The sequence below is a fragment of the Lichenicola sp. GTC18331 genome (assembly GCF_055386855.1).
The window spans coordinates 3,297,535-3,528,220 of the sequence record NZ_AP045015.1 but is presented as its reverse complement, the minus strand read 5'-3'; the positions used below and the strand labels follow the sequence as shown (position 1 = coordinate 3,528,220).

Below are 230,686 nucleotides of genomic sequence, written 5' to 3'. Positions count from 1 at the left end.
CAGTATTGAGCTGAATGATGATTAAATTAACTCTGAGCGTCGACGAGATCGTATCTCTTAGGACATTCCTAGTAGCGACGGTATTTTGGTTTTTCGACTTGTTGGAGATGGAGGTTTTATCAGACTATAATAGCTCTGACATTCTGGGTTTAGTTATCAAAATCGATAAGATTATCGATTATAGACACAAGAATTTAGAAATCACCGTTTCCGCCGAGGAGATGTGGATTATTCGACAGTGTATTGTGAACGGCCTAATGGGTCTGACGATATATGACCGAAATAAAAAGATAATTAATTACAACGGGTGCGATTTTGAAGGACTAGCAAAAAGGCTACTAATTATTGCAAACGACGCAAACAACATTCCCAATAGTTGACACAAAATCTTCTGACCGCAACACACAGCGAAGCCCCGAAGTATCTGTTTTCTAACTTGCTTTTGACAGTAGGCCGGGCACCGTGCCGCTCACGCTACGGCCGGATTACGATGCGATGCGACTTCGTGCTGCTGCCCGCAAGAGGCGAACGTCAGAGGCAGAGTGAGCAGGTGACCGAGCGTGTCGAACGCCATATGCAGCTTGGAACTGCACTTGCGCCTGGCATCGTCGTAGCTCGCGTGGGTAACGCTCTCTGCGCCTCAAACGCAGAGTTCGGCTGTCACGATGGCGGCCGTGGGTTCTGGTCGGCGTCCGTTCTTACTCGCAGCGCTGCGCTAAAGTCGTGCATGAGCGCCTCGAAACAGCCCGCTTGCAGCCAGCACTACGTCCGCCAGTAGACAGCGAACGTGCTTTATACCCTCTAGCTCACATTCTCGATTAGCTTCTCCTCCCGGAAACTGGTCCAGCGCCCGTTGCCGATGATCAGATGATCGCGCACGGACACGCGCAGAACGGCGCAGGCGGCGACGACCTGTTTGGTCATCTCCAGATCCTCACGCGAGGGCGTCGGATCGCCGCTCGGATGGTTGTGCACCAGCACCAGGGCGGTGGCGCGGAGTTCGAGAGCGCGTCGGGCGACCTCGCGCGGATAGACCGGGGTGTGGTTGACGGTACCGCGCGCCTGCGCCTCGTCGGCGAGCAGCCGATCCTCCCCGTCCAGGAACAGGATGCGGAACTGCTCGATGCGTTCCCGGGCCAGGACGGCGGTCAGGTAGTCCATCAAGGCGGCCGGATCGTTCAGAACCGGGGTTCCGTCCATGCGCGAGCGGGCCAAGCGCAAGGCAGCCTCATGCAGGAGCTTGATGCCGGATAGGCAATGCGGGCCGAAACCCTGCATGCCGCGCAGCTCCTGCAACGGCGCCGCGAGCAGACCGGCGAAGGAGCCGAACCGGGCCAGGGCCTGTTCGGCGAGACAGCTGGTATCGCCGGCAGAGGGCATCAGCATCCGCAGGAAACGGGCGAGCAGTGCGAGATCGGTTTCGGGTTCCACCGGGACGGAGACGGCAGGCGACAGGCCGGGCAGACCGGCATCGCGCAGGCGCCGCTCCAGCGTATCCAGCGCCGCGAGCGCATCCGGCCCGGGCGGCAGCTTCGTCGCGAGACCCGCATCGGCGAAACCGCTCATGATCGCATCCCTCGCCTGTTTCGCCATGCTGCCTTGCAGCGAACACCGCCCTGTTGCCCTGCTCGCGCGCATGGACGGGCCGGAACGGAGCGTTCATGCTCGCCGGACTGGCCGTTCCGGCCGTTCTGGAGTGTCGCGCCGAAACCTTGACGGGTGGTGAAGCGGCCGATGGAGTTCGCATGCCCCACCCCGCCGCGCCCGCCGTTCTGCTCGATCTCGACGGCACGCTGATCGCTTCCTATGACGGCATCGTGTCCGGCCTGCAGCGCGGCATGGCCGATCTCGGCCATACCTTGCCGCCGGACGAGAAGCTCGATTGGGTGATCGGCCCGCCGCTGCACGACAGCCTGCTGAAGCTTCTGCGTGACCGCGGCGACGACCGGGTCGATCTCGCGGTGGAGCGCTACCGGCACCATTACGAGATCGGCGGCGCCATGTTCGAAAGCCCGGCCTTTCCGGGCATCGAGACGGCACTGGAGCAGCTTCACGGGGCGGGCTACCGGCTGATCCTGGCGACCTCGAAGCCGCGCCACATGGCGTTGCAGATTTTGGAGCGGAAGAACTTTACCCGGTTCTTTTCCGCCTTCTACGGCGCCAATCCCGACGATAGCGGCGCGGAAAAGCCCGAGCTGATCGCGCGTCTGATCCGCGAGCAGCATGTCGATCCCCGTCACGCCGTGATGGTCGGCGACCGGCGCTACGACATCAACGGCGCGCATGCCAACAGCGTTCGGGCGCTGGGCGTTCTGTGGGGCTATGGCGGGCGTGCCGAGCTGGAGCAGGCCGGCGCCGACGCCCTGGTGGAGCGGACGGACGAGCTGGTCGCCGCGATCGAGCTGTCCCTGCATGCTAGAGCAGACTCTTCTGCCGCAGACTGATCCAGTTCGCCCCGCCGACCAGCATGTGGTCGTGCAGCACGATGTTCAGCGGGGCGATGGCGCGGCCGAGCGCGGTGGCGAGAACGGCCTCCTTCTTCGGCAACGCCTTGTCCACCGGGCCCGGCGGCAGAACGCGCACCAGCACCAGGGCGGTTGCGTGCAGGAACAAGGCCCGCGCCGCCAGGACGTGCGACAGCTCCTCCGGCTCACCCAGGAGCGGCTCGTCGGACAGCAGGCGATTGCGGTTGTCGAGCAGCAGCATGCGCAGCTGGCCGGGCACCGCGCCCTGGAGCGCCGTGTCGAAATAGGCCAGCAGGCGATCCCAGTTGTTGAGCACCGGACGGGCGCGGTCCTCGGCCAGGGACAGGCGCGACACGGCTTCGCGGGGCATGCCGAGCACCGCCACGGCGTCGGGCCCGAGGCGGCCACGGACGGCCAGGATCTCCGGGTCTGCCGACAGAACGGCGGCGAGACCGCCGAAGCGGTTGATGAGATCCTTGGCCAGCGGCTTGGTGTCGCGACGTGGGATGCCCCAGAAGAGCAGCATCTCCAGGATCTCGTAATCGGCCAGAGCCGAGGCTCCCCGCGACAGCAGACGTTCGCGCATACGGGCGCGATGACCCTGTGGACCCGTGGAGCTGAAAGCCGGCCGAACGGCCGTGGAACCCGACAAGATGCGTCACCGCTGCGTTGCTAACGGAACGTTAGATCGAATGGCGACGGGAGGAAACAGTTTTCCCGGTTCCATTGAGCCACACAGAGGCCCGAACTAGATTGTGCCCGACATGGACACCTATCTCGATCGGTTGAATCCCGAACAGCGGCTGGCGGTGGAAACCGTGGACGGACCGCTTCTGGTGCTGGCGGGTGCCGGCACCGGCAAGACCCGCGTTCTCACCACGCGCTTCGCGCATATCCTGCTCAGCGGCCGTGCCTCGCCGGGTCAGGTTCTGGCCGTGACCTTCACCAACAAGGCGGCGCGCGAGATGCGCGAGCGGGTGTCGGTGCTGCTGGGACGTCCGGCGGAGGGTCTCTGGCTAGGCACGTTCCATGCGCTCTGCGCGCGCATGCTGCGCCGCCACGCCGAATATGTCGGCCTGAGCTCCAACTTCACCATTCTGGATACGGACGATCAGCTGCGCCTGCTCAAGCAGGTGATGGAGCTGCACCGGATCGACACCAAACGCTGGCCGGCGCCCGGGCTGATGGGGGCGATCCAGCGCTGGAAGGATCGCGGGCTGACCCCGGAGCGCGTGACGCCCGCGGAGGATACCGAATTCGCCGGCGGCAAGGCGCGGCTCGTCTACGGCGACTATCAGCGTCGTCTGGCCGAATTGAACGCCGCCGATTTCGGCGATCTGATGCTGCATATGGTGGAGATCCTGCGCACGCGGTCGGATGTTCTGGCCCAGTATCACCGCTTCTTCCGCTACATGCTGGTGGACGAATACCAGGACACCAACACGGTGCAATATCTGTGGCTGCGCCTTCTGGCGCAAAGGCCGGATGGCAGCGCCAATATCTGCTGCGTCGGCGACGACGACCAGTCGATCTATTCCTGGCGCGGCGCCGAAGTGGAGAACATCCTGCGCTTCGAGAAGGATTTCCCCGGCGCCACGCTGGTGAAACTGGAAAGCAATTATCGCTCCACCGCACCGATCCTGGCCGCCGCCTCCGGCCTGATCGCGCACAACGATGGCAGGCTCGGTAAGACCCTGCGTCCGGGCCGCAACGATGCCGAGGGCGAGAAGGTGATGGTGGCGAGCGTGTGGGATTCCGACGAGGAAGCCCGCATGGTCGGCGAGCGCATCGAGCAGCTGCAGCGCGACAAACACTCCTTGTCGGAGATGGCGATCCTGGTGCGCGCCGGTTTCCAGACCCGCGCCTTCGAGGAGCGGCTGATCACGCTGGGCATTCCCTATCGCGTGGTGGGGGGCTTGCGCTTCTACGAGCGGCAGGAGATCCGGGACGCGATCGCCTATATGCGCGTTCTGAACCAGCCTTCCGACGATCTCGCCTTCGAACGCATCATCAACGTTCCGCGTCGCGGCGTCGGCGATGTCGCCTTGTCCTCGCTGCATACTCTGGCACGCGAGGAGCGGATGCCGCTGACGATGGCGGTGCTGCGCAAGCTGCAGGACGGTTCATTGAAGGGTCGCGTGCGCGAGCAGCTCGCCGCGCTGATGGACACGCTGGCGCGCGGCCGCGAGATGCTGGCGCGCGCGACGACGGAGGATCTCGGACCGGCGCATATCGCCGTGGTCGAGATGCTGCTGGAAGACAGCGGCTACGTGGAGATGTGGAAGAAGGACAAATCGCCGGATGCGCCGACCCGTCTCGACAATCTGAAGGAGCTGGTGCGCGCGCTGGTGGATTTCGAAACCCTGGGCGGGTTTCTCGAACATGTCTCGCTGGTGATGGAGAACGACGAGAATGCCGGCGCAGAACGCGTGAACCTGATGACGCTGCACGGTGCAAAGGGTCTCGAATTCGACAGCGTGTTCCTGCCCGGCTGGGAGGAAGGCGTGTTTCCATCGCAGCGCACGCTCGACGAAGGCGGCGAGAAGGGTCTGGAGGAGGAGCGTAGGCTGGCCTATGTCGGCATAACCCGTGCCCGCAAACGCGCCCTGATCAGCCATGCCGCCAATCGCCGCATCTATGCCAACTGGCAAAGCTCGATCCCGAGCCGCTTCATCGACGAACTGCCGCCGGAGCATGTGGAGCAGATGGGCTCTGCTTCCCTGGCCCGGGAGCAGATGCGCAACGCACCGCCAGTGTTCAGCGGCCAGTTCCCGCTCACGGCGCGCCGGCCGCGCACGGTGGAGGCCTGGGAGCAGCCGGCCAGACCGAAGCGGGAGGGCGGCATTGCGCCGGGCACGCGGGTGTTCCACCAGAAATTCGGCTACGGGATCGTCGAAAGTGCGGAGGACGGCAAGCTGGACGTCCGGTTCGAGAAGGCGGGGTTCAAGCGCGTGCTGGATAATTTCGTGGAACCTGCGGGAGCCGTTTCGTGAACAGCATCGTCCGCCGCCACGCCACGGCGCTGGAAACCATCCATGTCACCGTTCCGGACGAGGCGGTGGAGGCCTACGAGAACGCCCTGTCCAGCGTGTGCACCACGGTCGGCATCTTCGAAGCGGACGACACGCAGACCGTGTGGCGCATCGAGGGCGTGAAGGATGTCGGCACGGGCGAGGACATTCTCGAGACGGCTCTGGCTCTGGCGGCGGCGGCGACCGGGATCGCAGCGCCTCTGGAGCGCGCGCATACCGAGACCGAAGGCTGGCTCGCCCGCACCTATGAGAGCTTTCCCGAACAGCAGGTCGGGCGCCGTTTCGCCATTCGCGGCACGCATCTGGCCGAAACCACGCCGGGTCCGCGCATCACGCTGACCCTCGATGCCGGCATCGCCTTCGGCTCCGGTGAGCACGGCTCCACGCGCGGCTGCCTGCGCGCCCTGGAACTGATCGCTTACCGCAAGCCGCGTCGCATTCTCGATCTGGGCACCGGCTCCGGCATCCTGGCGATGGCGGCGGCGAGCCTGCTGAACAAGCGCGTGCTGGCGGTGGATATCGAGCCGTGGTCGGTGCGCGTGGCGGCGCAGAACGCGGCCCTGAACGGTCTGCGCAACCGGCTCGATTGCCGCTACGGCAATGGCTGGCGCACGGCGGCGATCCGTCGCGGCGGCCCCTACGATCTCGTCTTCGCCAACATCCTGGCACGCCCGCTTTGCACCATGGCGAAATCGCTCGGCGCCAAGCTGGCGCCCGGCGGCACGGTGATCCTGGCCGGACTGCTCGACACCCAGGCGCGCATGGTGCTGGCGGCGCATCAGCGGCAAGGTCTGGTGCTGGAACGCAAGCTGGTCGAAGGCTACTGGGCCACGTTGATCCTGCGCCGGCCGGCACGGTGATGGGCGCCGCGATGATCCGGGATGCGGTCGATGCCGATCTTCCGACGATCGTCGCGATCACCAATCATGAGATCCTGACCGGTCTGGCGCTGTGGAACGATACGCCGGTGACGATCGAGAACCGCACCGCATGGCTGCGCGAGCGGCAGGCGGCAGGGTTTCCGGTTCTGGTCGCGGAGGCCGAAGGCGTCGCGGTCGGGTTCGGCTCCTACGGCCCGTTCCGGCCGCACGAAGGCTACCGGCACACGGTCGAACATTCCGTCTATGTGGAGACGTCCTTCCGGGGGCGCGGCTTCGGCGACGCGCTGCTTTCGGCGTTGATGTCACATGCGGAGGCGGCAGGCATGCACGCGATGATCGGTGCGGTCGGCGCGGCCAATGCGGCGTCGATCGCCCTGCACGAGCGTCACGGTTTCGCGGCTGTCGCGCGCCTGCCGCAGGTGGGGCGAAAGTTCGACCAGTGGCACGATCTCGTTTTCATGCATCGGCTTCTCGGCTGATGGCGACCGGATATTTCGCATGATGCACAGTGCCGAACGCTTGGCCGCCCTTCGCACCGTTCTGGCCCAGGACGGGCTGGATGGGTTCGTTCTGCCGCGCGGCGACGAGCATCTGGGCGAATATGTCGCACCGTACGCCGAGCGTCTGGCATGGCTCACCGGCTTCACCGGCAGCGCCGGCATGGTCGTGGTCCTTGCAGACAAGGCCGCGGTCTTCTCCGACGGGCGCTATGTGCTGCAGCTCGCGACGCAAACCGATGCGGCGTGTTTCGAGCGTCAGCACATCACCGAAACCCCGCCGGAAAGCTGGCTGGCTGCGGCGCTGCACGACAGCGAAGGCGAGAAGCGCATTGGCTACGATCCGTGGCTGGTGAGCCAGGACGCGCTGGCGCGGTTCACCAGACCCGGCTTCCGGATGGTGCCGGTGGCGCGCAATCCGGTCGATGCGATCTGGCACGACCGCCCTGCCCCGCCTTTGTTTCCCGCCGTCGCGCATCCGATCGAGTTCGCCGGTCGAGACAGCGCGGACAAGCGACAGGAGATCGCGGCGATCCTGCGCGCTGCCGGACAGGATGCGGTCGTACTGACCGATCCCGCTTCGGTGAACTGGCTGTTCAACATCCGCGGCCGCGATGTCGATTTCACGCCGTTCGCGCTCGGTTTCGCCGTGCTCGAAGCCGATAGCACGGCAACCTTGTTCATGGCGCCGGAGAAGATCGACAACGCGCTGCGCCTCTGGCTCGGCGAGGACGTTTCGGTGCAGGCGCCGGACGCGCTGGCTTCCGCGTTGGCCGGGTTCGCCGGCAGGGCGGTCCGTGTCGATCCGGCAGCAAGCGCGGCGTGGTTCGCGCAGACCCTGCGCGATGCGGGCGCCACGGTGTCGCCGGGCGCCGATCCCTGCGCTCTGCCGAAAGCGCGCAAGAACGTCGCCGAACAGGCCGGCTTCCGGCGCGCGCATGAGCTCGATGCCGTGGCCGTCTGCGGTTTTCTTCAGTTCGTTTCCGAACAGGGCGTCGGTCTGACCGAAACCGAGCTGTCGCACCGTCTGGACGCGTTCCGGTCGCGCTCGCCGGAATATCGCGGCGAGAGCTTCCCGGCGATTTCCGGCACCGGCCCGAACGGCGCCATCATCCACTACCGCGCCGACCCCGCCTCGGCCCGCACGTTGCAGGCCGACGAGGTCTATCTGATCGACAGCGGCGGCCAATATGCCTCCGGCACCACCGACATCACCCGCACGCTCTGGAGCGGGCCCGGCCCGGCGCCGGCGGAACTGCGCGAGCGCGTCACGCGTGTTCTGAAGGGCCATATCGCGCTGAGCCGGGCCCGCTTTCCGCAGGGCGTGCATGGGGGAAGACTGGACGCGTTGGCCCGCACGGCGCTCTGGCAGGCCGGGCTCGATTACGACCATGGCACCGGCCATGGCGTCGGCTCCTGCCTGTCGGTGCATGAGGGGCCGTGCGGCATCTCGCCGGCAGCGCGGCCGATCCCGATCGAAGCCGGCATGGTTTTGTCGAACGAACCCGGCTTCTACGCCACCGATGACTATGGCATCAGGCTGGAGAACCTCGTCCTGGTCGTGACGCAGCCGGTGGGGCTCGCCAAACCGTTTCTGGGCTTCGAACCGCTCACCCTGGTGCCGTTCGATCGCGCCCTGATCGACCTCGCTCTGCTGGACGATGCGGAGCGCAGCTGGATCAACGACTACCACCGGCTCGTACTGGATCGCATCGGCCCGAAACTGGACGACCACAACCGCCTCTGGCTCGAAGCGGCCTGCGCGCCGCTCGGCTCGCGCTAAACCATCCGAAGGAGTTCCCACCGATGGCAGACAAGATTCCGGCCACCCTGATCCCCGGCGACGGCATCGGCCCCGAGATCGCAGACGCCGTGGTGTCGGTGCTGGACGGGCTCGGCGCGCCGTTCGTCTGGGAGAACCAGCTCGCCGGCATGGCCGCCGTCGCCGATTGCGGCGATCCGCTGCCGCTGCAGACCATCGAAAGCATCCGACGCACCGGCCTGGCGCTGAAGGGCCCGCTCACCACACCTGTGGGCGGCGGCTTCAAGTCGATCAACGTGACGCTGCGGCAGGAATTCGAGCTGTTCGCCAATCTGCGCCCGGCCCGGACGCTGATCCCCGGCGGACGCTTCGACAATATCGACATCGTCCTGGTGCGCGAGAACCTGGAAGGGTTCTATGCGGCCATGGAGAACTGGCTGCCGATCGGCCACGATCCGAAGGCGATGGCGATGTCGGCCGGCTTCAACAGCCGGGCCGAATGCGCGCGGATCGTGCGCTATGCCTTCGAACACGCGGTGAAGAACGGCCGCAAGCGCGTGACGGTGGTGCACAAGGCCAACATCCTGAAGGCGCTGACCGGCTTGTTCCTGGAAGAAGGCCGCAAGGTCGCCAAGGAATACGAAGGCCGCGTCGAGATGAACGACCGCATCGTCGACGCCTGCGCGATGCAGCTGGTGCTGGACCCGTGGCAGTACGACGTGATCGTCACCACCAATCTGTTCGGCGACATCCTGTCCGATCTGATCGCCGGTCTCGTCGGCGGTCTCGGCATGGCGCCGGGCGCCAATATCGGTGAAAATGCGGCCATCTTCGAGGCGGTGCACGGCTCTGCGCCGGACATCGCCGGCAAGGGCGTCGCCAATCCGTTGGCAATGCTGCTGTCCACCGAACTGATGCTGCGCCATGTCGGCCGCGTCGATCTGGCCGAGCGCCTGACCAAGGCGATCGACACGGTGCTGGCCAACGGTCTGCGCACGCGCGATCTGGGCGGCACCGCCGGCACCCGCGACGTGTCGGACGCAATCCTGCAACAGCTTCGCTGATGGCGACGGAAAAGCCGAAGGTTCCCGCCCCGGAGGTGCTCCGGGCGGAAATCCTTCGCCAGGTGACGGCCCGCGGGGCGGACAAGTCGATCTGCCCCAGCGAGGTCGCCAGAAGCTACGGCGAGGATTGGCAGCGCCTCATGACGCCGGTGCGCAACGCGGCGCGTGCGATGGCCAAGGATGGAGAGATCGACATTCTCCGCAAGGGAAAACCGATCAATCCGGACGAAATGCGCGGCGTGATCCGCCTGCGCATTCGCCAGCCGGACGGTTCAGCGCCCGAAGAAGCCTGACAGCGCGGCAGCGAGCAGACCGGCGCGCGGGGTGACCAGCGCGTCGTTCTTGTGCCGCAGCTCCGTGGTCAGGATGCAGACCGAAGTGGCGCTGAGCAGGGCGGCGCCAGCCTTCTTGGTGGCGCGTGTTGTGAGAAGCGCCGCACCCAGCAGTTCCGCCGTGCCGATCGTCTGCATGTCGCGACGGGTCCAGCCCCAGGATTTAAACAGGGTTTCTTCGGATCTGGCCGGGACCAGCTTGGCGATGCCGGCAGAGGCGAAAGTCACCGCGACCGCGATGTCCCACAGGGATGGCCGGGCGTGACGGGTGGAAGCGGACATGCTGAACTCCCTTGTCGCTGATCCCTTCCCAACATGAGCCAGGCGCGCGAGTTGCCCGCGCCGCGTTTCTACCCCGACGGAGCCCCGCCATGGATCACCTGTTCTCCATGATCGCCGGGCTGGTTCTGGCACTGCTCGGGCTGATCGGGGCTGCGATCGGAGTGATCGAAAGCGCGGCCCGGCACGCTCTGGCCGCGGTGGGCATCACGGGCGAGGCGCAGACCCTGTTGTTGCTGCTTCTTCTGCTGTTGTTGATCGTCGCGGCGTTCCGGGTGTTCGGACGCGTCCTGGCGATCCTGATCGCGCTCGGCCTGCTAATCTTGCTGCTGCACGCGGTGATCGCGCCGGCCGGGAGCGTGAACGTCTAACGACCGTCCGCGGCGAGGCGGAGCGTTCGTGTCCCTGCCGTCCCGGACGGACGGCGCATCCGTCAGCCTGCGTCCGGCGAGGCTGCGGGACGACTGTGCGGCGTGTCCCGTTTCCCGGTCACCATCATCGCCACGCCGAGCAGCGTGATGGCGGCACCGACCGCTTTCGCCCATCCGAGCGGCTCCCCCAGAAGCCAATGGGACAGGATCAGCGCGATCACCGGGGCGACATAGTTGAAGCTGTTGGCGAGAACGGTCGAGGCGCTCCGGTTCAAGGCCAGGAAGATCGCGTAGCCGACCAGAGTGCTGGCGATGACCAGAAACGCGAGCGCACCCCAGGCCCGCAGCGGCACGGATGACAGGTGCAGGGTGGCACCGAGGCCGCTCGCCCCTGTCCAGAGCGCCAGCAGAAGCGCCGCAGGAACCAGTTGGGCGGCCAGGCCGACCACCGGATCGCGCGGGAGGCGCAACCGCGACGCGCCGAGCGAACCCGCCGCCCAGAGAGCGGCAGCGGCCAGCATCATCGCCGCGCCGAGGGGCCGGAAACCGGCATGCGACGCCGACACCCAGCCCATGACGACGAGCCCGGTCAGCCCCAGCAGGATGCCGGAAAACTGCCGACCGCCGGGAGGCCGGCGCAGGAACGCCCATGCGAACAGCGCCAGGAATACGGGGGCGGACGAACCGAACACCGACGCGATCCCGGCCTGCAGGAAATGGGTTCCCCAGATCGCCAGCGTCTGGCTGCCGATCAGCATGACCGGTCCGAGAACGGCGGCGGCGGCGATCTCGCGCAGTGAGGCGGGATGGCGCCGCCAACGCCATGACGCGAACGGCAGAACCAGAATCGCCGCGATCCCGAAACGCAATGTCGCCAGGACCAGCGGGTGGAACGCATCGCCGCCGATCTTGAAGGCGAGGAAGTTCAGGCCGTTATAGAGCCATTGGTAGCCAACCCCGGCCACCACCAACCCCGATACGACCGTCTGCGGCGCTCCGTGGCCGAAGCGGATCACAGGCGTTTCGCCGCGAGCCACGCGCGAATGGCGGCGCTAAGCTCCTCCTTCCGCTCCAGCGGCAGCCAGTGCGCACCGGCCAGATCGGTGATCGTCAGATCCGCACAAGCGGCGCGCATCGGATCTCCGAGCCGGTTGCCGGTGATGCAGTTCATCTGATCGTAGGCGCCGTTCACGAACAGAACCGGCAGAGCCAGTCGCCCGCCATCCGCTGCTTCGCGGGCATAGGCGATATTGTCGCCGTCGTTCAGATACCACGCGCAGGGTGGCCGGAAGCCGTGACTCTCGAAGCTGCGCAGAAGGGTCTCGAAGTCGGCGGGAGGCCACATGGCCGGATCGGGCTGGCTCGGCGGTGCGCGATGCGCGGCGCCGAACCGGCCGCCTCTCGCCGTGACGCTGGCATTGGCGGTGGGCTGCCGGAGTGCCGCGGGATCGCCGGGGCGGTAGATCGACGCCAGGGATGCGGCCTTGTCGGCATCGAGATCGGCCACGGCCGCGGCGAAATGCGTGGTGTAGAACCGGTAATAGTCCCACTGCCCGTCCGGGTAGAAGTCGGACGGGTAGATCGTGCGGTCGACGAGCGGAATCAGCGTCGGCAACGCGTTCGCGTCGGGGAAATACGGAACGGAGACCAGCACCACGCCACGGCAGCGCCCCGGCTCGTGCGCCGCCAGCGATCCCGCGATCACGCTGCCCCAATCATGGCCGACCCAGATGGCCGGCGCGCCGCCGAGATGATCATGGAGTTCCACCATGTCCGCCACCACCAGCCGGTTGGCGTAGGCGTCGCTCCGCGCGGGTGCGGACGATCCGCCGTAGCCGCGCATATCGGGCGCCACGCAGCGCCAGCCCTCGGCGGCGAATCGCTCCATCTGGGCGCGCCAGATCAAACTCAGCTCCGGCCAGCCATGAAGGAAGACCATGAGCGGGCCGTCTTCGGGACCGGCCTGCAGGTAATGCGTGACATGGCGCGGCGTGGTGACGATGCCAGAAGCGATCGTGTCCAAGAGTATCCCCGTGCAAGCAGTCGAAGGTGCCGCTCCGCGCGGTCTCGCGCGGCGGAAAGACGGCACTGGACCTGCATAGCGCCAGGGATTGGTGGCCATAAGCCGCATTGTCGGCTATGCGGCTTGAAGCATGACTTCAAGATCACCGATGCGGAGCCAGGATATTCTCGACGGTGTCGCCGTGTTCGTCGCGGCGGCGGACGCGGGAAGTTTCTCCGAAGCCGGAAGGCGTCTCGGCATCTCGCCCTCGGCCGTCAGCCAGGCGATCCGGGGCCTGGAGGACCGGCTGGGCAGCGCGCTTTTCCGGCGCTCGACCCGCAGCCTCAGCCTGACCGATTGCGGAGAGGATTATCTGCGCGCGGCAGCACCCGCCCTGGCCCAGCTGCGTCAGGCGGCCGATGCGGTGACCGGCCGGAGCACGCGGCCGGCCGGCCCTCTCCGCCTGACGATGCCACGTGCGCCCTTCGAACTGCTGATCGCGCCGCTCCTGCCGGATTTCCAGGACGCGTTTCCGGACATCGAGCTGGACATCGCGGTCGAGGCGCGTCTGATCGACATCGTGAAACAGGGCTACGATGCCGGGCTCCGCTATGGGAAGCATCTCGAGAAGGATATGGCGGCGATCCCGGTCGCTCCGGCATCCGAGGCCATTCTCGCTGCGTCGCCGTACTATCTCGATACGCGGACGGCACCGGATACGCCCGAGAACCTGATCGGCCACCGCATTCTGATGTGCCGCAGTCAGGCGACCGGCCAGGTCATTCCGTGGACGCTCCGCCGCGCGGACGAGACCGTGCAGATCGCACCGCCGACGGCGATGATCGTCCATGATCTCGCCTCCCAAATCGCATTGGCGCGCCGGGGTGCCGCCATCGTCAATGCACCGACGGCCCTGTTGACCAGCGACATTCGTGCCGGACGATTGCGGCGGGTGCTTGCCGAGTGGTCGTCCCCCCTGGATGCGGTCTATCTCTATTTCCCGAGCCGCCGCGGTCAGTCGGCCACCTTGAGGGCCTTCAGCGGCTTTCTGCGCAGCCGGCAAAACGCGGCCGCGTAACCCGACCGGGAGCGACAGCGCCCGCGATCCCGCGTTCAAACAAGACGGAAATGTAATTTTTCGTTTGTTGCGACACATTGCCGATGTCGGTCTAAGGGATCGTTCCGGCTTCGCCGGCCCGTTCGGGAGCATCACCTTTGTCGGCTCATTCCATGACGCATCGTTTCCGCCTCCTTCTGGGTGCGGCCTGTCTCGCGGTTCCCTTGTCCCTGTCCGCCTCCGGTTTCGCGGCCGATCCGCACGATAAGCCGGCACCGGCCAAGCCCGACATGCATGGCGATGCCGTGACCAGCGACGGCACGGTGACCGTGGGCGGCGTGCCGATCGGCTATCAGGCGGTGGTGGGCACGCTGGTGGTGCATCCGAAGGGCTGGGACGATTCCGGGTCCTCCAACGACACGCCGGCCCAGCCTGCGGTCGAGCCGGCGAATGCGTCCGACACCAAGAGCACCGGAGGCGGCGGACACGACAAGGACGCGGAAGCGAAGATGTCGTTCGTGGCCTATTTCAAGCACGGCGTCGCGCCGGGCACGCGGCCGATCACCTTCCTCTACAATGGCGGCCCGGGCTCCTCGACCGTTTGGCTGCATATGGGCGCGTTCGGACCGAAGCGCGTCGTCACCGCCAATGCCGCAGTGACGCCGCCGGCGCCGTTCGATCTGGTGAACAACACCGAAAGTCTGCTGGACGCCAGCGACCTCGTGTTCATCGATGCGCCGGGCACAGGCTTCGGCCGTCTCGAAGGCAAGGACAAGGAAAAGGCGTTCTGGGGCACCGATCAGGATGCCTATGCGTTCTCGCAGTTCATCGTCTCGTTCCTGACCAAGTACAATCGCTGGAACTCGCCGAAATTCCTGATGGGCGAGAGCTACGGCACCATGCGTTCCGCCGTGCTGTCCAACATGCTCGAACAGAACGAAGGCGTCGGGCTGAACGGCGTGATCCTGCTGTCGCAGATCTTCGACTACGCCAATTCGGTCGATACATCGAAGAGCTTCCCGGGCGAGGACATGTCCTATGTCCTGGCGCTGCCGAGCTATGCCGCCACCGCCTGGTATCACCACAAGCTGCCGAGCCAGCCCTCTGATCTGCCAAGCTTCCTGAAGGAAGTTCAGCAATTCGCCACCACCGACTACCTGACCGCGCTGGCGCAGGGTTCAGCTCTGGACGACGCAAAGCGCGATGAGATCGCCAACAAGCTGCACGCCTATACCGGTCTGCCGGTCGACTACATCAAGCGCGCCGATCTGCGCATCGAGGGCGACCAGTTCGCGCATGAGTTGTTGATCGACCAGGGGGACGTCACAGGTCGTCTCGACTCGCGCTACCAGGGCCCCAGCATGAACCCGCTAGATAGCGGCGCGTCCTACGATCCGCTCGATGCCGGCATCGACGCCGCCTTTACCGCCGGCTTCAACGAGTACGTGCGCAACACGCTGCACTACAACACCAACCTGAAATACAAGACCGAGATCGACGTCTTCAAGGATTGGGACAACAAGCACCAGCCACCGGGTGAGTCCTCGCCACTGCCGGCGATGCCGAACGTGCTGCAGGACATGGCGACGGCGATGAAGTTCAATCCGACGCTGAAGGTGCAGTTGAACGCGGGCTATTTCGATCTTGGCACGCCCTACTACGAAGGCATCTACGAGATGCAGCATTTGCCGATGCCGCGTCGCCTCGAAAGCAATATCGAATTCCACCAGTATGCGTCGGGACACATGGTGTATCTGAACGACGCGGCGCGGAAGCAATTGCACGACAACGTCGCCAACTTCATCCGCGCCAACGATCATCAGCCGGCAACTGCTGACAAGGCGCACTAAAGCTCAGCCGCCGGCGCGGTCGGACCGTGCCGGCGGCTTGTTCTCCAGAATGTCGAGATTGTCGAAATCGTCCGGCAATGGCGTTTTGTCCGGGTGCGCCAGACAATCATGCACCAGCCGTCCGCAGATACTGTCCGGATCGGTGGGCGTCACCACCGATCCGGTGAAATGCACCGAGACGGCGATGCCGCGATCGAACCTGATCGCGGCATGGCACAGTCCGGGTCTGCCGAGTTTCAAAGCGTAGATCCCGAATTCGAGATCGATATCCGTGCCGCTCTGGGCGTAGTCCCATTGCAGAACGGATTGGTCGCGGCTGAGATATTGCTTCTCCGCCGGCACACCCATGCAGGCGATCAGATCAGGTTCGGTTGCACCGGGCAGAACGCTTCTCGCCCGCCACGCCTGCAAACTTCCGCAACCCGACAACAAGAACAGCGCCGTGGCCAGCACCGCACGGCATACGCTCATGCCGAACGCGCGGCCCGCAACTCCTTCGCCACGACGTCGAAACTTTCATGCATCGGAGAGTTTCCGTGCGTGTCGAGCCAATCGCGCGACAGAAGCCCGTAAGCCTCGTCGCAATAAGTGCGGAAGAAACCCCAATCCATCCGCTTCCGCTCGCCCCAGCTGTTCAGATACAGCCAGTCGGCGTCGTAGCCGTGCACGAACACCGCATGACCGCCGACCGAAGGCGGGCGGGACGCCTGCGCGCACCAGTCGGCGCCCTGCACCAGCGCGTATTCCGGCAGAGCGAGCCCGATATACAGCCCGCCCAGCATGGCGATGGCGCGCCGCACCGAATCCGCCTGGGTATAGTCCACCGTGCCATAGGCGGTCAGAACGTCCGGCGCCTGACGGCCGATCGCATATCCGTCCCGGCACCAACGATCCAGAACGTCGAGTTCCACCGCACCCTGATCGCTGCCAGGACGGGCGGGATCGTAGCCATTGGCCGCGTAGATCCCGACCACCTGATCGTCGGAGAGCTCGATCTCGCCGCCGCGTCCGGCGGTCATGACACGGATGGCGCTGGCGACGCTGACCGCGGTGCAGTCGCCAAGACCGGGAATGGTCTGGTCATGATCGCCGAGCTGATCGCCGTTGCGCCACAGCTTCCACGTGTCCAGCAGCGCGCCGTGGTCGCAGGAAGCGGGCGGTGCAGGAAGCTGCGCGCTCAGCATGGCGCCGAGCCTGGGTGTGCGGACGTCGATGCGGGCCGGCTTACGGCCAAGTTTCACGCTATGGTTTCGTTCGATCAAACGCTGCTGTCCTCCTCTTGCGAAAACGAAACCCGGCCTCAACCGGCCTGCGCGATGCGGAGCGCCTCCGCTTCGGTCATGGCGGGACCGACACTTGCCGACATGGCTGCGGAAAGCCCGGCCGCCTGCTCCACCAGCGGCATCAAGGTCGTGGACGCGGCCACCAGCAGCGCCAGCCGGGACGTGACCGCGGTCGCCGGAGCCAGCCCGTGCAAAAGCGACAACACGGTCCGCGCGTCCGACAGCAGGCTCGCCGCCAACGCCTGTATCCGCGCGGTATCGATGCTGACCGAGACGCTGTTCCCGGCCAGCGTCTTCAGCTCGGCCATCGCCGCTCCGGCAGCGGCCAGAGCCGCTTCGGCCGTCACGAGATTGGCGCCGAGCAAGGCCGCCACGCCGGGAATCAGCAGCGCCGTATCGAGCGCGCTCACGATCGCCTGCCCGTCGGTCAACAACCTGTTCACGTCCAGCGTGGCCGTGATGACGGTGCCGCCGTGAGACACGGTGCAGGCGGCGACGCCGAGCGCCGCAGCCCCCAGCAACGCGCTGCGCAGAATGGCACGTCTGGACGAAGGCGCCGTGATGGTCACGATGTTTCTCAAGCGGCAGCTCCCAGCGGTTTCAGAACGGCGACGGCCTCTTCCGCCGCGTTGGCGAGATCGGTCGATTTGCGGGTGACCGCGGCATGGGCGATCGCGTTGGACAGCGAACCGACGCGGATCGCATCCGTGGTGTTGTCCGGCCATAGTTTGGGCAGACTGGCTGCGATCAGCGTGGCGGCGATGCCTTCCGCCGCCGCGAACGGGTGCACCAGCGCCAGCACCACGCCGCCGATGAACAGGCTCAACCCCTGTTGGGTGGAAGGCTGCTTCGACCAATCGAGCAGATGACGGCTGAGCGTCCGCCAGCCTCCGACCATGGCGGGAACGGTTTCGGTCATGCGGGCTCCATGGCGTGGGCGGCGAGCTGGGCCTGGTTCAATCGGTCCGTGGCATCGTCAATGGCGGGAACACGGCTCACCCTCCAGAAGGAGTGCCAGTTGTCGGAAAACACGTGTCGCGCCGGCGGCCGCGCCCAGTAGGCCGGCTTGGTCATGCTCAGCGCGAAATAGCTGTCCGCATCGCCGGTGCGGTTCGGCAGAGTGCCGGCGAGCGCCGCGTCGGCGACGGCAAGCGCCAGATCCCAACTGGCCTGATCGCGCATGGAGGCGGAAAGAATCGCACTCCTGTTGCAGTCCCCCCAGCAGGAGAACTGCCGGGGCGCGAGACACACGGCGAGCGGGGTGCGTTCCCAGCCGTCCCGCCAGCGCCGCATCACCACGGACAGGACGTTCTCCATCCCCGTCCGGCCGCCTCCACGGCATTCCCCATAGGCGGTGCCGGCCAGCACCAGACGGGGCGAAGTCATGTCGAAACTCATCCGCGAACCCTCCGAACACGAAAAAGGCCGCCCCGGATGGAGCGGCCTTTTGCGGCAGACGATACGGTGTCGGAACGTACGGCCCTTTCAGACCGGCCGTTCGCCGTATGGTGACACTATGCCTGTCCCCACCGGGTCCGGCGACGTGTTTGCAACAGCGCCGTCCCGATCTCGAACGGAAGCGATCTCAGAACCGGAGATGCGCCCGCAACAGGACGTCGCGCTGAACCACGTCGCGACGTCCGAACGAACTCTGGAACCCCAGATCGACTCCGTCCCCCTGGGCGGAAGACAGCGACACCCCGCCCCCGGCCAGGCCGAAGGTACCCCCATAGCCGGGCAGGGTCGTGCGGATCGGCAGTCCAGCGGAGACGAAGCTGGTATCGAGCGTGCGGCCGCCATCCAGGAATTCACGCGCAGCGGCGATGTTCGCATAGGGCGTTAGGATCCCCAGCGGAACATGGAACCGCGCATCCGCCTCCAGACCTGCGCGCCCCAGCACGCTGTCGAGGTTCTGATGCCCGACATGCTGGATCAGCACCGGCTCGCCGGTCTCCGTGTATCCGTCCAAAGCCGCATGGGTGTAGGCGATCCGCGCCACAGGACCGAACCGGAATCGACCGGATCGGAGGCGATAGCCGAACGCTCCCGCCACCGTGCCCGCCTCGCCATTCGGCGCGCCGTCGATGCGTTCCCCGGTCAATAGCCCGGTCCGGCTGCCCTGCGCACCACGCAGGAAGCTGTAGCTGCCGGCCAAAGCGGCGAACAAGCCGCCTTGCTCGATCCGGGCGAAGGTGCCGATGTGATACGCGTCGGTGCGGAAATGGGCAGCGTCGGATCGGCCGAACGCGTCGGTCGCACCGGCATCGGCCCGGCTGTAGCCGACTGCCGCGCCGATCTCCGCATGCGGCGCGAGATGCACCGAAAAGCCGGCCGCTGTGGAGAGGATGTCGTCTCCGAACGAATCCTGCTGGCCGCGCGCCTGGAACCGTCCGGATTGATGATCCGCCTGGAGAAACACCGAAACACGGCCATCGCCGATCGCCACCGCGCCGTCGCCCGCCCCTTGCCGGATCAACCGCTCGCCGAACCCGCGCGCGGTCTCCAGCGCCACCTGGCCCTGCATGCCGATCGCATCCGCCGCGCCGAGCTGGTTGGCGATCGCCGCCGCGATGATGGCATGCACCGCGGTGTTGGGGTGCACCGTGTCCCAGAACAGGGTCTGGTTCTGCGTCGCGACGTCGGCTTTCAGGCAGGCGGGCGTGGCGATGCAGGCATGGGTCACGTCCGTCAGCCCGAAACGCGCCGGGTCCGCCACCGCCTCGTGCAGCAGCCCGTTCAGATCGATCAGATAGACAGTCCGGCCGTCGGCGGCGAGCGGACGCAGCAGCGACGGCAGCGCCGTATCGGTCCCGGCCGACAGGGCCGTCGCGGTGGCATTGCCGAGATAGCGCGGCGTCAGACCGAGATCCGGCACGTTCAGCACCACCAGCCTGCGCGCGCCGAGGTTTGCCAGACGGTCGGCATCGGCGACGATATCGCCCGTGACGCGCGCGTTCTGCGCCGCAACGTCGATCGCGGCGCCGTTCGCGCTCCCCAGCACGCCGAAATAATCGTTGGCGCCAGCCAGAAGCAGAACAGTGTCGTGAGGGCCGAATCGGCTCCCGGACGCCGTAAAGGCGGCGATCTCGGTGGCCGTCCCCGGCAGAAAGCCGCCGACGAGATTGCCGCTCCCGGCGAAGGCGCCGCCGACCGCCTTGTCGTTGGTGGGCACGAAACCCTGTTTCAGCAATCCGGGCAGGTCCTCGACATACACCGGACCGTTGGAGAACCGCGCGCCGTCATAGCCCGGGCCATTGCTGTAGCCAGGCAGCATCCGGGCGATATTGCCGTTATCGGACAGGCTGTCGCCGAACGCCCAGATCGATCCGGGTGCCGCCCGGGCGGCCATAGGCGCCGATCCGAGCGCCAGCAGGCACAGCGCGCCGGTACAGCGTCGCAACGGATTCCGTTTCTTCATGATGACGGTTTCTCCCTGCCGTCATCCAACGCCTTTTGAACCTGCTCCGCAACGAGAGCCGCCGACCTTTTGCTTCTGCCTTAGAAAAGTCCTGGGAAGACCGTCATCCTGCGGCATTTGTCGGCGTTATGAGTCGCGGCGGTCATGCGCGATGCGTGCAAACAGGACGCGTGGCCGTCACCCTTGCCGCCGGACGCCGGGTGCGATCATCTGTATCGAATTCGAGGACAACCCGGCGCGGTGGTAGCGGCGGACGGATTTGAACCGCCGACCAAGGGATTATGATTCCCCTGCTCTACCGCTGAGCTACGCCGCCATCGCGCCGGGAGCGGTCAGATACCCATCCGGCGGGGGCAAGTCAACGCCCGCGCGCCGTCTCCGTCATTCCAAAAGCGTTCCACACCCAGCCGAGGGCCCATGCGCAAAGACTTTCTGCATTATCTCAGCCTGGTCCATGGCTGGCTGGACTGGGCGCCGGCGCCGCTCGCGTCCCTTCTGGTGATGCTGGTGGCCGGTCTGGCCGCGCTTCTGGCCAGCAAGGTCATCGTCGACCTCTTTCTGCGTATCCCGAATCCGCGTCAGGCCTTCTTCCGCTCGTTCTTGCGGGAGATCAGGCGCCCGGCACGCCTGTTCGTGGTGGTCGTGGCGATGGGCGCCGCCCTGCCCGCCGCCGGCCTGTCCTACCGCGCGCTGGCCAATGTCGGACAGGCGCTTCTGGTCGCGTTCGTGCTGCTGCTCGGCTGGGTCGCCTCGACGCTGATCCGGGTCTCGGCCGAACTCTATTTGGCCCGCTTCAAGACCGGCGAGGAAGACAATCTCAACGCGCGCAAGCACGTCACCCAGGTACGGATCCTGAAACGCGCAGCCGATCTGCTGCTGATCGTGATCACCATCTCCGCCGCGCTGATGACGTTCGATCCGGTACGCCAGTACGGGCTCAGCCTGTTTGCGTCCGCCGGTGCCGCATCCCTGGTGGTCGGCCTCGCCGCACGCCCGCTGCTCACCAACCTCATCGCCGGCGTGCAGATCGCCATGACGCAGCCGATCCGGATCGACGACGCGGTGATCGTGGAAGGCGAATGGGGCTGGATCGAGGAGATCACCTCCACCTACGTGGTGGTGCGTCTCTGGGATTGGCGCCGGATGATCCTGCCGATCGCCTATTTCCTGGAGAAACCGTTCCAGAACTGGACCCACCAATCGGCATCGCTGATCGGCAGCGTCTATTTCTATCTGGATTACGCGGTGCCGGTAGAGCCGATGCGGGCTGCGCTCGAAGAGATCGTCCGGCAAACGCCGCTCTGGGACGGCAAGGTGGTCAATCTCCAGGTCAGCGACGTGAAGGACCACACGATCGAGATCCGCATGCTGATGAGCGGACGCAACGCGCCGCAGACCTGGGACCTTCGCTGCTTCGTGCGCGAACGCATCCTGGCCTGGCTGCAGCAGAACGCACCCGAAGCGCTGCCCAGGACCAGGGTGCGGTTCGATCCCCCCGCAGGCGCGGGAGGATCGGGTCCGGTTCAGGCTTCGGCGGGCGACAGATCGGGCTGAGCCTCCGGCTCCTGCGCGACGGGGGCGGCCTGCTGCACGGCGTCGGCCGGCACCTCGTCCTGCGCTCCGCGCTCGCCCTGCTCGCCATCCTGGTACTGGCGGTTGCGCTGGTGATGCGCCTGCTGCGCGGCCTGGTTCTGCTGCGCAGCCTGGGCGATCGCGTTCAGGATGCGGAAATAATGCTCGGCATGCTGGAAATAGCCTTCCGCCATCACGCGGTCGCCGGAGCTGGTCGCGTCGCGGCCGAGCTGGAGGTATTTCTCGAAAAGCTGCTGCGCCGTGCCGCGAATGCGCAGATCGGGGCCGTTGCTGTCGAACACATGATTGCGGTTGAGGGGGATCTGGCCGTTGTTGTGCCGGATCGGCGAACCGCCGCCGCCACCGCCGCCCTGACGATGGTTGCGGCCACGCATACGTTTCATGTTCATCAGCTTATCGCAGCGCTTTCCTGTGGGTGCCGGACGGGTTCTGCTCGGTCATGATGGATCGCATGCCAGACGGACCGGCACCGTGATCCTGGAGTCTCGACCGTATCTCTCGGTCGCCCGGATCGGCATCTCGAACCGAATTCCGGCCATCGGCGGCCGATATGACGGTCGCTGATTCGATGGACTAACTGAAATCCTACCTCTCCGAATGGATTTCACCAAACGATATTTGCGGCCTGGATCCTGCCCGGCCGCCGCAGGATGATGGCCCGATCCACCCCGCCCAGATCGGCCCTTACACCCAGGACATCGAAACCGGACGCCTTCGCCAGAGCGGCAATCTCCGGCGCCTGGCCGATGCCGAACTCGAACACGGCCAAGCCGCCCGGCACAAGCACACGATGCAAAGCCGGCATCAACGCGCGATAGGCGGTCAAACCGTCCCCGCCCCCGTCCAGGGCGCGTGCCGGTTCGAACAGGCGCACCTCCGGCATCAAGGACGGCAGATCCGCTTCCGGAATGTAGGGCGGGTTGGAAACAACCAGATCGACCTGCGTCTCGATCGATGCGTCCCAACTGCCGCACAGAAAGGTCGCGCGTACACCGAGCCCGTTCGAGGCTGCGTTCCGATGCGCCAGCGCAGCCGCACCCGGCGACAGATCGACGCCGAACCCCGTGGCCGACGGATATTCGCTGAGAACCGCCAGCAACAGACAGCCGGTACCGGTGCCGAAATCCAGCACGCGGAGAGATCGCGCCCGGTCCGGGATCGCCTCCAGAACCGCTTCCACCACCGCCTCGCTATCGGCGCGTGGAATCAGCGTATCGCCCGACACGGCCAGATCCAGGGACCAGAACCCGCAGGAGCCGAGCAGGAACGCCATCGGCTCGCGACCGCAGCGGCGTGCCAGCAGCGTGTCGAACCGCTCCGTGTCGACCATCGCCTGCCGCCCCAGGCGCAACAGCCCGGCCGCATCGGTGCCGAGCGCATGCGCCAGCAAAAGCCGCGCTTCCCGGCCCGGCCCCTCGATTCCGGCCTCGCCCAGACGCATGGTCGCCATCGCCAGAAGACGCTCGACGCTGTTCCGTGTCATGCTGCGACGCCATGCCGATCAGAACACGCACCGCCGCAGCAATCCTGTTCCTGCTCGGAACGCCGCTTTGCGCCCGCGCCGCCAGCTTCACCGTGGTGGACGACAAGGCCGCGGAGGAGATCGCGGAAACCACGCGCCTCTACATCGACGGCAAGCTCGCCGCGCAGTTCCAGCTCGACGACGCGCACACCCACAAGGAAATCCGGGTGGACGCGCCGGATCAGCCCGGCCACACCGCCCACGATTACGCGCTGTGCGGCCAGATCAGCTATCTCGCCGCGGACGGCTCGCGACAGACCCGCCAGGTCAGCGGCGGCGGCACACTGCCGGCGCCGGACGGAATGCGCTTCATCGCCGTGGGCGCCGAGGATTTCACCTTGTTCTATCTGGTCGACCCGGCCGACCGCATGGCGTCCCGGCCGAAACCCGGCCCGTCGCCCTTCTGCGAGGCGCCGATTTCCTGAGCGGGCGGCTTTGCCGCTCATTCCTCCTGCGCCAGCAGGGTCGCCTGTTCGTCCGCCGCCAGCGCATCCACGAACTCGTCGAATTCGCCCTGCATCACCCGGTCGATCTTGTAGAGGGTCAGATTGATGCGATGGTCGGACACCCGCCCTTGCGGGAAATTATAGGTGCGGATGCGCTCCGAACGGTCGCCGGTGCCCACCTGCGACTTGCGATCAGCCGCACGCTCCGACGCCGCCTGCGCGCGCTGCCCTTCATAGAGACGCGCCCGCAGAATCTTCATCGCCTTGGCGCGGTTCTTGTGCTGCGACCGCTCCTCCTGCATCGCCACCACGATGCCGGTCGGCAGATGGGTGATGCGCACGGCGCTCTCGGTCTTGTTGACGTGCTGGCCGCCCGCCCCCGAGGCACGATACACGTCGATGCGCAGATCGCTCTCGTTGACGGAGACATCGACCTCCTCCGCTTCCGGCAGCACCGCCACGGTCACGGTCGAGGTATGGATACGCCCCTGCGATTCGGTCGCCGGCACGCGCTGCACGCGGTGGACGCCGGACTCGTATTTCAGCTTCGCGAACACGCCGCGCCCGTTGATGGTGGCGATCGCACCGCGCAGCCCGCCGAGCTCGCTCTCGTCGTAATCCATCAGCTCGAAGCTGTAGCCGTGCAACTCGGCAAATTTCCGGTAGGCGCCGAACAGCTCGGCCGCGAACAAGCCGGCCTCATCGCCGCCGGCAGCGGGACGGATTTCCAGAATGGCACTGCGCGCGTCGGCTTCGTCCTTGGGCAGCAGCGCGAGACGGATCTCGTGACGCAGGCCCGGAAGTTCGGCGGTCAGCCGGTCCCGTTCGGCTTCCGCCAGCTCGCGCATGTCCGGATCGGCGAGCAGCGCCTCGGCGTCGCGCAGCTCCTTTTCCGCCGCGCGCAGGGCGCCGACGCGCTCCACCAGCGGCCCCAGCTCGGCGAATTCGCGCGACGCCTTGGTGAAGGCCTCGCCGCTCAACGTACCGGACAGCATCGCCTGCAGCTCGTCGGCACGCGCGACGATCCGGTCCAGCCGGTCCTCGAACCTCATTGCGCCGAACCGGCCCCCGCGATCCGGGCGGCCAGATCCAGGATCGGCACCTCGTCCTGGGTGCCGTCGGACAGGTTCTTGAGCTGCACCACGCCGCGCGCGGCCTCGCTTTCGCCGACGATCACCGCGAACGGCGCGCCGATGCGGTTGGCCCGCTCCATGCGCTTCTTGAGGTTGCCGCGATACGCCATCTCCGCGCGCAGACCGGCCGCGCGCAGGCTCTGCAACACCTTCACCGCCACCGCCTGCGACCCATCGCCCACCGGCACCACGGCAATGCCGCACGGCGCCGCCGGCGCCTGATCCAGCAGCATGGACAGCCGCTCGACCCCCGCCGCCCAGCCGATCGCCGGCGTCTGCGGGCCACCCATATCGGCCACCAGACCGTCATAGCGTCCACCGGCCAGAACCGTGCCCTGCGCACCCAGCTTCTCGGTCACGAACTCGAAAGCGGTATGGCTGTAATAGTCCAGACCGCGCACGATCCGCGGATTGTGCCGGAACGCCACCCCGAACCCGTCCAGCGCGGTCCGGAGCTGGTCCCAGAACGCCCGCGCCGGCTCGCTCAGAAACGGCTCAATCAGCGGCGCATCGGCCACCAGCGCCTGATCGGCCGGGGACTTGCTGTCCAGGATACGCAGCGGGTTGCGCTCCAGACGCTTGCGGCTTTCCTCCGACAGACCCTCGGCGACGTCATGGAAATAACGCACCAGCGCGTCCCGCCAGTCGGCACGGCTCTGCGCGTCGCCCAGCGTATTCAGCTCCAGCACTACGTCGTTCTCGAGACCGAGCGCGCGCAGGATGTCGCGTCCGAGCGCGATCGTTTCCGCATCGGCCAGCGGCTCGGCCGCACCGATCAGCTCCGCGCCGACCTGATGGAACTGACGGTAGCGCCCCTTCTGCGGCCGCTCGTACCGGAACATCGGCCCGGCATAGAACGCCTTCTGCGGCAGGGACTGGGTCAGGCCGTTGGTGACCAGAGCCCGGCAGATCGCCGCCGTGCCCTCGGGGCGCAGGGTGATGGAATCGCCGCCCCGGTCGGGGAAGCTGTACATCTCCTTGGACACCACGTCCGAGGTCTCGCCGAGCGAGCGCGAAAACACCCGCGTATCCTCGAAGATCGGGGTGACCCACTCGTCGTAGCCATAGAGGCCGGCGACGCGACGGGCGGTGTCGATCACGTGGGCGTGGCGGCGCTGGTCCTCGCCCAGAAGGTCGCGGGTGCCCCGGGCCGGCTGAATAAGTTGCATGCTGTAATTTATTCCGCCGCCTGTCCCGCGAGCTGAGGACGAACCCGCGAGGCTTCCGCCGCCTCTTCGGCCTTCTTGGCGTCGATCTCGCGCTGAATGACCTCGGCCTTCGCCGTGACCAGATCAACGATGTGGTCGACCATGCTTTCGGCCGGCATGGTGTGGTCCTGCTTGCCGGCGGCATAGACCATGTGACGGCCGGAGCCGCCGCCGGTGACGCCGATATCGGTCATCAGCGCTTCGCCGGGACCATTCACCACGCAGCCGATGATCGACAGGGTGAGCGGGGTCTCGATATGGGCAAGGCGCTCTTCCAGCGTGGCCACGGTCTGGATCACGTTGAAACCCTGACGCGCGCAGGACGGGCAGGAGATGATCTTCACGCCGCGATGGCGCAGGCCCAGCGATTTCAGGATGTCCCAGCCGACATGGACCTCTTCCGCCGGTTCGGCAGAGAGCGACACGCGCATGGTATCGCCGATGCCGGCCCAGAGCAGGTTGCCGAGGCCGATCGCGCTCTTCACCGTGCCGGCGCGCTTTCCGCCCGCTTCGGTGATGCCGATATGCAGCGGGTGGTCGCAGACCTCGGCGAGCTGGGTGTAGGCCGCGACGGCCAGGAACACGTCCGAGGCCTTCACGCTGATCTTGAACTCGTGGAAGTCGAGATCCTGCAGGATCTTGGCGTGTTCGAGCGCGCTCTCCACCAGGGCGTCGGGGTTGGGCTCGCCGTATTTCTCCAGCAGATGCCGTTCCAGCGAGCCAGCATTCACGCCGATGCGGATCGAGCAGCCATGGTCGCGGGCGGCGTTCACCACCTCGCGCACGCGCTCCGGCGAACCGATATTGCCCGGGTTGATGCGCAGGCAGGCGGCGCCGGCCTGGGCGGCCTCGATGGCGCGCTTGTAGTGGAAATGGATGTCCGCGACGATCGGCACGTTCACTTCGCGCACGATCTCGGCCAGGGCGGCGGTGCTTTCCTCGTCCGGGCAGGACACGCGGACGATGTCCACGCCGGCGATCTCGGACAGGCGGATCTGGGCGATGGTCGCCGCCGCATCCGTGGTCAGCGTGTTGGTCATGGTCTGCACGCTGATCGGTGCGTCGCCGCCGACCGGCACCCGTCCGACATGGATCTGCCGGGATTTGCGGCGCTCGATCTGCTGGTACGGACGATAGCTCATCACGAACTCCCTCGGTCGTGCGCGTGTTCCGCACATAGATAGGCGCGACCTGGGCAGAACAGAAGCCGCGACGGTGCCCGGGGCCCGCCCGGCTGCGCTTCCTGCCAGGAACGCCGGGTGTTGAGAAGCCCGGCCGGAGCCGGGCGCCGATGCCTCGCCCCTATTGCGGCGGCGCCGGCTGTTTCAGTTGCGCCCGGTTGAGGCGCTCGGTTTCGTCCTCGACCGGTGCCTGCGGCGCGTGATGCTGCGCCGGGCGGGCACGGGGCGCTGGCTTCGGCGTCACGCTCGAATCGCCGGACGGGGTCGTGCCGTCTGCCGGAACCGGTGACGGCGTGGCCGCGTCCGAAGTGGCCGACTTGGCGGTCTTGTCGGCACTGCCGGCGATCTCGCCACTCTTCACGGCATCGAGCGTGAGCGGGATGCCGCGACGCACGCCGCCGATTCGGCCCAGGACCGGGCTGGTCACCCCGCCTGCGCTGACCGTGATGCCGCCGGCATTGCCGGTGTTGAGCACCACCGTGCCGGCATCGGCCGGAACGCTCCAATGGTCGCCCGCCTGCATGACGTGATCGTAGAGCACCTTGCCGCCGGGCTGGCGCACCTGCACCCAGGCATTGCCGACCGCGTTCAGGGTGACGGTCTTTGCGTCGGCCCCATCCGCAGCGGCCGGCGTGGCATCGGCCGTCGGTGTCGCCGCGCCGTTCGCGCCCGTGGCGGTCGTGCCTGTGGCCGTCTGGGCCGCGCCTGCGGCCGGAACGGTAGATGCGGGGGCGCCCGTCGTGACGGCATTCGGCTGCGCCGCAACCGCCGGGGACGTGGCCGGGTGCTGCAGATCGGCGGCCACGCCGGCCGTTTCCGGATTGGCGGCCGGTTTCTGCGCGGCCGTGTCGGCAGGCTTGTTGTCGGTGGTGGGCGGCAGCGGCGACGGGGTTTGGCCCGGGCCTGGCATCACGGTCGCCACCTGCGGCGAGGGGCCGTGACCGTTGCTGTTGGCGTAGGGCGACAAGGCTTCCGGCACCGGCGGCACCGTATGTGCCTCGTGGGTGGAACGACCGCCCAGCTCGTACCAGCCGACATAGGCGCCGACCACCATCACCACGCCCAGCAGCACGATCGCGCCGGCCGGAACGCCGCGCTCCGGCACCGGCACCGGAAAGGACAGCTCCGGCTTGCGGGTGACGTCCTTGGTTTCGCCCCGGAAGCGGCGCAGCATGTCGTCCGCATCCAGGCCCAGCGCGCCGGAATAGGTGCGCAGGAAGGCCATCGCATAGGCGCCGCCGGGAATCTTGGCAGGTTGCCCGGCTTCCAGCGCCTCCAGATAGGATTGCCGGATGCGCAGCCAGGCCGCCACGTCCGGCAATGTCCAGCCGAGCTGTTCGCGACGCGTGCGCAACGCATCGCCCACCGGCAGGCGCGAGATGTCGGTGGGGATTTCCGTACCGGTCTGGTCGCCGCTGCTGGCCATGCGAGTCCTCAGTGCGTGCCGGAAGGCGCTGCGTTCCGCGTCATGGCGTTGCGCAGCATCAGCGATTGCAGCGCCTGCTCCAGCAGCTCGTCAAGAATCTCCGGGATTGGCTGGATCCGCGTGACCATGCCGACCGATTGTCCGGCCATGACCGAGCCGCCCTCGATATCGCCATCAATCACCGCACGCCGGAGCGAGCCCGCCCAGAAATGCTCGATCTCGAGCTGGGCGGCTTCGCGCGTCACTTCGCCGGCCTGGAAGCGACGCACCGTTTCCGCCTGATGCACCATGAACCGGCGCGTTCCGTCATTTACCAGACCACGCACCGGGATCACCGGAAAGCGCTCGTCGAGCTGCACCGAGGGCAGCGCGTCGCGTGCCGCCGCGCGCACGAAAGCCTGCTTGAAACGCTCATGGGCGATGCTTTCCGTCGAAGCGGCGAAGCGCGTGCCGAGCTGCGCACCGGCTGCGCCCATTTCCAGCATGGCCAGGATGGAGTCGCCGCGGCCGAGGCCGCCGGCCACGAACACCGGCACGTCGCGGATGAACGGGAGCACCTCCTGCGCCAGCACCGTGAGCGAGACCGGGCCGATATGGCCGCCGGCTTCGGAGCCTTCGATCACTAGCGCATCGGCACCGAGCTTGATCAGGCGCTTGGCCATCACCAGCGCCGGGGCGAAGCCGACCACCTTGGCGCCGCCATCCTTGATCGCCCGCATCGCCGCGCCCGACGGCACGCCGCCTGCCAGCACCACATGGCCGATTCCGGCTTTGGTGCAGACGCCGATCAGGTCGTCGAGCTGCGGGTGCATGGTGATGAGGTTCACGCCGAACGGCTTGCTCGTCATCGCCTGTGTGGCGGCGATCTCGCGTTCCAGCAGCTCGGGGCTCATCGCGCCGCAGGCGATCACGCCGAAGCCGCCTGCATTGGAGATGGCGGACACCAGATGGTGCTCGCTGACCCAGCTCATCGCGCCGCCCAGGATGGCGAGTTCGGTGCCGAGAAAGGCCCTTCCCTTCGCCCAGAGCGCGTCGAGCTGCGCCCTCGCGGCTGCGCGGTCGGCCTCGCCGAACCCGGCAGTCATCGCCTCAGCCGACATCGAGGCCATAGGCGCTGTGCAGGGCGCGAACGGCGAGCTCGGTGTATTCCACCGCGATCAGCACGCTCACCTTGATCTCGCTGGTGGAGATCACCTGGATGTTGATGGAGCGGTCCGACAGGGTGCGGAACATGGTGTTGGCGACGCCCGCATGGGAGCGCATGCCGACGCCGACCACGCTGATCTTGGCCACATCCGGATCGGTGAGCATCTCGCCGTACTGGATCACGCCATGGGCCGCTTCCAGCACCTGGATCGCGCGGGCGAGATCGGTCTTGCCCACGGTGAAGGTCATGTCGGTGGTGCCGTCGGCGCCCGTGCTCTGCACGATCATGTCGACATTGACGTTGGCGTCGGCGAGCGGGCCGAACACGGACGCCGCCACACCCGGACGGTCCGGCACCTTGCGCACGGTGACCTTGGCGTCGTCCCTGGAATAGGCGATGCCCGCGACAATTTCCTTTTCCACGATCTCGTCCTCATCCACCACCAGGGTGCCGGGCAGCAACGCGCCGGTCTCGTTCTCGTAAGGCGCCGGGCCGTCGTCGAAGCTCGACAGGACCTGGACCCGCACCCGTTCCTTCATCGCCAGCTCGACCGAGCGGGTCTGCAGCACCTTTGCGCCGACCGAGGCCAGCTCCAGCATCTCTTCGTAGGCGATCTTCTCCAGCCTGCGCGCGCGCGGCACGATGCGCGGATCGGTGGTGTAGATGCCGTCCACGTCCGTATAGATGTCGCAGCGATCCGCCTTCAGCGCGGCGGCAAGCGCCACCGCGGAGGTGTCGGAACCGCCGCGGCCCAGCGTGGTGACGCGGTTGTCCGGGCCGATACCCTGGAAGCCGGCGACGACAGGCACCTGGCCGGACCGCATACGGGCGATCAGGGTTTCGCCCTCGATATGCTCGATCCGGGCCTTGCCGTGCGCGCCGTCCGTGCGCAGCGGGATCTGCCAACCGCTCCAGGAGCGCGCATCCACGCCCGCCGTTTGCAGCGCGATCGCAAGAAGTCCGCTGGTGACCTGCTCGCCGGTGGCCACCACCGCGTCGTATTCGCGCGCGTCGTGCAGCGGCGACAGAGCCTGGCAATAGCCGACGAGCTGGTTGGTGACGCCGGACATGGCGGAGACCACCACCGCGACCTCGTCGCCGATCTCGACCTGACGTTTGACGCGCTCCGCCACCGCACGAATGCGGTCGAGGTCGGCCACCGAGGTGCCGCCGAACTTCATCACGATGCGGGCCATGAACCATCCACTCCGGTGGACACCGACACCGCTCCGGTGCGGGGCAACGAACAGAAAAGCGTCCACGCGTTGCAGCCGGCCGCCTGGCGGGTCACATAGCTTTCCCGCGAACGAGCAGCAACATGCAACAGCCACAAACGAGCCACCCTTCCACCGTATCCCCGGACGAGATCGCCCGTTTCGGCCGGCTCGCCGCCGAATGGTGGGACCCGCGCGGGCCGATGCGCCCCTTGCACGCGATGAATCCGCTGCGGATCGGCTGGGCCGAGGCGCGGCTGTCGCGGCTGCGTCCGGCCGATGGCGAGCGCTTGCGCGTGCTCGATCTGGGTTGCGGCGCCGGTCTGGCCAGCGAGGCGCTGGCGGCGCGCGGCTTCGACGTTCTCGGCGTGGACGCGTCGGCGGAGGCGATCGAAGCGGCGAAGACGCATGCCGCGCTGGGAGAATGGACGGGGCAAGGCGGTGCTCTGCGGTATCGCGCCTGCGACGGCGAAACGCTGCGGGCCGAAGGAGAGCGGTTCGATGCCGTGTGTTCGCTGGAGGTGATCGAGCACGCGACGAACCCGGCCGGTTTCCTGCGGCTGATCGCGTCGCTGGTGCGTCCGGGCGGTCTGGCGATCGTGTCGACGCTGAACCGCACCGTGCGCTCGCTGGCCACCGCCAAGATCGGTGCGGAATATATCGCCCGGCTGCTGCCGGCCGGCACGCATGACTGGCGCCGGTTCATCTCGCCGGCGGAGTTGCAGCGCCATGCCGCCGAGGCCGGGCTGCGCGTGTCGGACATTGCCGGGATGACGCCGCGCTGGGGCAACCCGTCCGGCGGCTGGCGCGAAAGCCGAGATCTGTCGGTGAACTACATCGCCGCCCTGTCGGCGGACTGAGGCGGATCAGGGCAGTTTGCAGGCGGCGCCGATCGGACCCGCATAGCGGGTCCATTGCTGCGTCTGCCCGAGAATGGGCAGCAGCAGATACCCATGCAGCTTGAGGATGCCGGGTTTGGGCGACCAGATCGTGGCCTGATAGCGGTGGTTGTTGTCCGGATCGCGGATGGTGCCGTGCCAACGGCCCGGTTCGTCCGTGGGCACGAAGCCCTCGAGCAGCGTGAGGCCGCATTGCGGATGGTGGTCCGTGTCGGTGGGCATGACGCCGGAATAGCGCATGCCGACGAGCTGGCCGCAGAGCACGGCGCCGCAATGCCGGATCTCGAACACGCCGTCGGAGTCGCGCGTGAGCCAGCGGCCGAGCACGGGTTCGGCCGGATCAGGTGCCGCGAGGACGGGGACGGCGGCGCCCATGCAGAAGCTCGCGACGATGGCCAGCACGATGCCGCGCAGCCGAGACGTGCGGATCGCTGTATCGAGGGGCGGCATTCTAGCCGTCCGCCGATCGCAGCCAGGGAATCGCGACCACCTCGACACCTGCGTCTTCCAGCGCCTCGCGATCGCTTTCGGTGGTACTGCCGTAGATGCCGCGCTCTTCCGCATCGCCGTGATGGATGCGGATCGCCTCCTCGGCGAAGCGGTCGCCCATGTTCTCGCAATTCCGCTCCACCTCGGCACGGATCCGTTGCAGCGCCGCGCGGAGAGCATCGGGCAGAGCGGGCACACCGGCCACGGAAGCGGAGGGCGCGGCCGTCGCCGGCGGCGCGGAGGGCGGCACGGGAGCCGCGTTCCGGCTGCTGCGCACGGCGGGCGCCATCATGCCGCGCTCGACGCCCCTGGTGCCGCAGAACGGGCAGTTCAGGAGTCCGCCGGCTGCCTGCTCGTCGAACGCGGCGCTGCTGCGGAACCAGCCTTCGAAGGCATGGCCGGCATCGCAACGGAGCTGGTAGTGGATCACGCTGTGGAACTCTCGATCAGACGGCCAGAAGCGGATCAAGTCCGCCCGTGCGGTTCAGGGCCATCAGATCGTCGCAACCGCCGATATGCCGCCCGTCGATGAAGATCTGCGGCACGCTGGTGCGTCCGGAACGCTCGCGGGATTGGGCGCGCTCCGGGGAGCCGCCGGGCGCGTCGATCTCGGTGAAGGCCACGCCCTTCTGCTGCAGCAGCGCGACCGCGCGCGTGCAATAAGGGCACCCCCACTGCGTATAGATTTCGACCACCGCCATCACATCACCCCGGATATCGCAGCGACAGAAATTGCGTGCCGCCTCGCGCCTGACAAGTCCTGCCGGTTCAGCCTTCCTCCCGCGTGGTGCGGGCGGCGGCCAGCACGTCGACGCTGGCTGCCCCTGACTCGAGCAGGACCCGGGCGCAGACGCCGGCCGTGGCGCCGGTCGTGAGCACGTCGTCGATCAGGACGATGCGCCGCCCGACGATGGACCCGCGGCGCGAGGGCCGCAGCGCAATGGCGCCAGCGACTGTGGCGGCGCGTTCGGAGGGAGAATGGCCGACCAGCGTGGCGGTGGCCCGTGTGCGAACGAGGGCATCCACCGACACCGCGGTCTTCGCCAGCCGTCCGACATTACGGGCCAGAAGGGCGGCCTGGTTATAGCGCCGGGTGAACAAACGACGTTTGTGCAACGGCACCGGGACGAGCAGGTCGGCCTCTGCAAGCAGGGTTTTGCCCGCCCGGGCCATATGGCGTCCGAGCACACGGGCGTTCTCGGTGCGGTCGGCGTATTTGAGCGGCAGGATCAGGCGGCGGGACAGCTCGTCATAGGTGAAGGCCGCGCGTGCCCGGCGCCAGGGTGGCGGCTCGGCGTCGCAGCGCGGGCAGCAAAGGGACAGGCCGACGAACCCTTCGCTGGCGAAGGCGGTCCCGCAGCGATCACAGCAGGGATCGGTGATGAAAACGGCCTTGCGGAAGCAGGCGGCGCAGAGCTGGCCCGGCTCCGACGCGATCTCGTCGCAGGCCGGGCAATGGCCTGGCAGAGCGAGGTCGAGCGCTGCCCGGCCGACGCCGAGCCCGCCATCCAGAACCGCCTTCGCCAACCCGGACGCTCGCCGCATCGTTCCGCCCCCCGCACGACAGTGTCGGTCGTCCCCGGGCGGGCGGCAAGGCTCGGCCTCTTGGTGGACTGCCCCATCGGGAGCACATGATGTTCCGGACGAACGATCCGCCGGAGGAACCGCGCCGCATGGATGACAGCCACATCTTCGACCGGCGCGCCGTGCGTCTGCATCGCGATCGTGCGGCCGCGACGGTGGATTCGGTGGCCGACATCCTCTCGGCCGGTGCCGATCTGCTGCTGGACCGGCTGGACGACGTGAAGCGGCGGTTCACGCGAGCGCTCGACGTAGGCGGCCGCGGCGTGGTGGCCCCTGCCCTCCGGGCACGCGGGATCGAGACGGTGGGCTGCGACCTGTCTGCGGCGATGGTGCGGCGATCCGGAGCCGATCTGGTCGCCGCCGTGGACGAGGAGTGGCTGCCTTTCGCCGAGGGAAGTTTCGATCTTGTGGTGGCGAGCCTGTCGCTGCATTGGGTGAACGATCTGCCGGGGACGTTGATCCAGCTTCGCCGTGCGTTGCGGCCAGACGGGCTGCTGCTGGCGTCGCTGCCGATCCTTCCGACCTTGTCGGGGCTGAGGTCGGGGTTGCTGAAAGCGGAGTCGGAGTTGAGCGGTGGGGCATCGCCGCGCGTGTCGCCGTTTCCGGAGTTGCGCGATTGCGCAGCCTTGCTGCAGCGGGCAGGGTTTGCGCTGCCGGTCGTGGATTCGGATCAACTCCGGCTGAGCTACGGCAATCCGATGACATTGCTGCGCGATCTTCGGGCAGCCGGTGAGACCAATGCCGTCAGGCTAAGGGATCGACGGCCTGTTTCTGTCCGGATGATCCCGATGGCGATGGCGGAACTGGAGACAAGCGAAGACGGGCGTATCCCCGCGACGCTGGACATCGCGGTCATGACCGGCTGGGCGCCCTCGCCGGACCAGCCGAAGCCCTTGAAGCCGGGCCAGGCGACGATCCGGCTGGAAGATGCTCTGGCCGCAATGCCCGACGCGGACGAGCCGTGCTAGTGGGGCATGAGATTTCCGGCGAAGGAGTTCCCATGCGTCTCGTTTCCACTACGCCACACCACCTGCTCGGTGGTGTCGTTCTCCTGACAGCGTCTGTTCTGTTGGCTGCCTGTTCGGGCGGTACGGAAGCGCCCGTGACCAGCCCGACGAGCACACCGCAGCAACATTCGCCACTGGCGGCACCGCCCTCGTCGATGATGACACCGCACGGCTACTGAAGCGTCAGCGCCTCCGCGTCGGTCGAAACCGGGGGCGTCTGTCAGTCGGTCATGACCAGATCGACGCGGTCGATGTTGATCAGAACCTTTCCCTGGTTCTCGAAATTGACGGTCACGCGGGAACCGATGACGGATTGAACCTGACCGGCGCCCCATTCGGGACAGGTCGGATGCAATACCCATTGCCCCGGTTCGATCGTCGCGGCGGCTGACAAGCGATCAGTCATGGCAGCCGAAACGAATTTCGTCGGAATCGGTTCGCGTTTACCGTTTGTTTTCTCCTCTACCTCCAAGATGGCCCACCAGTGCGATGGATGGAGCCTGTCTTGGACGATCTTCTGGCGGACTTTCTCACCGAATGTTCCGAGAATCTGGCTGAACTCGATCTGGCGGTCGTTCGCCTCGAACGGACTCCCAACGATCAGCCCACCTTGTCGCTGATTTTCCGGCTTGTGCACACGATCAAGGGCACGTGCGGATTTCTGGGGTTGCCGCGTTTGGAGAAGGTCGCGCACGCGAGCGAAACGGTGCTGGACAAGTTCCGCAACGGCACGCTGTCCGTCTCGCCCGGCGGTATCGGGGTGATCCTCGCGGCGTTGGATCGTATTCGCGCAATCGTCGACGGCATCAGCACAACCGGCACGGAACCGTCCGGAAACGACTCCGCCATCATTGCCGAGCTCGAAGCCCTGGCGGACGGCCGCAAGGTGGCCGACGTTCCGCAGGTGATGATCCCGCAGCCGGAATCGACCCTGGCGCTCAATCTCACAGCTCTGCCGGTCGATGCGGCAGCGAACAATGCGCAGGCAGCAGCTGACCATCCTTCCGACAATGTTCCAGTACGCGGACAGACCATTCGCGTGTCGGTGGACGTGCTGGAAACGTTGATGACGCTGGTGAGCGAGCTGGTGTTAACTCGCAACCAGTTTCTTCAGCAGCTCCGCCTGAGCGGCAATGCCGAACTGACCGGACCGGTGCAGCGGCTGTCGCATCTGACGACTGAGTTGCAGGAAGGGGTGATGAAGACCCGCATGCAGCCGATCGGCAACGTTTGGAACATGCTCCCCCGCCAGGTCCGCGATCTGGCGCACGATCTGAACAAGCGGGTCGATCTGGTGATGCTGGGCGCCGACACCGAACTCGACCGCCAGGTCCTCGAACTCATCAAAGATCCACTCACCCACATGATCCGCAACAGCGTCGATCATGGTTTGGAGAAAGCGGAAGAGCGTCAATCGGCCGGCAAGAGCGCTACCGGCACCATCACCTTGAGCGCGCGCCACGAAGGCGGCCACGTGGTGATCGAGATCGAGGATGACGGGCGGGGGATCGATGTTCGTCGCGTGGCCGAGAAGGCCGTCGCACGCGGCATCGCCACCCAGGACCAGATCGCACGAATGACGGATTCGGAGATCCACGGCTTCATCTTCCAGCCGGGTTTCTCCACTGCCGCCGCCGTGACGTCCGTTTCCGGGCGCGGCGTGGGCATGGACGTCGTCAAAACCAATATCGAGCAGATCGGGGGTCTGATCGAACTGCACAGCACAGCGGGTCGCGGCAGCCGCTTCGTGATCAAGATTCCACTGACCCTCGCCATCGTATCAGCGCTGATCGTCGGCGCCGCGGGAGAACGCTTCGCCATTCCACAGAGCAGCGTCATCGAAGTCGTTCTTCCCAACGCTCAGTCGGCCACGCGGATCGAGACGATCGACGGCGCATCCGTGCTACGTCTGCGCGAACATCTTCTGCCGCTGATCCGACTGCGCACTCTGCTGCATCTGCCGGAAAGCGCCAGCGAGAACGGCACCGAGATGGTGGCCGTGATCGGTGTTGGCACCACGCGACTGGGCCTAATCGTCGACGGCGTGTTCGACACCGAGGAGATCGTGGTCAAGCCAGTGGCCACCGTGCTGCGTAACATCCCCCTGTTCGGCGGCAACACCATTCTCGAGGATGGGGCGGTCATCATGATCCTCGATCCGACCGGTATCGCACGCCATGCCGGGCTGGATGCTGCCCGTAAGGACGTCGTGGTCGCCGATAATGAAGAGGATGAGACCACCGAGAAGGCGGACATGCTTCTGGTTCGTGCCGGACGGGGCGCACCCAAGGCGCTGCCCTTGTTTCTGATCTCCAGGTTGGAAACCTTCGCGGCATCCCGTATCGAACAGGCGGGCGGTCGGACAGTGGCGCAGTATCGCGGCCATCTGATGCCCGTGGTCGCGCTCGACGAAACGGTCGATCTGCCGAGCCTTGCCGCCGAGGCGGGCCCCGACGACGCGTATCCGGTTCTGGTTTTCGAGAATGGCGGCCAGCCGGTCGGTATTCTGGTCGATGAGATCATCGACGTCGTCACTACGGACGCCAGCTTGCAGCCGGGAACGGCCGGCGCCGGCATTCTGGGCGTGTCTGTGGTGGCCGAGAAAGCGACCGATGTCATCGATGTCGGCTACTGGCTGAACCGGGCTTCAGGCAATTGGTTCCGGACCGCCGCCGCCGCGGCTCGCAAACCAAGACTCCTGGTCGTGGACGATAGCAGCTTCTTCCGCCAGCTCGTGGCGCCCAGCCTTTCCGCCGCCGGTTACGAAGTCACCGTGACCGAATCCGCCGAGGAGGCGCTAGCGTTACGGGATGCCGGCCGGTGTTTCGAGGCCATCGTATCCGACATCGAGATGCCGGGTATGGGCGGCCTCGGCTTTGCCCGCGAGGTCCGTGACGGTGGCCCATGGGCCGATCTCCCGATGGTCGCTCTGACTGGCAGTGATGTCGTTCAGGAAGCGCGTTCGGCCGGATTCACCGACACCATCCGCAAGTTCGAACGCGACACGCTGCTGCTCAGTCTCGAGCAGTGTCTGTCGCACCGTATCGCCGCCTGAGGGAGGGAATTCCATGTCCGTTACGCTTCAAACCCACCCGTCCCAGGCCGCAGCTCCGGTACTCGATCGTGGAGAAGAGGTTGGTTTCGTCACACTGATGCTGGCCGGCATGCTATGCGGAGTACCTGTGCTCTCGGTGCGCGAGGTCGTCACCAACAGCAAGATCGTCCGGGTGCCGCTGGCGCCGGCCGAAATCGCCGGCAATATCAATCTTCGTGGCCGCATCGTCACCGCGATCGACACACGTTCCAGGCTGGGTCTCGAACCCGCACCGCCCGCTGCCGAGCGCGTAGCGCTCGTCGCGGAGGCTAACGGTGCCCTTTATGCGCTGCTAATCGACCAGGTGCTGGAAGTTCTGAGCCTGCCGGCCGATCGAATTGAGGAGCTGCCGGTGAACTTTGGTTCCGCCTGGCGCACCTACAGCAAAGGCGTCCATCGCTTGTCGGATCAGCTCATGATCGTGCTGGATCTCCAGGCGCTGCTGTCGTTCCAGTCATGAGCGCGCTCGCTGGCAGACTCTGCCTGATCGTGGATGACAGCCGCACCGTTCGCAGGATCGCCCGCACCATCGTCGAGGACGCCGGAATGCGAACGCAGGAAGCGTCAGACGGAATCGAAGCCCTGACGGCCTGCCGCAAGGAGCGTCCGGACTATGTGCTGCTCGACTGGAACATGCCGAACATGAATGGCCTGGATTGCCTCAGGGCGATCCGCTCCGAGTTCGGCGCCTCCGCTCCGAGCGTGATCCTGTGCACGACGGAGAACGAGCCGGATTTCATCATCACGGCGATCGAGGCCGGCGCAGAAGAGTTCGTGATGAAACCCTTCGACGCCGACATTCTTCTCGGCAAACTGAACCAGGTATCGCCGGGTGCGGGCGGTTTTGCATGATGGAACCGCCATCGGCGCCGGCACGCATCCGTGTCATGATCTGCGACGATTCCAGCGTCGTGCGTAGTCTGATTTCCCGCATCCTCCGTGAGGAGCCATCCATCGAAATCGTCGCCAGCGTCGCAAACGGTGCGATCGCGGTGGAAACGTTGAAGCAGATCGGTGCGGACGTGATCGTGCTCGACGTGGAAATGCCGGTCATGGACGGGCTGACGGCGCTGCCGCTGCTCCTGCAGGCCGCTCCATCGGTAAAAGTGATCGTCGCCTCCGCACTGACCAGTTCAGGGGCGGCTATCGCCTTGAAGGCGATCCGTGCCGGGGCGGCCGACTGTCTGCACAAACCACATGCCGACACGAGAGAACAATTCGCCCAGGAGGTTCGGGCCAAGGTGCTTGCCTATGGGCGCCGCACGCGCCCGGCCGCTGCGTTGCCGTCGGCGAACGCACGCAACACGCCGGCAATTTCCTTGCGCCCCGTTTCGATGCGTAAGCCGAAGCTGATCGCCTTCGGCAGTTCCACCGGCGGCCCGCAGGCGTTGTTCAGCGTATTCGGTGGTCTGTCCGCGCGTTTTTCGCAGCCGCTGCTGCTGACCCAGCATATGCCGCCGATCTTCACCCGAAGCCTGGCCGAACATCTCGATCGGCTCGGCCATCGGCCCTGCGTCGAGGCCGAAGACGGCATGCTGCTGCTGCCGAACCGGCTCCATGTCGCGCCCGGCGATCGGCATATGTTGGTCGAGGCGGTCGGGGACCAATTCCGGGCTCGCTTGACCGATTCTCCGCCGGAGAATTCCTGCCGTCCATCCGTCGATCCGATGCTGCGCAGTGCCGTGACCGCAAGCCGGGGCCAGGTGCTGGCCGTGATCCTCACCGGGATGGGGCGCGATGGCGCGGCCGGAGCACGGGATGTGGTCGATGCCGGCGGCGCGGTTCTGGCGCAGGACGAGGCGACCAGCGTCGTCTGGGGCATGCCCGGGGCGGTTGCGCGCGACGGGCTGTGCCAGGCCGTGCTGCCTTTGGACCGCATCGCGACGAAGATCCGAGAACTGGCAGGTGCGGCATGAACGGCTTCGGCACGATCGCCGCCATCGTGAAAGCGAAGTCCGGACTGGCACTGGGTCCGGACAAGGAATATCTGGTCGAGGCGCGGCTGGGTCCGATCGTTCGCCGGCGCGGCCTGGCGAACCTGTCCGCTCTGGCCGATCGTCTCAGGACCGACCCCACCCTGGAACAGGAGGTGGTCGAAGCGATGACCACCAACGAAACCCTGTTCTTCAGGGACGGCAAACCGTTCGACCACGTGCGCGACGTAGTCCTGCCACGCTTGACGGCGACGCGGCCGCGGGGTGCCAGAATCCGCATTTGGTCCGCAGCCGCTTCCACCGGTCAGGAGGCTTATTCCATGGCCATCCTGGTTTGCGAGATGGGGGCGGCTCTGGCCGGGCGACCCGTGGAGATCGTCGGGACCGATATCGCCCGCGACGCCCTGGCGAGAGCCAGCGAAGGTCTCTACTCGCAGTTCGAGGTGCAGCGCGGCCTCCCTGCCCGTTTGCTGGTGAAGTATTTCACCAAGGAGGAACAGGGCTGGCGTATCAACCGGTCCTTGCGCGACATGGTGCAGTTCCGGAGCTGGAACCTGCTGGGCGATCTCTCGGCGTTGGGACGGTTCGACATCATCTTCTGTCGCAACGTGCTGATCTATTTCGACCAGCCGACCAAAGCGCGCACGCTCCAGGCGATGTCTCGCCTCCTGACCGAGGATGGCGCGCTTTATCTCGGCGGTGCGGAAACATTGCTCGGGATCGACAGCGATCTGTGCAGCCTTCCAGGCGCGCCGGGAACGTTCACGCGCCAGCCGCAGGGAGCGTCGCTCAAGGCCGCGACGGCTCCAGCGCCGTTCGCAATCGGTCGAGCAGCTCAGGCCGTTCCGTGAAGTAGTGTCCATCAAGTTTCGAGACCTGGCGGACGCCGAGACTGTTGCAAAGAAACAGGGCCGACGCTTGGTCGAGTGCGCTCGGGTCGATGCTGCGTTCCGCGATGATGCCGGCCTCCAGCAGGACCTGCCGCGCGATACCCGGCAAGGCTCCGTCTTGGAGTGGGGGCGTCCAGAAGCGGTCTTCCTGGAACAGGATCACCGTCGCGATCGTGCTCTCTACGACCAGACCGGCGGTGTTGAGCATCAGGGCATCGTCCGCGCCGACGGCTTCCGCTTCCCGCCTTGCCAGGATGCCGTCGAGATAGTTCAGCGACTTGATCCGGCTGAGCGGCGAATACTCGTTGCGCCGCGTCGAGCGAGCGGTGATCAGGGCGACGGCGTCCGACCGCGGCGAGCCCGTATTGGCGGAGATGAGCAGGGTGGGATTCGGCCGTGTGGGAGAAGCCAGACCACGCGTTGCCGGGCCGCGTGACAGGGTGATGCGAAGCGAGCCTTCGATAACGTGCTCGGCGACGATCACGGAGGTGCAAGCTGCACCGATGATCGCCTCGTCGAACGGAACCGGGATGCCGAGCGACGCAGCCCCCGCGTACAGCCTGGCCAGATGCCGATCGAGACGGACCGGTTCGGCGCGGACGACGCGGATCGTCTCGAAGACCCCGTCTCCCAGCGTGAATCCGCGATCGGACGGGTCGATCCGGACCGAAGCCGCATCGACCAGCGCGCCGTTGTGCCAGAGCGTCATCGGAACGGTTCCAGCACCGAACGAAGCTTGGCCAGCATCTCCTGATGCTCCGCTTCGGGGTCGGAGTCCGCGACGATCCCGCCGCCCGCATGGGCGAAAATCTGCCGCTCGGTCAGGAACAGGCTGCGGATCAGGATCGAGCTGTCCATGGCGCCGTCATGGCCGATCCACACCACCGAGCCGCAATACGGGCCTCGCGCCGAGGCTTCCAGCGCATCGATGATCTCCATCGCCCGGATTTTCGGTGCGCCCGTGACCGAGCCGCCTGGAAAGCACGCTCGCAGAAGAGATACCGCATCTTCGTCTTTTCGCAGGTGCGCCGTCACCGTCGAGACCAGATGATGCAAGGTGGCGATGCTGTCGATCTCGAACAGGGCGGGTACGGAAACGCTGCCCGTTTCGGACACGCGTGCGAGATCGTTCCGCATCAGATCGACGATCATCAAATTTTCGGCGCGGTCCTTCACGCTTTCGGAGAGCGCCCGGATCGCCTCCGCATCGGCCTCGGCGCCCGTTCGCCTGCGGATGGTTCCCTTGATCGGCCGCGTTTCGATCGTGCCGTCGCGATCCAGCCGAACGAAGCGTTCGGGGGAGGCGCTCGCCAAAGCTCGCCCGTCTTGCCAGCCGAGATAGGCGCCGAACGCAGCCGGGTTGTTGTTCCGCAATATCTGGTAGAGCGCCGCCGGATCGAGGCTTGGCGGTCTTTCCGCGACATGACGCACGGTCAGGTTGGCCTGGAAGATATCTCCCGCCTCGATCAGGTCGAGCCCTTGCCGCACCATCCGGCGATAGGCGCTCGGCGGAAAATCCGGCTTGAAGTCGAGTTTCGGCAGCGGGTCGAATCGCGGGATGTCGGCTCGATCGATCAGCGATTCAAACCGGTTCGCCCGATCCTCGGCCGTTTCGTGCGGATGCAGCCCCGTCGAGATCAGCCAGCAGCTTTCGTGCAGGCGATCGAAGGCCAGCACCAGATCGTAGATGCCGATCCACAGCGCCGGCAGCTCGGCATCGGCGTGGTGCCGCGTCGGCAGGCGTTCCAGCTCCCGTGCCAGATCGTAGCCCAGCATGCCGACCGCACCGCCTGCGAATGGCACCGGGCCGGGCGGCCGCCGGAACGCGGGATCTCGCACAAGCGCGGAAAGTGCGTCGAATGCGCCGCCCTGTTGATCGACACCGTTACGCCGGAGGCGACCGTTTCTCTGCTCCAGCACCTCAACCGGATCGGCGCAGAGATAGGAAAAGCGGCTGCGCGGACCGACCGGGCCGCCGCTATCGAGCCAGACCAAAAACCGCTCATGACACAGCCGGGCAAAACTTTCGGCCGGTGGGCGCCATGCGATCGGCCGGATGACCGGATCGGGTGGTTTACGGCCCGAGAAAAGCATGGACCTCGTCATCCGTCGGCATCAGCGCCCGGTCGTAGGCGAGCCCCTGCACCTCATCCGCCTGCCTGCAGCGCAGTTCCTTGTAGCGGCGGCCCGTCACCGTTGCCGCGAACCAGAAAAACGTGTCCGGCATGTCCGCGCCCGCAAACATGCGCACCTCGGCCCCTCCCGCCGCGAAGATCAGATTGGTCATCGCAGCCCCCATCGCGCCTGCCACGATTCGTGCGTCGCGCAGAGCGGCGATCTGCTGCTCGAGCGACAAACCGTGCGGGTCCATGATGTGAAAGCCGCGCTCGACGGCCAAAGCTTCAACACGGGCGGGATCTCCGAAATCGCGTCGCATCCCGTCGCCTCTGCGGATGAAGACGCGTTCGTGACCTTCGCCTTGGATATCGCGGGTCAGATCATCGATCGCCGGGGCGACCAACGGCGACATATAGACGCCGTGCGCCGTCAGCCCTTCGACCAGAAGCAGTTTGTCGACCAGCACCGGCTCCATGCCGGCGATACGGACTTTGTCGTCGGGCACGCCGAGCTTGCGCAGACTGCTCAGCATCACCCAGCCGAGCTGCGGCTCGGTCACGTTGTGCACCAGCACACCGAGCGCATCGCTCCGGATACGCTGGCGGGCGAAATGCAGCATCGGCAGCATTTCCAGCAGCCAATGGCCGTAATTATGAGCCCCGCGCTTGCTGCCGAGCACGACCGGCAGGTCGATGCGGGGGCCAGCGCCCGAGCTCTGCGCCTCCGCGATCCGGGCACGCGCCCATTCGATCTCGGAGGGGTGATGTTGCGTGGCGCTCGGTGCGAGCAATTGGCCGGTGCGATCGAAGACCAGCCCTTCGAAGGCGACGAAAACGTCGTGCAGCAGCCAGATCCTGACCGGACGCGGCGCGAAAGAGCCCTGCGACTGCGCGAAGCCGGCGGCCAGAACCTCCGCCGGCATCAGCCCGGCGCCGATCCTGTCGATCGGTGGCGCCGTGAAGCCCGGCGACTGGGCTTCCAGCAAAAGGCAGGACGACGGCGGATCGATCACGGACACGATCCGCCGCAGCCCTGAAGCTTAGTGGCCGGAATTTTCGCCGGAGAAGTCCGGAGCTTCCAGCCCGGAAGCGGCAAGCTGTTCGACCAGGGCAGCCTTGAGCCGCTCCAGACCTTCATCGCTGAACGCCTCGCAACGTGCCACCAGCACCGCCTGGGTGTTGGACGCACGCAGCAGCCACCAGCCATCCTCGGTCTTGACGCGCACGCCGTCGATCGCCGCGACCTGGGCGCCGGAGGCTTCCAGACGGGCCGCGACTTCCTCGATCACCTTGAACTTGCGGGTGTCTTCGCAATCGAAGCGCAGCTCCGGCGTGCTGACGGCGACCGGCAGTGAGTCCTTCACGTCGGAGAACGGGCCGTCCATGCGCGCGACGATGCCGAGCACGCGAACGGCGGCGTAGAGCGCGTCGTCGAAGCCGTACCACTTGTCGGCAAAGAAGACATGGCCGGACATTTCGCCCGCAAGAGGGCTGCCGGTCTCGGCCATCTTCGCCTTGATCAGCGAGTGGCCTGTCTTCCACATCAACGGCTGGCCGCCTGCGCGCTCGATCTCGTCGAACAGCACCTGGCTCGCCTTCACATCGGCGATGATGGTGGCACCCGGATGCGATTTCAGCACGTCGCGGCCCAGCACGACGAGGAGCTGGTCGCCCCAGAGGATCTGGCCCTTGTTGTCGACCACGCCGATGCGGTCCGCATCGCCATCAAAGGCGATGCCGATATCGGCACCCTTCTCCTTCACCGCGGCGATGAGCTGCTCGAGGTTCTTGGCCACGGTCGGATCGGGGTGATGCGCCGGGAAGTTCCCGTCGATCTCGGCATTCAGCACCGTGTGTTCGCCCGGGAGCGAGCCGACCAGACGCTGCAGGATCTCGCCGGCGGAGCTGTTTCCGTTGTCCCAAACCACGTTGAGAATGCGGTCGCCGCCATCCCAGTCGGAGATCAGGCGTGCGACGTAGTCGTGGCTGACATCGACCACCCTGTCGGAACCGGTGGTCTCGGGCACGACGTCGCCCGCCGCCGACAACTTGCCGAGGTGCTGGATCTGCGCGCCGAAGAACGGCTTGCGACCCAGCATCATCTTGAAGCCGTTATAGTTCGGTGGATTGTGGCTGCCCGTGACCATGATGCAGCCATCGGTCTCGAGCGTGGTGGCCGCATAATAGAGCATCGGCGTCGGGCCGCGGCCCACGCGCAGCACGTCCATGCCGGAGGCCTTGAGGCCTTCCACCAGCGCTGCTTCCAGCTCCGGCGAGGACAGGCGTCCGTCGTAGCCGACGGCGACCGTCTTGCCGTCCTTGCCCGCGACGATGCTGCCGAAGGTACGGCCGATCGCGAACGCGTCCGCGGCGTGCAGGGTCTTACCGACGATGCCGCGGATATCGTACTCGCGCAGGCTGGTCGGATCGAAGCTGTGAGCGAAGGCCATCAGAGCGCTCCCACATAGGATTTGAGGAACTGGCGCACTGCCGGGCCGAGATCCGGGCGCTCCAGCGCGAAGGCGATCTGCGCCTCGAGAAACCCGACCTTGTCGCCGCAATCGAAGCGACGACCTTCGTAGCGCAGGCCGTGGAACGGGTGGTTGCCGATCATCTTGGCCATGGCGTCGGTGAGCTGCACCTCGTTTCCGGCACCACGCTCGAGCTTGCTCAGGTGCTCCATCACGTCGGCGGTCAGCACGTAGCGGCCGATGATGCTGAGATTGGACGGGGCGTCTTCCGGCTTCGGCTTCTCGACCAGCCCGGTGACCTCGACCATGCGGCCGTCATCGTGACCGACCTTGAGGATGCCGTAACGGTTGGTGTGTTCGGGCGGCACTTCCGACACCGCGACCACGGAGCCGCCGGTTTCGTTGTAGGCGTCGGCGAGCTGCTTGAGGCAGGGCGTCTTGGACAGAACGATGTCGTCGGGCAGCAGGATCGCGAACGGGTCGTCGCCGATGAAGGCGCGGGCGCACCAGATGGCGTGCCCGAGGCCCATCGGCTCCTGCTGACGCACGGACAGCATGGAGCCCGGCAGCATGCTGGAATCCTTGAGCGCGTCGAGCGCGTCCTGCTTGTTGCGCTCCCGCAGGGTGGCTTCGAGCTCGTAGGCCCGGTCGAAATATTCGACCAGCGCGGTCTTGCCGCGGCCGGTGATGAGGCAGAACTGCTCGATGCCGGCGGCGCGCGCTTCGTCGATCGCGTACTGGATCAACGGCCGGTCGACGACCGGCAGCATCTCCTTGGCCATCGCCTTCGTGGCGGGCAGGAATCGGGTACCGAGCCCCGCGACCGGGAGCACTGCCTTACGTAACGGCTTGATCACGCGATGTACCTTCACCCTGGGGGGCGCTGCTTCGTTTAAGCAACGCAAAAGCCAGGGGAAAATGCCACGCTGCGGCACCTGCCGCAATGCCGGGTCACCGGCCTATGATCGCCTCTTTCGCCCTGGAGGGATCAGATTGGTGCGGTCGAGAAGACTCGAACTTCCACGGGGTTTCCCCCACAAGCACCTCAAGCTTGCGCGTCTACCATTCCGCCACGACCGCACCGTGACTTTCCGGGACCAAACGGTCATATCCGGATCGACGGAGGGGCATATAGACGATGGTTGGACGCTCGGCAATCACCCTTGATGCGACGATCGGAAAAGAGCGCCCGAACGTCGCGTGGAACCGTAGCGACGGCCTGATCCCCTACCCCGACGCCATGGCGGCGATGCAGGCGCGGACAGCAGCGATCCGGGCCGGTTCGGCGCCGGAGCAGGTGTGGTTGCTGGAACACCCGCCCGTTTTCACCGCCGGAACCTCTGCGAAACCGGAAGACCTTTTCAATCCGCACGGCTTCGACACGTTCGAGGCCGGGCGGGGCGGCCAGTGGACCTATCATGGTCCGGGGCAGCGAATCGCCTACATCATGCTCGATCTGCAGCACCGCCACGGGACGGTACCGGACCGCGACGTGCGCTGCTTCGTGCATGCGCTGGAAGGATGGCTGATCGCCGCTCTGGCCGAGCTAGGCGTCGAGGCCGGGCGCCGCGAGGGGCGGGTCGGTGTCTGGGTGCGCGATGCCGCGACAGGGCGGGACAACAAGATCGCCGCCCTCGGGGTCAGGATCACGCGCTGGGTGAGCTGGCACGGGATCTCGGTCAATGTTTCACCGAACCTTCGCCATTTCGAGGGTATCGTCCCGTGCGGGATTCGCGAACACGGGGTCACGAGTCTCCAGGCGCTGGGCCAGGATACGGGCATGGCGACACTGGATGCGGCGCTCGCCGCGTGCTGGCCGCGATTTTTCGGTGGAGATGCGCCCGTTATCCGGGCGGGGTGAACAGGGAAGCGGCGAAATTCTGGCCGGTCTGCTGGTCCGAGAGATCGAACCGGGTGCGATGACGCTCCGCGTCGACGGCTTCCAGGCTGGACAGCAGCAACGTGCCGTTCGCCTGACGCACGAACAGAAGGGTCAACAAGCCCTGCGCAGGATTGGACGCCCGATCCAGGGACAGTTGCAGCGTACCGGGCGAGCGCTGGATGTCGGTGACGTCGATATCGCCGGACAGATGCACCGGACCGGACAGCAGAAGACCGAGCGGGTTGGCGGCCAAAGAAATTCGCGTGGTGGCGCCGGTCGGCGCGTCATACAGGATCAGTCGGCCGTTGGTCGCCACCACGGTACGGCGCAGCGGCGGCGCATAGTCCAGCCGAAGATGGCCGGGCTCGAACCGTGCGACGCCGTTGGCGACGTCATTCGCGCCCGGGCCGATCTGGATGAAATCGGCCTTGAGTCCCCCCATGCGATCGAGTGCGTCCTGCGCCTGGGCGATGCTGGCATGATCGGCGGCGTCATGGCTGGTGGCGGGCGGCTGCAGCCCGCACGCGCCCAGCCCGGCGCACAGGGCCAGCATCGCGCCCCAGGACTGCGCTCGCCTCTTTATGCTAGCCATCCGAACGCTCAAACGGCCCCTTCGGACTCAGCACGAATACGCGCCGGATCTTCCAGATCGTAGAACAGGCGATCAACGCGCGAGAAATTGGGGTTGAAGAACGGATCGTTCTTGAAGAACGGCTTGTCGCCCCAGCGCTGATACATGGTCTGCTGCTCGCGGAAGAAGCGGGCTTCCTGATCCGGGCGCATGTCGGAACCGCGCGACAGGCTTTCGTGATGCCACGCGACGAAGTCGGCGCACCACACGACACGGCGGCCGCTTTCGAACACCTTCAGACACAGATCGACGTCGTTATAGGCGACCTTGAGATGTTCCTCGTCGAAGCCGCCGATTTCCTTGAAGACGTCGGCCTTGATCAGCATGCAAGCGGCGGTCACCGCGACCATGTCCTGGCTCAAACGCGCGCGACCGATATAGCCGTAATCGTCATCGGGAATGCCGAGATGGATATGGGCGGCGACGCCATGCGTGCCGACGATGACGCCGGCGTGCTGAACGGTCTTGTTCGGATAGAGGAACTTGCCGCCGACGATGCCGATCTTCTCATCCGCCATGGCTTCGCCGAGGATGCGGTTCAGCCAGTTCTCGTCCTCGATGAACACGTCGTTGTTCATGAAGACGTAGTATTCGGCGTCGCTTTCGGCGGTGGCGAGGTTGTTCAGGCGCGAGTAGTTGAAATCCTCGATCACGTCGAGAACGCGCACGTTCGGACGACCCTTGATCTCCTTGAAGAAGCGCGCGGCCTCGACAGTGGTCGACCAGTTATTGACCAGAATGATCTCGTAGTTCGGGTAGTCGGTGTTGTCGCGCAGATAATCGATGCATTTCCGGGTGGTCTCGATCTGGTCGCGGAACGGGATGATGATCGAGATCTTCGGCTTGGACTGCGGGATCCATTCCACACCGTAGATGGTGAGGCCGTTGATCGACGAGACTTTCGCCACCTGCCCTTTGCGCTTCAGATGATCGGCGACCGCGCGCACGCCGGCATCGACCGCATAACCTTTCTTGGACACGTCGGCGGCCGTCGAGTTCGGCGTGATCCGCCAGTGGTAGAGCAGTTCGGGAACATGCACGATCTGGGACGGATCGAGAATCTCTGAGCAGCGCAGGATGAAATCGTGATCCTGTGCGCCGTCATATTCCTTCTTCAGCAGACCGACCTCGCGCATGGTCGCGGTCTCGATCACCGTCAGATGGCAGACATAGTTGCAGCCGAGAACGTAGCGGTAGTTCCAGTCCGGCTTGAAGTTCGGCTCCAGGAAGTAGCCGGCCTGATCGATCTTGTCCTCGTCGGAATAGAGCAGCTTGGCGCCGGTGCGCTGGGCGGTGCGGATCATCACCTCCAGCGCGACATCGACCAGAACGTCGTCATGGTCGAAGAACACGGTCCATTCGCCGAGCGCCGCATCCATGGAGATATTGGTCGCCTTGGCGATGCCGACATTCTTCTTGGAACGGATGCAGCGGATGCGCTTGTCCTGCGCGCAGAACGCGTCGATCCGGTCGGACACCTCCTGGGACTTGGAGCCGTCATCGACGATGACCAGTTCCCAGTTCTGGTAGGTCTGGGCGATCACGCTTTCCACCGCCGCCACGAAGTCGGACAGCAGCGGCTTGTAGGTCGGCACCATCACGGTGACGAACGGCTCCTCCGGCAGCTTGCCGGCCTGCTTCAGAAGCTGCCGCTCGGCGGCGACACGTGCGCGGAGATTCTCGTAATAACGGCGCGCCCAGCGATCGTAATCGCCGAGATGATAGCCCTGGCTCGGCAGCAGCGAGATGATCTCGCGGCGCAGCCGCTCCATGTCCGCATACATCTTGCTCATGTCGTTGCCGATCGACACGAGCTTGCCTTCAAGGAAATCCGAGACCGTGGCGGTGACGAACGGGCTGTTGCCGAGCTCGATCATCTCCGGCAGCACGAAGAAGCGGAATTTCTGCGTGTACGTCTTCTGGAAGGCGTGCGGCACGGTGAATTCGAAGCCGCAATTCGGGTCGCAGCCGAGCACGTTGCCGACGTCGCGCCGGAACCGGTCGGCTTTGATCTGCGCGATCTTCACGTTCTCGCAGGTGATCAGGATGTCGCAGCGTGCTTCCACGATCGGCGTGCGGCCGATCTTGCGGATGACCCAGCCGCGCAGGGCATTGTGCACCAGACCGTCGACATTGCCCTGGACCTCGACCGAAGGCGTATCCGCGAAGGGATAGGACGGCTTCAGTTCGGCCAAGCCGCCTTCGCCCATATGCGGCAGAAAGGCGTTGTCCGGCAGGACGAACGACAGCACATGCTCCTCGCCATCGAGGAACTGAGGCGGAACATCGTAGGAGAAGCCCACCTCGGAGGTGGGAAGGCCGAGGGCGCCGCGCACGTCGTCGCGGATCTCGTTGCAGACCACCTCGCCCTGATCGACGCCGTCGACCAGGGCACGCAGCACCACTACCTTGGTCGGCTGCGACAGGTCGGTGACCCATCCGGACGCGCGGCCGCCCGTTTCGTAGCGATCGAAGTAGCCGTTGAAGCGGGTGGAAACGGCGTCGGCGTCAAAATTGTCCACGTCAGCCATTCCATACCCTCGAAAGCGCTTGCGTGCAGGTTTGCGTGCCCGGAACGCTAGCCGAACGTCCCCTACCGCGCAAACGACAAACCCGCGTCGGAACCGCCGCGCGGGGGCGTCCTGCGGTCAGCCTTCGCCGTGTTCGGCCGGGGTGCGCAGCACCAGCGACAGGGCGTGCAGCCCGCCACGAAGCTCGGCATCTAGCGCCGCGTGCACGGCGCGGGAACGCTGCACACGCGACTGGCCGACGAAGGCGTCGCTGACCACCAGCACGTTGAAGTGGGTTTCGCTTCCCTGGGCGCCGGCATGGCCGGCATGACGGGCGCTGTCGTCCTCGACCTCGAGCCGTCGCGGCGCGAAGCCCGCGCGCAGAATGGTCTCGATCCGGCTCGAACGGGTGGAAACGGCGGTGTTCATGCGTTGCTCCTCATGGGGACGGACCCTTTCGCGATCCGGTCGCGACCGCCCTTGCGCCGGCCGGAACTGCGCGCACATAAACGCGCGTGATGACGAGAAAGAACCAGCGGCACCGGGCCTTCGACCCCGACCCGGCGGCGCCGGATCGCAGTTGCGACCTGCCGGGCTGCGGGGAACGCGCCGGCTACAAGGCACCGCGTTCCAGACAGGCCCTGAACGATTATTTCTGGTTCTGCCTCGACCATGTGCGCGAGTACAATGCGCGCTGGGACTACTACAAGGGCATGAGTCCCGGCCAGATCGAGGCGCATCTGCGCGCCGATGTCTCCTGGGACCGCCCGTCCTGGCGCCTGGGCCATCTCGGCGGCGCCGCCGCGGCATTCGACGAGGAGAAGATGCTGGACCCGCTGGGGCTGCTGCGCGGCGCGGGCGAAGCCCGTGCGCGGGCAAAGCAGCGCGGGCATGGCGCGGCAGCAAACAAGGATCAGCGGCCGGAAGCGTTGCGGCAACCGCTTGAGACGCTCGGGCTCGGCTGGCCCGTCTCGATGGCGGAGGTGAAGAGCCGTTACAAGGATCTGGCCCGCCGCCATCATCCGGACGCCAATGGCGGCGACCGGGCATCCGAAGAGCGTTTGAAGACCATCAACGTCGCCTACACCGCAGTGAAGCAGCATCTTTCCGGCGCCGGTCTGGCCAAGACCGGCTGAAGACCGGACGTGACGCCGGACGAACCGGGCATGGCCTCGCGCCGTTGGTGTGCGGCCGGTTCGCACCTTGCATCGCGCGGAACAAGGCCGGACCATGAGATCACGCGGCCGGGCGCGGAACCGGCCCAGGGTTCCGATCATCATCGGATTGAACAGGATACGGAGTTCATGGACAGCATGGCCGAGCGCAACGCGAACCAGAGCGACATCACCGACCAGGTTCCCGGTTCCGATCTCGCCGATGCCGGCACCGAGGGTCTGCCGGGCATCGCCGTGCTGACGGTTCCGGACCGCATGGTGTCGGTGCGCTCGGTGTTCGGCATCGACAGCGATCTCGAGGTGCCGGCCTTCTCCGTGCGGACCGATCATGTTCCGGAGATCGATGCCGCCTACAAGTTCGACCGGGAAACCACCCTGGCGATCCTGTCGGGCTTCTCGCACAACCGTCGCGTGATGGTGCAGGGCTATCACGGCACCGGAAAATCCAGCCATATCGAGCAGGTGGCGGCACGGCTGAACTGGCCCTGCATCCGCATCAATCTCGACAGCCACATCTCCCGCATCGACCTGATCGGCAAGGACGCGATCGTGGTCAAGGATGGGCAACAGATCACCGAGTTCCGCGAAGGGCTGCTGCCCTGGGCGTTGCAGCACCCATGCGCGCTGGTGTTCGACGAGTATGATGCCGGGCGTCCGGACGTGATGTTCGTGATCCAGCGCGTGCTGGAAGCGGGCGGGCGTCTGACGTTGCTGGACCAGAACAAGGTGATCCGGCCGAACCCGGCCTTCCGCATCTTTGCGACCGCCAACACGGTCGGTCTGGGCGACACCACCGGGTTGTATCACGGCACCCAGCAGATCAATCAGGGCCAGATGGACCGCTGGAGCGTGGTCACCACTCTGAACTATCTGCCGCATGCGCAGGAAACCGCGATCGTGCTGGCCAAGAGCGGCTGGGACGGCAAGGATCAGGCAACACGCAAGCGTGTGGAAAGCATGGTGGCGCTGGCCGATCTGACCCGGTCCGGCTTCATCAACGGCGACATCTCGACCGTGATGTCGCCGCGCACGGTGCTGACCTGGGACGAGAACGCCCGCATCTTCGGCGATCTTGGCTTCGCCTTCCGCCTTACCTTCCTGAACAAGTGCGACGAGACCGAGCGCCAGACCGTGGCGGAATACTACCAGCGCTGCTTCAACGAGGAGCTGCTGCCGGCCGGACCCCGGGCGCGCTGATGAGCGGCGGCGGCGGGGACGGCACCCGGTCGGAAGCGTTCAAGCGCGCCACCGCCGGCGCGCTTCGAGCGATCGGCGGGCAGAAGGACGTGCAGGTCACGTTCCAGTCCGGGCCGCCGCAGGTGGCGGAAAAGCGCGTACGCCTGCCGCAGCCGAGCCGGGTTCTGCCGGACACGGAGGTGGCGCGCCTGCGCGGAGCGGCCGACCAGGCGGCGCTCCGTTTGAAGCACCACGACGCCGCGATCCATGCCGCCCGCACGCCGGAACAGCGCGATGCCCGCGAGGTCTACGACGCGCTGGAGCAGGCGCGGATCGAGGTGGTCGGCGCGCAGCACATGAGCGGCGTCGCGGCCAATCTGCGCCAGCGCCTGGAAGCAGATTGCGAGCAGGCCGGCTATAGCCGGATGACCAAGCGCGAGCAGATGCCGATGGCCGCCGCGCTGTCCCTGCTGGTGCGCGAACGTCTGGCCGGGGTTCCGGCACCGGAGTCGGCTCAGGCGATTCTGGGGCAATGGCGCGCGAATCTCGCCGAGGGCGCCGAGGACGCGCTGCGCGCGCTCGAGGCCGCCCGGAACGATCAGGCCGCCTATACCCGCGCCGCACGTCGCCTTCTGGCCGCCTACGAGCTCGCCGAGATGGAAGCCGACGCGGAGCCGGAAGAGGAAGACGAGGAACCAAGCGAAAGCCAGGATTCCGGCGACGACGAGAACGAGCAGGAGCAGCCGCCCTCCCCCCAGCAGGAACAAGGGCAAGGCAGCGCAGAACAGACGCTGGGCTCCGAACAGGAACAGTCCGGCGGCGGCGAGTCTGATCCGGACGAGAGCGAGGACGATAACGGCGCGGCGGATGGCGAGGATCGTCCGGGTGGGCCGCAGCAGGACCGTCCGCCGGCCCAGGGCGAGGTCGGCACCGCTTATCGCGTGTTCACCACGCAGTTCGACGAGGAGATCGGCGCGGAGGAGCTATGCGACCCGGACGAGCTGTCCCGGCTGCGCGATCAGCTCGACCAGCAATTGCAGAACATGCAGGGCGTGGTGTCCAAGCTCGCCAACCGCCTGCAGCGCAAGCTGATGGCGCAGCAGACCCGGGCCTGGGAGTTCGACCAGGAGGAAGGCATCCTGGATGCCGGGCGTCTGGCGCGGGTGGTGGTGAACCCGATGCTGTCGCTGTCCTACAAGCACGAGCGCGACACGGATTTCCGCGACACGGTGGTGACGCTACTGCTGGACAATTCCGGCTCCATGCGCGGCCGTCCGATCACCGTTGCGGCGATGTGCGGCGACATCCTGGCGCGGACCCTGGAGCGCTGCGGCGTGAAGGTCGAGGTGCTGGGCTTCACCACGCGGGCCTGGAAGGGCGGCCAGAGCCGGGAGCGCTGGGTGGCGGCAGGCAAGCCGCGCGATCCTGGACGCCTGAACGATCTGCGCCACATCATCTACAAGGCGGCCGACATGCCGTGGCGCCGGGCGCGCCGCAATCTCGGGCTGATGCTGCGCGAAGGATTGCTCAAGGAGAACATCGACGGCGAGGCGCTGAACTGGGCCTATCGCCGTTTGCGGACACGCCCGGAAAGCCGCCGCATCCTGATGGTGATCAGCGACGGCGCACCGGTCGATGACAGCACGCTGTCGGTGAACACCGGCGCCTATCTGGAGCGGCATCTGCGCGAGGTGATCGCCGAGATCGAACGCGGACGGGCGGTGGAGCTGATCGCGATCGGCATCGGCCACGACGTAACGCGCTACTACCGTCGTGCCGTGACCATCACCGATGCCGAGGAGCTGGGCGGCACCATGCTGGCCAAGCTGTCGGAGCTGTTCGACGAGAAGACGGGGCGCGGCGCCGGCCGTTCGGCGCGGGCTGCGTGAGCACGTCGTTTCCGCTGCGGATCGCCCGGGTGGTGGCGATCGGCCTCGCCACGGGTTGCGGCTTCATCTTCCCGATGGCGGCGATGAAGCTGACCGTGTCGGGGAGCAACCGCACGGTGGCGCTGATGATCGGGCTGGTTGCGGCCGTGGTGGTGATCCGCGGCCTCGGGCGGGTGCTGCACCGGCTGCTGGATCGGGAGCGGCGCGAGCGGCGTTTTCCGCTGCTGGCGCTCTACGGCGCGGCGGCGATGATGCCGCCGGTCGCGTTGCTGGTCGTGCCGGCCGGGCTGTTCTGACGCCAGGGCTGCGTTCGCGACGTCTCCGTCAGCCGACAAACTCGGGCCGAACGGAATGGCCCGGCATGGACGACAGCTCGGAGAGCGCGTCCCGGATCGCGTGCTGGGCGTCGGTCAGGCCCGGGCGCCAATCGTCCGCGGACAGGGACAGGCTGTGCGGCGAGAGAGCCTGCGCCAGATCGGCATCCGGCCAGTGTTCGCCCTTCGACAACGCGAAGACGAGGGTGCGGCCGACCCTGGCGGCCATGGCCTGCTCCGCTTCCCGCTGCGCGAGCGCGCGCACACGGCCCAGGTCGCCGTGCCAGGCGAAGGCGCGTTCCAGGGCCTCGCGCATATCGGTCGCGGCAGGGTAGAGCGCATTGAGGAAGAGCTGGTGTGTTTCCGGGTAATAGCGCGCGGCGCGACCGGATAAGGCACGAGCGGCGATCTCGTCCGGAGTTCGCAGGAGCAGGATCTCCGGCACGTGTTCGGCGACGAACGGGTCGGAGACTGGTCCGCTCTCGGTTTCGGCAGAAACGCCGGACGCACGCTCTTCGGGTGGAACGGGCTGATCGGTCACGACGAGGCGATGTCTGCGCGGCACGCCCAGTTGGCGCAGCAGGTCGCGCAGGGAGCGATAAAGTCCGTCCGACACCGTGGCGTCCGGAGCGCCGGAATCGATCAGCGCGCGGAGCCAGTCCGGGCGGTGCTGATGCAGGACCGGGGCGAAGTCGCGCAACTCGATCCTGTTCTGGCGTCCGTCGGCGCTGCGCAGGAACTGGCGATAGGCGTCCGGCAGCGCCGGATGATGGTCCGGCAACTCGACCAGCAGAACCACGCTGCCGGCATGGAACGGGACGCCGAACACCGGGGCGATGTGCAGCCAGTCGCTGTCGCGACGGACATCGTAGAGTTCGCCGCGATACACCAGCCCGGCCATGGCGGGCGGCATGTCGAACCGGCCCGGCGGGCAATGGACGTAGTGCAGCGCAACGCCGTCGGGGAGCGGAACGGTTTCGAACCGCGCAGCCAGACGCGGCAGGCGGGAGGCGAGCGGCTCGAACCGGTCCTCACGAACAAAAAGGTCGACGCTGTTCTCGATCCGGAAGAAGCGGGCGCTGAGCTCGTCCCAGAGCCATCCCGCTGGCATCGGCGGATCGCCCGCGAACGGGTCCAGGCTGGTATCCTGTTCCGGCGCGTTGCCGAACAGGACGACCTCGGTCCAGTCCGGGCCGTTCTCGCGCCCGGTTTCGATCACCTCAGCGCCCTTCCCGTCCGGTCCGGTCTGCCGGACGCGGCCATAGGCGCCGTCGCGCCAGCCGAGCAGCATCGCCCGCACGATCCCGTCCTGGCAGGAGCGATAGCGCAGGCCGAGGCGGTTTGACGGTAGCGACGCGACCTTGGCGCCCATGCCGAAATTGCCGTCCAGAGCCTGGGTCTTGCGGATGGAGGCGGCGAGATCGGCCATGGCGAACAATTCGGCCGCATCCATGCCGCGGCCGCTGTTGCGGATCCGCAGTTTGGGCACGCCGTTCACCGGCACGGCATCGATCCGCACCGTACGCGCGCCGTCCGGTGCGGTTTCCGCGGCTTCGAGCGCGTTTCGCACCAGCTCGCGCAACATCATCACCCGTGGGCAGCGCTCGATGAGGCTGGAGACCAGAAAGCCTTCGTCGCCGATCTGCAAACGGGTGAGCGACATCTACGCCACCACGAGCGGAAGCTGTTCCATGCCCGGCACCGTCACCAGCCCCTTGTCGGTGATGCGGATGTCGGGGATCACGGAAAGCGGGATCAGGTTGAAGCCCATATAGGGCAGACGGCAGCCGGCGGCGTCCCAGGCCGCTTTCAGCGCGCGGGTTTCGTCGGCCACCTCGGGGGCACGCTTGTCGGACAGCAGACCCGCGATCGGCAGGGCGATCTGCGCCACGACCGTGCCGTTCGCCACCACCACCACGCCGCCTCTGCTGGCGCGGATGGTCTCCACCGCCAGCCGCATCGAGGCTTCGTCCAGACCGGCGACGATGATGTTGTGCGCGTCGTGCCCGACCGAACTGGCCACGGCACCCTCGCGGAGGCCGAAGCTTTGCAGCAGGCCGTGCGCGACGGCGCCGTTGTTGCCGTGACGCTCGATCACGCTGACGAAGCAAAGATCGTGTGCTTCGAGATGCGCGGTCCAGTCCGGAGCCTGATCCAGGGAGAGGACGACGTGACGCAGGGCGATGTCGGACGGATCGACCGTGCGGATCGCGTTGACCTTGCAGGCCGTTGCGGGAAGGTCCGGCACCAGGGAGGGCAGCGTGTCCGGCAGGATCACGGTGCGGAAGGCGGCATCGGGATAGGTGAAGCGACCATGCTCCATCTGATTCGCGAGCAGCTCGGTGGAGCGCCCGTTCTCGACCATCAACGCGCCGCCGAACCAGGTGTGGCGAACGTGCAGATCGTCGGACAACAGCACCAGATCGGCGCGACGTCCGCCGCCCATGCCGCCGATCTCTCCGTCCATGGCGAAGCGCGTGGCCGGGTGCAGCGAGCCGAGGCTCCAGGCGCGTTCCTGCGACAGGCCAGCGCGCACCGCTTCGCGCACCACCCAGTCCATGCCGAAGGAGAACAGATCCTCGGCGTCGCGATCATCGGTGCAGACGCAGACGCGCTTGGGATCGCAGCCGAGTTCGGTGACGGCGCGGATCGCGGCCGGCAGGCTGTGCCAGGGCGTGGTCGGCGGGCCGCCGCGCAGGAACACCCAGACGCCGGCTTCGATCAACGCCTCCGCGATCTCGCGGGAGACGGCTTCGTGCGTGTCGGTGACGCCACTGGCGGCATAGGCCGGGACGAAGTCGGTGCCGTAGACGTGGCCGCTGACCGGCAGGCCGCGCTTGAGGGCCTCGGCGATGACGCCGTGCGAGCGTTCGTCGCCCTCGCAGACCTGCACGAAATCCATCTTCTCGCCGAGCGCCACCGCTTCCGGCCAGCGGTCGAACAGGGCGCCGATCTTGTCGGGGGTGAGGTCGCCGCCGGCGGTCTCGAAGCGGGCGGAGGTGGCGGGAACGGTGCTGGGCACGGTGAGGAAGATGTTGAGCGGCGCACGTCGGGCGTCTTCCAGCATCCATTCCACGCCGGCGACGTCGGAGACGTTGCCGATCTCGTGGCTGTCGCAGAAGATCGTGGTGGTGCCGTTGAGCAGCGCCGCTTCCGCATAGGCGCAGGCGGTCATCATGCTGCTCTCGATATGCAGATGCGGGTCCACGAGGCCAGGTGCCAGGATACCTCCTTCGAGATCGGTGATGCGGCCTGCGGCGAGACCGAGGCGATTTGCCGTACCTGCCGGCTGCATCGCGGCGATGCGGCCGTGGCTGATCCAGAGCTCGCGATCGGGAAGGATGCGCTCGGAATAGGTGGACAATATCCGTGCATTGGTGAGCACGAGATCGGGCGGCGTGCGCCCGCTGGCCACGGCGGCGAGAGGGCGCGTCACGGTGTGGAGCGCGGGGACGGAGAAGCGGGTCAGGAACGGTTCTGCGTGCATGAACCAGTCTAGCATCGGGGCGACGGGCCCGGGCAAGCGCTTCCGCATGGAGCCGATACCGTTCGCGTCGGCGATGGGATAGGGAAGCGTCCATGCTCAAAGGCTTTCTCACCGTCGGCGGCTGGACGATGCTCAGCCGCGTGCTGGGTCTGGTGCGCGACCAGCTTCTGGCCGCCCTGATGGGCGCCGGTCCGATGCAGGACGCCTTTCAGGTGGCGTTCCGTCTGCCGAACATGTTCCGGCGTTTGTTCGGCGAAGGCGCGTTCAACGCCGCCTTCGTGCCGCTCTTCTCCGAACTTCTGACCAAGGAGGGTCCGGGCTCCGCGAAGAGCTTCGCGCGGGAAGCGTTCGGCGTGCTGGTGTTCTGGCTGCTGCTGCTGACGATCCTGGGCGAACTGTTCATGCCGCAACTGATCTCGGTGATCGGCTGGGGGTTCACCGGCAACCGTCCGCTGGCGGTCTCACTCAGCCGGATCACGTTCCCCTACGTGATCCTGATCTGCGCGGCGGCCCTGGTGTCCGGCATGTTGAACGGGCTGGAACGGTTCGGCGTCGCGGCGGCGGCCTATGTGCTGTTCAACGTGGTGGGCATCGCCTCGATCCTGTTCCTGACGCCGCATGTGCAGTCGGTCGCGCATGCCGCATCCTGGGGCATCACCTTGTCCGGCGTGGTCCAGCTCGGCGTGCTGCTGCTGGCGGCGCGCCGTGCCGGCATGCCCCTGGGGCTGCCCCGACCCCGGATGACGCCGCGCATGCGCGCCTTGGGCCGGCGGATGACGCCGGGGCTGATCGGCAGCGGGGTGGTGCAGCTGAATCTGGTGGTCGACACGATGATCGGCACCAGCCTGCCGGCCGGCAGCGTGTCCTATATGTATTTCGCCGACCGGGTGAACCAGCTTCCCCTGGGGGTGCTGGGTGCGGCGGCCGGCACCTCGCTCCTGCCGCTGCTGACCCGGCACGTGCAGTCCGGCAAGCTCGAGGATGCGCGCCGGACGCAGAACAGCGCGATCGAATACGCACTGATCCTCGTGATCCCGGCAATGCTGGCGCTGATGCTGCTGGCGCGGCCTATTCTGGCGACGCTTTTCGGCTACGGGCGGTTCACGCCGCAGGACGTGATCCTGTCGGCGCAGTCGCTGGTGGCCTATGCGCTGGGATTGCCGTTCTTCGTTCTGGTGAAGGTGCTGGGGCCGGGGTTCTTCTCGCGCGGCGACACGGCGACGCCGGTCCGGATCGGCATGGTCACGCTGGGGCTGAACCTCGTCTTGAATCTGGCCTTGATGAGGCCGTTGCAGCATGTGGGACCGCCTCTGGCGACCAGCCTCGCCTCCGCCCTCAACGCGCTGATCCTGGCTGTGATGCTGAGCCGTCGCGGCTGGTTGTCGCCGGACCGGATCATGCTGTCCCGGCTGGGTCGGATGGGGATCGCCTCCGTTGCCATGGCGTCCGTGCTGCTGCTGCTGCGGATGGGGCCGATGCGCGGAATCGAGGATCACCATGGCGCCGTGCGCGTGCTGCTGCTGGGGGTGATGATCACGGCCGGAATGGGCAGCTACGCGCTGTTTCTGGACCTGCTGGGCGTGGTGAAGCTGCGCGATATGGGGCGCAAGATCGCCGACCGACTGCGGCGGAGGCGGACACGATCCGCCTGAGGGCGATCCACGTCGCACGTCAGTGTAATAATATTTCGTTTTATACTGCCTTTGCGTGTCGTTTACAGTTGCAGAAACGTTACATAGAGACAGATTATCTCGTAAATCCGCGCCTTGGCGGTGGGTTTGCCTGGACAATGCGAGGTGTTGCGCCGCACCAGAGGACACCGTCCGGATACCGGTCCGGCGGGGTGCTCGGGAACAAAGGACCCACCATGACGACGCGCGGCTTTCTTCTGGCTTCGGTTTCTCTGATGGCGTCGTTGTCCGCCGGAACCGCTTTCGCCCAGACCGCGGCTCCAGCGCCTGCCCAGCTGACGGCGCCCGTGGCGGCGCCCGCCCCCGCCGCCCCGAAATCCTGGGCCAGCGCGATCACCTTCGGCGCGCAGGTGGATGCGGGCATCACGGGCAATTTCGACAGGCCGTCGGACGGTCTGAACTACGGTCGCCTGTTCGACGACAAGGCGAACACGGTGCTGCTGAACAATCTGCAGCTGACCGCGATGCGTCCGATCGACAGTTCCTCCTCCGACTGGGATCTGGGCTTCACCCTGCAGGGCACGTACGGTTCGGATGCGCGCTACACGCATTATCTGGGCGAGTTCAACGCGCTGACGCATGACCGCAACCAGTTCTCGATCCTGCAGGCCGATCTGTTGCTGCATGCGCCGGTGCTGACGAAGGGCGGTGTGGATTTCAAACTGGGTCAGTTCGCGACGCCGATCGGCTACGAGACCATCGACCCGTCCACCAACCCGTTCTATTCGCATTCCTACAACTTCAATTTCGGTCCGTTCCAGCACACCGGCCTGCAGGCGGTGGTGCATCTGAACCCGACGGTCGATCTGTGGGGCCAGGTGGATACCGGCCTCAGCACCACGTTCGACGGCGGCGACAACAATGCCGAGCCGGCCGGTTTGTTCGGCGTCGGGTTGAACAACATTGCCGGCGGCAAGCTGACGGTGCTGGCGCTGATGCATCTGGGGCCAGAGGATGCGGTGAATTCGATCGGCTCCGCCGCCAATCGCGACATGCGTTACGAGGGCGACGTGGTGGCTACCTACAAGGCGACCGACAAGCTCACCTTTGTCGCCGAGGGCCAGTGGCAGCACGACGATTCGATCGGTGCCGACAGCTACGGGCTGGCCGGCTACATCTCCTACGCGCTGACGCCGACCCTGACCGCGAATTTCCGCGGCGAGGTCTATCGCGACAATGCCGGGTTCTTCGTGGCGGCCTTCCCGGGCAATCTCGATCCGGCACGCGCCTTGAACGGTCTGCCCAACACCTCCTATGGCGCGGGGCGGCAGACCTACAGCGAATGGACCTGGGGCGTGAGCTACAAGCCGGTGATCCCGCACGTGGCGCTGCTGGCGTTCCGGCCGGAAATCCGCTGGGACAAGTCGTTCAGCGGCGGGCATCCGTATAACGGTTTGAGCGATAACGGCTCCTTCACCCTGGCCGGCGACGTGGTGCTGGGCTTCTGATCCTCGTGCCGGACGGAATGGACACCGCCCGGCTCTTGGGGGCTTCGCCGCGGCGTTCTACAGACGCTGGCATGAGCGAAGCCGCGATTTCCTCCTTTCCCGATCCGGACGGCGCATCGCCGGCGATGGCGCAGTGGTTCACGCTGAAGGCGCGCCAGCCCGATGCGCTGCTGTTCTTCCGGATGGGCGATTTCTACGAGATGTTCTTCGCCGACGCGCAGGCGGCCGCAGCGGCGCTGGACATCGCCCTGACGGCGCGCGGCAACCATGCCGGCGAGCCGATCCCGATGTGCGGCGTGCCCGTGGCCGCCGCGCAGGCCTATCTGGCGCGACTGATCCGGCGCGGCTTCCGCGTGGCGATCGCCGAGCAGACGGAAGCGCCGCGCAAGACCGGCTCGCCCAGCAAGGGACCTCTGGCGCGCGATATCGTGCGTCTCGTCACCGCCGGCACGCTGACCGAGGACGAACTGCTGGAAGCCGGGCGGTCGAACCTGCTTCTGGCGATCGCCCGTCTGCCGGGCGCCAAACCGCGCGATTCCGATCTGCTGGGCGCGGCATGGATCGACGTGAGCACCGGTCTGTTCGAAACGGCGGCGCTGTCCGGCCCGCAGGTGTTGCCCGAATTGCTGGCGCGTCTCGATCCGGCGGAGATTCTGGCGCCTGCTGGCTTGCCGCTGGGCGAGCACGAGGCTGCGCGCGGGCCGGAGCCTGTGCCGCATGCGCCTCTGGCCGCGCGGGCCAAGCTGACGCAGCCCTTCGAGGCGGCGAGCCTCGATGCATTCGGCGATTTCTCCGATGCCGAAGCCGTGGCCGGACTGGTGGTGCTCGACTACGTGCGCGACAGCCAGGCGGGAAAGCTGCCGCGCCTGTCGCGCCCGGTGCCGCAGGGCGACCGGCTGCTGCTGGGGATCGACCCGGCCACGCGCGGCAGTCTGGAACTGCTGCGATCTCGCGACGGGGGCACCGAACATACGCTGATCGGGACCATTTCCCGCACCGTGACGGCGCCGGGCAGCCGGATGCTGGCGGGATGGCTGTCAGCGCCTTTGGCGACAGCCGAGCCGATCGGCGCGCGGCAGGATGCGTGGCAGTTCCTCCAGGCCGAATCCGGGCCGGTGGCGCAGCTTCGGCAGATCCTGCGCGGCACGCCCGATATTGCCCGCGCGCTGGGGCGGCTCTCGGTGGGGCGCGGCCAGCCGCGCGATCTGGCGGCGATTCGTGATGGCCTCGCGGCGGCGCATGCAGCGGCGGCTTTGTTGACGCCGGATGCGCCGGCCGCCCCCTTCGCAGGCCCCCTGCCCGCTTTGCTGGACGCGGCGCGCCGAACCCTGGACCGCGCGGCCGGGCTGGAAACGCTGTTGCGCCGTGCCCTGTCGGACGACCTGCCGGCGCGTCTCGAGGATGGCGGCGCGATCGCGGAAGGGTTCGATGGCGAGCTGGATGCGGAACGCCGTCTGCGCGACGACAGCCGCAAGGTGATCGCCGGAAAGCAGCTCGACTATGCGCAGCAATTCGGCGTCGCCAGCCTGAAGATCAAGCATCACGCCCAGCTCGGCTACGTGATCGAGGCGCCGGTGGGGGCGGCTGCGGGATTGCGGTCGAACCCGGCTCTGGTGCTGCGCCAGGGGACGGCCAGCGTGTCGCGCTTCACCACGGCGGAGCTGAGCGAACTGGATCGGCGGATCTCCGAGGCGGGCAGCCGCACGTCGCGGCGGGAACGGCTCGTATTCGACGCTCTGGTGAGCCAGACCCTGGCGACGGAGGCGCTGCCGGCGATCGCCGAGGCGCTGGCGCTGCTGGACGTAACGCAATCCTGCGCGACGCTGGCCGCCGATGGGCGCTGGTGCCGGCCGGAAATCCTGGAGGATGCGACGTTCCGGATGACGGCCCTGCGGCATCCGGTGGTGGAAGCGGCGTTGAGCCGGACCGACCGGTTCACGCCCAACGATTGCGATCTCTCCGACGGGCGGCGCGTGATGCTGCTGACCGGCCCGAACATGGCCGGAAAATCGACCTTCCTGCGTCAGGCGGCGCTGGCGGTGGTTCTGGCGCAGGCCGGTCTGCCTGTGCCGGCGGAGCGGGCGGAGATCGGGCTTGTGGACCGGTTGTTCTCCCGCGTCGGCGCGTCCGACGATCTGGCGCGCGGGCGCAGCACCTTTATGGTGGAGATGACGGAGACCGCGTCGATCCTGAACCTCGCCGGACCGCGCTCGCTGGTGGTGGTGGACGAGATCGGCCGCGGCACCTCGACCCTGGACGGGCTGGCGATCGCCTGGGCGGTGCTGGAGTCGCTGCACGGCGCGCAGCGCTGCCGCACCATCTTCGCCACCCATTTCCACGAGCTAGGCGAGCTGGCCGACACGTTGCCGGGCCTGTGTCCACACACGATGAGCGTGCGGGAATGGAAGAACCAGGTGGTGTTCCGGCACGAGGTTCTGCCCGGCGTGGCGGGACGGAGCTGGGGCGTGCACGTGGCCAAGCTGGCGGGCGTACCGGAGCCGGTGGTGCGTCGTGCCGGGCGGCTGCTGTCGGCGCTGGAAAAGAGTCGCGGCGAGACGGCGGCGCGCCTGCCGCTTTTCGCCGGGCTGGACAAGGAGGAGTCGAAAGCCGACCCGTTCCGGGAGGCGATGGCGGCGATCGACCCGGACAGTCTCACCCCGCGCGAAGCGTTAGAGGCGCTGTACCAACTGCGCGCGATTTTTGTTGCATCGCATGATCAAGCTGTTGCGACCAACAGCGACGCGCTACGTTCGCGCTAGCATGCCCAAGCCCGCCGCGACTCTCCTCGAACCCGCCATGGCCGCTCGTCAGCTCGCCTCCGCGCTCGCCAGACCCGCCGATGCGCCGCCCACCCCGCGTGGCACGGCGATCGCTGCGTTCAGGCGTCATCTTGCGCGCATCCAGCAGAGCGTGCGCGATGCGTTCGAAGCACACGAGCTGGACGGCATTGGCGCCGCGCATCAGCTGGCGGCGCTGACCGACGGGCTGATCGCGGCCCTCCATGATTTCGCGCTCCAGGACGCCTTGGCGGACGAGGTCGCCGCCGCCAAACGCATGGCCGAAGCAGCACGCGGGGCCGATGCGGGCGGCATCGCGGACGGTTTCACCCTGGCGATCGTCGCGACCGGGGGCTACGGGCGCGGCACGCTGGCGCCGTTCAGCGACATCGATCTGCTGTTCCTGACCGACGAGGAACCCGAACCGGCGATCCTCTCCGCGGTCGAGTTCATGCTCTACTTTTTGTGGGATCTGGGGCTGAAGGTCGGTCATGCGACCCGGTCTGCGAGCCAATGCGTCGCCGAGGCGGCAGCGGACACCACGGTGCGGACGACGCTCCTGGATGCGCGGCGCATCGCCGGCGACGCCGCCCTGTTCGCCTCGTTCCAGGCCCGGTTCATTCTCGCCAGCGTGGAAAGCGGCGCCGGCAATTTCATCGCCGACAAGCAGCGCGAGCGCAGCCTGCGTCACCAGCGCTACGGCGAGAGCCCGTTCCTGGTTGAGCCGAACATCAAGGAAGGCCGGGGCGGTCTGCGCGACATGCAGACGCTTTACTGGCTATGTCGTTACACGCTCGGAACGCATACCTTCGCCGATCTGGCGCGTGCCGGCGCCGGGCGCCCGCCGCTCCTGACCGAGCAGGAGGCCAAGCGGGCCAGCCGGTCCTGGGATTTCCTGTGGACGGTGCGGTTCCATCTGCACTACGTCGCCGGCCGCGCGGAAGAACGGCTCACCTTCGACATGCAGCCGGTGGTCGGCGCGCGCATGGGCTACACCCAGCATGGCCGTCAGGTCGGCGTCGAGCGGTTCATGCGGCACTATTTCCTGACCGCGCGCGAGGTGATGCGCTTCACGCACATCCTGGAGCCGCAGGTGCTGCGTCAGGCGCTGGGCGTGCCGGCGACGGCGCCGGAAACCGACGAGGCGCTGCGTCGGGCCGGTTTCATGATCGCCGACGGCGCGATCATGGCCCAGCCGGACGTGTCGTTCGATCGCGACCCGATCATGATGCTGCGTCTGCTGGCGGCGGCGCGCGACCGCAAGCTGCCGATCCACCCGCTGGCGATGCATCTGCTGATCCGCTGGGAGCGCCGCGCCGCCGCGCTGCGCGACAACCCCGAGGCGATGGGTATTCTGCTGGAACTGCTCTGCGGCGAGCGCCCGACGCGCAAGCCGCGTCCGGACCGGTCCGGCGAGTTGCGTCGCGACGAGATCATCCGCGCCGATCCGCCGCGCTCGGGCGCACGATGGCTGCATGTGCTGAACGAGACCGGGCTGCTGGGGCGTCTGATCCCGCAATGGTCGCGCATCGTCGGCCAGATGCAGTTCGACACCTATCATGTGTTCACCGTGGACGAGCACACGATCGAAGCGGTGCGGATTCTGGGTGCGCTGGAAGCCGGGCTTCTGGCGGAGGAAACGCCGGTCGCCAACGATCTGGTGGAGGATCTGCAAAGCCGTCGGGCCCTCTACGTGGCGACGCTGCTGCACGACATCGCCAAGGGACGCGGCGGCGATCATTCCGAGCTGGGCTCGGAGATGGCGCTGGAGATCTGTCCGGCCCTGGGTTTGTCGGCCGAAGAAACCGAGACGGTGTCCTGGCTGGTGCTGCACCACCTGCTGCTGAGCCAGACCGCATTCCGTCGCGACATCGACGACCCGAAAACGATCCTCGATCTGGCCGACACCATCCAGTCGCCGGAGCGCCTGCGCCTGCTGCTGATCTTGACCGTCGTGGATATGCGCGCGGTCAGTTCAAAGGTGTGGAACGCCTGGAAGGCGACGCTGCTGCGCGAGCTCTACGCGCGCGTGGCGGAGGTCCTGGCCGGCGGTCTGGCCACCACCGAGCGCGATGTTCGCGTGGCGCGCGGCAAGGAAGCCGCGGCGATCCTGCTCGAGGAGGAAGGCTTCACGCCGGAGGAGACAGAGGATTTCCTGCGTCTCGGCTATGGCGGCTATTGGCTATCCTTCGATCCGGAAACGCATGCGCGCCATGCCCGCATGATCCGGGATAGCGTGCAGCGCGATGCGCCGTTGACGGTGGAAACACAGCCCCTGCCGGCCCGTGCGGTGACGGAGGTGACGATCTACACCGCCGATCATCCGGGCCTGTTCAGCCGGATCGCAGGAGCGCTCGCCGTGGCCGGCGCCTCCATCGTCGATGCGCGCATCCACACCATGACCAACGGCATGGCGCTCGACACGTTCTGGGTCCAGGACGCGTCGGAGGACACGTTCGACGCCCCGCATCGTCTGGCGCGCCTTTCCGTGCTGGTGGAACAGGCTTTGTCCGGCACCATCGATCTGGAAGAAGAGATCGCCCGCAGCTCGGTCAGTCTGGTCGGGCGTCGCATGCGGGCGATCCATGTGCCGCCGCGCGTGGTGATCGATAACCGTGCGTCGAACGCCTACACCGTGATCGAGGTGAACGGGCGCGACAGGCCCGGCCTGCTGCATGACGTCACCGCGGCGATGAGCCAGCAGGGCATGCAGATCGCGTCGGCGCATGTGACGACCTACGGCGTACGTGCGGTGGACGTGTTCTATGTGAAGGATCTGTTCGGGCTGAAGGTCGGCAGCGAACGCAAGCTGGAAGAGCTGCGCGCCTCGCTGGTGGCCGTGCTGACCCGGGCCGAGGATGCGATCGCGCGGGAAACCGTGGCACCGATCCGGAAGCGCGGCGCGAACTGATCCGCGCCCGGGCCGTCCGCTCTCAACCGGCCAGAAGGGCGGCGGCGCGTTCGATCACGACGGGCCATGCCTGTTCGGGCGGCAGGGGTTCGGGCTGATCCAGGACCCGCACGCTGGGATACCACAAACTCCGCCCCTGCTCGTCGCGGTTGGCGCCGCGCCAGCGCCAGTCCCCGCCGAAGCGGTTCAGCAGCAGGGTCGGGCGATCCAGGGCGCCGGCGAGATGAGCCACGGCAGTATCCACGGTGACGACCAGCGAACATGACGCGATCCAGGCGGCGGTGTCGGCAAGATCGCGCAGGACGGGACGCGCGAGTTCCATTCCGTCCGGCGGCGTTTCGTCCTGCCGGTCGGGCTGGAGCGCGACGAAGGACCGGCCCGTTGTCGCCAGCGGCGCCAGTTGCGCGAGATGGAGAGAGCGTCGGCGGTCGAAGCGATAGCCGGGGCTGCCGGACCAGCACAGACCGATCGCCCCGGACGACCCGGCGGGGTCGGCATCGAGATAGGCACCAGGGAAAAACGGTTCGGGCAGACCGAGCAGGAGCGGCAGGCTGAGCAGATCGGCCAACACCGCACCCTGCGGGGCCGGGTCCGCGCGGCCGATGATGCGGCAGGTGGGCGGCAGGGATCGCCGCGCCAGACGGTGCAACGAATCGGGCAGGCGCAGCACGACGGACGCCCGGCGCATCGCCTCCGTTACGTAGCGCAGGAACTGGATCATGTCGCCGAGGCCCTGCTCGGCCTCGATCAGCAGCGGCACCGATGGATCGAGCAGGGTGCCGTCCCAGGACGGCAGCGGGGAGGATGCGCGGCCGAGCACGGCGTGACGCGCCTCGAACCCGGCCCAGCCTTCGGTGAAGCGGCCGGTGCCGAGCAGAAGCGTCGCCCGGTTGAAGCGCGCGCGCTCGGCATCGAGCGTACCGGCATCGTTGTGTTCCACCTGCGAAAAGCAGCGTTCGGCCTCGTCGACTCTGTCGAGGTCCAACAGGGCGGTGCCGTGATTGACGCGGATGCCGGCGCGGTCGGGGGCCTGCCGCGCGGCATCGGCCAGTCTGCGCTCGGCCTCGGGCAGATGACCCAGAGCGAGCAGGACGAGGCCGAGATTGCTGCTGGTTTCCGCCGTGGGCGCCGCGAGGGTTTCGGCGCGACGCAGGGTGTCGAGGGCCTCGTCGAGCCTGCTGTTCTCCCAGAGACGCGCCCCGAGATTGGCGAGAGCCGCCGGGTCGTCCGGGAGCAGGGCCGCGACCTGCCGGAAGCAGCGTTCGGCCTCGTCGCTCCGTCCCGATGCGGTCTGAGCGACGGCGAGACCGTGCCAGGAGGCGACATCGGACGGGTTTTCGGCGACCGCGCGCGCGAAAGCCGCGACCGCATCGGGCCAGCGTCCGAGTGCGGAGGCGGCGCGGCCGGCGAGAGCCTGCGTGCCGGGAATCGCCTTCGGGTCGATGACGCGATCGAGCGCAGTCCGCGCCGAGGCGAGCGCTTCGTCCGGCCGGCCGAGCCGTTCCAGCACGGCCGCCAACGCGGCATGGGCGCGCGGATCGCCCGGGTCGAGCAAGGCCGCGGTGCGCATCGCCGCGCGGGCTTCCTCGACGTGTCCGCACCCGAGCAAGGCGTGACCGAGATTGAGGGTGAAGAGCGGCTGGTCCGGACGGGCGGCGGACGCGCGGCCGATCAGGGCGATCGCCTGCGCCGGCAGGCCGCGCTGGAGAGCCAGCACGCCCATGCCGTGCAGCGCGTCAGGCGAGGCCGGATCGATCGCCAGCGCTTCGCGATAAAGCCGTTCGGCGGCGATGGTGTCGTTCTGCTGATGGGCCGATGTGCCGCGATCGGCCAAGGTTCGCGCCGCGCGGAGCCGCTCCGTGTTCTCGGTCACCTGCACGCCTCCCCGCACCCGGCCATCCGCCCTTGTTCCCGCGACGCGACCGGTCTGCAATAGCGGGACGAACGAGGAGCCACGGCATGACCGCCTATACGAAGCTGGAACAGCGTTTCACCAGGCTGTCGCGCCTGGGCGACGCGCTCGGAATCCTGGGCTGGGACAAGGAAACCACCATGCCGCTCGGGGCCGCCGAAACGCGCGGCGAGGCGATCGCGACCCTGTCGGTGATGGCGCATACGCTGCTGACCGAGACGGAAACCGCGGAGCTGCTGGCGGCGGCGAACGCCGAGCAAGACGGGTTGGGGGCGTGGCAGCGCGCCAATTTGCGTGAGATGCGGCGCCAACATGCGCATGCCACGGCGGTGCCGGCGGATCTGGTGGAAGAGGCCGCGCGCGCCTCCACCGCATGCGAGGTGCGCTGGCGCCAGGCACGCAAGGAGAACGATTTCGCGGGCCTGCGTCCCGATCTGCAACGCGTCCTGGACACGCAGCGGGAGATCGGCCGGGCCAAGGGCGAGGCGCTCGGCCTCTCGCCCTACGATGCGCTGCTGGACCAGTTCGACCCGGGCACGACGCAGCGCTTCGTCGATCCGATCTTCGCCGAGCTTGGCGCTGCTCTGCCGGAACTGATCGGGCAAGCGCTGGAGAAGCAGGCCGCGCAACCTGAGCCGACGCCGATGGAGGGCCCCTTCCACATCGCGGCGCAGAAGGCGCTGGGCGAAAAGCTGATGCGCGCGGTCGGGTTCGATTTCGAGCGCGGCCGGCTGGACATCAGCGCCCACCCGTTCTGCGGCGGCGCCACCCAGGACGTACGGATCACCACGCGATACGACGAGGAGGATTTTTCCAGCGCGCTGATGGGGGTGCTGCACGAGACCGGCCATGCCCTCTACGAACAGGGGCGGCCGGCGGCGTTCCTGGCGCAGCCGGTCGGGCAGGCGCGGGGCATGAGCCTGCATGAAAGCCAGTCGCTGCTGATCGAGATGCAGGTCTGCCGCAGCGACGCGTTTCTGCGGTTCCTGTCGCCGCTGCTGTGCGACACGTTCGGCGATCAGCCGGCGTTCGAGCCGCACAACCTCGTGGCATTGATGCGTCGTGTCGAGCCTGGGCTGATCCGGGTCGACGCGGACGAAGTGACCTATCCGGCGCACATCATACTGCGCTACGGCCTGGAGAAGGCGATGGTCAACGGCGATCTGGCGCTCGCCGACCTGCCCGCTGCCTTCAACGATGGTCTAAAGCGGTCGATCGGCGTGGAGGTGCCTAACGACGCCTCAGGTTGCTTGCAGGACGTTCACTGGCCAGCCGGACTATTCGGGTATTTCCCGACCTACTCGCTCGGCGCGATGACGGCGGCGCAGTTGATGGACGCGGCGCGGAGAACACTGCCGACCCTGGATAGGTCGATCGAGACCGGAGAGTTCGGACCGCTAAGAGCGTGGTTGCGGGACACCGTCCACGACCGAGCCAGCTTTGGCGAAACGCCGCAGATCATCGCGGAAGCGACCGGCGGAGCGCTCGATCCGACGATCTACCTCGCGCATCTGCGGCGCCGCTACCTTCAGCGCTGATCAGTTCAGCGACGACAACGTCGTCGATACCGGCATCACGACACCGGATTCGGTGGCTGCGACAGTGCCGACGGCGAAGGTGAGAACGATGCCGGTGAGAAGAACGACCCGTGCCATGGAAGTTGCCCGTTGAAGGAGTGTGGACCTGCCTGCTGAATGCCGGTGGGGTGGAGAAGTTGTTTCACGTTTAGGTCAAGCACGAAGCTGCGATCAGGGACGGGACTGGGCGGTTTTCCCGAAACGAAAACAGCCAGGGAGACGAGAGCGCCGGTGCGGGCATTGCCGCCCGGCGTCCGGCCGCTCTTCGCGATGGAGGCCGAATTTCGTATGCTGGCCGGATGCGTTACGTTTCGACCCGCGGCCAGGCGCCGGCTCTCGATTTCAGCGGTGTTCTGCTGGCCGGACTGGCCGGAGACGGCGGCCTCTACATGCCGAAAAGCTGGCCGGTCTTCTCCCCCGACGAATGGCGCGCCATGCGCGGCCTGTCCTACCCGGAACTCGCGGCACGGGTGATGGCACCGTTCACGGCGGGTTCGATCGACCATGACACGCTGCTGGGCTTGTGCCGCGAGGCCTATGCCGGCTTCACCCATCCGGCCACCGTGCCGATGGTTCAGCTCGACCGCGATTTGTTCGCGATGGAGCTGTTCCATGGCCCGACGCTCGCCTTCAAGGACATGGCGATGCAGTTGCTGGGCCGGCTGTTCGACCATGTGCTGACGCAGCAGGACCGGCGCGTGACCATCGTCGGCGCGACCTCCGGCGATACCGGCTCGGCGGCGATCGAGGCCTGCCGCGACCGTGCGCGTCTGCAGGTGGTGATCCTGCATCCGCTCGGCCGCACCAGCGCGGTGCAGCGTCGGCAGATGACCACAGTGCTGTCGCCCAACATCGCCAATCTGGCGTTGGAGGGCACGTTCGACGATTGCCAGGACATGGTGAAGGCGATGTTCGCCGATACGACGTTCCGCGACGACATGCAGCTCAGTGCCGTCAACTCAATCAACTGGGCGCGCGTCGCGGCGCAGATTCCGTACTATGCCGCGGCGGCGCTGGCGTTGGGGGCACCGGATTGCGAGGTCTCGTTCGCGGTACCGACCGGCAATTTCGGCAACGTGTTCGCCGCCTGGGCGGCGCGCCGGATGGGATTGCCGGTGGCGCGTCTGGCCATCGGTTCCAACGGCAACGACATCCTGGCGCGGTTCCTGGCCAGCAACGACATGAGCATGCGCCCGGTGGCGCCGAGCCTGTCGCCGTCCATGGACATCCAGGTGAGCTCGAATTTCGAGCGTCTGCTGTTCGAGCTACTGGATCGCGATGCCGCGCGGTGCACCGAGATCATGACTGGCTTCCGCCAGACCGGGCGCATGGCGGTGCCGGATGCGAGCTGGCGCCGGGCGACCGAACTGTTCCATGGCGAGGCGCTGGACGACGCGGCGACGGAGGCGGAGATCCGCCGGCTGCATCGCGAGACGCAATATCTGGCCGATCCGCACTCGGCGATTGGCATCGCCGCGGCGCGCGCCTGCGCGGTGCCCGGCATTCCGACCGTGGCGATGGCCACCGCCCATCCGGCCAAGTTCCCGGACGCGATGCTGTCCGCCACCGGTCTGTCCCCGGCCTTGCCGCCGCATCTGGCCGATCTGTTCGACCGCGAGGAGCGCTTCCGGGTGGTGCCGAACCGCCTCGACGCGGTGGAGGACGCCGTGCGCGCCGCGGTGCTGAAGAACGCCGCCTGACCACCCATATACCGTTCGACACGGCCCGCCCGCTTCTGGTTCAGCAGGCCGCACACAGGAACAGCATGACCGATCCGATCGCCACCACACGCCTGCCCAATGGGCTCACCGTCGTTTCCGAGCGCATGGACAGGGTCGAGACGGTGTCGTTCGGCGCCTACGTCGCCAGCGGCACCCGCAACGAACGCGCTTCCGAGAACGGCGTCTCGCATTTCCTCGAACACATGGCGTTCAAGGGCACGGAGCGTCGCAGCGCCGTGCAGATCGCCGAAGAGATCGAGAATGTGGGCGGTCATATCAACGCCTACACCGCGCGTGAGCAGACCGCCTACTATGTGAAGCTGCTGAAGGAGGATCTGGCGCTCGGTGCCGACATCATCGGCGACATCCTGACCCACAGCACCTTCGTGCCGGAGGAGTTGGAGCGCGAGCGCGGCGTGATCCTGCAGGAGATCGGCCAAGCGAACGACACGCCGGACGACATCATCTTCGATCATTTCCAGGAAACCGCCTTTCCGGATCAGGCGATGGGCCGTCCGACGCTCGGCACCGAGGCGCTGATCCGCGACATGAAGCGGGACACGCTGACCGGCTACATGCGCCAGCACTACACCACCGGCAATGTGGTGATCGCGGCGGCCGGCAATCTGCGCCACGAGGATGTCGTGGAACTGGCCCGCGCGCATTTCGGCGATCTGCCGACAGAGCTGGTCGAGCAGGCCGATCCGGGCCGCTATCTCGGCGGCGAGTTCCGCGAGGAGAAGGACCTGGAGCAGGTCCATGTGGTGCTGGGTTTCCCGTCGGTCGGCTATCGCGATCCGGATTATTATCCGGTTCTGCTGCTGTCGACGCTTCTGGGCGGCGGCATGTCGTCGCGTCTGTTCCAAGAGATCCGGGAAAAGCGCGGGCTGGTCTATTCCATCTACGCGTTCAACTCGCCGTTCAACGATGGCGGTCTGTTCGGCATCTATGCCGGCACCGGTGAGGATGAAGCCAAGGAGCTGGTGCCGGTGACGCTGGAGGAGTTGCGCAAGGTGCAGCGCGCCTCCGGGCCGGATGCGGTGCGGCAGGCGGAGCTGGATCGTGCGCGGGCGCAGCTCAAGTCGAGCCTGCTGATGTCGCTGGAATCGACCGGCAGTCGTTGCGAGCAGCTGGCGCGGCAGCTGCAGATCTTCGGACGCATCATCCCGACGGCGGAAACGGTGGCGAAGATCGAGGCTGTGACGCTGGACGACATACGCCGGGCGGCGACGCGGATGTTCGCCGGCAGGCCGACGCTGACCGCGCTCGGACCCGTAACGCATATTCCGAGCCTGACGGACGTGGCGGAGCGGCTGGCTGCATGAGCGACCGTCTTTCGCTGATCGAGGAGCTGGTTTCGGCCGCGACCAGAGCAGGCGCGGACGCCGCCGAGGCCATCCTCGTCTCCGGCACCTCGCTGGGCGTGCAGGTACGCCAGGGCAGGAGCGAGGAGCTGGAGCGCTCCGAGCACAACGATGTCGGGCTGCGTGTTTTCGTGGGCCGGAAGAGCGCGATCGTCTCCACGACCAGCACCGATCCCTCCGGCTTCGGGCGGCTGATCGAACAAGCGCTCTCGATGGCCAAGGTGGTGCCGGAGGACCGGTTCGCCGGGCTGTGCGAGCGCAGCCTGTCTGGCCGTTTCACCGCCAACCCGCTCGATCTGGTCGACGGATCCGAGCCGGATGTGGCGGCGCTGACCGAGCGCGCGGGCATCGCCGAGGCGGCGGCTCTGGCGGTCGAGGGGGTCACCAACTCGCAGGGCGGTTCCGCCGGCTATAGCCGGAGCGAGATCATGCTGGCGCATTCGGGCGGGTTCGCCGGGCACTATGCCCGGACCAGCCATTCCGTATCGGCCACGGTGCTGGCCGGCAGCGGCACCGGCATGCAACGCGATTACGACTACGATTCCTGCGTGCACCTCGCCGATCTGGACGATCCGTCCGGGATCGGACGCAGTGCCGGCCAGCGCGCCGTCGCGCGTCTGAACCCGGTCAAGCCGCGCACGGGACGGATGCCGGTGGTGTTCGATCCGCGCGTGTCGAACAGCCTGCTGGGGCATCTGGCATCGGCCATCAACGGCGCGTCGATCGCCCGTGGCACCTCGTTCCTGAAGGAGCGGATGGGCACGCGCATCCTGCCGGCTGGAATCACCGTCACGGACGACCCGACCCGGGTGCGCGCCAGCCGTTCGAAACCGTTCGACGGAGAGGGCGTGGCGACCGCGCCTTTGGTGCTAGTCGAGAACGGCGCGCTGAAAAGCTGGGTGCTGGATGGGCGCAGTGGGCGCCAGCTCGGCTTGCCCAGCACGGGCCATGCGGCACGTGGTCCGTCCTCGCCGCCCTCCCCGTCCCTGACCAATCTGTTCCTGACCGGCGGTACCACCACGCCCGGAGAGCTGATCGCGGACATCGCCGAGGGTGTCTATCTCAACGAGATGATGGGCAATGCGGTGAACGGTCTCACCGGCGATTACAGCCGTGGTGTGGCCGGATACATGATTCGCAACGGCGCTCTGGCGGAACCGATCGCCGAGTTCACCATTGCCGGCAATCTGCTGGAGATGTTCGCCGAGCTGCAGGCGGCGAACGATCTGGCGTTCAAGCGTGGGATCGATGCGCCGACCATCCGCATCGACACGCTCACAATCGCAGGTGCCTGACATGTCGACACCCCTCCTCCGCCGTAGCCGCGCCGCCGCCGTGGCTCTGCTGCTGTCCGGTGCGCCGGTTATCCTGCCACCCGTATTCGGCGTCGTTGGCGTACTCGCGCCGGTCGCCGCGGATGCGCGTCCGGGACAGGGCGGCTCCATGGGCAGTCGGGGCAGCCGCACCTACAGCGCACCCCCGTCGACCAGCACGAGCCCCTACGGTGCCGCGCCGATGAATCGCAGTATGACGCCAAATCCCGGTCAGTATGGTGGCGGTGCCTATGCCGGAAGCGGCTACGCACCCGCGCGGCGTTCGCATCCCTTCGCGACCGGTCTGGCCGGCGGCCTTCTGGGCGTGGGGATCGGCAGTCTGTTGTTCGGCCACCATGGTGCCTATGCCGACGGCTACGGCCAGCACCGATCCGGCTTCGGCAACATCTTCTGGACCCTGATCCAGTTGGCGATCCTGTTCTTCATTGGTCGCTGGTTGTTCAGACGCTTCTTCCGCCGTGGTCAGGTGAACGCGTCGGCCCCTATGATGGGTGGCACAGCTGGCGGTGGTTTCGGTGGCAACACGGCCATCCAGATCACCAACGCTGACTATCAGAGCTTCGAGCGCGCTTTGCTGGATATCCAGCAGGCCTGGAGCATGCAGGACCTGCGCTCTCTGTCGCGCTTCGCCACGCCCGAAATGGTCAGCTACTTCTCCGAGCAGCTGTCAGACCTGTCGAGCCGCAATCTCCGCAATGCGGTCAGCGCCGTGCGTATGGAGCATGGCGACCTGTCGGAAGCCTGGGCCGAGAATGGCCGCGAATTCGCCACGGTGGCGATGCGCTATTCGATGATCGACGTCACGACCGACCTGACCGGCCGGGTGGTGGATGGCAGCCCGACCGAACGCCAGACCGTCACCGAACTCTGGACGTTCGTACGGGCGCGCGGCGGAAGCTGGCTACTGTCGGCGATCCAGCAGGCACGCTGATCAGAGCAGTTTGACCACCGTCATGGCGTAGAGCAGCGCCGCGAAACCGATGAGAACCAGCACCAGGGCGACGCTCCTGCTGGTTCTCGCACGGACCGGATCGACCGGTGCCACAGGCTTCTGTCTTGCCTTCACCATCAGATCAGCCGGTCCACGCAAACGGCGCCGAACAAAGCGGCCAGGTAGGCGAGCGAATAGCGAAACGCCTGCTTGGCGGGCTTGTCACCGGTCAGACTGGTTCCTGTCGCATCCTGCCTGTCGCGCAGAACACGAACCGCCAGCACCAGAAAACCCGCATCCAGGAGCGCCGCGGCGACCGTGTAGACTGGCCCGGTCAAGCCCATGACGGCTGGCGTCAGAGACACAGCGGTGAGCAGGATGGTGTAGAGCAGGATCTGCCAGCGCGTATGGCGGGCGCCCTTCACCACCGGCAGCATCGGCACGCCGGCCGCGCCATAATCCTTGCAGGCGTAGAGCGACAGCGACCAGAAATGCGGCGGTGTCCAGAAGAAGACGATCGCGAACAGCAGCACCGGCAACAGGCCGATCTGCCCGGTGGCAGCGGCCCAACCCACGATCGGCGGGAAGGCGCCGGCCGCTCCGCCGATGACGATGTTCTGCGGCGTCGAGCGCTTCAGCCACATGGTGTAGATCACGACATAGTAGAAGATGCAGAAGGCGAGCGTCACGGCAGCGACCCAGTTCGTCGCCAGTCCGATCAGACAGACCGAGAGCACGCTGAGCGCAATCCCATAAGCCAGCGCGTCGACCGGCGCGACGCGGCCGGCCGGAACCGGACGATTGGCGGTTCGACGCATCACCGCATCGATGTCGCGATCGAACCACATATTGATCGCACCCGCCCCGCCCGTGGCAATGGCGATGGAAAGGATCACGATCGCGCCGATCAGCGGATTGACCGGAGCCGGGGCGATGAACAGTCCGATGGCACCGGTGAATACCACGAGCGTCATCACGCGCGGCTTGAGCAGATCGAACCAGTCGCGGACCGTGCTGGTGCCGTGCGGCAGAGCAATCATGCTGGAGTGGCTCATGGAGTGTAACCTGCAGCGACGATATCGGATGTGGCTTGCCTCGCTTCCCAGGCGCGATGAACGGCGCTCAGGCTGACGAGCAAGAGACGAGCGGCGAACAAGCCGATCGAGACGGCAGCCATCGCAGCACCGACAGCCTTGAGAACGGGGGGTAGCGGGACCAGTACGGCAAAAGCACCTGCCAGCAGCAAGCCGAACTGAGCCTCCGCGAACATGATCGCGATGGGGCGCCGAGGAGGCTCGGTGTCGAGCCGATAAACACCCGCGAACAGACCGAATACGATGGCCAGCGACACGGCCTCATGCCGGGCCACGCCCAGCATGTCGAGCAGCAGGCCGAGCGGCAGTAGGACGGCCATCCCGGCGGCGAACAGCCCAGGCATCCGCCGCATACGAGGCATCAAGACGATCCCAGGCAGAGCGGGGATCCAGCCCAGGGCAAAGGGCGCAGCGATCATCAGGAGAACGACGTGAACGATGGAAGCCGGAACCACCGCGCCGTGTCCGCCGAGCACGAGGACGCCCCAGAGCATGAGGAGCGCCAACATGCCGCTGCTCAACAGGGCGAGCAGCAAGGCTTTAGGTCGAACCCCGAGACGCGGGCGAAGCAGATCGGTCGCCAGTCCGAGGAGGACACAAAAGATCGTGGCAAGAGCCGGCGAAATCATCGCATCGGCGGCCACGGTCGCCGTGCGCCCGGCGACGATCTGCATCGTGAATGAGGCAGCGGCGATCGGGGCGGCACAAACCGCGAGCGAGCCGGCAATCAGGGAAGCCCAGCCTCCGAACGCGACCGCGCCGTAAGACACGTCACGCTGGTTGAGGATGGTGGCGACGATGTTCGAGCCTGCCAGTACCATCGACATCGCCAGAAGATTGGCCGACAGAACGATCGCCGGGGCACCGATACCGGTTGATCCGGCAATGAGGGCGGCAAGGGAGAGCGCGTAAGAGCCGAAGCCCAGGCGTCCCAAAAGAGGAACGGCATTTTCGCGAGCGCCGACCGAGACCGGCGCAGACATCGCGGCAAGTCCTCCCAGCGCGCAGGGCAACGCGGCAAAGAAGACCAGGAGAGCGACGTGAGCCGACGCCGCCGCGTGCCACGCAGGCACAGCATCGTCCAAGCCGGGCCATTCCAGTATCAGCGAAAGAACCGCGCCGACGACCCCGACCAAGACGCCGATCGAGAGGAAAAGTGGTCCGGTCGCATTCGGGGCGGCCATACCACCGGCGTCAGGCCGATGCAGCATCAGGTGTGGTTCCCTCGCCCAGACGCGAAAACGAGGCCTCCCTTCAGGGCGCGTCGTTCGTCAGGGTCACAAGCGTAAATAGGCCGAATGGCGGCACGGGCTCGATGTCCGCGCGCCTTAAATCCACCTCCGGGAGCAGGGATTCAATAGCAAAATCGGGATGCCAGCCCAACGAATGGGAAGCACGTGCCATTCCGCGTTCGACGGCTAGCCTGACGCCCCCTGTGGCCAGAAAATGGTTGACGAACAGGATGCTGCCGCCGGGGCGCACGACGCGTTTGAGTTCCGATAGCAGGCGCCGCGGGTTCGGCACGACGGAGGCCACGAACATCGCGACGGCGATATCGAAGCTGTCGTCGGCGAAGATGGTTTCCTCGGCATCCATTTCAAGCAGATCGGCGACATGCGGCATGGCGTTGCGCTGTACCCGCAGCCGCGCCCGATCAAGCATCGCTCTCGACAGGTCGATGCCGGTGATTCGCTTCTCGGGCCGATAATGCGGAAGTGCGAGGCCGGTACCGACACCCACCTCGAGCACGGCCGTCCCGGGCAGGCGATTTACCGCAGAAACCGCGCGCTTGCGACCGAAAGCGGAAACGCCACCGAACACGGCGTCGTAGACGCCGGCCCAACGTTGATAGGCCGTACGAACGGCATCCGCGTCTAGGGCGGATTTGGGGAGCGGACCGTTCGACGGCATGCCGCTCGGCGCGAGTTCGCTGGACGACGTCATGCCGGTCGTCGTGTCTGGCCGGTCGAACCGACCAGCATGCGCATCTTGGACATCGTTCTCATCAGCATCGGGCTCGTGCCCTCTCTCTGCCCTTCCTCGCCGCCCTCAGCAAGGGTGACCACACGACAGCCCATCATTCAGTTGCCTGAGCCGGTGCTTTTCCCCTATCACGAACTGATCGAACTCATATGGGACCGCCCGATGCTCGTAGCGATCCTGATCGTTCTCTGCATTCTTCTCTGGAGCGGCATCGTTGTCGCATATTTCAGGAACGAGATTTATGCGTGGTATGACAACAAGTTCGGTCCAGATCTGACCAGACCGAAGAAAGCCGATACGGGAAAGAAGCCCTTCTGGCGATTCTACGGCTGACCCGATGTCGGTTCGGTAGGGTCGACCCCACCGAACCCTGAAACCCGCTATCGCCCGCGCGCCGCCAGGCGTTCCTCGATACGATCCCAGATCAGTGCCGCGCTATTGATCCCTTCGAACCGATCGATCTCCTGCAATCCGGTCGGCGAGGTCACGTTGATCTCCGTCAGCCAGTCGCCGATCACGTCGATCCCGACGAAAATCAGCCCACGTTCACGCAGCATCGGACCGATCCGCCGGCAGATCTCCTCCTCGCGCGGCGTCAGGGCGGACCGGACCGGCTTGCCACCCACATGCATGTTGGAACGGGCTTCACCTTCAGCCGGAACCCGGTTCACCGCACCGATCGGGTGCCCGTCGGCCAGGATGATCCGTTTGTCGCCCTGTCGGACCGCCTTCTCGTAACGCTGTACCATCAGTGGCTCACGAGACTGGGAGAAGAACATCTCAAGGAGGGAGGCGAGATTCTCATCGTCCGGGCGGATGCGGAACACCCCTGCCCCACCATTGCCGAAGAGCGGCTTGACGATGATGTCTTGGTGCTCGGCACGGAAATCGCGAATTGCCTGCACGTCCCAAGTGATCAAGGTCGGTGGCATCAAATCGGGGAAATGGGTGACCAGGAGCTTTTCAGGCGCGTCGCGTACGGAGCGGGGATCGTTCACCACCAGCGTGCCGCTTCCGTCCGGATCGTGCACATGCTCCAGCAGATGTGTGGCGGTGATATACGCCATATCGAACGGCGGATCCTGCCGCATCAGCACCACATCCATGGTCGAGACATCGACCATGCCTTCTTCGCCCAGCGTGGCATGCCCGCCGCTCACACGCTGCACATGCACCGGGCACATCCGAGCGGTCAGCCGGTCCGCCCGCGGAGCGCGATCGGATACGCGCCCCTCCCTCAAACTCAGACTGCGGACGTCGTAGACCGAGAGCTCGTGTCCACGCGCTTGTGCCTCCAGCATCAAAGCGAAAGTGCTATCACCGTTGATATCGATATGCTGGATCGGGTCCATCTGGACCGCGACTTTCAAGGTATGGGTCATCCGGTTATTCCGCCCCGTCGCCGGCTCGTGGCCCGATATGGGCTTTCAGCCATGCCGCCACGATCTGATGCCACTGCAGGGAGTTCGCGGGTTTCAGAACCCAGTGATTCTCGTCCGGGAACACGAGCAGGCGGCTCTCGATACCACGCCGTTGCAGAGCATCGAAGGCGCCAAGCCCTTGCTCAACCGGGATGCGATAATCGCGCTCGCCGTGAATGATCAGCTGGGGAACACGCCATGATGCGACGTGCGCAGCCGGGTTGAAGCGCTCATAGGCGGCAGGATCCTGCCATGCCGTATGGTTTGGACCGCCATGCTCCCACTCGGAGAACCAAAGCTCGTCCGTCGCGAACCCCATCATGCGGTCGTCGAACACGCCGTCATGGGTCACGAGGCACTTCCAGGGTGCCTGCCAGTTGCCGGCGATCCAGTTGACCATGAATCCGCCATAGGAGGCGCCCAGCGCGCAAGCACGGTTTCCATCGATGAAGGGATAATGTGACAGGACGTACGTCCATCCCTTCTGGAGATCCTCCAGCGGGCGATCTCCCCAATGTCCCGAGATCGAATCGGTAAAGGCCTGGCCGTAGCCGGTGGAACCGTGGAAATCGATCATCACGGCTGCATAACCGAGACCGGCATAAAATTGCGGGTTCCAGCGATACGACCAGTCGTTGCCGAACGAGCCCTGCGGACCGCCATGGATCAGCATCACCACCGGATAGGTCTTGCCGGTCCGATAGTCATACGGTTTCACGACGTAGCCATGAACCGTTTCGCCGTTCCAGCCCGCAAACGCGAAACGCTCGGCCGGTGAGAGCTTGACGGTTTCGAGCTGTTTTTTGCCCATATGGGTCACTTGCTGCGCAGGGCCGCCTGCTTGAGGCACCGTCCAGAGCTCTGCCGGGCTCTGCAGCGAATCACGTAGCAAGACGAGCTCATCTCCGGCGGGTTCCACAACCGTGACGTGGCCGTCCTGCGTGAGCGGCGTCACCGCGCCATCCGCCACGTCCATGGCGAACACCTTGGATTGACCATCCTCTTCCGCGGTCACGAACAAACGTTTCCCGTCTCGCGACCAGAGCAGGCTCTGCGCGGACCGATCCCAGCCAGGATCGATCTCGCGGCTCTGACCAGTCGCCAGATCGAGGAGACGAACACCGAAGCGATCGGCTTCGAACCCGGCCCGTTTCATCGCGCGATACGCCAGGACCCGGCCATCGGGCGAAGGCACCGGACCGGCATCCCAGGCCGAATTCGCACCAGTCAGATTCTGCGCGGCTCCGCGACCATCGATCGGAACACGATAGATATCGAAATTGGTGCTCCAGGGCTCGCTGCGACCTGCGAGGCGCACCGAGAAGAACACCGCCTTGTTGTCGGGGGAAATGGCGTAGTCGGCGTTATCGCCGAAAGGCTTCGAGGGGGTGTCGCCATCCATCCCCTGCATCAGATCGACCGGCTCGCCCTGTGCGACGCCGTTCGTATCGAGCGTCACACCAAAGAGGTGCGATCGCGTACCATCGTCCCACCGGTCCCAGTGACGGACGAACATCCGATCGTAAACCCGTCCGCTCATATGCGAAGCGACTGTCTCGCCATCTGCACCTGGTTTCGGCCCATCCCCCGGACGAACCGCCATCGACAGGACAAGATGCCGGCCATCGGCAGACAACCGAAAGCTGCCTACGTCGGACGGCATGTTGGAAATCTTGACCGGATCGCCGCCGGCGACCGGAAAGCGCCAAACTTGCGACGTTCCCGACCGGTCCGAAATCGCCAGGACGGACCGCCCGTCGATACTCCAGACGGGCTGCGATATCCCACCCACCGCGCCGGGAACATCGGTCGCAACGGCACCCGGTGTCAGACGCATCACCTCGAGACGGTGCTCCGTCTTGTTTTCCGCGAGCATCACCGTGCGCACGGAAAACACGACGCTCTTGCCGTCCGGGGAAACAGCCGGTTCGGACAGCCTGTCCAGAGAAACCAGATCGCCCATGGTGAATGGGCGCGCCAACGCCGGAGCGCCGAAGGCAACAACGATGCCGCCGACCGTCAGGGCGACACGAAAAGCACGATCAATCATGCCCCATCTTGTCACGGATAAACGATCGCCGTCACCTCCAGCAGACTGGTTCTGCCCGGCATACGCAGAACCACCTCGTCACCGATCCGCGCACCAAGCAGCGCTCGCGCGACAGGGGACGCCAGGCTGATTTCGCCCCGCTCCATATCTGCCTCGTCGACTCCGACGATCGTCACCGTCCGGCTCTCATCCTCCTCGTCGAGAAACGTCACCATGGCACCGAAAAACACCCGGTCGCGATGCGGCTGGGCGGCCGGATCAACCACCAGCGCCTTATCGATACGCTTCTCGAGAAAGCGGATCCGCCGATCGATCTCCCGCAAGCGCTTCTTGCCATAGAGATAATCCCCGTTCTCGGATCGGTCCCCGTTTCCAGCGGCCCAAGAAACGATCTCGACCACACCCGGGCGATCGACCCTCAGAAGCTGCCGAAGCTCTGCTTCCATACGGGCAAGACCGTTGCGCGTCACATACTGATTGATGCCGGATAACTGGCCTGGGGCGGGCACCTCATCATCGTCATCGTCCATACCCGTCACTTTCACCTCTAACCCGAGCCATCCGCCCCGAAGGCGCGGATGAGACCGTCATCACGGCCTCATCATGACCCATTAGCGTTTCCTAAAGACTTCCTCACTATCCTGCGCCACAGCAGGAGGATTGATGCGCCCTCATATCTTCATCGCCACGCCGTGCTTCGGCGGTCTGGTTACGCAGGGATACATGCAGTCTGTGGTCGGCCTGATGGCGGCCGCTCCGACGTTGGGGCTGGACCTGAGTCTTGCCATGCTCGGACAGGACGCACTCATTACCAGAGCGCGAAATACGCTCGTGGGTCAGTTCCTTCACCACGAAACGGCGACCCATTTGCTGTTCGTCGACAGTGATATCAGCTTCCGGCCCGAGGATGTGCTCCGACTGGTTCAAAGTGAGAAGCCCGTCGTGGCGGGGATGTATCCGCTCAAGAATTTCTATTGGGATCGCTCATTCCAGGAACGGCTCCAGGCAGGCGAGACGATCGAGACGGCCGGCCTGCACTATGTCGGGGCGCCAACGGATCCGCGGTGCCGGGACGGCAATCTGATTTCCGCCGACTTCGCCGGCACCGGCTTCATGCTTATCCAACGCCAAACGCTGGATCGTATGACCAGCGCCTATCCCGAGACGCAGTACAGTGTCGTCGATGCCTATCGCAACGGACCCGCAGGGCCGGTCACCAATCATGCGTTGTTCGACTGCCAGATCGACGTGGAGAGCGGCTGCTATCGGAGCGAGGATTTCGTCTTCTGCGCCCGTTGGCGGCAGCTCGGTGGCGAGATCTGGCTCGATGCTGGCATCCGACTGACGCACACCGGTCCATCCGATTTCACCGGAGCGCCGCTCTCTCGTTTCGGCGCCCCCACAACTGATGGGTGTTAGCCGAGCCACTCGATCACAACGAGGCCGTCAGCCCCACGTCCTCCGTTGCCGGTAGACCCCCCGCTCCCGCCGCCGCCAGGCCAAACGCCATCGTTTCCGATCGCCCGTCCGAAGGCCGCCTGCCCCCCCGACGCACCGAAACAAGCACCACCCGATCCACCGACAACGACACTGCCAATTGAGAAACCCGGTGCACCGGAGGTGACACCGACGGCGCCGACGATATTTGCATTTGTGGCGGAGGATGTCCCTGCACCACCACCACTCCCAGGAGACGAACTGCTTCCGTTCGCTCCGGTTTGACCCATACTGACGGTGGCAAGACTGGCGAATTGGGATGCACCGGTGCCGGACGTACTCGACGCGACCTGTACGGCATAAGTGATTCCCGGCTGCACATTGAGAAGCACTTCAACATAGCCGCCCCCTCCTCCACCGCCGCCGGCATTCCCGCCGCCTGCAGCGCCGCCACCACCGCCCGCACCCCAGAGCTTGGCAAGAACACGGCTCACGCCCGTTGGGCAGGTCCAGCTGTAGTTGCCGGCAGTTCCCCAAGCCGCTCGGTTTCGCTGACAGGCGGCAGCGACGAACTGGGTTGTTGCAAGCGCGTTAGATGAATCACCGGGTGTCGTGGTGGGAGCGGTCGGAACGCCCTGGAATGCGGGCGACATCAACGGTGCCGCGCCAGGCAGCTTCACCCCGAGGAATGGCGCGCCGGCAGCGACGCCGATCATCGACGATGTGACAACCGTCGATCCGGCCGGCACATTCACCGTGTAAAGCGCGACTGCACCATTCGGTACCGCGTTTGCGGCGGTCAACTGCAAGCCGACGCGCTGCTGCACCACGCTCGCCTGAAGCTGCCCGTTACCCTGAGGCCCGATCAACGTCTGTGCGGGATTCGCCGCGTTGTAGTACAGAGTCGCGGCGCTGCCGCTCTGCTGCTCCGACATCTGTGCTGACACGACGAACTGCCCGCTGCCCGGAACGCCGAGTACCGTCGCCGTCGTGTTGATCCCGATTTTGACCAGTGGATCGCCATCCACAGGCAGCGAGCCGAACGGCTGGGAGTCCACGATTCCCGGGCTGGTCAGACTTCCGGGACCGACCGACACCGAAAGCGCCCCGGTCGGCGAACAGGCGAGACCGTCCGCGAAGGATTGTCCATCACCCAGCACGAACTTCGCGAGATAACCGAGCGCCACCATGGTGGACCGGCTCTGCAGAAGATGATCGGTATCGAGCGGTATCGCACCGGCATACACGATTTGTCGGTCCAAGCGCACGCTCCATTAGTTTTGGTTTTATGTCTACGACGATCTTTTCAAGAACCAGTCAGCTACTGCCGAAGCTGAATATTCAGCCAGGCAATACTGCCAGCCGGAACAGTCTGCCCGATCACCTCTTGAATATCGTCACGCAGCAAGATGGTTGGGTTATTGACGCTGATATCACCGACGACCCGATCCTTGTCGCGCACACCGATCTGTCCCGCAGATGGGATGAAACTGGTCGCCACGGTGCCCGGTTCAAGCTGCCAGCACTGGGTGAGGATCTTGTTGCTGGTTGTCCCCGAGCTCGTGCCAACCAACCAGGTCGTAACCGTCCGCATCACGCCGGCGACGCCCGCAAGCGTCGTCACCAACTGCTGCCACTGATCGACCCGGGTCAGATCGGCCGATACGTGCCCGGTTCCAGACGCGTCGCCGCACTGAAGATGAAATTCCGTCAGCGTGTGACCCGACGGCAGCCATATCCAAACGGAAGCGGTAACCGACTGGTCCCCGATAAACGTTTTGACCGAAGGGCCGGGAAAGGATCCCGCCGTGGACACGGTCATCTCGAGAACAGGATTTCCCGCCCACAGAGCGATGCCGGGATTGGTCTCGACCGACCAGCTCGTGATCGCGCCGGCGGACGGCACGGACCAACCCGAGAACCCAACACTGTCCTTCAAAAGATTATATCCCGCAGGCTCGACCATGAACGACGTCCATGTGCCGTTTGCGTAGACCGGCCTTGCCGCATGTCTGGGCGCGATACGCAATTGCCCCGTAATGTCGAGATAGCTACCGACGCTCTCACGCCGGATCACCCCTGCATTCGCATCGAGGCTTACGAGATATTGGAAAGGCATATTCGAACCGTAGCCGAAACCAGCCACTCCATAACCGCCGGCATCGGCACTTCGCCGCAGCTCGAAGACCCGCACATTCAGACCGGTTAGACTAAACAGTGCCTCCAGCAGCGCACTTCGTGTTGCTCTCGGCAGCAGCAGGCTGGATGACAGACGGGCCCTGAATGCATCGTCAGCTTCATAAGCACGCCGGGCAATCGTCTGCCCGAAGAAGTCGACGGCCAGCAAGTCGAGGAAGTCACCGGAGGCCGTGGCCAACCTAGTCTGCGACCGCACCGCGTCGAGTAGCTGGAAACAGAAGGCCCATGCTGAGCCCATGCCTGAAAGAACGGCATCCAGCACAGGCGTCGCGCTCACGCTGCCCAGCGCGGTGGTGGGGAACCACGCGAAGGGCAGCACCGCCCGCATTCTGCCGACCATGTCCCCTATGCTGCCGACGGTCACGGACGCTCCCGTAGAGGCGTCCCCGCTCAAAACAACGACACCGACAAGTTGATGGACTGGCAGCGCACGACCGTACCGCTTCGCCCCCCAAGATCGGCCGTGGCGCCATTCATCGTCAAGCCCGTTACGTTGCCGACTGACGAGGAGGATGCATACAGAACCGCGATCGCCCTGGAGAAAGGCAGCATCTGCCCGACCGACAGCGAATTGATGAAGGTCTGCAGCGCGGTCGTTGCCGTTGCGATAGTCGCGGCCTGATCGGCTCCACCGACCACAGTCAAAGTCGCAGCAACCGTGACATCGATCACGGATGGCGCCGTCACCGTCACCGTCGTTCCAACAGGGCGAACCGGGTCGATCGCCGCCGAAACAGCGGCAAGAACGGACGCAGGAGGAGAACCACTTCCGTCATCAGCAACGACGTTGATATTGCCGGGAGCCACAGCGCCGCTCGCGGTCAGGTTTTCCTGGATCGACACGCTGATACTCGGGCCGACAGACTGCGCAGCGTACAAAATCGCCTGCTCGGTCGCCTGAGCGCGGGTGTTGATGTAGTTCACAAATCGCGCGCGCAGGCCCGCATCCGTTTCCGCCGCGGCACCGCCGGCGAATGCCAACGCGTTCGACACGGTATCGATGCCGGAGATGGCGGTCCCCAATATATTGACCGCTCCGGCTTGAACATTTCCTGCCACCCCGGGCAACAACGCCCGCACGGTGACATCGATCGATGCCTGGCCGATCGCGCGCACGTAAGGTCCGTTCACGACAGTAAAGGTCTGGGATCCATCAGACAGCCGGACCGTCATGCCGTTGGTGATCACCGCCGCCTGCGCGGACGGATTGAATGACGACATCGTCACGACGCCCTGTGAGGCAGCGGCCGGAAGGCGGACCATCCCGAAATCGCCCACCCAACTATCCGCATCAGGTCCAACGCTCGACGACAGACGAGTCATCGAGAGAACCTGGAGGATCAGATATTGCAACCACAGCGCGACAGAAGCGGACGCCTCCAGGAGAGCGCGCAGCACCGAACCGACCGTGACGTCCAGAACAGTGGCGGACGCCCCCTGTACCGATGCCGACATGTTGCTCACGAGGCTTGAAAAGTTCTGCAAAGATAACTGCATCTACTTAGGCCCCTGTTGTCAGGTTCAGGGTCTCCACCAGCCCCGTATCGGTATCGGAATAGGAGATAGCCGCGCTGATATCGCCCAACGCGCCGAGCTGCACGCGCACGCTCGGCTCCGGCGTCGTCGCAACAGCCGGCTCAAGCATCATCTGTGTCTTGATGATCGCAGCCACCTGCTGCGTCGATGCGACCTGCCCAACCAACGAAGGCAGACCGGCGCCGTAGGCCGGCTGCCAGATGTACGATCCGGTGCTTGTCAGAAGCCGCCGGAGAACACGCTGCTGTGTCGCCGCACTACCCTCCACAATCGACAGACTGCCACCACTTCCGATCGAAAGATCACCGCCGACAAGATGCGAGAGATCAGCCATTGGCACCCTCCGGTGGAGTGGTGAACGTCTTGCCTCCCTGGACTCCACCATGCCGGTGCGACTGAAGGCTGATCCCCGCCCCGACCACGTCTCCGGTCGCCTGGATGGCCCCATCGACCTCAAGGTTTCCCTTCAGGCACAACCTGCCTCCCGTGAAATGCAGGCAGGTTCCATCATTCCCGAACAGGGCGAGTTCGCCCGGCTGCACATGAGTCTGAGTGAACGGACTCTGCGGCGGCATCGCCGTCGCGTCGAAGAGCCGGCCAACTACCACAGGATGCTCCGCATCGCCTTCGACCGGGACGACCAGCACCTGCGTACCGATCTCGGACGGGCAGACCATCTTCAGGCCACCGGCGGCCACCGCCCCATCCGGTATCCATCCCGTCTCCAGCCCCTCGGGCTGAATCGTCACCCTCACAGCGTGTGCGGACGGATCGACACTGGTAACTACACCATGCCGCGCCTGCCCGAGTGCCGCCGACTGAATGGCCGCATGCAAGCGGACGGTCTGCAGCCAGTCTGCCATTGTTTATGATCCATCCTGCAGAGTTGTCGCCGTCAGGTTCTGACTGAACCCGCGTTCCGCTGAGATATGTCTGACGATGCGATCAATGACATACACGGTGTCCCAGCCTGTGCCGGTTCCGCTCAGATTGATCGAGCGCCGGGGCGTCAGCGAAAGTTCGCCCGGCATGGTGGCATGGAACATTCTTCGCCGGGCACGGAGCTGGAGATAGGTCGACTGCGCCAGCGCCTGTGCATCATCAGGCAACAGGTTCGGCTTCAAGACCGTATAAATGCGCGCGCCGTCGCCTGCCGCGGTCGGATAGGATTGCGCGATGGTCTGCTTCTGCCGGCTGTTCCAGCTCGCGACGCGAACCTGGATCGCTCCCGAGACACCGAGTGTTCTGTCCAACGAGATCGAACTCATCGTGTTGCAGGTGATGGCACTCCCCATACCATCCTGCTGCAGAAACACAGCGAACGGAGACTCATCCTGGATTGGTTGCTTGAAATGCAGCGTCGTTCCATCAACCCAAAGTTCGTAGTTCTGGATCTGCGCCAGTTCGCACAACAAGTCCCAGCCATTCGCATGGCGGGAATAGGCACCGAAGACCGTCTTGCTGTGCTGGATCTGGTAATATTGCCCGACCAGCCCGGCAGTCTGGTCGACATCCGCCGTCAAACCGCATTGGGCGGCCAGGTCGCTCGCCACCTCGGATGCCGTCCTGTTGAGGTAACCGTCCTCCAAAGGTAAATCGATCAGCTTAGCCGCGTTATCGCGCCCCTCGATTACAACAACGCCGTACAACGGTTCAGCCGTGATCCTGTCCACAGGTCCGGAGATCATCTCGAACCAGGATTGCGGCTGATTGTATCCAGGATCGGCAAAACCCATTTCGATCCGGACGTCGATTCCGTCCGCATCGAGCCAACCGGGAGACAGCGACGTCGAAGCTGCGTTCACGCTCACTTCAACCCGATAAGTTCCAGCGACAGAGCCGCGGCCCGAGGTAATTTCCGCGGAGACGCAACCCGAAACGATCGCTCCGTTAATCGTCAATCGGAGGCGCGGGCGGCGAACACATCCCGCATCGTTCACTGGCTCGGCACTCCACCACCGAGCGTATTGTCGACGTTCGGCAACAGAAGACTGGTGACGCCATAGACCATCGGATCGCTTAAACGGTTGATCGCTGCGATTCGATACCACTGTGTCGCGTCACCGAGTTCGGCGGCTGCAACTGCGAAGAGATTGGTTCCGCTTACCTGTATCGTCCGCACCGTATCTCCTCAGGAATGTATGCCGACCATGGCCGGTAGCGCGTTGGATGCCGCCACACCCACGCTCGCCCGATTGATATACCCACCAGCTCCGACCAGGCCGGCCAACGCCCCAGCCTGCTGAGCCACCGCAGCGAGTTGTGTTCCGCTAGCAACGCTCAATGACGATGCCCCTGTTGCCAGATTCCCGATCGACACGTTCGCAATCGCCGTCTGGACAGCGGCGGTGGACGACAATAGCGCCTGCGCCTGGAGCGTAGAGTCAGCCGTACCGGACACTCCACCGACCGTCGATAAAACACCTGAAAGAAGCGACGAGGTCCCACCCGAAAGTCCCCCGGTCAGACCGCCATATGCTGCGATCGAAGCCCGTGTATTGGTGAGAAACTGAACAGCCGTCGCACAATCCGATATGGCCCCCTGCCACGCCGAGATGGACAGAGGATCGGTGATGTCCTGAGTCTTTTCCGCGCGAATGCTATAAGAGATCACCGCACCGCGTGATTGATAGCTATAGCTAAAGTCGACGACGATGATCTGGAAAAGATAGTCACCAAACGACAAAGTGCAGATTTCTCCGCTTGTCCGAAGCGCATCCACCATCCTGACCCGGCTTGCAGCTGCCGGCCCGATGAAGACGCCTTGCCACACGATCGCGTTGTCGTCCGGCCCCATCGCGTCGATGATGCGAGCGCCACCCGGCAGCTTATGGATCGCCGCCAGCTGACGACCGCCGATCGTGACCCGCGAGGGTGCCTCGGCACCGAACAGAACCATTGATCCCAGGACAACCGGTGCTGGCTGATTCGCCAGAGTCGCCGCAACGCTGCCGACTACATTGGATGCAAGGCTCATTGAGGAATCCGCATTCCGGTGTACACGGTGGTGCTCCGTATGTTGGGGCGCGATTGTGTGGAGAGCGGCAGCGAAGCGTCGCGCGAAAGAGCGTGAGCGCTCGCCTGTCCAACGCGCCGCCCTTCCATCGTCACGTTACCGGAGAATTGGAGCTGCGTTCCGGAGGCGCTCGAATACGGAGGACGGGCGTCGGACTCGGCATATCCACCATGCCCGATCGACTGCGTCCCTTGATACATCGCCTTCGCTCCAACCGGTGGCGCGATCTCGGCACCTTGTTCACCGGACACCGGCTCCATGAGCGCAGGCGGTACGCTTCGTCCGGCCATATCCGCAATCGTCCCTTTAGCGCTGCCGGACAGGCTCAAGGGACCACGAGGCGCCGCAGACGAAGATGGGCGATCGAAGAAGACGTCCGACGCTCTCTGCGATCTGCCTGACGACTGTACGGAAACTGTTCCCAACGGCCATCGGTCGCTTACGGCGTCAAGAGAACCGAACACATCTGCGCCCGACCCGCCTTCCTTCTTGTCCAAGACGCGTAAGAACGAGTGCGCTCTCGATCCCTTACCATCTCCGGCCGGAAAAGGCGGCCGCTCCTTCGACGGAGGAGAGTTATTCCGCAAGATGAAACCGGTCCCCGGCAGGCGAGCCGTCGATATCGGCGACACGGAGAGGATGTGAGAGACCGATCTCGCCGCACGTCCTACTGGTAGAAGAGAAGCCGGACGCTGCACATGTGGAAGCATCTGCTCCAGAGCGGCATTTGTAGTCCCCACCACTGCCGCCTCCCAGATCGAAGCGCCGGCAGAGTGACGAGTATCGAGATTTCCCCCGATGAAACCCTTGTCTCGATCACGCGACGGAACCCCGCGGCTCGCCGGGCCGCCAGCATCGCGAAGGCCACCCACAGAGCGGCCGGCGAGCAGAGCGCTCAATCCGACCGGCAAAGCGGCGAACATCTCTATCCCCTCCCCATGCGCCGTTCCGGGCAACACAGGCGGAAGACGGGCACGCCGACGGATCGGCACGGGTCGAGACCGGAGCGGCCGCGCATGGAGATCGGAAACTAGCCGCGCAAAAAGCGCCAGAGACGAACGCAGCGCTGTTGTGTTCTTCATCAACGCTGCCTTTCACGGCTAGAGGGAACGAAACTTGTAGGCGGCCTCAATGCGCCACCCAGCCCATGCCATCCCAGTCGAAATGTTGGCCATCCAGTTCGCCCATCGCAACGCAACACGCGAACCGTCTGGTTTCCGACATCGTCATGACCTCTTGCCAAGGCACCCCATGCTTCACGAGGTACAGAACCTGCCGAAGCAAGGGGTGCCTGCTCAGTTTTTTGCGCGAACCTGCTCGGCCTCATCCTCGGCGGAGTGATCGGCCTCGTCCGGATAATGGAAGCTCGACAGCGCTGCGATACCGGCATTGCCAATCTTGCGCCCGAGCTCCCGCACGCCGTCCTTCGTGTGCGGCATCATCACCGGCTTGCCGTCAATCGCTTCCACCGAACAGATCAGCAGAGCATAACGCATCCAGGCCGCCGAACCTGCCGCCGAACCCGCCGCTTCGATCAGGTCCAGCATGTCGCCGGGATTGATCTCCCGCAATGAAAGCCGCCGACCATCCTCGGTGGTGACCTCCGCGATGGGCCCGCTCAAATCTTGTTCCTCTGGCTGGCGAAGAAGCTGACCGTCTGCTTCACGATGTTCTCGGCCTGGTAATGACCGGAGTTCGTGAACGTCAGAGACACGCCCACGAATTCATAGGTGCTGGTCGACCCATCGGGCTCCGAGATGTACTGATAGATCGTTCCCGACCCGATCACGCCCGCGTTCCAGAATGCGGCTTCGATCGCCGACACGAGATCGTCCAGCGCGGAAGACCCGCGATCAACCTGGAACTGCCCACGCCAGCCGGCAGGCGTATTGAATTCGATCGGCACGCTGTTCAGCGGATCCGCCCGCTGCTGACGCACCTGCTGCTGCGCCTGAAACCCGGTCACGTCCCGAAGATCGATGCGAACGCCATTCCAGAGCAGGACGACCTGACAGTCCCGTCCAATGCTATAGGGATTCCCCATTCGAAGTCCTTGTCGCTATGCCGCCGGAAACGTTGCGTCAGTTATTGGTGGTGACGGTCACGTTCTGACCGCCTTGCAGATTCACGATGAAACGCTCGTTGATGCCCTGGTAACGAACCTGAACATCCGCCTGAACGTAGCCAAGCGCAGTACGGCTCTGCGGATTGTTGCTAGGATCGCACACCACCGCGTACGGCGCCGTTCCATCGACGCTACCGAGAATCCCCTGCGACACGAGATTGGACAGGTAAGCCAGAAGCGTCGCGCGAATGTTCGACAGCAGGGTCGAATTGATCACGCTGCCGACATACTTTCCCATGCCAGACGACAATGTTTCGGCGATGAAGTTCGTCATACGCGTGTAAGCATCGCTGGCAATGACCGAGGAACTGGAGCTGTTATGGCCGCAGCGAACGGTCCAGTACGCTCCACCTGGCGCCGGATTGGACACGACATCGATACCAGCCGAGAACAACTGCTGCAGTTCGGCCGACGAATAAGCCAGAACCTGGCCGCTGCTCGCGAGCCCGCTCTTCTGACTACCGATTACGCCGGACAACCTCTTGTTCAAGCTGGATTGCTCGGGCGACAGATTGGACAAGCACCCCGCCACCACGCCTTGCGGGCTGACGAGCCGTGTCTGCACGTTCACCTGATCGTACCAGTACAGCCAGTCGCCGAACATCAGCTTCGCGGCGTAGCTATCGAGGCCGGATTGCTGCTTCATCTGCACAGCGCTGGAGATCACCTGCCCCTTCGCACCGGTGAGGATCATGTAGATCCCCTCGCTTTCGCCGAACGCGCTCTGGATCGTCCAGAATGCCGGGTTCGAGCAATCCGCCATCACGGCGAGCGCGCAAGACTGACCGCGCAATGCGTACATTCCGGTACGCGCCATGCCGTCGGTCCCGATAACCGCGGCATCCGTCATGCCGGAAGCACCGTCGGAACCATTCATCAGGAACTGGTTCGTGACGGCCTGGGGCACCGCCGACAGATTGTTCCCGATCGAAGCGACGCACAGGTTGGACGGGCCTCGGGAAACACCGTTACCGTTGTTCACCGCCGCGACGAGATTGTTCCAGAACGTAGCCGTACCCTGGGACGCGTCGATGTTGTCGAACACCTCCGCCAGCTGGCCCGGCATCTGCAGGGTCAGACACCATGTTCCCGACCGCGAGCCCGCGGCCAGTGTCAGACCGATGCGGTTTCCGAGCGTTCCGGTATAAGCAGCCGTCAGAATGGCCGGATATTCGGAGTTCGCGTAGAACAATGCATACGTCGCGGCGCCATCGGTACCGTCCGTCACACGAACGGCCACGAAAGACGATGCGCCTTGCTGTTCCGCAAGCGCAATCGGAGTCCCCAGATCGTACAGACGGGTCTGTACGGTGCCGAACGCCAGATTGTAGTCGGCGAGCCCGCCCAGTACGACGGGCTGATTCACTGGCCCCCAGGACGCCGTGCCCACCACACCGATGCGATCGGTCGCAACGCCGTTCAGCGCAAGCGCCTGGGGCGACGCGATCTGGACATACAGATCCGGAACGACCAAGGCCGCCGTGTTGAGCGCCCCGAGCTGGGTTATCTGCGCCATGGCTCAGCCCTCCGATGCGGCATTGTGCAGGGCGGTCGGCGGCGTGGTCGGAACCACGAAGGACGCAAGTCCACCGCCGAGAATGGAGGAGATCGTCGCGGCATCCACGATCATCTGGCCCTTCTGATAGGAACCGAATGCGTGAATCACGACGAGTGCTGCGGGCATTGCTGCGGCCATAGGGCTCCTAGCTCACCAGATTGAAGGCAGGTTTCGTGGAATTCGCGACAAGCGTCGAAAGCGAACCGCCGACGGCAGCACAACGCGCACCATCGGGTCCGTCCGGCGTATAGGTCGGCATCAGCCATCCTCCTTCCGCCAGCTCGTTCCACGCGTAGATCAAGCCGATCTGCGCAGCGCAGGCAGAAGGCTGATCGTGAATGAACTTCGCCATTGCCGCGACATGATCGCCGATAGCGGATGCGGTCGCGGTATCGTAGAAGTTTCCGGGACCGAGGCTCGCCGAAATCGGATAGAAGGGCTGCGGGGTCTCGATCAGGGGCCTTTGATCCCAACCGCTCATCGCCGTGGGAATCATCGGAAAACCGGATGCCGCCCGAGCACTCCAGTCGGCAACGGCAGCACCCGTTAACGCCGCGAACGGCTGTTCGCTCCCGTTCAACCGCGGCGTTGCGTACGAACCAGAGGCGTCCGCCCCGACCTGCTGCGCCATCGGAATGTTGTTGTAGTCGGCCATCGCAGCACCGGAAAGCCAAACGATGTAGGGATTGCCGCCACCAGCCCGCATCACCGCCGACCGGACGGTAGCGATCGCTTCGGAAACGCTGCCGTCCGGCAAGCCCGCCGTTTGCTCACTCGAGGAGTCCAGAACAAGGTATAGAGGCCTGTTGCCGAGGACCGTCAGGTAGCCAGGCTGCGTCATCATGCTGATGTCGCGCAGGAGCGATGGCTGATCCTGACCGTCTGCGCCCCAGTTCGACGTTTGACCCAGCATGCAGAAACGCAAACGGCTGCGAAGCGAACTCGTCAGATAGAGTTGCAGCGGCAAGCTTAACGTGTCGTCCGGCTGATAGCTGTCGAACGCCCAGAACTGGAGGCCGGCCTGCAAGGCCGCTGCGATCTCTAGGTCGATCGTCGCCTGTGTCGCAAGCGGCCAGCGCGCAACGCCATTCTCGACCATTGCATTTGAAGGGAGCCGGAAATTGAATGCGGCCGGCGACAGAACGGCAGCACATTGCTGATCGATGCTATTCGCCGGATCATACCAGGCATCGAATCTGATAGCCCCCAAAGGCGGAATCACCAGCCTTTCCTGCGGAACGAGACAGCTGAACCCGACGGTCGGACCTGTTCCCCCCAAAGTACCGACACCGTACGCCATCTGTGAGCCGGTCATCGTCTTCAGCGTCGGATACTCGATGGTGTAGATCAGGTTCCGACGGTAGAGATTGGCGTTTTCAGAAACGTCGGTCTCCATCGTTCCGCCGTAGACCATCCGCGCCACGGAACCATCCGCTAGATCGAACCAGTCCACATCGGATAGGGCATTGTCGACGGCGGCCGCGACGGCGTCGCGCGCCAGCGGCGTCGAAGACCAGACAGAAACGAGAAAGCCCTGTTCTTGCCGCCGCGTTTCCATGACGGCAGTTCCCGATCCGACAACGCGTCCGCTCAACTGCGTACCAGGAACGAGAACGACATTACCACTGGCCGTCGCTCCCGGCACAAGGGCAGCAAGACTCGCCGCGACCGTGAAAGGAGTGTCATCCGCCCCCACGGCAACAGTATAAGCGACACCGTTCGCTTCCAAACCAGCCACCTGCCCCGCCCCACCGGTCCCGGTGAGGGTGGCCGCCTGACCGACGACCTTGATGGCCAGACTGGGCGATGTTGTCGAGACGGTCCGCCAGATACGGGCGTAGCGGGACGTGTCCTTGCTCGATTTCTCTTTCGTGAACACCGTGACAGTGTCGATCCCGGCGGCAAGATCGGCATTCAGCATCCTGCTCGCAGGCCAGCCTCGATAGATCTTGATAGTCGTACCGGTGATGCTCGATGCGGAAACCCCATTCGGATAGACCGCATTCTCGATCAGGCCGCATAAACCGTTCTCAACGTCGGATACGTCCGCGATCGCAAAATCCTCCCACTATGACGAACAGGCGCGGTTCACGTCGTCGCCAGCCCAACAACCAGCTTCCAGCCGTAATCCGACAGTTCTGCGCTGATGATCTCGTAAGCCTGCGCGGCGGCATCCCGAACGCGCATGCCGAACGACAACGTGATGTCGGGCAGGATCGGCGCCAGAACGTCGTAATAGACACCCCTGGTGTCGCTCGGCAGCTTCGTGACATCGGTGCCACCACGCGTCCGCGCAGACATGCTCACAGGCCATCCAATGCCAACCGGCGTGTCGTTCGAAGCGACATGCCCGCCATACGCATTCGTTCCTGCCGTGGTCGCCACATCCGTATTCAAAAAGTCGATCGTTTCGTTGCACAGCACACAGAGCGCCGCGCGGAGCGGCTCGACCCTGACGACGAAATGCGTATCCTGGCCGACAAGATAATCTCCAGCCTGCACCAGCGTCTGATCCGCCATCAGGCTGGCATAGGCATGTCCCGCCTGCGCCGTTTCAATCATCCTGAAACTCGGCTTCACATCCCAGGCACAAAACAGCGTGAGCAACGGCGAGCCGCTAACCGGCTGATTCGGACCGGTCGGCCTGAACAAAGACTCTTCCGATCCAACGATCGATGCCGCCTTGTTGAAACCATAGGCGATATGCTTGTTCAGCGTCCCCTGCTGCATCGCCATGCTCCGATTCTACGCGACGGAAATGACACCACCATTGTTCCAGAGCTGCCCCGTTCCGCTCGGCGGCTGCGACTGCGGCAGGAGATTCATCGAGACCGTGGCTCCGAATGCCGGAACCTGGGCAGAAATCACGCCACCGCTCAGCTGCAGTGGGACGCCGACCGTCACCTGCCGCCCATCCGTCGTATTCGCCACGACGGCACCGGTCGGCCACGCTCTGACGGACGACGCCGCACCCAGATCGGGAAACACCATGCGCAACGAGCCGGCAGACGAGCTGATCGTTCCGCCGACCGCGATCTGCATCGGCCTCGCCATCGTAAGCCAGAACAGCAAATTGCCGCCGGTCGGCGCGTCGAACACGCCGATGAACCCGATCGTCCCCCATGCTGTTGCTGCGGGTCCCACAGTGCCAGGCACGAGATCGACCAGCGTCGCGCGATCCAGCGTGCCGAAACTGATCGGCTGCCGGGCGTAACTTCCATCGGCCGGCTCCACCAGCGAACCGGCCGCCAGGGACGAGCCGTAGCCAAGCCATCCGTTCAAGGTATTCGCCACCCAAACCACCTTTCTGCCTCAGATCACAATATTCGCAGTCGTGCTCAGCGCGGGCCCGGGCGGCACACCAATGAAGGCGGCGAGCCGGCGGCACCAATCCTCGAACAGCCGCGTCCGATCCAGAACCTCTGACCGATTCCTGGTCCACACCGCGGCCTGATCGGTATCCAGATTTTGCGCTGCTCCTGGGATCGCCTGGTCAAGTTGGTTCAGCGTCGCCAGCTTCTGCCGAACCACCTGGAATTCGCTCGAAGACATGTTCGTCATGCGATATTCGAGCGTTCCGTACGCCTCGAAGAACCGCCAGGACGACATACCGGAAGCGCCGGATCCATAGGCCGGATACCCGCAAAACCGCCTGACATCGACCCGCTCGGCATCGCTCAGCGGATCACCCGAATAGCCGGTCGTTCCAGACATTCCATCTCCCGCCTGCAAGAAGGGCGGCGGCACGACGCCGCCGCCCCGAACCGATCCTTACAGACTCTCGATAACCACACCGCGCTTCAGATAGCTGTTGGTCGCGGTCGGAATGATCGACGTATTCGCCGTGGCGTCGGTCGGAAGAGCATAGCCGCCGATCCAGTACCAGGACTGCGCGATGATCTGCTTCAGCCGGTCGAGCGGCTCGCGCGTCACCATCACCACGTTGTCGACCTTCTCCATCAGCGACTTTTCCACGTCGGGAATGTCGCTATGGCCGGCATCGGCGTAATCGCCCTCGATCAGAGCGCCCTTGCCGCACACGATCGCACGATGGATCGCACCGGCGCCGAGCGAAACCTGCTGCGGCGCTTCCGTGGTCGGAATGAAGCGAACGCCGAGCAGTTCCACCACCGAACCGGAACGATAGGTCTCGGTGCCGTAGGCGCCGCGATACAGATACTTGAAATCCCCGTCACGGAAGAGACCGAGCATCTGCTGATCGTCCAGATAGCAGTGATAGGCCCCATCCACCGTCGGCACGTTGTTCATGCGCAGCGCAGCGACCGCAGACAGAACGGTCTGGATGCCCAGAGTATCGCCGGGAACGTAGGTGGTCGAACCATACATGCCCTGCGGCGCCGTCAAAGCCGCCGTGGTCAGACGGCCGTTCGGACGCAGCACAAGCGGCGCCGTCGAGGCGATCACCGGCTGCGCCAGCGCACCGTCGGAGGTGATCACGTTGGTGGAGAAGGTCAGCTGCCCGGAAACGCCGTTCGGCGCAGTCGACACGTTCACCGCATCCGCCGTCGTCCCGGTCAGCGTGTAGGCGTTGCTGCCCACCGTGACGGTCATCCCGCCCGTGGTACCCACCGCCACCACCTGGCCATACGGGTTCATCACGTTCTGGAAACCGCGGATGTCGTCCACCGAAACGACCTTGCCGGCCGCCGTCAGAGCATTGTTCACACGGGTGTTGCCACCCAGATAGCCGCCGACGCCGTTCAACGCGCCGCCGAACAGGGCATTGCGCGCGATGCGGTCGAGAGACTGCATCGCTTGCACGCCATTGGTACGCGCATTGGCCAGGAACTGCGAGGCGATACCGACGCCCTCGCTCACCATGTTCAGGTCGATCGTGTCGCCATACTGGTTGATCGACAGCGTATACTGCTCGATCGACCAGCTCGACGGGCTCATGCCGTTGTCGAAATTGCTGTTGGCGACAGGCGACATCGGCGTCGTCACCGGCGCCTTCAGGCCCTTGCGGGTCTTGGTCACGCTCTCACCGATCCGGTTGGTGAAGACCTCGCGGTCGGCGATGGAGCGGAAGCTCAGCCGGGACTGCAGACCATCCTGGAACTCGCGGGCCAGAAAGCCCTGCTGGATGATCGGCTGCAGCTGCGACGGAAAGTTTTGAATCGGCATGAAGCGGTGTTCGCCTTTCAGGGAAACCGGAACCGAAGTCCCGGGAAACGATCTTGGAGAGTGTCGGGGGCCGCCGGGGCGTCAGCCCCGATGCGCAGCCAGAAGGCGCTCGCGCTCCGCATGCCAAGCCTCGCGCGACAGGCTGCGTGCATCCACGGCGACAGGCCGCGCGGGCTGCGGCGGACGCATGGTCTGGGTAGTGGTGGTGCCGGTCGCATGTGTCTGCTCCGACGCGAACAGGTACGGCTTCTGCGCCTGAAGACGCGACACCACGTCCTCGACACCCACCGTGTTGCCGGCCTCGTCGAAGCTCACACCGGTCACGTCGGCCAGCTTCAAGGCATCCAGATCCAGGATGCCGCAGCGAAGCGCATGGCTCTTCAACTCGGCATGCAGCACGCGATGGCGCGCATCGCTCTGGGCGGCGGCAATCGCGTCATCGCGCTCGCGCACGGCACTGGCGCAGGCAGCATCCCGTTCGGACTGGGCGATGCGGACCTGCTCGCGATACCGCGCAACCTCACGGCGCAGTTTCTTTTCGGTTTCGCTGATCTCCCGAGGCAACTCGGGACCCTCGCTCGGCGCCGCCTCTTCGACGACACCCTCCAGCTCTTGGCCTTGCTCTGCCATGTGTGTTGGATTTCTTTCCGTTAGCGCCGACCGCGCCGCCGCCCCATGGCGACAGGCAAAGCATCGGCTGGGGAAACTCGTTTCGCCGGCGCCGAAACCAGGCGCCATCCGACCGAACGGGATCGTCCGGCGGGCAAGGACGCTCGCCGCGACATCGCGGAAAGCGCGCGACCCGATCCGCATGGATCGGACGCCGCTCTACTCGACGGCCAGGCGTTCTTCGGCCGCAGGCTCGGGCGGCAGACGCGCACCAAGCCCATACAGCGGCGCAATGATCTGGAAGGCGGTATCCTGGTCGATCACGCCCGCATCCAGCAGGGTGGCCACACCCGACGCCTGCGATTGCCGATCGGCAGCGGTCGCCGGGAACCAGCTCGGCCAGCTCAGCGACAGCCCGGCAGGATCGAGATCCTTCTCCGCCGTCCCGCAGACGATCAGCCCGCCCTTCACGCGGCCGGACGCGCGACATACCATCCGCATCAGCGGCAGCAGGCCGCCTTCGCCGTAGGAAATACGCAAACGGTCGGCAAGCCAGATCAGGCCCTGGCACATCAGCTCGATCGCCCGCCCGCTCGGCGCGGTACCGGCGCGGTCGCCATGGGCGCGGTTGCCGTGCATCGCCTCCAGAGCGATCGCACGCAGCTCCTTCACATGCGCCAGAACCGCGGCCGCAGCATTGCCGTTGATCTCCAGCAGCTTCGCATCGCCCTCCGGCGGCAGCGTCAGCGCCGAGGAGGCCCCTCCGACACGCGCAGCAACGGCGCCGCCGAACCCGGCCGACGGGTCCTTCAGAACCAGCGTCGGATCGGAACCGTATTTGAGCCCGCGCCCCGCCTGCGACAGCAGGTAGTCCACCTCGATCACCGTGTCGATCGCAGCGGCGAACGTACACGTACCATCGGGCCCATCCACATCATGCCCGAAGGAACCGGAGATGTTGCGGATCCACACGATCGGCACGAAACCGAGCCCGTGCACCACGCTCCGCTCCGGATCCAGCTCCATCTCCGACGGATCGGCATAGGAGGGCACTGGCTTGAACCAGCATTCGGCCTGGTTGTCCCAGACGCGCTTGAACCAGTACGGCCCGGCCGTCGGATCGACTGCGAAACCCTGCGCCCGCAGATCGAGCGCACTGACCTTGTAGCATTCGGTCACCGACAGAAGCTGATCCGGATCGTCCTGACGCCACACGGGCGACAGGTATTTCGTACCCAGAACCTCGAAGAAAGGCTTCGACTTCAGGACACGCAGCAGGATCGCCACGGATCCGACCGAACCGCGCGTGGCCGCATCCAGCATCACCTCGTTCAGGCGGCACCCGTCGACGAGCCGCGCCACAGCCTCCCGCGTACGCGGATCGTCGGCGCAGATGGTCGGCCAATGCCCTTCGCTGAACAGCAGGGAAACGGAATCCTCGACCACGACGCGGCACAATCCGGTCCGCACGGACGGACGACGCTCGTCGAGCGGAATGTACTCGCCCGCCTCCGTCCGCTCCTTCGAGAAGGGATACTGCAGCGTGTCGTAGTGGCGCCCTTCCAGAACCGCCTCCAGCGCCGCCAGCCGCGCGCTGCGGCGAGACAGGCCGGCATCCCTGGGCATGCGCCCCTGCAAAGACAGCCAGTCCATCCTCAGCGCTCCATGAAAGTCGATCGAACGCCGGTGCCGGCGGCGATGCGACGTCCGCACAGAAAATATCCCGTGGCGTCCACGAGATGATCGAAACCGCTCAGCTTGTCCGGTTCGCTCGTGCCCTCGCGGAACACCAGGCGTTCATAGGCTTCGATCGATTTGACGCAGCGTGGATCGACAATCGCCAGGACCTGTCCGTCCGCGGTCTTGAACTGCCGATTCACCGTGTTCATCCGCTCGCGCACGGGCGGATGCGACCGCAAGGCACGGACGCGAAACCCTCGCTCCTGCAGAATGCCGATATCCGTCCGCCCCCCTGCCGAACTACGACGCTGGGCGCCGGCCGGGTCGGGATAAACGGTGATATGCGACACATCCGGCCGCCCGGGTTCGAAACCGTCCCGCCCGTAGCGGCAGGAAATCTCGTCCGCGAGTTCGTCCGTGTTCGAGGTCGGCAGAACGATCTCGTCGATCTGACAGACGACATCGCCCTGCTCCTGCCACACCGTCGCAGACATCGGGTTGATGTTGAAATCGATTCCGACATGAACCGTACGAGACGGATCGTAACGCACGGGTCGCACATGCTCGTGCCGACCGAACGCATAGATCACACGCCCCGCATAGGTCTCGAAACTTCCGCAATATTCCTGCCGGAACGTGCGTTCGTCGAGCTGCCGGCGCGCCGCCTCCAGTTCCTCCGCAGGAACGTTTCCGCCATCCTCGGTGGTATAAAGAAACGAGCGATAGCCCGCCTCCCCGCCCGGCTGCCCGAGCAGATACGCGTCGCGGAAATGATCGAACCCCTTCGGCGTACCGATAAAGAGAGCGTGTCCCCTGGTGGTCGACAGCATCGGCCGGATCACCTCCAGCCATGCCGATGGACGGCAATCAGCCCATTCGTCGCCTCCGAAGAACCACAGCCCGGACCCGCGCAGATTCTCGCACGCATCCAGACCGACCAGCCTGATCACATGGCCGCTGACCAGACGGATCACGCAGGCGGTCTCGTTCGGCTTGCCCGCCACCCAGTGACGCGGAATGGATGCTTTCAACCGGCTCCACATGACGCGCTTCGCCTGCAGAAACGTGGGCGCGCCATACCAGATCTCGTTTTCCACCCCGATGCCGTTGCGGACGGCGAGGCGCGCCGCGCGGCGCAGCTCCTCGGCCATCAGGAAGGTGTTGTGCGTCGGAATGCAGCTCTCGGCGCACAGGAACAGACGTGTGGGACTGTCCACGGCGATGCACCGCACGGGGCGGCTCGCGATCGGCTCGATGCGCCGGATCCGGTGCAGTTGCTCCGCTTCCGCCTCGTCCCAATGCAACCGCCCGCACGACAAACGGGTCACTAGGCCCAGCCGCGCGCAAACGCGTCGAGCCAGCGAGAAGACCCGCTCGCCGCCGGACACGAAACCGCTCGCGGCGTTTCCGCCCCCGAAGCGCATCGCCAGCCACCAGAGCCGCGACCGGTCGGACTGGCGGCCGTTCCCGCCCGCAAACCGCAACGCCGGCACGGCCGGGATCGCGATTGCATTCCCCAGGGCCAGGAACACACGCAATTCTATCGTCCGGCGAAGCTGCGCCACGCCGCCATCGACGCGGACCGACCAGAGATGGTCGTCATCCGCCACCACCATGCTGCCGTCGCCGAACATCACCGCGTTGCAGGGACGCTCGTGCATCACATCGGTCGCGAACGTCACCCGACAGACGGCGCCGGTCTCGTCGAACAGACGATCCCCGACGGCGATGGCACCCATCGTGGTCCAGCCATCCGGAGACGGAAGCTTCGTATCGAGGCAGAGAGCCTTGCCGAAGCGACGACCGCATACGGCGACGCGGAATCGCGCTTTCTCGTCCCACCCCGCTTCGTAGATCGTCCATTGCGCCGGCGTCAGCGCCTTTCTCGTGTTCTGCCCCCGCCTCTCAGAGCCGCGGCGGATCGTCGTCAGATGCGATCTCCTCGGTTACGGACGGCATCACCCCTGTGGGCGAAAAGCCGGCCCTCGTGTGATACTTGTTCGGCTTCGAGCCCTTCAGCAGCAGCACCAGCAGAGGATCGCTGTAGCGCCGCGTCATCACCGGCTGATCATTCGCATCGCGGACGATCTGACCGTTCTTGATCAAAGGCTCGGAGACACCCTCAAGGCCGCGTCGCCAGGCTTCCGCCTCGATGCGGTCCGCGGCCTCGTCCATCGCCTCGTCATAGGAAGCGGCGAATTCGGCATCCGTACGCTGCAGATGCGTGACCTGACGTCGCGTCATGTTCGCCGCATGGCATGCCAGAAACAGGTTTCCGCTCTCGGCGAGCGAAGCCAAAAAACGTTCCGTCGCCAAAGACGGTACAGCACCGTTCGGCACGGGGGCGGATCGGCCTGAAGACCCTTCCGCGGCAACGCCGTTCAGTTGTACCGAACCGCGCCGACACGACGTCCGTACGAGGCCGTCGAGGCGAGGAGATTGCTCTGAACAGGCGGGCTGTCCTCGAACCGCCGCACCACCTCCTCCCGCTTCAAAGCGGTGTGGATCCGGTTACGCAAGGTGTCCGGCAGCGCACCGAGCTTGGTCAGATTGGCAGAACCGCGACGCCTGATCGGGACACACCGGATCACGACATCCTGGGCAGGCAAACCGCTTTCCGCCAGATCCGACCAGTGCTCCGGCACCACATCGGCGCGATGGCGCGTCGCTTGTTTGCTTTCCAGCTTCAACAGCGTGACTTCCGTGTCCGCCATGGATTGCACGACGTAGACCGCCGCGCCGCAGGCGACGACATCCCCAGATACGATTCCGATCCCATTGGAAAACATCGCGACCACCTATCGCAAAAGCCACAAAAAAAACCGCCGGGGTTAACCGGCGGTCGCAACTATTCGAGTATGAGAAATGTATAGATCAATCCGGGTCCAGCGTCAATCGTTATTTTAGCGTTATCTTAAACATTTTTGTACCGGAACGAAAACGGGCGGCTCGCATGTCGCGAACCGCCCGTCCCAATCTTCCTGTGATGATGCCTTGTCAGTTTGGCGCTGGCGCAGTCCGCTTCTTGTCGAAACGAGCATAGATCTCGTTCAGCTGCTCGAGCAGGAACACCATCTGCGCCGCGATCTTCTTGCGCCCGTTCACGTCGCCGGGCAGCAACTCCGACGCGATCGCCGAAAACGAAAGCTCGTCCACCAGAAGAAGCTTCAATCGAACTTCCCCGCACAGACCAAGAGATTCCCGAACGAATTTGCAACGTCCGATCGCATGGGTGCGGGACAACATTGCGGCGTGGATGTCCGGCGCTTTCCCGGAACTCTTCCGCTCCGGATCACGCGCGCCGATCACACCCATCACATAATCACGGTACCAGCGTTCAGCCGCATTCACCTGATCTTGCGTGACGTCACCGGCCTTGTTCAACGTGACGAGGCCGCCAACCACACGCTGGACATCGTCCTGTACACGCAGGACCTGCCCTTTGCGCAAACGCTGCGCCGGCGCACGGTCCGGTAGCAGGCCGGCCGGAACTGCAGGCGGATACTCCGTGCCTGCCGAAGAATAAGCCTGTATCATTGCTTGAACTCCACCTTACCGACCCAATAAAACGAGCCTGAAAGGTTCTGGGTAATCGACGACGCGCGAGACCGAGAAGCTACATGCGCATCGCACTGCCGCCCGAGAAATTGCCCTGGTCCAGGAACGCGATGGCCGTCCAGGTGATCGGATGCCCGGCCGGCAGCGGCGCCGCTCCGGCATCCTCGCGATCGCGCGTGCAAACAGAACGGACGCTTTGTGCATCGAGAAACTTTGCACGCCGCTGCGCGAAGCTGCGGCTCACGCCCATCTGCTGAGCGGCCTTCCTCAGCGTGGAACCATGTTGATGCAGCAGGGCCGTGAGACGAGCATCCTGAGCGGGAGTCCAAGGCAGGGGACGAGGCATACCGGCTGATCCATGCAACTGATGACCGGCACAAACTAACAAAGTGTTAGGGACAGTACAAGAAAACTTTCGCTCCGAATAACGCCATTTTTACGTTTTTACAGGTTGGGACAGCCTCAAGCAGAGTCTTCGTGACCCATCTTCACAGCGCGCAGAGTCGTCGCAGCAGCGTCCGTACTATAGATGCGCATCGGTACTGAGAAAGGAGTGCTCAGCCCTGGACGGCGAGGGCGCAAGGTTCCACGCCCCAATGCCAGGACACCCCGACCGGAACGGTCTCCGATCAAGACGGACCGGCCCGCGCATGCTCCGCCGTCGCCAGCAGGCACGGTTTATCTCTTTGAACCATCGCCTTTGACCAATGACGCCCCGCGAGCAACAGCACTGATCACCACGCAGCTGGCCTGACAAGGCGCGCGGCGCACCTCAGACGGTCAGCGAGGCGCGTCCAGCACCCGGCAGGCCTCGCGATCGACGCGCGCCGCGTCTTCATGACAGGCGCGCTCGGCATCCGCCCCACAAAGCTGCGAAGCATTCTGATAGGAGAATTCGAGATCCTGCGGCGACGGATCGGCTCCGCGCTCCAGCCTGTGCACATCCCGCATGCTTGAAAGGCAAGCGGCACTGGCCTCGCCTGGCACAGTCCGTAACACCGCGAGGATATGGTTCAGCTGCGTCCGGTCGACATCCGCCGACCGCGCATCGCGCGGCATGCTCAACACCAGCACCATGGCGGCACCAGCGGCAGCGAACCTGCATCTGAAAAGAAAAGCTTTGGCGGAGGGGATGGGATTCGAACCCACGGTACGGGTTGACCCCGTACAACGGTTTAGCAAACCGCCGCCTTCAGCCACTCGGCCACCCCTCCGCCGAAGAGCGTGCTCATCACACGGCGTTTGCAGGCCGTTCTTACGGCCTGCACCGCACCCCGTCAATCAGCCTTCAGAAGATGCGCCAAGCGCTCGTTGATCAGGGCCGGATTCCCCTTCCCCTTCATCGCCTTCATCGTCTGCCCAACGAAAAACACGAACAGCTTGTCCTTGCCGGAACGATATTCCGCCAGCTTGTCCGCATTCGCCGCCAGCACCGATTCGATCGCTGTGTCGATCGCTCCGGTATCCACCACCTGGCGCAGCCCCTTGCGCTCGACGATCGCGTCGGCCGCCTCGCCGGTCTCCACCATCACCTCGAACACGTCCTTCGCGATGCGCCCGTTGATGGTCCCGTCCTTGATCAGGTCCAGCAGCCCGCCCAAAGCCTTCGCCGTCACCGGGCTGGTGCCGATCGTCTTGCCCGTCCGGTTCAGCGCCGCGAACAACTCGCCCACCACCCAGTTCGACGCCAAACGCCCGTCACGCCCACGCGCCACCGTCTCGTAGAAATCGGCCGTCGCCTGCTCGGCCACCAGCACCGACGAATCGTAATCCGGGATGCCGTATTCCGACACGAATCGCGCCCGCTTCGCATCCGGCAATTCCGGCAGCTTCTCCCGCAGCGAATCGACCCAGCCCTGCTCCAGCACCAGCGGCAGCAGATCCGGATCGGGGAAATAGCGATAATCGTGCGCATCCTCCTTCGACCGCATCGACCGGGTCTCGCCACGATGCGGATCGAACAGCCGCGTCTCCTGGTCCACGACGCCGCCGCTTTCCCAGATCTCCACCTGCCGGCGTGCTTCCACCTCGATCGCCTGCATCACGAAGCGAATCGAGTTCACGTTCTTGATCTCGCACCGCGTCCGGAACGGCTCGCCTGCCTTGCGAACAGACACGTTCACGTCCGCACGCAGCGATCCTTCTTCCATGTTGCCGTCGCAGGTGCCCAGATAACGCATGATCATGCGCAGCTTGCGCACATACGCACCCGCCTCTTCCGGGCTGCGCATGTCCGGCTCGCTCACGATCTCCATCAGCGCCACGCCGGCCCGGTTCAGGTCGATGAACGACCGCGTCGGATCCTGGTCGTGCACCGACTTGCCCGCATCCTGCTCCAGATGCAGACGCGTCACGCCGATCTCCCGACGCGTCCCGTCGGCCAGCTCGATGTCGATCTTGCCGCTGCCGACGATCGGATGCGTGAACTGGCTGATCTGATACCCGGCCGGCAGATCCGCGTAGAAATAATTCTTCCGGTCGAACCGGCTCACCAGGTTGATCCGCGCATCCAGACCCAGCCCGGTCCGCACCGCCTGCGCCACGCATTCAGCATTGATCACCGGCAGCATGCCCGGAAACGCCGCATCCACGAGGCTCACATGGCTGTTCGGCTCGCCGCCGAACGTCGCCGAGGCGCCAGAGAACAGCTTCGCACGGCTCACCACCTGGGCATGCACCTCAAGCCCGATCACCAGCTCCCACGGACCGGTGCTGCCCTCGATCACGTAGCTCATGCCACCGCTCCCGCACGCAGGGCCGGCAGGTGATCGAACCCCGCCGCCTGTTCCAGCGCCGATCCCAGTGCGAACAAGGTTTCCTCGTCGAACGGACGTCCGATCAGCTGCAGCCCCAGCGGCAGACCGGTCGAATCGAGCCCCACAGGCACCGACATGCCCGGCACACCGGCCATGCTCGCCGGAACGGTGAAGATATCGTTCAGATACATGGTCACCGGATCGCTCATCTTCTCGCCCAGCCCGAACGCCGCCGACGGCGCGGTCGGCGTCAGCAGCGCATCCACACGCCCGAACGCCTCGGTGAAGTCGCGCAGGATCAGGCTCCGCACCTTCTGCGCCTTCAGGTAGTACGCATCGTAATAGCCGGACGACAGCACGTAGGTGCCGATCAGGATGCGGCGCTTCACCTCGTCGCCGAACCCAGCCGCACGCGAACGCTCGTAGAGCGCATCCAGGCTGTCCGCCTCCACCCGCTCGCCGAACCGCACGCCGTCATAGCGCGCCAGGTTCGAGGAACATTCCGCAGGCGCTACTATATAGTACGTCGCCAGCCCATGCTTCGTGTGCGGCAAGGACACGTCGACGATCTCGCAGCCCGCGTCGCGCAGCCAGTCGATCCCCTGCTGCCACCAGCGCTCGATCTCCTCCGGCATGCCCGGCGCGCGATATTCGGCCGGAATGCCGATCCGCATGCCCTTCACGCTCCGCCCCACGGCGGCACGGTAATCCGGCACCGCCACATCGACGCTGGTGCTGTCCTTCGGATCGAACCCGGCCATCGACCGCAGCAGGATCGCGCAATCCTCCACGGTCCGCGCCATCGGCCCGGCCTGGTCCAGCGAGCTCGCGAACGCCACCGTGCCCCAGCGCGAACAGCGCCCGTAGGTCGGCTTGATGCCGGCGATGCCGCAGAACGAGGCCGGCTGGCGGATCGAACCGCCGGTATCCGTCCCAGTCGCCCCCAGCGCGATCCGCGCCGCCACCGCCGATGCCGACCCGCCCGACGACCCGCCCGGCACCAACGGCGCATCGTCGCCGCGACGACGCCACGGGTTCTGCACCGCGCCGAACGCCGAGGTCATGTTGGACGAACCCATCGCGAACTCGTCCAGGTTGGTCTTGCCCAGAGACACGGCACCGTCGCGCTTCATCTGCGCCGTCACCGTGCTCTCATAGGGCGGCACGAAGTTGGACAGGATCCGGCTCGCCGCCGTGGTCCGCACACCCTCGGTGCAGAACAGATCCTTGATCGCCACCGGCGCGCCGCAAAGCGGACCCGCCTCGCCACGCGCGCGCGCCGCATCGGCCTCGGCCGCCTGCGCCATCGCCTGCTCGGCCGTCACGGTGATGTAGGCGTTCAAGGTCGGATTCAGCGCATCCACCGCGTCCAGATGCGCCCGCGTCAGCTCCACCGACGAGAAACGGCCCGCCTCCAGGCCATCCAGCGCCGCGGCCAGGCTCTGCCCGCACAGTTCCATCGTTTCTGACATCACTCGACCACCTTCGGCACGGCATAGAACGGACCGGCACGCCCCGGCGCATTGGACAGCACCGCATCCACGCGATCGCCGTCGGTCACCTCGTCGGCGCGCAGGCGCAGAGCGGCATGGCCGACGCCGGCGATCGGCTCCACGCCGTCCAGATCCAGCTCGCCGAGCTGCTCCACCCAGCCGATGATGTGCCCGAGCTCGGTTTGCAGCCGTTCGATCTCGGCCTCGCCGACGCCCAGCCGCGCCAGTCTCGCGATACGTCGTATGGTCGCGGCATCTAGCGACATCAATCGGAGTCCCCGTTTTGTTGCTGGGTGCACGCGGTGCGCGGGTGGCGGCGGAAACACGGCGCGATCGCGCGGCTCCGAACCGGTCGCCCCCTGGTCGCCCGAATGCAGGCGGACCATAAACCTTGCCCATGCCCCTGTTCAACATGCAGCAACTGCGCGCCGCCCTGCCCCGAGACTCGCGGCTGCTCGGCATCGATCTCGGCACACGCACCATCGGCCTTGCTTTGTCCGACGTGTCGCTGCTGCTGGCCTCCTCCTATGCCGCCCTGCCACGCGGCAAGTTCGCCGCCAATGCGAAGGAGATCGCCGCCATCGCGCGCAAGGAGAATGCCGGCGGCCTCGTCGCCGGCCTCCCCCTCTCGCTGGACGGTTCGCTCGGCCCGGCCGCACAGGCGGCCAAGGACTGGCTCCGCAATCTGTCCGACCACACCGGCCTGCCCGCCGCCCTTTGGGACGAACGCCTTTCGTCGAGCGCGGTGAACCGCATGCTCATCAGCGACCTGGACATGACGCGCAAACGCCGCAGCGAGGTGGTCGACAAACTCGCCGCCGCCTACATCCTGCAAGCCGCACTGGATGCCAGCCGTCCGCTTCCGTCCGGCGAAATGGCCTCAGACAAAGCCTGACCGACCATGCAACAAGAGTAGGGAGAAACGGATGGTGGGCGCGACAGGGATTGAACCTGTGACCCCTACCATGTCAAGGTAGTGCTACTACCGCTGAGCTACGCGCCCATCCGTCGGCGCGCTTCTTAGCCCCCTCTCCGCGCCCATGCAAGCCCGCCCGTCCCGTTTCTTTCTCATGACGGACGAATGACGTGACAGGATCGTGCGCCGGAACGAGAATGGCGGCATGACCGCCCTTCTGCAGCCTTCCGAACCCGCCCTGTCGGAACTGCAATTCCGCGTCGTCCAGCCCGAGACCCAGACCGTCCCGCTGGTCGTCGCCTCGCCACATTCCGGGCGGCTCTATTCCAGCGACTTCCTGGCCGCCTCCCGCCTCGACGCCCATACGCTCCGGCGCAGCGAGGATTGTCTCGTGGACGAGCTGCTCGCAGGCACCACGGCCAACGGCTTTCCCCTGCTGCTGGCCGATTTCCCACGCGCCTTCTGCGACGTGAACCGCGAACAATGGGAACTCGACCCCACCATGTTCGCCGATACGCTGCCGGATTGGTGCAACACGCGCACCGCCCGCGTCGGAGCCGGCTTCGGCACCATCGCGCGGCAGGTCGCCTCCGGTCAGCCGATCTACAACGACAAGCTCCGCTTCGCCGACGCCGAACACCGCATCCGCACCTGCTGGGAGCCCTATCACGCCGAGCTGGCCGCGCTGATCCGGCGAACGGAGGATCGTTTCGGACGCGCGGTGCTGATCGATTGCCATTCCATGCCGGCCGAGGACTCGCTCAATCGGCACGAACCCGATTTCGTGCTGGGCGACGCGCACGGCAGCGCCTGCCACCCGTTCCTCACCCGTGCCGCGCATCAGTTCCTGGAACGGAACGGCTACAGCGTCCGGCGCAACGATCCCTATGCCGGCGGCTACGTCACCCGCTTCTACGGGCGCCCGCGCCGCAACCGTCATGCACTTCAGATCGAGATTTCCCGCCGGCTCTATCTGGATCAGCAGACCTACAGGAAACGCCATGGCTTCGACGCGGTGCGGCATACCCTGAACGGGCTGCTGCGGACCCTGGGCGATACCGCCCGATCCCTCCCGACCGCCTGATCCAGGCATTCGGGCAAAAAAAAGGCGGTGCAGAAGCACCGCCAAGTTTAGGGAGGAAACGTCCAAGAAGCAGCGCGCCAAAGCAGCGCCGCTGAAGACACATATAGGGCGACGGCGCGTTCCGGTCAACAAGTTTTTTGCGCCGCACAAAACATTCCAGGCCGGAACGACTCCCTCCGGCCCGCGCACGCACGTTCGCGGTTCGTTAACCATCGCCCGCTATGCTCCTTCTCCATGTCCCGGCTCGTGTCGGCCCTGTCGGCCATCCTCCTTTGCATCGTGCTCGCCGGGCCGAACCGGGCCGCGGCCACGCCGAATCCCGGCGATTTCGCCCTGTGTCAGGCTGCGACCAGCCGCACCGAGCGTACCACCTTCGTGCCGGACCAGCTTCTCGGCGCCATCGCCAAGGTGGAAAGCGGCCGTGCCGATCCCAGCGACGGTGTCGTTCACGCCTGGCCCTGGACCATCAACGCCGAAGGCGTCGGCCATTACTACGACACCAAGCAGGAGGCGGTCGCCGCGGCCCGCGCCTTCCAGGCCGCGGGCATCCGCTCGATCGACGTCGGCTGCACCCAGATCAACCTGATGTTCCACCCGGACGCCTTCGCCACGCTCGAACTCGCCTTCGACCCCGGCACCAACGCCCTGTTCGCCGCTTCCTTCCTCACCGATCTGTTCCATCAGACCGGAAGCTGGCCGCACGCGGCGGCGGCCTACCATTCGCAGACCCCCAATCTCGGCAGCGACTACCAGCGCAAGGTGCTCGAAGTCTGGGCCGAACCCGAAGATTCGGCAGGCGAACCCAGAGCACCGAAGCCGCCACGCCCCCATCCGGCCGCCCAAGCGGGCATGGCCTTCGCCGCAGCCGCGCCCTCCTCTCAATCGGCTGCGGCGAGCATGCCGTTCGGGGGACGTCCGCTCGGCGGCTACGGGCGCGTCATCCGCAACGGTCCCATCACGGTGCCGGGCGCCGGCGGAATGGGCATCGTTCCCGGCAGCCTCGCCGCCTATCGCGCCAGACCGGTCGCTCTCGCCTCCATGCGCATGCCCCCATCTTGACGGTTGGGGTCGGTTCGCCTTTGTGACAGGCAACCACGCCGCGATGCCGGCGACGCCATCAGGAGATGTTGCGACCATGAGCGATCACGCCCCCACACAGGATCAGGTCCGGCCGGGAGAGGAGCGCCACGAATTCGGCGCCGAAGTCGGCCGGCTGCTCGATCTGGTGGTCCACGCCCTTTACTCCGAACGCGAAATCTTCCTGCGCGAGCTGGTCGCCAACGCCGCCGACGCGTCCGATCGCCGACGTTTCGAGGCCCTGACCGATTCCGCCAAGGCGCTACCGGACGGCGCCAAGATCCGCATCCATCCCGACAAGGATGCGCGCCTGCTCACCATCTCCGACGACGGCATCGGCATGAGCCGCGAGGAGCTGGCCCGCAATCTCGGCACCATCGCCCGCTCCGGCACCCGCGCCTTCGGTCAGGACATGGCGAAGCTCGAGAATGCCAAGCCGGAAGAACGCCCGAGCCTGATCGGCCAGTTCGGCGTCGGCTTCTATGCCGCCTTCATGATAGCCGACCGCGTCGAGGTCACTTCCCGTCGCGTCGGCGAAGAGCAGGCCTGGCGCTGGTCGTCCGAGGGACAGGGCTCCTACACCCTCGCCCCGGCCGAGCGCGACCTGCCCGGCACCGACATCGTGCTGCACGTGAAGACGGACGCGGACGAGTTCCTCGAGCCCTATCGTCTGGAAACCATCGTCCGCAAATGGGCCGACCACATCACATGGCCGATCACCATCGTCCGTGACGGCAGCGACGTCGCCGCCAACGAGGGCACGGCGCTCTGGCGCAAGCCCAAGAGCGAGATCACCGAAGAACAATACGCCGAGTTCTACCAGCATCTCGGCCACATGTTCGACAAGCCCTGGGCGACGCTGCACTGGCACGCCGAAGGCACGATCGAATTCACCGCCCTGCTGTTCGTGCCCGGCATGCGCCCGTTCGAGCCGGTGGAATCCACTCGCGAAAGCCGCGTGCGCCTGCATGTCCGCCGCATGTTCATCACCGACGAAGCCGCTCTGCTGCCGCCCTGGCTCCGCTTCGTGCAAGGCGTCGTCGACACCGAGGATCTGCCGCTCAACGTGTCGCGCGAGATGCTCCAGGCGACGCCGGTGCTGGCCCGCATCCGCAAGGCCGTCACCAACCGCGTCATCAGCGAACTGCGCGCCAAGAGCAAGGACGCCGAGACCTACGCCGCGTTCTGGGAGAATTTCGGTGCGGTGCTGAAAGAAGGCATCTGGGAAGACCACGACCACCGCAACGAGGTCGCCGCCCTGTCCCGTTTCCGCTCCTCCACCGAGGAGGGCCTGGTTTCGCTCGCCGATTATGTCGGCCGCATGAAGCCCGCGCAGGAAGCGATCTATTATCTGGTTGGCGACAATCACGACGCCCTCGCCGGCAGCCCGCAGCTCGAAGGCTTCCAGGCGCGCGGTATCGAGGTGCTGCTGCTGTCCGATCAGGTCGATGCGTTCTGGCCGGAACGTCTGGACCGCTTCGACGACAAGCCGATCCGCAGCGTCACCCAGGGCCTCGCCGACCTGTCCGCGATCCCGCTCACCGACGAACCGACGGGCGAAGCCGCCGACGTCGAAGCCCTGCTGCCGGCTATCAAGGACGCCCTCGGCGACGCCATCGCCGAGGCCCGCACCACCGACCGTCTGGTCGGCAGCGCCGTGGTCCTGGCCGCGTCGCAGTCCGGCCCGGATCTGCAGATGCAGCGTCTGATGCGCCGCACGGGCCAGCGCATGCCGGGCGGCGCGCCGTTCCTGGAGATCAACCCGCGCCACCCGCTGATCCGCGCCCTGTCGGCGCAGCTCGCATCCGGCCAGCCGATCAAGGACGCGGCACTCACCCTGCTCGACCTCGCCCGGGTGCAGGACGGCGAGGCCCCGGCCGATCCGGCCGCCTTCGCCCGTCGCGTCGCCGACGCGCTGGCCGGCGCCCTTTCGGCCACGCCGGCCGCCTGAGCGAATCGCCGCCCGCATGAGGATCGATCCTGCCACCGACATGCTTGGCGTCGTCGATGTGCAGCCGACCTTCATGCCGGGCGGCGAACTCCCGGTCCCGGACGGCGATGCGGTGGTGCCGGTGATCAACCGGCTGCTGCCACACTTCCCCGCCGCCTTCGCCACCCAGGATTGGCACCCCGAGGGCCATGGTTCGTTCGCCAGCGCCCATCGGGGCCGCGTCCCCGGCGACACGATCAAGATGCCCTACGGTCCGCAGATCCTCTGGCCGGACCACGCCATCCAGAACAGCGACGGCGCCGCCCTCCATCCGGCGCTCGATCAGGCCCGGATCTCGCTGATCATCCGCAAGGGCTTCCATCCCGGCATCGACAGCTATTCCGCCTTCCGGGAGAACGACCATCGCTGCTCCACCGGCCTCGCCGGGTGGCTGCGCGCGCGCGGCGTCGAACGGCTGTTCCTGTGCGGCCTCGCCGCCGATTTCTGCGTCGCATGGTCGGCCGAGGACGCGATCGCCGCCGGTTTCGAGACGATCGTCATCGAGGACGCCACGCGCGCCATCGCCCTGCCGCTTCCCGGCGGCGGCGGCACCGCCGAAGCCGCCCGGGCGCGACTCGCATCCCTCGGCGTCCGCTTCCTCCAAACGACCACCATCGAAAGCTGACCCCGCCATGATGTGCTGGACCAGGCTGCTCGACGACACCCGACTCGGCGACGATCGCAAGACCACGAGCCGCACCGAGACCGCCCGCTCCGAATTCCAGAAGGACCACGACCGGCTGATCTTCTCCGAGCCGTTCCGCAAGCTCGGCCGCAAGACCCAGGTCCATCCGCTGCCGCAGAACGACCGGGTGCATAACCGCCTTACCCATAGCCTCGAAGTCTCCTGCGTCGGCCGCTCGCTCGGCGAACTCACCGGCAAGCATCTGCACGAGCGCGGCCTGCTGCCCGACGGCGTGGTCGCCGCAGACGTCGCCGCCATCGTCCAGGCCGCCTGCCTCGCGCACGATATCGGCAACCCGCCGTTCGGCCATGCCGGCGAGTTCGCCATCCGTGACTGGTACGCCAAGCGCGACCCCGGGGTCTTCGACGGCATGCAGCCGGCCGCCGTGCAGGATCTCCTGACCTTCGAGGGCAACGCGCAAGGCTTCCGCCTGCTGACCAGCCTCGTCGACAGCGTCGGCCTGCGTCTCACCTACGCGACGCTCGGCTCCTTCATCAAATACCCCTGGTCCGCCCTGCACGCGCCCCGCTACAAGCCGGGCAAATTCAGCTATTTCGCCTCCGAAGCCGCACCGTTCCGCACCATCGCCACCTCCATGGGGCTGATCGAGATCGAACCGGGTGTGTTCTGCCGACACCCGCTCGCCTATCTGGTCGAGGCTGCGGACGACATCTGCTACGCCATCATCGACATCGAGGACGGCATCGAGATGAACCTGCTCGTCCCTTCCGAGGTCGAGCAGCTGCTTCTTTCCGTCATGCCCGCGGCCACGCGCGCCCAGTACGACCTGCACCGGATCGGCCGCACCGACCGGCAGCGTATCCGCTGGCTGCGCGGCAAGGCGGTCGACGTGCTGATCGAGGATTGCGCGCGCGCCTTCTTCGCCCACGAACAGGCGATCCTGGAAGGCCGCTTCACCTCCACCCTGGTCGAGAGCGGCAGCAAGCCGGTCGCGGCCGGCATCCACGCCGCCAAGAACCTGGCCCGGGAGCGCATCTTCACCCACACGCGCAAGATGGAGATCGAGATCGGCGCCTATGCCGCCGTCGATACGCTGCTGGATGCCTGCTCCAATGCCGCGCGGGAGCTGGTGGCGGCCGATTCGGCGCATCCGCTCTCCTATCGCGCTTCGCGCGTTCTCGGCCTGATGGGCGAGCTGGCGCCGTCGCAGAGCACCGGTCTCGAGGAAAGTTACCGCCGGATCAACGACTTCCTGTCCTCACTGACCGACAACCGCGCCACCGAACTCGCCCAGGCGATCCGCGGACACGGATAAACGCCGAACCGCCACGAGGGGGCTTGCCCCCCGCCCTCGAATCCCATAGAACCCGCCCCACACCAGCGGATGGGCGCGTAGCTCAGCGGTAGAGCATCGCCTTCACACGGCGGGGGTCACAGGTTCAATCCCTGTCGCGCCCACCATCCCTGGTTTCCCCCCAAAAGCTGAAAATCGGGTCGGCTGGTCGCAAGGTGCGGTGTTCGATCGCGTCGCGGATCCGGCGCTCCGAGCCGATTAAATATCACCATGCAATTTAATCGAGCAGGCGCGACCGCCCGCCGTCGCGGATTAAGTTTCACGCTGTCATTTAAGATGCCCGCCCGTTCGCCGAATGGCAGGATTTTCTCCCGCCTCGTCGGCAAGGGCATGAACGATCGTCGGGACCTTGCCCGTCTGCCGCGGCTGAAACCGCCGCTGGTCGCGCCAGCGGATCACGGCACGCGGAAATCCCGCCGGCAGGTCGGATACCGACCCACCCGCTCGATCGCCGTGATGGCTGGATGACGCGAGCGCGGCCGGCGGGAGCCGGCGCCGCGTCGCAGGGTCAGAAGCCGAACATGTGGTCGAGGGAGAAGTGGCCCTCGGAATCCATCAGGCCGTGATAGCCGAACAGACGGCAGGTGACGTCGCGGATCAGCACGTAGCCGCGCGGGCCGGCCTGATGCAGCAGGGCCTCGCCGAAGATCTCGTGCGGCCAGACCAGTCTGGAGCCGCAGCAGGCGATCTTCACCGGGCGTTCGGCCAGGATCTCGCCACGGCCGTCATGCAGCAGCAGCATGGTCTGGGACTGCGCGTGCCATGGGGCGGAGGCGGGATACATCAGGGCCGCGAAGGAGCGGCGACGCTCGTCGCCCAGGCGCAGGAACAGGCGGGTCGACAGGCCGGGCGGCGGGCCGGCATAGGATTGCGGCTCGTCGCGGTAGCACATGGCGGTGTTGAAGATATGCGCGCCGAACGAGGTTTCGGCGACGTGGCCGCTGTCGCGGTCCTCGTAGCGCACCAGAGCGTGCAGCCAGCCATCGGCCGAACCGCCGTCACGGAAATCGTAGACCAGCTCGGCATGGCCTTCCGGCACGCCGAGTTCGCCGAGGTCGAGCGCCAGATCGTGGTCGCGCGGCAGGCAGCCGAGGAAGCGTTCGCCTGCCTTGTTGCCGGCGGCGTCGAACAGGTCGAGGCGGAGCGGCAGGGTCTCCTGGCGCTCGGCCATCGGGGTCGGCTGGACGATGGTGCGGAAGCGCTCCGGATCCAGCACCGGAAACGGCAGCAGATAGCCGCGTCCCAGCGAAGGCGGCAGGGCCGGGATGCCGGGATCGGGGCGGAGATCGGCGCGCTCGACGTTGAGGTGGGCGATGCGCCGGCGCTCGCCGCGCGTGATCTCGTAGCGCGGGCGGACCATGTGGCGGCCTGCGCGCAGCTCGATCTGGGCCGGCCAGCGCAGGCCGGGCAGCAGGGTTTCGACATCCAGCGCCAGGGTAGCGTAGGGCGGGACCGCGACATCGAGCGCGACCGGTTGTTCGCGGCCCATGCGGTCCAGGGTGATGGCGCCGGGGGGAATCGCGGTGGCGTGGCTGTTCTGCACCCAGAGCACCACATGTTCGTCCTCGCGCGGGGCCGGGAGGTTGGCGTAGCGGTCGGACGGCCAGGCATTGGCGTCGTGGGTGACGGACAGACTGTCGGCGTCGCTTTCGAAGGTGTCGAGCGCGTATTTCACCACGTCGTGGCCGGCGACGCCGATGGCGTGGATGAAAAGCTGGCCGGTGAAGGCGGGCAGTTCGAAGCGCTTGCGGATCTGGCCGCTGTCGATGGACACGCCGCCCGCACCCTTGGGGAGGGTTTCTTCCCAGGTGGCGAGCGGGTGACCCTTGGCGTCGAACAGCCGCAGCCAGAGCCGGACCTGTTTGGCGCCGTAGGACGCCCAGTAGTTGGCGGTGACCAGACGGGTGCCGAACCCGTCCTCGTCACGGAAGAAAGCGTAGTTGGTGGCGAAGTTCAGCCGGTCGAGATAGGCGCGGCTGCTGGTGAGCATCTCGGCGGGGAGGCGTGCGTCGTCCAGGCTCGCCACCTGCATGCCGGACGGCAGCAGATGGGCGATGCGGGCCAGCACTCGTCCGGCGTCGAAGGTTGCGACCAGCAGGGTGGCGGCCGCGCTCTGGCCGAGATCGGTGACGGGTCTGACGACCGTGCCGAGGATCTCGCGGCCGACCAGGGCGACGTCCTGGACATAGAATTCGGCGATCGGCGGCAGGTCGGGGTGGAGCGCGAACAGCATCGCCGCGACGCCGTCCGGGTCGAACACGGCGAGGGTGCCCTGTTGCCGCAGACGGCCGCCGAGGGTGGCGATCGCTTCCGCCGCCAGCGGGTGCGCCAGGGCCTTGTAGAGAGCGTTGCCGCCCTGCCTTGCGTCGTAGGTCTGGATATCGAGCATCAGAACGGGTTCCCAACCGGGGCCTGCTGTCGCGGTGCTGACGGTTCCGGCAGGCCCAGCCGGCGGCACAATTCGGCCGCGACCGGCCCCGTATCGTCCAGCGGGAACGCATCGCGGCCTTCTATTCCGCCGTTGAAAAACCGAATCCGTCCGGCGTCAATCAGCGCCTGCAGAAACAGGCCGATCCGACGTGAGCGGCCGGGCAGTCGTTCCACCATCACCGGCACCGTGGTGGCCGCGGCTTCGGAGACCATAGACACGCTGTCCGCGGTCACGACGATCGCGTCGGCGCAGGCGAGCAGGCCGAGATAGGGGTTCTCGCCCTCCATGTCCCAGACGAAGGCGCCGAGCGGGCGCAGCGTACGTTCCAGGATGGCGCGGACCGGGAGGGCGGTGCGGCGCGAGGGGGTGACGGCCACGCCGACGCCTTCGGTGCGCATCATCGCGGCGAGCTTGTCGGCCAGGGCCTGCGCCTCTGGCTCGCCCAAACGGAAGCGCCCGTTGGAGCCGCCGACCAGCACAGAGACCAACGGGCGGCGGAGATGGGCGAGACGGGGCGTCCATTCGGCGCGGGCGGCGTCGAGTTTCCCGGGCGTGACGCGATGGAGCGCGGTGCGGGCCACCAGCACGTTGGGGCCGTCGATCTCGTCATGGGTGTTGGCGACCACCAGATCGAACCGGTCGAGACGCATGCGCGGGTTCTGGATCTGCACGATCCTGCGGCCCGTCTGGCGGCGCAGTGCGGCGCCGACCGAGGCCCCTGCCCCGCCCAGGGTGAAGAGCAGCCCGTCCGGCAGGGGGCCGAGCGGTTCGACCTGGGAGAGCGGGCGCGGCCATGCGGCGGGGGCGAGACGGGAGAGCACGCCGCGCCGGCGCAGGGTGCGGGCTTCGAGCAGGAGCCCCGCGCGTTCGGCCAGGCCGAAGGCTTGCGATTCGAGGCCGGCGAATCCTTCCGAGAGGATCGCGCCGTCGGGCGTTGCGTCGGTGTTTCGCATGGGAGCGCTTGTGGGGGGCGGGGGTGGTGGCGTCAATCGGCGGGGGAGGAGCCTTCTTTTTCTGAAGAAAAAGAAGCAAAAAGACTTCTATCCGCTGGGGTCTCACACCGGCCCGGTCCTCCGCTCCAAACGGATAAGAGTTTTTTGGTTCTTTTTTGCAAAAAAGAACGCCCACCACTGCCGGATAACACACGATGACCGCGTTCGCCGCCCTGGGGCTCGCCGAACCCCTTCTGCAGGCCCTCCAGGCCGCCGAGATGACGCAGCCGACGCCGATCCAGACCGAGGCGATCCCGGTGGTGATGCGCGGGCGCGACCTGATCGGGCTGGCGCGCACCGGCACCGGCAAGACGGCGAGCTTCGTTCTGCCGATCCTGCATCGTCTGCTGGAGAGCGGCGAGCGGGCCGATCCCGGCACGTGCCAGGCGCTGGTGCTGGCGCCGACGCGGGAGCTGGCGAAGCAGATCTGCGATGCCGCGCGCACGTTCGGGCGGCGCACCACGCTGCGCGCGACCACGCTGGTGGGCGGCGTGCCGCGCGACAAGCAGGACCGGGCGCTCGGCAACGGGATCGATCTGGTAGTGGCGACGCCGGGGCGTCTGCTGGACCATCTCAGGAGCGGCACGCTGCGTCTGCACGAGACCGGGATCCTGGTGCTGGACGAGGCGGACCACATGCTCGATCTGGGCTTCATCGACGAGGTGCGGAGCATTGCCGAGCATCTGCCGGAGGAGCGGCAGACCTTGCTGTTCTCCGCCACGATGCCGGCGCCGATCGCCGCGCTGGCCAAGCAGCTTCTGCGCAACCCGGTGACGATCGCGACCGCCCCGCCCTCCTCCACCGCCGAGCGGATCGACCATCGCATCGTGTTCGCCGAAGGCGGGCAGAAGCGCGCGCTGCTGGTGGACATGCTGCGCGGCGGGCGGATGGAGCGGACGCTGGTGTTCGTGCGGACGAAGCAGAACGCGGATGCGTTGTTGCAGGCGCTGGACAGTGCCGGCATCCGCGCCTCGGCGATCCATGGCGACAAGAGCCAGGCACAGCGGGACCGTGTGCTGGCGGATTTCCGGCGCGGGGCGTTTCCCGTGCTGGTGGCGACGGATGTGGCGGCGCGGGGGATCGACATCGCCGATCTGACGCATGTGGTGAACTACGAGATTCCGGAGGTGCCGGAGACGTATGTGCATCGCGTGGGGCGGACGGCGCGTGCGGGGGCGCGGGGGATCGCCATCAGCCTGTGCGCGGGGTCGGAGCGGGTGGCGCTGCGGAATATCGAGAAGCTGCTGGGGATGCGGTTGCGGGTGTATGAGGGGCGGCAGGCGGCGGGGCGGCCGATCACCCAATAGCCATCGTGCGTATCGCGCTGGCTTCTGGCAGAGCTATATTGGTAGGATTTATCGCAACGGGACTGTCAATACGAAATGAGCAGCCTGCGCTCCGTCGACCTCAGCTTAATCGATGAAATCCTGCGTGGCGGCGAGAAAGGCTATGTGCTCGACTTCTCCAACCGAACTTTTGCAGACTTCTTCATCCGCGAACTTAACGTTGATATCGACGCGCCAGAGTATGCCGTCGAAGGCAGCTCCAAGGCCAAGCGACTTCGGTGCTTCCTTGGCAAAGTTGACGATGGCACTGCCGCCCGAGCTCTCAGAGTTTTGTGGGAGCGTAGGGAGTTCTTGCGACGCAACGGCGAGGATGACCCGTTACCTCGCACTTCGGGCCAATACGCAGCGTTGATCACTAAACTACAAGGCGCCGGTCCGACGACTCCGGTTAACGTCATCGCCGCGCCGGTTACCGAGACGATCGAATTTGATCGCTTCCGGACTCGACTACTGGCTATTCGAGACTTGCCGCCACAGCAGCGAGGATACGATTTCGAGCGCTTCCTGAAAGACCTCTTCGACGCTTTCCGTCTTACCGCCCGCGATCCTTTCCGCCTTGTTGGCGAGCAGATCGATGGCAGCTTCGAACTGGCAGGCGAAACCTATCTGGTCGAGGCAAAGTGGCTCAACCGAAAGGTCGGTGTGGCAGAACTTGGGGCGTTTCACTCGAAGCTTGATCAGAAAGCTTTCTGGGCACGAGGGTTGTTCGTCAGCTTCGGCGGCTTTACCGAGGATGGTCTACAGGGTTTTGGCCGAGGCCGGCGGCTTGTCGCAATGGATGGGCGTGATCTCTACGAAAGCCTTACCCGCGGTATCACCATTGATCGCGTTATAGCGCGCAAGGTACGCCACGCTGCGGAAACCGGCGAAGTTTTTGTGGCGATTGACCAGCTGTTTCGATGATTTTCGCAACCCGCTGCCACGTAGCCAGATGTTCAGATCGAACGATAGGTATCACTACTTGCTATCGCCGGTGCGACTTTTCTGACCCCATCCAATAGCACAGCGGCGGCTCGGTTCCAGGCAGCGTGAGGCTCTTCCGGAGCGGAAGCCACTGCCGGAGGCTCGCGAAGAAGCTGGGCGATTGTCGCCTGCAGCGGACCAGCCTCCGGCTCGCACAAAACCGCCATCGGCTCGTCGCGGAACTGCTCGACCAACCCGCCCACCCGCGTGGACACCACCCAGCGCCGCGCCGCGATCGCGGCGGCGGCGACGCCGCTTTGGCTGGCTTCGCGGTAGGGCAGCACGAGCGCGTCGGCCCAGGCGATCAGCGTGCCTATCTCGTCTTCCGGCACCCAGCGATTCTCAACGGTGACGCCGGGGATCGCGGCGAGGCGGGCGAGTTCGGGAGAATCCGGGCCCTGGCCGACGACGCGAACGGAGAGGCCTTGCGGCATGCCGCGTTCGAGCGCGTCGGCGAGCAGATCGAGGCCCTTATAGGGCAGCAGGCGGCCGAAGAAGAGCAGGCGCAGGGCGCCGCCATGCGAGAGGGGTGCTGCCGGCCGCGGGCCGAACACGAAGGGCGGCAGGCTGGAGATGAGCAGCGGGCGGTTCCGCACCAGTTTCTGTTGTTCGAGGCGGGCGGCGACGTGCGCGGACAGGGCGACGAGGCCGTTCGAGCGGCGGATCAGTTGGCGTTGCAGGGCCATCTGCAGAGCGGAGCCGTCGCCGGGGTGACGGTCGGCGTCGTGGACCATGACCAGGAACGGCACGCGGAGGGCGCGCAGGACGGAGGCCATTTCGAGGTCGAGCGGGCCGGGCATGGCGCAGATGGCGACGTCCGGGCGGAGGGCGGCGATGCGCCGGCGGAGCTGGGACTGGCGGAGCACGCGGCCGAGCATGCGGAGCGCGAAGCCGATTCGCGTGCTGTAGGTGGCGACCGGAAGGGCGACCCTGCCGCGCCAGGGCTGGCCCGCGCGCATGATCTCGGCGCCCGTGGAGAGGGAGAGCAGCGCGTCGCAGCCCGGAAGGGCGTCGAGGCCGGCGGCGAGTTCCGCGCCGACGCGGGGACCCGCGCCGAAGCGGCCCCATTGCCAGACCAGGACGCGCAGAGGCGGTGCGTCGGTCAAACGGAAGCGCCCGGAGTGGGGACGCCGATGGCGGCCAGGGCGGCTTCAAGGCCGGCCGTGCCGAGGCGGGCGGTTGCGGCGCGTCGTGCGGCGTCGCCGATGGCGGCGCGACGTTCGGGCGCGTCGGCGAGGGTGCGGAGGGCCTGGGCGGCGTCGGCGATGTCGGCATCGGCCCAGACCGCGCCGGGGGCTTCGAACACGCCGCGCGGATCGCGTGCGGGGATCAGGCGGTAGCGGACCGGCACGCCGCATGTGTCGTCGAGGAATTCGGTGGTGGCGGACCAGTTCGTGGCGATGACGGGTTTGCCGAGCAGCATGGCTTCGGCGGGGACGAGGCCGAAGCCTTCGCTTCTGTGCAGGGAGAGGACGATGTCGCAGCTGCGCGTGAGCGCGTGCATGTCGGCGACGGGGAGCGTGCGGGTTTCGAGGCGGATGTTGGGGGCGTCGCCGATGGCGTTGCGGAGGCGGACGAGGTCGTCCGGGTAGTGTTCGCCGTGACCGGCCTTGAGCACGAGGATGCGGTCGGGGCGGTCGGCGAAGGCGGTGCGGTGGGCCTCGATGGCGGCGAGAGGGTTCTTGCGCTCGAAGGAGGAGGCGAGGCTGAAGGAGCACAGGGTCACGACGGCGTCGGGGTCGAGACCGAAGGCCTGGCGGTCGAGGGCGGAGGGCGCCGGCGGGGCCGCCGCGACGGGGTGCGGGACGACGCGGACGCGGTCGAGACCGAGTGTGCGGAGGGCGTCGGCGGTGAAGCGCGACGGGGCCCAGACCTCGTGCACCAGCCGGAGGGCGGGGCGCCAGTGATCCGGGACGGTGGGGAGTTCCCAGGCCCAGAAGCCGACCACGCGGCGGCCGCGCAGGGCACGGCGGCCGAGGCCCAGCAGGGCCGCCGGGAGCACGGGGGCATTGACGTGCAGCACCAGGGCGGAGCGATCGGGCCAGTCTCGGAGGGCGCGGCCCGCGCGGATACCGGGGCCGGCCTCGATCGCGCCGCCTGGTACGCCGAGGGTGCGGAGGGCGGACGCCATGAGCCGCGCGGATTCGCCGAGGCCGGAAGCGCGGTTGATCTCGCCGCCGACGATGATGCCGTTCGAGCGTTCGGGCTGGGTGCGGTCCGGGCTGGGGGCCAGCCATGCGCTGCCCCGCGCCAGCCAGAGACGGCGCGAGCGCGCGGGCAGACTCTGCCAGGCGCGATGCAGGGGGTGGAGGCGGGGCGCGTCTGTCAGCATCGTGATGACGGCGATCCTGGCTGCGCAGGGAACGGTCGGCAAGCCCGGACGAGGCGGAGCTGCCGATCGGGTGCCGCGAGCGGATGCCATTGCCCGATGATGGGTCCGGTATAGGATGGCGGGATGCGAAGCGGGCCGACCCTGACCACCCTGCAGATCCTGGACAGCCTGGTGGGGTTCGACAGCACCAGCGCGAAATCGAATCTTCCTCTGATCGACTGGATCGAGCGCTATCTGGCCGGGCATGGGATCGCCGCGCGCCGGTCTCTGAACGCGGACGGGACCAAGGCCAATCTGCACGCGGTGATCGGGCCGGCGGTGGATGGCGGTCTGGCCTTGTCGGGGCATGTCGACACCGTGCCGGTGGAGGGGCAGGCCTGGGGGACCGACCCGTTCCGTCTGCATGTGGCGGATGGGCGGGCCGTCGCGCGGGGTGCGTGCGACATGAAGGGGTTCGTCGCGTCCTGTCTGGCCGCGGTGCCTGAAATCGCGGCTTTGCCGTTGCGGCGGCCGGTGCATCTGTTGATCTCGTTCGACGAGGAGGTGGATTGCGACGGCGCGCATGTGCTGGTGGCCGATCTGCCGAACGGGCCGAAGCCTGCGTTCTGCGTGGTCGGCGAACCGTCGATGATGAAGCCGATCGTGGCGCATAAGGGGCGGCTGGCGGTGCGGGGCACGGTTCGCGGGCGTGCGGGGCATTCGTCGCAGCCGGACCGGGGCGTGAACGCGATCTACGCCGCTTCCGAGGCGATCGGGCATATCGCTGCCGAGGCGCGTCGTTTCGCCCGCGAGGGGCGTCGCGTGGAGGGATTCGAGCCGGACCATTCCACCGTGCATGTCGGTCTGGTGGAGGGCGGCGCGATCCTGAACATCATTCCCGAGCACGCGTCGTTCGAGATGGAGTGGCGCACCGTGCCGGGCGACGATGCCGTGGCGGAGCTGGAGCGTTTGCGCGCGCATCTGGCGGAGACGACGGAGCGGTGGATGCGGGCGGTCGATCCGGAATGTTTCATCCGGCTGGAGGCGTTGAATACGTTGCCGCCTCTGGCGATCGCGCCGGAGCATCCTCTGGTGACGCTGGTGAAGCGCTGCAGCGGGGCGAACGACGAGGGCAAGGTGTCGTACGGCACCGAGGCGGGGATTTTCCAGGATGCGGGGATCGCGTCCATCGTGTGCGGGCCGGGGGATATCGCCCAGGCGCACAAGCCGGACGAGTGGATCGCTCTGGAACAGCTCGATGCGTGCGACCGGTTCGTGCGTCAGCTCGCGCGAAGTCTGGCCGAGGGTGAGCCTGCGTGATGCGGGGATCGGGCGCGGGCGCATGAACGATCGGCCGCTCGATCCGACGTTCCTGCCGAGGCTGGGTGGCGGCCACCGTCCGTTGCCGCATTTCGACGTGCATTTGCAGCCGCCGGATCTGTCGCCCTGGCGGGCGGGCAATACCGGTCTGCCGGGGATCATGCGGTTCGAGGCGGTGGAGCCGGGGCCGGACGTGGTGGTGACGGCGCTGATGCATGGCAACGAGATCGCAGGGGCGATCGTACTGGATGCGTTGCTGCGGGACGGTTTGAGGCCGCTGCGGGGCGCGCTGACGTTCGGGTTCCTGAACCTGGCGGCGTTCGACCGGTTCGATGCCGGCGATCCGACCGCGTCGCGCTTCGTGAGCGAGGACATGAACCGGGTCTGGGACCGGGCGATCCTGGAGGGCAGCCGCGACAATGCCGAGTTGGCGCGGGCGCGGGTGCTGCGTCCGGTGTTCGACCGGGCGGAGATCCTGCTCGATCTGCATTCGATGTTGTGGCCGTCCGATCCGCTGATCCTGAGCGGCGGCACGGAGCGGGGGCGCACGCTGGCGGCGTCGCTGGATACGCCGAACCTCGTGGTGGCGGATGGCGGGCACCGGTCGGGGCCGCGTTTGATTGATTACGCGCCGTTCGCCGATCCGGAGGGGCTGCCGACCGCCTGTCTGGTGGAGGCGGGGCCGCATTGGCATCCGGACACCGTGGACACCACGCGGATCGCGGTTCTGTCGTTGCTGCGGCAATTGGGCATGATCGCGTCGACGCCCCTGCCCGGCCCTGCGTCGCGCACGCGGTTCGCGACCGTGACCGAGGTGGTGACGGCGCGGACCTCGCAGTTCGAGTTCGTGCGGGCGTTCCGGGGCGGCGACGTGATCGCGCAGGCGGGGACGCTGATCGCGCGGGATGGCGGGGTGGAAATCCGCACGCCGCATGCGGATTGCCTGCTGGTGATGCCGAGCCTGCGTCCGAGCCGCGGGCATACGGCGGTGCGTCTGGCGCGGCTGGAGTCGGTTTCCGTCTAACGACATCTGGGGGAAACGGCCGGATGCGAACGGGCGGCGAGAGCCGCCGCGTTCGCTTTTTTGACACGCCCTTCTTCGTTTTCGATTGCGTTTGGTTCGAAAACCGGGAATCGTTTTCGGATCGGTACCGATAAACGCGCATCAGACGGATAAATGCGACAAATTCGGTTCGAAAACGAAAATAATCGGGAGAAGCGTCATGTCCCAGACCGGTAGCGGAACGCTGAACGGGCAGCTGCTGAACTGGATGTTGTCCGCCTTGCCCAGCGACCGCGCTTCGGTTCTGAGTGCCGCCGGGACGCTGTTCGCAGGCGAGGTGACGAATGCGGTGCTGACGGCCGGGCCTGCGTCGCCTGCGATCGGCGGCAATGCTGCGGCACAGCTCGCCGGCATCGCCCAGGCGCTGAACGGGTTGCAGGCCGGGGCGGACAACACGCTGTTCAACGCGGCGTGGAGCGCTGCGGATTCCCTGCCGCAAGCGCTGCTGCTGCACGAGACGCCGACCAATCTGTCGTTTCTGTCGAACCAGACGGCGATCCTGGTGCCGGATGCGGCCGCCCAGGCCAGCCACTCGCCGACGATCGCGCAGCTTTTCGGGGCGGCGAACGCGGCCTACACGCTCGATCCGGCGTCTCCTCTGGGGCTGACGCCGTTTCTGGTGGACGGAAAGCAACTTGCCGCTGTGGATCAGGTGTCAGGCCTGTCCGCGCGGACGTGGATCAATGCAGATCATCAGGTGATCATCGCCTATTCCGGCACCGGCGGCGGCGACACGGTGGTGGCCGATCCGTCGCAGGTGATCGGGCAATATGCCGCGGATGTTCCGTCTCTGGCCGGGATCAATTCTCAGGCGCAGAAGGATGCGTTGTCGTTCGCGCGTCTGGTGACGCAGGAAGCGGCGAAGCAGGGCATCGGGACGAACAATATCTTCGTCAGCGGCCATTCGCTCGGCGGCGGTATCGCCGAATACGTGGCGCAGCAGAGCGGGCTCGGCGGCACCGCGTTCGACGGCACCGGCATTCCGGCCTCGTCCGGCGCGGTGGGCGACGGATCGAACTTCATCAGCTTCGACACCTACGGCGATGTGTGGGGCGGTTATTCGAGCGATATCGAGGGCGACCAGCCTGCGGCTCCGGCCTTCGTCGCGGGTGGCGGCGAACTGGCGCATCGGGGCACGGTGATCATGCTGGGCGACGTGGCGGATCAGGTGTCGATGCAGAACGACCTGCGCGCGCTGGGCGGCGGCGCTCTGGCCGTGGTGGGTGATTTCGCCGTGAAGGCGCCGACATTCCATTATCCCGGCAATCAGGCGGCCGATCTCGGCATCACGCCGTATCCGTATTCCGTGAGCCAGGATACCGGCGGCGCTGCACGCGGCGTGGTGTTCAATGTCGGCGGCGATACGATCGCGCAGACGATCGCCGCCAATGCGGCGCGGACGGATTATCATTCCACCGCGTTGCCGCACGGGTAAGAGTCTCCGGTTCGGGGCCGGGCAGGACGCCCGGCCCCGGGCGCGGGGTCGGGAACGTCGCCCTTCAGGGCGCGGAGATCGCGCCGTATCGCCGCGAGCTTCCCAGCGAGACCATGGCCTATGACGGTGCTGTGCGGGTTCGGCGTCCCCACCACGCCGCCAGCACCGATCCGGACAGGTTGTGCCAGATCGAGAACAGGGCGGCCGGGAGAGCGGCGAGCGGAGCGATGTAGGCGCGGGCCAGGGCGGCGGCGAGACCGGAGTTCTGCATGCCGACTTCCAGCGCCAGGGTGCGGCAGATGCTTTCGTCGAAGCCGAGCGCACGGCCGCCCCAATAGCCGCCGAGCAGGCCGATTCCGTTATGCAGCGCCACGGCGAGCAGCAGGGCTGGGCCGACCGTGCCGATGGCGGCATGCGCGCCGGCGACGACGACGCCGATGATGAGCAGGATGGTGAGCATCGACAGGATGGGGAGTGCTGGGGACAGGCGTTCGACCAGTCGGCCGGCGAGGCGGTTGACGAGGAGGCCGGCGAGAACGGGAAGTGCGACCACCTCGACGATGCCGAGCAGCATGGCCCAGCCATGCACGGCGACGGCTTCGGAGACGTAGAGGCGTGTGAGCAGCGGCGTGGCGACGACGCCGACCAGGGTGGAGAGCGCGCCGATGCTGACGGACAGCGCGACGTCGCCGCGTGCGAGGAAGACCATCACGGTGGAGGCCGTGCCGCTGGCGACGCTGCCGACCAGAATGAGACCGGCGCCGAGCAGGGGCGGCAAATGCAGGATTCGGGCGATGAGCCAGGCGGCGGCGGGCATGATGGCGTAGTGCAGCGCCACGCCCGCGAGCACCGGGGCCGGACGGCTGGCGACGCGTCGGAAATCGGCGATGGTGAGGGTGACGCCCATCAGGAACATGACCGCCGCGAGCATGGGCGTGACGAACGGGCCGAGGGGGGCGAACAGGAGCGGCAGGCGCAGGGCCAGAAGCGAGACCAGCAGGGCCGCGACGGGAAAGATCAGCGTTCTCGACATGGTGCGCCCGGCCGTTTCGACGTCTCCGGTCTAGTCGATGGTGAGTTTTTTGGAAGGACGAAACAGGGGCGCATCTTCTTTTTCTGGAGAAAAAGAAGCAAAAAGACTTCTAGTTGTTCAGGGTTTGAGAATTCGGCGACGCATGTCTTCGAGAAGATGAGCGTTGTTTGTTTCTGTCTTTCGGAAAGGGCCTTTTCCGTCAGCCCGAAGTGTCGGGAAGATGGTGAGGAGCACCGACAAGCCTGCGGTGATGCGGGCTTCCGGCAGCGCAACCGATACGCGCCGCTTGCATCCCAGCCCTCGACGCGGAACAACGCTCCGAGATGAACTTCCAACGAGGACCACGAACCGTGTCCCAAACAGCCTCGGCCCGCTCGTCCTTGTGGCGCACCAAACCGATCGAAGCCGATGCAGGTGACGAGGAAGGCGGGCTGAAGCGCGCGCTCGGCCCCTGGGCGCTGATCGCGCTCGGCATCGGCTGCACCATCGGCGCGGGGCTGTTCTCCCTGACCGGCATCGCCGCCTCGGAGAATGCCGGGCCTGCGGTGATGCTGTCCTATCTGATCGCCGGCATCGGCTGCGGCTTCGCCGGGCTATGCTATTCCGAGCTGTCCTCGATGATCCCTGTGGCGGGCAGCGCCTACACCTACGCCTACACGGCGATGGGCGAATTCGTGGCCTGGATCATTGGCTGGGATCTGGTGCTGGAATATGCCGTGGCGGCGGCGGCAGTGTCGGTAAGCTGGTCTCGCTACATGGTGAAGCTGCTGGCGGAATGCGGCATCGCACTGCCGGCGCGCTTGTGCGCGGCGCCGTCGGAGGTTCTGACGCTGGGCGACGGCAGCACGGTCCATGGGCTGATCAACCTGCCGGCGATCTTCGTGACGGTGGCGGTGTCGCTGCTGCTGATCCGGGGCGTCACGGAATCGGCGCGTGTGAACAACATCATCGTCGCCATCAAGATCGCGGTGATCGTCGCGGTGGTGGCGGTGGGCGTGTTCTACATCAAGATGAGCAACTACACGCCGTTCATTCCGCCCAATACCGGCGAGTTCGGCCATTTCGGCATCTCGGGCGTGATGCGTGCGGCGGGAACGATCTTCTTCGCCTATGTGGGCTTCGATGCCGTGTCGACCGCGGCGCAGGAGGCGAAGAACCCCAAGCGGGACATGCCGATCGGCATTCTGGGGTCTCTGGCGGTGTGTTCGCTGGCCTATATCGTGTTCGCCGGCACGCTGGTGGGGATGCTGAACTACCGCCAGATGCTGAACGATCCGGCGCCCGTGGCGACGGCCTTGGCGCAGACCGCGTATCCGTGGCTGAAGATGGCGGTGAATGTCGGCATTCTGTGCGGCTTCACCTCGGTTCTTCTGGTTCTGCTTCTGGGTCAGTCGCGCGTGTTCTACGCCATGGCGCGCGACGGTCTGCTGCCTGCGTTCTTCTGTCGCACCCATTCGCGCTGGCAGACGCCGTGGCGGTCGAACCTGTTCTTCATGGCGATCGTGTCGGCGATGGCAGGGTTCCTGCCGATCAGCGAGCTGGGGCACATGACCTCGATCGGCACGCTGCTGGCGTTCATCATCGTGTGCGCGGGCGTCCTGGTTTTGCGTCGGACGAAGCCAGACGCGACGCGCGGGTTCGTGGTGCCGTTCGGTCCCGTGGTGCCTGTGCTGGGGGTTCTGAGCTGTGCGGCGATCATGGCCTCGCTGGACGGCCTGACCTGGATCCGTCTGGTGGTCTGGCTGCTGATCGGTCTCGGGGTGTATTTCGGCTATGGTCATCGCCACAGCCGGGTCCAGTCCGGCCGACCGCCCCGTTCTGCGTGAAGGATCGCCCATGAGCCTCGGCCGCTTCCCCGCCACCCGTCTGCGCCGCAACCGTCACGACGCGTTCACGCGCCGTCTGGTGGCGGAGAACAAGCTGTCGGTGGACGATCTGATCTGGCCGATCTTCTTTACCGAGGGGTCGGGCGTGCAGACGCCGGTCGCCTCGATGCCGGGTGTTGCGCGTGTGTCGCTCGATCGTCTGGAAGCGCATGTGGAGCCGGCCGTGCGTCTCGGCATTCTGGCTCTGGCGTTGTTTCCGGTGACGCCGTCCGAGGCGCGCGACGCGGAAGGTACGGAGGCGACCAATCCGGACAATCTGATGTGCCGTGCGGCCCGTCTGCTGAAGCGGTCCTTCCCGGAGCTGGGGCTGATCGGCGACGTCGCGCTCGATCCGTATACCGATCACGGTCATGACGGTGTGCTGCGCAACGAGCGCATCCACAACGACGACAGCGTGGCTGTTCTGGTGCGCCAGTCGCTGAACCAGGCCGAGGCCGGGATCGATATCCTGGCGCCGTCCGACATGATGGACGGCCGCATCGGCGCGATCCGCGCGGCGCTCGACGCGCGCGACCGCAGCGACGTGCGGCTGATGAGCTACGCCGCGAAATATGCCTCGGCGTTCTACGGGCCGTTCCGGGATGCGCTGGGGTCGGGTGCGCTGCTGCGCGGCGACAAGAAGACCTACCAGATGGACCCGGCCAACAGCGACGAGGCGCTGCGCGAGGTGGAGCTGGATCTGGCCGAGGGCGCGGACATGGTGATGGTGAAGCCTGGGATGCCGTATCTGGACATCATCCGGCGCGTGCGGGACCGCTTCGCCGTGCCGACCTTCGCGTATCAGGTGTCGGGCGAATACGCGATGATCATGGCGGCGGCGAACAATGGCTGGATCGACCGGGAGCGGGCGATGCTGGAAAGCCTGCTGGCTTTCAAGCGGGCGGGGTGCAACGGCATCCTGACGTATTTCGCGTTGGATGCGGCGCGCACGCTGCAATACGCCTGAAGGGGCTCTTCCAAGATAAGAGTTGTTCTTTCTTGAGAGAAAGAACCAAAGAACTTTTATCCGTTTGGAAGTTTGCTTACCGAGCTCTCGCAATCCAAACGGATAAAAGTCTTTTTGCTTCTTTTTCTTCAGAAAAAGAAGACTTTCATTGTTTCCAGTCCCTTTGCCCGAGGGACGGCATCCCCCCAACCTGCACGGCGGTCCGTTCATGCGACGCAGCTTTCGACGCATCCTGTTCGGCGGCTCCGTGCTGGCCGGTCTTGTCGTGGCGGCGGGGCTTGGCGCGCTGGTTCTGACGCTGCCGCCATCGACGCGGGCGCTGCATCTGGCCGGACTGCATGAACCGGTGACGGTGTTGTTCGACGACAAGGGCGTGCCGCATATCCAGGCGTCGAACCTGCCGGATGCGGATGCGGCGCTGGGCTATGTGCATGCGCGCGACCGCATGTTCCAGATGGAGTTGATGCGTCGTCTGGGGTCGGGACGGATCAGCGAGATCGCCGGGCCCGCGGGGGTGCCGACGGATCGGATGATGCGGGCGATGGGGCTGCGGCATCTGGCGGAGGCGAGCTACCGGACTCTGCCGGCGCCTGTGCGGGCGCAGCTCGACGCCTATGCGGCGGGGGTGAATGCGGCGATCGCGGACCGGGGGCGGTTCATCGCGCCGGAGTTCGTTCCGTTCGGCCGGCCTGCGCCCTGGAGCGGGGTGGACACGCTGCTCTGGGGGCGGCTGATGGGGATCAGCCTGTCCGGCAACTGGCGCACGGAGCTGGATCGTCTGGATGCGTCCGGGCGGATCGGCCGGGGGCGCCTGCTGTCCTTGTTCGCGACCCATGCGGACACGCCGGCGCCGGACCAGACCGCGCTGGCGGACACGGCGCATCGTCTGGCAGCGCTTCTGCCGCGGTTTCCGGCGCCGTTCACCCTGCCGGACGAGGCGTCGGACGAATGGGCGATGGATGGACGACACAGCGAGACCGGCGCGCCGCTTCTGGCGGGCGATCCGCATCTGGCGTTCGCGTTTCCGGCGCTCTGGTATCTGGCGCGGATCGACGTCCCCGGGCTGCAACTGGTTGGCGCCACGGCGCCCGGCGTGCCGTTCGTCGTGATCGGCCAGAACGGGCAGATCGCCTGGACCTTCACCAGCAACTCCGCCGACACGCAGGATCTGTTCGTAGAAACCGTGCTGCCGGACGGGCGCTACGCGACGCCGGACGGGCCGGAAGCGTTCGAGACGCGCCGTGAGGTGATCCATGTGCGCGGTGCGGCGGATGTGGTGATGGAGGTCCGGACGTCGCGGCATGGGCCGGTGATCAGCGATGCGCTGCCGGGGCGGAGCAAAGGGCCGGTTCTGGCGCTGGCGGCGGAGAATTTGCGGCCGGAGGATGCCGTGGCCGGGATCGCGGCGCTCGACCAGGCACGGAGCGTGGCGGAGGCCGGCGCGGATGCGGCGCTGATCGCGTCTCCGGTGCAGAACCTTCTCGTGGCGGATCGGAACACGATCGGCCAGTTCACCACTGGGCATGTGCCGATCCGGCGCACTGGGGACGGGTCGTTTCCGGCGGACGGGGCCAGCGGCGTGTCGGACTGGATCGGCGAGGCCAGCGGGGAGATGCTGCCGCATCTGGTGTCGCCGTCATCCGGGCAAATCCTGAACGCGAACGAGCGCACGGCGGGGCCGGATTTTCCGGTGTTCATGGGACGGGACTGGCCGGGTCTGTGGCGTGCGGACCGTATCCGCGCGCTTCTGGCGGCATCGCCGAGGCATGATCTGGCGGAATTCGGGCGTATGCAGAGCGATACGCGGAGCACGTTCGCGCCGGCGGTCCTGCCGCAGATGCTGGCGCGTGTGCCGCGTGCGGACGGGGTCGCGGGGGATGCTCGGGCGCTTCTGGTGGGGTGGAACGGTGACATGCGGGCGGATGCGCCGCAGCCTTTGATCTTCAACGCCTGGGTTCAGCGTTTCGTGGCGGATGTGGAGAAGAATGCCGGGATCGGCGGGGTGTCGGGCGGCTGGGAGGATATGGCGGCGATGCTTCTGTCGCCGGAGGGGGCGTCGTGGTGCGGCGGGGATTGTTCGCCGGTCCTGGCGCGGGCGCTGGACGAGAGCGTGTCGGCGCTGAGCGGGCGGTTCGGCGGCGATCCGAAACGCTGGCGCTGGGGGGCGGCGCATCATGTTGTGTTCGAAAACGCTCTGTTGCGGGCGATTCCGGGTGTGAAGTGGCTGGCGCGTGCGGATGCGCCCGTGGGGGGCGACGATACCACGCTTCTGCGGGCGGGGGGTGCGCTGGGCGATTTCGACGCGCTGCATGGCGGGGCGTATCGCGGGCTCTATGATCTGGCGGAGCCGGACCGGTCGCGTTTTGTGGTAACGCCGGGGCAGTCGGGAAACTGGTTGTCGCCGGATGCGTGGAATCAGATGCGGAACTGGCTCGACGGTTCTAGCATGGCGCTTCCACGCCAACCCGAGCACGTCGCAGCGCGACTTTCGCTGCTGCCGTGAGCGGGCGCGTTCGGAGGAGATCGGACCCCGTCGCCCATGACCTACAGTTCGCCCCGTCGCCCGCAATTCTTCTACACCACGGCCCCCCTGCCCTGCCCCTATGTGGCCGGGCGCGTGGAGCGGAAGGTGGTGACAGAGATCACCGGGCCGGATGCGGAGGCGTTGCACGACCGTCTGTCACGGGCGGGGTTCCGGCGGTCGCACAACATCGCCTATGCCCCGGTCTGCCCGAGCTGCAATGCGTGCGTGCCGATCCGGATTCCTGTGGCGCGGTTCCAGCCGGGACGGACCTTGCGGCGCATCCGGGCGCGCAATGCGCTGGTGGACGGGTTCGAGGTGCCTGCACGGGCGACAGCGGAGCAATACGCCTTGTTCAAGCGCTACCAGCAGGCGCGGCACGGCGACGGCGACATGGCGGCGATGAGTTTCTATGACTATCGCGCGATGATCGAGGACACACCGATTGACACCGTGCTGGTGGAGTTCCGCGACCCGGAGGACGAGTTGATCGGTGTGTGCCTGACCGATCGTCTGGGGGATGGGCTGTCGGCGGTGTATTCGTTCTTCGCGCCGGAACTGGCGGAGCGGTCGCTCGGGTCGTTCGCGATCTTGTGGCTGATCGACCGATGCGTGGCACTCGGGTTGGCGCATGTGTATCTGGGGTATTGGGTCTCGGATAGCCGGAAGATGGCCTACAAGGCGCGGTTCAGGCCAAGTGAGGTGCTGACGCCGGGGGGGTGGCGGGAGCTAGAGATTTGTGCCAATTGACAGTATGTCCAATCCGGTGAAAGCAACAAATTGGACAACGCATCGCTCAACAAGATATATAGAATTTTTATACGAACTGTCATCAGACTTCATTCAAGGACGTTGTGCTGGGCAGTAAATCCGCTCAATTTTCGTATTCGATCGACATGAGCGTCAGATTGTCACAGGGCGGTTCCAATTAAGGCGAGGTCGTATGACTAGTATTGCATCTGCAAAGCTAACCGGCTTCACAGCAACGGGAATTCTGGGCTTACGAAGCTATCGGCTTGACCTATCTCCCCCTGCCTCAATAATTGTTGGTCCAAACGGAACTGGGAAAAGTACTTTCTTGAGCTTGTTTTATTTGTTTCTAAGCCGACAATGGCAGCGCCTAAATGAATACGATTTCGAAACTCTTATACTCCATCACGCCGAAGGTGAAATATCTCTAACGAAAACCGATCTACTAAGCCTTGATGTTGCTCAAGCTAAGAGAATAAATTCTGATCGCATCTTGAGCCGTGTTCAAGAACGCGGAGCAATGGAACTGCTCTACAAAACTTCGTTGACCCGTGAAGAACGAGAAAGACTCGCGTCAGTAAGCGGCTTTCCTATCGACCAAATAGCAAGTTTTCGTAGATACGCACAATCTGAGTTAGGATTTACCAGACGTGCTTATCAGATTGATACGGAAATTTCAACATTGGGTCTGGGAGAAATACTCTATCTTCCTACATATCGGCGAATTGAGAAAGACATAAAGTCTATCTTTCCCGACATTGAGAGCAGAATAAGAGCCCGTATTGAGGAGGGACACATGACTCCGAGAACAGGGACAGGATTCAGAGAAATCGCCGGATTTGGGATGGGCGACATTCAACATATCGTAGACAGTTACACGTCGGAGATTCGCGATTATAGACGTTTGGCATCGGAAACTGCTTCTCAGGAATACATCCGCGACATTGTTACCGGTAAAATCAAGACTTATTCATTGCTAAATCTACGCAGGATGCCTAATGACGATTTTGAGGAGTTTAAGAATAGTCTCGATGACAAACTATTTAGCAATACAAACAAGGAGAGCATACATAAGAGGATTGATGATCTTCGCAAGCGCCATACAGGGCAGCCGACAGCTGAATCTCGTTTTCTTGGAATGTTTATTGAAAAGCTATTGGCAGCTCATATGCAGGTTAAAGAGCGCGAGCGCCCACTGAGAATGTTTACAAATCTTGTAAGTAGCTACCTGAAACCAGGAAAACGAGCTTTCTTGGACGGGCATCAAATTATCATTCAGAGTGTCGCTGACGGAAATACGACAGTACCACTCGATAAATTATCCTCGGGAGAGAAGCAAATCGTATCGATATTTGCTTATCTACTTCTATCTAAGCAAAAGAACTTTATTTTAATGATTGATGAGCCTGAGCTATCTCTCTCCGTGCCCTGGCAGAAACGCTTTCTGATTGATCTTATAGATACTGATAGTTGTGCGCAAATCATATCTGTTACACATAGTCCGTTTGTGTTCGACAATAACCTGAGAGATAGCGTGGTTGATGTGAGGCGCCTTAGGATAGACGCAAATGGATGACTACGTCGCAGACTTGCTAGCTGAGCAAGACAACCCAAATGGGCTCCTTCTCGAAATACTAACGTCCGGATACGAAGATTGGGATTACATTATAGCAATTGAAGGACCGGCTGATCGGGTTTTCTATTTTGATTTTCTGCAGGCCTCTCTGAAAGGAAACGAGTTCTATGTGGTAGACTGCGGAGGAAAACCAAACCTTCTCAAATTTAAAGACGCAATTGAAGGTTATTCTTGGGTCCACCCACCAAAGTTTCGATACCTATGTGACAAGGACTTTGACGATTACCTGCGCCTAGACCACCCAAACGTTTGGAAGACTCATTGGTATAGCATAGAGTCTTACCTTACCGATCAGAATTATATAATGTATGGTTTAAATAAGCATTCGACCAAAACAATTAGCTTGTCAAAACGTCAAATTTTTGTTAACGCTTACGACGATCTATTCATGAAGATGGCAAAATCTGTCCGGACGTACTGCGCCTTTATGTGCGAATTACGCGCCAGCGGCGAACACCCACAATTTGATGCGTTTGGAATTGAAAGGCTGTTTGATCTTACCAAGCCTAACAATCCAAGAAGACGTGGCATTCTTCATCAGGCAATTACGCTATTGGGCGTTGATCCTAAGTTTACATGCAGTGATATTTTACGCCGAGCGAGGACATTCAGCATGGAGGATGTACGAAAATGGCTCCGGGGAAAATTAGCGCTTCAGCTTGCACGAAAGTGCTATGAGAATGCGATAGACAGTGTACCTTTAGAGGTGCGTATAGCCATACCTTCAGCAGTATTTCTGGCGGGAGGCTCATTAGGTTCAGCTCATTCATTCTGGGGTAATTTGCCTGGTTTGACGGGCTACTGTACAAGTCCATAGGACTTTGTAAATATGCAACATCGACCGATCACAAGACTGTCTAATCGAAATTACACGTCTACGGTCGCCCACCGCGGCGCAAGCTTCCCCACGTCCCCGCGCCCACCGGTCCACCCCAGCAGATCCCCCATCGACCGCGCCTTCACGCCCTCGCTCCACACCAGCCCCTGCGCCGCCGTGAACACGCGCACCGCGCGCAGGCCGCCGTCCTTGTAACGCTGGAGCGTCGTCCCGGTCCCACGGCTCAGCACCGCCACCTGCTCCAGAGGGAACACCAGCAGCTTGCGGTTCTCGCCCAGCACAGCGACCGTATCGCCCTCGGCCTTCACGCAGGCGACCGCGCTCTCGCCCGGCTTCAGGTTCAGCACCTGCCGCCCGGTTCGCTTCTCGGAAGCGAGATCGGCCGCCTCGATCACCAGCCCGCGCCCATTCGAGCCGGCCAGCAGGAAGCGGCCGGTCTCCGGCAGCGGGAACAGCGCGATCACCTGCCCTTCATTGGCGAGTTCGATCATGAGGCGGATGGGCTGGCCGTCGCCACGGCCGCGCGGCAAATCGCCGGCCTTGAGGGTGAAGGCGCGTCCGTCGCTGGCGAAGGCGCAGAGGCGGTCGGCGGTGTTGCATTCCACCACGCCGAGATCGGTGCGCAGACCGTCGCCTTCCTTGAACTTCTGCGCGGCCGGGTCGAGTCCATGTCCGCGCACGGCCCTGATCCAGCCCTGACGGCTGAGGATGACGGTGATCGGTTCGCGCTCGACGGCGGCGATGGAGGAAATGTCGATCGGGGCCGGAGGAGCGCCGATGGTGGAGCGGCGCTGTCCGAGCGGGCCGCCGCCGAACTGCTTGCCGAGACGGTCGAGATCCTTGGCGATGCGCTTCCAGCGCAGGGATTCGCTGGCGAGCAGGGCGTCGAGCTCTTCGCGTTCCTTCGAGAGCGTCGTGTGCTCGCGGCGGATTTCCATTTCCTCCAGGCGGCGCAGCGAGCGCAGGCGCATGTTGAGAACGGAATCGGCCTGGAGTTCGGTGAGGTCGAAGGCACGCATGAGGGCGGGCTTGGGCTCGTCCTCTTCACGGACGATGCGGATCACCTCGTCGAGGTTGAGGTAGACGGCGAGGAAGCCGTCGAGGATTTCCAGGCGGCGCAGCACGGCGGCGAGGCGATGCGCGGAGCGTCGGCGCAGCACCTCGTGGCGGTGGTCGAGCCATTCCAGCAGCACCTCCCGCAGACCCATGACGCGGGGCGTGCGGTCCGTGGCCAGCACGTTCATGTTCAGGCCGAAGCGGGTTTCGAGCTGTGTGGCGCGGAACAGCGTCTCCATCAGCACCTCCGGCTCGACGCCCTTGGTCTTGGGTTCCAGGACCAGACGGATATCGGTGGTGCTTTCGTCGCGGATGTCGCCGAGCAGCGGGAGCTTCTTCAGCTCCATGAGTTCGGCGATCTGCTCGATCAGGCGGGCCTTCTGCACCTGATAGGGAATCTCTGTGACGACGATCTGCCAGGTGCCGAAGCGGAGCTCTTCCTTTTCCCAGCGGGCACGGATGCGGAATCCGCCGCGGCCGGTCTCGTAGGCAATGCGGATCGCGGCCGGATCCTCGACGATCAAGCCGCCCGTGGGGAAATCGGGGCCGGGCATGAGGGCGAGCAACGCGTCGAGCGGGGTGTCGCGCTTCTTCGCCAGCAGGGCGGCGGCGAGGCAGACCTCGCCCGCGTTGTGCGGCGGGATCGAGGTGGCCATGCCGACGGCGATGCCGGCCGCGCCGTTGGCGAGCAGGTTGGGAAAGTTGGCCGGGAGAACGACCGGCTCGCTTTCCTCGCCGTCATAGGTGGGGCGGAAATCGACCGCGTCGTCCTCGATGCCTTCGAGCAGGGCCTGGGCGACTTCGGTGAGGCGGGCTTCGGTATAGCGCATCGCTGCGGCGTTATCGCCGTCGATGGAGCCGAAATTACCCTGCCCCTCCACCAGCGGATAGCGGACGGCGAAATCCTGCGCCAGGCGGACCAGGGCCTCGTAGACGGCGACGTCGCCATGGGGGTGGAACTTGCCGATCACGTCGCCGACGACGCGGGCGCACTTCTTGAAGCCGGCCTTGGGGTCGAGCTTGAGCTGCTGCATGGCGTAGACGAGGCGGCGATGCACCGGCTTGAGCCCATCGCGCACGTCGGGCAGCGAGCGCGACATGATGGTGGACATGGCATAGGCGAGATAGCGCTCGCTGAGGGCCTCGCTGAGGCCGGTCGGCTCGATATGACCTGCGTGATCGTCCGGCATTGTCGTATCTCCCCCGAGGCTGAGCAGGAACAAACAGAGAAAACGGCCCTTGTCCAGCCCGCAGCAAGCTGCAACGCTACGCGTGCGCCGGGATCGGAGACCGGCCGGCAGCGGGAGCGAGCGTGATGGTGAACCTCGTTTCCGGCGATGCCGTGTCCGAAGCCGTATCCGGTGCCGGGCAACGATTTCCCACCAGACGGGCGACGCGGATGCGTGTGCTGGCCCTGGCGCTGCTGATGGTGGCCGGCACGGTGAATTATCTCGACCGCTCGGCGCTTTCCATCGGCAATTCGTCCATTCGCGCCGATCTGGGTCTGGACGATGCGCAGATGGGGTTGCTGCTGTCGGCGTTCTCGATCGCCTACGGTCTGGCGCAGATCCCGGTGGGCATCCTGATCGATCGTGTGGGGCCGCGCCGCGTGATGGGGGCCGGGCTGGTTCTGTGGTCCGGCGCGCAGATGGCGGCGGGGTTCGTCGGCGGGCTGTCGCCGTTCGTCGCCGCGCGGGCTGCGCTGGGGGTCGGCGAATCGCCGATGTATCTGGCCGGGACCAAGGTGTGTTCGAACTGGTTCCGGGCCTCCGCGCGAGCGTTTCCGATCGGGCTGTTCAACGCATCCTCCGCCTTGGGGCCGGCGATCGCGCCTTTGGTGTTGACCGCGCTGCTGCTGGCCTATGGCTGGCGGACGATGTTCATCGTGGTGGGGGCTCTGGGGCTGCTGATCGCTGCGGCCTGGGTGCTGATCTATCGCGATCCGGAGCAGCATGGTTTGTCCGGCGCCGAGCGGGACTGGATCGTCGCCGAGGACGAGCCGGACGCGGGAGCGCCCTCCGGCTGGACCAGTCTTCTGCGCGACCGGACCGCCTGGGGCATGGCGATCGGCTTCATCGGCGTGGTGTATCTGACCTGGCTCTACGGCACCTGGCTGCCGGACTACCTGCAGCGCGAGCGGCATCTGAGCATCGCCCAGGCCGGGATCTGGACGGCGGTGCCGCAGGGTTGCGGCTTCCTGGGGGCGCTGCTGGGCGGTGCGGCGTCGCGCGTGCTGACCGGTCGCGGGGTGCGGCCTCTGGCGAGTTGCCGCCTGCCGCTGGTGGCCGGGATGCTCGTGACGGCGGCGTGCACCGCAGGGGCGGTGCTGGTGACGAGCACGGCGGCGGCGATTGCTCTTGTGTGCGTGGCGCTGTTCGCGGCCAGTCTGGCGTCGTCCTGCGGCTGGGCGATGGCGGCGGTGGCGACCACCCATGACAAGGTGGCGACTCTGGAAGCCTTCCAGAACGTGGGCGGCTCGGTGGGCGCTGCCGCGGCACCGGCGTTGACTGGATTCATGGTGCAAGCGACCGGCTCTTTCACGGCTGCGCTGCTGGTGGCGGCGTCGATCGCGGTGCTGACGGCGGTGGTCTACGGAGTCGGCACGCGAGAGCACGACAGGAGGACTGTGCGATGAAGATTGGAATCGTCGGTCTGGGGGCGATGGGCGAGGCGATGGCGCTGCGTCTGCTGGATCGCGGGCACGAGTTGCTGGTGCATAACCGGACGCGGGCGCGAGCGGAGGCGGTGCTGGCAGCGGGCGCACGGTTCGCGGAAACGCCCGCGGAGGTGGCCACCGGCACGGAGATGGTATTCAGCATGGTGGCGGACGATGCCGGGCTGGATGCGGTCGTGAACGGTCCGGCGGGAATTGCAGCAGGTCTTCCGAAGGGCGGGCTGCATGTGTCGTCGAGTACGGTGTCGGTGCGTTTGACCGAGGAGTTGGCGGCGCTGCACGCATCGCGCGGCCAACTTTTCCTGTCGGCTCCGGTGCTGGGCCGTCCCCCTGCGGCCCGCGCGGGTGCGTTGTTCATGCTGGCTGCGGGCAACGAGGCGGCGAAGGCGGCCTCTGCCACGGTTCTGGCGGATCTGGGGCAGCGCATTTTCCCGCTGGGCGACGACCCGACCGCCGCGGCTTTGCTGAAACTGAGCCTGAATTTCCTGATCTTCTCGACGATCGAGCAGATGGGCGAGGTGTTCGCGCTGAACGAGAAGAACGGGACGGCGCCGCGGGCGGTGCTCGACGTGCTGCTGAACAGCTTCTTCGATGCGCCTGTGCATCGTAATTATGGCACACTGGTCGTGGAACGCCTGTTCGAAAATCCCGGCGCGCCCGTGTCGCTGGCGGCGAAGGATACGCGTCTGCTTCTGGAGGCCGGCGAGGCGCTGAACGTGCCGCTGCCGATGGGGTCCTTGGTGCGTGACCGTTTGCTGGCAAGCATCGCGCGCGGCGGCGCGTCGTTGGACTTCGCCAGCCTGTCGGATCGTGCCCGGGAGGATGCGGGCTTGCCGACTAGCTGACGCACGATCGAACCGAACGGAATCGTTCGGTGGATAGGTTCCAGGACGATCGGGAAGACTGCGAGATCCCATCCGCAAGGATCGGGCAGCGATCTGGGATGTCGGACGACTGAACGAAATCGTCTGGACGGAAGAAGATGGCCGGCGCAGGGCTCGGGCTTCGATCCCTTCCGAGAGGCGCAAAAGAAAAGGCCGCGCGGCGAACCGCGCGGCCTTTTTTCGCTGACCGATCCGGAGATCAGAACAGCTGGATATGGCTCTTGAAGCCGATCACGGCCGCGTTGCCGACATTGGCGAGCGCGTTCGGACGGATGAAGTACTGGAAGTCCGGTGCGAAGGTCACGCCGCGGAAGACGTGGATCTGGTAGTTGGCTTCGAAGGTGTAGGTGTGGCTCTGCACGCCGCGCGCGGCGGAGTTGTAGAACTGGCCACCGGTGCCGGTGATCGGCAGGCCGAGTTCCTGCTGCAGCGCTTCCGTCTTGCCGAGCTGATCGGAGACTTCGAGATAGGAGAACGCGAGTGCGAAACCGTCCTGCGGACGTGCCTTCCAGAAACCGTGATCGATCAGGCCCACTTCGCCCTGGCTGGTACGGGTCGAGGTGTTGTTGTCATTATGGTAGAAGCCGCCGAACGCGATCAGACCGTTGGTGTTGCCGGCGCCGTGACGGAGCAGCATCTGGTCGACGAGGGCGTACTGGGCGGTCTGACCCTTGCGGATCTTGCGCGGCAGGCCGCTTTCGACGAACGGCGCGCCGTTGACGTCGAGATAGTTATCCGGGTGGTTGTTGCTGTCGTAGATGAAACCGATGCTGTAATGGCCCGGCAGCTTGTCGCGGCCGATGAACGGCTCGTAGCCTGCCTGCACGGGGAAGGTCTGGCCGGAGATGTGGCTGGAGTCGAAGCGGAAGCCCGACCGCATGCCGTTGGTGGCCTGATAGATGTTGTCTTCAGTGAAGAAGATGCCGCTCTGGATATAGGTGTAGGCGGTCGGGCGGACGCGCAGGCGGAAGGCCCAGTTCGCATCCGGGTAGGACGACACGGCAAAGTTGTCGGACGACGCCTTCGGGTTACCGCAGAAGGAGTTGTTCATGAAGTTACAGTAGAGCGGCGACGACGCGAAGTCGTTCAGCACCGGCATACGGCCGAACGCGAAGTCGACGCGGCCATGCGCTGCGGTTTCTTCACCATAGAAATACACGAGATGGATCGCGACGTTGCCGCCTGCGCCGTAGATTTCCTGGCTGGGAACGAGGTTGTCGCCGAAGATGCGGCTGGCCGGGATGCCGTAGCGGCCGACCATGATGGAGTGGGTGGAGAAGCCGCGCAGGCCGGCGAGCTTTTCCCAGTCCACGTCGGTCTCGAGGCCGTACTGGCCGGCGTTGGTGGAGCCCTTGTGGTCGCCCTTCACGATTCCGGCGAACTCGTCGACGTTATCGAGGCCGACATAGATGCCCATGTCGCGCAGTTTGGCGCGGTAGCCGCCGAAATCCGGCAGCAGGGCTTCGTTCACCGGCAGCGGCGGAACGGAGGAGGTGGCGAAGGAGGCGGCGCCCGGGCCCACCGGCGGGGTGGCGACGCGAATGCTGGGCACGAGGCCGGTCTGGGCGAACACGGGCGTCACGATCGCGGTCGTGCACAGCAAGCCGCCGACGGTCAGCGCGACGGAACCGGCGCGACGAGCGGCGGAGAGGGCGCGCGCGCCTTTCTTCACTGCGGTGGTATTCATTGTTTCCTCTCGGTGGGCTTCTTTTGTCGGACTATTTGGCTGCCGATCCACCCGACCATAGAACCCCTGTTCCGCATTACCAATCGGTATGGCGCGGAAAACCCGGTTCTCCGTAGGGAAACGTTCCACCTGTTGCCAAGAAAGCGCAGTCGGATCGTTTGCGCGACGAACCATCCGTTCTCCCGCGTTGACGTAGGTGCCTCAGGGTGGTTGGCTCAGCCGCAAGGCGACGAAGTGCGCCAGACCAGAAAGCAGACAAACCGAAAGCCGGTTCCGGGAGGACCACCCATGACGACACGTCCCGCCAGCATGCGCGCGCTGCTGGCCGCCACCTGCCTTGCCGGTCTCGCCACCGTGGCGACGACCGCCCGGGCTCAGGCCGATTCGACCATCACCATCGCCACGGTGAACAACGGCGACATGGTGGTGATGCAGAAGCTGTCTTCGGAGTTCGAGAAGCAGCATCCCGACATCCATCTGCGCTGGGTGGTTCTCGAAGAGAACGTGCTGCGCCAGCGCGTGACCACCGACATCGCCACCAAGGCCGGCCAGTTCGACGTGATGACCATTGGCAACTACGAAGTGCCGATCTGGGCCAAGCAGGGCTGGCTGTCGCCAATGGACAACCTGCCCGCCTCCTATGACGTGAACGATCTGTTGAAGCCTGTGGCGCAGGGCATCAGCTACCAGGGCAAGCTCTACGCGCTGCCGTTCTACGCCGAATCGGCGATGACCTATTACCGCACCGACCTGTTCAAGAAGGCCGGCGTGACCATGCCGACGGCGCCGTCCTATGACGAGTTGCGCCCGATCGCCGACAAGGTCACCGACAAGAGCAGCCAGACCTACGGCATGTGCCTTCGCGGCAAGCCGGGCTGGGGCGAGAACATGGCCTATCTGACCACGCTCGTGACCGCCGAAGGCGGCCAGTGGTTCGACGAGCAGTGGAAGCCGACGATCGACACCCCCGCCTGGACCAAGGCCGTCACCTACTACGTCGACATCCTGAAGGCCGACGGCCCGCCGGGCGCGTCTTCCAACGGATTCAACGAGAACCTGGCTTTGTTCTCTTCCGGCCACTGCGCGATGTGGATCGATTCCACCGTCGCCGCCGGCCTGCTCTACGACAAGAAGCAGAGCCAGGTTGCGGACGAGGTCGGTTTCGCGCCGATGCCGACCGGTTCGTTCAAGGGTGGCCCGACCTGGCTGTGGAGCTGGAACCTGGCGATTCCGGTGTCGTCCAAGCAGCAGGATGCGGCCCGCACCTTCGTGACCTGGGCGACGTCCAAGGAGTATGTCGAGCTCGTCGCGAAGAACAACGGCTGGGTCGCGGTGCCGCCCGGCACGCGCCAGAGCACCTACGACAATCCCGAGTACAAGAAGGTGGCGCCGTTCGCGAGCTTCGTGCTGGCGGCGATCAACTCGGCCAATCCTGACGGCCAGACCGCGCAGCCGCGCCCCTATACCGGCGCGCAGTTCGTGGCGATTCCTGAGTTCCAGGGCATCGGCACCCAGGTCGGCCAGACCATGGCCGGCGTTCTGAGCGGCCAGTCCACCGTGCAGCAGGGTCTGGCGGCGGCGCAGTCCGCCACCGCGCGCACCATGCGCCGCGCGGGCTACCCCAAGAAGTAGGACGGATACGATGCAGGCCGGCGCCGCGAACTCCTCGATGATTCACGGCGCCGGCGGTGCGCCGCCGGGCGGCCATGCCGCGCCCGCGGCGCGCCGGTCGACCCCGGGATGGCTGGTGATGCCGTCCGTGGGCGTGCTGCTGGTGTGGATGATCGTTCCCCTCGTGATGACGTTGTGGTTCGCCTTCCAGCGCTACAACATGATCGACCCGACGATCCGCGGCTTCGCGGGTCTCAGCAATTTCCAGGACATGGTCACCGACCCCGATTTCTGGGCGTCGCTGAAGAACACGCTGCTTCTGCTGGGTTCGGTGCTGATCATCACCGTATGCCTGGGCACCCTGCTCGCGGTTCTGTTCAACCAGTCCTTTCCCGGCCGCAACATCGCCCGCGTGCTGGCGATCTCGCCGTTCTTCGTGATGCCCACCGTGGCGGCGCTGCTGTGGAAGAACCTGCTCATGCACCCGATCTACGGCGTGCTGGGGGTTCTGGCACATAAGTTCGGCGTCCCGCCGGTCGATTTCTTCGCCCAGTTCCCGCTGACGTCCGTGATCGCGGTGGTGTCGTGGGAATGGCTCCCCTTTGCCCTGCTGATCCTGCTGACCGCCGTGCAGTCGCTCGACACCGACCAGCTCGAGGCCGCCCGTATGGATGGAGCCGGACCGGTCGCGCAGTTCTTCTTCATCACGCTGCCGCATCTGTCGCGTGCGATCAGCGTGGTGATCATGATTGAGACGATCTTCCTGCTCGGCGTGTTCGCGGAAATCCTGGTCACCACCAATGGCGGGCCGGGCAACGCGTCCACCAACCTCGCCTATCTGATCTATTCCCGCGCTTTGCTGCAGTTCGACGTGGGCGCCGCGTCCGCTGGCGGCGTGGTTGCGATCCTTCTGGCGAACATCGTCGCCTTCTTCCTTGTCCGCACCGTCGCCCGACGGCTGGAGACCTGATCCGATGCAGCAGAGCCTTGCCTCGCGCATCGCCATCGCCCTGATCGGCTGGGCCGTGGCGCTTCTCTTGTTCTTTCCGATCTTCTGGATGGTGCTGACCTCCTTCAAGACGGAAACGGACGCTATCACCGCCAGTCTGGTGTTCCGCCCGACGCTGGTTTCGTATGCCGAGGTTTTCGAGCGTGCAAACTATCTCAGCTTCGCGCTGAACAGCGTCGCGATCTCGCTCGGCGGCACCGTTCTCGCGCTGCTGTTCTCGGTGCCGGCGGCCTATTCGATGGCGTTCCACCCGACGCCGCGCACGCGCGGCACCTTGCTGTGGATGCTGTCCACCAAGATGCTGCCGCCCGTGGGCGTGCTGGTGCCGATCTATCTTCTGTTCAAGTTCACCGGATTGCTCGACACCCGTTCGGGTCTGATCATCATCTACGCGCTGATGAACCTGCCGATCACGGTGTGGATGCTGTTCACCTTCTACAAGGAAGTGCCGCACGAGATCCTGGAAGCCGGCCGCATGGATGGCGCCAGCACCTGGGGCGAGCTGGTGCATATCCTGATGCCGCTCACTCTGCCCGGCGTGGCCTCCACCGGCCTTCTGTCGCTGATCCTGTGCTGGAACGAGGCCTTCTGGTCTCTGAACCTCACCTCGTCCAACGCCGCTCCGCTCACCACCTTCATCGCCTCGTTCTCCGCCCCCGAAGGGTTGTTCTTCGCCAAGCTCTCCGCCGCCTCCACCATGGCGGTGGCGCCGATCCTCGTGTTCGGCTGGTTCAGCCAGAAGCAGCTCGTGCAAGGCCTCACCTTCGGCGCCGTGAAGTAGGATCCCCCGCAATGGCCACCCTGTCGCTCCGCAACATCCGCAAGGCCTATGGCCCGGCCGAGGTGATCAAGGGCGTCGATCTCGAGATCGACGATCGTGAATTCGTCGTGTTCGTCGGCCCGTCGGGCTGCGGCAAGTCGACCCTGCTGCGCATGATCGCCGGACTCGAACCGATCACCTCCGGCGAACTCCAGATCGACGGCGTCCGCGTGAACGAGCGTGGCCCGGCCGATCGCGGCCTCGCCATGGTGTTCCAGTCCTATGCGCTCTACCCGCACATGACGGTGGCGCAGAACATGGGCTTCGCCCTGAAGCTGGCGAAGGTTCCGGCAGCCGAGCGCGATCGCAAGGTCCGCGAGGCCGCGCGAATCCTGCAGCTCGAGCCCTATCTGGAACGCCGCCCGAAGGACCTTTCCGGCGGCCAGCGCCAGCGCGTGGCGATCGGCCGCGCCATCGTGCGCGCGCCGAAGGTGTTCCTGTTCGACGAACCGTTGTCGAACCTCGACGCAGCTCTGCGCGGGCAGACCCGCATCGAGATCGCCCGTCTCCACGAGGAGCTGGGCGCCACCATGATCTACGTCACTCACGATCAGATCGAGGCCATGACCCTGGCCGACAAGATCGTGGTGTTGCAGGCAGGCCGCATCGAGCAGGTCGGCTCGCCGCTGGAACTGTATCACCACCCGGCGAACATGTTCGTGGCCGGCTTCATCGGTTCGCCGCGCATGAACATGCTGCCGGTCTCGGTGGTGGAAAGCAGCGCTGCCGGGATCACCGTGAGCCTGCCGTCCGGCGCGATGCTGACCGTGCCGTCCGCCGGCGACGTGGCGCCCGGCACGGCGCTGACCCTGGGGCTGCGTCCCGAGGCGCTGCGTCCGGATCCGAATGGTACGCTCGCCGGCACGGTGAGGCTGGTCGAGCGTCTGGGTGGTTTGACGCTGCTGCATGTGGAGACCGAGGGCCGCGAGGACGTGATCGTCCAGATCGAGGGTCTGTCGATGCTCAACATCAATCATCCGGTGCGTCTCGCGGCGGATACGGCGTCGCTGCATCTGTTCGACGCGGCCGGTCTGGCGCTGCCGGCCCTTGCCCGGCACAGCCTGGTCGCCTGACGCGTTTCGCCGGATGCGCCCCCGCATCCGGCGCCGCCGAGCCTTCGCGCTCCCACCAACAGAAACGGGACCGCGGCTCCGGTCGCGGCTGTGAACATGTTCCTCGGACTCGACTACGGCACCTCCGCCGTGAAGGCCCTGCTCGTCGACGGCGAGCAGCGCGTGGTGGCCACCGAATCGGTGGCCCTGTCCGTCAGCCGCCCCCTGCCCGGCCATAGCGAGCAGGATCCGGCGGACTGGTGGCAGGCGACGCTCGATGCCATCGATGCGCTGAAGCGTTCGCATCCGGCCGAGCTAGCCGCCGTGTCCGGCATCGGCCTGTCGGGCCAGCAGCACGGCGCGGTTCTGTTGGGCGCGGATGGCGCCGTACTGCGCCCGGCGATTCTGTGGAACGACGTGCGTTCGGTCGAGGAATGTGGCGCGTTCGAGCGCGCGATGCCGGATTCGCGCGCCGTTACCGGCAACATCGCCATGCCTGGCTTCACCGCACCGAAGCTGATTTGGGTTCACCGGCACGAGCCCGAGATCTTCGCCGCCACGCGCACCGTCCTGCTGCCCAAGGCCTGGGTTCGCCTGCAGCTTTCCGGCGAGATGATCGAGGAGATGTCGGACGCGGCCGGGACGCTCTGGTTGGATGTGGCCCGTCGCGACTGGTCCGACGCCGCCCTGGCTGCCTGCGGGCTGGACCGGTCGCATATGCCGCGTCTCGTGGAAGGCAGCGCGCCTGCGGGGCGGCTGAAGCCGGAACTGGCCGCACGCTGGGGCATGGCGACGCCGCCGGTGATCGCGGGCGGTGCCGGCGACAATGCGGCCGGTGCGATCGGCCTGTCGGCGATCCGTCCCGGCGACGCCTTCGTGTCGCTTGGCACCTCCGGGGTTCTGTTCGCCTGTACCGACCGGTTCCGCCCCAATCCCGAGGCGGCCGTGCATGCGTTCTGCCATGCGGTGCCGAACAGCTGGCACCAGATGGGCGTAACCCTGTCCGCCGCGTCCTCGCTGGCATGGTGGGCCGGGATCGCCGGGCAAAAGGAAGCGGCACTGCTGGACGAGCTGCGTCTGCCGATCAAGCCGGCCGAGGCGCTGTTCCTGCCCTATCTTGGCGGCGAGCGGACGCCGCACAATCACGGCGCCATTCGCGGCGCGTTCGCCGGCTTGAGCTACGACACCGACCGGGCCGCCCTGACCCAGGCGGTGCTGGAAGGTGTGGCGTTCTCGATGCGCGACTGCCTGGACGCGCTGCTGTCGTCCGGCACCCACATCGACAGCGCTGCGGTGATCGGTGGCGGGTCACGGTCGCGCATCTGGATCGCGATCATCGCCTCGGCGCTGAACCTGCCGTTGAAGCGGCTGGCGGCCGGCGAGACCGGGGGCGCGTTCGGCGCGGCACGTCTGGCGCGCATGGCGGCGACAGGAGAGTCGCCCGAGAGTGTCTGCGTGCCGCCGGAAACGGTGGAGATCGTCGAACCGGATGCCGCGCTGGCGGCGTTGTACGACGAGCGGATCGCACGCTACCGCGCGCTGCACCGCCAGGCCGGCGACGCGCTCAGGGTGCTGTAGCGGTCGCGATCTGGTCAGGCGGTGGCGGCAATGTTCGTCTACCGGCAACCGGACGATGTGGTCCCCCGCGACACGAGACATGCGGCCGCCCCGGCGACGGATCGGCTTCGCCTCAGGCGTCCGGGAGTATCATGGCATTCACCCGGTCGAACAGCCGCCCGCGCGCGGCGGGCACTGGGCGATGGCGCTGGCCGAAGACGTCGCGCGCCAGGAAATGTCCGGTGAGGAGCAGACCGTCGCACCAGTCCTGAGCATCGCCGGCCAGCGCAGGATCGAGAAACAAGGAGGGCAGCCGGAGCAGGCGGTCGCGCCATTCCCCTGCCCCATCCGCCGAGACGGCGCGTCCGGTGCGCGGCGAGACGTAGCGGAGCCCGCCGGTCGCTCCGCTGACGGCGCAGACGGAGAGGTCCATCCCGTAGCCGAGATCGGTGAGCAGGGTCGCTTCCCAGCGGAGATAGGCGGCCGGTCCGAGGCGCTCGCCTTCCCCCGCGTCGAGGCTAAGCAAGGTCAGCAGGCGCAGAAGCTCCCCGAAGACGGCCGGATGGGCTTCGCGCTCCGGCAGCGCCGTATCGGCGAGGGCGCAGGCGGAACTGAGCAGCGCAAGTGGAAGCGGGGCTGACAGAAGCCGGGCGGCGGAAGGGTGCACCAGCTCCGCGCGGAGGGTGCCGAGCTGGTCCGGCAGACGGGCGGACCATTGCGCGGTGACCAGATTGCCGGCCTGCCAGGTGGCGAGGTTGGCTCTGGCGCCACCGCCGCGGACGAGGCCGCGGAAGGCGCCGTGATGCTCGGTCATCACGTGCGCGACCGCGCCGCCCTCTCCATAGGACGACGCGGCCAGAACGATCGCGGGGGCTTCCCAATCCATCGGAAGCCCCCTCGTTTCGTTCGGATCAGGCGGCGGGCTTCTGGCCCACGCCGGAAACGGCGGCGACTTCGGCGGCGAAGTCGCTGGTTTCCTTCTCGATGCCCTCGCCGAGCTGGAAGCGGTCGAAGCCCACCAGCTTGCCGCCGGCCTTCTGCACCACCGCCTTCACGCGGCTCTCGCCGTCATGCACCCAGACCTGCTCCAGCAGCACCACTTCCTCGTAGTACTTGCGGATGCGGCCATCGACCATCTTCTCGATGATGGCTTCCGGCTTGCCGGACTCGCGGGCCTGCTCGACCAGAACGGCGCGCTCGCGCTCCAGCTCGGCCGGGTCCACCGCATCGACATCCAGCGCGGACGGGCGGGTGGCTGCGACATGCATGCCGATCTGACGGCCCAGCAGTTCCAGCGCATCGCTCTCGGACGGCGCCTCGATGGCGGCGAGAACGCCGATCTTGCCGATGCCCGGACGCAGCGCGGAGTGGACATAGGTCGCGACCACACCCGACGGCACGCGCAGCACGCGGGCGCGACGGATGGTCATGTTCTCGCCGATGGTGGCGATCAGGTTGGTGATGGTCTCGGCGACCGTCTTGTCGGTGCCCGGCACGGTGGCGGCCTTGATGGCTTCCACGTCCTCGCCGACCGTCAGCGCGATCTTGGCGACCGTCTCGACGAACTGCTGGAAGCTCTCGTTGCGCGACACGAAGTCGGTCTCGGAGTTGACCTCCACCATCGCCGCGACGTTCGGCGCGGATGCCACACCGATCAGGCCCTCGGCGGCCACGCGGCCGGACTTCTTGGCCGCGGCGGCCAGACCCTTGGTGCGCAGCCAGTCGATCGCCTGCTCCAGGTCGCCGCCGTTCTCGGTCAGCGCCTTCTTGCAGTCCATCATGCCGGCGCCGGTCTTCTCGCGCAGATCCTTCACCAGGGCTGCCGTGATTTCCGCCATGTTTCTCTCCATCAAACGGTTCTGCGCCCGGCCATCCGGATGGGAGATCCGAAGACGAGGCGCAGTCCCTGCACGTTCAGACATCGAAAAACCGTGCCGCGGCCATCCGCGGCACGGCCGGTTCGCGGTTTACTCCGCGTGGGCTTCCGCGCCCTGCTCGGCGGCGGCTTCCGGTGCCAGCTCGACCGGCAGCTCTTCGGATGCGCCGTAATCCTGGCCAGACGCGCCCAGCTCGGCGGAGATGCCGTCCAGCACCGCGGAGGAGATCAGCTCGCAGTAGAGGGTGATGGCGCGGATCGCGTCGTCATTGCCCGGGATCGGGTAGGTGACGCCCTGCGGATCGGAGTTGCTGTCGAGAACGGCGATCACCGGGATGCCGAGCTTGTTGGCTTCCTCGACCGCCAGCTTCTCCTTGTTGGTGTCGATGATGAACAGCATGTCCGGCAGGCCGCCCATCTCCTTGATGCCGCCCAGCGAACGCTCCAGCTTCTCCTGGTCGCGGGTGATCTCGAGGATTTCCTTCTTGGTCAGACCCTGCGTGTCGCCACCCAGCATGTCCTCGATCTGGCGCAGGCGCTTGATCGAGCCGGTGATGGTCTTCCAGTTGGTCAGCATGCCGCCGAGCCAACGGTGGTTCACGTAGTACTGACCGCAACGGGCCGCCGCCTCGGCGACATGCTCGGCCGCAGCGCGCTTGGTGCCGACGAACAGGACGCGGCCGCCGCCGGCGACGGTGTCACGCACGGCCTTCAGCGCGCGATCGAGCATCGGCACGGTCTGCTGCAGGTCGATGATGTGGACCTGGTTGCGGGTGCCGAACAGGTACGGCGCCATACGCGGGTTCCAGCGGCGGGTGTGGTGGCCGAAATGGACACCGGCCTCGAGCAGCTGGCGCATGGTGAAATCGGGCATCGCCATCGGCGTGCTCCTTTCTGAACGTCTGGTTGATCCTCCGCGGGCGCCCCGTCCTTTCGGACACCAGAACGCTTCCCGCGTGCGAATTACCGCAGCGAACGCCCCTGGCCTGTGGCTGGGGCGTGCGAACGGCGCACGCGGTATGGGCGAAACGGGACGCGGTTGCAAGCCAGAACCGCCAAGCAGGACGCGAGCACCACACAGGGCACCCTTAAACGCTGCGTTTGTCGGACCGAAGGTGGCCTTTCCCGGTCGGGGCGCTACACAGGACGGGGCATATTACGGAGGCGACAGTTAAGATGGCCATCAGCGCAACACGCACCCCGGACGATCCCGGCCGCGGCAAACGCGCCGACCTCACGGTGCTGATCATCGCCGCCGTGTCCGCCCTCGGCGGGCTTCTGTTCGGCTACGACACCGGCATCATTTCCGCCGCGCTTCTGTTCATCACCCGCGACATTCCGGTCGACACCTTCGGCAAGGAGCTGGTCACCTCGGCCATCGTCGCCGGCGCTCTCGTGGGCTGCCTGGTCGCCGGTCCCGTCTCCGACCGGGTCGGACGGCGTCCGACCATCCTGATCGCGGCCGTGATCTTCATCATCGGTTCCGTCGCGTCCGCCACCTCGAACTCGGCCACGACGCTGATCGCGGTGCGCTTGCTTCTGGGCCTCGCCGTGGGCGCCACCAGCCAGATCATCCCGGTCTATATCGCCGAACTCGCACCCGCCGCGCGTCGCGGCTCGCTGGTGCTGTTGTTCCAGCTGGCGATCGTGGTCGGCATCCTGGTGTCCACCATCATCGGCTGGGCGCTCGGCGGTGCCAACGGCTCCGGCGGCGATTGGCGGCTGATGTTCCTGCTCGGCGCGGTTCCTGCGGCGATCCTGTTCCTGGGCATGCTGTTCCTGCCGGAAAGCCCGCGCTATCTCGTGCTGCGCGGCCAGTCGCAACGCGCGCTGTCCATCCTGCAACGCACCCGTCCGAGCGATGCGGCCGCCGCCGAGGAGCTCGCCTCCGTGGAAGCGCAGCCGCGCGAGAACGGCTCGTGGAAGCTGCTGTTTTCCCGACGCGTGCGCCCTGCCCTGATCGCCGGCGCCGGTCTCGGCATGTTCTGCCAGATCACCGGCACCAACGCGACGATCTACTACGCGCCCACCGTGCTCGCCTCCGCCGGTTTCGGCGCCAACGAGGCGTTGCAGACCCAGCTTCTGGTCGGCGTCACCATCGTGGTCGCGACCGCGTTCGGTCTTTGGGCGGTGGATCGCTGGGGCCGTCGCACGCTGATGCTGCGCTTCCTGCTGCTGGCGGCGCTCGGCCTGGTTCTGCTCGGCGGCTCGTTCATCGGCGGCAACCCGACCGGAATGGGCCGCTACACGGCCGTCGCCGGTCTGGTCGCCTACGAGATCTTCAATGTCGGCTCGATCTCGGCCTCGATCTGGCTGGTCGGCGCGGAAGTGTTTCCGCTCGCGATCCGCGGCAAGGGCATGAGCATGGTCGCCCTGTCGCACTGGGTGTTCGATCTCGTCGTGTCGCTTTTCACACTGACGATGGTGCAGGCGCTGGGCGCCGGCTACGCGTTCTTCGTGTTCGCCGCCATCAACGTGCTGGCCTGGGTATTCGTGCTGCGCGCCGTGCCGGAAACCAACGGGCGCAGCCTGGAGGAGATCGAGCAGCGCCTCGGCGACGGAACGTTTCTCGCCATGCGCTGACCGGTTCGGTCCGCCCGTCGCGCGTCCGCGGCGGGCGGCCGGATCAGCGTTCCTCCACCCGCATCACCCCCGGCACGCGCTTCAACGCTTCGGCCAGACGCGGCGTGACCATGTAGGGCTCGGGCAGAGCCACTTCGAGGTCGCGGGTTTCGTCCAGGCAGGGCAGCAGCACCGCGCGACCGCGCCCGCCGCGCTCGCGGCCCAGCAGCCCCTGCACCTCCGTCACCGCATCGGGACGGTCGAGCCAGATACGGATCTCGCCGCGATCGTCCGCCGCCGCCTGATCAAGCGAGATCGCATCCTGTGCGGTGACGCGCACCATCTCGCCATCCATGCGCAGTTCCACCGTCACCAGAACCGCCTGGCCCGCGACGAGAATGTCGCGCGAGCGGTTCAGCGTTTCGGAGAAGAACGTCACCTCGCAGGCGCCCGTGCTGTCGGACAGGCGCACCCAGGCCATCTTGGAGCCGCTGCGTGTGGGCCGTTCCTTGCGGTCGATCACGCAGCCGGCCAGCTTGGCGCGGGTCATGCCCGCCTGCCCCGCCGCTTCCAGATCGGTCGAGCGCGTCACGCCGAGACGGCGCAGCAGCGGCCGATACGCATCCAGCGGGTGGCCGGTGAGGTGGAAACCGATCGCCTCCGCTTCCAGCCCGAGGCGTTCGATGCCCGGCCATTCCGGCACGTCCGGCAGGCGCAGCGGCGCGGACGAGTTGGCGCCGCCCGTTGCTGGGCCGCCGAACAAGCCGATCTGCCCGCTGGCAGCTTCCTGGGCTTCGGCCTGAGCGCGGCGCAGGATCACCTCGGCGGCAGCGAAGACGCGCGCGCGGTTCGGCTCGAGACTGTCGAAGGCGCCGGCGCGGGCGAGGTTCTCCAGCTGCATCTTGTTGAGCATGCGCGGATCGACGCGATGGGCGAAATCCACCAGCGAGGCGAACGGCCGGTCGCCGCGGGCGGCTTCCACCGCCTGCATCGCCGCCAGACCGACCTTCTTCACAGCCGCCAGGGCGTACCGCACCTGCTGGGTGCCGTTCTCGTCCACCTCCACGGTGAAATCGGCGCCGGAGCGGTTGATGTCCGGCGGCAGCACCGCGACGCCAAGACGGCCGGCTTCCTGCCGCAACGCCGCCAGCTTGTCGGTCTTTTCCCGCGCCAGCGACATGCAGGCGGCGAGGAACGCGACCGGATGGTTCGCCTTCATCCAGGCGGTATGGTACGAAACCAGCGCATAGGCAGCGGCGTGCGATTTGTTGAAGCCGTAATCGGCGAATTTCGCCATCAGCTCGAACACCTCGACCGCCTTCTCGCGATCCACGCCGCGACCCACCGCGCCCTCTGTGAAGATCTCGCGTTGCGTGTCCATCTCCGCGCGGATCTTCTTGCCCATGGCACGCCGGAGAAGGTCGGCGCCGCCCAGGCTGTAGCCCGCCATCTTCTGGGCGATCTGCATCACCTGTTCCTGGTAGACCATGATGCCATAGGTCTCTTCCAGGATGTCGCGGATCTCCTCGTGCGGCGCTTCCCATTTCTCGCCGTGTTTTCTCCGGCAATAATCGGGGATGTTCGCCATCGGGCCGGGACGGTACAGCGCCACGGCGGCGATGAGATCTTCCAGCCGCGTCGGGCGCATCTGGCGCAGGACGTCGCGCATGCCGGCGCCTTCGAACTGGAACACGCCGCCCGTGTCGCCCCGCGCCAGCATCTCGTAGGTGCGCACATCGTCGAGCGGTTGCTTGGCGAGATCGACGGCAACGCCGAGCTTCGCCAGCATCTGCACGCCGCGTTGCAGGATGGTCAGCGTGGTGAGGCCGAGGAAGTCGAACTTCACCAGCCCGGCCTGTTCCACGAACTTCATGTTGAACTGCGTGACGAGCATGTCGCTCTTCGGATCGCGATAAAGCGGCACGAGCTCGTTCAACGGCCGGTCGCCGATCACCACGCCGGCGGCGTGGGTGCTGGCGTGGCGGTACAGCCCTTCGAGCTGCAGGGCGATTTCCATGAGACGCCGGATCGCCTCGTCGCTCTCGCGCATCTCCTGCAGGCGCGGCTCGCCGTCGATCGCCTGTTTGAGCGTCACCGGCTTGGCCGGATTGTTCGGGATCAGCTCACAGACTTTGTTGACGGCGAAGAACGGCAGGCCGAGCACGCGGCCCACGTCGCGCACGGCGGCACGCGCCTGGAGCTTTCCGAAGGTGATGATCTGCGCGACGCGATCGCCGCCATATTCGCCGCGCACATAGGCGATCACCTCGTCGCGCCGGTCCTGGCAGAAATCGATATCGAAATCCGGCATCGACACGCGTTCGGGATTCAGGAACCGCTCGAACAGCAGCCCGAACGGGATCGGGTCGATATCGGTGATGGTGAGCGCCCAGGCGGCGAGCGACCCCGCCCCCGAACCGCGCCCCGGCCCGACCGGAATGTCGTGCGCCTTGGCCCATTGGATGAAGTCGGCGACGATCAGGAAGTAGCCGGGAAAGCCCATCGAGGCGATCACGTCCAGCTCGAACGCCAGACGCTCGCGATAGGCCTGTTTGGCGTCGTCATCCAACGTCATCAGTGCGAAGCGGGCTTCCAGCCCCTCCTCCGCCATGGCGCGCAGGGTTTGTTCTTCCGTGCTGCCTTCGCGCACTTTCGGGCAGATCGGCAGAAGCGGCTTGCGCGTTTCCGACATCACCGCGCAGCGTCGCGCGATCATCAGCGTGTTGTCGCAGGCCTCGGGAAGATCGGCGAACAGCGCACGCATCTCAGCGGGCGGCTTGAACCATTGCTCCGGCGACACGCGCCAGCGATCGCGTTCGGCCATGGTGCGGCCTTGCGCGATGCACAGCAGCGCATCGTGCGCCTCGTGCATGTCGGGACGCGCGAAGAAGCACTCGTTGGTGGCGACCAGAGGCAGGTCGAGTTCGTCGGCGAGCGCGATCAGGCCGGGCTCTACCGCCTTTTCCACCGCCAGGCCGTGCCGGTTCAGCTCCACCGCGACACGGCCGGGAAAACCCTGCGCCAGACTGTGCAGAAGCTTCTTGGCTTCGTCCGGCTGCCCGTCGGCCAGCATGCGCGTCAGCGGCCCACGCGTGCCGCCGGTGAGCAGGAACAGGCCTTCGGCGTGCTCGAACAGGGTTTCCAACGTGATGCAGGGTTCGGCCGGATCGCTCAGCAGGTAGCCGATCGAACTCAGCTTCTGCAGATTGGCGAGACCGGCCGCGTTCTGCGCCAGCAGCACCAGCGGTTCGGCCGCGGCGCCGGTGCGGCCACCGGGGCCGCCCAGGGAAACCTGACAACCGACGATCGGCTGCACGCCCTTGTCGCGGCAATATTGCGAGAATTCCAGCGCGCCGAACATGTTGCCGCTATCGGCGATCGCCACCGCCGGCATGCCCATGTCCCGCGCCAGACCGGCGAGCTCGGCCGGGCGGATCGCGCCCTGGCTGAGGGAGTAGGCGGAATGGGTTCGCAGATGGACGAAATCGGCGTGCGGCATGGGCGCGAGACTAGCATGCGGCGCCTGGACGCGCATGCCGGATCGAAGCGGCGTTCTGTCTTGAAAGAAAGAACCAAAGACCGTTTGTCCGTTTGGCTACGAGCACACCGACCGCTCAGAACCCAAACAGACAAAAGTCTTTTTGCTTCTTTTTTTCAGAAAAAGAAGAAGTTCACCTCTTCACCGCACGGCCAGAACGGGACGCCGCAGACGCTGCGTCACCACCAGCATCAACCCGCCCGCGGACAGGATCGCCGCCGCGATGGCCACCGCCGGGTAGCCGAGCCCCGTATCCAGCACCTCGCCGCCCACCGCCGCGCCGATCGCGTTGCCGAGGTTGAACGCGCCGATATTCATCGCCGAGGCGAGGTTCGGGGCCTCGGAGGCTTCCGACATGATCCGAATCTGCAACGGTGCCACGAGCGCGAACGAGGCCACGCCCCATAGGAGCACCAGCGGCACGGTGGCCCATTCGCTGCGCATCGTTACGGCGAACACCAGCAGCAGCAGCGTGACCGCGCCGAGACCGCCGATCAGGGTGCGGTCGATCGAGCGGTCCGCCGCGCGTCCGCCCAGCCAGTTGCCGACGGCGAGGCCGATGCCGAACAGCACCAGCATGGCGGTGACGAAGCCGGAAGACGCGCCCGCCTCGCGATGCAGCAGCGGCACCACATAGGTGAACACGGTGAACATGGCGCTGAAGCCGATCACGGTGAGCAGCAGCGCGAACAGCACTGGGCCGCGACGGAGCACGCGCAATTCGGCGCGCATGTCGGCGCCGCGATCCGCCGGGAGTTCCGGCAGCGCCGCACGCAGGGAGACCATGGTCAGCAGGCCGATCGCGGCGATGCCCCAGAAGGCCGTGCGCCAGCCCAGCGCCTGCCCGACGGCGCTGGCCAGCGGCACGCCGCCAATGGTCGCCACGGTGAGGCCGGAGAACATCGCCGCCACCGCCGAGGCGCGCCCCTCTGGCGGCACCACACCGGCCGCCACCACAGCGCCGACGCCGAAGAACGCGCCGTGATTGAACGATGTGACGATGCGCGCCACCAGCAAGGTGGCGTAGCTGTCGGACAAGGCAGCCAGAAGATTGCCAACGGTGAACAGCCCCATCAGCCCGACCAGCAGGGTCCGCCTGGCCGTGCGGGCGAACAGAAGCGTCATGATCGGCGCGCCGACCATCACCCCGATCGCATAGGCGCTCACCAGCAGACCAGCGGTGGGGATCGACACGTGAAGGTCGCCCGCGATCAGCGGCAGCATGCCCATCGGGGTGAATTCCGTGACGCCGATGCCGAACGCCCCCAGCGCCAGGGCCAGCAGGGAAGTGTTGAGTTTCATGCCGCGCTCCGATCCGTTCCGGTGCAACATGGAACCAGACTGGTCCCTTGATTAGGGGCGGGTCGGGAACAGCATTCTTGCCTGACGGGAACAAATGAGCCGATCACCCATCGACCGCACCGCCGATCTCGCCGTGTTCCAGGCGGTCTGCCGCGCGGGCAGTTTGAGCGCCGCGGCACGTGCGCTTGCGCTGACGCCCTCCGCCGTCAGCCGGATCGTCGCCCGGCTGGAACAACGGCTGGGCGTGCAGTTGATCGTGCGGACGACGCGCCGGCTGCATCTGACCCCGGAAGGGCAGACCTACGCGGCCGCGGCCCGGCGCATCCTGGCCGATCTGGACGAGACCGAGAGCACGCTCGCCGACCGGGCGGTGCCGCGCGGGCGTGTGCGGATCAGCATGGCCTCCGCGCATGGCCGCCTGGTGATCGTGCCGCTGCTCGGCCGCTTCGCCGAACGCTTTCCCCATATCACGGTAGAGATCGACCTGAGCGACGAGATCGCGGACATCGAAGGCGGATTCGTGGATGTGGCGATCCGGTTCGGCGTGCTGCGGGACAGTGCGCTGACCGCGCGTCGCCTGGGCGATACCGGACGGCATGTGGTCGCCTCGCCCGCCTATCTGGCCCGGTTCGGAACGCCGCAGGTTCCGGCCGATCTGGACGGGCATAATTGCCTCGATTTCTCGTTCCGTCGCGCCGAGCCGGGCTGGCCGTTTCTCGAGGACGACCGGACGGTTCTGCGCGCCGTGCACGGCAACATGGTGGCCAATAACGGCGAAACGCTGGTGCAGCTGGCGCTGGACGGGGTCGGAATCACCCGCGTCGGCGCGTTCCATGTCGAGAATCTGCTCCAATCGGGCGCGCTGGTGCCGCTCCTGACCACGTTCAATCCCGGCGACCGGGAGGCGATCCATGCCGTATTCATCGGCGGCCCGTCCATGCCCGCCCGTATCCGGGTTCTGGTGGATTTCCTGGTGGAGACTGTCGGCCGGGTTTGAGACCGGCCCCGTCGTTCAGGCCGCCTTCTTTCGCTTGCGCGGCGATTTGGCGACTTTGTCGAGCGTGCGGTCCAGAAAAGCCAGCACGGCGACTTCTTCGGCGGTCAGCCCATGATCGCCAGCCTTGCTCTCCGACAGTTTTTCGTCGGCGCGTCGTTTGAGCGCATCCACCAGCGAACCGTCGAGGTAACCGTCGAACACCTTCGGGTGGATGTAGCATTTGCGGCAGATCGCAGGCGTGTTGCCCAGCACCTTCGAGACATGCTCGATCGCCGCAAGAACGTTCTTCTTCGCGCGTGCCTCGCTGTCGAACTGTTCGAAGGCCTGCAGCGCCAGAGCCGCAAGATTGGTGGCGGCCCAGGTACGGAAGTCCTTGGCGGTGATGTCCTCGCCGGTGATCTCGTGCAGGTAGTCGTTCACGTCCGAGGAGGAAACGCCATGACGTTCGCCATCCTCGTCGAGATATTGGAACAGATCCTGTCCGGGCAAATCCTGCAAACGGCCGAGGATTCCGGCAAGTTTGCGATCCTTCAGCTCGATATGCTGCTGGATGCCGTGCTTGGCCCGGAAATCGAGCACCACGGCGCTGCCGCGTATTTTGGCGTGGCGGTTGCGCAGAGTGGACAGGCCGAAGCTCTTGTTCGTGCGCGCATAGTCCTCGTTGCCGATACGCATCATGGTCTTCTCGAGCAGAGAGACCAGGGTGGCGAGCACCTTCTCGCGCGGCAGCCCCTGTTTCGCGAGATCCTTGGCCACGCGGGCGCGGATCTCGGGGAGCTTCTGCCCGAACAGGCTCATCTTGCCGTATTTCGCCTCATCCCGGACCGAGCGCCAATCGGGATGATAGCGGTACTGCTTGCGTCCGCGCGCGTCGCGTCCGACCGCCTGGAGATGACCGCGTGGATCGAGGCAGATCCAGACATCGGTGTAGGCCGGGGGCACCGCCAGCTTGCGTAGACGGGCGATCTCATCCTCGTCGCGAAGCACGGCGCCGTCCGGCGTCAGATACTCGAACCCGTTCCGGACTGGGCGGCGGGAATAACCCGGCCGCCCGTCATCCACGTAATGCAGCCTGGCCGCCTTCGCCGCCAGCCTGGCCTCGTCCAGCATGGTTCCATGTCCCGCAATCAGGATTGCAGAACTGCGGAAACGCCCTCCGGTTCGCCATGCCGCACCACCAAACCGTGCCGCAGGGTCAGGATGCGGTCCATCCGCGCTGCCAGCTCGATGTTGTGAGTGGCGATCATCGCCGCCACGCCCTGCTGCCGGACCACACGCAGCAGTTCGGCGAACACGCGGTCGGAGGTGCCGAGATCGAGATTGCCGGTGGGCTCGTCGGCCAGCAGCACGGCTGGACGATTGGCCAGCGCGCGGGCGATCGCCACGCGCTGCTTCTCGCCGCCGCTCAGCTTGCCCGGCAGATGGTCGAGACGGTGCGACAGGCCGAACGCGCCCAGCAGTTCCTCCGCCCTCGCCTTCGCCGCAGCGCGCGTGGCCCCGGCGAGGATCTGCGGCAACACCACGTTCTCGAGCGCGGTGAACTCGGCCAGCAGGTGATGGAACTGGTAGACGAAACCGATCCGGTCGCGACGGATCGCGGTGCGCTCGGCATCGCTCAGGCGGCCAGCATCGCGCCCGTCGAGCAGCACCTGGCCTTCGCGCGGCTTTTCCAGGAGACCGGCCAGATGCAGCAGGGTGGATTTGCCGGTGCCGCTCGGCGCCACCAGGGCGACGATCTCGCCCGGATGCAGCACCAGATCGGCCTGACGCAGGAGCTGGAGCGTCTCGTCGCCGCTGCGATAGGAATGGCTGACGCCGCGCAGTTCCAGCGGCGGGTTGGAGATGTCATTCATGACGCAGCGCCTCCACTGGATCGGTGCGCGCGGCACGCCAGCTCGGATAAAGCGTGGCCAGCAGAGACAGGGTGAGCGCCATCAGGATCACCTCCGTCACCTCGGACCATTGCAGCTTCGCCGGCAGGTGGGTGAGGTAATAGACCTCCGGGTTAAACACGTTCGCGCCCGTGACCCATTGCACGAAATCCTTGATGCGCTCGATGTTCCAGCAGAACACGATGCCGAGCACGGTACCGGCCAGCGTACCGGTGACGCCGACGAAGGCGCCGCACATCAGGAAAATTCGCATGATCGCGCCGCGTGATGCGCCGAGCGTGCGGATCACGGCGATATCGCGCGTCTTGTCCTTTACCATCATGATCAGCGACGAGATCACGTTGAACGCCGCGACAAGGATGATCAGCGTCAGGATCAGGAACATCACGTTCTTCTCGACCTCGACGGCGCCGAAGAAGGCGTTGTTGCTCTGGGTCCAGTCCAGCACGCGCACCGGCGTGTCGCCCAGCGCTTCGCGGATATGCGGCGTGACGGAGCGCACGTCGTCGGCGTTGCGCGTCATGACCTGGATCAGCGAAACCTGGCCCGGCATCTGGAAGTATCGCTGCGCCGCATCGAGCGGCATGAACACCATCGAGGAATTCACCGTGCTGACGCCGGCATCGAAGACGGCCACCACGCGATAGGCGCGCACGCGGGGCACGGTGCCGAACGCGGTGGCGGCGCCGTTTGGCGACACCAGGGTCAGTTTCGAACCGACCGCCAGATGCGCCTGCGCGGCGAGACTGTTGCCGACCGCGATTGCGTCATCTCCGGTGAAGTCGTTGAGCGAGCCGTCGACGATGTTATCGCTGATCGCGTGCAGGCCGCGCAGGTCGGCCTGCGTCATGCCATGCACCATGCCGCCGGCACTCATCGGGCCGGAGCTGAGCAGCACCTGCCCTTCCACCATCGGCGTGGCGGACGTGACGTCGGCAACCTTGCGGATCTTCGCGGCAATGTCGTCGTAGTTCTCGATCGTCGCCGACACGCCGTAGATGCTGAGATCGCCGTTCAGCCCCAGGATGCGCGACATCAGATCGGCGCGGAAACCGTTCATCACCGCCATGACGATGATCAGCGTCGCCACGCCGAGGGCGATGCCGACCAGGGAGAAGATGGCGATCACGGAGACGAACCGCTCGCCGCGGCGGGCGCGCAGATAGCGCCCCGCCACCGCACGCTCGAAGGCGCCGAACATACCGCTCAGTTCCAGGCGGCGATCTGGGCGAACGCTTCGTCGGCGGAAACCTCGCGCTTCTCGCCGGTGGCGCGGCATTTCAGTTCCACCATGCCGGAAGCGGCGCCGCGCGGGCCGACAACGAACTGCCAGGGATGGCCCATCAGATCGGCGTCGTTGAACTTCACCCCGGCGCGGTCGCTCCGGTCGTCATAAAGCATCTGCTGCGGGGCTGCGCCGTAGAGACGTTCGCACAGCGCGTCGCAGGCCGCGTCGCCGGTTTTGAGATTGATCACCACGCCCTTGAACGGCGCCACGCTTTCCGGCCAGACGATGCCGGCCTCGTCATGGCTGGCCTCGATGATCGCGCCGACCAGACGCGACACGCCGATGCCGTAGGAGCCCATCTCCGGCGTCACCGGCTGTCCGTCCGGACCGGACACGGTGATGCCCATCGACGCGGTGTATTTGGTGCCGAAATAGAAGATATGGCCGACCTCGATGCCGCGCCCTTCGCGACGACGTCCTGCATCGACATTGGCCCAGGCCGCGTCGTCGTGCTTCTCGTCGGTGGCGGCATAGAACGAGGTCATGCGCTGGAAGAACCCGCCGAGCGACTCGCGATCGGCGATGTCCACCGGCTCGCTCAGCCAGTCCTGGTCCTCGAACGCACCGTCATAGAACACGCCGCTTTCGCCCGTGGGCGCCAGGATGATGAATTCGTGGCTGAGGTCGCCGCCGATCGGACCGGTATCGGCCACCATCGGGATCGCCTTCACGCCCAGACGCTGGAAGGTGCGCAGATAGGCCAGCATCATGCGGTGATAGCTGGCGACGGCGCCGGCATGATCGAGATCGAAACTGTAGGCGTCCTTCATCAGGAATTCGCGCCCGCGCATCACGCCGAAGCGCGGGCGCACCTCGTCGCGGAACTTCCACTGGATGTGGTACAGCATCTGCGGCAGTTCGCGATACGACTTCACAGACTGGCCGAACAGGTCGGTGATCATCTCCTCGTTGGTCGGCCCGTAGAGCAGGTCGCGCTCGTGACGGTCCTTGATCCGCAGCATCTCGGGGCCGTAGGCGTCGTAGCGGCCGGAGCGCTTCCACAATTCCGCCGATTGCAGGGTCGGCATCAGCACTTCCTGCGCGCCGACCGCATCCTGCTCCTCGCGCACGATCTGCGCGATGTTGCGCAGCACGCGCAGCCCGGCCGGCAGCCAGGCATAGATGCCGGACGCGGTCTGCCGCACCAGCCCCGCGCGAAGCATCAGGCGATGGGAGACGATCTGCGCGTCCGCGGGGGTTTCCTTGAGGGTCGGCAGGAAGCTTCTGGACAGGCGCATCGTCGGGCGGGCTTTCGAATGGATCGGCTTTGAGCGGGCCCGGACCCTAGAACAAACGCGTCCCGGTTGGAACCGAACCCGGTCGCTACCGGCGGCGGCATATTTTTCCGCACTGCACAAGTAATAGTTTCGAATGACTGCATTTTGTCCGATGACAAGATGCCGCCGAAGTCTTAAGAAGTGTCCATGACGCTTGGTCCGGCGTAGTGGGCCAGGTTTAGGGAGAAAACGCCAGTCGGGCAGTGTATTACACAGCGTGTATTCACTGGATCGTGACGGCCGGACCTGAAAACAGGTCCAAGACACACCAAATAACAATGAATACGACAGAAAAGTCCGGCAGGGCTGCGCAAGACGCGCAACCCGACCGGACTTTTCTGTTTCGACGTCGTTCCGAAAGATCGGTCGGGGGCGGTTCGCCCCCTCGCCTCACACCCGCAGCAGATGCACGTCCACCAGCGGCCGCTTCTGCAGGCGCCGTCCCAGCGCGCGGCGTAGGGCGGTGCGGGCGGCATCGCGGAACATCGCCTCGTCGTCGCGCACCGGATAGGGGATCTCGTCCAGACCGCCGGTGAAGGCTTCCATCACCCGCGCCTGCTCGGAATCGTCCTGATCGAACAGGCCGGGAGCGCTCAGCTTGGGCTCGCCCAGAACGTGACCGTCGCGATCCACCACGAGGCTCGCCACCACGATGCCGTTGAACAGCATCTTGCGGCGTGCGGCCAGAAGACCGCCGTTCAGGGGCAGGATGCGATGCCCGTCCAGCGCCAGACGCCCGACCGGGGCGCTGTCCACCACCTCGACCCGGCCCGGCGCCAGGTTCAGGATGTCGCCATCCTCCAGCAGGATCGGGGTGATGCCTTCTTCCCGCGCCAGTTCGGCATGGGCGGTGAGATGGCGCCACTCGCCATGCACCGGCACCGCGTATTTCGGACGCACCAGATCGTAGAGACGGCGGATCTCGTCGCGCGATGCGTGCCCGGAGACATGGACGCTGTGATCGCGATCGGTGAACACGCGCACGCCGCGCTTCACCAGACTGTCCTGCACCGCCATCACCGCGCGCTCGTTGCCGGGGATCATGCGGCTCGAATAGATGACGGTGTCGCCCTCGCCGAGCGAGATGTTCTGGTGGGTGTCGGCAGCGATGCGCGAGAGAGCCGAGCGCGGCTCGCCCTGGCTGCCGGTGACGATCATCAGCAGATGGTCGTCCGGCACGTCCTCCGCGTCCTGCTCCGACAGGAACGGCGGCACATCGGCGAGATAGCCGCATTCGCGCGCCGCCACGTCCAGATTGCGCAGCGAACGACCGACGATCAGCACCGAGCGCCCGGCTGCTTCCGCCGCAAGCGCGATGCTCTCGACGCGCGCCACGTTGGAAGCGAAGCAGGTCACGGCGACGCGGCCCTTGATGCCGCGGATCAGGCTGGTGAGGTTGCGACGCGCTTCGGCCTCCGAGCCGGAGGTGCCTTCCACCAGGGCGTTGGTACTGTCGCAGACCATCGCCAGCACGCCCTCGCGGCCGAGTTCGGCGAAGGCCTCCAGATCGGTCGGCGGCCCGACCAGGGGCTCGGGATCGAGCTTCCAGTCGCCGCTGTGCAGAACGGTGCCGTAGCGGGTCCGCACCACCAGCGCCTGCATTTCCGGCACCGAATGGGTCATGCCGATGAAGCGCAGCGAGAACGGCTCCAGTTCGAACGAGCCGCCGCACGGAATCACGTGCAGCGGCACCTGGCTCTGAAGCTGCGCCTCGCCGAGCTTGCGCCGCAGCACGGCGGCGGCGAACGGCGTGGCGTAGACCGGGCAGCGGAGCTGCGGCCACAGATGCGCGACGGCACCGAGATGGTCCTCATGCGCGTGGGTGATCACCAGCCCCACCAAGTCGCGCTTGCGCTCCACGATGAAGGCTGGGTCCGGCAGCAGGATCTCCGCTTCCGGCGTTTCGTTGCCGCCGAAACCGATTCCGCAATCCACCGCCAGCCAGCGTCCGTCGCAGCGGTAGAGGTTCAGGTTCATGCCGATCTCGCCCGTCCCGCCCAGGGGCAGGAATGCGAAATCGCCTCTCACATCATTCATTCTTTCTCTTTCAATCGTTCTCGAGTGGTCGTTCTGTTCCGAAATGGGCGGGGTTGCGCCCAGCGAGTATGCGGAGACCCTCGATCGTGAGATCCGGATCGATCCGTTCGAATATGTCCGTGCCTTCGGCCAGCAGCGGCGCCAGCCCGCCGGTGCCGATCACCTTCATCGGCCCGCCGAATTCCTTCTTCACCCGGGCGACGATGCCTTCCACGAGGCCGATATAGCCCCAGAAGATGCCCGACCGCATGGCGGCGATGGTATTCTTGCCGATCACGCTCTGCGGACGGCCGATGGCGATACGCGGCAACCGGGCCGCCGCCTGATGCAGCGCCTCGATCGAGAGATTGATCCCGGGCGCGATCGCGCCGCCGTTATAGCTGCCGTCCTTGTCCACCACGTTGAAGGTGGTGGCGGTGCCGAAATCGACGATCAGCACCGGACCGCCGTAAAGCGTATGCGCGGCGAGCCCGTCCAGCAGACGATCCACGCCGACCTCGGTCGGCTGGTCCATCCTGACCTCGAACCCCCAGTCCAGCTCCAGATGCGCGATCAGCGGCTCCCTCTTCAACCAGTCCCGGCAGAACCGGCGCAGATGATACAACGCCGCCGGCACCACGGTACCGATCACGGCCCGGTCGATCAGCGCGGCCGACAGGCCGTTGCGTTCCAGCAGCGACAGCAGCCACACCGCATACTCGTCCGAGGTGCGCTGGATGTCCGTGGCGATGCGCCAGGAGCCGTACCATCGCACCCCGTCATGGACGGCGAACACGATATTGGTGTTTCCGGCATCGATCACCAGCAGCATCAGCGACCATCACCCAAAAGCAGCACTTCGCCGGTCTCCACGCGCCAGAGGCGCTCATTCCATGCGAACAGCAGCGCCCCGTCCGGCGCGATTCCGCCGAACGATCCTTCTCTCTGCTCGCCCGACGCGCCATTCGCAAGCGCGTCGGCCTCAGCCCCCCCTGGCAGCGTGGCACGAAGCGGCGTGCCGACCGGGTGTGCGCGTGCCAGCCAGGCCTCCCGGATCGGTGCGAAACCATGGCGCTCGAACACCCCGCACCAATGATCCAGCGCCAGCAGGACGGCTTCCGCGGCCTCCTCCTGCGACGGTGCCGAACCGGAATCGGCAAGGCAGGCCACGACCCGGTCCGGCAGGACCGGCGCCGCGCGCAGATTGGCGCCGAAGCCGATCACCATCCAGATCCCGTTCGAGCCGAAGCCGCGTTCGATCAGGATACCGGCCAGCTTGCGACCGCCCAGCAGCAGATCGTTGGGCCATTTCAGCACGAGATCGGCACCGGAGACCTGCTCCAGACCGTCATGCAGCGCGAGCCCGGTGACGAACGGCCACAGCCCCGGTTCGCGCGTCGCCGCCGGGCGGAGCAGCACCGAGAGGGCGAGGTTTCCGGCCGGGGGCTCGGACCAGGACCGGCCGCGCGAGCCGCGCGCTCCGGTCTGTCGTTTCGCCAGAACCGCCAGACCGTCCGGCGCGCCGGCTTCGGCCTGGGCGATGCAGTGATCGTTGGTGGAGCCGAGCGTGTCGTACGTCTCGAGCCGCCAGCGCCCGACCGGGCGGTGCGAGCGAACGGGCTGCGTCACCCTACCTGAACAGAACCGCCGCCGCCGCCTGCGCCGCGCCCGTCACCGGGCCCAGCACCAGCAGGAACAGGGCGGTCACCAGACCCATGGCGCCGGCCACGGCGCCGACGGAGCGGGCGCTGCGATCGAAGGCCGGCTCCGGCGCATCGAAATACATCACCTTCACCACACGCCAGTAGTAGTACAGGCCGATCATGGAGGTGATCACGCCGATCACCGCCAGCGTCCACAAGCCGGACTGCACGGCGGCGGCGAACACCATCAGCTTGCCGAAGAAGCCCGAGAAGGGCGGCACGCCGGCCATGCTGAACATGAAGATGCCCATGGTCAGCGCCAGCAGCGGGTTGGTACGCGACAGGCCGGACAGATCGGAGATCCGGTCCAGCGGACGGCCGTTGCGACGCATCGCCATGATGCAGGCGAACACGCCCACGGTCATGAACAGATAGGTGGCGAGATAGACCAGCGTGCCGCGCACGCCGGCTTCGGTGCCCACCGCCACGCCGATCATCGCGTAGCCCATATGGCCGATGGAGGAATAGGCCATCAGACGCTTGATGTTGGTCTGCGGGATCGCGGCCAGGGCGCCGAGCGCCATGGTGCAGATCGCCACCAGCTCGACCAGCATCTGCCACTGCGGTGCCAGGTGGCCGAACGGTCCGGCCATGATCCGCAGCAGCAGCGCGAACGCCGCCACCTTCGGCGCACCGGCCATGAACGCCGTCACCGAGGTCGGCGCGCCCTGATACACGTCCGGCGTCCACATATGGAACGGCGCGGCGGACAGCTTGAACGCCAGTCCCACGAACACGAACACGATGCCGATCACCAGACCGGCCGGAACCGGGGCGTCGCTGGCCAGGGCCGCGCGCAGGCCGCCATATTCCATGGTGCCGGCGAAACCGTAAACCAGGGAGATTCCGTAGAGCAGCAGTCCGGACGCGAGCGAACCCAGCACGAAATATTTCAGGCCGGCTTCAGAGGAGGTCACCTCGTCGCGGGCGAAGGCGCAGAGGATGTAGATCGCCAGGGATTGCAGTTCGAGACCGACATACAGCGTCATCAGGTTCTCGGACGACGCCATCAGCATGGTGCCGACGGTGGAGAACAGGATCAGCACCGGAAACTCGAACCGGTCCACCTTCTGCCGGCCGTTATAGTCCAGCGACAGGATGGCGCTGAGCGCGGCGCCGGCCAGGGTCAGCAGCTTGGCGAAGCGCGCGAAATCGTCCGACACGAAGGTGCCGCGATACCCGACACCGCTCGGCGCCCCGATCACCAGCACCGCGGTCGCCACGAAGGCGGCCACGGCGAGACCGGTGCAGAGCAGGCCGGACGCGTTCTTCCGCTGGAACACGCCGATCACCAGGATCAGCAGGCCGCAGACCGAAAGCACGATCTCCGGGAGCGCCAGGGACCAGTTGAAGGAAACGGGCATGGCGGCGCTCATCCGAAGAACAGGAAGACCGAGCACAGCGCGAGCAGGCCGATCAGCATGGTGAAGGCGTAGACCGCGATCGAGCCGGTCTGGATGCGGACGATCTGCGCCGAACCGCCGGCGGTCAGGCGTGCCAGACCGGTGGCGCTGCCGTCGACGATGCCCTCGTCCGCGTCGTGCCAGAGCACGCGGGCCAGCGCCTTGTAGGGACGCACGAAGATCGCGTCATACAGCTCGTCGAAATACCACTTGTTCAGCAGGAACAGATAGAGCGGGCGCATCGAAGCGGCGAGCTGACCGGGCAATTCAGGCTTGAGCACGTAACCCACCACGGCCGCGAACAGGCCGAGGAAGGCGGCGATGGTCGGCACCAGCGTGATCAGCGCCGGAAGCTGATCCAGGTTGGCGAGCACGTGGTTGTTGGCGCCGGTGAAGATCGCTCCGTTCCAGTACGCCGCCTGACGCTCGCCGACATAGTACGGATAGAGCAGCCAGCCGGCGACCACGGCAGCGATGCTTAGCAGCACCAGAGGCAGGGTCATCACGAACGGGCTTTCATGCGCGTGGTCGGCCAGTTCCGGCACCTTCGGCCGGCCATGGAACACCAGGAACAGCATGCGCCAGCTATAGAGAGCAGTCAGGAACGCCACCGCCACGCCGAGCACCCAGCCATAGAAACCGAGACCGCCTGCGACGAAGGCGCCGTCGATGATCGCGTCCTTGGACCACCAGCCGGCAAAGGGCGGAATGCCGCCCAGCGCCAGGGCGCCGGCCCAGACCGCGGCATAGGTGACCGGCAGCTTCCGCCACAGTCCGCCCATGCGGAACATGTCCTGCTCGCCATGCAGCGCATGGATCACCGAACCCGCGCTGAGGAACAGGAGGGCCTTGAAGCAGGCATGGGTGGTCAGGTGGAACATTGCAGCCTGATACACGCCGCATCCCGCGGCCATGAACATGTAGCCGAGCTGCGAGCAGGTCGAATAGGCGATGGTGCGCTTGATGTCCGGCTGCACCAGACCGACCGTCGCGGCGAAGAAGCAGGTGGTCGCGCCGATGAACAGCACTACGTCCTTGGCGACGGGCGCATATTCCAGCAGCGGCGACATGCGCGCCATCAGGAATACGCCGGCGGTGACCATGGTCGCGGCATGGATCAGCGCGGAAACCGGGGTCGGGCCTTCCATCGCGTCCGGCAGCCAGGTGTGCAGAAAGAGCTGCGCCGACTTGCCGGCAGCGCCGATGAACAACAGCACGCCGATCACCTCGTAGGCGCGCAGATCGCTGCCGAACAGGTGATAGACCGCGCCGGCATGCGCCGGGACCAGGGCGAAGATGTTGTCGTAGGCGACGGTGCCGAACTGGAGGAACACCAGCGCGATGCCGACCATGAAGAACAGGTCGGCGACGCGGTTGACCACGAAGGCCTTCACCGCCGCCGCATTGGCGCTGGGGCGATCGAACCAGTAGCCGATCAGCAGATAGCTCGCGAGACCGACGCCTTCCCAGCCGAAGAAGAGCTGGATCAGGTTGTCGGAGCTGACCAGCATCAGCATGGCGAAGGAGAACAGCGACAGATAGGCGAAGAAGCGCGAAACCGGCGTCTTCTCATGCGACATGTAGCCGACGCTGTAGAGATGGATCAGCGTGGAGATCACGGTGACCATCGTCACCATCGACGCCGAGAGCGTGTCGAAGCGGAGCTGCCAGGAAGCGTGGAACCCGCCCGCCTGCACCCAGGTCGAGACCGGAACCGCCACCGCCTGGGAGCCGTTATGCAGCCCGGTCATGAGCGCCGCGATGGCGCAGGCAGAGGCCAGCACCATCAGCGCGATGGTGACGACGCGGGATGCCGCGTCGCCGATCAGGCGTCCGAACACGCCGGCGATGATCGCTCCCAGCAGCGGCGCGAAGACGGCCGTGCCGAAAAGAAGGCCCAAGGACAGCATCTCAGCCCTTCATCAATGTCACGTCCTCGACCTGGATCGAGCCGCGATTACGGAAATACACGGTGACGATGGCGAGACCGATCGCTGCCTCGGCAGCGGCCACCGTCAGGGAGAACAGGGTGAAGACCTGCCCGGACAGCTCGCCATGGGCGGCCGAGAAGGCCACCAGATTGAGATTGGCCGAGAGCAGGATCAGCTCGATCGACATCATCATGACAATGATGTTCTTGCGGTTCAGGAAGATCCCGAACACGCCCAGCACCAGCAGGATGGCACCGACCGACAGGAACGGGCCGATACCCACCACAGCGAGACCGTTTTCCATTCTCAGGCTCCCAGCCTTTCGTCGGAACGCCGCGCCGGAAGCGCGCGCGGGTCGATCGGCTCGGCAGCGGCGCCGTAGCCGTCACGCGGGCGGATGAACCCGCCCAGGGCGTTGGTACCGGCACCGGTTTCGAGCTGCATCAGCTCCATCGTGTCGGCCGGCATGCGCGCATGCTGGAGGGCGATGTTCTGGCGGCGCGCCGATGGACGATCGCGCAGCGTGAGCACGATCGCGCCGATCATGGCCACCAACAGCACCAGACCGCAGGCCTGGAACAGCAGCACGTAGTCCGTATAGATCAGCCGGCCCAGGGCCTCGGTGTTGCTGATCTGCGGGCCCGGCAGCACCGGCTCCTGCACGCTCGGCACCAGCTTCAGGCGGCCGACGGTGAAGATCAGCTCGGCCAGAAGCGCCACGCCGACCGCCGCGCCCACTGGCGCATAGCGCTGCAGGCCCTCGCGGAGCTGGTTGAAGTTCACGTCCAGCATCATCACGACGAACAGGAACAGAACCGCGACCGCGCCCACGTAGACGATCACCAGGATCATCGCCAGGAACTCGGCACCCGCGATCAGGAATAGCCCGGCGGCGTTGAAGAAGCCCAGGATCAGGAACAGAACCGCGTGGACCGGATTGCGCGCGCTCACCACCATGCCGGCGCAGAGCACCAGAATGGTTGCGAACAGATAAAAGGTGATCTGCGTGATCATCGATAGGGCGCATCCATCTCGAGGCGACGCGCCAGGACGCTTTCCCAACGGTCGCCGTTCGCCAGCAGCTTGTTCTTGTCGTACATCAGCTCTTCGCGCGTTTCGGTGGCGAACTCGTAGTTCGGCCCTTCCACGATCGCGTCCACCGGGCAGGCTTCCTCGCACAGGCCGCAATAGATGCACTTGGTCATGTCGATGTCGTAGCGCGTGGTGCGGCGCGAGCCGTCATCGCGCGGCTCGGCCTCGATGGTGATCGCCTCGGCCGGGCACACCGCCTCGCAGAGCTTGCAGGCGATGCAGCGTTCCTCGCCGTTCGGATAACGGCGCAGCGCATGCTCGCCGCGGAAGCGAGGGCTCAGATGCCCCTTCTCGAACGGGTAGTTGATGGTCGCCTTCGGCTTGAACATGTAGCGCAGCGTCACGCTCAGGCCGCCGAGCAGCTCGGTGAGCAGAAACGACTTCAGGAGATTTCCGGCAGCCATCAGCCGACACCATTCGCTTGAAGCCCGGGCAGCATCCCGGTCGCCATGAGGAACCCCGCCGTCAGCACCATCCACACCAGCGAGAAGGGCAGAAACACCTTCCAGCCGAGACGCATGAGCTGGTCGTAGCGGTAGCGCGGAAAGGTCGCGCGGACCCAGATGAACATGAACAGAACGAACACGATCTTCAGGATCAGCCAGATCGGTCCCGGCACCCAGGTGAAGGGCGCAATGTTGAACGGCGCCAGCCAGCCGCCCAGGAACAGGATGCTGGTCATCGCCGACATCAGGATCATGTTCATGTACTCGCCCAGGAAGAACAGGCCGAAGGCGAGCGAGGAGTATTCCACGAAGAAGCCGGCCACGAGCTCGCTCTCGCCTTCCGGCAGATCGAACGGTGCGCGATTGGTCTCGGCCAGGGCGGAGATGAAGAAGATCACGAACATCGGCAGCATGGGCAAGCAAAACCACACATGCCGCTGCGCCAGGATGATGTCGTTCAGGTTGAGCGAGCCGACCACCAGCAGGATCGACACGATCACGAGGCCCAGCGACACCTCGTAGGACACCATCTGGGCTGCGGAACGAAGTCCGCCCAGAAAGGCGTATTTGCTGTTCGACGCCCAGCCGGCGATCAGCATGCCGTAGACGCCGAGCGAGGAGATCGCGAAGAGGTAGAGCACGCCGACATTGATGTTGGCGATCGCCCAGCCGTTATTGGTCGGGATCACCGCCCAGGCGATCATCGCCAGCGCGAAGGTGAGGAACGGCGCCAGCAGATACAGCACGCGGTTGGCACCGGTGGGGATCACCGTTTCCTTGGTCATCATCTTGATGGCGTCGGCGAAGGTCTGCAGCAGCCCGAACGGACCGACGACGTTCGGCCCTTTGCGCAGCTGCATGGAGGCCATGACCTTGCGCTCGCCATAGACCAGATAGGCCACCGCCATCAGCAGCGGCACGAGGATCGCCAGACATTCCAGCACGGTCAGGACGACCAGCCCGGCGACGGTATGGAAGAAGAAGTGTTCCACCGTCGGTTTACTCCGCCGCCTGGATGACCGGGTGCGCATACACCCGCGAACATTCGGCCATGGTCTCGCTCGCCCGGCTGATCGTGTTGGTCTGGTAGTAGTCGAACACCGGCTGCGCGAACGGAGCGTTGCCGATCGCCGACACCTCCCCGGACGGTCCGGACGCCTCCGTCGCGCCGAAGCGCGGCAGCCCCTGACGCGCGAAGACCGGATTCACCTCGGCCAGACGCCGACGCACGCCGTCCAGATCGTCATAGGGCAGCGTGTGGCCGACCACCTCTGAGAAGGCGCGCAGGATGCGCCAATCCTCGCGCGCCTCGCCCGGCGGGAACACAGACTGGAACGCGGTCTGCACCCGGCCCTCGGTGTTCACGTAGGTGCCGGATTTCTCCGTGTAGGTCGCACCCGGAAGGATCACGTCGGCCCGGGCTGCTCCGGCATCGCCGTGATGCCCCTGATACACCACGAACGTATCCGGCCCGATCCGTCCTGCGCCGATCTCGTCGGCACCCAGCAGCCACAGCACATCCACGCCGCCGCTCATCATGCCGGCCACGGAACGGCCGCCGGCACGCGGCACCAGACCGAGATCCAGCGCGGCGACGCGCGACGCCGCCTGATGCAGCACATTGAAACCATGCCAGTCCGGCAGCAGCGCACCGACCTGATGCGCCAGCGCCCAGCACGCCGCCAGCACCGCCGCACCGTCCTCGCGTGCCAGAGCCGCCTGCCCCACTACGATCATCGGACGCTTGGCGTTGCGCAACGCCTCGATGAAGCCGACCGAACCGTCCAGCAACCCGCTCAGCACCGACGGGCGGTCACCCAGCATCTCGACCGGATAGGTCAGATCGGCGCCAAGCGTGCCGACCACGCCGACCGGGAACGCCCCGGCCAGCCAGCGCTTACGGATGCGCGCATTGATGACAGGCGCCTCATGACGCGGATCGGTGCCGACCAGAAGCAGCGCGTCGGCCTCCTCGATCCCGGCGATGCCAGAATTGAAGGTATAGAACTCGCGCCGGCCCAAATCGTACTGCGCGCCGTCCTGACGGCAATCCACATTGGGCGAGCCCAGGGCGGTCATCAGGTCGCCAAGCGCCACCATGCTCTCGGCATCGCACATGTCGCCGATCACCGCGCCGATACGCTCGCCCTTCACCCCGTCGAGACGGCGGGCGATGGCCACGAACGCATCCTGCCAGCTCGCCTGACGCAGCTTGCCGTGCACACGCACCCAGGGGCGATCCAGACGCTTGCGGCGCAGACCGTCGATGGAGAAACGGCCCTTATCGGCCATCCACTCCTCGTTCACCGCGTCGTTCACGCGCGGCAGGATGCGCATCACTTCCGGACCCTTGGCGTGGATGCGGATATTCGTGCCGGTCGCGTCCATTACGTCGATGGAATCGGCTTTCCGCAGCTCCCAGGGCCGCGCCGTGTAGGCATAGGGCTTGGAGGTCAGCGCGCCGACCGGGCAGATGTCGATCAGATTGCCGCTGAGCTCGGAGGTCAGCGCCTTCTCGACATAGGTGCCGATTTCCATGTTCTCGCCGCGCGAGGTGGCGCCCAGCTCCGGCACACCGGCCACCTCGGTCGCGAAACGGACGCAGCGCGTGCACTGGATGCAGCGCGTCATCACCGTCTTCACCAGCGGACCGAGATACTTGTCCTTCACCGCACGCTTGTTCTCGGCATAGCGCGAATGATCGCCACCATAGGCGAAAGCCTGGTCCTGAAGATCGCACTCGCCGCCCTGGTCGCAGATCGGGCAGTCCAGCGGGTGGTTGATCAGCAGGAATTCCATCACCGCGCGGCGGGCGCGTCGCACCACCTCGGTGTCCGTCTTCACCACCATGCCGTCCATGACCGGATAGCCGCAGGAGGCGACCGGCTTCGGCGCCTTCTCGACCTCGACCAGGCACATGCGGCAATTGCCGGCGATCGACAGGCGCTCGTGATAGCAGAAGCGCGGGATTTCCTTGCCGGCGGCTTCGCACGCCTGCAGCACGGTCGCCCCGTTGGCGACCTCGACCTGGATCCCGTCGACGGTGACCTTCGCCATGACGCTACTCCGCCGCCACGGGAATGGGCAGGTTTTCAGGGGTGGGGGCCAGCCCGGACAGGCCATGCGCTCGCTTATACTGGGCGATGCGCGCTTCCATCTCCGGACGGAAATGCCGGATCAGCCCCTGGATCGGCCAGGCCGCCGCGTCGCCGAGCGCGCAGATGGTGTGGCCTTCGACCTGACGGGTGACCTGCTCCAGCATGTCGATCTCTTCGATCTCCGCACGCCCTTCGACCATGCGATACATCATGCGCATCATCCAGCCCGTGCCTTCGCGACACGGCGTGCACTGGCCGCAGCTCTCATGCTTGAAGAAGCGCGAAAAGCGGGCGATCGCCCGGATGATATCGGTGGACTTGTCCATCACGATCATGCCGGCAGTGCCGAGACCGGACCGTTCGGCGCGCAGGCTGTCGTAATCCATCAGCACAGTGGCGCAGGTCGAGGCCGGCAGCACCGGCACCGAACAGCCGCCCGGAATCACCGCCAGCAGATTGTCCCAGCCGCCGCGCACGCCGCCGGCATGCTTCTCGATGATCTCGCGCATCGGCACGCCGAGTTCTTCCTCGACCACGCAGGGACGGTTCACATGGCCGGAGATCGCCATCAGCTTGATTCCGGCATTGTTCGGCCGGCCCAGAGACGAGAACCACGCCCCGCCGCGACGCAGGATGGTGGACGCCACCGCGATGCTTTCCACGTTGTTCACCGTGGTCGGACAGCCGTACAGCCCCATCGCCGCCGGGAAGGGCGGCTTCATGCGCGGCATTCCCTTCTTGCCTTCGAGGCTTTCCAGCAGCGCGGTTTCCTCGCCGCAGATATAGGCGCCGGCGCCGCGATGGATATGGAAGTCGAAATCCCAGCCCGAACCGCAGGCGTTGCGGCCGATCAGACCTGCATCATACGCCTCGTCGACGGCGATCTGGAGATTGCGCGCCTCGTTGAAGAACTCGCCGCGGATGTAGATGTAGGCGGTATGCGCGCCCATCGCGAAGGAGGCGATCAGCGCGCTCTCGATCAGCTTGTGCGGCTCGTGACGCAGGATCTCGCGATCCTTGCAGGTGCCGGGCTCGCTCTCGTCGCCATTGATCACCAGATAGGCCGGACGCCCATCCGAGTTCTTCGGCATGAACGACCATTTCAGCCCGGTCGGGAAGCCCGCGCCGCCGCGGCCGCGCAGGTTGGAGGCCTTCATCTCGTTGATGATGCCGTCGCGCCCACGCGCCAGGATGGCAGCCGTATTGTCCCAATCGCCACGCTTGCGCGCGCCGGCCAGACGCCAATCGTTCTGGCCGTAGATGTTGGTGAAGATGCGGTCCTTGTCGCTCAGCATGATCGCGCCCTCACACCGTGCCCGGTTCGACCGTCGGCATCACGCCCGGCTGGCCGTCAGCATGTTCCGTGTTCGGCTCGTCCAGCAGCGTGGTCCGGCCACCCATCGGCGCCGAATTGAACCGGTCGATGGTCGGGCCGCGCTCCGGCACCTCGCCCCGCTTCAGCGCCTCGATCAGCGCCACGGTGCGGTCCGCGTCCAGATCCTCGTAGTAATCGTCGTTCACCTGGAGGATCGGCGCATTGGCGCAGGCGCCCAGGCACTCGACCTCGGTCATGGTGAACAGACCGTCCGCGCTGGTTTCCTCGAACGCATGCAGTCCGGCCGCCTTCTTGCAGGCCGACACGATGTCGTCCGAACCGCGCAGCCAGCACGGCGTCGTGGTGCACACCTGCAGGTGGTAGCGGCCCACCGGCTTGGTGTTGAACATCAGATAGAAGGTCGCCACCTCGTAGACGCGGATCGGCGGCATGCCGAGACGCGTCGCGATCACGTCCATCGCCACGCGCGGCACCCAGGCGCTGCCGGTCTGCCGGCCCATCTGCTTCTGCGCGACATAGAGCAGCGGGATCACGCCGCTGGCCTGACGCCCTTCCGGATACCTGGCCAGGATCGCGGCGATCTGCGCCTCGCTGTCGGCGTCGAAGCTGAACTGGCTCGGCTGATGATCGGACTCGGGGCGCGGCGCATGCCCGGGCGTGCCGTGACCGATATTCTCGGCGGAAAAATGACCCGACATGATCCCTACCTGTCGATCTCGCCGAACACGAGATCGAGCGATCCGATGATCGCGACCGTGTCGGCCAGCATATGGCGCCTGGAAAGCTCGTCGATCGCCTGCAGATGGGCGAAGCCGGTCGGCCTGATCTTGCAGCGATACGGGCGGTTGGACCCGTCGGCCACCAAATACACGCCGAACTCGCCCTTGGGGCTCTCCACCGCCGTGTAGGTGGAGCCCGGCGGCACGTGATAGCCCTCGGTGAACAGCTTGAAGTGGTGGATCAGCGCTTCCATCGAGCGCTTCATCTCGCTTCGGCTCGGCGGCGAGATCTTGTTGTCCTGCACCTTGACCGGGCCGGCCGGCATCTTCGCCAGACACTGTACGATGATCTTCACGCTTTCCCGCATCTCGGCGACGCGCACCAGATAGCGGTCATAGCAATCGCCGTTGCGAGCCACCGGCACCGCGAACTCGACCTGGTCGTACATATCGTAAGGCTGCGAACGGCGCAGATCCCACGGCACGCCCGAGGCACGCAGGCACGGGCCGGAGAAGCCCCAATCCAGCGCCTGCTCGGAGGTGAACACGCCGATGCCGACGTTGCGCTGCTTCCAGATCCGGTTGCCGGTCAGCATCGATTCCAGATCGTCGATGAAACGCGGGAATTCGTCGGCCCAGGCGGCGATCCGGTCGGTCAGCCCGAGAGGCAGGTCGCGCGCGACGCCGCCCGGACGGAAGTAGTTGGCATGGAACCGCGCGCCCGACGCCGCCTCGTAGAACTCGAGCAGCTTCTCGCGCTCCTCGTAGCCCCAGAGCGCCGGCGTCAGCGCGCCGCAGTCGAGGCCGAACGAGGTGATGTTCAGCAAGTGGTTCAGGATGCGCGTGATCTCGGCGAACATGGTCCGGATCCACTTGGCGCGGTCCGGGATCTCGATGCCGAGCAGCTTCTCGGTCGCCAGCGCGAAGGCCTGCTCCTCGCACATCGGCGAAACGTAATCGAGCCGATCGAAATACGGCAGCGCCTTCATATACGTCTTGTATTCGATCAGCTTCTCGGTGCCCCGGTGCAGCAGACCGATATGCGGCACCGCACGGGCGACCACCTCGCCGTCCATTTCCAGGACCAGACGCAGCACGCCGTGCGCGGACGGATGCTGCGGGCCGAAATTCAGCGAGTGGCTGTCGATCTCGACCGTGTGGAGTCGACGCCCATCCGCGGCGCCGTCCGGCAGCATGGTGTCCGGAATATCCTCGCGCAGGACGATGTCGCTCATCGGGACACGCTCCCCTTGGACGCAGCGCCGCGCCCGGCGGCGCTCTTGTCCAGATAGGACAGACCCTGCCGGGTCTCGTGCGCCTTCTCGTCGCCCGGCAGGGTCATCATCCCCTCCCATGGCGACACGAAATCGAAATTGCGGAAATCCTGGGTCAGCTTCACAGGCTCATACACCACCGCGCGGCGATCCGGATCGTAGCGGACCTCGACATAGCCGGTCAGCGGGAAGTCCTTGCGCAGCGGATGCCCCTCGAACCCGTAATCGGTCAGAATGCGACGCAGATCGGGCTGGCCGGAGAACAGCACCCCGAACAGGTCGTAGCACTCGCGCTCCCACCAGGTCGCCGCCGACCACAAATGATGGACGGACGGCACCGGAATGGTCTCGTTGGTGGTCACGATCACCCGGCAGCGCTGGTTCAGCGTCACCGAGAGCAGGTTGTAGACCACTTCGAAGCGCTCGGCCCGCTCGGGGAAATCCACCCCGCACAGATCCATCAGCTGCTCGAACCTGAAGCCCGAACCGTCGCGCAGAGCGGTCATCAGCGGCAGCAGCGAGTCGCGCGAGACGCGCACCACCAGCTCGCCCTTCTCCACCGAAGCGGAGGAAACGCCCGGAAGCTTGGTGCCGAGCGACGCGGCGAGCGCACTCAGCGAGGCCGTGCGCGCGGCCATGGCGAGCAGAGCGTCAGCCACGGAGAATGGTCCCCGTGCGGCGAATCTTTTTCTGCAATTGCAGGATTCCGTAGACGAGAGCTTCCGCCGTGGGCGGACAGCCGGGCACATACACGTCCACCGGCACGATGCGGTCGCAGCCGCGCACCACCGAATAGGAGTAATGATAGTAGCCGCCGCCATTGGCGCAGGAACCCATGGAGATCACCCAGCGCGGCTCTGCCATCTGGTCGTAGATCCGGCGCATGGCCGGCGCCATCTTGTTGGTCAGCGTGCCCGACACGATCATCACGTCAGCCTGACGCGGAGAACCGCGCGGAATGATGCCGAACCGGTCCAGATCGTAGCGCGGCATGAAGGCGTGGATCATCTCCACCGCGCAGCAGGCCAGACCGAAGGACAGCGGCCAGAGACTGCCGGTCCGGGCCCAGTTCACCAGCTTGTCGACATTGGCGACCACGAACCCCTTCTCTGCGATCTCGCCGGTGATGCCCTTGATCACCGCATCCTGTTCGGGACCGGGCGACAGCGCCTCGCGGTTCCAGGCCAGGGCCGAACCGGGGGCGGCATTGCGGTCGTCGGTCACCAGGGGAGCCTGCGCACTCATGACCTCACTCCCAGTCCAGCGCGCCCTTGCGCCACTCGTAGATGAATCCGACCGTCAGAACGCCCAGGAAGCCCAGCATCGACCAGAAACCGAACAGGCCGATCCGGCCGAGGCTGATCGCCCACGGAAACAGGAACGCCACCTCAAGGTCGAAGATGATGAACAGGATCGCGACGAGGTAGAACCGCACGTCGAACCGGCGGCGCGCATCGTCGAACGCGTCGAAGCCGCATTCATAGGCGCTGTTCTTTTCCGCGTAGGGCTTCTGCCGGCCGGCCAGCAGCGAACCGCCCAGCATCGCGGCGGACACGCCTGCGGCGATGACGATGAACACGGCGATCGGAAAATATGCGGACAGCAGGTTCTGCATGGTCTGACCGAACTCGTAGCTAAACGTCGCGACGTGCGGCGAGGACGACACACTAGTCCCCGCGAACGCATCCGCAAAGTGCAGTGCAGCATATAAAAACAACTCTTCGGCCGCTGCCGAGAATTGTGATTACTCTATGTCAAAAGGAGAAAACCAGGGCCATTCCTTGAGAAGAAAATGGCGCGAGTGACGGGGCTCGAACCCGCGACCTCCGGCGTGACAGGCCGGCGCTCTAACCAACTGAGCTACACCCGCAACTGGCGTGAGCGGCGGTTTAAAGGCCGCTCCCTCCCCCGTCAACCCACCCGAACCCACCTTTCGGTCGATTTCTCGAATGGATGTTCTGGTGGGCGGTGACGGTTTCGAACCGCCGACCCTCTCGGTGTAAACGAGACGCTCTACCGCTGAGCTAACCGCCCCGAACGAGCCCCGAATCTCGCGATCCCGACCTCGCCCGTCCGGTGGTTCTAGCAACGACCGCGACGGTTTGTCTCCCCCACCCCGGACATGCGAATCGCGCCGCACCCTTTCGGATACGGCGCGATTCGTTTCGGACACCGGCCCCGGCACCGAAGCGCCGGAATTTTCGCTTCAGTGCGGCAGAGACGCCGCGGCAGGTTGCGCTGCCGCCGTCGCGACGGGCTCGGGCGGCTCGACCCATTCGATCGCTTCCGGCTTGGCCACCAGCGCCTGGCCGATCACCTCGTCCACGTGGGCCACCGGGATCAGCTTGATGTGCTTCTTCACCGAATCGGGGATTTCGGCGAGATCCTTCTCGTTGTCCTTCGGGAAGAACACGGTGGTGATCCCGGCGCGCATCGCCGCCAGCAGCTTCTCCTTCAGGCCGCCGATCGGCAGCACGCGACCGCGCAGCGTCACTTCGCCGGTCATCGCCACGTCGCGACGCACCGGAATGCCGGTCATGACGCTGACGAGCGAGGTCGCCATGGCAATGCCGGCGGACGGACCGTCCTTCGGCGTGGCGCCCTCGGGCACGTGCACATGGAAGTCGCGCTTCTCGAACAAGGTCGGCTTGATGCCGAAATTGATCGAGCGGCTGCGGACGTAGGACAGGGCGGCGGACACGCTTTCCTGCATCACGTCGCCGAGCTTGCCGGTGGTCTTCACCACCCCCTTGCCCGGTACCATGACGCTTTCGATCGACAGGATCTCGCCGCCGACCTCGGTCCAGGCAAGGCCGGTGACGACGCCGACCATGTCCTCGCTTTCCGCCTCGCCGTAGCGGAACCGCTTCACCCCGGCATATTTCTCGAGGTTCTTTTTGGTGATCGCGACCTTCTTCACCTTGCCGGTGACGATCTCCTTCACCGCCTTGCGGGCGAGATTGGCGATCTCACGCTCGAGGTTCCGGACGCCGGCCTCGCGCGTGTAGGTCTGCACCAGCTCGCGGAGCGCGTCGTCGGAAACCGACCACTCGTCCGGCTTCAGGCTGTGCGCCTCGCCCTGCTTGTTCAGCAGATGGCGCTTGGCGATCTCCACCTTCTCGTCCTCGGTGTAGCCGGGGATGCGGATGATCTCCATGCGGTCCAGCAAAGGCTGCGGCATGTTCAGGCTGTTCGAGGTGGTGACGAACATCACGTCGGACAGGTCGTAATCGACCTCCAGGTAATGGTCGGCGAAGGAGCCGTTCTGTTCCGGGTCCAGCACTTCGAGCAGCGCCGAGGACGGATCGCCGCGCCAATCGTTGCCAAGCTTGTCGATCTCGTCGAGCAGGAAGAGCGGGTTGGAGCTCTTCGCCTTCTTCATGCCCTGGATCACCTTGCCCGGCATGGAGCCGATATAGGTGCGCCTGTGGCCGCGGACCTCCGCCTCGTCCCGCACGCCGCCTAGCGACATGCGTACGAAGTTGCGGCCGGTCGCCTTGGCGATCGACTTGCCGAGCGAGGTCTTGCCGACGCCAGGGGGCCCGACCAGACACAGGATCGGCCCTTTCAGCTTGTTGGCCCGGCTCTGAACGGCGAGATATTCGAGGATGCGCTCCTTGACCTTCTCCAGACCGTAATGGTCGTGGTCGAGCACCTTCTCGGCCTCCGCCACGTCGTTGCGGACCTTGGAGCGCTTCTTCCAGGGGATCGACAGCAGCCAGTCAAGATAGTTTCGGACCACCGTCGACTCGGCCGACATCGGGCTCATGGCGCGCAGCTTCTTCAGCTCCGCCATCGCCTTGTCGTGCGCTTCCTTGGACAGCTTGGTCTTCTTGATCCGCTCTTCGAGTTCGGAGGTCTCGTCCTTGCCGTCCTCGCCCTCACCCAGCTCCTTCTGGATCGCCTTGAGCTGCTCGTTCAGATAGTACTCGCGCTGGGTCTTCTCCATCTGCCGCTTCACGCGGTTGCGGATGCGCTTTTCGACCTGAAGAACGCCGATCTCGGCTTCCATGTGCGCGAAGACGCGCTCCAGCCGCTCGGAGACCGGCAGGGTTTCCAGCAGTTCCTGCTTCTCGGGGATCTTGAGGTTCAGGTGGCTGGCGATGGTGTCGGCGAGCTTGCTCGGCTCCTCGATCTGGTTCAGCGAAACCAGCACCTCGGGCGCAATCTTCTTATTGAGCTTGATGTACTGCTCGAACTGGCCGACCACGGTGCGGCCCAGCGCCTCGACCTCGCTGCCTTCCACCGGCGCTTCCGGCAGATCGTCCACCAGCGCCTCGAAATGGCTCTCGGTCTCGCGGAACTCGCGGATGCGCGCGCGACGCCCGCCTTCCACCAGCACCTTCACCGTGCCGTCCGGCAGCTTCAACAGCTGGAGGATCGTGCTCACCGTGCCGGTGCGATAGATGTCCTCGGCGGTGGGATCGTCCTGAGACGCGTTCTTCTGCGCCACCAGCAGGATCTGCTTGTCTTCCTTGGTGACCGCTTCCAGGGCGCGGACGGATTTCTCGCGTCCGACGAAAAGCGGCACGATCATGTGCGGAAATACGACGATGTCGCGCAGCGGCAGCACCGCCAGCGTGTCGTCGCCGAGTTGCACCGGGCCGCGCGGGGAATGGGTCGCCTGCACCGTTACCGATGCAGCCGGGGCGCCTTCAAGCGCGTCGTCATTGGCCGCATGAGCGCCTGTGTCGTCGCGCTGCGCATCGTCGTTCTCGATTTCCGTGGGGCCCTCGGGCTTCCGGTCGGATTCATCTTCCATAAAGACCTCCTGAGGACAGTCGGCGATCCGGTTCCCGATTGCGGCAAACGAGGATCACGTCGCGGGCACGATCCAACCGGCGTGCCGTCGCAAAAATGAATGTCGGGCGCCCCAGACCCGGCTGCAAGGGCCGAGGCAACGCGACGGCCTGCCGGCCGAGCGGGCAGTGGAAAAGCCGGCGTGCCCGCGCCGGCTCGTCGTTTCGTCCGCTGCTTCTCAGGCGGATTGCTCCGCCGCACGCTCCTGGCCGTAGACAAACACGGGGTCGGCCTTCGATTCGACCACCTCGCGGTTGATCACCACCTCGTCCACGTTCTCCAGCCCCGGCAGATCGAACATGGTGCCGAGCAGAATGCCCTCCATGATCGAGCGCAGGCCGCGTGCACCCGTCTTGCGGGCGATCGCCTTGGCGGCGATCTGCTTCTGCGCGTCCTCGGTGAAGGTGAGCTTCACCCCCTCCATCTGGAACAGGCGCGCATACTGCTTCACCAACGCGTTCTTGGGCTTGGTGAGGATCTCGATCAGAGCATCCTCGTCCAGATCCTCCAGCGTGGCGACCACCGGCAGACGGCCGATGAATTCCGGGATCAGGCCGAATTTCAGCAGATCCTCTGGCTCCACCTCGCGCAGGATCGCACCGGTCCGGCGCTCGTCCGGGCCCTGCACATGCGCGCCGAAACCGACGCCGGCACCCTTGCCACGTGCGCCGATGATCTTCTCCAGACCCGCGAATGCACCGCCGCAGATGAACAGCATGTTGGTGGTGTCGACCTGCAGGAACTCCTGCTGCGGATGCTTGCGGCCGCCCTGCGGCGGCACGGAGGCGACGGTGCCTTCCATGATCTTCAGCAGCGCCTGCTGCACGCCCTCGCCGCTGACGTCGCGGGTGATGGAGGGGTTGTCCGACTTGCGACTGATCTTGTCGATCTCGTCGATATAGACGATGCCGCGCTGCGCCCGCTCGACGTTGTAGTCCGCCGCCTGCAGCAGCTTGAGGATGATGTTCTCCACATCCTCACCGACATAGCCGGCTTCGGTCAGGGTGGTGGCGTCGGCCATGGTGAACGGCACGTCGAGGATGCGCGCGAGCGTCTGCGCCAGCAGCGTCTTGCCGGAGCCGGTCGGGCCTACCAGCATGATGTTGCTCTTGGCGATCTCGACGTCGTTGTTCTTCGCGCCATGGGCGAGGCGCTTGTAATGGTTGTGGACCGCGACCGAGAGCACCTTCTTGGCGTGGAACTGGCCGATCACGTAATCGTCCAGAACCTTGCAGATCTCCTTCGGCGTCGGCACCCCGTCCCGGCTCTTCACCAGATGGGTCTTGTGCTCCTCGCGAATGATGTCCATGCACAGTTCGACGCATTCGTCGCAGATGAACACGGTCGGGCCGGCGATGAGCTTGCGCACCTCATGCTGGGACTTGCCGCAGAACGAGCAGTACAGGGTGTTCTTCGAGTCTTTCGTCGCCGCCATGACCACTCCTACTCCGGGCGGAGGTGCGCGCCGCCGCGGATACAAGCTGGGGAGACTAGCGCTGCCCCAGAAACTTCATCAAGGGCGCGGTGCCCCGACATGCCCGCGCCCGCATTAAACGATCGTCAGCCGCGCCCGGCATCTTCGGTGGCCGGAGCCGGCCGGTTCTGCAGCACCTCGTCGATGATGCCGAATTCGAGCGCTTCCTGCGCGGACAGGTAGCTGTCGCGTTCCAGCTTGCGCTCGATGGCTTCCAGGGTCTGGCCGGTATGCTGCTCGTAGATCCCGTTCAGACGCGAGCGGAGATACAGGATCTCCTTGGCCTGGATCTCGATGTCGCTGGCCTGGCCCTGCGCGCCGCCGGAGGGCTGATGCACCATCACGCGGGCGTTCGGCAGCGCGACGCGCTTGCCCTTGGTGCCGGCAGCCAGCAGCAGCGAGCCCATGGAGGCGGCCTGGCCGATACAAACGGTGTTCACCGGCGCCCGAATGTACTGCATCGTGTCGTAGATCGCGAGACCGGCCGACACCACGCCGCCCGGGCTGTTGATGTAGAACGAGATGTCCTTGGCCGGATTCACGCTTTCCAGATGCAATAGCTGGGCGCAGATCACCGACGCGACCTGATCGTAGACCGGGCCGGTCAGGAAGATGATCCGGTCCTGCAGCAGACGGGAATAGATGTCGAAGGCGCGTTCGCCGCGGGAGGTCTGCTCGACCACCATCGGCACGAGGGCGCTGTTGTAAGTCTCGACGGGATCACGATCCCACATGTCAGTCATCCTGATCTGGTCGTTTGGTGCCGCACGGGGAGGCTTCCGCCCGCCGGTCGCCGGCGGCACGGCTCGTCCAAACCAAGATAGACATAAAACCGTCGGTTGAAAGCCCGCCCCGACTGCGGAAAATCATCGGCCCGAACCGGCATGGTGCCGGATCGGGCCGCGTTCAAGAGTGGAAAGGATCAGAGATCGGCAGGCGGAACGTCGGCCAGCTCTTCCGGCGTGACGGTCTTGTCCTCGACCTTGGCCAGCTCGAGCACGTAGTCCACGACCTTGTTCTCGAAGATCGGGCCACGCAGCGACTCGGCCGCCTGCGGATTGGCGCGGAAGAACTCGATCACCTGCATTTCCTGGCCGGGATAACGGCTGGCCTCGGCTCGCATGGCGCGCATCATCTCTTCCGGTGTCACGGTCACGCCGTTGACGCGTCCGATCTCGGCGAGCAGCAGACCCAGCTTCACGCGACGCTCCGCGATCTTGCGGTAGTCGGAACGCAGGGTCTCCTCGTCCTTGCCCTTGTCTTCCTCGTCGAGCTTGTCGGCCTTCAGGTCCTGCTCGACGCGGCTCCAGATCGACCCGAACTCGGCATCCACCATGCCGGCGGGGGCCTCGAAATCGGTCTGGGTCGCCAGCGCGTCCAGCAGCTCGCGCTTGATGCGCATGCGGGACAGCTGCTCGTACTCGTTGCGGACCTGACCGGCGATCGCCTCGCGGACCTGCTCCAGTCCCTCGAAGCCGATCTTCTTGGCCAGCTCGTCGTCCAGCGCCACGTCCACCGGGCGCTTCAGCGCCTTGGCGTCGATGTCGAAAGTCGCTTCCTTGCCGGCCAGCTCGGTCGCCTGATAATCGGCCGGGAAGGTCACGGTGATGGTGCGCTTCTCGCCGGCGGACATGCCTTCGAGCTGCTCTGCGAAGCCCGGGATGAAGCCCTGGCCGCCCAGCTCGACGTTCACGTCGTTGGCGGTGCCGCCATCGAAGGCGACGCCGTCGATCTTGCCGACGAAATCCACTTCCAGCACGTCGCCGTTGGCGGCCGGGCGGGTTTCCTCGACGGTCTCGAACGAGCGCTGGCGCTTGGCGATGTCGGCGAGCGCCTTGTCGATGGTCTCGGCGTCCGGCTCGGCCTTGAGGCGGGTCAGCGAAAGCTGGCTCAGATCCGGCTGGGCGATCTCGGGCAGCAGCTCGAGCTCGAGCGTGAATTCGAGATCCTCGCTGTCGCCGGGCGCGGCGCCACGCACCAGCTCGACCTTCGGCTGGGCGGCCTGACGCAGGCCGCGCTCGGTCATCACCTCGCGGGTGGCGTCGTTCACCGCCTGCTCCAGCACTTCGCCGGTCACGGCCGTGCCATAGCGCTGCTTGACGACGGCCATCGGCACCTTGCCGGGACGGAAGCCCTTCAGGTTCATCGACTTGCCGAGCTCGGCCAGACGGGCCGTGCGCTTGGAGTCCAGCTCCGCAGCCGGCACCACCACGGTGAAGCCGCGCTTCAGACCCTCGTTAAGGGTTTCAGTGACCTGCATGAGCCAGGCAATCCTCTCGCGTGAACAAAAACGCGCCCGACGCCTTGTTTTCGGCACCGGACGGAACGATTGAGCCGGAATCGGGGCATGATCGGGCCCCTTTGGTGCGGGCGGAGGGACTTGAACCCCCACGACTTGCGCCACCAGAACCTAAATCTGGCGTGTCTACCAATTCCACCACGCCCGCTTCGCAGCCGCGGCCCTTAGCCCAGTCGGGCTCCGGCGGCAAGAGCGCGCACCCGCGCGCGGGCTCCGGCACAAGCGGCCGGGAGACGGGATTCGAGATCCTCGGCCAGGAGCCCCTCCCCCGCGCGCAGCCCGGCATCGCCATGCAGCCACACCGCCGCGGAAGCGGCCTCGAACGCATCCATGCCGCCCTCCCCATCCTGCTCCCCACCTTGGGCCAGGCAGGCGGCGACGATGCCGGACAGCACGTCGCCCGAACCCGCCGTGCCGAGCCAGGGCGTCGCATGGGCGTTGATCGACACGCGGCCATCCGGCGCGGCGACCACCGTGTCCGGTCCTTTCAGCACCACCACGCCGCCGATCAGCGCCGCCGCGCGTCGTGCCGCCCCGACTTTGTCCGCACCCGGATCGCCGAACAGCTTGGCGAATTCGCCCGCATGCGGCGTCGCCACCGCGACCCCGCGCAGGCGTTCCGGCTCGCCCGCCGCTTCGCTCAGCACCCCGGCATCGGCCACCACCTGGCGCCCGGCCCGAAGCAGGCGTGGCAGGGTCTCGGCCGCTTCCTGCGGTTCCAGCCCGGGACCACAAACCCAGACGCGACGGCGTCGATCCTCCAGCAGCGTATCGAGCGGAGCGTCATCGACGATCAGGCCCGGCGCCCCGACGCGATAAAGTTCGGCGCCGCGCGCGGCCGCGATCCGCACCAGACCCGCCCCCGCGCCCCTCGCCCCGCCGGCGCTCAGCCGTGCCGCCCCCGGCATGGCGGCGCCGCCGCAGATGCTCACCACGCCACGACGATATTTATGGGTCTCGATGCCCAGCTCGGGCAGGCGCCACAATCCGGGCTCGTTGCGCCATGCCCGCGCCTCGACCGTGCGCGTGGGGTCGACGCCGATTTCGGCAACCTCCAGCGCGCCGCACAGAACACGGCCGGGAAGGAGCAGATGGCCGGACTTGGCGCGATGGAACGTCACCGTGCGCCAGGCCGGAGCGACACGGCCAAGCGGGGCGCCGGTCGCGCCGTCGAGCCCGCTCGGCACGTCCACCGCCAGGATGCGTTTCGCCGCGGCAAGCGTTTCCGCGACCCTCCCCTCCAGCGGGCGCGACAAACCGGCGCCGAACACGGCGTCGATGACGAGCCCGACGCGAGCCGCTTCCTCCGGCACGAAGGGACGCACCGGGCCCCGCCATGTGGCGACGACGCGGGCGGCGTCGGTTCCGGGTTTCGGCGGCGTCAGCATCGCCACCGCCACAGGCCAGCCTTCCCGCGCCAGGATGCGCGCGGCCACGATCCCGTCGCCGCCGTTATTGCCCGGCCCGCACAGCACCAGCACCGTGCAGGGGCGTGCATGTCTCATCGCGCTCCGCGCCACGGCTCTGCCGGCGTTCTCCATCAGGCGGAACAGCCCGTCCGGGCGCATTGCGGCTTCCGCCCTGTCCAGCACCGCCATCTCGTCGGGGGTCGGCAGAGCGAGGCGGTCGAGGAACGGGTTCATGCGCGGCATCCTTTCGCGTACTCTTGCCTTCAACGCCCGAAACCGCGATCAGCCGCGTTCGGATCACGAGCGTCGCGAAGGAGCGATTTGTCCATGAGCGGTTCCATCACCAACACCGCCGGCGGCACCGTGGCCGACCCGACCCTGTGGGGCGCGGTTCTGTCCCTGCATGTGCTGGGCATGGCGATCTGGATCGGCGGCGCGGCCTTCGTGCTCTACGGGCTGAAGCCGAGCCTCGCTCTGCTGGACAACACCCAGCGCGTCAGCGTTCAGCTCCAGAGCCTGAAGAAGTTCTTCTTCCTGGTCTGGCACGCGATGCCGGTGATGCTGATCACAGGCTGGCTGATGCTGGCCTTCCCCATGGGCGGATTCGGCGATCCGGACTGGCACATCCAGGCAATGCAGGGTCTGGGCCTGGTGATGGCCGCGATCTTCCTGTTCACCTTCTTCGGGCCCTACAAACGCGCACGCCGCGCGCTGCGCCCGCAACCGGCCGTGTTCGACCGCATCCGCTCGCTGCTGACGCTCAACCTGTTTCTGGGCGCGATCACGGTGGTGATCGCGGCGCTGGATCACTTCAACTGGTGAGATACGGCACTCGGGACGGTTGATCGAACGGGCGCTCTCGGGCGCCCGTTTCCGTTTCAGGCTGCCTCTTCCGTCTCGCCACGCACGGTCACGATTCCATCGCGCAAATGCAGAGCGGCGACGATCAGCGCCACGTGGGAGAAGGCCTGCGGGAAGTTGCCGACCTGCCGCTTGAGGCGCGGATCGTATTCCTCGGCGAGCAGGCCGAGATCGTTGGCGAGTCCGACCAGCCGGTCGAACAGCGCCTTGGCTTCGTCCATTCGGCCCAGCAGCACATAGGCATCGACCAGCCAGAACGAGCAGGCCAGGAAAGCACCCTCGTCTCCGGTAAGACCGTCCTGCGCCTCGTCGGTGCGGTAGCGCAGCACGAAGCCATCCTCCAGCAGCTCGCGCTCCACCGCCTCGATCGTACCGACGATGCGCGGATCGGTGGGGGGCAGGAAACCGATGGACGGCAGAAGCAGCAGTCCGGCATCGAGGCCCTTCACGCCATAGGCCTGGGTGAAGGTGTTGCGCTCGGCATCGAACCCGTTCTCGCAAACGGAGCGATGGATCTCGTCGCGCACCTGACGCCAGCGATCCACCGGGCCGGGGAGATCGTAATCCTCGACATCCTTGATGGAGAGGTCGAACGCCATCCAGCAGAACGCCTTGCTGACGGTGAACTGGCGCCGTCCGCCGCGCACCTCCCACATGCCTTCGTCCGGCTCCTGCCAGATCTCCTCCAGATGCTTCAGCAGACCGACCTGGAGCGACCAGCCATGCGCCGGCTGACGCAGGTTCTCCCGACGCGACAGATGCAGAGCGGCGATCACCTCGCCATAGACATCGAGCTGGAGCTGGCCGGCGGCGGCATTGCCGACCCGCACGGGCAGTGAACCCTCGTAGCCCGAGAGCCAGGGGACTTCCCATTCCATCAGCTGGCGCTCGCCGCCGATGCCATACATGATCTGGAGCTGTTCCGGCGATCCGGCGATGGAACGATGCAGCCAGTCGCGCCAGCGCACCGCCTCGTCGTAATAGCCGCCGCGCATCATCGCCAGCAGGGTGATGGTGGCGTCGCGCAGCCAGCAGAAGCGATAGTCCCAGTTGCGCGGACCGCCGACCTGTTCGGGAAGCGAAGTGGTGGGCGCCGCGACGATGCCGCCTGTTTCGGCGAAGGTCAGCGCCTTGAGCGTCAGCAGGGAGCGGCGCACCACGGCAGGGTGCGGGCCGTCATAGGCGCATCGGCCGATCCATTCGCGCCAGAATTCGGTGGTGCGTCGCAGGGCCGCCTCGGTGTCGATCGCCGCCGGCACCGGACGATGCGATGCGCCAAAGCTCATCACGAAGCCGACGCGCTCGCCGTCCACCACGTCGAATCGCGCCACCGTGCGCATGTTCTCGCCTTCGAGGGGAATCTCCGTGCGCAACGCCACCAGGGACGGGCCGGCGATCGCCGCGACGCCATCGCCATCCGGCAGGCGGGTGACCCAGGGCACGGAGGTGCCGTAATCGAAGCGGAGCAGAAGCTCGGAGGTCATCCGCACCGTGCCCTTCCGTCCCTCGACGATGCGGACGATGGACGGGCTGGCCTCGTTGACCGGCATGAAGTCGATCACCGCCACCGTGCCGGTATCGGTCTCGAACACGGTTTCCAACACCATGCCTTCGCCCGGATAGCTCCGGGTGGAGCGGGCTTCCGCTTCCGGCGCCATCAGCCAGCGGCCGTTCTCCTCGTCGCCGACCAGCGCGGCGATGCAGGCGGCGCTGTCGAAACGCGGCCAGCAGAGCCAGTCGATCGAACCGTTGGAGCCGACCAGCGCGCAGGAGGAACAGTCGCCGATCAACGCGTACTGCTCGATCTTGAGGGGCTTGTAGGGCAAGGCGGAACCTTTCCTGTTGTCGGCTTCCCCCGGCAACGTCCCGGGGCAGGATCGGTTGTCCGAAGCCAGGGAAATGGCCGTCATATCTTGACTTCCCGCAACGATTCACCGATACGCGGCACGCCTGGATGTCGCCTCGGCGGGCTCCGGGCCGGTGATCGTCCGTTTCAGGACCGATTCCCACCCGAAACGCCGGCCTGTCCGCCGCTGCAGCGGCCGATGCGAACGGCAGCCTCCATGCCGACCGACAGGTTCGCCAACCGACAGGCCCGAGAGTTTCTTGAGCGACAGCAGCAACCAGACCACCGACGCGTTCAGCAGCGAGACCGAGCACGCGGCGGTCGATACCGGCGTCGAGGCTGAGGCGATCGCGTTCACCACCGGGCCCTTGCATGTGGGCGGCGCCTTCGCCGAGCCGGACAGCCCGTTCGAGGACGACAAGCCCGTCCAGGCCGGGCCCGAAACGGGCGAAACGCTTCCGGCGGCGGAAGCCGATGCGCGCCCGCTGTTCTCCGATCTGGGCCTGTCCGAGCCGCTTCTGCGCGCCATCGACGAGATGGGCTACAAGCACCCGACGCCGATCCAGGCCCAGGCCATTCCCTACGTGCTGATGGGCCGCGACGTTCTCGGCGTGGCGCAGACCGGCACCGGCAAGACCGCCTCCTTCACCCTGCCGTTGCTCGACATCCTGTCCGGCTCCCGCGCCCGCGCCCGGATGCCGCGTTCGCTGATTCTGGAGCCGACCCGCGAGCTGGCGCTGCAGGTGGCCGAGAACTTCGTGATGTACGGCAAGTACACGAAGCTCACCCATGCGCTGCTGATCGGCGGCGAAAGCATGGCCGACCAGAAGGCGGCGCTCAATGCCGGCGTGGACGTCCTGATCGCGACGCCCGGCCGTCTGCTCGACCTGTTCGAGCGTGGCGGCCTGCTGATGACGCAGACGCGCACGCTGGTGATCGACGAGGCGGATCGCATGCTGGACATGGGGTTCATCCCCGATGTCGAACGCATCGTCACCCTGCTGTCGCCGAACCGGCAGACCCTGTTCTTCTCCGCCACCATGGCGCCGGAGATCAAAAGGCTGGCCGACGCCTTCCTGCAGAATCCCAAGGAAGTCACCGTGTCGCGCGCCGCCTCGGTCGCGACCACCATCGAGACCGGCCTCGTGCTGGTGGACGAGATGGACAAGCGCAAGGCGCTGCGCAAACTGATCCGGTCGGAAGAGGTGCAGAACGCGCTGATCTTCTGCAACCGCAAGCGCGACGTCGACATGCTGAACAAGTCGCTGACCAAGCACGGATTCTCGTCCGGGCCGCTGCATGGCGATCTGGCGCAGTCGCTGCGCTTCTCGACCCTGGAGAAGTTCAAGAGCGGCGAGATCCAGCTTCTGGTCTGTTCCGACGTCGCCGCGCGCGGCATCGATATCGGCGGTCTGAGCCACGTCTTCAATTTCGACGTGCCGATCCATGCCGAGGACTATGTGCACCGGATCGGACGCACCGGCCGCGCCGGCCGTACCGGCCATGCCTACACCATCGCCGCTCCCGAGGACCGTCAGTTCGTCGAGGCGATCGAGAAGCTGACCGGCAAGCCAATCCCGCCAATGGCCGTCGAGGGCATCGAGACCGCCGAATGGGCCGAGGGCACGGTTCGACGCGGGCGCGGGCGCGGCAAGAGTAACGATTCGCGCAGCAAGAGCGGTCGGGACGAGAGCCGGTCCAGCACCGCCGCGCAGAGCACGGACGAGAAGCCGCAGCGTTCCGAGCGTCGGGACGAGCAGCGCAACGATCGCGGTAGCGAGCGCCGCAACGACCGGGGCGATCGCAACGAGCAGCGCACGGATCGTCGCAACGATCGCGCACCGGAGCGGACCGACCGCAACGAGCGTCAGGATCGTTCGAGCGAGCCGCGTCGCGACCGCTATCGCCAGGACGATCTGGGCCCGGCGGTGATCGGGTTCGGCGACGAGATTCCGGCCTTCATGCTGCTGCCGACCCGGCGCGACCGCGCCGGACGCGCCGAGGTCGAGATCGATGTCGGGGACGATCCCGGCTTCGATGCAGGCTGAGTTCCGGGCCAGGATCGACCAGCTCGGCGCGGATGGCGACGGCGTCTGCCGTGCCGAGGGCGCGCCGATTCATGTCCGCTACGCCCTGGCCGGCGAAACCGTCCTGGCCGAACCGATCCCGGGTCGCAACCGCGCCAGCACGATCGAAGTGATCGAACCGAGCCCGGACCGGGTTCGGCCGCCTTGTGCCTTGTTCGGCCAATGCGGCGGCTGCGTGCTGCAGCACCAGAGCGATGCCGCCAATCTGCGCTGGAAGGTGGAACAGGTCTCCGCCGCCTTGCGTGCCGCCGGCTTCTCCCTCCCCGCGCGGATCGAGACGGCACAGAGCGCGCCGCACACGCGTCGGCGCATGGATCTGGCGATCCGCCGCCTGCATGGCGGGGCGCTGCTAATCGGACTGCACGAGCGCGGCGCCGAGGCGGTGGTCGACCTGACCGAATGCCAGGTTCTGGAGCCGGCCTTGTTCGCGCTGGTGCGCACCCTGCGCGGCGTTCTGGCGCGGGTGCAGGCGGTGCGGCGTGAAGGGTCCCTTGTGGTGAACGCGCTCGATGGCGGCGCCGATCTGCTGATCGCGACCGACGGACCGCTGAACGCGCGCGACCGCGCCATTCTGGCCGAATTCGCGACCGAGAACGCGATCCCGCGCATCGCCTGGCGCGCGGAAGGCACGCAGGACACGCCGGAGATCGTTAGCCAGACCGCGCCGATCGCGCATCGTTTCGGCGACGCGGTCGTGCAGCCGCCGCCGGGCGCGTTTCTGCAGGCCACGGCGAGCGGCGAGCAGGCGATCGTGTCGGCGGTTCTGGCCGGTCTGCCGCCGAAGCTGCCGCGTTCGGGACGGATCGTGGAACTCTATGCCGGCTGCGGCACGATCAGCTTCGCCCTGTCGGAGCGGGCGCGGGTTCTGGCGCTGGAAGGCCATCAGGCGGCGGTGGATGCGCTGCGCAGCGCCGCCGGTGGTCGGCGCATCGAGACCGGCACGCGCGACCTGAACCGGCAGCCGATGCTGTCGCGCGATCTGGCCGGGGTGGGAGCGATCGTGCTCGACCCGCCGCATGCCGGGGCCGGGGCGCAGATGCGCGAGATCGCGGCGTCCGGGGTCGGCCAGGTGGTCTATGTGAGCTGCAACCCGGCGGCGTTGCAGCGCGACGCGGCGATGCTGGCGGAAGCCGGCTACACGCTGGAGCGTTTGTCGGTGATCGACCAGTTCCTCTGGTCGGCGCGGATCGAGGCCGTGTGCGTGTTCAGCAAGAAGGTCGTGGTGCGTCGTGGGCCGATGCCGCGGCCGAACCGTGGCTGAGACGCGCGCGCTACGGATCGAACGGGACGATCTGACGGGCGAGCAGAGCCGCATGCTGGTGGCGTTGCATCTGGCCGGAATGCACAGCGACTCCCCGCCGGACGCCGTTTTTGCCCTGTCGATCGACGCCCTGCGAGCGCCTGACATCAGGGTCTGGAGCGCCTGGCGCGGCGACCGGATCGCTGGAATCGGTGCACTGCGCCTGCTGCCAGACCGCACCGGCGAAGTGAAGAGCATGCGCACCCATCCGGACCATCTGCGGCAGGGTGTGGCGGCGGCGTTGCTGGACAGGATCGTCGCGGAGGCGAAGGACGCCAGGCTGACGCGTCTCAGCCTGGAAACGGGGAACGGTCCGGGGTTCCAGGCGGCGCTATCGCTTTACCGGAGCAGAGGCTTTCGGGACGGCGCCCCGTTCGGCAGCTACGCCGAGAACGGGCACAGCCTGTTCCTGCACCGGGATCTCGAACCGGCGTGACTTCCGTCAGACGTGGAAGCTCTCGCCGCAGCCGCAGCGGCCCTTCTCGTTCGGATTGATGAAGACGAAGCCCTCGGACAGGTCCTTGACCTCGAAATCCATTGTCGTGCCGATCAGGAAGAGGGAGGCCTTGCGGTCGACCAGTACGGTGAGGCCGCGATCGGAAATCACCTCGTCGGTCGGCGCGGCTTCCGGCACCCAGTTCATGTCGTAGGACAGGCCGGAACAGCCTTTGGTGCCGACGCTGATCCGCAGCAGCTGTCCGGCATGCGCGCCGTCATACATGGCCTGGAGCCTTGCGGCGGCTTTCTCCGACAGCTGCATCAGCGGCGGCAGGGCGCGACGCTTCGTCGGCGCGGCGGTGGTCTCGGTCTGGCCCATGATCGGCTCCTTCAGAGCACAACGAATATCATTCAGCGTGAACGTTAATCGGCCCTAGAACATGTTGAGCGACAGGCGGGCATCCTCGCTCATCCGGCTCATGTCCCAGGGCGGGTCCCACACCGTTTCGACCTCGCAGCCGGTGACGCCTTGCACCAGCAGGATCGCGTCGCGCACCTGCACCGGCAGTTCCTGCGCCGACGGGCAGCCGGGCGCGGTCAGCGTCATCTCGACCTTCACCCGGCCATCATCGTGCAGGTCGATGGCGTAGATCAGGCCCAGCTCGTAGATGTTCACCGGGATTTCCGGGTCGAACACGGTGCAGATCGCGGCGATGATCGCGTCCTCGTCGAGCGGCGCGGGCTGCTCCCCGTCCGGGGTCCAGGCGGAGACATGCGCGGTCTGCTCCGGCGCCGAGTCGGTCGCCAGGGTGAAGTTCGGCAGTTTCCTGCCGGTTTCGGCCGCTTCGGTGGGCTCCGTCATGCTTTTCCGTCCGGTGCGAGCGCGGCCGACAAGGCCGACCACGGCAGCGTCGCGCATTTCCGGCGCGACTTGTATTCATGTAGGTCGGCGAAGGCGTTCAGCAAACCGAGCCGGTCGCGTTCCGCCTCGGGCATGGCCTCGGCGCCGTCACGCAACAGCGCCTCGAACCCATCCCGAAGCGCCCCGATCGCCTCGGCATCACGGCCCGCTACGGTCTCCGCCATCAGATCGGCGGCGGCGACGCAGATGGCGCAGCCATCGCTCTGGTGACGGATGTCCGTGATGCGTCCGTCCGCGTCGCGCCGCAGGCTGACCGAGACGCGATCGCCGCAGAGAGGATTGGACCCCTCACCCGTTCCGTCGGCCGCCTCGACCGCGCCTGCGAACACGGGCGCACGGGCACGACCGACCACGAGCGTGCGGTAGAGCGCGTCCGTCGCGGGGGGAGAGGCTGCGTCAGGCAAGAAACAGCCGGACGCGGTCCAGCGTGTCGGCCAGAACGTCCACCTCCTCGCGGGTGGTATACAGCGCGAAGCTCGCCCGCGCGGTGGAGGTCAGGCCGAGACGGCGCATCAGCGGCTCGGCGCAATGGGTGCCGGCGCGCACGGCGATGCCGTTCTGGTCCAGCAGCGTGGCGATGTCGTGCGCATGCGCGCCGGCGAGGCTGAACGAGATCACCCCGCCCCGTTGCTGCGCCTCCCCGATCACGCGCAACCCTTCGACCGCGCGCAGGCGGTCCAGCGCATGCGCCGTCAGTTCCGTCTCGTGCGCGTGGATCGCGTCCATGCCGATCCGCTGCACATAGTCGATCGCGGCACCGAGGCCGATCGTTTCCAGGATCGCTGGCGTGCCCGCCTCGAATTTGTGCGGCACCTCGGCCCAGGTGGAGCCCTCGAACCGGACCGTGCCGATCATGTCGCCGCCGCCGAGGAAGGGCGGCATCGCCTCCAGCAGTTCACGGCGTGCCCAGAGCACGCCGATGCCGGTCGGGCCATAAAGCTTGTGGCCGGTGAAGACGTAGAAATCGGCGTCCAGCGCCTGTACGTCGACAGGCTGGTGCACGGCGGCCTGCGAGCCGTCGAACATCACCCGCGCCCCGGCCTCGTGCGCGATGCGAGCGATCTGGGCCGCCGGCGTCACCGTGCCGAGCACGTTGGACATATGGGTGACCGAGACCAGCCCGACCCTGCCGTCGGCGAGTTCGGCGCGCAGGGAGTCGAGATCGAGTTCGCCCCGGTCGGTCACTTTCGCGACGCGCAGCGCGATGCCGGTGCGGTCGCGCAGCAACTGCCACGGGATGATGTTGGCGTGATGCTCCATCTCGGAGATCAGCACCGCCTGATCCGGCTTCAGCAGCGACCCGAAGGAATGCGCCACGAGATTGATCGCGGCGGTGGAGTTCGCCGTGAACACGATCTCCTCGCGGGAGGCGGCGCCGAGGAACGCCGCCACCTTGTCGCGCACGCCTTCATACACGTCGCTGGTGCGCTCGCTCATCCAGTGCAGGCCGCGATGCACGTTAGCGTATTGCCGGCGCATGGCGTCCGACATGGCGTCGATCACCTGCACCGGCTTCTGCGCCGAGGCTGCGCTGTCGAGGAACACCAGAGGCTTGCCGCGCACCTTCTCCCCCAGAATGGGGAAATCGGCGCGATAGGCGCTCAGATCCGGCCCGACGGGGGAAACGGCTTTCATGACGCGGCGAGCCCGTCCGCGTGATCCCACCAGCCATCTGTGGCGCGTTCCAGCAGGGCGCGGACGGGCTCGTCGGCGACGAGGTCGAACGCATCCTCGAGGAAGGCGCGCACCAGGATCGCGCGGGCTTCCCCCTTCGGCACGCCGCGCGAGCGCAGATAGAACATCTGATCCTCGTCAAGCGCGCCGGCCGTGGCGCCGTGCGAGCATTTCACGTCGTCAGCGAAGATTTCCAGCTCGGGCTTGGCGTCGATCTCGGCCTCTTCGGACAGGAGCAGCGCCTGGTTCATCTGATAGCCGTCGGTCTTCTGCGCGATGCGATCGACCAGGATCTTGCCCTGGAACACGCCGCGCGCGCGACCTGTGAGCACGTTCTTCACCGTCTGGCGCGACGAGGTATGGGGCGCCGCATGCACGATGGCGCTGGTGAGGTCGGCGATCTGCGTGCTGCCGAGAAGCTGCGCGCCGTTCACATGCACGATGGCGTAGGGGCCTTCGAGACGAGCGCGGACCTCATGACGCGCCACGGCGGAGCCGAGGGCCAGATTGAACCCGTCATAGGAGCCGCGCTCGGCGACGGTGGCCCGCACATGCGACAAGGAGACGGCCTCGGCCGCATCCTGTTGCAGGCGAACATGCTGGAGTGCGGCCTCGGCCTGCACGGTGATCTCGCTGACCGCGTTGCCGGCATAGGCGCCCTCGCCCGCCGCGATCTCGACCAGGGAGAGCCTGGCGCCACGCTCCAGCACCACGCGATGACGCAGATGCGCGTCGGTGCCGGCGCTGCAGAGAGAGATCAGCACCAGGCGCCCGGCATCCGTCCCTGCGGGGACATGCACGGTGGCGCCGTCCTCGGCCAGCATGGTGTTCAGCGCCACCACCGGATGGTCCGGCGCATCGCTGCCGACGCCTGCAAAGCCGCCGGAGGAGGTGTTCGACAAGGCGGCGTCGAGACGGCCGTTCACGAACACCAGACGCGGCCAGTCGCGATCGAGACCGGACCGGTCGAACAGGGCGTCGAGCAGAGCGGGCGCGAAGGCGGAACCGGCCGGAGCCGCCGAACGGTCGCGCTCCCAGAGCGGACGCAGATCGGTGTATTTGAACGCTTCTTCCGTGCGTCGCGGCAGGCCGTGACGGCCGAGCCATTCGCCCGCGGCGTCACGTGCGGCCAGATCGCCGAGACGGTCGCGCTTGGTCTGGTATTCGGCGACGAATCCGGCCGCGTTGTCGCGTCCGGCCGTGCGGGGTGCGAGCGCGTTCACGCCGCCTCCGCCAGGAAGCTCGCATAGCCCTCGGCTTCGAGCTGATGCGCCAGCTCCGGGCCGCCCGTGCGCAGGATGCGGCCGCGCGCCATCACATGCACCTTGTCGGGCACAAGATAGTCGAGCAGGCGCTGATGGTGGGTGATCACCAGGGCGGAGAAGGACGGCGAGCGCAGCGCGTTCACGCCTTCGGCGACGATGCGCAACGCATCGATGTCGAGGCCGCTATCGGTTTCGTCGAGAATGGCGAGGGACGGATTCAGCATCGCCATCTGCAGAACCTCGTTGCGCTTCTTCTCGCCGCCGGAGAAGCCGACATTGACGTTCCGCTTGAGCAGGTCTTCCGGCATGGACAGCGCCTTCGCCTTGGCGCGCGCCGCCTTGAGGAACTGCACCGCGTCGAACTCGTCCTCGCCACGCGCGCGGCGCACCGCGTTCACCGCCGTGCGCAGGAAGTTGGCGTTGTTGACGCCCGGCAGTTCGACCGGGGCCTGGAAGGCCAGGAACACGCCTGCGGCGGCACGCTCTTCCGGCTCCATCGCCAGCAAATCCTGGCCCTTGAACGACACCGTGCCGCCGGTGACCTCGTAATCCTCGCGCCCGGCGAGAACATAGGACAGCGTGCTCTTGCCGGAGCCGTTCGGACCCATGATGGCGTGCACTTCGCCGGCCGGGATCGCGAGATCGATGCCCTTGAGGATCGGCTTCGGCGCGCCGTTGTCGTCGATGGAGGCCTCGAGCCCCGCGATGCGCAGGAAATCGCTCATCCGACGCTTCCTTCCAGGCTGACCTGCAACAGCTTCTGCGCTTCCACCGCGAACTCCATCGGCAACTCCTTGAGCACGTCCTTGCAGAAGCCGTTCACGATCAGTCCCACTGCATTTTCCTCGGAAAGGCCGCGCGAGCGGCAATAGAACAACTGGTCCTCGGAGATCTTCGAGGTGGTGGCCTCGTGCTCGATCTTCGCGGTCATGTTGCGGTTCTCGATATACGGCACGGTATGCGCGCCGCACTGGTCGCCGATCAGCAGGCTGTCGCACTGCGTATGGTTGCGGGCGTTGGACGCCTTGGGCAGCATCCGCACCAGACCGCGATAGGTACTGTCGGACCGGCCGGCGCTGATGGTCTTGGCGACGATGGTCGAGCGCGTGTCGCGGCCGATATGGATCATCTTGGTGCCGGTATCGGCCTGCTGGTGATTGTTGGTCACCGCCACCGAATAGAACTCTCCGACCGAACCCTCGCCCTGGAGGATGCAGGACGGGTATTTCCAGGTGATGGCCGAGCCCGTCTCCACCTGCGTCCAGGAGATCTTGGAGCGAGCGCCACGGCAGGCGCCGCGCTTGGTGACGAAGTTGTAGATGCCGCCGCGGCCTTCGCTGTCGCCCGGATACCAGTTCTGCACGGTGGAGTATTTGATCGAGGCGTCGTCCATCGCGATCAGCTCCACCACGGCGGCATGGAGCTGGTTCTCGTCGCGCATCGGCGCGGTGCAGCCTTCGAGATAGGACACCGACGCACCATCCTCGGCGATGATGAGCGTGCGCTCGAACTGCCCGGTGTTGCGGGCATTGATGCGGAAATAGGTGCTCAGCTCCATCGGGCAGCGCACGCCCTTGGGGATGAACACGAACGAGCCGTCGGTGAACACGGCCGAGTTCAGCGCCGCATAGAAATTGTCCGAGGCCGGAACCACGGTGCCGAGATATTGCCGCACCAGATCGGGATGTTCTTTCACCGCCTCGGAGATCGGGCAGAAGATCACGCCGGCCTTGGCCAGGGTGGAGCGGAAGGTGGTCGCCACCGACACGCTGTCGAACACCGCGTCCACCGCCACCTGCGGACGGTCGCCTTCTTCCCCGGCCTCGGCGCCTTCGACGCCGGCTAGGATCGCGCGTTCCTTCAACGGAATGCCGAGCTTCTCGTACATCGCCAGCAGTTCGGGATCGACCTCGTCCAGCGACTTCGGACCGGCCTTCTTTTTCGGTGCGGCGTAATAATGCGCATCCTGGAAATCGATCGGCGGATGGTCGCCGACACGGGCCCAGCGCGGCGGATCCATCTGCTGCCACAAGGCGAAGGCCTTCAGGCGCCAGGCGAGCAGCCATTCCGGCTCTTCCTTGCGGGCCGAGATCAGCCGGATCGTGTCCTCGTTGAGCCCTTTCGGCGCGAGGTCCATCTCGATCGCCGTTTCGAAGCCCCATTTGTACGACGACTGGGTCAGCGTCTCGACGGTGTTCAGGGTCTCGGCGACAGCAGGCATGAGAACCTCACTCGGCAGCAAAAGAGGCGGACAGGGTCCGCTGAGAATCGAATCCGGCGGCAAGATGCGCCTCGGCGGCGGGCGCGTGCGGCATCTGGGGGCGATCGGACGCGTTGTCCATGCTGTCGAGCGTGATGCTGGACAGCGTGGCGCGGATCGCGTCGTTCACCGGGTCCCAGCGCCCCCGGATCGGGCAGCAGGTCTGCGCCTCGCACCCGCCCGTGGCACCATCGACGCAGGCGGTCATGGTGATCGGCCCGTCGATCGCCGTGATCACCTCGGCGACGGCCACGGCGGACAAGGCGCGGGCCAGACGATAGCCGCCACGCGCGCCACGCTGCGACGACACAAGACCGTACGCGGCCAGCGCCTTGAGCACCTTGGCGACGGTCGGCTCGGGAATGCCGGTGGCCTGGGCGAGGCACGGCGCGGTGGACACGCCGGTCCCGCCCGATGTCTGGCGCGACAGCTGCACCATCACCACCACGGCGTAGTCGGTGAGTTTGGACAGCCTCAACATGGCAGCCTCGAAAAGGGACCGGTCGAGCGAACCGGACCGGAATTGTACGGTTTCGGGGATTTGGAGCGGAACCGTGCCAAGGTCAAGTCTTCATAACGCGTCCGGTTACGATTCCGGCGGGGCTCAGGGGCTTTCCAGCGGCCCAAACACGAGGCGCAGCAGCACGTAAAGCAGGCCGCCGACCAGGGCGCCGACCAGCGTGCCGTTGATGCGCACATATTGAAGATCGGGGCCGAGCCGGAGTTCGACCCGCTCCGTCAGGGATTGCGTATTCCATCTGGTCACCACGCCGCCGATGAAGCCGGACAGGCGCGTGCGCAAACCGGGCAGCAGATCGCGCACGATCCGGAGCGTGACGCGCGTCACCGCCGTCCGCGCGGCGTCCTCTTCGGTCAGCGCCCGCGCTGCGCGCTCGATCGCCCGATTCATCAGATTCTGCACCCAGCCATCCGGCGCGTGCAGATCGGCTTCGATCACGCTTCTGGCCCGGCCCCACATATCGGCGCCCCAGGCACGCAGGCTGTCATGCGACACCACGCCGCGCACGGCCCGTCCGATCGCCTCGGCGCGTCCCGGCTCGGTTTCGATCAGATCGATCTCGTGCCGGATCCAGTCCGTCACCGCCTCGCGCAGCTCGGAATCGTGCGGATCGGTGCGGTCGAGTTCCTGGTTGAGCGCACTCAGCACGCGGCTGGCGATGGAACCGCCGATCGCCCAGCCCAGCAGCCGTCCGCCCTGCTCACGGACCCTGTCCTCGATCATGCGATGCAGACTGGCTTCCTTCTGCAGCAGCAACTGTTTGACCTGGTCGAGCAGAAAGGAGACGACCTCCTGGTGCTTGTTGTTCTCGACCATGGCCCGCAGCGCCCGCGCCACGACGGGGGCGAGCTGGCCGTCGCTCATCATTTGCGGCGCGAGCTTGGCCATCAGGTCGCCGACCTTGCTGCCGCCCAGACCGTCCAGCAGATGCGGCACCAGCTGCGCGAGACCGTTGCCCAGCATCTCGCCCAGACGCGGATCGCGCAGAACGGCGCACAAGGCCGCCGGCACGTCGATCTCGGCCAGCGCACGCTCGATATCGGCCTCGGTGAAGACATGATCGGCGACGAAGCGGCCCAGGGCGCGGCCGAGGCGCTCCTTCTGCGCCGGGAGAATGGCGGTGTGCGGGATCGGCAGGCCGAGCGGATGGCGAAACAAGGCGGTCACCGCGAACCAATCGGCCAGGCCGCCGACCAACCCGGCCTTGGCTGTGGCCTGTAGGAGCCCGGCCCACCAGCCATGACCGGCGGCGTAGCCTAGCACGGTGAGTCCGCCCATGCCGCCGAGCAGCAGCGTGGCGCGTCGTTTCTGACGTCGCAGGGCGGCGCGTGCCTCCACGTCCGCAGGGCGCGACGCGGGAACCGATCGGGTGTTGTCCGGCGACGCCTGCATCGGCGATGCGATACCATCCCCCGCCGCTTTCGCCCAAACCTGCAGCGACGATTGACCGCCCGATCGGATCGGCCGCGCTCGAAGCCGTTGCGGTATGTCGTTTTCTTGCTGCGGGCGGCTTGAACCCGTTCCGGCCACCGCTGCCGTTTCCTCCGGGCGACGACTGGGTATGATGCATTGCCGCAATCGCCGGCCGGCACGAGGCCAGGCGACACGGCGTTCCCCAAGGAGCGGACCCTTCCATGCAGCACCAGGCCTCTTCCGCACCCGATGCACCCCCGGCGGATGAGCGCCTGAGCGAAATTCTGGCCCTGGCCGGACGCATCGTCGAACGCCAGTCGGAAGATCCGTTCGGCAACCCGGTGCTGGGCATCGCCCTGAACCTGTCACGTCGTCTGGACGAGAACAGCCTCGATGTGGACGCGCTGGGCGGGCTGGTGCGGCGGCTACGCGACGACGCCTTCGCCAAGCGGGCGGAGCGCATCGCCCGTTATGTCGGGCTCGAGCCCGGCGAAGGCACCGGCGCCCGGCTGCGCCGCATCGCCGAGCATCTGGTGCGCCCGGACCCGGATGACAGTCCGGTGCCGCTGGCCGCGTTCCGCAAGCTGATCGGCCGGACCCGCTTCGCCGCCGTGTTCACCGCCCACCCCACCTTCGCCCTGGCGCCGGACGCCTATGCCGCCCTGGCCGCGTCCGCCTGTGGCGCCGCGCTGCCTGCAAGCGAGGCGTCGCATCGGCCGCCCGCCCCGACGCTGGAAGACGAGTTCGGATTCGCCACCGCCGCGATCCTGCGCGGGCGCGACGCGATCGACCGCTTCAACCGCGCCCTGCTGGAACAGGCGGCGACGGTGTGGCCGCAGAGCTGGACCACTCTGGTGCCGAAGCCGCTGATCCTGACGAGCTGGGTCGGCTACGACACCGACGGGCGCACCGATATCGGCTGGTGGGACACGCTTCGCCTGCGCCTGCGGATGAAGAAGCTACAGCTCGATCGTCTGCTGGCGCAGGTGGAGGCGGTGCAGTCGCCGCCGGACGCGCTGACGGGGATGCTGTCCCGGGCGATCGAGGCGGTGTCGGCGCAGATCGCCGCGGCGCCGGATCGGGCCGACCCGGATCAGGTGTCACGCTTCGCCGCCGCCCTGGTGGACCGTCGCGACGACGCGATCCCGACGGTCGCACCGTTGGACGACGCCTTCGCCGCCGCGATCGAAACGGCGGCGAACGAGGACAAGATGCCGCTGGCGGTGGCGCGTGCAGGTCTCGCCTCGCATGGTCTCGCCGCCGCGCACACCCATGTGCGTTTGAACGCGACCCAAATCCACAACGTCGCCCGGCAGCGTCTGGGCATCGAGGACAGTCCGGAAAATCCGGCGCAGCGCCGCGCTCTGCTGGCACAGATCAACGACGCCTTGTCCGACGTGCAGAAGGTGCCGGTGGATTTCGGCGCGCTGCTGTCCGAGCAGGCCTCGGCGGCGCGTCTGATGATGACCGTGACGCAAATGGTGAAGCATATCGACGGCTCCACGCCGGTGCGCTTCCTGATCGCGGAGACCGAGAGCGGCTACACGCTGCTGGTGGCGCTGTGGCTGGCACGCCTGTTCGGGATCGAGGAGCAGGTCGAGATCTCGCCGCTGTTCGAAACCCAGAACGCGATGCGCGACGGCGCCCGCATCGTCGAAGAGGCGCTGCATTCGCGCCATTACCGCGATTACCTGCGCCGCACGGGCAAGCTGAGCCTCCAGTTCGGCTATTCCGACAGCGGCCGCTACGTGGGTCAGCTGGCCGCCACCTATCTGGTGGAGCGTCTGCGTCTGAAGATCGCCGATCTGCTGGCCAAGCGCGGTCTGACCGATGTCGAGGTGATCCTGTTCGACACCCATGGCGAGAGCATCGGCCGCGGCGCGCATCCGTTCTCCTTGGCCGACCGTCTGGACTACCTGTCGCCGCCGCAATCGCGTCTGATGTTCGAGAAGCACGGCATCGCCTGCCGTGAGGAAAGCGCGTTCCAGGGCGGCGACGGCTACATGCTGTTCGGCACCGAGGCCCTGGCCGACGCGGTGATCTGCACCATCGCCGAGCACGCCTTCGCCACGGTCAGGGCCGAGAACGACCCGATCTACGACGAGCCGGATTTCTCGGCTGATTTCTTCGCCGCCATCGGGCTCGGCATGACCGAGCTGGTGGAGGACCCCGGCTACGCGGCGCTGCTGGGCGCGTTCGGCCCGGCCCTGATCGACCGCACCGGCTCGCGTCCCGCCGCGCGGCAATCCGACGCTTCCGGCAGCCCGGCGCGGATCAGGCATCCGCGCGAGCTGCGGGCGATCCCCAACAACGCCATCCTCCAGCAGCTCGGATGGTGTGCCAATACCTTGCAGGGTCTCGGTTTCGCCGCCGCCCGGCATCCGGAGACGTTCGAGGAGTTCATGCTGAAGAGCCCGCGCTTCCGGCGCGCGCTCGACTTCGCCTCCCATGCGCTGCGCCATTCGGACAGCGACGTCCTGCGCGCGATCGTGCTGACGCTCGATCCCGGCGTATGGCTGGACCGGGCCGGGCACGAGAACGACCCGGTGCGGCGCGAAGCGTTGGTGCAGCTTTCCGGCGGGCTGGAGCGGCTCGATCTGTGGAGCATCACCCAGAGCATGTTCCGGCGCATCCAGGCCGACCATCTGGCGCTGCGCACGGCCTGGCCGGATGCGCCGCGCATGGCGCTGCCGGAGATGGTGCTGCATGCGATCCGGCTGACCGTGATCGAGCGGATCTGGCTGCTCTCGACGCGGATTCCGTATTTCTCGCCGCGCTACGGCTTCACGCGGGAAACGCTGGACGAGCAGGTGCTGCGTCTGGAGATTCCGGCGGTGCTGAAGCAGATGGAGGAGATCTTCCCGGATGCGACCGACCGCACGGCGAGCCATGATTTCCGTGAGCCGACCGGGCCGCGCTTCGAGAACGCCTATACGCGCGAGAATGCGGAGATCTTCGTGCCGATGCGACGCCTGTTCGAGCTGCTGCGCGAGATCAGCGTCGTGGTGATGCACGAGGTCGGGGCGTTTGGCTGAGCACCCTGCCTTGTCGCGCCAGAGCGGGTCGAAACGTCGGCCCTGGAAGCTGACGGAGCCGGAGCCGGAGCGGTTCGTCCCGCTGCGGTTCCGGGACGGCCTACGGCGCATCGTGGCGCCGAATCCCGGCTCCATGACCTATCACGGCACCAATACCTGGCTGATCGACTGGGAGGGCGGCACGGTCGTGCTCGATCCCGGCAGCGAGGACCAGGCGCATCTGGATGCGATCGTTCGGGAGGCCGGGTCTCGCTTGTCGCATATCCTGGTATCGCATTGGCACAACGACCATCTTTCCGGCGCCGCGACGCTACATCGGCGGACCGGCGCGCCGATCGCCTCGTTCCACCGCTTCGGCGGCGATCCGTCGCACGATCCCGATTTCGCGCCGACCATTCCGCTGCATGATGGCGACCGAATCGCCGGGCTGGAGGTGTTGCATACGCCGGGCCATGCCAGCGACCATCTGTGTTTCGCGGCGCCCAACGGCATCTTGTTCAGCGGTGACCATGTCATGGGCTGGTCCACCTCCGTGGTGCCGCCGCATCCCTACGGCGATCTGGGCGAGTTCGTTCGCCAGCTCGAACGGGTGCGGGACCGGGACGACCGGGTGATCCTGTCCGCGCATGGGCCGGCGATCCAAGAGCCGCGCGCGCTGGTACAGAGCCTGCTCGACCATCGCCATGCACGGGAAGCATCCATCGTGGTTCTGCTGACGCGTGAGCCGCAGAATTTCGAGGCGGTGTTCGCGCGTGCCTATCCGAATGTGCGGGCGGAGCTGGAGAAGCCGGCGCGTGCGAACCTGCTGGCGCATCTGGAGAAGCTGGAGGCGGATGGGCGGGCGACCAGGGACGAACGAGGCTGGCGCGAGACGGGCTGACAGCACATCCATCTGCTCGCACCGCATCCGTTTCTCCTGCGGCTCTCAAACGGGAAAGGCCGGCCCCTTTCGGGACCGGCCTTTTGCCGTTTCAGACCGAAGCCGCGATCAGGCGGACTTCGTCATGATCTCGTCGGCGATGTTGCGCGGCACCGGATCGTAGTGATGGAACTGCATGGTGAAGGACGCACGGCCCTTCGTCATGGAGCGCAGGTGGGAGATGTAGCCGAACATTTCCTTCAGCGGCACCTGGGCACGCACCGTCACCGTGGAACCGGAGTTCTCCTGGTTCTGGATCTGGCCGCGGCGACGGTTGAGGTCGCCCACCACGTCGCCGACATGGTCCTGCGGGGTGGTGACTTCGACGTCCATGATCGGCTCGAGGATGACCGGACCGGCCTTCTTCATGCCTTCACGGAAGCAGGCCTTGGCGGCGATTTCGAACGCCAGAGCGGACGAGTCGACGTCGTGGTACTTGCCGTCCACCAGCGAGTAGCGGAAGTCGACGGTCGGGAAGCCGGCGAGCACGCCCGTGGAGGCCTGAACCTTGATGCCCTTCTCGACCGCCGGGATGTATTCCTTCGGCACGGTGCCGCCGACGATCTTGTTCTCGAAGGTGATGCCGTCGTTGCGCTCCACCGGGGCGAACTCGATCTTCACTTCGGCGTACTGACCCGAACCGCCCGACTGCTTCTTGTGGGTGTAGGTCTCGGTGTGCGGCTTGGTGATGGTCTCGCGATACGCCACCTGCGGCGCGCCGATATTGGCATCGACGCCATATTCGCGACGCAGACGGTCGATGATGATCTCGAGATGCAGCTCGCCCATGCCGGACAGGATGGTCTGGCCGGTTTCCTGGTCCGTCTTCAGGCGCAGCGAGGGATCCTCACCGGCGAGCTTCTGCAGCGCCAGCGTCATCTTCTCGACGGCTTCCTTGGTCTTCGGCTCGACGGAGATGTCGATCACCGGCACCGGGAAGGCCATGCGCTCCAGCACCACCGGATCGGCGGCGTCGGCCAGCGTGTCGCCGGTGCCCGTGTCCTTCAGGCCCACGAACGCGGCGATGTCGCCGGCATGCACTTCCTTCACTTCCTGACGCTTGTCGGCGTGCATCTGGAACATGCGGCCGACGCGTTCCTTGTGGCCCTTGGTGGTGTTCAGGACCTGGTCGCCGGACTTCAGCACGCCGCGATACACGCGGACGAAGGTCAGGGTTCCGTACTTGTCGTTGATGATCTTGAACGCCAGACCGGCGAACTTGCCGTCCGGGTCAACCGGAATCACTTCCAGCGCCTTCTCGTCCAGGTCGTCGCCGGCATCTTCCGGCGGGGCGACGCGGATGCCTTCCACGTCGATCGGCGCCGGCAGGTAGTCCAGCACGCCGTCGAGCAGCGGCTGCACGCCCTTGTTCTTGAACGCCGTGCCGCACAGCACCGGGCGGAACTCGCCGGAGATGGTGCCCTTCTTGATGGCGCGCTTTAGCGTTTCGACGCTGACGTCGCCGTTCTCGAAATACTCTTCCATGCCCGCATCGTCGACCGCGAGCGCCGTGTCGAGCAGGAGCTGGCGCGCCTCGGCGGCCTTCTCCTTCAGGTCAGCCGGGATCTCTTCGTCATGGAACTTCGCGCCGAGCTCGCCGCCTTCCCAGATGATCGCCTTCATCTCGACCAGGTCGACCACGCCCAGGAAGTTCTCCTCGGCGCCGATCGGCAGCTGCAGCGGCAGCGCCACGATGTCGAGCTTCTCCTTCAGCGTGTCGAACGCGCGGTAGAAGTCGGCGCCGGTGCGGTCCAGCTTGTTGATGAAGATGATGCGCGGGACGTTGTAGCGATCGGCCAGACGCCAGTTGGTCTCGGACTGCGGCTGCACGCCGGCCACGCCCTCGATGATGAAGATGGCGCCGTCGAGCACGCGGAGCGAACGGTTCACTTCGATGTTGAAGTCGATATGGCCGGGCGTGTCGATGATGTTGATGCGGTGGTCCTTCCACTCGCACGTCACCGCCGCGGAGGTGATGGTGATCCCCCGCTCGCGCTCCTGTTCCATGTAGTCGGTGGTGGTGTTGCCCTCGTGGACCTCACCGATCTTGTGGCTCACGCCGGTGTAATAGAGAATCCGCTCGGTGGTGGTGGTCTTGCCGGCATCGATATGCGCGGTAATCCCGATGTTGCGGATCTTCGACAGGTCGGACACGGCGGTTCTCCTCAAGCCAAGAAGGCGCGAGGGTCACGCCGCCGGCGGAACCTTCGCACCTTCCGGGGCCGCCATCTGCCTGCGGCCGAAAGACTGATGGGCCCTCACATGCGCGAGAAGCCCTGCGTTTGCAAGCGCGAACCGGACCGGTTTGCCCGGCTCGGCGCCCGCGTCGGATCAGGCGGTCGCGCCGGCCTGCTTCTTGGCCTGGGCGCGGACGATGCGGCGCTTCAGCACCTGCGCTTCTTCCGGCAGGCGGCGGTTCGGCGTGGTCAGCAGGAACGAGTCCAGGCCACCATTATGCTCGATGGTGCGCAGACCATGCGTGGTGACGCGGATGCGCACCGAGGTGCCCAGCACGTCGGACAGCAGGGAGGTTTCCTGCAGGTTGGGCAGGTAGCGGCGGCGGCTCTTGTTGTTGGCGTGGCTGACGTTGTTGCCCGTCAGCACGCCCTTGCCGGTCATCTCGCAGCGGCGCGACATCGTTCCAGATCCTTTGGTAGGCTCGACACCGTCCCGCAAGTCCGGGACGTACAAGCAGCCGGCAGCGATGGCGGCCGACAGCGATTCCGATAGAGGCGCGGCTTATCGCCAAGTGCGGCCGATCCGTCAAGCACGGAGTGGCCGCCGCACGCCGTTTCAGGCCACTCAGCCCTTGGCGAAACCTCGGTCATGCTGCGGATCGAGCTCGCCCGCCTCCACGCTGTGGATCGCATTCTCCAGCATCCGCACCATCGCTTCCCGGCTCATGGTGCGGGCCAGGAGACCGAGCGACCCGCCCAGCAGGGCCGAGGCGATCGCCATCGGCGGCAGTTTCTCGCCCAGCATATACTCGATTGCCTTGTCCGTGACGGCGCCGGCATGGCTCAATTCGGCCGGGATCTGGCCGTCATGGCCGAGCGGCTGTTCGCCGGTGTTGCGATCGGGACTGGCGGGGGTGGGATCGAAATCCATCGGTTCCTCCTTGTTCTCTGGTGTTGTGTCAGAAAGCGGCGTCGAAAGCAGGGCTGGGCAGATGCGGCTCGCCTGCCGCCTCTTCCTCCGATTGCGCCGCCCACATGCGGGCATAGAGACCGTCCTGTTCCAGCAGGCTGCGATGGGTGCCGCGCTCGGCGATGCGGCCCTCGGACAGCACCAGGATCTCGTCCGCGTCCACCACGGTGGACAGGCGATGCGCGATCACCAGCGTGGTGCGATGCGCGGCCACGGTGCGCAAGGCTGCCTGGATCTCCGACTCGGTATGGGTGTCGAGCGCGCTGGTGGCTTCGTCCAGCAGCAACAGGCGCGGGTTCTTCAGAATGGTCCGGGCGATCGCCACGCGCTGCTTCTCGCCACCGGACAGTTTGAGGCCGCGCTCGCCGACCCTGGTGTCGTAGCCGTCCGGCAGGCTGGTCACGAACTCGTGCACCTGGGCCAGCCGGGCCGCGTGCTCGATCTCGGCCTGGGAGGCGCCGATCCGGCCATAGGCGATATTGTAGCGGATGGTGTCGTTGAACAGCACCGTATCCTGCGGCACCACGCCGATCGCCGCACGCAGGCTTTCCTGGGCGTAGTCGCGCACGTCCCGCCCATCCACCAGCACACGTCCGGAATCGACGTCATAGAAGCGGAACAGAAGCCGGCTGATGGTGGATTTTCCTGCACCCGTCGGACCGACGATGGCGACGCGCCCGCCGGGCGGCACGGAGAAGCTGATCCCGTGCAGGATCTCGCGGTCGGGGCGGTAGCCGAAGCGGACGTTCTCGAACCGGACGGAGGCCGGCGCCGCGTCCTCCAGGCTGGCCGGCAGCAGGGCGGGCGCGGCAGGATCGCGCACCTCCTGGGTCTCGCCCAGCAGCCGGAACATCTGCTCCAGATCCACCACCGATTGGCGCAGGGAGGAATATACGAAGCCGAGCAGGTTCAGCGGCGCGTAGAGCTGCATCAGATAGGTGTTCACCAGCACGAACTTGCCGACCGTGAGATGCCCGGAGGCCACGCCCTCGGCCGCCATCAGCATGATCGCCGCCAACGCCACGGCGATGATGGTGGCCTGCCCGAGATTGAGCAGGTTCAGCGAGACCTGGGTGCGCACGGCGGCGCGTTCGTAGCGGCCGAGGGTTTCGTCGTAGCGTCGCGCCTCGTGTCCTTCGTTGCCGAAATACTTGACGGTCTCGAAGTTCAGCAGGCTGTCCAGCGCCTTGGTGCTGGCCTCGCTTTCCACCTCGTTCATGCGGCGACGGATGCCGATGCGCCAGGAGGTGAAGGCCACGGTGAAGCCGACATAGGCCACCACCGTCAGCAGCACGGCCAGGGCGAATCGCCAGTCGAACAGGCGCCAGATCACCACCGTGACCATCAGCGTCTCGATGAGGGTCGGGACGATGTTGAAGATGCCCAGGCGCAGGATCAGCTCGATCGCCTGGGTGCCGCGTTCGATCGCGCGCGTGACGCCGCCTGTCTGGCGATCGAGGTGGAACCGCAGCGACAGGGCATGCAGATGCCGGAAGGTGCGGATCGCCGCGACCCGGATCACGCGTTGCTTCACCGGAGCGAACAAGGCGTCCCGCAACTCGCCGAAACCGCCCGCGGCGATACGCAGCAGGCCGTAACCCAGGATCAGCGCGATCGGCACCACCAGGGCATGGGTGGGGTCTCGATGCGACAGCCGGTCCACCGCGCGCGCATAGACGATCGGTACGCAGACGGTGGCGAGTTTGGCCAGAATCAGCAGCAGAACCGCGCCCACCACCAGCAGCCGCGTGCGCAGATCGCCGCGCGGCCACAAAAACGGCAGGAGCCCCCTTACGGTGGACAGCGCGCCCGTTGGCGGACGCGGCACCGTATCGGCGCCGGAGGAAGCGGATGACATGCTTCCCGATGTGGCATGCGGGACGGTTATTTCAAACCGTCACCGCTTAGGAGCGCCGATGACACGTTGCCAACCGGGCGAGGCTCTGGAACGGTTCGGCATGGATATCGCCCCGTTTCTCCGCCATCTCGACTTTTGCAACAACACGACACTGCCGGGCGACCGGTTGCCGTTTCATCTCGGCATGGAAGCGGTGGGGTTCGTGCGGCCTGCCCTGGCGCCGGAGCTGGAAGCGCGGGGCGTTCGGCGCGAGGGCGATGGGCTGGTTCTCGACGATCCGTCCGCCCTGGCGGCTCTGGGGCGATCGCTGGCCGAGGCGAAGCTGTTCAGGTTTCGCGACGAGCCGTTCGATATCCGTGCCGTGCCGGACGGGCCCGTGCTGGCGACACTGGATCGCGGCGTGCTGCCTGGCTTCGGCGTGTTGGCGCAGGGGCTGCACCTGAACGGGCTGGTCGAACGCCCGGACGGGCTGCATCTCTGGGTCGGACATCGGGCCGACAACAAGCTGCTGGACCCCGGCAAGCTGGACCATCTGGCCGCGGGTGGCATCGCGGCCGGACATGACGCGCTGTCCACCTTGGTGAAGGAAGGGGCAGAGGAATGCGGCCTGACGCCGGAACTGGCGCATCAGGCGGTTCCGGTCGGGATCATCTCCTATGTGATGCAGCGTCCCGAGGGGCTACGTCGCGACCGTCTGCATTGCTTCGACGTGGTGTTGCCGGACAGTTTCGAACCGGTGGCGCATGACGGAGAGATGACCGGCTTCACCCTGATGCCGCTGGACGAGGCGTTCCGTTTGGTGCGCGACACGGACCGATTCAAGTTCAACGTCAATCTGGTGCTGATCGATCTGTTCTTGCGACGCGGATTGATCGACCCGTCGAGCGCCGGCGGAATATTGTTGAAAAAGCGGCTCGAAGGCCCTTACGGCGAGGGAGCGATCAGTTCGACTGTCGATTGGATCTCCACCAGGCACGCTTCCGAATGATGTACCAGATAAAGGAGCATGGCACGGCTTCGGATTGACCAGCCCGATCGGGCGACATGCTCGGATGCCGCCCGATAATCGTTTTCGGTCTCCACCAGGACGATTGCGATCAAGACTGTTGCGGCGTTTTCTCCAGACGCCGACAGAATCAGCGTGTCGGCAAGCCCATCTCAGTCGATCACGAGAACACGCGCGGCCTGCTTGGTTTTCTGCACGGCTTCCGCGACGTGATCGACGGCCGTCGATATCTCGTTGATGCTGGTGAAGACTTTCGATACGGTTCCGGAAGCGTTCCGCATCTGCTCCGACATGCTGTGTGTCAGGGCGTTCTGTTCTTCTACCGCCGATGCCGTGACCATCACGCTTTCACGCACCGTGACCATGTCCTCGCGGATCGTCCCGAGTGCGCCAGCGACGCCGGCAGAGATTTTCTGGATGCCTTCGATTTCGGTGGAGATACGCTGCGTCGCCGATGCTGCCTGAATCGCCAGTGTCTTGACCTCGTTCGCCACCACAGCGAAGCCTTTACCGGCCTCGCCGGCCCGTGCCGCCTCGATGGTAGCGTTCAACGCCAACAGATTGATCTGGCTGGCGATGGATCGGATCAAGCCGACGATGCCATTCATTTCCTGAGCGGAGCGTGTGAGCGCCTCGGTATCGCTCCCGGCGGCAACGGTCTGCGAGAAGGCCTTGTCCGTGACCGAACGCGACTGGGACATGCTTTTCGCGATTTCGGCGATCGAGACCGCAAGCTCATCCGCGCTGGTGGCGACGGATTGTACGTTGCTCGACATTTCTCCGGCCGCCTTGGCGGCGGTATCGGCTTCGGTGGAGGAAGAGCCAATCGCCTGATCGATTTCGCCGAAATTACGGTCGATCAACGCCTTCAGATTCGCCAGCAATTCCACTTGTGTAGTGACGTCGTTAGCGAATTTAACGACCTTGTAGATTTTGCCGCTTTCGTCAGGGATCGGGTTGTAGGCGCCCTCGATCCAAACGACCTTCCCATCACGGGTCAGGCGCTTGTATTTGCCGAATTGGTAATTGCCGTTGCGGAGGTTCTCCCAGAACTTGGCATAGGAGGGATCCTTCGACTGCTCCGGATCGACGAAGATGCTGTGATGCCGCCCTTTGATCTGATCGAGCGTGTATCCGACGGAACGAAGAAAATTTTCGTTGGCGGACAGAATGGTTCCGTCGATGGAGAATTCGATCATGGTCTGGGATCGGCTGATGGCAGCCATCTGCTCGCGGAAATCGAGATTATGAAGACGAGCATTGGCGTCGGCCCATTCGACCACGAAGCCGACGGTCTTGTTCTGATCCCGGACCGGATTCACGATCAGGTCGAAGCCATGCCCGGCGATCCAGATCGTCGCGACATGCTGCTTCTCCAGCTTGGAAAGAATACGGTGCTGATGCGACGGCACCTTGTGGAAGATGTCGATATTGCTGCCGACGAGCTTGTCCACACTGAAATGGGGCATGTCCTTGCGCAGATCGGCTTCCGCCTTCTGCAACAGCGCGATCACCGAGTTGTTCACGAAGACGATGTTCAGCTTCTCGTCCGTGACCATCACCTTGGTGTGCTGATACTGTAATGCCAGCGCCCGGAGATCCAGTCGCGTCGTCCTGCGCAATGTGTCCAGCATTGTCGACCCTTCGAGTATCGCGGCGCAAAATGGTTGGACGCCGCCGTTGTGACTATGACGGCATCGCCTTTCCATTCGGTTAATGCAGATCGTTTCTTTTCGATCGAAAATTGCCGAACGGACGCCACACAGTCTGCAATCCGTCCGAATGTCGACGGCCACGACCCGCACCGACATGCGGCACGAAGGCCCAGTCAACCGAGCCGCCTTTGTTTTTCCATGCCGGGCAGAACATCCGGCTTCCGCCGACCGCCGTTTGTTCGCTATATGTTCTCGTCGTGACATATGAGGGCGGGGGGCGGATGTGGATCGTGGACGAACGGAAACGGCGGCGCTGGCGGAAATCGAACGTCTGCGTCGGCAGGTTCACAGGCTCGCACGCCCGAGAACGGCCGCACCAGGCCTTCCCCGGATCGGTTTTGGCCTTTCCGCCGTCGATGGCCGCCTGTCCGGCGGTCTCGTCGTCGGGGCCCTGCACGAGATGCTGGGGCAAGGTGCCGACACCGAACATGGCACCGCTGCGAGCCAGCTGATAGCCGGCTTGCTTGCCGGTTTCTGCCGCACGCTGCCGCCCGACAAACTCGTGTTGTGGGCCATGCAGGGCGACGACCTTTATCCGCCCGGCCTCGCTTCGGTGGGACTATCCCCGCGCCGCCTGATCCTGGCCCGAAGCGGCCGCAACGTCGCCGCCGTGATGGAAGAAGCGCTGCGCCATCCTGGCCTGTGCGCCGTGGTGGGCGAGATGGAGGGTGCGTTCGGTCTGACCGCCTCGCGACGGCTGCAACTCGCTGCTGAAACCTCTGGGATTCCGGCCTTTCTGGTCCGGCGCAGTCGGCGTTTCGACGATCCGGTACTGCTGGCGCCCAGCGCTGCCGCCACGCGCTGGCGCATCGGCGTTCTGCCGCCGCGTGGACAGCTTCACGCCTCTCATCTCGACGACCGGCCGCTTTGGCGCCTGAGCCTTCTGCGCAGCCGGGACACCAACCTGTTCGAATGGACCGTACAGGCTTGCGACTCGGAAGGCCGCCTCGCCGATGCCCCTCCCCTCACCACCGCCCCGACGCATCGGGTTCCTGTTTCTGCCGTTCTGGGCGATCGAGCATCGCCGCACGGAGAACGGGCTGCCGCCGGATGAGCCGCCGCCCAGCGTCACCTGGTCACAGCACGGATCGCGCCGCCTGATCGCAGCGGCCTGTTCGCGGGCGCAGGCGGAGGGTGTGCAGCCCGGCATGAAGCTCGCTCAGGCGCAGGCCATGCTTCCGGACCTTCTGGTACGCCGTGCGACGCCAGAGGAAGATGCCGTCGCCCTGTCGGCGCTGGCGGATTGGTGCCGGCGGTTCACACCGCTGAGCCGTCCTGAGCCGCCGAACGGGATCTGGCTCGACCTGTCCGGCTGCGCGCACCTGTTCGGCGGTGAGGACGCACTTCTGCACGATATGGCGAGGCCATTGCGGCACTGGCGATTGAGCGCACGCATCGCGATCGCGGACACGGCCGGTGCCGCTTTCGCTGTCGCGCGGCATGCCGCCGGAAGCGCCTCCGCCACGTTCTCGGTCGCATCCGGAATGCTGTCGGACACGCTGGCACCGCTGCCGATCCTGGCGCTGCGCTTGCAGCCCGAGGACGAAACCTTGCTGCACCGGTTCGGACTGCGCCGGATTGGCGCACTGGAAGCGATTCCGCGCGGCCCTTTGTCACGCCGGGTCGGCACCGCCGTTCTGCTGCGTCTCGATCAGGCATTCGGGCGTGTCGCCGAGCCGATCTGCCCGGATCAGCCGCCGCTTTTCCTGCAAGAACGTCTCGGTTTTCTGGAACCGCTGCAAACCGCCGAAAGCCTGGCCGCCGCCAACGCGCTTCTGTCGCAGCGCCTGTGCGCCCGGTTGGAAGCGCTGTGTCTCGGCGCGCGCCAGCTCGAACTGGTGTTCGTGCGGCTCGACGGTTCGTCCACGAGCCAGCGTGTCACCCTGGTGGTGCCGACGCACGATTCGCGCCATATCGGACGCCTGCTGGACGAGCGCCTGGATCAGGTAGACCCGGGCGAAGGCGTGGAAACCATGTGGCTGCTGGTCCGGTTCGCCGAGCCGGTCGGGCAACCGCAAACGACGCTGCGCAGTGTGATGCAAGGCGATGCGAACGACGCCGCCTCGGCGGAATTGGCGCCGCTGATCGATACGCTGGCGTTGCGTCTGGGGCGGCATCGTTTGTGGCGCCCGGTGCCGGTGGAAAGCGACGTGCCGGAACGCAGCGTGGCGCGCCGGTCGCCTTTGGACAGGCAAGGCATCGAACCGGATGGCTGGCCGCGCGCGCTACCGCGTCCGATTCGTCTCATGGACCCGCCACAACCCGTGCGAGCCATGGCCGCTTTGCCCGATCATGCCCCGCTCTGGTTCATTTGGCGTGCGCACCGTCATACGGTGCGACGCGCGGACGGGCCGGAGCGGATCGCCGGCGAATGGTGGCTGCGCAGCAGCGAATGGCTTGCCCTACGCGATTATTTCCGTGTGGAAGACGAGCACGGACGTCGCTTCTGGTTGTTCCGGCGCGGCGACGGAACCGACCGAGGCACGGGCGACCTCGGCTGGTTCCTGCACGGGCTGTTCTGATGCGCTCAGTATTGCGGCGGAGCCGGCTGTGCATAAACCGGCATCGGGTAAGGCGACCGCGCAGTGACCGGCGCCGCGGTGACCGGCGGAGGCGGCGTATAGCCTGGCAGCACGCGATTGGGCGGCACGACATACCACGGGCCGCGATAGTTCTGGTTGAGCTGGCTTGCGTTCAGATCGCCGACCACGTCATTGCCGGTACCATCCGGATAGGACGACCGCGGCGGTGGTTGCGACGCGATATGAGCCGGTGCCGTCCGGGTCTGCGCGGCGCACAGGCCGGTGGTCGCGAACAGCAGAGCGGCGGCCAGGATGGTGGTTCTCATGATCCTCTCCCCTATGGATGCCCGTTGCACACCGATTTCGTGGCGTTTTCTGGGCGGCCATTGTGATAAACGCCGACGCCCCGATCGAATTGCAGGTTACGAGTAATTATTCGTTTCTCCACGGCGCCAGCCATGTGGAAGAGCTGCTGAAACAGGCGCACGCTTTCGGGTTTGAAGCGCTCGCGCTCACCGATCGCAACACGCTGGCCGGCCTGGCGCGGGCGCATCAGCGCGCCCACGAGATCGGGCTGCGCCTGATTGTCGGGTGCCGGCTCGATCTGGTCGATTTTCCGTCTTTGCTGCTGTTTCCGACCGATCGCGAAGCCTATGCGTGCTTGTGCGGCGTGCTGAGCCATGGAAAGCGGCGCGCCAAGAACAGCTTCGCTTTGCACTGGAGCGAATTGCAGCCGCACGTCGAAGGGCTGGTCGCGATTCTGCTGCCGGAACAAACCTTGCACGCTCTGCCGGAGACATTGCCACCGGCGTTGCGACAAATGCACGACGTTTTCGGCGATCGCGCCTGGTGCGCGTTGACTTTGGAACGACGCCCGGATGACCGTGCCCGCTTGGCGCTCATCGAGTCGCTCTGTGCGCAAGCCGATGTCCCGACGGTCGTGACCGGCGACGTGCTGTATCATGAACCTGGACGGCGTATTCTCCAGGATGTGGTCACCTGCATTCGCGAAGGCTGCACCATCGATGCGGCCGGTTTCCGGCGCGAACGCTCGGTGGATCGGCATCTGAAAACGCCGCAGGAAATACGGCGTCTGTTTGTGAACGATCATCCGGCGGCGTTGGCGGCCACACGGCACATCGCGGATCTGTGCCGTTTCAGCCTCACCGAACTGTCCTATCAGTATCCGGAGGAAAGCGAGACGCCCGGTCTTTCCGATCAGCAGGATCTGGAGCGGCTGGTACGAGAACGTTTGCCGATCGTCTACAAAGAGGGTGCCCCGCCCGCCGTTTTGGCACAGATCGCGCGTGAACTCGCCATGATCGCCGAGTTGGACTACGCACCGTATTTTCTGACCGTGAACCGCATCGTCCGTTTCGCACGCGAGAAAAAGATTCTGTGTCAGGGACGCGGATCGGCGGCGAATTCTGCGGTCTGTTTCGTGCTTGGCATCACGGCGATCGATCCCAAGGACGGCAATCTTCTTTTTGAGCGCTTCATCTCCACCAATCGGCGCGAGCCGCCCGATATCGACGTGGATTTCGAGCACGAGCGCCGCGAGGAGGTGATCCAATGGGTGTTCGATCATTACGGCCGCGATCGCGCGGCCTTGTGCGCCACGGTGGCGCGTTATCGTCCACGCGGTGCCGTGCGAGAAGTCGGCAAGGTTCTGGGTCTGCCGGAGGATGTCACCGGGCTTCTTGCCGCTCAGGTCTGGAACTGGGGCGACGAGGGCGTGGAAGCACAGCATGCGGAAGCCATCGGCCTCAACATCGCCGATCGCCGTTTGCGCCTTACCTTGATGCTGGCCAAGGAGCTTGTGGGATTTCCCCGCCATCTCGGCACCCATCCCGGCGGCTTCGTGCTGACGCGCGACCGGCTCGACCGGCTGGTGCCGATCGAACCCGCGGCGATGGACAAGCGACAGGTCATCGAATGGGACAAGGACGATATCGACACGCTGCGATTCATGAAGGTCGATGTTCTGGGTCTGGGCATGCTCGGCTGCATGCGGCGGGCCTTCGATCTTCTGCATCGCCATCGCGGCGGGCGGCGCATGGAACTGTCCGATATTCCCCGTGATGATCAGGCGACTTACGACATGATCTGCCGCGCCGACACGCTCGGCACGTTTCAGATCGAAAGCCGCGCGCAGATGGCGATGCTGCCGCGCTTGAAGCCACGCGAACTCTACGATCTGGTGATCCAAGTGGCGATCGTGCGTCCCGGGCCGATCCAGGGCGACATGGTGCATCCCTATCTACGGCGGCGCGACGGCATCGAAAAACCCGTCTATCCGCAGGAAAGTCTCGAGCGGGTTTTGAAGAAAACCCTGGGTGTTCCCCTGTTCCAGGAGCAGGCGATGCAGGTGGCGATCCATTGCGCCGGTTTCACACCTTCCGAAGCGGATCAGCTTCGTCGCTCCATGGCCACGTTCAAGATGACCGGCGGGGTTTCCAACTTCAAGACCAAGCTGATCGACGGCATGGTGGCGAACGGCTTCGCGCGCGACTTCGCCGAACGCACCTTCGGACAGATCGAAGGGTTCGGCTCGTACGGTTTCCCCGAGAGCCACGCTGCAGGGTTCGCGCAGATCGCCTATGCCAGCGCCTGGATCAAATGCCACCATCCGGACGTGTTCTGCGCCGCACTTCTGAACGCGCAGCCGATGGGATTCTACGCTCCGGCGCAGATCGTGCGCGACGCACGCGAGCACGGCATCGAGATCCGCCCGATCTGCGTCGATAACAGCGAGTGGGATTGCACGCTGGAAGAGACACGTGGCCGTTTCCTGGCGGTGCGTCTCGGTTTGCGCATGGTGCGTGGCCTCGCCCGCGCGGATGCGGACCGTCTCGTGGCATCGCGCAACGGGCCATGGCGCTCGATCGCGCTGCTGCATCGGCGCACCGGGCTCGATCCGGCGCCGCTGGAGCGGATCGCCCAGGCGGACGGGTTCGCGTCGCTCGGCCTGTCGCGGCGCTCTGCGCTTTGGCACATACGCGGTTTGGGCGAAACCGCCTTGCCCTTGTTCGCCGCCAGACCGCATTACGAAACGCCGGAACCGGCCAGCGTCCTGCCTGCCCTGAGCGAAGGCGGCGAAGTGGTGGCGGATTACCACACTGCCGGACTGTCTTTGCGACGCCATCCGATGGCGCTGCTCCGTCCCGAACTGAGCCGGCGCGGCATCTCCTCCTGCGGCGTGCTCGCCCAGGCGGGAGATGGCAGGCGCGTTTCCGTCGCCGGGCTGGTGCTGATGCGGCAGCGTCCCGGATCGGCCAAAGGCGTGATGTTCATGACGCTGGAGGACGAGGAGGCGATCGGCAATCTGGTGATCTGGCCGAGCCTGTTCGAGCAGCAGCGCACGCTGATTCTGGCAGCCGGGGTGATAGCCTGCCACGGGACCGTGCAGCGCTCCGGGCAGGTGGTGCATCTGGTCGCGCATCGGCTGGAGAACCTGTCGGCGATGCTGCGTGAGCTGGGCCAGGAGCAAGATGATGCCCAGATCACCGTTCGGCCGCGCAACTTTCGATAGTTTCATCACGATTTCGAGAGCGGAAGCTTGTTATCGACCCCTTTCTGCCGGGACGATTGCCGTTACAAAATCGTTTTAGAACAGACGTTTGAATCACCTGTCATGCAGATGAACGATCCTCCATCCCACGCGAGGCAATGCTGGTTCAGACCCAATTCCGGAGATTGACGCGACCATTGTCGAACTGCGTAGTCAGCATGTCTCAATGTTTCAGTTCGAGACCAACCGTTGCACCAGGAGACAATCTTCATGGGTCGATCGGAACTCTCCCGTCGGAATCTGCGCCGCATCGCCGTCGGCGCCGCCTCCGCCGTCTGCCTTCTGGGCAGTCTCGGCGCCGCTCGCGCTGCGGACTGGGCGCCCACGAACACCAAGGCATTTCTGCCCAGCATCCTGGCGCCGCGCGCCCATGCCAGCGCCGCTCTGCAGCGTTTCCAGCACACGCTGAGCGCTGCCAGCACGCATGCCGTCGACCTGTCCGACGACACCCCGGTCGACATCACCGTGGCGCTGAAGCTGCGCAACGAGGCCGATCTCGACCATGCGCTGGCCGAGATCGCCGATCCGGCCAACAAACAGTTCGGTCGTTACATGACGCCGGCCGAGTTCCTCGCCGCCTATGCGCCGAGCCGGGCGCAGGTGTCCGCCGTGGTGGCGCATCTGCAGAAAGCCGGCTTCACTAACATCCAGGTGGCCCCCAACCGTCTGCTGATCACCGCCTCCGGCGATGCCGCGGCGGTGAAGAGCGGTTTCCACACGGGCTTGAGCCATTTCACCTTCGACGGACGCGACGTGTTCGCCAACAAGGCGGCGGCTTCGGTGCCGACCGCGCTTGCCGGCATCGTCAACAGCGTGCTCGGCCTGCAGACCGTCTCGGTCGCGCACACCATGCACAAGGCGACGTTGATCGGCGACGCCAATCGCAGCTCGGTCCTGCGCGCCAGGGACGCCGGCAGCGCCACCGCGCACGCTCCGACCGATTTCGCCAAGATCTACGACGCCAGTTCGATCGCCACCGGCAGCAAGACATCGGTCGGCATCATCACCTGGGGCACGCTGACCCAGGTGCAGCGCGATCTCAGCAGCTTCACCACCAAGTATGGCCTGCCCGCGGTGACCAACAGCGTGGTTAAGACCGGCACGTCGCGCTACTACGCCGACACCAACAGCGACGTGGAATGGAACCTCGACAGCCAGTCCATCGTCGGCAGCTCCGGCGGCGTGTCGCAGATCATCTTCTATTCGGCGCCGGATACCGCCAGCGACGGCGCCGGGGGCCATGCCGCGACCTTGTCCGCCATTACCGGCGCCTATAATCGCGCCGTGACCGACAACAAGGTGAAGGTGATCAACGTTTCGCTCGGCGTGGACGAGGATTCCGCCAACAGCTCCGGCTCGCAGGCTGCGGACGACGCCATCTTCAAACAGGCGCAGGCACAGGGCCAGACCTTCTCGGTTTCCGCGGGCGATCACGGCGCCTACGAGAGCTCCAACGGCGCGATCGCGGACGGCGACGGCAATCCCACCGTGGATCTATCGCAATATTCGGTCAGCGAGCCGGCTACGTCGCCCTATGTGATCGCAGTGGGCGGCACCACGCTCTATACGTCGGGCACCACCACCTGGTCGTCCGAAACGGTCTGGAACGAGGGGCTGGAAAGCACCAGCGATCCGAACGTGGAGCAGCTTTGGGCCACGGGCGGCGGCACCAGCGCCTACGAGGCAGCCCCGAGCTGGCAATCGGGATCGAACCGCACCGTGCCGGATATCGGCTTCGATGCGGCGCAGAGCACCGGCGCCACCGTGATCAGCCACGGCAACACCTACCAGGTAGGCGGCACCAGCCTTGCCTCGCCGATCTTCGTCGGCCTCTGGGCGCGTCTGGAAAGCGCCAACAACAACGCACTCGGCTTTCCGGCAGCGTCCTTCTACAAGTACTTCCCGTCCAATCCGTCGTTGCTGCACGACGTGACCTCGGGCAACAACGGCTACGAAGGTTACGGTTTCGCCGCCGCGAAGGGCTACGATCAGGTCACGGGTTTCGGCTCGTTCGACGTCGCCAAGCTGGCGCGGTTCATCTCGTCCACCAGCGGTTTCGCGCGCTGAAACGAGCGAGAGCCGACCGGTGCAAACCGGTCGCCTCTCGCGTCCACAGCTTGCGTGCCATCACCCAGATCGGCACGACGAGCAGCAAACAGCCAGCTGACGCTCCGAATGCGTTCTCCACGCACAGGGACAGAAACAATCCAGCTAATGTCAGCGCCGCCAGCAAGAGCGGCCAACGCCAGAGACTCATGACTCGCCGCGCACCAGACGCCCCTCCTCGTTTCGCGCACGACGTCCCGAAGACGGCCGCGCGAACAGCAGATAGACGCCGCTGCCAAGAACCAGGATCGTCGCGACGTCGAACGCGGCCCAGACGATCTTCAAGCCCAGGCCACCATAATCACCGAAATGCAGAGGTCGGCTCAGTTCCAGAAGCCGCAGATACCAAGGCAACCGTCCCACCATGACGGTGGCGCCCGTCGCGGCATCGACCAGAACAGGCGTCATCAGACGACGACGCAGTTTCGTCTTGCCGGCCATCCAGACCACGTAGTGACGCGGACTGCCCGCCATGTGACTCGGAAACGTGACCGACAACACGCGGTCGTCCGGCACGGAGGCCGAGGCGGACGCGATCGCCGATGCCAGCGTCGCCGTCGGCGTCATCACCGGAGCGGTGCGGAACGCGGCCAGTTTGGGCGCCACGTCGCGCATCACCCACAAACCGAACAGGGGTGTCGCCAGCGTATTCATGACGCCGGTAAAACCCACCACCCCCATCCAGGCGGCGACGCAGGCGCCGACGAGGTTGTGCGTGTCGAGCCAGCGCAGACGCGACGACCCAGAACGACGGATCTGGCCGAACCGTAGGCGGCGCATGAAGGGCGCATACAGAACGAAGCCCGACACGATGGCGACCAGGAACGCGATCCCCATCGCGCCCAGGAACAACTCGCCCGCAAGCCCTGACAGCATCTGCCGGTGCAACGACAGCACGATCCGCATGAACCCGGAGCCGGGCGTCTCGCCATCGCGCAGCAGCGCGCCCGTACGACGGCTATAGCTGAGCGGCACGCTGCCAGCGTAGCCGTCGTCAGGCCCTCGCGTGAGACGCAGCTGAGCCACCGGCTCGTCCTGATCGAAGACGACGATACGCGGGCGAAGCCCAGGATGACGTCGCAGAGCGTCGGCCACCATACGGTCCGGCCCCGCGCCGGTCCCAGGCGGTGACGGATCGGCCGCGATCGCCGGATGCAGCCCGTCCAGCGCATCGTCGATCTCGTCGGAGAACACCAGCGGCAGACCCGTGATGCAGAGCATCAGCAGGAACAGCGTGGACACGATGCTGCTCCACCGGTGCCACCAGCGCCATCGGCGCAGGGACTCGCTGTTCCCGCCCGCGATCCGCCCGGCCATGCACCCTCCTGCAATTGCGAATCAGTCTTACTATCGTCTATAGCGAAAACGACCCGTGAACAATGGCTGGATCAGACGATGCCGGTGCCCCTCCGCCCCCTCCCTTATTCCGCCCTGAAAACGATACGTCTCGGCACTCTGGCGACCGCCGCGGCCTGGCCCTTGTTCGCCGCCATCCCGGCACGTGCCGGCGACGATTCGGAACGCATCCGCGTTCAGGGCCAGACCCGGCAAACCGCGACCGTCGCCTCGACCGCCACGAAGACGGATACGAAGCTGATCGAAACCACCCAGACCGTTTCGGTGGTGACACGGGCGCAGATGGACGAACGTCTGGTGCAGACGATCGACGAGGCGATCCGCTACAGCCCGGGGGTGCAGCCCGACACCTACGGCGCCGATGCGCGCTTCGATTGGTTCCGAATCCGCGGCTTCGACGCCACGCTCTACGGGCTCTATCTCGACGGCACCCGCTTCACCCCGGGCCAGTCCGGTCCGGTGCAGGAACAATACGGTCTGGAGCGGATCGAGGTGCTGGATGGCCCGGCTTCGGTTCTCTACGGGCAGAGTTCACCGGGGGGCTTGGTCAACATGACCAGCAAGACGCCGAACGGGGTCGCCTCGCACGAGCTGCAATTCGTGGCCGGTTCCTATAACCGGTTCCAGGGCCAGGGGGACATGAACGGCACCATCCCCGGCACCCACCATCAGCTCGATGGCCGCGTGGTGTTCCTGGTGCGCGATGCGGACACCCAGGTGGACCAGGTGAAGAACAACCGCGTCTACGTCGCCCCCTCGCTCGCCTGGCACATCACACCGGATGACGACCTGACGTTCCTGTCGAGCTACACCCACGACCATACATCCGGCACCCAGTTCCTGCCGGCCTACGGCACCGCGCTCCCCAATCCGAACGGCAAGCTGCCGACCAGCGTGTTCCTGGGGTCGCCCGACCTGAACAAATGGGACCGCAACCAATCGACACTAGGATTTCTGTTCGACCATCGCTTCAACCGCGACTGGTCGTTCGACGAGAACTTCCGCTGGCTGCATCTCGATCTGGACTGGGCGCAGGTCTACGGCAGGGCGCTTCTGCCCGACATGCGCACCCAGATCCGCGCCGCCTACCACCAGATCTCCAGCGCCGATCTCTTCACCTCCGACAGCCGGATCACTGGCCATCTGCATACCGGCCCGGCGGAACAGACGATCGTGGCGGGGCTGGACTATAGCCGTCTCACGAGCGCCGACACCCGTCTGGGCGTCGCCGCCGGCAGTCCGATCGACATCTATCATCCGGTGTACACGCCGCAGAAACCGCTGAAGCTATCGCGGATCGCCAATCCGCAGGCCGCGCAGACCGGCTTGTATGCCCAGGACCACGTGAAGCTGTTCGACCATCTGATCCTGACCGCCGGCGGCCGGTTCGACTGGGCAAGCAACACCACCGAGCTTGCCGGCGTCACTACCAGCGGCATGTCGGAGAACGTGTTCAGCTATCATGGCGGTGCCGGCTATCTGTTCTCGTCCGGCCTGTTCGCCTACGCCGATTATTCCCGTTCCTTCCAGCCCACCGCCAGCACCAATCTCTACGGCGAGGCGCTGAAGCCGACCTACGGCAAGCAGGTCGAGCTCGGAGTGAAGTACCAGCCGCGCGGCATGGACAGCTTCATCGGCGTGTCCGCCTTCGATCTGCGCCAGACCAACGTGGCCACGACCGATCCGCGAAACCCGATGAACACGATCCAGACCGGGGAGATCCGGGTCCGCGGCATCGAAGGCTCGGCCACCATGAGTCTCGGCGGCGGCGCCGACGTCATCGCCGCCTACACCTATCTCGACCCGGTGATCACCCGCGCCAATGACGGCACCCAGGGCAAGGAACCGTCCATGATCCCGCGCAACACGGCCTCGCTCTGGAGCGACTACCAGTTCCATGAAGGCGGCCCGCTGCCCGGCCTCCAAGGGCTGGGGATCGGCGCCGGCGTGCGCTATGTCGGCCAGACCGCTGCGAGCAATTCCGACGTCTTCAACGTTCCGTCCGTGACCCTGTTCGACGCCGCCATCCATTACGATTTCGGGCGGACGCAGCGTTGGCGGCTCGGCGTGAACCTGAACAACATGTTCGATCGCACCTTCGTGGCGAGCTGTGGCGGCACCACGACCTGCTATTATGGCGACCGTCGCACGGTACTGGGCAGTTTACGCGTGCGCTGGTGATGCCCTGGGCGAACCAGCCGCGCGTCGGTTCATTGTGTCTCGGAGGGAGACACGCCGATGAACCGACCGATCCATCACGCCGCCGACATGCACAGCTACGAGCCCGCCAACGGGCACGGGCTGGCGCATGATCCGTTCAACAGCATCGTCGGTCCGCGTCCGATCGGCTGGATCGGCAGTCGCAGCCCGACCGGCGCGCTGAACCTGGCTCCCTACAGTTTCTTCAACGCCTTCAACTACACGCCGCCGATCATCGGCTTCTCGTCCACCGGCTGGAAGCACAGCGCCGCCAACATCGCCAGCACCGGCTGCTTCACCTGGAATCTGGTGACCGACACGCTGGCGGAAGCGATGAACGCCAGCTCCGCCGGCGTGGACGAGACGGTGGACGAGTTCGCCCTGGCAGGCCTGACGCCAATCAACAGCCTACAGATCGACGTGCCGCGTGTCGGCGAAAGTCCGGTGGCGTTCGAATGCCGCCTGCTGGACCAGCACAGGCTGCACGACCTGGAGGGACGCGAACTCGACACGTGGCTGACGCTGGGCCAGGTGATAGCGGTGCATATCCATCGCGCGCTGCTCCGCAACGGGGTGTTCGACACCGCCGCCGCCGCGCCGATCCTGCGAGCAGGTGGGCCTGCCTCTTATATAAGAGTGACGCCGGAAGCGTTCTTCGAGATGAAACGACCGGAATGAGCCGACAGGCTGCGGTCCCGGCGATCACCCCGTCACAGGACGCGCCTTCACACGCAGAAGCGCCAGCGCCGTGACCAGCGCCATCCCCAACAGGGCAGCACAGAACATCGTCACGCCGGGCCACGCGCCGTGGCTCCAGAACCAGCCGCCCACCGTGCCCATGATGCTAGAGCCGACATAATAGGCGAGCAGGTAGAGCGCCGAAGCATGGCCGCGATCGCGCGTGGCGCGCTGGCCGACCCAGGCGCTGGCGACGCTATGCGATACGAAGAAGCCGATCGTGACCAGGGCGAGCCCCAGCATGATTGCCGGCAGAAACGGCAGCAGGGTCAGGCCGAGCCCGAGCAGCCCGAAGCATGGTCCCGCCAACAGCACGGGGCCCGGCCCGAATCGTCCGGCCATACGGCCCGCGATCGGCGAGGCGAGGATGCCCACCGGATACACCGCGAACACGGCACCCGACGCGGCCTGTCCGAGCGAGAAAGGCGGTTTGAGCAGCCGAAAGCCGAGATAGTTGTAGGAGGTGACGAAGCAGCTCATCGCCAGGAAGCCGACGAAGAACAGCGCCAGCATGCCGCCATCGCGCAGATGCCAGACCCAGCCGGACGATCCGGCGACGGCACGCGTCTGAACGGTCTGCGCGCGATGATCGATCCTGGCCGGCGGCAGCAACAGCGTGAACGCGATCCCCGATGCGAGACAGACCAGTCCGGTCACGAACAGACCGATACGCCAGCCTCCCCACTCCGACAGCAAGGCGATACCGACGCGGCCGCCGAACCCGCCGATCGCCGTGCCGGCGATATAGAGTCCCATGGTGGGGCCGAGTTCGGCCGGGGCGATCTCGTCGGCGAGATGCGCCATCGCCACCGCAGGCACGCCACCGAGCAGAATGCCCTCGATCCCGCGCAGGATCAGCAGCACGCTCCAGTTGGGTGCCAGCGCGACGCACAGATTGCACAGAGCCGCGCTGATCATCGAGACGCACATCACCCGCTTGCGTCCGAACCGGACCGCCAAGGGCGTGGTGCCGACGATGCTGAAGGCGAGGAAGCCGGTGGACAGAGAAAGCGCCAGCGAGGCGTTGGCAGCACCGACATGGAAATCGTCACCGAACACGGTGAGCAGCGGCTGGACGCAATAGAGCAGCGCGAATGTGGCGAACCCGGCCAGGAACAGGCTGGCGCGCAGGCGTGGATAAAGCGGGCTGAGCCGATCGATCGGCTGGCGTAGGGCCGTCATCGGCACTCCGGCGCTGTGGAGATCGGAGTTATGAACCCGGCCGACCGGTCCGACCAAGCGCATGGGCGAACGTCGGTCGCATGGGACG

General features: G+C 65.8%; 199 protein-coding genes and 8 tRNA genes. 75 read left to right on the top strand and 132 right to left on the bottom strand.

The window, feature by feature from the left end; translation table 11 throughout:
* Positions 1–801: 801 nt before the first annotated feature.
* Positions 802–1,566 carry a JAB domain-containing protein gene (radC, locus tag ACZ5BM_RS16155; RefSeq protein WP_498909156.1) on the bottom strand — a complete coding sequence of 255 codons (765 nt, stop codon included), beginning with the start codon at positions 1,564–1,566 and terminating at the stop codon, positions 802–804.
* A 179-nt stretch (positions 1,567–1,745) separates the two neighbouring features.
* On the opposite strand from radC, the gene ACZ5BM_RS16150 reads away from it, so the two are divergent.
* A complete protein-coding gene (locus ACZ5BM_RS16150; protein WP_498909155.1) occupies positions 1,746–2,444 on the top strand; it encodes an HAD hydrolase-like protein in 699 nt (232 codons plus the stop codon).
* On the opposite strand, the gene ACZ5BM_RS16145 is transcribed toward ACZ5BM_RS16150, so the two are convergent.
* Entirely contained in the window at positions 2,416–3,051 is a 636-nt protein-coding gene (locus ACZ5BM_RS16145) for a JAB domain-containing protein (protein ID WP_498909153.1), read from the bottom strand. The two genes, ACZ5BM_RS16150 and ACZ5BM_RS16145, sit on opposite strands and share 29 nt — an antisense overlap.
* Before the next feature lie 178 nt (positions 3,052–3,229).
* On the opposite strand from ACZ5BM_RS16145, the gene ACZ5BM_RS16140 reads away from it, so the two are divergent.
* From ACZ5BM_RS16140 to ACZ5BM_RS16115, 6 genes are read left to right on the top strand one after another with little or no spacing between them, the layout of a single operon-like run.
* The gene (locus ACZ5BM_RS16140) at positions 3,230–5,458 is read left to right on the top strand and encodes an ATP-dependent helicase (RefSeq protein ID WP_498911684.1); all 2,229 of its coding nucleotides are present in this window, start codon (positions 3,230–3,232) and stop codon (positions 5,456–5,458) included.
* The gene (locus ACZ5BM_RS16135) at positions 5,455–6,357 is read left to right on the top strand and encodes a 50S ribosomal protein L11 methyltransferase (RefSeq protein ID WP_498909152.1); all 903 of its coding nucleotides are present in this window, start codon (positions 5,455–5,457) and stop codon (positions 6,355–6,357) included. The genes ACZ5BM_RS16140 and ACZ5BM_RS16135 overlap by 4 nt, the downstream gene beginning before the upstream one ends.
* Positions 6,357–6,857, top strand: a complete 501-nt coding sequence (locus ACZ5BM_RS16130) for a GNAT family N-acetyltransferase (protein WP_498909151.1) — start codon at positions 6,357–6,359, stop codon at positions 6,855–6,857. The genes ACZ5BM_RS16135 and ACZ5BM_RS16130 overlap by 1 nt, the downstream gene beginning before the upstream one ends.
* Positions 6,858–6,876: 19 nt before the next feature.
* Complete coding sequence (locus tag ACZ5BM_RS16125) at positions 6,877–8,658, top strand: M24 family metallopeptidase (RefSeq protein ID WP_498909149.1); 1,782 nt, start codon at positions 6,877–6,879, stop codon at positions 8,656–8,658.
* Between the two features lie 23 nt (positions 8,659–8,681).
* Positions 8,682–9,701, top strand: coding sequence for an isocitrate/isopropylmalate dehydrogenase family protein (locus ACZ5BM_RS16120; protein ID WP_498909147.1), 1,020 nt, complete (start codon positions 8,682–8,684; stop codon positions 9,699–9,701).
* Positions 9,701–9,994: a DUF3253 domain-containing protein gene (locus tag ACZ5BM_RS16115; RefSeq protein WP_498909146.1), complete on the top strand. Its 294-nt coding sequence runs from the start codon at positions 9,701–9,703 to the stop codon at positions 9,992–9,994. Before ACZ5BM_RS16120 ends, ACZ5BM_RS16115 begins: the two co-directional genes overlap by 1 nt.
* Here the strand turns inward: ACZ5BM_RS16115 and ACZ5BM_RS16110 are convergent.
* Entirely contained in the window at positions 9,974–10,315 is a 342-nt protein-coding gene (locus ACZ5BM_RS16110; RefSeq protein ID WP_498909145.1) for a DoxX family protein, read from the bottom strand. The genes ACZ5BM_RS16115 and ACZ5BM_RS16110 overlap by 21 nt on opposite strands.
* 89 nt (positions 10,316–10,404) lie before the next feature.
* On the opposite strand from ACZ5BM_RS16110, the gene ACZ5BM_RS16105 reads away from it, so the two are divergent.
* Complete coding sequence (locus tag ACZ5BM_RS16105) at positions 10,405–10,683, top strand: hypothetical protein (RefSeq protein ID WP_498909143.1); 279 nt, start codon at positions 10,405–10,407, stop codon at positions 10,681–10,683.
* 62 nt (positions 10,684–10,745) lie between these two features.
* Here ACZ5BM_RS16105 and ACZ5BM_RS16100 read toward each other — a convergent pair whose 3' ends face one another.
* Together ACZ5BM_RS16100 and ACZ5BM_RS16095 are read right to left on the bottom strand one after the other, a co-directional pair.
* Positions 10,746–11,699, bottom strand: a complete 954-nt coding sequence (locus tag ACZ5BM_RS16100; protein ID WP_498909142.1) for a DMT family transporter — start codon at positions 11,697–11,699, stop codon at positions 10,746–10,748.
* The gene (locus ACZ5BM_RS16095; protein ID WP_498909141.1) at positions 11,696–12,706 is read right to left on the bottom strand and encodes an alpha/beta fold hydrolase; all 1,011 of its coding nucleotides are present in this window, start codon (positions 12,704–12,706) and stop codon (positions 11,696–11,698) included. Before ACZ5BM_RS16095 ends, ACZ5BM_RS16100 begins: the two co-directional genes overlap by 4 nt.
* Before the next feature lie 148 nt (positions 12,707–12,854).
* Between ACZ5BM_RS16095 and ACZ5BM_RS16090 the strand changes: the two genes are divergently transcribed.
* Both ACZ5BM_RS16090 and ACZ5BM_RS16085 read left to right on the top strand, forming a co-directional pair.
* A complete protein-coding gene (locus ACZ5BM_RS16090; RefSeq protein WP_498909140.1) occupies positions 12,855–13,763 on the top strand; it encodes a LysR family transcriptional regulator in 909 nt (302 codons plus the stop codon).
* Positions 13,764–13,915: 152 nt separating this feature from the next.
* Positions 13,916–15,592, top strand: a complete 1,677-nt coding sequence (locus ACZ5BM_RS16085) for a S10 family peptidase (RefSeq protein WP_498909139.1) — start codon at positions 13,916–13,918, stop codon at positions 15,590–15,592.
* Between the two features lie 3 nt (positions 15,593–15,595).
* Here ACZ5BM_RS16085 and ACZ5BM_RS16080 read toward each other — a convergent pair whose 3' ends face one another.
* The 7 genes from ACZ5BM_RS16080 to ACZ5BM_RS16050 all read right to left on the bottom strand — a co-directional run bounded on the left by ACZ5BM_RS16080 (position 15,596) and on the right by ACZ5BM_RS16050 (position 20,609).
* The gene (locus ACZ5BM_RS16080; RefSeq protein WP_498909137.1) at positions 15,596–16,063 is read right to left on the bottom strand and encodes a hypothetical protein; all 468 of its coding nucleotides are present in this window, start codon (positions 16,061–16,063) and stop codon (positions 15,596–15,598) included.
* Entirely contained in the window at positions 16,060–16,833 is a 774-nt protein-coding gene (locus tag ACZ5BM_RS16075) for a C1 family peptidase (RefSeq protein ID WP_498909136.1), read from the bottom strand. The genes ACZ5BM_RS16080 and ACZ5BM_RS16075 overlap by 4 nt, the downstream gene beginning before the upstream one ends.
* A 59-nt stretch (positions 16,834–16,892) precedes the next feature.
* Positions 16,893–17,456 carry a hypothetical protein gene (locus tag ACZ5BM_RS16070; RefSeq protein ID WP_498909135.1) on the bottom strand — a complete coding sequence of 188 codons (564 nt, stop codon included), beginning with the start codon at positions 17,454–17,456 and terminating at the stop codon, positions 16,893–16,895.
* The gene (locus tag ACZ5BM_RS16065) at positions 17,453–17,794 is read right to left on the bottom strand and encodes a hypothetical protein (protein WP_498909134.1); all 342 of its coding nucleotides are present in this window, start codon (positions 17,792–17,794) and stop codon (positions 17,453–17,455) included. Before ACZ5BM_RS16065 ends, ACZ5BM_RS16070 begins: the two co-directional genes overlap by 4 nt.
* Positions 17,791–18,273 (bottom strand): cell wall hydrolase, encoded by a 483-nt coding sequence (locus tag ACZ5BM_RS16060; protein WP_498909133.1) that lies wholly within the window; start codon positions 18,271–18,273, stop codon positions 17,791–17,793. Before ACZ5BM_RS16060 ends, ACZ5BM_RS16065 begins: the two co-directional genes overlap by 4 nt.
* A 187-nt stretch (positions 18,274–18,460) precedes the next feature.
* On the bottom strand, positions 18,461–20,293 hold the full coding sequence (locus tag ACZ5BM_RS16055) for an autotransporter domain-containing protein (RefSeq protein WP_498909132.1): 1,833 nt from the start codon (positions 20,291–20,293) through the stop codon (positions 18,461–18,463).
* 241 nt (positions 20,294–20,534) lie between these two features.
* Positions 20,535–20,609 (bottom strand) — tRNA-Met (locus tag ACZ5BM_RS16050).
* A gap of 101 nt (positions 20,610–20,710) precedes the next feature.
* Here ACZ5BM_RS16050 and ACZ5BM_RS16045 point away from each other — a divergent pair.
* Positions 20,711–21,847 (top strand): mechanosensitive ion channel family protein, encoded by a 1,137-nt coding sequence (locus tag ACZ5BM_RS16045; protein ID WP_498909131.1) that lies wholly within the window; start codon positions 20,711–20,713, stop codon positions 21,845–21,847.
* Here the strand turns inward: ACZ5BM_RS16045 and ACZ5BM_RS16040 are convergent.
* Positions 21,817–22,275: a DUF4167 domain-containing protein gene (locus ACZ5BM_RS16040; protein WP_498909130.1), complete on the bottom strand. Its 459-nt coding sequence runs from the start codon at positions 22,273–22,275 to the stop codon at positions 21,817–21,819. The genes ACZ5BM_RS16045 and ACZ5BM_RS16040 overlap by 31 nt on opposite strands.
* A 215-nt stretch (positions 22,276–22,490) precedes the next feature.
* A complete protein-coding gene (gene prmC, locus ACZ5BM_RS16035; protein WP_498909129.1) occupies positions 22,491–23,369 on the bottom strand; it encodes a N5-glutamine methyltransferase family protein in 879 nt (292 codons plus the stop codon).
* 11 nt (positions 23,370–23,380) lie between these two features.
* Here prmC and ACZ5BM_RS16030 point away from each other — a divergent pair, with 11 nt between their 5' ends.
* A complete protein-coding gene (locus tag ACZ5BM_RS16030) occupies positions 23,381–23,833 on the top strand; it encodes a hypothetical protein (RefSeq protein ID WP_498909128.1) in 453 nt (150 codons plus the stop codon).
* 17 nt (positions 23,834–23,850) lie between these two features.
* Here the strand turns inward: ACZ5BM_RS16030 and prfA are convergent, their stop codons facing one another.
* From prfA to ACZ5BM_RS16000, 6 genes are all read right to left on the bottom strand, one after another.
* Entirely contained in the window at positions 23,851–24,906 is a 1,056-nt protein-coding gene (gene prfA, locus ACZ5BM_RS16025; RefSeq protein WP_498909127.1) for a peptide chain release factor 1, read from the bottom strand.
* The gene (gene hisS / locus ACZ5BM_RS16020) at positions 24,903–26,156 is read right to left on the bottom strand and encodes a histidine--tRNA ligase (RefSeq protein ID WP_498909126.1); all 1,254 of its coding nucleotides are present in this window, start codon (positions 26,154–26,156) and stop codon (positions 24,903–24,905) included. The genes prfA and hisS overlap by 4 nt, the downstream gene beginning before the upstream one ends.
* Before the next feature lie 8 nt (positions 26,157–26,164).
* Positions 26,165–27,340, bottom strand: a complete 1,176-nt coding sequence (gene ispG / locus ACZ5BM_RS16015) for a flavodoxin-dependent (E)-4-hydroxy-3-methylbut-2-enyl-diphosphate synthase (RefSeq protein WP_498909125.1) — start codon at positions 27,338–27,340, stop codon at positions 26,165–26,167.
* 157 nt (positions 27,341–27,497) lie between these two features.
* Positions 27,498–28,802, bottom strand: a complete 1,305-nt coding sequence (locus ACZ5BM_RS16010) for a helix-turn-helix domain-containing protein (protein WP_498909124.1) — start codon at positions 28,800–28,802, stop codon at positions 27,498–27,500.
* 8 nt (positions 28,803–28,810) lie between these two features.
* Positions 28,811–29,887 carry an NAD(P)H-dependent flavin oxidoreductase gene (locus ACZ5BM_RS16005; protein ID WP_498909123.1) on the bottom strand — a complete coding sequence of 359 codons (1,077 nt, stop codon included), beginning with the start codon at positions 29,885–29,887 and terminating at the stop codon, positions 28,811–28,813.
* A 4-nt stretch (positions 29,888–29,891) separates the two neighbouring features.
* Positions 29,892–31,145, bottom strand: coding sequence for an aspartate kinase (locus ACZ5BM_RS16000; RefSeq protein ID WP_498909122.1), 1,254 nt, complete (start codon positions 31,143–31,145; stop codon positions 29,892–29,894).
* 122 nt (positions 31,146–31,267) lie between these two features.
* On the opposite strand from ACZ5BM_RS16000, the gene ubiG reads away from it, so the two are divergent.
* Entirely contained in the window at positions 31,268–32,023 is a 756-nt protein-coding gene (gene ubiG / locus ACZ5BM_RS15995) for a class I SAM-dependent methyltransferase (RefSeq protein WP_498909121.1), read from the top strand.
* Between the two features lie 6 nt (positions 32,024–32,029).
* Here the strand turns inward: ubiG and ACZ5BM_RS15990 are convergent, their stop codons facing one another.
* The 4 genes from ACZ5BM_RS15990 to ACZ5BM_RS15975 all read right to left on the bottom strand — a co-directional run bounded on the left by ACZ5BM_RS15990 (position 32,030) and on the right by ACZ5BM_RS15975 (position 34,096).
* Complete coding sequence (locus ACZ5BM_RS15990) at positions 32,030–32,512, bottom strand: DUF2147 domain-containing protein (protein ID WP_498909119.1); 483 nt, start codon at positions 32,510–32,512, stop codon at positions 32,030–32,032.
* A 1-nt stretch (position 32,513) separates the two neighbouring features.
* On the bottom strand, positions 32,514–32,981 hold the full coding sequence (locus ACZ5BM_RS15985) for a DUF1178 family protein (protein WP_498909118.1): 468 nt from the start codon (positions 32,979–32,981) through the stop codon (positions 32,514–32,516).
* A gap of 16 nt (positions 32,982–32,997) precedes the next feature.
* Positions 32,998–33,252: a glutaredoxin gene (grxC, locus tag ACZ5BM_RS15980; protein ID WP_498909117.1), complete on the bottom strand. Its 255-nt coding sequence runs from the start codon at positions 33,250–33,252 to the stop codon at positions 32,998–33,000.
* A 67-nt stretch (positions 33,253–33,319) separates the two neighbouring features.
* On the bottom strand, positions 33,320–34,096 hold the full coding sequence (locus tag ACZ5BM_RS15975; RefSeq protein WP_498909116.1) for a double zinc ribbon domain-containing protein: 777 nt from the start codon (positions 34,094–34,096) through the stop codon (positions 33,320–33,322).
* 128 nt (positions 34,097–34,224) lie between these two features.
* Between ACZ5BM_RS15975 and ACZ5BM_RS15970 the strand changes: the two genes are divergently transcribed.
* A complete protein-coding gene (locus ACZ5BM_RS15970) occupies positions 34,225–35,103 on the top strand; it encodes a methyltransferase domain-containing protein (protein ID WP_498909115.1) in 879 nt (292 codons plus the stop codon).
* A gap of 259 nt (positions 35,104–35,362) precedes the next feature.
* Here the strand turns inward: ACZ5BM_RS15970 and ACZ5BM_RS15965 are convergent, their stop codons facing one another.
* Positions 35,363–35,548 carry a DUF3553 domain-containing protein gene (locus tag ACZ5BM_RS15965; protein ID WP_498911682.1) on the bottom strand — a complete coding sequence of 62 codons (186 nt, stop codon included), beginning with the start codon at positions 35,546–35,548 and terminating at the stop codon, positions 35,363–35,365.
* Positions 35,549–35,647: 99 nt separating this feature from the next.
* On the opposite strand from ACZ5BM_RS15965, the gene ACZ5BM_RS15960 reads away from it, so the two are divergent.
* Genes ACZ5BM_RS15960 through ACZ5BM_RS15940 form a run of 5 tightly spaced genes read left to right on the top strand, consistent with a single transcriptional unit; the run spans position 35,648 to position 41,021 of the window.
* Positions 35,648–38,197 carry a hybrid sensor histidine kinase/response regulator gene (locus ACZ5BM_RS15960; RefSeq protein WP_498909114.1) on the top strand — a complete coding sequence of 850 codons (2,550 nt, stop codon included), beginning with the start codon at positions 35,648–35,650 and terminating at the stop codon, positions 38,195–38,197.
* Positions 38,198–38,210: 13 nt separating this feature from the next.
* On the top strand, positions 38,211–38,696 hold the full coding sequence (locus ACZ5BM_RS15955; protein WP_498909113.1) for a CheW domain-containing protein: 486 nt from the start codon (positions 38,211–38,213) through the stop codon (positions 38,694–38,696).
* On the top strand, positions 38,693–39,088 hold the full coding sequence (locus tag ACZ5BM_RS15950; RefSeq protein ID WP_498909112.1) for a response regulator: 396 nt from the start codon (positions 38,693–38,695) through the stop codon (positions 39,086–39,088). Before ACZ5BM_RS15955 ends, ACZ5BM_RS15950 begins: the two co-directional genes overlap by 4 nt.
* A 35-nt stretch (positions 39,089–39,123) precedes the next feature.
* The gene (locus tag ACZ5BM_RS15945) at positions 39,124–40,152 is read left to right on the top strand and encodes a protein-glutamate methylesterase/protein-glutamine glutaminase (protein WP_498909111.1); all 1,029 of its coding nucleotides are present in this window, start codon (positions 39,124–39,126) and stop codon (positions 40,150–40,152) included.
* The gene (locus ACZ5BM_RS15940; RefSeq protein ID WP_498909110.1) at positions 40,149–41,021 is read left to right on the top strand and encodes a CheR family methyltransferase; all 873 of its coding nucleotides are present in this window, start codon (positions 40,149–40,151) and stop codon (positions 41,019–41,021) included. The genes ACZ5BM_RS15945 and ACZ5BM_RS15940 overlap by 4 nt, the downstream gene beginning before the upstream one ends.
* Here ACZ5BM_RS15940 and ACZ5BM_RS15935 read toward each other — a convergent pair.
* The 6 genes from ACZ5BM_RS15935 to ACZ5BM_RS15910 all read right to left on the bottom strand — a co-directional run bounded on the left by ACZ5BM_RS15935 (position 40,960) and on the right by ACZ5BM_RS15910 (position 46,728).
* On the bottom strand, positions 40,960–41,769 hold the full coding sequence (locus ACZ5BM_RS15935; RefSeq protein ID WP_498909109.1) for an aminotransferase class IV: 810 nt from the start codon (positions 41,767–41,769) through the stop codon (positions 40,960–40,962). The genes ACZ5BM_RS15940 and ACZ5BM_RS15935 overlap by 62 nt on opposite strands.
* Positions 41,766–43,055 (bottom strand): anthranilate synthase component I family protein, encoded by a 1,290-nt coding sequence (locus ACZ5BM_RS15930; RefSeq protein WP_498909108.1) that lies wholly within the window; start codon positions 43,053–43,055, stop codon positions 41,766–41,768. The genes ACZ5BM_RS15935 and ACZ5BM_RS15930 overlap by 4 nt, the downstream gene beginning before the upstream one ends.
* A 79-nt stretch (positions 43,056–43,134) precedes the next feature.
* Complete coding sequence (locus ACZ5BM_RS15925) at positions 43,135–44,190, bottom strand: glycosyltransferase family 61 protein (protein WP_498909107.1); 1,056 nt, start codon at positions 44,188–44,190, stop codon at positions 43,135–43,137.
* A gap of 27 nt (positions 44,191–44,217) precedes the next feature.
* Positions 44,218–45,627 (bottom strand): phosphomannomutase/phosphoglucomutase, encoded by a 1,410-nt coding sequence (gene pgmG, locus ACZ5BM_RS15920; protein WP_498909106.1) that lies wholly within the window; start codon positions 45,625–45,627, stop codon positions 44,218–44,220.
* The gene (gene galU / locus ACZ5BM_RS15915; RefSeq protein ID WP_498909105.1) at positions 45,627–46,505 is read right to left on the bottom strand and encodes a UTP--glucose-1-phosphate uridylyltransferase GalU; all 879 of its coding nucleotides are present in this window, start codon (positions 46,503–46,505) and stop codon (positions 45,627–45,629) included. Before galU ends, pgmG begins: the two co-directional genes overlap by 1 nt.
* 137 nt (positions 46,506–46,642) lie before the next feature.
* Positions 46,643–46,728 (bottom strand) — tRNA-Leu (locus ACZ5BM_RS15910).
* A 58-nt stretch (positions 46,729–46,786) separates the two neighbouring features.
* On the opposite strand from ACZ5BM_RS15910, the gene lipB reads away from it, so the two are divergent.
* The gene (gene lipB / locus ACZ5BM_RS15905; protein WP_498909104.1) at positions 46,787–47,509 is read left to right on the top strand and encodes a lipoate-protein ligase B; all 723 of its coding nucleotides are present in this window, start codon (positions 46,787–46,789) and stop codon (positions 47,507–47,509) included.
* Here the strand turns inward: lipB and ACZ5BM_RS15900 are convergent.
* The 3 genes from ACZ5BM_RS15900 to ACZ5BM_RS15890 form a co-directional block, all read right to left on the bottom strand.
* Positions 47,493–48,122, bottom strand: a complete 630-nt coding sequence (locus tag ACZ5BM_RS15900; protein WP_498909103.1) for a LolA family protein — start codon at positions 48,120–48,122, stop codon at positions 47,493–47,495. The genes lipB and ACZ5BM_RS15900 overlap by 17 nt on opposite strands.
* A gap of 8 nt (positions 48,123–48,130) precedes the next feature.
* A complete protein-coding gene (locus ACZ5BM_RS15895; RefSeq protein ID WP_498909102.1) occupies positions 48,131–50,683 on the bottom strand; it encodes a glycosyltransferase family 2 protein in 2,553 nt (850 codons plus the stop codon).
* A 126-nt stretch (positions 50,684–50,809) separates the two neighbouring features.
* On the bottom strand, positions 50,810–51,100 hold the full coding sequence (locus tag ACZ5BM_RS15890) for a BolA family protein (RefSeq protein ID WP_498909101.1): 291 nt from the start codon (positions 51,098–51,100) through the stop codon (positions 50,810–50,812).
* 86 nt (positions 51,101–51,186) lie between these two features.
* Here ACZ5BM_RS15890 and ACZ5BM_RS15885 point away from each other — a divergent pair, with 86 nt between their 5' ends.
* From ACZ5BM_RS15885 to ACZ5BM_RS15870, 4 genes are all read left to right on the top strand, one after another.
* Positions 51,187–51,807 carry a J domain-containing protein gene (locus ACZ5BM_RS15885; protein ID WP_498909100.1) on the top strand — a complete coding sequence of 207 codons (621 nt, stop codon included), beginning with the start codon at positions 51,187–51,189 and terminating at the stop codon, positions 51,805–51,807.
* 177 nt (positions 51,808–51,984) lie between these two features.
* The gene (gene cobS, locus ACZ5BM_RS15880) at positions 51,985–53,043 is read left to right on the top strand and encodes a cobaltochelatase subunit CobS (RefSeq protein ID WP_498911680.1); all 1,059 of its coding nucleotides are present in this window, start codon (positions 51,985–51,987) and stop codon (positions 53,041–53,043) included.
* Positions 53,043–54,911 (top strand): cobaltochelatase subunit CobT, encoded by a 1,869-nt coding sequence (cobT, locus tag ACZ5BM_RS15875; protein WP_498909099.1) that lies wholly within the window; start codon positions 53,043–53,045, stop codon positions 54,909–54,911. Before cobS ends, cobT begins: the two co-directional genes overlap by 1 nt.
* Positions 54,908–55,207, top strand: a complete 300-nt coding sequence (locus ACZ5BM_RS15870; protein WP_498909098.1) for a hypothetical protein — start codon at positions 54,908–54,910, stop codon at positions 55,205–55,207. Before cobT ends, ACZ5BM_RS15870 begins: the two co-directional genes overlap by 4 nt.
* Before the next feature lie 28 nt (positions 55,208–55,235).
* On the opposite strand, the gene ACZ5BM_RS15865 is transcribed toward ACZ5BM_RS15870, so the two are convergent.
* Both ACZ5BM_RS15865 and ACZ5BM_RS15860 read right to left on the bottom strand, forming a co-directional pair.
* On the bottom strand, positions 55,236–56,888 hold the full coding sequence (locus tag ACZ5BM_RS15865) for an ATP-binding protein (RefSeq protein ID WP_498909097.1): 1,653 nt from the start codon (positions 56,886–56,888) through the stop codon (positions 55,236–55,238).
* Complete coding sequence (locus tag ACZ5BM_RS15860) at positions 56,889–58,712, bottom strand: adenine deaminase C-terminal domain-containing protein (protein WP_498909096.1); 1,824 nt, start codon at positions 58,710–58,712, stop codon at positions 56,889–56,891. It abuts the gene before it with no gap.
* A 92-nt stretch (positions 58,713–58,804) separates the two neighbouring features.
* On the opposite strand from ACZ5BM_RS15860, the gene murJ reads away from it, so the two are divergent.
* From murJ to ACZ5BM_RS15840, 4 genes are all read left to right on the top strand, one after another.
* Positions 58,805–60,364 (top strand): murein biosynthesis integral membrane protein MurJ, encoded by a 1,560-nt coding sequence (murJ, locus tag ACZ5BM_RS15855; RefSeq protein ID WP_498909095.1) that lies wholly within the window; start codon positions 58,805–58,807, stop codon positions 60,362–60,364.
* A 215-nt stretch (positions 60,365–60,579) separates the two neighbouring features.
* On the top strand, positions 60,580–61,851 hold the full coding sequence (locus tag ACZ5BM_RS15850; protein WP_498909094.1) for a porin family protein: 1,272 nt from the start codon (positions 60,580–60,582) through the stop codon (positions 61,849–61,851).
* A 71-nt stretch (positions 61,852–61,922) separates the two neighbouring features.
* On the top strand, positions 61,923–64,610 hold the full coding sequence (gene mutS, locus ACZ5BM_RS15845) for a DNA mismatch repair protein MutS (RefSeq protein WP_498909092.1): 2,688 nt from the start codon (positions 61,923–61,925) through the stop codon (positions 64,608–64,610).
* Position 64,611: 1 nt separating this feature from the next.
* Positions 64,612–67,539, top strand: coding sequence for a [protein-PII] uridylyltransferase (locus ACZ5BM_RS15840; protein ID WP_498909091.1), 2,928 nt, complete (start codon positions 64,612–64,614; stop codon positions 67,537–67,539).
* A 22-nt stretch (positions 67,540–67,561) separates the two neighbouring features.
* Here the strand turns inward: ACZ5BM_RS15840 and ACZ5BM_RS15835 are convergent, their stop codons facing one another.
* Positions 67,562–69,412, bottom strand: a complete 1,851-nt coding sequence (locus ACZ5BM_RS15835) for a tetratricopeptide repeat protein (protein WP_498909090.1) — start codon at positions 69,410–69,412, stop codon at positions 67,562–67,564.
* 86 nt (positions 69,413–69,498) lie between these two features.
* Here ACZ5BM_RS15835 and ACZ5BM_RS15830 point away from each other — a divergent pair, with 86 nt between their 5' ends.
* The 5 genes from ACZ5BM_RS15830 to ACZ5BM_RS15810 all read left to right on the top strand — a co-directional run bounded on the left by ACZ5BM_RS15830 (position 69,499) and on the right by ACZ5BM_RS15810 (position 76,378).
* Positions 69,499–70,989 (top strand): carboxypeptidase M32, encoded by a 1,491-nt coding sequence (locus ACZ5BM_RS15830; RefSeq protein WP_498909088.1) that lies wholly within the window; start codon positions 69,499–69,501, stop codon positions 70,987–70,989.
* Positions 70,990–71,327: 338 nt separating this feature from the next.
* Entirely contained in the window at positions 71,328–72,728 is a 1,401-nt protein-coding gene (gene thrC, locus ACZ5BM_RS15825; protein WP_498909087.1) for a threonine synthase, read from the top strand.
* A 65-nt stretch (positions 72,729–72,793) separates the two neighbouring features.
* Complete coding sequence (locus tag ACZ5BM_RS15820; protein WP_498909086.1) at positions 72,794–74,074, top strand: M16 family metallopeptidase; 1,281 nt, start codon at positions 72,794–72,796, stop codon at positions 74,072–74,074.
* Entirely contained in the window at positions 74,071–75,408 is a 1,338-nt protein-coding gene (locus ACZ5BM_RS15815; protein ID WP_498909085.1) for a TldD/PmbA family protein, read from the top strand. Before ACZ5BM_RS15820 ends, ACZ5BM_RS15815 begins: the two co-directional genes overlap by 4 nt.
* Before the next feature lies 1 nt (position 75,409).
* On the top strand, positions 75,410–76,378 hold the full coding sequence (locus ACZ5BM_RS15810; RefSeq protein WP_498909084.1) for a Tim44 domain-containing protein: 969 nt from the start codon (positions 75,410–75,412) through the stop codon (positions 76,376–76,378).
* Here ACZ5BM_RS15810 and ACZ5BM_RS15805 read toward each other — a convergent pair whose 3' ends face one another.
* Genes ACZ5BM_RS15805 through ACZ5BM_RS15790 form a run of 4 tightly spaced genes read right to left on the bottom strand, consistent with a single transcriptional unit; the run spans position 76,379 to position 79,416 of the window.
* A complete protein-coding gene (locus tag ACZ5BM_RS15805) occupies positions 76,379–76,516 on the bottom strand; it encodes a cytochrome c oxidase system small membrane protein (RefSeq protein WP_498909083.1) in 138 nt (45 codons plus the stop codon).
* The gene (cyoE, locus tag ACZ5BM_RS15800) at positions 76,516–77,433 is read right to left on the bottom strand and encodes a protoheme IX farnesyltransferase (RefSeq protein WP_498909082.1); all 918 of its coding nucleotides are present in this window, start codon (positions 77,431–77,433) and stop codon (positions 76,516–76,518) included. The genes ACZ5BM_RS15805 and cyoE overlap by 1 nt, the downstream gene beginning before the upstream one ends.
* On the bottom strand, positions 77,430–78,683 hold the full coding sequence (locus tag ACZ5BM_RS15795) for a hypothetical protein (protein ID WP_498909081.1): 1,254 nt from the start codon (positions 78,681–78,683) through the stop codon (positions 77,430–77,432). Before ACZ5BM_RS15795 ends, cyoE begins: the two co-directional genes overlap by 4 nt.
* 43 nt (positions 78,684–78,726) lie before the next feature.
* On the bottom strand, positions 78,727–79,416 hold the full coding sequence (locus ACZ5BM_RS15790; RefSeq protein ID WP_498909080.1) for a class I SAM-dependent methyltransferase: 690 nt from the start codon (positions 79,414–79,416) through the stop codon (positions 78,727–78,729).
* Positions 79,417–79,461: 45 nt separating this feature from the next.
* Here ACZ5BM_RS15790 and ACZ5BM_RS15785 point away from each other — a divergent pair, with 45 nt between their 5' ends.
* Positions 79,462–79,788 carry a hypothetical protein gene (locus ACZ5BM_RS15785; protein ID WP_498909079.1) on the top strand — a complete coding sequence of 109 codons (327 nt, stop codon included), beginning with the start codon at positions 79,462–79,464 and terminating at the stop codon, positions 79,786–79,788.
* A 47-nt stretch (positions 79,789–79,835) separates the two neighbouring features.
* On the opposite strand, the gene gshB is transcribed toward ACZ5BM_RS15785, so the two are convergent.
* From gshB to greB, 3 genes are read right to left on the bottom strand one after another with little or no spacing between them, the layout of a single operon-like run.
* Entirely contained in the window at positions 79,836–80,837 is a 1,002-nt protein-coding gene (gene gshB, locus ACZ5BM_RS15780; protein WP_498909078.1) for a glutathione synthase, read from the bottom strand.
* Positions 80,838–80,841: 4 nt separating this feature from the next.
* Positions 80,842–82,926: a prolyl oligopeptidase family serine peptidase gene (locus ACZ5BM_RS15775; protein ID WP_498909077.1), complete on the bottom strand. Its 2,085-nt coding sequence runs from the start codon at positions 82,924–82,926 to the stop codon at positions 80,842–80,844.
* Positions 82,927–82,937: 11 nt separating this feature from the next.
* On the bottom strand, positions 82,938–83,456 hold the full coding sequence (gene greB, locus ACZ5BM_RS15770) for a transcription elongation factor GreB (RefSeq protein WP_498909076.1): 519 nt from the start codon (positions 83,454–83,456) through the stop codon (positions 82,938–82,940).
* A 133-nt stretch (positions 83,457–83,589) separates the two neighbouring features.
* Here greB and ACZ5BM_RS15765 point away from each other — a divergent pair, with 133 nt between their 5' ends.
* Positions 83,590–84,345, top strand: a complete 756-nt coding sequence (locus ACZ5BM_RS15765) for a hypothetical protein (protein ID WP_498909075.1) — start codon at positions 83,590–83,592, stop codon at positions 84,343–84,345.
* Here ACZ5BM_RS15765 and ACZ5BM_RS15760 read toward each other — a convergent pair.
* The 28 genes from ACZ5BM_RS15760 to gatC form a co-directional block, all read right to left on the bottom strand.
* The gene (locus ACZ5BM_RS15760) at positions 84,342–85,625 is read right to left on the bottom strand and encodes a glycine-rich domain-containing protein (RefSeq protein ID WP_498909074.1); all 1,284 of its coding nucleotides are present in this window, start codon (positions 85,623–85,625) and stop codon (positions 84,342–84,344) included. The two genes, ACZ5BM_RS15765 and ACZ5BM_RS15760, sit on opposite strands and share 4 nt — an antisense overlap.
* A gap of 59 nt (positions 85,626–85,684) precedes the next feature.
* A complete protein-coding gene (locus ACZ5BM_RS15755) occupies positions 85,685–86,926 on the bottom strand; it encodes a UCP028438 family phage-derived protein (protein WP_498909073.1) in 1,242 nt (413 codons plus the stop codon).
* A 26-nt stretch (positions 86,927–86,952) separates the two neighbouring features.
* On the bottom strand, positions 86,953–88,059 hold the full coding sequence (locus tag ACZ5BM_RS15750) for a baseplate J/gp47 family protein (RefSeq protein WP_498909072.1): 1,107 nt from the start codon (positions 88,057–88,059) through the stop codon (positions 86,953–86,955).
* A gap of 4 nt (positions 88,060–88,063) precedes the next feature.
* On the bottom strand, positions 88,064–88,432 hold the full coding sequence (locus tag ACZ5BM_RS15745) for a hypothetical protein (protein WP_498909071.1): 369 nt from the start codon (positions 88,430–88,432) through the stop codon (positions 88,064–88,066).
* Positions 88,425–88,961, bottom strand: a complete 537-nt coding sequence (locus tag ACZ5BM_RS15740; protein ID WP_498909070.1) for a phage baseplate assembly protein V — start codon at positions 88,959–88,961, stop codon at positions 88,425–88,427. Before ACZ5BM_RS15740 ends, ACZ5BM_RS15745 begins: the two co-directional genes overlap by 8 nt.
* A gap of 3 nt (positions 88,962–88,964) precedes the next feature.
* The gene (locus tag ACZ5BM_RS15735; RefSeq protein WP_498909068.1) at positions 88,965–89,903 is read right to left on the bottom strand and encodes a hypothetical protein; all 939 of its coding nucleotides are present in this window, start codon (positions 89,901–89,903) and stop codon (positions 88,965–88,967) included.
* Positions 89,904–90,229: 326 nt separating this feature from the next.
* Positions 90,230–91,075 (bottom strand): hypothetical protein, encoded by an 846-nt coding sequence (locus ACZ5BM_RS15730; RefSeq protein ID WP_498909067.1) that lies wholly within the window; start codon positions 91,073–91,075, stop codon positions 90,230–90,232.
* 1,334 nt (positions 91,076–92,409) lie between these two features.
* Positions 92,410–92,736: a hypothetical protein gene (locus ACZ5BM_RS15725; protein ID WP_498909065.1), complete on the bottom strand. Its 327-nt coding sequence runs from the start codon at positions 92,734–92,736 to the stop codon at positions 92,410–92,412.
* Positions 92,733–93,080: a hypothetical protein gene (locus ACZ5BM_RS15720; protein WP_498909064.1), complete on the bottom strand. Its 348-nt coding sequence runs from the start codon at positions 93,078–93,080 to the stop codon at positions 92,733–92,735. The genes ACZ5BM_RS15725 and ACZ5BM_RS15720 overlap by 4 nt, the downstream gene beginning before the upstream one ends.
* 115 nt (positions 93,081–93,195) lie before the next feature.
* Positions 93,196–94,755, bottom strand: a complete 1,560-nt coding sequence (locus ACZ5BM_RS15715; protein WP_498909063.1) for a phage tail protein — start codon at positions 94,753–94,755, stop codon at positions 93,196–93,198.
* 3 nt (positions 94,756–94,758) lie between these two features.
* Positions 94,759–94,935, bottom strand: coding sequence for a hypothetical protein (locus ACZ5BM_RS15710; protein ID WP_498909062.1), 177 nt, complete (start codon positions 94,933–94,935; stop codon positions 94,759–94,761).
* A gap of 7 nt (positions 94,936–94,942) precedes the next feature.
* Positions 94,943–96,718 (bottom strand): hypothetical protein, encoded by a 1,776-nt coding sequence (locus ACZ5BM_RS15705; protein ID WP_498909061.1) that lies wholly within the window; start codon positions 96,716–96,718, stop codon positions 94,943–94,945.
* Positions 96,719–96,885: 167 nt separating this feature from the next.
* A complete protein-coding gene (locus tag ACZ5BM_RS15700; protein ID WP_498909060.1) occupies positions 96,886–97,533 on the bottom strand; it encodes a hypothetical protein in 648 nt (215 codons plus the stop codon).
* 9 nt (positions 97,534–97,542) lie between these two features.
* Positions 97,543–98,091, bottom strand: coding sequence for a phage tail fiber protein (locus tag ACZ5BM_RS15695; protein ID WP_498909058.1), 549 nt, complete (start codon positions 98,089–98,091; stop codon positions 97,543–97,545).
* 18 nt (positions 98,092–98,109) lie between these two features.
* Complete coding sequence (locus tag ACZ5BM_RS15690) at positions 98,110–98,511, bottom strand: hypothetical protein (protein WP_498909057.1); 402 nt, start codon at positions 98,509–98,511, stop codon at positions 98,110–98,112.
* Positions 98,512–98,568: 57 nt separating this feature from the next.
* A complete protein-coding gene (locus ACZ5BM_RS15685) occupies positions 98,569–99,942 on the bottom strand; it encodes a DUF4043 domain-containing protein (protein ID WP_498909056.1) in 1,374 nt (457 codons plus the stop codon).
* A gap of 81 nt (positions 99,943–100,023) precedes the next feature.
* The gene (locus ACZ5BM_RS15680) at positions 100,024–100,572 is read right to left on the bottom strand and encodes a phage scaffolding protein (RefSeq protein ID WP_498909055.1); all 549 of its coding nucleotides are present in this window, start codon (positions 100,570–100,572) and stop codon (positions 100,024–100,026) included.
* Between the two features lie 198 nt (positions 100,573–100,770).
* Positions 100,771–102,204, bottom strand: a complete 1,434-nt coding sequence (locus ACZ5BM_RS15675; RefSeq protein WP_498909053.1) for a portal protein — start codon at positions 102,202–102,204, stop codon at positions 100,771–100,773.
* 2 nt (positions 102,205–102,206) lie between these two features.
* Positions 102,207–103,970: a terminase large subunit domain-containing protein gene (locus ACZ5BM_RS15670; RefSeq protein WP_498909052.1), complete on the bottom strand. Its 1,764-nt coding sequence runs from the start codon at positions 103,968–103,970 to the stop codon at positions 102,207–102,209.
* A 166-nt stretch (positions 103,971–104,136) separates the two neighbouring features.
* Complete coding sequence (locus tag ACZ5BM_RS15665) at positions 104,137–104,529, bottom strand: hypothetical protein (RefSeq protein WP_498909051.1); 393 nt, start codon at positions 104,527–104,529, stop codon at positions 104,137–104,139.
* 83 nt (positions 104,530–104,612) lie between these two features.
* Positions 104,613–105,020, bottom strand: a complete 408-nt coding sequence (locus ACZ5BM_RS15660) for a hypothetical protein (RefSeq protein ID WP_498909050.1) — start codon at positions 105,018–105,020, stop codon at positions 104,613–104,615.
* A 208-nt stretch (positions 105,021–105,228) separates the two neighbouring features.
* A complete protein-coding gene (locus ACZ5BM_RS15655; protein WP_498909049.1) occupies positions 105,229–105,768 on the bottom strand; it encodes a hypothetical protein in 540 nt (179 codons plus the stop codon).
* 79 nt (positions 105,769–105,847) lie between these two features.
* Positions 105,848–106,033 (bottom strand): hypothetical protein, encoded by a 186-nt coding sequence (locus ACZ5BM_RS15650; RefSeq protein WP_498909048.1) that lies wholly within the window; start codon positions 106,031–106,033, stop codon positions 105,848–105,850.
* A 536-nt stretch (positions 106,034–106,569) separates the two neighbouring features.
* The gene (locus tag ACZ5BM_RS15645) at positions 106,570–106,848 is read right to left on the bottom strand and encodes a hypothetical protein (protein WP_498909047.1); all 279 of its coding nucleotides are present in this window, start codon (positions 106,846–106,848) and stop codon (positions 106,570–106,572) included.
* Positions 106,849–106,910: 62 nt separating this feature from the next.
* Positions 106,911–107,003 (bottom strand) — tRNA-Ser (locus tag ACZ5BM_RS15640).
* A gap of 63 nt (positions 107,004–107,066) precedes the next feature.
* Entirely contained in the window at positions 107,067–108,524 is a 1,458-nt protein-coding gene (gene gatB, locus ACZ5BM_RS15635; RefSeq protein WP_498909046.1) for an Asp-tRNA(Asn)/Glu-tRNA(Gln) amidotransferase subunit GatB, read from the bottom strand.
* Positions 108,521–110,005, bottom strand: a complete 1,485-nt coding sequence (gene gatA / locus ACZ5BM_RS15630; RefSeq protein ID WP_498911678.1) for an amidase — start codon at positions 110,003–110,005, stop codon at positions 108,521–108,523. Before gatA ends, gatB begins: the two co-directional genes overlap by 4 nt.
* 11 nt (positions 110,006–110,016) lie before the next feature.
* Positions 110,017–110,304: an Asp-tRNA(Asn)/Glu-tRNA(Gln) amidotransferase subunit GatC gene (gene gatC / locus ACZ5BM_RS15625; RefSeq protein ID WP_498909045.1), complete on the bottom strand. Its 288-nt coding sequence runs from the start codon at positions 110,302–110,304 to the stop codon at positions 110,017–110,019.
* A gap of 131 nt (positions 110,305–110,435) precedes the next feature.
* Here gatC and ruvX point away from each other — a divergent pair, with 131 nt between their 5' ends.
* Positions 110,436–110,933 carry a RuvX/YqgF family protein gene (ruvX, locus tag ACZ5BM_RS15620; protein WP_498911676.1) on the top strand — a complete coding sequence of 166 codons (498 nt, stop codon included), beginning with the start codon at positions 110,436–110,438 and terminating at the stop codon, positions 110,931–110,933.
* Between the two features lie 32 nt (positions 110,934–110,965).
* Here the strand turns inward: ruvX and ACZ5BM_RS15615 are convergent.
* A tRNA-Val gene (locus tag ACZ5BM_RS15615) sits at positions 110,966–111,041 on the bottom strand.
* A gap of 118 nt (positions 111,042–111,159) precedes the next feature.
* On the opposite strand from ACZ5BM_RS15615, the gene ACZ5BM_RS15610 reads away from it, so the two are divergent.
* The 6 genes from ACZ5BM_RS15610 to ACZ5BM_RS15585 all read left to right on the top strand — a co-directional run bounded on the left by ACZ5BM_RS15610 (position 111,160) and on the right by ACZ5BM_RS15585 (position 117,212).
* Entirely contained in the window at positions 111,160–112,038 is an 879-nt protein-coding gene (locus ACZ5BM_RS15610) for an N-formylglutamate amidohydrolase (protein WP_498909044.1), read from the top strand.
* Between the two features lie 234 nt (positions 112,039–112,272).
* Entirely contained in the window at positions 112,273–113,097 is an 825-nt protein-coding gene (locus ACZ5BM_RS15605) for a lysozyme family protein (RefSeq protein WP_498909043.1), read from the top strand.
* Between the two features lie 76 nt (positions 113,098–113,173).
* A complete protein-coding gene (htpG, locus tag ACZ5BM_RS15600) occupies positions 113,174–115,066 on the top strand; it encodes an Hsp90 family chaperone protein (protein ID WP_498909041.1) in 1,893 nt (630 codons plus the stop codon).
* Positions 115,067–115,082: 16 nt separating this feature from the next.
* Positions 115,083–115,730: a nicotinamidase gene (gene pncA / locus ACZ5BM_RS15595; RefSeq protein WP_498909040.1), complete on the top strand. Its 648-nt coding sequence runs from the start codon at positions 115,083–115,085 to the stop codon at positions 115,728–115,730.
* Positions 115,731–115,737: 7 nt separating this feature from the next.
* The gene (locus ACZ5BM_RS15590; RefSeq protein ID WP_498909039.1) at positions 115,738–117,066 is read left to right on the top strand and encodes a deoxyguanosinetriphosphate triphosphohydrolase family protein; all 1,329 of its coding nucleotides are present in this window, start codon (positions 115,738–115,740) and stop codon (positions 117,064–117,066) included.
* A 71-nt stretch (positions 117,067–117,137) separates the two neighbouring features.
* Positions 117,138–117,212, top strand: a tRNA-Val gene (locus tag ACZ5BM_RS15585).
* A 401-nt stretch (positions 117,213–117,613) separates the two neighbouring features.
* Here ACZ5BM_RS15585 and ACZ5BM_RS15580 read toward each other — a convergent pair.
* Together ACZ5BM_RS15580 and ACZ5BM_RS15575 are read right to left on the bottom strand one after the other, a co-directional pair.
* On the bottom strand, positions 117,614–119,494 hold the full coding sequence (locus ACZ5BM_RS15580) for a hypothetical protein (RefSeq protein ID WP_498909038.1): 1,881 nt from the start codon (positions 119,492–119,494) through the stop codon (positions 117,614–117,616).
* On the bottom strand, positions 119,494–120,489 hold the full coding sequence (locus tag ACZ5BM_RS15575; RefSeq protein ID WP_498909037.1) for a mitochondrial fission ELM1 family protein: 996 nt from the start codon (positions 120,487–120,489) through the stop codon (positions 119,494–119,496). Before ACZ5BM_RS15575 ends, ACZ5BM_RS15580 begins: the two co-directional genes overlap by 1 nt.
* Before the next feature lie 194 nt (positions 120,490–120,683).
* Between ACZ5BM_RS15575 and ACZ5BM_RS15570 the strand changes: the two genes are divergently transcribed.
* Together ACZ5BM_RS15570 and ACZ5BM_RS15565 are read left to right on the top strand one after the other, a co-directional pair.
* Complete coding sequence (locus ACZ5BM_RS15570; protein WP_498909036.1) at positions 120,684–121,835, top strand: DEAD/DEAH box helicase; 1,152 nt, start codon at positions 120,684–120,686, stop codon at positions 121,833–121,835.
* Between the two features lie 75 nt (positions 121,836–121,910).
* Entirely contained in the window at positions 121,911–122,777 is an 867-nt protein-coding gene (locus ACZ5BM_RS15565; RefSeq protein WP_498909035.1) for a restriction endonuclease, read from the top strand.
* 32 nt (positions 122,778–122,809) lie between these two features.
* Here ACZ5BM_RS15565 and ACZ5BM_RS15560 read toward each other — a convergent pair whose 3' ends face one another.
* Together ACZ5BM_RS15560 and ACZ5BM_RS15555 are read right to left on the bottom strand one after the other, a co-directional pair.
* Positions 122,810–123,943, bottom strand: a complete 1,134-nt coding sequence (locus ACZ5BM_RS15560) for a glycosyltransferase family protein (protein WP_498909034.1) — start codon at positions 123,941–123,943, stop codon at positions 122,810–122,812.
* Complete coding sequence (locus ACZ5BM_RS15555; protein WP_498909033.1) at positions 123,940–125,169, bottom strand: glycosyltransferase family 4 protein; 1,230 nt, start codon at positions 125,167–125,169, stop codon at positions 123,940–123,942. Before ACZ5BM_RS15555 ends, ACZ5BM_RS15560 begins: the two co-directional genes overlap by 4 nt.
* A gap of 123 nt (positions 125,170–125,292) precedes the next feature.
* Between ACZ5BM_RS15555 and argE the strand changes: the two genes are divergently transcribed.
* The 3 genes from argE to ACZ5BM_RS15540 all read left to right on the top strand — a co-directional run bounded on the left by argE (position 125,293) and on the right by ACZ5BM_RS15540 (position 128,966).
* The gene (gene argE, locus ACZ5BM_RS15550; RefSeq protein WP_498909032.1) at positions 125,293–126,468 is read left to right on the top strand and encodes an acetylornithine deacetylase; all 1,176 of its coding nucleotides are present in this window, start codon (positions 125,293–125,295) and stop codon (positions 126,466–126,468) included.
* 22 nt (positions 126,469–126,490) lie between these two features.
* Positions 126,491–127,492, top strand: a complete 1,002-nt coding sequence (locus tag ACZ5BM_RS15545; protein ID WP_498909031.1) for a M14 family metallopeptidase — start codon at positions 126,491–126,493, stop codon at positions 127,490–127,492.
* 199 nt (positions 127,493–127,691) lie between these two features.
* Positions 127,692–128,966: a lipase gene (locus tag ACZ5BM_RS15540; RefSeq protein ID WP_498909030.1), complete on the top strand. Its 1,275-nt coding sequence runs from the start codon at positions 127,692–127,694 to the stop codon at positions 128,964–128,966.
* A gap of 118 nt (positions 128,967–129,084) precedes the next feature.
* Here ACZ5BM_RS15540 and panS read toward each other — a convergent pair whose 3' ends face one another.
* On the bottom strand, positions 129,085–129,999 hold the full coding sequence (gene panS / locus ACZ5BM_RS15535; protein ID WP_498909029.1) for a bile acid:sodium symporter family protein: 915 nt from the start codon (positions 129,997–129,999) through the stop codon (positions 129,085–129,087).
* Positions 130,000–130,322: 323 nt separating this feature from the next.
* Between panS and ACZ5BM_RS15530 the strand changes: the two genes are divergently transcribed.
* The 6 genes from ACZ5BM_RS15530 to ACZ5BM_RS15505 all read left to right on the top strand — a co-directional run bounded on the left by ACZ5BM_RS15530 (position 130,323) and on the right by ACZ5BM_RS15505 (position 138,555).
* A complete protein-coding gene (locus tag ACZ5BM_RS15530) occupies positions 130,323–131,825 on the top strand; it encodes an amino acid permease (protein WP_498909028.1) in 1,503 nt (500 codons plus the stop codon).
* 10 nt (positions 131,826–131,835) lie between these two features.
* Entirely contained in the window at positions 131,836–132,831 is a 996-nt protein-coding gene (hemB, locus tag ACZ5BM_RS15525; protein WP_498909027.1) for a porphobilinogen synthase, read from the top strand.
* 208 nt (positions 132,832–133,039) lie between these two features.
* A complete protein-coding gene (locus ACZ5BM_RS15520) occupies positions 133,040–135,334 on the top strand; it encodes a penicillin acylase family protein (protein ID WP_498909026.1) in 2,295 nt (764 codons plus the stop codon).
* A 36-nt stretch (positions 135,335–135,370) separates the two neighbouring features.
* On the top strand, positions 135,371–136,102 hold the full coding sequence (locus ACZ5BM_RS15515; RefSeq protein ID WP_498909025.1) for an aspartate/glutamate leucyltransferase: 732 nt from the start codon (positions 135,371–135,373) through the stop codon (positions 136,100–136,102).
* Positions 136,103–136,295: 193 nt separating this feature from the next.
* The gene (locus ACZ5BM_RS15510) at positions 136,296–137,678 is read left to right on the top strand and encodes an AAA family ATPase (RefSeq protein WP_498909024.1); all 1,383 of its coding nucleotides are present in this window, start codon (positions 136,296–136,298) and stop codon (positions 137,676–137,678) included.
* Complete coding sequence (locus ACZ5BM_RS15505; protein ID WP_498909023.1) at positions 137,671–138,555, top strand: DUF4435 domain-containing protein; 885 nt, start codon at positions 137,671–137,673, stop codon at positions 138,553–138,555. Before ACZ5BM_RS15510 ends, ACZ5BM_RS15505 begins: the two co-directional genes overlap by 8 nt.
* A gap of 50 nt (positions 138,556–138,605) precedes the next feature.
* On the opposite strand, the gene parC is transcribed toward ACZ5BM_RS15505, so the two are convergent.
* On the bottom strand, positions 138,606–140,822 hold the full coding sequence (gene parC / locus ACZ5BM_RS15500; protein ID WP_498909022.1) for a DNA topoisomerase IV subunit A: 2,217 nt from the start codon (positions 140,820–140,822) through the stop codon (positions 138,606–138,608).
* Between the two features lie 125 nt (positions 140,823–140,947).
* On the opposite strand from parC, the gene ACZ5BM_RS15495 reads away from it, so the two are divergent.
* Positions 140,948–142,267, top strand: a complete 1,320-nt coding sequence (locus ACZ5BM_RS15495) for an MFS transporter (RefSeq protein ID WP_498909020.1) — start codon at positions 140,948–140,950, stop codon at positions 142,265–142,267.
* Entirely contained in the window at positions 142,264–143,151 is an 888-nt protein-coding gene (locus tag ACZ5BM_RS15490) for an NAD(P)-dependent oxidoreductase (protein ID WP_498909019.1), read from the top strand. Before ACZ5BM_RS15495 ends, ACZ5BM_RS15490 begins: the two co-directional genes overlap by 4 nt.
* A gap of 238 nt (positions 143,152–143,389) precedes the next feature.
* Here the strand turns inward: ACZ5BM_RS15490 and ACZ5BM_RS15485 are convergent, their stop codons facing one another.
* On the bottom strand, positions 143,390–145,051 hold the full coding sequence (locus ACZ5BM_RS15485) for a carbohydrate porin (protein WP_498909018.1): 1,662 nt from the start codon (positions 145,049–145,051) through the stop codon (positions 143,390–143,392).
* A 114-nt stretch (positions 145,052–145,165) separates the two neighbouring features.
* Between ACZ5BM_RS15485 and ACZ5BM_RS15480 the strand changes: the two genes are divergently transcribed.
* The 5 genes from ACZ5BM_RS15480 to xylB all read left to right on the top strand — a co-directional run bounded on the left by ACZ5BM_RS15480 (position 145,166) and on the right by xylB (position 150,947).
* Positions 145,166–146,509 (top strand): ABC transporter substrate-binding protein, encoded by a 1,344-nt coding sequence (locus ACZ5BM_RS15480; protein ID WP_498909017.1) that lies wholly within the window; start codon positions 145,166–145,168, stop codon positions 146,507–146,509.
* A gap of 10 nt (positions 146,510–146,519) precedes the next feature.
* Positions 146,520–147,458 carry a carbohydrate ABC transporter permease gene (locus tag ACZ5BM_RS15475; RefSeq protein WP_498909016.1) on the top strand — a complete coding sequence of 313 codons (939 nt, stop codon included), beginning with the start codon at positions 146,520–146,522 and terminating at the stop codon, positions 147,456–147,458.
* A 4-nt stretch (positions 147,459–147,462) separates the two neighbouring features.
* Positions 147,463–148,278 carry a carbohydrate ABC transporter permease gene (locus tag ACZ5BM_RS15470; RefSeq protein WP_498909015.1) on the top strand — a complete coding sequence of 272 codons (816 nt, stop codon included), beginning with the start codon at positions 147,463–147,465 and terminating at the stop codon, positions 148,276–148,278.
* An 11-nt stretch (positions 148,279–148,289) separates the two neighbouring features.
* Positions 148,290–149,390: an ABC transporter ATP-binding protein gene (locus ACZ5BM_RS15465; protein ID WP_498909014.1), complete on the top strand. Its 1,101-nt coding sequence runs from the start codon at positions 148,290–148,292 to the stop codon at positions 149,388–149,390.
* 96 nt (positions 149,391–149,486) lie between these two features.
* Positions 149,487–150,947 (top strand): xylulokinase, encoded by a 1,461-nt coding sequence (gene xylB, locus ACZ5BM_RS15460; protein ID WP_498911674.1) that lies wholly within the window; start codon positions 149,487–149,489, stop codon positions 150,945–150,947.
* A 112-nt stretch (positions 150,948–151,059) separates the two neighbouring features.
* Here xylB and recO read toward each other — a convergent pair whose 3' ends face one another.
* The 3 genes from recO to rpsB form a co-directional block, all read right to left on the bottom strand.
* Positions 151,060–151,812, bottom strand: a complete 753-nt coding sequence (gene recO / locus ACZ5BM_RS15455; protein WP_498909013.1) for a DNA repair protein RecO — start codon at positions 151,810–151,812, stop codon at positions 151,060–151,062.
* Positions 151,813–151,837: 25 nt separating this feature from the next.
* Entirely contained in the window at positions 151,838–152,764 is a 927-nt protein-coding gene (gene tsf / locus ACZ5BM_RS15450; protein ID WP_498909012.1) for a translation elongation factor Ts, read from the bottom strand.
* Between the two features lie 129 nt (positions 152,765–152,893).
* Positions 152,894–153,682 carry a small ribosomal subunit protein uS2 gene (gene rpsB, locus ACZ5BM_RS15445; protein WP_498909011.1) on the bottom strand — a complete coding sequence of 263 codons (789 nt, stop codon included), beginning with the start codon at positions 153,680–153,682 and terminating at the stop codon, positions 152,894–152,896.
* Positions 153,683–153,978: 296 nt separating this feature from the next.
* On the opposite strand from rpsB, the gene ACZ5BM_RS15440 reads away from it, so the two are divergent.
* On the top strand, positions 153,979–155,385 hold the full coding sequence (locus ACZ5BM_RS15440) for an MFS transporter (protein WP_498909010.1): 1,407 nt from the start codon (positions 153,979–153,981) through the stop codon (positions 155,383–155,385).
* Positions 155,386–155,428: 43 nt separating this feature from the next.
* Here ACZ5BM_RS15440 and dnaE read toward each other — a convergent pair whose 3' ends face one another.
* Both dnaE and ACZ5BM_RS15430 read right to left on the bottom strand, forming a co-directional pair.
* Complete coding sequence (gene dnaE, locus ACZ5BM_RS15435; RefSeq protein ID WP_498911672.1) at positions 155,429–158,863, bottom strand: DNA polymerase III subunit alpha; 3,435 nt, start codon at positions 158,861–158,863, stop codon at positions 155,429–155,431.
* A 180-nt stretch (positions 158,864–159,043) separates the two neighbouring features.
* A complete protein-coding gene (locus ACZ5BM_RS15430; protein ID WP_498909009.1) occupies positions 159,044–160,204 on the bottom strand; it encodes an MFS transporter in 1,161 nt (386 codons plus the stop codon).
* 94 nt (positions 160,205–160,298) lie between these two features.
* Here ACZ5BM_RS15430 and ACZ5BM_RS15425 point away from each other — a divergent pair, with 94 nt between their 5' ends.
* Positions 160,299–161,201 (top strand): LysR family transcriptional regulator, encoded by a 903-nt coding sequence (locus ACZ5BM_RS15425; protein ID WP_498909008.1) that lies wholly within the window; start codon positions 160,299–160,301, stop codon positions 161,199–161,201.
* 15 nt (positions 161,202–161,216) lie between these two features.
* Here ACZ5BM_RS15425 and ACZ5BM_RS15420 read toward each other — a convergent pair whose 3' ends face one another.
* From ACZ5BM_RS15420 to ACZ5BM_RS15285, 28 genes are all read right to left on the bottom strand, one after another.
* Positions 161,217–162,311 (bottom strand): DNA topoisomerase IB, encoded by a 1,095-nt coding sequence (locus tag ACZ5BM_RS15420; RefSeq protein ID WP_498909007.1) that lies wholly within the window; start codon positions 162,309–162,311, stop codon positions 161,217–161,219.
* Between the two features lie 17 nt (positions 162,312–162,328).
* On the bottom strand, positions 162,329–163,054 hold the full coding sequence (locus tag ACZ5BM_RS15415) for an ABC transporter ATP-binding protein (RefSeq protein WP_498909006.1): 726 nt from the start codon (positions 163,052–163,054) through the stop codon (positions 162,329–162,331).
* Positions 163,047–164,294 (bottom strand): ABC transporter permease, encoded by a 1,248-nt coding sequence (locus ACZ5BM_RS15410; protein WP_498909004.1) that lies wholly within the window; start codon positions 164,292–164,294, stop codon positions 163,047–163,049. The genes ACZ5BM_RS15415 and ACZ5BM_RS15410 overlap by 8 nt, the downstream gene beginning before the upstream one ends.
* 5 nt (positions 164,295–164,299) lie before the next feature.
* Entirely contained in the window at positions 164,300–165,619 is a 1,320-nt protein-coding gene (gene proS / locus ACZ5BM_RS15405) for a proline--tRNA ligase (RefSeq protein ID WP_498909003.1), read from the bottom strand.
* A gap of 429 nt (positions 165,620–166,048) precedes the next feature.
* Positions 166,049–167,695, bottom strand: coding sequence for a ribonuclease J (locus ACZ5BM_RS15400; RefSeq protein WP_498909001.1), 1,647 nt, complete (start codon positions 167,693–167,695; stop codon positions 166,049–166,051).
* Positions 167,696–167,705: 10 nt separating this feature from the next.
* Entirely contained in the window at positions 167,706–168,506 is an 801-nt protein-coding gene (locus ACZ5BM_RS15395; RefSeq protein WP_498909000.1) for a type III pantothenate kinase, read from the bottom strand.
* Positions 168,506–169,303 carry a biotin--[acetyl-CoA-carboxylase] ligase gene (locus tag ACZ5BM_RS15390; protein ID WP_498908998.1) on the bottom strand — a complete coding sequence of 266 codons (798 nt, stop codon included), beginning with the start codon at positions 169,301–169,303 and terminating at the stop codon, positions 168,506–168,508. The genes ACZ5BM_RS15395 and ACZ5BM_RS15390 overlap by 1 nt, the downstream gene beginning before the upstream one ends.
* Before the next feature lies 1 nt (position 169,304).
* Positions 169,305–170,741 (bottom strand): NADH-quinone oxidoreductase subunit N, encoded by a 1,437-nt coding sequence (nuoN, locus tag ACZ5BM_RS15385; RefSeq protein ID WP_498908997.1) that lies wholly within the window; start codon positions 170,739–170,741, stop codon positions 169,305–169,307.
* Positions 170,742–170,749: 8 nt separating this feature from the next.
* Positions 170,750–172,690 carry an NADH-quinone oxidoreductase subunit L gene (gene nuoL, locus ACZ5BM_RS15380; protein WP_498908996.1) on the bottom strand — a complete coding sequence of 647 codons (1,941 nt, stop codon included), beginning with the start codon at positions 172,688–172,690 and terminating at the stop codon, positions 170,750–170,752.
* 1 nt (position 172,691) lies between these two features.
* Positions 172,692–173,015: an NADH-quinone/ubiquinone oxidoreductase subunit 4L family protein gene (gene nuoK / locus ACZ5BM_RS15375; protein ID WP_498908995.1), complete on the bottom strand. Its 324-nt coding sequence runs from the start codon at positions 173,013–173,015 to the stop codon at positions 172,692–172,694.
* Between the two features lie 2 nt (positions 173,016–173,017).
* Positions 173,018–173,725, bottom strand: a complete 708-nt coding sequence (locus ACZ5BM_RS15370; protein ID WP_498908994.1) for an NADH-quinone oxidoreductase subunit J — start codon at positions 173,723–173,725, stop codon at positions 173,018–173,020.
* A complete protein-coding gene (gene nuoI, locus ACZ5BM_RS15365) occupies positions 173,722–174,207 on the bottom strand; it encodes a NuoI/complex I 23 kDa subunit family protein (protein WP_498908993.1) in 486 nt (161 codons plus the stop codon). The genes ACZ5BM_RS15370 and nuoI overlap by 4 nt, the downstream gene beginning before the upstream one ends.
* Positions 174,207–175,241: a complex I subunit 1/NuoH family protein gene (gene nuoH / locus ACZ5BM_RS15360; RefSeq protein WP_498908992.1), complete on the bottom strand. Its 1,035-nt coding sequence runs from the start codon at positions 175,239–175,241 to the stop codon at positions 174,207–174,209. Before nuoH ends, nuoI begins: the two co-directional genes overlap by 1 nt.
* A gap of 7 nt (positions 175,242–175,248) precedes the next feature.
* Positions 175,249–177,306: an NADH-quinone oxidoreductase subunit G family protein gene (gene nuoG, locus ACZ5BM_RS15355; RefSeq protein WP_498908991.1), complete on the bottom strand. Its 2,058-nt coding sequence runs from the start codon at positions 177,304–177,306 to the stop codon at positions 175,249–175,251.
* Between the two features lie 4 nt (positions 177,307–177,310).
* Positions 177,311–178,642 carry an NADH-quinone oxidoreductase subunit NuoF gene (nuoF, locus tag ACZ5BM_RS15350; protein ID WP_498908990.1) on the bottom strand — a complete coding sequence of 444 codons (1,332 nt, stop codon included), beginning with the start codon at positions 178,640–178,642 and terminating at the stop codon, positions 177,311–177,313.
* Positions 178,643–178,652: 10 nt separating this feature from the next.
* Positions 178,653–179,381, bottom strand: a complete 729-nt coding sequence (locus ACZ5BM_RS15345) for a complex I 24 kDa subunit family protein (protein ID WP_498908989.1) — start codon at positions 179,379–179,381, stop codon at positions 178,653–178,655.
* 5 nt (positions 179,382–179,386) lie between these two features.
* The gene (locus tag ACZ5BM_RS15340; RefSeq protein WP_498908988.1) at positions 179,387–180,637 is read right to left on the bottom strand and encodes an NADH-quinone oxidoreductase subunit D; all 1,251 of its coding nucleotides are present in this window, start codon (positions 180,635–180,637) and stop codon (positions 179,387–179,389) included.
* Positions 180,634–181,314, bottom strand: coding sequence for a complex I 30 kDa subunit family protein (locus tag ACZ5BM_RS15335; protein ID WP_498911670.1), 681 nt, complete (start codon positions 181,312–181,314; stop codon positions 180,634–180,636). Before ACZ5BM_RS15335 ends, ACZ5BM_RS15340 begins: the two co-directional genes overlap by 4 nt.
* A gap of 13 nt (positions 181,315–181,327) precedes the next feature.
* Positions 181,328–181,921, bottom strand: coding sequence for a NuoB/complex I 20 kDa subunit family protein (locus ACZ5BM_RS15330; protein WP_498908987.1), 594 nt, complete (start codon positions 181,919–181,921; stop codon positions 181,328–181,330).
* A gap of 4 nt (positions 181,922–181,925) precedes the next feature.
* Positions 181,926–182,291, bottom strand: coding sequence for an NADH-quinone oxidoreductase subunit A (locus tag ACZ5BM_RS15325; protein ID WP_422863167.1), 366 nt, complete (start codon positions 182,289–182,291; stop codon positions 181,926–181,928).
* Positions 182,292–182,469: 178 nt separating this feature from the next.
* A tRNA-Asp gene (locus ACZ5BM_RS15320) sits at positions 182,470–182,546 on the bottom strand.
* Between the two features lie 89 nt (positions 182,547–182,635).
* A tRNA-Val gene (locus ACZ5BM_RS15315) sits at positions 182,636–182,710 on the bottom strand.
* Between the two features lie 172 nt (positions 182,711–182,882).
* Positions 182,883–185,438, bottom strand: a complete 2,556-nt coding sequence (gene lon / locus ACZ5BM_RS15310; RefSeq protein ID WP_498908986.1) for an endopeptidase La — start codon at positions 185,436–185,438, stop codon at positions 182,883–182,885.
* 216 nt (positions 185,439–185,654) lie between these two features.
* A complete protein-coding gene (clpX, locus tag ACZ5BM_RS15305) occupies positions 185,655–186,911 on the bottom strand; it encodes an ATP-dependent Clp protease ATP-binding subunit ClpX (RefSeq protein WP_498908985.1) in 1,257 nt (418 codons plus the stop codon).
* 125 nt (positions 186,912–187,036) lie between these two features.
* Positions 187,037–187,693, bottom strand: a complete 657-nt coding sequence (locus ACZ5BM_RS15300) for an ATP-dependent Clp protease proteolytic subunit (RefSeq protein ID WP_498908984.1) — start codon at positions 187,691–187,693, stop codon at positions 187,037–187,039.
* A gap of 179 nt (positions 187,694–187,872) precedes the next feature.
* On the bottom strand, positions 187,873–189,210 hold the full coding sequence (gene tig, locus ACZ5BM_RS15295; protein WP_498908983.1) for a trigger factor: 1,338 nt from the start codon (positions 189,208–189,210) through the stop codon (positions 187,873–187,875).
* 102 nt (positions 189,211–189,312) lie between these two features.
* Positions 189,313–189,397, bottom strand: a tRNA-Leu gene (locus tag ACZ5BM_RS15290).
* A 16-nt stretch (positions 189,398–189,413) separates the two neighbouring features.
* A complete protein-coding gene (locus ACZ5BM_RS15285; protein WP_498908981.1) occupies positions 189,414–190,892 on the bottom strand; it encodes a bifunctional ADP-dependent NAD(P)H-hydrate dehydratase/NAD(P)H-hydrate epimerase in 1,479 nt (492 codons plus the stop codon).
* A 93-nt stretch (positions 190,893–190,985) separates the two neighbouring features.
* Here ACZ5BM_RS15285 and ACZ5BM_RS15280 point away from each other — a divergent pair, with 93 nt between their 5' ends.
* On the top strand, positions 190,986–191,480 hold the full coding sequence (locus ACZ5BM_RS15280; RefSeq protein WP_498908980.1) for a CopD family protein: 495 nt from the start codon (positions 190,986–190,988) through the stop codon (positions 191,478–191,480).
* A 56-nt stretch (positions 191,481–191,536) separates the two neighbouring features.
* On the opposite strand, the gene ACZ5BM_RS15275 is transcribed toward ACZ5BM_RS15280, so the two are convergent.
* Positions 191,537–193,345: a glycoside hydrolase family 15 protein gene (locus ACZ5BM_RS15275; protein ID WP_498908978.1), complete on the bottom strand. Its 1,809-nt coding sequence runs from the start codon at positions 193,343–193,345 to the stop codon at positions 191,537–191,539.
* Positions 193,346–193,850: 505 nt separating this feature from the next.
* Between ACZ5BM_RS15275 and ACZ5BM_RS15270 the strand changes: the two genes are divergently transcribed.
* From ACZ5BM_RS15270 to ACZ5BM_RS15260, 3 genes are read left to right on the top strand one after another with little or no spacing between them, the layout of a single operon-like run.
* Positions 193,851–195,413, top strand: a complete 1,563-nt coding sequence (locus tag ACZ5BM_RS15270) for a DEAD/DEAH box helicase (RefSeq protein WP_498911668.1) — start codon at positions 193,851–193,853, stop codon at positions 195,411–195,413.
* A complete protein-coding gene (locus tag ACZ5BM_RS15265) occupies positions 195,403–196,713 on the top strand; it encodes a class I SAM-dependent RNA methyltransferase (protein ID WP_498908977.1) in 1,311 nt (436 codons plus the stop codon). The genes ACZ5BM_RS15270 and ACZ5BM_RS15265 overlap by 11 nt, the downstream gene beginning before the upstream one ends.
* Positions 196,706–197,188: a GNAT family N-acetyltransferase gene (locus ACZ5BM_RS15260; protein ID WP_498908976.1), complete on the top strand. Its 483-nt coding sequence runs from the start codon at positions 196,706–196,708 to the stop codon at positions 197,186–197,188. The genes ACZ5BM_RS15265 and ACZ5BM_RS15260 overlap by 8 nt, the downstream gene beginning before the upstream one ends.
* Positions 197,189–197,194: 6 nt before the next feature.
* Here the strand turns inward: ACZ5BM_RS15260 and ACZ5BM_RS15255 are convergent, their stop codons facing one another.
* From ACZ5BM_RS15255 to ACZ5BM_RS15215, 9 genes are all read right to left on the bottom strand, one after another.
* Positions 197,195–197,569, bottom strand: a complete 375-nt coding sequence (locus ACZ5BM_RS15255; protein WP_498908975.1) for a HesB/IscA family protein — start codon at positions 197,567–197,569, stop codon at positions 197,195–197,197.
* Between the two features lie 54 nt (positions 197,570–197,623).
* Positions 197,624–198,052: a DUF59 domain-containing protein gene (locus ACZ5BM_RS15250; protein WP_498908974.1), complete on the bottom strand. Its 429-nt coding sequence runs from the start codon at positions 198,050–198,052 to the stop codon at positions 197,624–197,626.
* On the bottom strand, positions 198,049–198,516 hold the full coding sequence (sufU, locus tag ACZ5BM_RS15245) for an iron-sulfur cluster assembly scaffold protein (RefSeq protein WP_498908973.1): 468 nt from the start codon (positions 198,514–198,516) through the stop codon (positions 198,049–198,051). Before sufU ends, ACZ5BM_RS15250 begins: the two co-directional genes overlap by 4 nt.
* Positions 198,509–199,747 (bottom strand): aminotransferase class V-fold PLP-dependent enzyme, encoded by a 1,239-nt coding sequence (locus tag ACZ5BM_RS15240; protein WP_498908972.1) that lies wholly within the window; start codon positions 199,745–199,747, stop codon positions 198,509–198,511. Before ACZ5BM_RS15240 ends, sufU begins: the two co-directional genes overlap by 8 nt.
* A complete protein-coding gene (gene sufD / locus ACZ5BM_RS15235) occupies positions 199,744–201,009 on the bottom strand; it encodes a SufB/SufD family protein (RefSeq protein WP_498908971.1) in 1,266 nt (421 codons plus the stop codon). Before sufD ends, ACZ5BM_RS15240 begins: the two co-directional genes overlap by 4 nt.
* Positions 201,006–201,776: an ABC transporter ATP-binding protein gene (gene sufC / locus ACZ5BM_RS15230; RefSeq protein ID WP_498908970.1), complete on the bottom strand. Its 771-nt coding sequence runs from the start codon at positions 201,774–201,776 to the stop codon at positions 201,006–201,008. The genes sufD and sufC overlap by 4 nt, the downstream gene beginning before the upstream one ends.
* Positions 201,773–203,272, bottom strand: coding sequence for a Fe-S cluster assembly protein SufB (sufB, locus tag ACZ5BM_RS15225; protein WP_498908969.1), 1,500 nt, complete (start codon positions 203,270–203,272; stop codon positions 201,773–201,775). Before sufB ends, sufC begins: the two co-directional genes overlap by 4 nt.
* Before the next feature lie 7 nt (positions 203,273–203,279).
* The gene (locus tag ACZ5BM_RS15220) at positions 203,280–203,792 is read right to left on the bottom strand and encodes an RrF2 family transcriptional regulator (RefSeq protein ID WP_498908968.1); all 513 of its coding nucleotides are present in this window, start codon (positions 203,790–203,792) and stop codon (positions 203,280–203,282) included.
* A 123-nt stretch (positions 203,793–203,915) separates the two neighbouring features.
* On the bottom strand, positions 203,916–205,223 hold the full coding sequence (locus ACZ5BM_RS15215; RefSeq protein WP_498908967.1) for a DUF445 domain-containing protein: 1,308 nt from the start codon (positions 205,221–205,223) through the stop codon (positions 203,916–203,918).
* A 242-nt stretch (positions 205,224–205,465) separates the two neighbouring features.
* On the opposite strand from ACZ5BM_RS15215, the gene ACZ5BM_RS15210 reads away from it, so the two are divergent.
* Positions 205,466–208,279, top strand: coding sequence for a phosphoenolpyruvate carboxylase (locus tag ACZ5BM_RS15210; RefSeq protein ID WP_498908966.1), 2,814 nt, complete (start codon positions 205,466–205,468; stop codon positions 208,277–208,279).
* A complete protein-coding gene (locus ACZ5BM_RS15205) occupies positions 208,272–209,159 on the top strand; it encodes an MBL fold metallo-hydrolase (protein ID WP_498908965.1) in 888 nt (295 codons plus the stop codon). The genes ACZ5BM_RS15210 and ACZ5BM_RS15205 overlap by 8 nt, the downstream gene beginning before the upstream one ends.
* A 108-nt stretch (positions 209,160–209,267) precedes the next feature.
* On the opposite strand, the gene fusA is transcribed toward ACZ5BM_RS15205, so the two are convergent.
* The 4 genes from fusA to ACZ5BM_RS15185 all read right to left on the bottom strand — a co-directional run bounded on the left by fusA (position 209,268) and on the right by ACZ5BM_RS15185 (position 214,203).
* Positions 209,268–211,352 carry an elongation factor G gene (gene fusA / locus ACZ5BM_RS15200; protein ID WP_498908964.1) on the bottom strand — a complete coding sequence of 695 codons (2,085 nt, stop codon included), beginning with the start codon at positions 211,350–211,352 and terminating at the stop codon, positions 209,268–209,270.
* A gap of 177 nt (positions 211,353–211,529) precedes the next feature.
* Complete coding sequence (gene rpmB, locus ACZ5BM_RS15195) at positions 211,530–211,835, bottom strand: 50S ribosomal protein L28 (protein WP_422864263.1); 306 nt, start codon at positions 211,833–211,835, stop codon at positions 211,530–211,532.
* Positions 211,836–212,000: 165 nt separating this feature from the next.
* Positions 212,001–212,306: a hypothetical protein gene (locus ACZ5BM_RS15190; RefSeq protein ID WP_498908963.1), complete on the bottom strand. Its 306-nt coding sequence runs from the start codon at positions 212,304–212,306 to the stop codon at positions 212,001–212,003.
* 28 nt (positions 212,307–212,334) lie between these two features.
* The gene (locus ACZ5BM_RS15185; protein WP_498908962.1) at positions 212,335–214,203 is read right to left on the bottom strand and encodes an ABCB family ABC transporter ATP-binding protein/permease; all 1,869 of its coding nucleotides are present in this window, start codon (positions 214,201–214,203) and stop codon (positions 212,335–212,337) included.
* A gap of 58 nt (positions 214,204–214,261) precedes the next feature.
* On the opposite strand from ACZ5BM_RS15185, the gene ACZ5BM_RS15180 reads away from it, so the two are divergent.
* The gene (locus tag ACZ5BM_RS15180; protein ID WP_498908960.1) at positions 214,262–215,191 is read left to right on the top strand and encodes an NUDIX hydrolase; all 930 of its coding nucleotides are present in this window, start codon (positions 214,262–214,264) and stop codon (positions 215,189–215,191) included.
* A 170-nt stretch (positions 215,192–215,361) separates the two neighbouring features.
* On the opposite strand, the gene ACZ5BM_RS15175 is transcribed toward ACZ5BM_RS15180, so the two are convergent.
* Together ACZ5BM_RS15175 and ACZ5BM_RS15170 are read right to left on the bottom strand one after the other, a co-directional pair.
* Complete coding sequence (locus ACZ5BM_RS15175; protein ID WP_498908959.1) at positions 215,362–216,843, bottom strand: methyl-accepting chemotaxis protein; 1,482 nt, start codon at positions 216,841–216,843, stop codon at positions 215,362–215,364.
* A 79-nt stretch (positions 216,844–216,922) separates the two neighbouring features.
* Positions 216,923–217,354, bottom strand: coding sequence for a hypothetical protein (locus ACZ5BM_RS15170; protein ID WP_498908958.1), 432 nt, complete (start codon positions 217,352–217,354; stop codon positions 216,923–216,925).
* A 30-nt stretch (positions 217,355–217,384) separates the two neighbouring features.
* On the opposite strand from ACZ5BM_RS15170, the gene ACZ5BM_RS15165 reads away from it, so the two are divergent.
* Positions 217,385–217,978 (top strand): ImuA family protein, encoded by a 594-nt coding sequence (locus ACZ5BM_RS15165; protein ID WP_498908956.1) that lies wholly within the window; start codon positions 217,385–217,387, stop codon positions 217,976–217,978.
* Positions 217,878–219,446, top strand: a complete 1,569-nt coding sequence (locus ACZ5BM_RS15160; protein ID WP_498908955.1) for a Y-family DNA polymerase — start codon at positions 217,878–217,880, stop codon at positions 219,444–219,446. The genes ACZ5BM_RS15165 and ACZ5BM_RS15160 overlap by 101 nt, the downstream gene beginning before the upstream one ends.
* 5 nt (positions 219,447–219,451) lie before the next feature.
* Here ACZ5BM_RS15160 and ACZ5BM_RS15155 read toward each other — a convergent pair whose 3' ends face one another.
* The gene (locus ACZ5BM_RS15155) at positions 219,452–219,772 is read right to left on the bottom strand and encodes a hypothetical protein (RefSeq protein WP_498908954.1); all 321 of its coding nucleotides are present in this window, start codon (positions 219,770–219,772) and stop codon (positions 219,452–219,454) included.
* A gap of 17 nt (positions 219,773–219,789) precedes the next feature.
* Here ACZ5BM_RS15155 and ACZ5BM_RS15150 point away from each other — a divergent pair, with 17 nt between their 5' ends.
* Positions 219,790–222,978: an error-prone DNA polymerase gene (locus ACZ5BM_RS15150; protein WP_498908953.1), complete on the top strand. Its 3,189-nt coding sequence runs from the start codon at positions 219,790–219,792 to the stop codon at positions 222,976–222,978.
* Between the two features lie 249 nt (positions 222,979–223,227).
* Positions 223,228–225,084, top strand: coding sequence for a S53 family peptidase (locus ACZ5BM_RS15145; protein ID WP_498908952.1), 1,857 nt, complete (start codon positions 223,228–223,230; stop codon positions 225,082–225,084).
* 186 nt (positions 225,085–225,270) lie between these two features.
* Here ACZ5BM_RS15145 and ACZ5BM_RS15140 read toward each other — a convergent pair whose 3' ends face one another.
* Positions 225,271–226,440, bottom strand: a complete 1,170-nt coding sequence (locus ACZ5BM_RS15140; protein ID WP_498908951.1) for a PepSY-associated TM helix domain-containing protein — start codon at positions 226,438–226,440, stop codon at positions 225,271–225,273.
* Between the two features lie 78 nt (positions 226,441–226,518).
* On the opposite strand from ACZ5BM_RS15140, the gene ACZ5BM_RS15135 reads away from it, so the two are divergent.
* Together ACZ5BM_RS15135 and ACZ5BM_RS15130 are read left to right on the top strand one after the other, a co-directional pair.
* Positions 226,519–228,660, top strand: coding sequence for a TonB-dependent siderophore receptor (locus tag ACZ5BM_RS15135; protein WP_498908950.1), 2,142 nt, complete (start codon positions 226,519–226,521; stop codon positions 228,658–228,660).
* Between the two features lie 57 nt (positions 228,661–228,717).
* On the top strand, positions 228,718–229,356 hold the full coding sequence (locus ACZ5BM_RS15130; RefSeq protein ID WP_498908949.1) for a flavin reductase family protein: 639 nt from the start codon (positions 228,718–228,720) through the stop codon (positions 229,354–229,356).
* 24 nt (positions 229,357–229,380) lie between these two features.
* Here ACZ5BM_RS15130 and ACZ5BM_RS15125 read toward each other — a convergent pair whose 3' ends face one another.
* Complete coding sequence (locus tag ACZ5BM_RS15125) at positions 229,381–230,598, bottom strand: MFS transporter (RefSeq protein WP_498908948.1); 1,218 nt, start codon at positions 230,596–230,598, stop codon at positions 229,381–229,383.
* Positions 230,599–230,686 lie beyond the last annotated feature (88 nt).

Bases quoted from the DNA above. Each gene is read 5' to 3' on its own strand.
- ACZ5BM_RS15970 (WP_498909115.1), top strand. From the start codon at position 34,225: ATGGATGACAGCCACATCTTCGACCGGCGCGCCGTGCGTCTGCATCGC.
- ACZ5BM_RS15505 (WP_498909023.1), top strand. From the start codon at position 137,671: ATGGATGACTACGTCGCAGACTTGCTAGCTGAGCAAGACAACCCAAAT.
- ACZ5BM_RS15575 (WP_498909037.1), bottom strand. From the start codon at position 120,489: ATGCGAAACACCGACGCAACGCCCGACGGCGCGATCCTCTCGGAAGGA.
- hisS (WP_498909126.1), bottom strand. From the start codon at position 26,156: ATGCAACTTATTCAGCCGGCCCGGGGCACCCGCGACCTTCTGGGCGAG.
- ACZ5BM_RS15190 (WP_498908963.1), bottom strand. From the start codon at position 212,306: ATGGATTTCGATCCCACCCCCGCCAGTCCCGATCGCAACACCGGCGAA.
- ACZ5BM_RS15330 (WP_498908987.1), bottom strand. From the start codon at position 181,921: ATGAGTGCGCAGGCTCCCCTGGTGACCGACGACCGCAATGCCGCCCCC.
- ACZ5BM_RS15570 (WP_498909036.1), top strand. From the start codon at position 120,684: ATGACCGCGTTCGCCGCCCTGGGGCTCGCCGAACCCCTTCTGCAGGCC.
- ACZ5BM_RS16055 (WP_498909132.1), bottom strand. From the start codon at position 20,293: ATGAAGAAACGGAATCCGTTGCGACGCTGTACCGGCGCGCTGTGCCTG.
- ACZ5BM_RS16060 (WP_498909133.1), bottom strand. From the start codon at position 18,273: ATGAGTTTCGACATGACTTCGCCCCGTCTGGTGCTGGCCGGCACCGCC.
- ACZ5BM_RS15155 (WP_498908954.1), bottom strand. From the start codon at position 219,772: ATGAGAACCACCATCCTGGCCGCCGCTCTGCTGTTCGCGACCACCGGC.
- ACZ5BM_RS15520 (WP_498909026.1), top strand. From the start codon at position 133,040: ATGCGACGCAGCTTTCGACGCATCCTGTTCGGCGGCTCCGTGCTGGCC.
- ACZ5BM_RS15900 (WP_498909103.1), bottom strand. From the start codon at position 48,122: ATGGCTAGCATAAAGAGGCGAGCGCAGTCCTGGGGCGCGATGCTGGCC.
- thrC (WP_498909087.1), top strand. From the start codon at position 71,328: ATGCGTTACGTTTCGACCCGCGGCCAGGCGCCGGCTCTCGATTTCAGC.
- ACZ5BM_RS16115 (WP_498909146.1), top strand. From the start codon at position 9,701: ATGGCGACGGAAAAGCCGAAGGTTCCCGCCCCGGAGGTGCTCCGGGCG.
- ACZ5BM_RS15940 (WP_498909110.1), top strand. From the start codon at position 40,149: ATGAACGGCTTCGGCACGATCGCCGCCATCGTGAAAGCGAAGTCCGGA.
- ACZ5BM_RS15890 (WP_498909101.1), bottom strand. From the start codon at position 51,100: ATGAACACCGCCGTTTCCACCCGTTCGAGCCGGATCGAGACCATTCTG.
- ACZ5BM_RS15850 (WP_498909094.1), top strand. From the start codon at position 60,580: ATGACGACGCGCGGCTTTCTTCTGGCTTCGGTTTCTCTGATGGCGTCG.
- ACZ5BM_RS15240 (WP_498908972.1), bottom strand. From the start codon at position 199,747: ATGAAAGCCGTTTCCCCCGTCGGGCCGGATCTGAGCGCCTATCGCGCC.
- ACZ5BM_RS15395 (WP_498909000.1), bottom strand. From the start codon at position 168,506: ATGCTGCTGGTGATCGATGCCGGAAACACCAATATCGTGTTCGCCGTC.
- ACZ5BM_RS16005 (WP_498909123.1), bottom strand. From the start codon at position 29,887: ATGACTGCCGGGTTCGGCGAGGCCGACCGCGCAGCCGCGAGGGCGCAG.
- ACZ5BM_RS15515 (WP_498909025.1), top strand. From the start codon at position 135,371: ATGACCTACAGTTCGCCCCGTCGCCCGCAATTCTTCTACACCACGGCC.
- ACZ5BM_RS15775 (WP_498909077.1), bottom strand. From the start codon at position 82,926: ATGATTGATCGTGCTTTTCGTGTCGCCCTGACGGTCGGCGGCATCGTT.
- lon (WP_498908986.1), bottom strand. From the start codon at position 185,438: ATGGAAGATGAATCCGACCGGAAGCCCGAGGGCCCCACGGAAATCGAG.
- ACZ5BM_RS15555 (WP_498909033.1), bottom strand. From the start codon at position 125,169: ATGCTGACAGACGCGCCCCGCCTCCACCCCCTGCATCGCGCCTGGCAG.
- ACZ5BM_RS15325 (WP_422863167.1), bottom strand. From the start codon at position 182,291: ATGCAGAACCTGCTGTCCGCATATTTTCCGATCGCCGTGTTCATCGTC.
- grxC (WP_498909117.1), bottom strand. From the start codon at position 33,252: ATGGCGGTGGTCGAAATCTATACGCAGTGGGGGTGCCCTTATTGCACG.
- ACZ5BM_RS15690 (WP_498909057.1), bottom strand. From the start codon at position 98,511: ATGTCTGGAACGACCGGCTATTCGGGTGATCCGCTGAGCGATGCCGAG.
- ACZ5BM_RS15580 (WP_498909038.1), bottom strand. From the start codon at position 119,494: ATGCTCGATATCCAGACCTACGACGCAAGGCAGGGCGGCAACGCTCTC.
- ACZ5BM_RS15160 (WP_498908955.1), top strand. From the start codon at position 217,878: ATGCCCCTCCCCTCACCACCGCCCCGACGCATCGGGTTCCTGTTTCTG.
- ACZ5BM_RS15170 (WP_498908958.1), bottom strand. From the start codon at position 217,354: ATGTTCGGTGTCGGCACCTTGCCCCAGCATCTCGTGCAGGGCCCCGAC.
- ubiG (WP_498909121.1), top strand. From the start codon at position 31,268: ATGCAACAGCCACAAACGAGCCACCCTTCCACCGTATCCCCGGACGAG.
- ACZ5BM_RS15975 (WP_498909116.1), bottom strand. From the start codon at position 34,096: ATGCGGCGAGCGTCCGGGTTGGCGAAGGCGGTTCTGGATGGCGGGCTC.
- ACZ5BM_RS15250 (WP_498908974.1), bottom strand. From the start codon at position 198,052: ATGACGGAGCCCACCGAAGCGGCCGAAACCGGCAGGAAACTGCCGAAC.
- ACZ5BM_RS16000 (WP_498909122.1), bottom strand. From the start codon at position 31,145: ATGGCCCGCATCGTGATGAAGTTCGGCGGCACCTCGGTGGCCGACCTC.
- ACZ5BM_RS15705 (WP_498909061.1), bottom strand. From the start codon at position 96,718: ATGCTGAATGCCGATCTTGCCGCCGGGATCGACACTGTCACGGTGTTC.
- ACZ5BM_RS15335 (WP_498911670.1), bottom strand. From the start codon at position 181,314: ATGGCCGCGCGCACGGCCTCGCTGAGTGCGCTCGCCGCGTCGCTCGGC.
- gatC (WP_498909045.1), bottom strand. From the start codon at position 110,304: ATGTCGCTAGATGCCGCGACCATACGACGTATCGCGAGACTGGCGCGG.
- clpX (WP_498908985.1), bottom strand. From the start codon at position 186,911: ATGGCGGCGACGAAAGACTCGAAGAACACCCTGTACTGCTCGTTCTGC.
- ACZ5BM_RS15565 (WP_498909035.1), top strand. From the start codon at position 121,911: ATGAGCAGCCTGCGCTCCGTCGACCTCAGCTTAATCGATGAAATCCTG.
- ACZ5BM_RS15285 (WP_498908981.1), bottom strand. From the start codon at position 190,892: ATGAACCCGTTCCTCGACCGCCTCGCTCTGCCGACCCCCGACGAGATG.
- ACZ5BM_RS15710 (WP_498909062.1), bottom strand. From the start codon at position 94,935: ATGGCCGCAGCAATGCCCGCAGCACTCGTCGTGATTCACGCATTCGGT.
- ACZ5BM_RS16010 (WP_498909124.1), bottom strand. From the start codon at position 28,802: ATGGCCAGCAGCGGCGACCAGACCGGTACGGAAATCCCCACCGACATC.
- ACZ5BM_RS15830 (WP_498909088.1), top strand. From the start codon at position 69,499: ATGACCGCCTATACGAAGCTGGAACAGCGTTTCACCAGGCTGTCGCGC.
- ACZ5BM_RS15990 (WP_498909119.1), bottom strand. From the start codon at position 32,512: ATGCCGCCCCTCGATACAGCGATCCGCACGTCTCGGCTGCGCGGCATC.
- prmC (WP_498909129.1), bottom strand. From the start codon at position 23,369: ATGACACGGAACAGCGTCGAGCGTCTTCTGGCGATGGCGACCATGCGT.
- proS (WP_498909003.1), bottom strand. From the start codon at position 165,619: ATGCGCCTGTCCAGAAGCTTCCTGCCGACCCTCAAGGAAACCCCCGCG.
- ACZ5BM_RS15610 (WP_498909044.1), top strand. From the start codon at position 111,160: ATGACCGCCCTTCTGCAGCCTTCCGAACCCGCCCTGTCGGAACTGCAA.
- greB (WP_498909076.1), bottom strand. From the start codon at position 83,456: ATGGACGATGACGATGATGAGGTGCCCGCCCCAGGCCAGTTATCCGGC.
- ACZ5BM_RS15740 (WP_498909070.1), bottom strand. From the start codon at position 88,961: ATGGCAGACTGGCTGCAGACCGTCCGCTTGCATGCGGCCATTCAGTCG.
- nuoF (WP_498908990.1), bottom strand. From the start codon at position 178,642: ATGCTGAGCGACAAGGACCGCATCTTCACCAACATCTACGGCCAGAAC.
- ACZ5BM_RS16080 (WP_498909137.1), bottom strand. From the start codon at position 16,063: ATGAGCGTATGCCGTGCGGTGCTGGCCACGGCGCTGTTCTTGTTGTCG.
- gshB (WP_498909078.1), bottom strand. From the start codon at position 80,837: ATGACCCATACCTTGAAAGTCGCGGTCCAGATGGACCCGATCCAGCAT.
- ACZ5BM_RS16045 (WP_498909131.1), top strand. From the start codon at position 20,711: ATGCGCAAAGACTTTCTGCATTATCTCAGCCTGGTCCATGGCTGGCTG.
- ACZ5BM_RS15420 (WP_498909007.1), bottom strand. From the start codon at position 162,311: ATGCTGGACGAGGCCAGGCTGGCGGCGAAGGCGGCCAGGCTGCATTAC.
- ACZ5BM_RS15730 (WP_498909067.1), bottom strand. From the start codon at position 91,075: ATGAGCCTTGCATCCAATGTAGTCGGCAGCGTTGCGGCGACTCTGGCG.
- ACZ5BM_RS15965 (WP_498911682.1), bottom strand. From the start codon at position 35,548: ATGACTGATCGCTTGTCAGCCGCCGCGACGATCGAACCGGGGCAATGG.
- parC (WP_498909022.1), bottom strand. From the start codon at position 140,822: ATGCCGGACGATCACGCAGGTCATATCGAGCCGACCGGCCTCAGCGAG.
- ACZ5BM_RS15410 (WP_498909004.1), bottom strand. From the start codon at position 164,294: ATGTTCGGCGCCTTCGAGCGTGCGGTGGCGGGGCGCTATCTGCGCGCC.
- ACZ5BM_RS16150 (WP_498909155.1), top strand. From the start codon at position 1,746: ATGCCCCACCCCGCCGCGCCCGCCGTTCTGCTCGATCTCGACGGCACG.
- gatA (WP_498911678.1), bottom strand. From the start codon at position 110,005: ATGGAACTGTGCGGGCAGAGCCTGGCCGCGGCGCTGGATGGCCTGGAG.
- ACZ5BM_RS15540 (WP_498909030.1), top strand. From the start codon at position 127,692: ATGTCCCAGACCGGTAGCGGAACGCTGAACGGGCAGCTGCTGAACTGG.
- ACZ5BM_RS16110 (WP_498909145.1), bottom strand. From the start codon at position 10,315: ATGTCCGCTTCCACCCGTCACGCCCGGCCATCCCTGTGGGACATCGCG.
- ACZ5BM_RS15670 (WP_498909052.1), bottom strand. From the start codon at position 103,970: ATGGGTGCCATCGCCGTCGGGGATCGTCTGTTCGACGAGACCGGCGCC.
- ACZ5BM_RS15465 (WP_498909014.1), top strand. From the start codon at position 148,290: ATGGCCACCCTGTCGCTCCGCAACATCCGCAAGGCCTATGGCCCGGCC.
- ACZ5BM_RS15805 (WP_498909083.1), bottom strand. From the start codon at position 76,516: ATGGTGAAGGCAAGACAGAAGCCTGTGGCACCGGTCGATCCGGTCCGT.
- ACZ5BM_RS15765 (WP_498909075.1), top strand. From the start codon at position 83,590: ATGCGCCCTCATATCTTCATCGCCACGCCGTGCTTCGGCGGTCTGGTT.
- ACZ5BM_RS15185 (WP_498908962.1), bottom strand. From the start codon at position 214,203: ATGTCATCCGCTTCCTCCGGCGCCGATACGGTGCCGCGTCCGCCAACG.
- ACZ5BM_RS15495 (WP_498909020.1), top strand. From the start codon at position 140,948: ATGGTGAACCTCGTTTCCGGCGATGCCGTGTCCGAAGCCGTATCCGGT.
- ACZ5BM_RS15510 (WP_498909024.1), top strand. From the start codon at position 136,296: ATGACTAGTATTGCATCTGCAAAGCTAACCGGCTTCACAGCAACGGGA.
- sufB (WP_498908969.1), bottom strand. From the start codon at position 203,272: ATGCCTGCTGTCGCCGAGACCCTGAACACCGTCGAGACGCTGACCCAG.
- ACZ5BM_RS15680 (WP_498909055.1), bottom strand. From the start codon at position 100,572: ATGGCAGAGCAAGGCCAAGAGCTGGAGGGTGTCGTCGAAGAGGCGGCG.
- nuoI (WP_498908993.1), bottom strand. From the start codon at position 174,207: ATGGCTGCCGGAAATCTCCTGAAGTCGTTTCTGCTCACCGAGCTGCTC.
- ACZ5BM_RS15590 (WP_498909039.1), top strand. From the start codon at position 115,738: ATGATGTGCTGGACCAGGCTGCTCGACGACACCCGACTCGGCGACGAT.
- ACZ5BM_RS15440 (WP_498909010.1), top strand. From the start codon at position 153,979: ATGGCCATCAGCGCAACACGCACCCCGGACGATCCCGGCCGCGGCAAA.
- sufC (WP_498908970.1), bottom strand. From the start codon at position 201,776: ATGAGCGATTTCCTGCGCATCGCGGGGCTCGAGGCCTCCATCGACGAC.
- ACZ5BM_RS15700 (WP_498909060.1), bottom strand. From the start codon at position 97,533: ATGGCGATGCAGCAGGGGACGCTGAACAAGCATATCGCCTATGGTTTC.
- lipB (WP_498909104.1), top strand. From the start codon at position 46,787: ATGGTTGGACGCTCGGCAATCACCCTTGATGCGACGATCGGAAAAGAG.
- ACZ5BM_RS15220 (WP_498908968.1), bottom strand. From the start codon at position 203,792: ATGTTGAGGCTGTCCAAACTCACCGACTACGCCGTGGTGGTGATGGTG.
- tig (WP_498908983.1), bottom strand. From the start codon at position 189,210: ATGCAGGTCACTGAAACCCTTAACGAGGGTCTGAAGCGCGGCTTCACC.
- ACZ5BM_RS16120 (WP_498909147.1), top strand. From the start codon at position 8,682: ATGGCAGACAAGATTCCGGCCACCCTGATCCCCGGCGACGGCATCGGC.
- gatB (WP_498909046.1), bottom strand. From the start codon at position 108,524: ATGAGCTACGTGATCGAGGGCAGCACCGGTCCGTGGGAGCTGGTGATC.
- ACZ5BM_RS16140 (WP_498911684.1), top strand. From the start codon at position 3,230: ATGGACACCTATCTCGATCGGTTGAATCCCGAACAGCGGCTGGCGGTG.
- murJ (WP_498909095.1), top strand. From the start codon at position 58,805: ATGCTCAAAGGCTTTCTCACCGTCGGCGGCTGGACGATGCTCAGCCGC.
- ACZ5BM_RS15150 (WP_498908953.1), top strand. From the start codon at position 219,790: ATGCCCGTTGCACACCGATTTCGTGGCGTTTTCTGGGCGGCCATTGTG.
- nuoN (WP_498908997.1), bottom strand. From the start codon at position 170,741: ATGCCCGTTTCCTTCAACTGGTCCCTGGCGCTCCCGGAGATCGTGCTT.
- ACZ5BM_RS16105 (WP_498909143.1), top strand. From the start codon at position 10,405: ATGGATCACCTGTTCTCCATGATCGCCGGGCTGGTTCTGGCACTGCTC.
- rpmB (WP_422864263.1), bottom strand. From the start codon at position 211,835: ATGTCGCGCCGCTGCGAGATGACCGGCAAGGGCGTGCTGACGGGCAAC.
- ACZ5BM_RS15605 (WP_498909043.1), top strand. From the start codon at position 112,273: ATGTCCCGGCTCGTGTCGGCCCTGTCGGCCATCCTCCTTTGCATCGTG.
- recO (WP_498909013.1), bottom strand. From the start codon at position 151,812: ATGGATTGGGAAGCCCCCGCGATCGTTCTGGCCGCGTCGTCCTATGGA.
- ACZ5BM_RS16125 (WP_498909149.1), top strand. From the start codon at position 6,877: ATGATGCACAGTGCCGAACGCTTGGCCGCCCTTCGCACCGTTCTGGCC.
- ACZ5BM_RS15715 (WP_498909063.1), bottom strand. From the start codon at position 94,755: ATGGCGCAGATAACCCAGCTCGGGGCGCTCAACACGGCGGCCTTGGTC.
- ACZ5BM_RS15865 (WP_498909097.1), bottom strand. From the start codon at position 56,888: ATGTCGCTCACCCGTTTGCAGATCGGCGACGAAGGCTTTCTGGTCTCC.
- ACZ5BM_RS15480 (WP_498909017.1), top strand. From the start codon at position 145,166: ATGACGACACGTCCCGCCAGCATGCGCGCGCTGCTGGCCGCCACCTGC.
- ACZ5BM_RS15430 (WP_498909009.1), bottom strand. From the start codon at position 160,204: ATGAAACTCAACACTTCCCTGCTGGCCCTGGCGCTGGGGGCGTTCGGC.
- ACZ5BM_RS15645 (WP_498909047.1), bottom strand. From the start codon at position 106,848: ATGCCGCGCGATGCGCGGTCGGCGGATGTCGACCGGACGCAGCTGAAC.
- ACZ5BM_RS15810 (WP_498909084.1), top strand. From the start codon at position 75,410: ATGTCGACACCCCTCCTCCGCCGTAGCCGCGCCGCCGCCGTGGCTCTG.
- ruvX (WP_498911676.1), top strand. From the start codon at position 110,436: ATGCCCCTGTTCAACATGCAGCAACTGCGCGCCGCCCTGCCCCGAGAC.
- ACZ5BM_RS15530 (WP_498909028.1), top strand. From the start codon at position 130,323: ATGAACTTCCAACGAGGACCACGAACCGTGTCCCAAACAGCCTCGGCC.
- argE (WP_498909032.1), top strand. From the start codon at position 125,293: ATGCGAAGCGGGCCGACCCTGACCACCCTGCAGATCCTGGACAGCCTG.
- hemB (WP_498909027.1), top strand. From the start codon at position 131,836: ATGAGCCTCGGCCGCTTCCCCGCCACCCGTCTGCGCCGCAACCGTCAC.
- pncA (WP_498909040.1), top strand. From the start codon at position 115,083: ATGAGGATCGATCCTGCCACCGACATGCTTGGCGTCGTCGATGTGCAG.
- ACZ5BM_RS15415 (WP_498909006.1), bottom strand. From the start codon at position 163,054: ATGAATGACATCTCCAACCCGCCGCTGGAACTGCGCGGCGTCAGCCAT.
- tsf (WP_498909012.1), bottom strand. From the start codon at position 152,764: ATGGCGGAAATCACGGCAGCCCTGGTGAAGGATCTGCGCGAGAAGACC.
- ACZ5BM_RS15815 (WP_498909085.1), top strand. From the start codon at position 74,071: ATGAGCGACCGTCTTTCGCTGATCGAGGAGCTGGTTTCGGCCGCGACC.
- xylB (WP_498911674.1), top strand. From the start codon at position 149,487: ATGTTCCTCGGACTCGACTACGGCACCTCCGCCGTGAAGGCCCTGCTC.
- ACZ5BM_RS15675 (WP_498909053.1), bottom strand. From the start codon at position 102,204: ATGGACTGGCTGTCTTTGCAGGGGCGCATGCCCAGGGATGCCGGCCTG.
- ACZ5BM_RS15400 (WP_498909001.1), bottom strand. From the start codon at position 167,695: ATGAATGATGTGAGAGGCGATTTCGCATTCCTGCCCCTGGGCGGGACG.
- dnaE (WP_498911672.1), bottom strand. From the start codon at position 158,863: ATGCCGCACGCCGATTTCGTCCATCTGCGAACCCATTCCGCCTACTCC.
- ACZ5BM_RS15685 (WP_498909056.1), bottom strand. From the start codon at position 99,942: ATGCCGATTCAAAACTTTCCGTCGCAGCTGCAGCCGATCATCCAGCAG.
- cobT (WP_498909099.1), top strand. From the start codon at position 53,043: ATGAGCGGCGGCGGCGGGGACGGCACCCGGTCGGAAGCGTTCAAGCGC.
- ACZ5BM_RS15840 (WP_498909091.1), top strand. From the start codon at position 64,612: ATGCCCAAGCCCGCCGCGACTCTCCTCGAACCCGCCATGGCCGCTCGT.
- ACZ5BM_RS15955 (WP_498909113.1), top strand. From the start codon at position 38,211: ATGTCCGTTACGCTTCAAACCCACCCGTCCCAGGCCGCAGCTCCGGTA.
- ACZ5BM_RS15130 (WP_498908949.1), top strand. From the start codon at position 228,718: ATGAACCGACCGATCCATCACGCCGCCGACATGCACAGCTACGAGCCC.
- ACZ5BM_RS16130 (WP_498909151.1), top strand. From the start codon at position 6,357: ATGGGCGCCGCGATGATCCGGGATGCGGTCGATGCCGATCTTCCGACG.
- ACZ5BM_RS15215 (WP_498908967.1), bottom strand. From the start codon at position 205,223: ATGCAGGCGTCGCCGGACAACACCCGATCGGTTCCCGCGTCGCGCCCT.
- nuoL (WP_498908996.1), bottom strand. From the start codon at position 172,690: ATGCTGTCCTTGGGCCTTCTTTTCGGCACGGCCGTCTTCGCGCCGCTG.
- ACZ5BM_RS15370 (WP_498908994.1), bottom strand. From the start codon at position 173,725: ATGATCACGCAGATCACCTTTTATCTGTTCGCAACCATTCTGGTGCTC.
- cobS (WP_498911680.1), top strand. From the start codon at position 51,985: ATGGCCGAGCGCAACGCGAACCAGAGCGACATCACCGACCAGGTTCCC.
- ACZ5BM_RS15655 (WP_498909049.1), bottom strand. From the start codon at position 105,768: ATGATACAGGCTTATTCTTCGGCAGGCACGGAGTATCCGCCTGCAGTT.
- radC (WP_498909156.1), bottom strand. From the start codon at position 1,566: ATGAGCGGTTTCGCCGATGCGGGTCTCGCGACGAAGCTGCCGCCCGGG.
- ACZ5BM_RS15660 (WP_498909050.1), bottom strand. From the start codon at position 105,020: ATGTTTTCCAATGGGATCGGAATCGTATCTGGGGATGTCGTCGCCTGC.
- ACZ5BM_RS16090 (WP_498909140.1), top strand. From the start codon at position 12,855: ATGCGGAGCCAGGATATTCTCGACGGTGTCGCCGTGTTCGTCGCGGCG.
- ACZ5BM_RS16040 (WP_498909130.1), bottom strand. From the start codon at position 22,275: ATGAACATGAAACGTATGCGTGGCCGCAACCATCGTCAGGGCGGCGGT.
- ACZ5BM_RS16085 (WP_498909139.1), top strand. From the start codon at position 13,916: ATGACGCATCGTTTCCGCCTCCTTCTGGGTGCGGCCTGTCTCGCGGTT.
- ACZ5BM_RS15145 (WP_498908952.1), top strand. From the start codon at position 223,228: ATGGGTCGATCGGAACTCTCCCGTCGGAATCTGCGCCGCATCGCCGTC.
- ACZ5BM_RS15280 (WP_498908980.1), top strand. From the start codon at position 190,986: ATGAGCGGTTCCATCACCAACACCGCCGGCGGCACCGTGGCCGACCCG.
- cyoE (WP_498909082.1), bottom strand. From the start codon at position 77,433: ATGAGCCACTCCAGCATGATTGCTCTGCCGCACGGCACCAGCACGGTC.
- ACZ5BM_RS15945 (WP_498909111.1), top strand. From the start codon at position 39,124: ATGATCTGCGACGATTCCAGCGTCGTGCGTAGTCTGATTTCCCGCATC.
- ACZ5BM_RS16145 (WP_498909153.1), bottom strand. From the start codon at position 3,051: ATGCGCGAACGTCTGCTGTCGCGGGGAGCCTCGGCTCTGGCCGATTAC.
- ACZ5BM_RS15180 (WP_498908960.1), top strand. From the start codon at position 214,262: ATGACACGTTGCCAACCGGGCGAGGCTCTGGAACGGTTCGGCATGGAT.
- ACZ5BM_RS15345 (WP_498908989.1), bottom strand. From the start codon at position 179,381: ATGTCGGGTCATTTTTCCGCCGAGAATATCGGTCACGGCACGCCCGGG.
- prfA (WP_498909127.1), bottom strand. From the start codon at position 24,906: ATGAGGTTCGAGGACCGGCTGGACCGGATCGTCGCGCGTGCCGACGAG.
- rpsB (WP_498909011.1), bottom strand. From the start codon at position 153,682: ATGGCGATGCCCGATTTCACCATGCGCCAGCTGCTCGAGGCCGGTGTC.
- ACZ5BM_RS15135 (WP_498908950.1), top strand. From the start codon at position 226,519: ATGCCGGTGCCCCTCCGCCCCCTCCCTTATTCCGCCCTGAAAACGATA.
- ACZ5BM_RS15210 (WP_498908966.1), top strand. From the start codon at position 205,466: ATGCAGCACCAGGCCTCTTCCGCACCCGATGCACCCCCGGCGGATGAG.
- ACZ5BM_RS15790 (WP_498909080.1), bottom strand. From the start codon at position 79,416: ATGACGTCGTCCAGCGAACTCGCGCCGAGCGGCATGCCGTCGAACGGT.
- ACZ5BM_RS15340 (WP_498908988.1), bottom strand. From the start codon at position 180,637: ATGAGCGACATCGTCCTGCGCGAGGATATTCCGGACACCATGCTGCCG.
- nuoG (WP_498908991.1), bottom strand. From the start codon at position 177,306: ATGGCGAAGGTCACCGTCGACGGGATCCAGGTCGAGGTCGCCAACGGG.
- ACZ5BM_RS15490 (WP_498909019.1), top strand. From the start codon at position 142,264: ATGAAGATTGGAATCGTCGGTCTGGGGGCGATGGGCGAGGCGATGGCG.
- ACZ5BM_RS15140 (WP_498908951.1), bottom strand. From the start codon at position 226,440: ATGGCCGGGCGGATCGCGGGCGGGAACAGCGAGTCCCTGCGCCGATGG.
- mutS (WP_498909092.1), top strand. From the start codon at position 61,923: ATGAGCGAAGCCGCGATTTCCTCCTTTCCCGATCCGGACGGCGCATCG.
- ACZ5BM_RS15485 (WP_498909018.1), bottom strand. From the start codon at position 145,051: ATGGTTCGTCGCGCAAACGATCCGACTGCGCTTTCTTGGCAACAGGTG.
- htpG (WP_498909041.1), top strand. From the start codon at position 113,174: ATGAGCGATCACGCCCCCACACAGGATCAGGTCCGGCCGGGAGAGGAG.
- ACZ5BM_RS15750 (WP_498909072.1), bottom strand. From the start codon at position 88,059: ATGCAGTTATCTTTGCAGAACTTTTCAAGCCTCGTGAGCAACATGTCG.
- pgmG (WP_498909106.1), bottom strand. From the start codon at position 45,627: ATGGCCTTCGCTCACAGCTTCGATCCGACCAGCCTGCGCGAGTACGAT.
- ACZ5BM_RS15745 (WP_498909071.1), bottom strand. From the start codon at position 88,432: ATGGCTGATCTCTCGCATCTTGTCGGCGGTGATCTTTCGATCGGAAGT.
- ACZ5BM_RS15125 (WP_498908948.1), bottom strand. From the start codon at position 230,598: ATGACGGCCCTACGCCAGCCGATCGATCGGCTCAGCCCGCTTTATCCA.
- ACZ5BM_RS15265 (WP_498908977.1), top strand. From the start codon at position 195,403: ATGCAGGCTGAGTTCCGGGCCAGGATCGACCAGCTCGGCGCGGATGGC.
- ACZ5BM_RS15175 (WP_498908959.1), bottom strand. From the start codon at position 216,843: ATGCTGGACACATTGCGCAGGACGACGCGACTGGATCTCCGGGCGCTG.
- ACZ5BM_RS15425 (WP_498909008.1), top strand. From the start codon at position 160,299: ATGAGCCGATCACCCATCGACCGCACCGCCGATCTCGCCGTGTTCCAG.
- ACZ5BM_RS15950 (WP_498909112.1), top strand. From the start codon at position 38,693: ATGAGCGCGCTCGCTGGCAGACTCTGCCTGATCGTGGATGACAGCCGC.
- ACZ5BM_RS15545 (WP_498909031.1), top strand. From the start codon at position 126,491: ATGAACGATCGGCCGCTCGATCCGACGTTCCTGCCGAGGCTGGGTGGC.
- ACZ5BM_RS16030 (WP_498909128.1), top strand. From the start codon at position 23,381: ATGCCGATCAGAACACGCACCGCCGCAGCAATCCTGTTCCTGCTCGGA.
- ACZ5BM_RS15475 (WP_498909016.1), top strand. From the start codon at position 146,520: ATGCAGGCCGGCGCCGCGAACTCCTCGATGATTCACGGCGCCGGCGGT.
- ACZ5BM_RS15935 (WP_498909109.1), bottom strand. From the start codon at position 41,769: ATGACGCTCTGGCACAACGGCGCGCTGGTCGATGCGGCTTCGGTCCGG.
- nuoK (WP_498908995.1), bottom strand. From the start codon at position 173,015: ATGGAAAACGGTCTCGCTGTGGTGGGTATCGGCCCGTTCCTGTCGGTC.
- ACZ5BM_RS15795 (WP_498909081.1), bottom strand. From the start codon at position 78,683: ATGCTGCATCGGCCTGACGCCGGTGGTATGGCCGCCCCGAATGCGACC.
- ACZ5BM_RS15255 (WP_498908975.1), bottom strand. From the start codon at position 197,569: ATGGGCCAGACCGAGACCACCGCCGCGCCGACGAAGCGTCGCGCCCTG.
- ACZ5BM_RS15300 (WP_498908984.1), bottom strand. From the start codon at position 187,693: ATGACTGACATGTGGGATCGTGATCCCGTCGAGACTTACAACAGCGCC.
- ACZ5BM_RS15860 (WP_498909096.1), bottom strand. From the start codon at position 58,712: ATGCACGCAGAACCGTTCCTGACCCGCTTCTCCGTCCCCGCGCTCCAC.
- ACZ5BM_RS16065 (WP_498909134.1), bottom strand. From the start codon at position 17,794: ATGACCGAAACCGTTCCCGCCATGGTCGGAGGCTGGCGGACGCTCAGC.
- panS (WP_498909029.1), bottom strand. From the start codon at position 129,999: ATGTCGAGAACGCTGATCTTTCCCGTCGCGGCCCTGCTGGTCTCGCTT.
- ACZ5BM_RS15820 (WP_498909086.1), top strand. From the start codon at position 72,794: ATGACCGATCCGATCGCCACCACACGCCTGCCCAATGGGCTCACCGTC.
- ACZ5BM_RS15470 (WP_498909015.1), top strand. From the start codon at position 147,463: ATGCAGCAGAGCCTTGCCTCGCGCATCGCCATCGCCCTGATCGGCTGG.